Consider the following 171,914-nt stretch of genomic DNA (forward strand, 5'->3'; position numbering starts at 1 on the left):
CGGCAGGTGTGGATCGGCGGCCGCCGAGGCGGCGCCGCCCGCCTGCTGCACTGGGACGGGCAGCAATGGCTGTGGCTGGACCCGCTGCCCGTCGCGAGCGCGAACCTGTACCGGGCCGTAGTGCGTTCGCCGGGCGAGGTCTGGGTGAGCGGTGACCAGGCATCCGGCGGCGGGTGGTCAGGACTCGTGGCCCGTTGGAACGGATCGTGGACAGTCCTGCCCCCGATCGCGGGCTTGCGTCTGAGCATCAGCGATCTGCACCCGGCCGGTTCGGACGACGTCTGGGCGGTGGGTTCCGACTTCGGCATCGGCGGACCACCGGGACGCCCCGGCAGCGCCGTCCTGGCCCACTGGGACGGCACGGCCTGGACGCAGGTACAACCGGGCTTCACCGTTGGGGCGTTGACCGGAATCGCGGGCGACGCGCAGGGCCGTGCCGCATGGATATCGGGCTGGAACTACCAGGACCAGAGTCGCAGCACGTATCTGCGCCGCGATGTCGACACCTGGACTGTCGTACGGGGCCCGGCCGGCGCGGCGCCTGCGCCGTACCTCAGCGACGTGACACCTGTTCCCGGCACCGCGGGATTCTGGTCGGTGGGCATGACGGCTTCCAACCCGGCTCCTCCGACCGAGGCATACACGGAACGGCTGGAAGGCTGACGCGGCTCCTGAGGCTCCGCGTGCCGTTCCTCCGCTTGTGTGGATTCAAGTTGTTTGTCTGGTGCGGGTGTTGAGGCGCGGTTAGCGTGCTTTGACCGATGTGCATCAACGGGGGAAGGCATCACATGCGGAAAACAGGCATGCGTAAGATTCTGGCGCGGCTGGGTGTCGCGCTGCTGGCGGCGACGGGACTTGTCCTGGCAGGACCGAACGCCGCCCACGCCAGTACCGTCGTCGACATCCCGGCACCCACTCCGGGCGGCGTCTCCATGACCGCGAAGTTCTACGGGGCCGTCGTGCCGCAGCCGTACACCCCGGACCCGGACGCCGTGTACAACGAACCGAACACCTGTCAGCTGTACTTCCGGCAGTTCGACCCGACCTCCGGCTGCGGTGGCTTCAAGCTGAGGACGGTGCTGCACAACGTCCGCGAGCAGCCGGGCTATAAGGCGGGACTGTCCGGCACCGGCTACTTCGACGCGTACGCCGACACGGACCGTACCTTCGGCTGCCTGCGACCTGACGGCAGCTTCGACCACTCCACCGCCTTCGTCGTCCACGAGGATCAGCGCCGGCTGTCTCTGGTCTACGTCGAGGGCGGCGCCTACAGCCTCGTCCAGCGGCTCCGGGACTACCCCGATGCCGACTACGGGCCCAGCTGGTACGTCAACTTCACTCCCATCGTGGACGTCGACTGCCCCGCAGGCATGACCCCGACCCAGTACGGACTCAAGGTCAGCAACCTGCGGATCTCGATCGAGGACCCCGAGATCTTCGGTACGACGACGTGGTCCCATCCGGGGCCGTTCTACGCGTAGCCCGCTGAAGAACCGGTGCGTGCGGGGCCCGCCGCCGGTGACGGCACCGCCCTAGCCTGCTCCGTATGCCTGACAACACCACACAAGGGAAGCGCGACGACAGGCCCGAGGAGTCCCGGCGGGCGCGTCTGAGCCGGATTTTCGACGAGGACGCGGAGCTGTACGACCGGGCCAGGCCCGGATATCCGCCGGAGCTGTACGACGACCTCGCCGGCCTCGCGGGTGCCCGCACCGGCAGCCGCGTACTGGAGGTCGGTTGCGGGACCGGTCAGGCGACCGTGCCGCTGGCCGGGCGGGGCTGCCGGATCACGGCCGTCGAGGCGGGGCGGCGCATGGCCGCGGTCGCCCGCCGCAACCTGGCCGGGGCCGCGGCGGTGGAGGTGGTGACGGCGGACTTCGAGAGCTGGCCGCTGCCGGCGGAGCCGTTCGACGCGGTCGTCTCGGCGACGGCGTTCCACTGGATCGACCCGGCGGTGCGGATGGCCAGGGCCGCCGATGCGCTGCGTCCGGGCGGGGCACTCGCCGTGGTGCGCAGCCAGCATGTGAGGGGCGGCACCGAGGAGTTCTTCGTCGAGGTCCAGCGCTGCTACGAGCGCTTCGACCCGGACACGCCGCCGGGGCTGCGGCCGCCCGCCGCTGCCGACGTCGACGGCTCGGACCATGCTGAGGAGGTCGCCCGCAGCGGCCGGTTCGGTCCCACGGTCTTCCGCCGCTACGAGCAGGACCTCACGTACACCACGTCGGACTATCTGGCGCTGCTGCGGACCTACTCCGGCCACCGAGCTCTTCCGGAAGCCGCCAGGAACGGGCTCCTCGGGTGCATCGCGGGCCTGATCGACGGGGAGTACGGCGGCCGGGTGACCAAGCGCTGTCTCATCGAGCTGGGAGTGTCATACAGGCGGTGACGCCGGGCGTCGCATCGCGGCGCGGGCCTGCCCGCCGCGCTAAACGCAGGGAGCGCTGCCACGGGGAGTCGCCGACGGGGCAGGGCGCCGGGGACGGAACCCGGCGCCCTGTGTGAAGGTGTCCTGCTTCCGCGGGGGTCAGGCGCCGATGTCCGCTTGAGGTCCGGCGTCCTCCTTGAGCAGGGCGGGGACGTCCTTGGCGGCGTCGAGGGTGTAGTCGTAGAAGTCACCCGGGTCGAACGCGGTGCCGCCGGTCTGCTGCTTGCCCCGGCAGCCGACGAGGATGTTGCCGCGCTCGACGAGCGAGGCGTCCGGGTCCCGATAGTAGGGGTCCTTGACGTTCTCGAAGTAGCTGTTCTCGATGACGGTGTCGGACGCTCCCCGGGACCAGCTGCCGTAGCCCGCCACGTTCTGCAGGTAGTTGTTGTACATGTGGGCGTTGGCCACGTTGTCGATGCTGGGGTTGCGGGAGTTGGTGCCGCTGATCCAGTTGTGGTGGATCGTCATCTTGGCGGTGACGTTGTCGGTCCAGCCGATCCCGAAGGTCTTGTTGCCCTCGCTGAGGATGTTCCAGGACACGGTGAGGTTGGTGGTGTCCTTGCGGCTGTCGATCAGGCCGTCGTTCATCCGCTGGATCTTGTTGTGGTCGATCCAGATGTGGTTGGCGGTGTCCATCTGGATGCCGTCGTAGTCGTACGAGTCGTCGCCCGGGTCGTCGTCGGCCATCCGGGTGTCCCGGATCGTGAGGTTGCGGATGATGACGTTGCTGACTCCCGCCTTGAGGAAGAAGCCGCCGTTGACGATGTGGCCCTTGGTGCCGACTCCGACGATGGTCTTGTTCGAGGCGACGCGGAGTTCGGTACCGAACGGGGCGACCTTGATCTCCCCGGCCACCTTGATGACGTACGGCTCCGCGGCGGTGGCGTACTGCTTGAGCTGCTCGTAGGTGGTGACGGTGACCGTATCGCCCTTCGCGCCGCCCGTCGTGCCGCCGTCGGTGGACGCGAAGCCGTCGGGGGTGGCCGGCCAGGCCTGCACTGTGGCGGCGCCGGCCGGTGACGGCACCGCGTCGGTGGCGCTTCCGGGGGGAGCTGCGAGGCCCAGCAGGAGGCCGCACAGGGCGACGGGTAACACGGTCAGGAATGACCAGCGGTGCTTTGCGGCTCTCGTGGTCATGAACTTCTCCGGTGTTGTGGGGGTGTGGAGTTGACAGGCCGTCCCGGCCCGCTCTTCGAAAATTTCGCTGATCCCGCCGGTGCTTCGGCGTGCCGGGCACAGTAGAAAGGGCTTGCTATCCCGTCAAGGCTTCTCGTGCATGCTGCGTGAAGTTCGAAAAATTCGAAGCGGCGCTAAGCTCTGGTCATGGCTTCAACGGACCGGAGTGGCCCAGGCGATGGCGAGATGACCGGGCCGCTGACGGCCGCTCAGATCGCCGAGTACGCGAAAGTCTCCGTCGCGACGGTCTCCAAGGTGGTCAACGGGCGCGAGGACGTTGCCCCCGAGACCCGCGCCCTGGTCGAGGACATCATCCGCAGGTACGGGCACCGACGGCAGAAACGGGCCGCGCGCCCGGCCCCGGTGCTGGAACTGGTCTTCCGCCAGATCCGGGACTCGTACCACGTCGAGATCATCAAGGGTGTCCAGTGCGTGGCGCGTGAACATCGGCTGGCCGTGGTGCTGTCCGAGCTGCAGGGCCGCCCAACTCCCGGGCACGGCTGGGTCGAGGACGTGCTGTACCGCCGCCCGACCGGCATCATCGAGGTGTACTCCGTCCTCACCGACACGCAGAGCGGTCAACTGCGCAGCCGCGGTATCCCCTTCGTCCTCGTCGATCCCAACGGGGAACCGGCCCACGCCTCCCCGTCGGTCGGCGCGAGCAACTGGAACGGCGGGCTCTCGGCCACCCGGCACCTCCTCCAGCTCGGGCACCGGCGCATCGCCGTGATCACCGGGCCCGAACGCGCCCTCGCAAGCCGGGCCCGGGTGGACGGCTACCGGACCGCGATGGAGACCGCCGGGGTTCCCGTCGATTCCGCACTCGTCCGTGTCGGCGACTACCGGGCCGAGGAGGGGCTCAGGTGCGGACGGGAGTTGCTGCGCCTGCCCGATCCGCCGACCGCCGTCTTCACCTGCAACGACGCCCTGGCGCTCGGCGTGTACCGGGCGGCCGCCGAGGCCGGGCTGCGCATTCCGCAGGACCTGAGCATCGTCGGCTTCGACGACCTGCGTCCGGCGCAGTGGACCGTCCCGCCACTGACCACGGTCCACCAGCCGCTCACCGAGATGGCCGCCACCGCCGCCACCATGGTGGTCAAGCTGTCCCAGGGACTGCCACTGGCCCAGACCCGCGTGGAACTCGCCACCGAACTCGTCATCCGCGACAGCACCGCTCCGCCTCGTCGCGAGAGGACATCCTGACGGTCGGTCACCACTGAGGTGTACCGGTGTTCCGGTCGGTGGCCGCACCGAAAGAGCTGATTCATTCCGGAACGGCCCGGTTGCCGCGCTCGCCGGCTCCTGGTTCGATACGTTGCCCTTATGGCATGGCGTAAGAATGTCAATGCGACCCTGCGGCGGCTCACCGGCCACGAACTCCGTCGCTCACGGCCCGCACTGTCTCCGCAACCGTCCCCACAGCGACCTCCACAACCGTCGGAGCCGACTGCTTCCCCGAAACTCCCCGCCGACTACGACGACACAGCCAGGGAAGTCATTCGGGCGGTGTCCTCCTACACGATGACCTCACCGGAGCGGCTCAACGCCCTGATCCTGGCCACCCGGTACGTCAGTCGGCACAACATCGCCGGTGACATCGTCGAGTGCGGAGTGTGGCGAGGCGGCAGTATGCAGGCGGCCGCCCGCACCCTGCTCAGCCTGGACGACACCGAGCGGCACCTGTACCTCTTCGATACGTTCGAGGGGATGCCCGCGCCGACCGACAAGGACCTTCGCCGGGACGGCGAATCCGCCGCGGACCTGCTCGCCAGACAGGACAGGAGCCGCCCCATCTGGGCCGTCGCCACGTTGGAAGACGTCAAAGAGGGCTTTCAAAAGGTTCCGTACCCCGCAGACCGCGTCCATTTCGTCCCGGGGCTGGTGGAGGACACCATTCCCGCCGAGGCCCCCGAGCAGATTTCGATTCTGCGGCTGGACACCGACTGGTACGCCTCGACGCGTCACGAACTGGAACAGCTCTACCCGCGGCTGGTCAGCGGTGGCGTCCTCCTCATCGATGACTATGGCTGGTGGCAGGGGTCGAGGTCCGCGGTGGACGAATTCCTGGAGAAGACCGGCGCCCGTCTTCTCCTCCTCCGCATGGACGAAGGCCGCATCGCGGTCAAGCCGTAGAGCTCGCAGCCCGATCTTGTGATCCCTTCTTGTCGTGCATCGCGTCGACTTCGGCCGTTCAGGCGAGCTCCTCGGCGTCGGCGAGCATCCGTGCGGTGTCCGGCTCCCGGCCGGTGAACAGCCGAAAGGCGTCGGCGGCCTGGAAGACGAACATGCCGAGACCGTCGAGGACGGTGCAGCCGCGTGCGCTCGCGGTGCGCAGCAGTTCTGTTTCCAGTGGCCGGTAGACCACGTCGGCGACCCACAGGCGGGGGTGCAGCAGTTCGGCCGGAAGGGGCATTCCGGGGTGGGCGGCCATGCCGGTGGGTGTGGCGTGCAGGAGGCCGTCCGCACGGGCCAGCAGCTCGGGGAGCCGGTCGGCGGTTTCCGCCGACGCGCGCCCTTCGCCGTAGTGCCGGCGGAGCGAGGTCGCGAGACCCGCCGCGCGGTGGGCGAGCACGTCGAGGACCGCGAGGTGTCCGGCGCCACGGGCGAGTACCGCGTGGGCGACGGCCGCCCCGGCTCCTCCGGCGCCGAGCAGCACGATCCGCTCCAAGCGGGCCTCGGGCAGTGAACGGGCGAACGAGGCCGCGAACCCGGTGACGTCCGTGTTGTGGCCGGTCGCCCGCCCTTCCCCGAAGACGACGGTGTTGACCGCGCCGACCGCCTCGGCCTGCTCGGAGAGGGCATCGAGGTGCTCGATGACGAGCTGCTTGCAGGGGTGGGTGATGTTGAGGCCGGTGAAGCCCGTGTCCTGGGCGGCGTCCAACAGTTCACCGACCTTCTCGGGTGCGGTACCGAGGGTGTCGAGGTCGATCAGGCGGTAGAGGTAGCGCAGGCCGTGCCGGTCCGCCTCGCGTTCGTGGAGGGCCGGACTGAGTGACGTGCCTATTCCGGAGCCGATCAGGCCGACGAGATACGAGTCCTGGTCCATCGCCGCGCTTCCTTCCACGAGCCGCACGACCGGCACGAGCCGTTCACAGACCGAGGTAGATCTGGCGCACCCGGGTGTCACGGCTGAGCTCCTCGGAGGTTCCGGTCATCGCGACGCTGCCGTTCTCCATGACCAGACAGTGGCTGGTCGCGCCGAAGGTGAGTTTGGCGTTCTGCTCCACGAGGAGCATGCTCAGCCCTTCCTCGCGCAGCCGTGTCAGCGCGCCCAGGATCTCGCTGACGAGCTTGGGGGAGAGGCCCATCGACGGTTCGTCGAGCAGGAGGATGCGCGGGCTGGCCATCAGGGCGCGGCCGATGGAGAGCATCTGCTGCTGCCCGCCGGACAGCGCCCCGGCCAGTCGCCGGCCCATCTCGCCCAGTACCGGGAAGAGTTCGTGCACCTCCGCCAGCGTGGCCCGGGTCTCGCCGTCCCAGCGGCGGGCGTACGCGCCGAGCAGCAGGTTCTTCTCCACGGTCAGGCCGGGGAACACATGCCGGCCCTCGGGTACGTAACCGATGCCGTGCCGCACCATGTCGCGGGCCCGCACGCGGGTCAGGTCGCGCTCGCCCAGCGTGATGCGTCCGCCGCTGCGCGGGACCAGGCCCATCAGGGCCTTGAGCGTGGAGGTCTTGCCCGCGCCGTTGGCGCCGATGATGCCCACCGACGCACCGGGCTGCACGCTGAAGCTGATCGAACTGACCGCTCGGACCCCGCCGTAGTGCACGGACAGGTCGTCGACGGCGAGTGTGGCGGCGGTTTCGGTACGAGCGACACGGGGAGCGGGGAGCATCCTCACCGGGTTGCCTCCTTCGAAGCAGGTGCCTCGGCCGAAGCGGATCCCTCGCCAGCGGCAGGTGCCTCGGCCGAAGCCGCGGGGGCCTGGGGCGGCGTGGGCGGGGCCGGTTCCGGCCGCGGAACGTCGGCCATCGCGGAATCCCCGAGATACGCCTCGATCACCTCGGGAGCGGCGACCACCTCGGCAGGTGTGCCCTCCGCGATGACCCCGCCGCTGGAGAGCACCGTGACGCGCTCACACAGCGACATGACCAGGCCCATGTTGTGCTCGATGAGGACGACCGTGGTGCCGCTGTCGCGGATGGAGTGCACGATGCGGGCGAGTTGCCGCACCTCTTCGCCGTTCAGTCCGGCGGCCGGTTCGTCGAGCAGCAGCAGCCGGGGCCGGGCGGCCATGGCGCGGGCGATCTCGATGCGCCGCTGGATCCCGTACGGGAGGGAGCCGGGCGCGGCCTCGGCGAAGTCGGCGAGCCCGAAGCGCTCCAGGAGTTCCTGCGCCTGCCGGCGCAGCTGCCGCTCGCGACGTACGACACCGGGCTGCCAGATCGCGTACTGCCAGATGGTGTACGTCCGGGTGCGGTCCAGTGAGACGAGGATGTTCTCGCGGACCGTCAACTGGCCGAACAGGCGCAGGTTCTGGAAGGTGCGGGCCACGCCCAGGAGGGAGAGCGCGTACGGCCGGGCGGTGGTGGTGTCGCGACCGGCGAACGCGACCCGTCCCGACGTGGCCCGGTAGAAGCCGCTGATCACGTTGAACAGGGTGGTCTTGCCGGAGCCGTTGGGCCCGACGATCCCGCGGATCTCGCCGGGACGGACCGTGAGGGAGACCTCGTCCAGGGCGCGCAGCCCGCGGAAGTCCTTGGTGACGGACCGGATTTCAAGGAGGGGCTCGTCCGCGGAATCGGGCGTCTCGACAGGCTCGTACGGCTGGAAGGGGCGCAGCCGCGCACGGTCCGCACCCTTCCCCCGTCGCCGCCGGTTCACGAAGTCCCGTATGCGGGAGGGGATTCCGGCGAGGCCGGTCGGTGCGAAGACGACCATGAGGACGACCACCACGCCGTATCCGAGCTGTGCGTACGTGGAGAAGTCGGAGAGCCACTCGCGGATCAGGGTCAGCCCGATCGCGCCGACCACACAGCCGACGAGGGAGCGCCGGCCGCCGATGATGACCATGGCGAGCAGGATGAACATGTTGCCGATGGAGAAGGTCTCCGGGGCGACATAGCGGATGAGGCCCGCGTACAGGACCCCGGCCAAACCCCCGTACAGGCTGGCGAGCAGGAACGCGGTCATCCGCAGCAGCGGGATCTCCGCGCCCATCGCGCCCGCGGCCAGGGAGTCGTCGCGCATCGCGCGCAGCCGTCGGCCCAGGGAGGTACGGACGACGAAGAGTCCGAAGCCGAGGCCGAGTGCGCAGACCACCAACTCCAGGTAGTAGTAGAGGTATTCGCTGGACAGGTCGACGCCCGGCAGAGTGGGCAGCGGGATTCCGGAGATGCCGTCGGCGCCGCCGGTGACCGAGGCGTTGGTGATCCAGTTGATGAAGCCGAGCGCCAGGCCCAGCGTGACGATCCCCAGGTAGTGGGACTGCATGCGCAGGGCCGGTATACCGACGAACAGGCCTGTTGCCACGGTCGCGAGCAGGGCCAGGACCGCCGCCGCCCAGAACCCGTAACCGGAGTCGGTGGTCAGGATGGCGAGGGTGTACGCGCCGACGCCGAAGAACGCGACCTGGGCGAGGTTGATCTGCCCGGAGATGCCCATGGCCAGGCCCATGCCGATGGCCAACAGGGCATAGATGATCGCGATGTTGACGACATGGATGGAGTAACCGCCCAGGCCGTACGGCAGCAGCCAGGCGGCCACCGCCAGGGCACCGAGCCCGCCGATACGGAACTTCACGCGCGGCTCACCGTCCTCTCCCCGAAGACGCCCATCGGGCGGATCATGATGGCGGCGGTGAAGACCAGGAAGGTCACGAGCACCGAGTAGCCCTGGAAGTGGCCGGCCGCGTAGGAGTCGAGGACGCCGATCGCGAGCCCGCCGACGACCGCGCCGGGGATGGAGCCGAAGCCGCCGAGCATGGCGGCGGCGAAGCCCTTGATGCCGAGCGCGCCGCCGAGTGAGGCGTCGACGTACAGCATGGGTCCGACGAGACCACCGGCCAGGGCGGCGAGGCCCGCGCCGATGGAGAAGGCCAGGGCGTTGCTGCGGCCGACGTTGATGCCGACGGCGGTGGCCGCCTCGTGGTCCATGGCGACGGCCTGCATGGCCGCGCCGCGCTTGGTGCGCGCCAGGAACCAGGCGAGGCCGGTCACGGCGAGGGCCGCGACGGCCATCACCAGCAGGTCGTAGGTGCGCACACGCACCCCGAACAGGTCGAGCGGGGCCGACTGCACGGGGGAGCGGACCGCCCGTCCGGTGGTGCCCCAGATCAGGATGGCGACGGCCTGGAGGACGATGCCGAAGCCGATCGTGCCGATCAGCATCAGGTCGAAGTCCTTGTTCTCCAGCGGCCGCAGCACCCGCTCGATGACCAGGCCGATCGCGGCAGTGACCGCGATGGCCACGACCATGGCGATGGCGAAGGGCATCTTGGAGGTCAGGTAGAAGGTGGAGGCCGCGTACGCGCCGATCATGGCGATGTCGGCGTGGGCGAAGTTGACCAGGCCCATGGTGCGGTAGACCAGGGAGAACCCCATGGCGACCAGGGCGTAGACCGCTCCGAGGCTCAGGCCTCCGACGAGTGTCTGCAGCGTCTCTTGCACGTCAGTGCTCCCGTGGCCTACTGCTGCGGGACGAGTTTGCCGTCGCGGATGACGCCGATGGTGGTCTTGGTGATGCCGACCCCGGTCTCGTCGTACCGGAAGTCACCGAGCAGGCCCTGGTACCGGGTGTCGCGGATCGCGTCGGCGAGTTCCTCGCCGGTCGCGCCCTTGGTGGTCTTCAGCGCGGTCAGCAGGATGTTCGTCCCGTCGTAGGCCTTGGCCCCGTGCAGCTCCGCCTCCTTGCCGTACGCGGCCTGGTAGGCGGCGGCGAACTTCTTCGAGGCCGCGTTGACGTCGTTGCTCAGATAGGGCGAGCTGACGATGGTGCCCTCGGCCGCGGCCTTGCCGGCGGTGTCGATGAAGACGGGGGTGCCCTGCGGCGCGGCGCCCGCGAAGGGCGCGGTGATGCCCAGGTCCCGGGCCTGCTTGACGATCAGCCCGGCCTCGACCTCCTCCGAGCCGATGAAGATCACCTCGGGCTTCTGGGCCCGGATCTTTGTCAGTGCGGCGCTGAAGTCCTTCTGGTCGGTGGTGACGACCTGGTCGGTGGACGGGGTCACGCCGAGCCCCTTCACGGCCTTGAGGAAGGCGTCGTGCTCGCCCTTCCCGAAGGAGCCGTTGTTCGTGATCATGGCGATCTTCTTGAAGCCCTTGTCGTTCACCAGGTGCTGGGCGAGCGTCGAGTCGTAGGTGGTGCTGGTCGGCCCGTTGAGGAAGAGGTACGGGCTCTTCAGCGCGACCAGGCCGTCGGACTGGCCGGAGGTGATGTTCGGGATCTTCGCCTGCTGGAGCACCGGACCCATGGCGATGGTCACCGCGCTCTCCGCCGTGCCGATCATGGCGACGTACTTGTCGCTCACCAGCCTGCGGGCGATGTTGGTGCCGGTGGTCGGGTCCCCTTGGTCGTCGAAGAGCTTCAGCTGGACCTTGCGGCCGTCGATGCCGCCCTTCTTGTTCCACTCGTCGACGGCGAGCTTGGCGCCCTTGTACTCCCAGTCGCCCAGTGAACTGAGCTGCCCGCTCTGCGCGTTGACGACGGCGACCTTGATGGGCCCGGAGGACGCCTTGGCATCGGAGTCCGCGGATTCGCCGGGTGCGCTGCACGCGGTGAGGGCGGCGGCCAGCGCGGCGGCCGTGCAGAGGGCGGCGCGAGTGGTGGTGCGGGTGGTGGTTCGGGTGCTGATGTGTGGTCGTGCGGTGCTGCGGGTCATGAGGTCACCTCGTTGTGAGCGGAAGACGCAGAAGACGCAGAAGACGCGGAGTCGTGGGGCGGTCAGTCGGCGAAGGACCCGCGGTAGATGTCCTTGATGTTCCAGTGGCCCGGCGTCGGCACGGGTTCGTTGACCATCGGTACGTCGATGACGGCGGGCCTGCGTCGCACGACCGCGTCGGCCAGGGCCTTGGACAGGTCGGCGGGGGAGGCGACGGTGTACCCGTCGGCGCCGCAGGACTGCCCGAAGGCCGCGAAGTCCGGGCTGTAGGGCCGCCCTTCGGCGTCGGTGAACTCGCAGCCGTAGGACCGGCCGAACGACGAGGCCTGAAGATCGGCGATGGTGCCGTGGGCCCGGTTGTTCATGACGACGAAGATGACGGGCAGGCCCTGTTCGACGGCCATCGGTACGGCGGGCAGCTGCGCGCTCATCCCGCCGTCACCGACCAGGGCGACCACCACGCGGTCCGGCTGGGCCAGCTGCACGCCGACCGCGGCGGCCGGTCCGAAGCCCATGGTCGAGGCGCCGCCGGGGGTGATGAACCGCCCGCCTTCGGGGAGTTCGTAGCACTGGGCGACGCCGTTCTTGTTCCAGCCGACGTCCGTGACCAGCACCGCGTCGTCGGGCAGCGCCTCGCGCAGGTCGGCGAGGATGCGCTGCGGGCGCAGCGGGAAGTTGTCGCTGCGGCCGTCCTCGCGGGCGGTGTCGAATACGGCCCGGCGGGCGGTGGCGATGGTGTCGCGCAGCCCGTCCCGGGTCACCGGGTCGGGTTGAGTGGACCGTACGGCCGCACCGATGGCCGGTACCGCGTCGCCGACATCCGCGACCGCACCGATCTCCACGGGGTAGTTGCGGCCGATCTCGGCAGCGTCGATGTCGATCTGGATGAGCTTGCTGGGCGGGCTGTGCCGGTCACCGAAGGTCCAGGTGTACGCCGGATCCCACGAACTGGCGTCGGTCTCCGCGAACCGGGTCGCCAGCGCGAGGACCACATCGGCGCCCCTGGTGTACTCGTGGGTGGTCTCCAGGCCCCAGAAGCCGGGCATGCCGAGCAGCAGCGGATGACTGTCGGGGAGAACACCCTTGCCCATCAGGGAGTGGGCGAGCGGGATGTCGAGATGCTCGGCTAACGCCAACAGCGCCTGACGGGCAGCCGGTTCACGCAGGCCGCCGCCGAAGTAGATCAGCGGGCGCTCGGCACGCAGCAGCGTCTCGGCGATGCGCTCGGCGGTGGCCCGGTCGAGACCGGGGAGCGGGGCGCCGCCGGGCAGCGGGTACTGACCGGCGTACTCCTCGACCTGCCGGCTGAACAGGTCCATCGGAACGTTGACGAGCACGGCTCCCGGTCGCCCGGAGCCGGCCGTCCAGAACGCCCGCTCTGTCGTACGGGCCAGATCCTGGACGCGGTGCACGGTCCAGGCTCGCTTGGTGAACGGCCGATAGATCGCGCTCTGGTCGGCGTCCGCGTGGAGGTTGACCTCCTGGTGCGGGTGGCGGCCGGAGTAGTAGGAGGGGATGTCGCCGGAGATGACGATCAGCGGAATCGAGTCGAGGGCGGCGGTGGCCACCCCGGTGACCGCGTTCATCATGCCGGGGCCGACGTGGGTGAGCAGGACACCGGGTTTGCCGGCGGCGCGGGCGTAGCCGTCGGCGGCGTGCGCGGCGGCCTGCTCGTGGCGGGCGATCACGAACTCGATCGAGTTGGGGCCGAGCGCGTCGAGCAGGGCGATGTTGGTGTGGCCGCAGGTGCCGAAGACGTACTCGACTCCGTACGACTCCAGTTGGGCGACCAGGGCTTCGGCGGCGGTCACGGTCATGCGTCGGTCTCCCCGTCGGTGGCGGTCGTGCCGAGGGTGGTGGTGTCGCCCCAGACGGACAGGCCGCGGAGCAGGAGGGTCTTGACGACCGTGTAGTCGTCGATCATCGAACGGGGTGTCTCGCGGCCGAAGCCGGAGTCCTTGACCCCGCCGAACGGGACATGATCGAGGCGGTAGTTGGAGCTGCCGCCCGCGATCAGCGCGCCGGTCTCCAGCTCGCGCCAGGCGGTGATGACGCGGCCCATGTCCCGGGTGAAGAGCCCTGCCTGCAAGCCGTAACGGCTGGTGTTGCAGGCGTCGATGACCGCACCGAAGTCGTCGTAAGGGAGCACCGCGACCAGCGCCCCGAAGACCTCGTGGACCACGACCGAGGCGTCCGGTGCCGGGTCCGCGACGACGGTGGGGGCGGCTGTGGCGCCGTCCCGGGTGCCGCCGCGCAGCACCCGGGCGCCGGAGTCCGCGGCCTCGGCCGACCAGCGCACCACGCGTTCGGCGGCCTCATCGTCGACCATCGAGCCCACGTCGGTGGCCGGGTCGAGCGGGTCGCCGACCTTCAGGGTGTCGACGGCGGTGGTGAAGGTGTCGAGGAAGGCGGCGTAGCGGGAGCGGTGGACATAGACGCGCTGGACGGAGATGCAGCTCTGGCCGGAGTTGCTGTAACCGGTGCGGGCGCACTCCTTGGCGGCCTGCGCGATGTCGGCGTCCTCGCAGACGATCGTGGCGGCGTTGCCGCCGAGTTCGAGGACCAGGCGCTTGGCCCCGGCGGCGCCTGCCACGACCCGGCCGGTCGCCGCGCTGCCGGTGAAGCTGATGACGGCCACCTCGTCGGCCGCACACAGCAGCGCTCCCACCTCGCCGCCGCCGTGCAGCAACTGCACGGCCTGCGGGGGCATTCCGGACTCCAGGAGCAGCGCCACGATCGCGGCGGTGGCGGCCGGGGCCTGCGGCGGGGCCTTGACGAGTGTGGTGTTGCCCGCGGCGAAGGAGGCGCCGAGCTTGTGGGCGAGGAGGTTCGCGGGGGCGTTGAAGGGGGTGATGGCGAGGGCCACCCCGGCCGGTGCGCGATAGGTGAACGCGGTGTTGCCGACCCCGCGTTGCCAGCCCGCGACGGGCAGCGTCTCGCCGCCGATGTGACGTGCCTCGGACGCGCACACCGCGAAGGTGTCCGCCACCCGGTCGATCTCACCCAGGCCGTCCTTGAGCGGCTTGCCCAGCTCCAGGGCGAGCAGGCGGGCCAGCCCCTCGCGGTGCGCCGCGGCGGCGCGGGATGCTCGCTCCAGGACGTCCGCGCGCAGCGCGGGGGCAAGGCCGGCCACCGTGCGGGCCGAGGAACGGGCGTAGGCGAGGGCGCGGGCGATCTCCTCGCCGGTCGCCGTGGTCGCCCGGCTGACAACACGGCGCACATACGGGCCCGTTCGAGCCGCGGCAGGACCGTCGCCACCCCACTGGCCCGCGACGAACGGAGGCGCTTCGGCCACCGCCACATCCGCTCCGGCCTTGAGAAGGGAATCGAGCATGAGATCTCCCAGGAAACCGCTAAGTGGTACTGGTGGACTGCTCTGTGGGTCGGCGTGTAACGTACGGGCGCCAACTCGCGGTGACAAGAGGGCAGTTCGAAGAAGTTTCGGAGCGGAGGGAGAAGGCGCGTGAGCGAGACCGACCATGAGCGGGCGGCCGAGGTGACCGGGGTGCGCAGTGTGCGCAGGGCGCTGGACATCCTGGGGCTGCTGACCGAGGACCAGCCGACGATCACGCTGAGGGAGATCGTGGACTCCACCGGCCTGGCCAAGACCACCGTGGTCCGCCTGGTGCAGACCCTCGAACAGTGCGGTCTGCTCTGGGACACCTCGGCCGGCTACACCGCGGGTCCCGGGCTGTGGCGCTGGGCGCATCTGGCCCACACGAGCTGGGAACTGCCCCGCGAGATGCGCAAGTTGATGCGCGAGCTGGCCGAGGAGCAGCAGGAGACCGTCAACCTCTTCATGCTGCGCGGCCTGCACCGCGTCTGTGTGGCCCAGCAGGAGAGCCCGCAGCCGTTGCGCCATGTGGTGCGGGTCGGCGACGAGCTGCCGCTGTGGGCGGGCGCCTCGTCCAAGATCCTGCTGCGTACGGCTCCCGACAGCCTGCTGCGCCGGATCGCCGCGGGCTCCCCGCACGGCGAGGGGCATGCCAGGCAGCTGCGGGTGTGGGCGGACGTCGCGGCGGAGCAGGGATTCGCGGTCAGCCGAGGTGAGCGAGACGAGGGGCTGACGGCCGTGGCCGTACCCGTCCACGGTCGAAGCGGGGCCGTCGTCGCCTCGCTCTCGCTCAGCGGACCCAGCCACCGATTCCCGGAGTCCGTCGTCGAGCGGTTCGCCACCGCGCTCACCGAAGCCGCCCGGCAGATGTCGGAACAGGGCTTCGACCACCCGCTCAGCCCGACGAAATGATCACGGCGCAGATGTCGTGGAAGCCGCCCGAGCAACAGCAACTCAAGGAAGCACAGCAGCCACAGGAAGCGCAGGAACCGCAGAAGGAGCCGGTGCATGCCCGAACGACCGCTCTCAGGAATCCGCGTACTCGATCTCACCAATGTGCTCGCAGGCCCGTACTGCAGTTACCACCTCATGCTCCTCGGCGCCGAGGTCGTCAAGGTCGAACAGCCGGACCGGGGCGATCTCGCGCGAAGCCTCGGTCCTGATCCGGAGCTCAACCGGTCCGGCATCGGCGCTTCGTTCCTCGCCCAGAACGCGGGCAAGAAATCCCTCGTACTCGACCTCAAGGACCCCGATGACCGGGCCGACTTCGAGGAGTTGGTGGGCGGCGCGGACGTCCTCCTGGAGAACTTCCGTGCCGGGGTGCTGGCCCGGATGGGATACGGCGCCGACCGGCTGCGGACGCTCAATCCGCGGCTGGTCAGCTGCGCGATCACCGGCTTCGGGCAGTCGGGACCGATGAGCGCCGCCCCCGCCTACGACCAGATCATCCAGGGCCTGTCCGGGATGATGAGCATCACCGGCACCACCGACACCGCACCGCTCAGGGTGGGCTTCCCCGTGTGCGACTCGCTCGGCGGTCTCGGCGCGGCTCTCGCGATCAGCGCGGCCCTGCTCGGGCGGGAGAGGACCGGGCAAGGAGCCCGGCTGGACGTCTCCATGCTGGAGGTCTCCCTCTCCGCGATGGGCTGGGCCGTCTCCAACTACCTGGTCAGCGGGGTGGATCCGGAACCGATGGGCGACCAGAACGCGACCGCCGCGCCTTCGGGAACCTTCGAGACCGCCGACGGGGGACTGAACATCGCGGCCAACCGGCAGGAGCAGTTCGTCACCCTGTGCCGCCTCGCCGGGCTGCCGCACCTGGTCCACGACCCGCGGTTCGCCGAGCGCGAGGCACGCAAACTGCACCGCGCGGAGCTCAACACCGAGCTGAACGCGGCGCTGCGCCAGAAGACCGCCCTGGAGTGGGAGGCGACGCTGTCCGCGGCCGGGGTCCCGGCGGCCCGCGTCCTGACGGTCCCCGAAGCCGTGGAGCTGGAACAGCTGGCGCACCGCGGCTTCTTCACCGACCTGCCCTATCCGGACGGCTCCGGTCGCACGCTGCGAGTCAGCGGCAACGGCGTACTGGTGGACGGCGAACCCCTCGCGCCGGACTCTCCGCCACCGCTGCTCGACCAGCACGGCGAGGAGCGGGAGCGGCTGATCGCCCGCTGGCGGGCGCACCGCCGGGCCGCCGGGGCGCGGGCCTCATGACGGCCGGCCCGCAGGACGGCCTGGTCGCCCAGTGGTGGGCCACCGCCGTCAGCCGTGTCGAACCGGGCATCATCGAACTGCGCGAACACCCCGTCCAGGACCTGATCGGCCACGCGACCTTCGTCGAGACGATCTGGCTGATGCTCCGCGGCGAACTCCCCGGTCCCGAACAGGCCGGGCTCCTGGAAGCGGCCCTGGTGGCGGGCGTCGACCACGGACCGCAGGCGCCCTCGATCGCCGCCGCCCGGATGGCCGCCACCTGCGGGATCGGGCTCAACAGCGCCGTGGCCACCGGAGTGAACATGCTCGGCGACGTGCACGGCGGGGCAGGCCAGCAGTGCGTGCAGCTCCTCACCGAGATCGTCGAACGGCACGAGGAGGGCCGGGAGTTCGACCTCGCCGTGGCGGAGGTCGTCGCCGAGTGGCGGGCCCGCTCGCGCTATCTGCCCGGTTTCGGCCACCGCTTCCACCCGCGCGACCCGCGCCGGGATCCGCTGCTCGCCCTGGTGGACCGGGCCGTCGCGGACGGTCTGGTGGAGGGTGCTCACCTGCGGGCGGCCCGCGCCGTGGAGGCGTATCTGAACCGGGGGCGCGAGGGGAAGAAGCCCGTGCCCATGAACATCGACGGTGCCACCGCCGTCATCTACGCCGAACTGGGCTTCGCCGCGCCGCTGGCCCGTGGCCTCTTCGTGCTCAGCCGCAGCGTCGGCATCCTGGCCCACGCCTGGGAGGAGACCGGGCAGGGGCGCCGCAACAAGAGTCCCATGCCGCCCTCCATGGTGCCGGTCCACCTGGCGGCACCAACACCGCGTCCCTGACGCACGGTTGACGCCCGTCGCCCGAAAATCCCCTGCCGCGTGTCTTGTCACGGGCCTACGGCCGTCCCTAACGTGACCTCCCATCACGGAACCCGTTCTGTGGATTGCGCAAACCATCTAGTGGACCTTGATCGAATCGAGGGAACTGAACGATGGAAAGACGCACCTTCCTCCTGACAACCGCGGCGGCCGGCGCGGCCACCTTCCCCACTCTGGCGTCCACCGCCGAGGCAGCCCCGAACGCGGCCTCCGGCCTCGCACTCCCGGTGCCCCCGCAGTCCGCCGCACTCGGCACCGCGACCGCCGACTGGCCCAAGGTCGGCGGGAATTACGGCAACCAGAACCACTCCACCCTCCGCGACATCACCCCGCAGAACGTCAAGAGGCTCGGCGGGGCCTGGCACGTCAACCTGGAGGGCGGCTCCACCAGCGCGTACCAGCAGTGCACGATCGTCGTGCAGAACGGTGTGCTGTACGTCGAGACCACCCAGCAGAACGTCTTCGCCGTCAACGGCCGGACCGGCGAGGTGATCTGGAAGACGAACCTCGGCACCGAGACCACCAACATGCGCGGCGTCGCCGTCGCGGACGGCAAGGTCTTCACCATCTCCGGTGCCAACATCGTCTACGCCCTGGACCAGAAGACCGGAGCGATCCTCTGGCGGAAACCGCTGATCGTCGACGACAACGGCGGCGACGACGGCTGCGACAACGACAGCGGCCAGTGCGGCGGCAACAGCGGGGGACTGGCGGGCGCGGTCGTGCACTGGGACGGCCTGATCTACATCGGCACGGAAGGGTCGACCGCCGGCGCGCGCGGCCGCGGATACGCGCTCGACGCCAGGAACGGGGACGTCGTGTGGACCTTCTGGGGCCCGCCGGGACCCGGAGAGTTCGGCCACGACACCTGGGAGGGCGACTCCTGGAAGACGGGCGGCGCGGTGCCGTGGATCCACCCGGCCGTCGACCCCGAACTCGGCCTGGTCTACTGGGCGTTCGGCAACCCGTATCCCCGTACGGACGGATCCTCGCGAGGCGGCGACAACCTCTTCGCCAACTCGATCGTCGCCATCGACGCCAAGACCGGCAAGCGGCGCTGGCACTTCCAGTCCGTCCACCACGACATCTGGGACGCCGACAACGTCATGGCGCCGGTGCTCGCCGACCTGCTCGTCGACGGCAGGAGGCGCAAGGTCGTCGTCTACGGCTCGAAGACCTGCTGGTACTACATCCTCGACCGCCGCACCGGCGAGGCCGTCCACGGCATGGAGGAGCGGCCGGTCCCGCAGCACGCCCTGCAGAAGACCTCGCCCACCCAGCCCTTCCCCGGCGGCGAGCCGTTCGTGTCCCCGTACCCGGAGTACGACAAGACGACCCGGCCCGTGCCCTTCTACCCGGCCGGCGGCCTCTACACCGTCTTCTGGGACCGGGCCACCATCATCTTCCCGGGAGCGGGCGGCGGCGCCGACTGGGGCTTCCCCTCCTTCAGCCCCAAGACCGGATACGTCTACGTCGGCTACGGCCTCGTCAACTCCTCCTACTCCAACACCCGCGGCGGCCGCGTCAACACCGCCCGCCCCCTCGGCGAACTGTTCGGCGGAGGTCTGGTCGCGGTGGACCCCCGCACCAACACGGTCGCCTGGCGCAAGGAGGGGCCCTGGTCGCTGGCCCACGGCAACGGCATTCTCACTACCTCCGGCCGGCTCCTCTTCCAGGGCCGCCCGGACGGCGTCCTCGAAGCGATGGACGACACCGACGGACAGACCCTGTGGACCTGGCAGTGCGGCGCCGGAGTCAACACCATCCCCGTCTCGTACGAGATCGACGGCGAGCAGTACGTCGCCGTGCTCGCCGGAGGCAACGGGCTCCCCTTCCCCGACATCCCGCGGGGCGACCACCTCTGGGCGTTCAAGCTCGACGGCAAGGTCGAACAGGCCCCCGCACCCACACCGCCGTCCCGCCGCAACCAGATCCGCGCCGCCGCCGTCACCGGCGCCACGGCACACAACACCGTCACCCTCGGCCGCGTCTGGAACACCGGCACGAGCGCGCCCGGCGCGACCGAGAACACAGTCGCCCAGAACGCCATGGCGCCCCAGCACCTGACGGTCCCGGCCGGCACCACCGTGACCTTCACCAACCCCGCCGACAACAAGCAGGCGCACGGCGCGGTGGCCTTCTTCGACGCGGAGTTCGACACCGGGCTGCTGATGCCGGGCCAGTCGTACACGTACACCTTCGACACGACCGGCGAGTACTTCTACAACGACCCGGTCTTCCCCCAGTCCACCGGCAAGATCGTCGTCCAGTGAGAGGACCGGCCGCCATGACGTCCACAGCACGTACAGCCCGTACGGCACGTACGACGGTGTCCGTACTGGCCGCGTTCGGCGCCACGCTCCTGATCGCCCTGGCCGCCTTCTTCGGCCTCCAGCATCAGACCTCGGCGAACCCGACGCCCGCGCAAGGGGAAGGCAGACCCACCGGGGCCCAGGAGCTCGGCGACCCCGACTACGGAGTCTGCCGCGGCACCAGCGCCAGGTGCTACCACGACTGGGGCAACTTCACCCCGGCCACCGACGGCTACCGGCTGCTCCTGTACACCCGGACCGCGGGACCCCGCCACGCGAACCTCGGCCCCGCGCTCGGCGCCGGCCTCAACCCGGCGCTCGCCGACACCAACGTCGTGCAGAACGCGCTCGTCGAGATGGGCACGGAGAACGGGTTCACGGTCGACTGGACCGAAGACGTCACCCAACTCTCCACACCCTCACGGCTCTTCCGGTACAACGCGGTCGTCTTCTACTCCACCAGCCGCGACACCCTCGACGACGCCGCGCAGACCTCCCTGCGGCAGTACGTACGCGGCGGCGGAGGCTTCGTCGGCATCCACAACGCCTTCGGCACGGAGTACAACTGGCCTTGGTACGAAGGTTTGTTGGGCGGCGCGAACTTCTACGACCACGGCCCCGGCCAGCGTGGCACGGTCGTCGTCCAGGACCGTCACGACTCCTCCACCTCAGATCTCCCGGCGCGCTGGGACTTCACCGACGAGTGGTACAACCTCGTGCCGGCGCCCTCGAAGGTCCGCGTCCTGGCCTCCGTCGACGCGTCCACGCTCGCCGAGGGCGTCACGGGCAACCAAGGACACCCCGGACACGGCAGACACCACCCGGTGGCGTGGTGCCAGTACTACGACGGCGGACGCGCCTGGCTCACCACGCTCGGCCACGACGCCAGGGCCTTCTCGACCGACGGCTCATTCGCCGGGGCCGAACACTTCCAGAAGCTGATCCTCGGCGGCATCGAGTCAGCGATGGGCAGGACCCCGTTCTGCCGGTAAGGAGAGCGGGCTGCTCTCGTGGTGCTGCCTCGCCACCCGGTCGAGGTCCGGGGCGGGCCGGCCGTGCGACCGGTGACACACGCCGTACGGCATCGCGCGCGGCCCGCCGCGATCGTGCTTACACGGTGGGTCCCGCGTTCGACGAGGTCAGAACCGGTCGCAGGAGCCGACAGACCGATCGCTCACGGCGCCTTGTGGTGGCCTTGGCCTTCCGGGGTACTCGGCCAGCCGACAGCCGGATGCCGCCGCCGACGCCGTGAGGAGGGCTCCATGGGCGCGCTGGACCTGCCCGATCCCGTCATCCGCGAGGGATCCCCGCCGACCGTCGAGCCAAGGCCGCTGGCGGCGGCCCTGCGCGAGCGGGTCGACGGGGAGGTACGGTTCGACGCCGGCAGCCGGGCCGCGTACTCGACGGACGCCTCGAACTTCCGGCAGACCCCGATCGGCGTGGTCGTCCCGCGTACCCCGGAGGCGGCCGCGGAGGCGGTGGCCGTGGCCCGCGAACACGGTGCGCCGGTGCTGTCGCGGGGCGGCGGGACCAGCCTGGCCGGGCAGTGCACCAACACCGCCGTGGTGCTCGACTGGTCGAAGTACTGCGACCGCCTGGAGTCCGTGGACCCCGACGCCCGCACCTGCGTCGTCCAGCCCGGCATCGTGCTGGACGAGCTGAACGGGCAGCTCGCGCCGACCGGACTGCGCTTCGGGCCGGAGCCCGCCACCCACGCCAACTGCACCATCGGCGGCATGATCGGCAACAACTCCTGCGGCGCCACCGCACAGGCGCACGGCAAGGTCGTCGACAACATCGCCCGCCTGGAAGTGCTGCTCTACGACGGCACCCGCTTCTGGTGCGGCCGCACCAGCGACGAGGAGTACGCCGACATCGAGCGGCACGGCGATCTGCGGGCCACCGTCTACCGGCGGCTGCGCACCCTGCGCGACACCTACGCCGACGAGATCCGCCGCCGCTACCCGGACATCCCGCGCCGGGTGTCCGGCTACAACCTCGACTCGCTGCTCCCGGAGCACGGCTTCGACGTCGCGGGACTCCTGGTCGGCAGCGAGTCGACCCTTGTCACCGTCCTGCGGGCCGAACTGGAACTGGTCCCCGTGGTCAAAGAACGCACGCTGGTCGTCCTCGGGTTCCCCAGCATCGACCGGGCCGCGGACGCGGTGCCCGCGGTCCTCCCGTACGAGCCGATCGCGCTGGAGGGCGTCGACTCCAAGCTGATCTGCGACGAGCAGCTGAAACACCTCAACCCGAAGGCGATCGCCGAACTCCCCGAAGGACGCGCCTTCTTGATGGCGCAGTTCGGCGCTGACACCGTCGAGGAGGCGGACGAGCAGGCGCACCGCATGCTGGACGCACTCCACGAGTCCGAACACGACCCCGAGGTCGCCTTCATGGACGACCCGGTCCACGAGCAGGAGCTGTGGCAGGTCCGCGAAGCCGGACTCGGCGCCACCGCGCACGTCCCGCACCGGCCCGACACCTTCGAGGGCTGGGAGGACTCGGCGGTCCCACCCGACCGGCTCGGAGACTATCTACGGCAACTGCGCGGCCTGTACGAGGAGTTCGGGTACCAGAGCGACACCGGACCCAGCCTCTACGGCCACTTCGGACAGGGCTGCGTGCACACCCGAATCCCCTTCGACCTGTACTCCGCCGACGGAGTGGCCGCCTACCGGCGGTTCATGGAGCGGGCGGCCGATCTGGTCGCCGGGTTCGGCGGCTCCTTCTCCGGCGAGCACGGCGACGGGCAGAGCCGGGGCGAGCTGCTGCCGCGGATGTTCGGGGACGAGCTGGTCGAGGCGTTCGGGCGGCTCAAGGCTGTCTTCGACCCGCTCGACCGGATGAACCCCGGCAAGGTCGTGGCGCCCTACCGGCTGGACGAGCACCTGCGCCTCGGCGGCGACTGGGCGCCGTACGACCCACGCGACCTGCACTTCCGCTTTCCGGACGACGGCGGGTCGTTCGCCGAGGCCGCCAACCGGTGCGTCGGCGTGGGGAAGTGCCGGCAGCACACCAACCGGGGCGGGGCCGTGATGTGCCCCTCGTACCAGGTGACCATGGAGGAGGAACACTCCACGCGCGGGCGGGCCCGGCTGCTGTTCGAGATGCTCGACGGACACGGCGACAGCCCGATCCAGGACGGCTGGCGGTCACAGGCGGTCCGCGACGCGCTCGACCTGTGCCTGGCATGCAAGGGCTGCAAGAAGGACTGCCCGGCCGATGTGGACATGGCCACGTACAAGGCGGAGTTCCTGTCCCACCACTACGCGGGCCGGCCCTGGCGGCGGCCCCGCTCCGACCTGTCCATGGGCTGGCTTCCGGTCGTCGCGCAGGCGGTCGGCCGCACCCGGCTCGGGCCGGTCGTCAACGCCCTCACCCACACCCCGCCGCTGTCGCAGGCGGCCGTCGCGGTCGCGGGGATCGAGGACCGGGAGGTGCCGCTGTTCGCCGGGCAGACGCTGCAGCAGTGGTTCGCCGGTCATGAGCCGTACGGCGACGGGGCACGCGGGACCGTCCTGCTGTGGCCGGACACCTTCACCAACTCCTTCCACCCGCACGTCGGACAGGCGGCCGTGCGGCTCATGGAGCACGCGGGCTGGCGGGTCACCATGCCCGAAGAACCCCTGTGCTGCGGTCTGACCTGGATCTCCACCGGCCAGCTCGGCACCGCCGAACGCGTCCTCACCCGTACCGTCCGCCACCTCGCCGACCACGTCAGGGCAGGCCGCCTGGTGGTCGCCCTGGAGCCGAGCTGCACGGCCGTGTTCCGGTCGGACATGAGCGAGCTGTTCCCCGGCGACCGCGACGTGCGCCGGCTGTGCGACCAGACGGTGACACTGGCCGAACTGCTCACCGAGCACTCCCCGGGCTACGAGCCCCCGCAGGTGGCCGACCGCACGGCGACGGCGCTGGCCCAGGTGCACTGCCACCAGCACGCGGTCCTTGGCTGGGACGCCGACCGGCAACTGCTGCACCGCGCCGGGGTCGACGCCGAACAGCTGGCGTCCGGCTGCTGCGGACTGGCAGGCAACTTCGGCTTCGAGCGCGGCCACCTTGACGTCAGCAGGGCGAGCGCGGAACGCGTCCTGCTGCCACGGCTGCGTGAGGAGGCCCCGGAGACCGTGGTCCTCGCCGACGGCTTCAGCTGCCGTACCCAGATCCACGAGTTCGACAGCAGCGGCCACGAGGCCGTGCACCTGGCAGAGCTGCTGGCCACGGCCATACCCGACGCCCCGGGCAGCGCGTACGGCGTGGCCCCCGGCGCCCGCCCCGCGCCCCCGGGGCGGGCGGCCCGGGCCCTGGCCGTGACCGGTGCCGGCCTGGCAGCCGTCGGCATCGGCATCGCTGCACGATCCGCGCGGAGGATACGGCGATGAGCCGCGGTCACCGGGGGACAGCCCGGGCACCACGTACATCTTCCGCATCGGCTTCCCATCGGCAAGGAGGGCAGGGTGCCGCTCCGGTTCTTCAAGCAGACCATCTGGATTCTCGCGTCCACGAGCGACACCAACGGCGTACTCGGTGCCGTCGAAGTGGCCGGTCCCGGAGGGGCCGTGCCCCCTCTCCATGTGCATCACCGCGAGGACGAAGCGTTCTACGTCCTTGACGGGGAGTACAGCGTCTTCATCGGGGACGACGTGATCACGGCGTCTCCGGGCACCTGGGTCTGGGGACCGCGAGACGTGCCACACGGCTACCAGGTCCATTCGGCGCGCGGCCGACACCTGAGCCTCATCATGCCCGGAGGCTTCGAAGCGTTCTTCGAGGAGGCCGCGCAGATCGCGACGCCGGAGACCGATCCCCGGAACGAGATGAGCAGGATCGCGGCAGTCGCCGCCCGGTACGGCGTCGAACTCCTCGGGCCCGCTCCACCGCCGAGCTGACCGTCGACCAGGCGACTCGCAAGACCTGCCACGGTCAGCGACCGCATGTTGCCCGGGGGAGACGGTCAGCCCGCCGCGCCGTCGAGCAGCCGGCTGTAGCGCAGCCGCAGTGCCCGCTCGGTGCTGGCCGCCACGGTAACGAGCCCGACCACGGTGTTGCCCCATGCCGGTAGGCCGATCGGCGAGGTGAAGGTCCCGACGTACTGGGCGACGCCCTCCGGCGCCCGGGTGACCTGTTCGGCGAGCTGAAGGACCAGGAGAACCACGCCGATGACGAGCACGGTCGCCGAGAGAAAACCGACACAGCGGCTCAGCGCGGGATGGGATCGGTCGAGGCGCGCGCGGCGCCCTTCGGCGGAGGCGGGGTCCGGGACGAGTTGGTGCTCGGCCCCCTCGGCGGTGACGTAGTGGCAGCGCTTGAGCCCGAAGCCGCTCGTCCTTACTTCGACGGTGCCGCCCTGGACGGGGAAGACGGCGGGGACTTTGGACTCGGCGTGATGCCTGCCATCGAGGTACAGGTGGGCCTTGACGTAGCCCTCCGACTGACTCTGATGCCTGACGTCGACGGCGTAGACCGTCTGCCGCCCGTCATCGTGCATCAGCCGAAGATGGAACAGTGCACGGGTAAGCATCTGCCACCAGCGGAAACGCTTCAACGGTCGCCCGTCCCCGGGCTTGACCCGCTGTACGGCCCGACGATGCCGCCACTCCTTGAGCATGCCTTTGCTCCTGTTACTTGCTGGGTTCGGCTTACTTGCTGGGTTCCGCCGCGCAGGCGAGGTCCTGCGTCGGGCGCTGCCCGGTGGTCAGGAATTTCGTCACCGTGTCGTTCGCGCACGTGTTGGGGCCGAACGGGTAGACACCGTGCCCGCCCTGGTCGGCCGTCACCATCGTGGCCCGCTTCCCGAACGCCCGCCGCAGAGCCTGGGCACCGGCCAGCGGCGTCCCCGGGTCGCGCTCGTTCTGCGCCATGAGCACGTTCGACGGGCCCCGGTCACCGATGCGCACCGGCTTCTCCACCCGCTCGTCCGGCCAGAACGCGCACGGTCCGATCCCGGCCGAGGACCCGCCCAGCATCGGGTACTTCAGCCGGTCGACCGCGACGTTCCGCTGATACTCCCGGACCGTCCCCGGCCAGCGACCGTCACCGCATATCACGTAGAAACGGCCGGCCATGAGGTTCTCGAAGTCCGCCAACGGCGGGCTGGGCGGCACCGGCCGGTCGGTGTCGAGCGCCTGCCAGAACTCGGCCAGCACGGGCATGTTCGCATCGGCGTAGAGGCGGTCGAACGTGAGCCCGCGGAACGACGTCGCGTCGATGCCCTGGACCGGTTTCGCCTCCAACCGCTCTGCGAGATCGAAGTACTTCGCGGTCACCTGCTCGGGTGTGGTGCCCAGACCGTACTCGGGGTGCGCGGCCGCGAACGCCGCGAAATCCGGGAACCGTTCCTCCAGTCCGGGGCCGAACAACCGCATGGCCGTGACGTCGTAACCGCCGGGACCCAGGTTGCTGTCGAGCACGACCCGGTCGCTGCGCTTCGGGAACATCGTCGTGTACACCGCACCGAGGTAGGAGCCGTAGGAGCCACCGAGGTACGAGACCTTCGGCTCGCCCAGCGCCGCCCGGATCCGGTCCATGTCGCGCGCGGTGTTCGCGGTGGTGGTGTGCGGCAGCATCCACGCCGTCCGAGAGGTGGCGCACTGCTCGGCGACGGTCCGCGCGTTCCCCGCCTCCCGCGCGACATCGGCCGCGGTGCGAGCGTACGGCGGGAGGTTGCCGCGGTCCTGCTGCTCCTGCGTCAGATCGCAGGTCACCCGCGTGCTGCGGCCGACGCCGCGCGGATCGAAGCCGATCAGGTCGTAGGAGTCCAGCACCTTCTGCGGCAGCCCTGAACCGGCGAGAACAGCCGGATAGCCGAGTCCCGTGATGCCGGGGCCGCCCGGATTGGTCAGCAACACGCCGCGGCGCTGCGAGGGTTCCCTGCTCGCCAGCCGGGAGATCGCGATCTCGATCTGCCGGCCGTCCGGATCCCGGTAGTCCAGCGGGACTTCGAGCGTCGAGCACTCGAGACGGGGTAAGGCGGCCGTCTCCCGGGCGGCCTTCTCCGAGCACGGGCTCCACCGCACGGTGTCCGGCGTCGCCGCCACCGACACTCCCGGAATCGCGGTCACCGCCACCGCGGCGGCGGCGAGGGCGAGGGCGAGGGGCAGGGTTCGGTGCATCTGATGTCCTCCTGAGGGCGCACACGGGCGCGCGGAGGCGCCGGCCAGCGGGCATGAGGCGGCCCCACCGTTGGCCGTGCTTGCGGACCGGCACGTCGATGGGGGAGGGGTTGGAGACGTCGAGGGCGACCAGGCTGAGTGTGTGCCCGGCGAAGTCCAGTGTTCTTCCGGCGCCGCCGCGTCGACAGTGACACATGTCATCACTTCCCACCCGTCCGCTCGAACATGACCTACGCGACCTCATGGATGCCGTCTTGTAGGTGGCTCTCGTAGATGGCTCCCGCCGTGGCGAAGGAGGAGGATCTCGGCGGCGATGGACAACGCTGTCTCCGCCGGGTCGGCACCGCCCAGGTCGAGGCCCACGGGGGCGCTGAGCCCTGCCAGTTGGTCGTCCGCGAGCCCCGCCTCGCGCAGCGACACCTTGCGCCGCTCGACGCTGCGGCGCGAGCCCATGGCGCCGACGTATGCCAGGTTCATCCGCAACGCGGCCTTGAGCAGGGGGACTTCGAACTTCAGGTCGTGGGTCAGCGAGACGACCAGGGTGCGGGCGTTTGGGGCGACGACGCGGCGGGTTTCCGGCTGTCGCGGACTACGCTTGGGGGCATGCCCGACTCAGGTCCGCACCGGACCTCGACCTGCGCCTGGTCCGGTACTTCACGGCCGTCGCCGAGCACCGGAACTTCGGCCGCGCCGCTGCGGCCCTCCACGTCACCCAGCCCTCCCTGAGCCGCCAAGTCAGGCCGCTGGAACGGCAATTGGGCGCCACCCTCCTGGATCGCACCCCCCGAGCCACCCGGCTCACCGAGGCCGGAGAGGTCTTCCTGCCCCGCGCCAAGGCCCTGCTGCGCTCAGCAGCCCAGGCCGCGGCGTACACTCGCGCCGCCGCCGAGCCGAGCCGAACCGCATCGCCATCGGGTACACCACCGGCCTCGACGTCCCCCCCCCGGCCGTGCGCGAACTGCGCGACCAGCACCCGGACGCCGACGCCCACACCCTGCACGTGGCCTGGAACGAACCGCGCGCGGCCCTGCTCGAACACCGGGTGGACGCGGTGGTGGCCCGACTGCCGTTCCCCACCGACCAGTTGGACGTGACCGCCCTGTACGACGAGCCCCGGGTCCTGCTCGTCCCCCGCGATCACCGGCTGGCGGGCAAGGAGTCCACCACCCTCGACGACATCGCCGACGAACCCCTGCCCCGGCTTCCCGACCCGGTCTGGAACGCCTTTTGGCGCATCGACCCTCGGCCGGACGGAAACCCGGCACCCGACGGTCCCCTCGTCGAAGCCGTCGAGGACAAGTTCGAGCTCATCGCCGCCGGGCAGGCCGCGGCGATCGTCTCGTCCGGCCTGCGGGCCGACCTCATCCGCCCGGACCTCACCACCGTCCCCCTGCACGGCGTCGAGCCGAGCCACGTCGTCCTCGCCACCCACGCCGACGACCACAACCGTCTCGTGGCGGCATTCCGCGAGTCCGCCCACGCCCACCTCACCGGGCGCGGCCTGTAAGGCAATCCGCCTCCACCGATGGCGCGCTCTTGTCGTCCACCGCCACCGGATTGCCGCCGGATTAACCCTGTGCGTCACCAGCGGGCCGCGCCGAGAACGCCCGAACGTGCCTTCACGGGGACGGCTGCGGGCGTCATGGCGCTTGGGGGTCTCAGGCGTCCGGGGCTGTGCTCGCGTACTCAGGCCACCGTTCAGCGGGTGACGGCGAACATGAGCAGAACGATGAAGAGCGCCAGGACGCCGAGGGTGGCGCCGATGAGGGACGGGCCGAAGTTCGTGGCGCGGCCTCGCTCGTTGTGCCAGATGCCCAGCCCTCCGAGGAGGAGAGCGAGGAGCCCGAGGGGTGCGGCGACGAAGTCACCGATGACGGGGACGAAGGAACCCAGAAGGGCGACAATGCCCATGATGAGGGACGTGTCACCCGGGCCGTTGCGGGGCGCGGCCCCGGGGGGTCCCTCGTCTTGATCCGGCATGCCGTCCTCTCCTGCTGGAATTCCGGTAGGCCCCCGAGAGGCCATGTGCCGTACGGCTGCCGGGCGGCGGGGCGGTCCCCTTCTCCACGGCCGGGGGCGTGCTGAAGTGCTCTGGGCCGAGCGAACCCCAGTGTGCACTACACCCTTTCCTCTCCGGTATGCCCACAGCGGAGCTCAAGGCCCGGTCACTCCTGAGCGGCGTGCCCCGCGAAACCAGCAACAATGAGTACTTGATGGGCAGTTGGTGGACAGTAGTGTGATCCCTTCCGCGCCGAGTGCCATGGCACGATGCCACCGTGTTCCAGCGACATTTCGACAACCTTCGGCACCCCGTGTGCTCCGCGCACAAAGGACGGGGAGCGGTATCGCCGCTGCTGATCCACGGTTACATCGATACGGGACAAGGCAGCCCGGCCCGGCCGGCACCGACACAGTTGGGATCCCCTTGTGACCACATTCTCTTCGCGCTACGCCACACCCGATGGGGGAGCCACCGCGCCCACCCTGGCCGCACGGGACCGGAGCACGGACGCCGCGGTCCTCGCCGCGCTGCGCAGCGCGGACGCCGAACGGGCGATCGTGGTCAGGGGCGGCACGATCCTGTCCCAGGACCCCGCGGTGGGGGACTTCGCCTCCGGTGACGTGCTCATCCGCGGAGGGAAGATCGCTGAGATCGGCCCGCACCTGGCCGCCCGGGCGGATGACGCGATCGTGGTCGACGCTTCCGACGCGATCGTGATCCCGGGGTTCGTCGACGCGCATGTGCATGCGTGGGAAGGCCAGTTGCGTGCGACCGCACCGGTGCTGGACTTCCCCGAATACCTCGGGTTCACCCATTTCGGCTACGGCCCGCACTACCGGCCGCACGACAACTACGTCGGCACCCTGGCCACGGCCCTGATCGCGCTGAACGCCGGCATCACCACTTTCATCGACAACTCGCACAACTCCCGTACCCCGGACCATTCCAACGCCGCTGTGGAGGCACTGCTGGACGCAGGCATCCGTGGCGTCCACGCTTCCGGCGTTCCGATCGGTGCGGAGGTGCCGAGTTGGCCCACCGATGTCGAACGCCTGCGTGCGGAGTACTTCGCCTCCGAGGACCAGCTGGTCACGCTGCGGCTGATGGACGTCTTCCCTTCGGCGGAGGTGTGGGCGTTCGCAAAGAACCACGACCTCTGGGTCTCGCACGAGATGGGCTCGCACATCGAGAACGTCGCGGACACACTGTCCGAGCTGAGCGCCAAGGGCCTGATGACCGACAAGCACACCTACAACCATGGCTTCGACCTGCCGGACAAGGCCTGGGATCTGATCGTAGGCTCCGGCGGTACCGTCAACGTCTGCCCGCGCTCGGACGCGGCCTTCGGACTGGGCTCGGGCTTCCCGCCCATCGACAAGGTTCGCGAACTCGGCCTGCGTCCAGGCCTGAGTGGGGACAACGAGATCAGTTACGGCTTGAATCCGTTCTCGGAGATGCAGACGCTGCTCAACGGACACCGCGGGCGCACGTTCGAGCGGATCGCGGCCGGTGAGGAGGGGGTGCCCGAGCACCTCTCCCCGGCGGATGTGTTCGAGTTCGCCACCATGGGCGGCGCCGTCAACGCCGGCCTCGACGCCAGAACCGGCTCGCTGACTCCGGGCAAGGACGCCGACATCGTGCTGATCCGCACGACCGACGTCAACACCGCGCCGTTGTCCAATGCGTTGGCCACCGTCACCGCGTTCGCTCATCCGGGAAACGTCGACACCGTTTTCGTGGCCGGGCAGGTCCGCAAGTTCCGCGGCGAACTCGTCGGCCGGGATCTGGGCAGGATCCGCGGTCTGATCGAGGCGTCTCGCGACCACCTGTTCGCCGCGAGCGGTCGGCGGCCGGACGTCCTGGCTCCCCAGGGCAGCACCGTCGCCTGACGGAGCCCGCTCTCCGGATCATGCAGTTCAGCCCCGAACCGTAGGACGGCCCGCCGGACATTGGCGGGCTGTCAGAACAGGAACCACCGTGATATCCGCAGTCGTCATGCCCGAACCGGACGCGCCGCTGGAGGTGCGCACCTTCCCCCAGCCGGAACTCGAGCCCGGGGCCGTCCTGCTGCGGACCCTCGGCAGCGAAGTGTGCGGCACCGACGCGCACTTGTGGAAGGGCCAGCTCGCGGGCGTGCCGTACCCGATCATCCCGGGGCACGTCAGCGTGGGACGGATCGCCGCCCTCGGCCCCACCGCCGCGGCCGACCAGGTCGCGAAGGACGTGTCAGGGGCACCTCTCGAGGTCGGGCAGCTCGTGACCTTCCTGGACGTGTACGGGACCTGCGGGCGCTGCTGGTACTGCACTGTCGGCCACGCCACCACGCGTTGTCCGGAGCGCAAGGTGTACGGGGTGACGCTGTCGGCCGACGAAGGACTGCTGGGCGGCTGGGCCGAGTACATCCACCTCAAGCCCGGCGTCCATGTCATCTCCCTGCCCGACACGCTGGACTGGCGCGCGTTCCTCGCCGGCGGCTGCGGCATGCCGACCGCACTGCACGCGGTGACGCTCGGCGGGATCGACTTCGGCGACACGGTCGTGGTCCAGGGCTCGGGGCCCGTCGGCCTGTGTGCCGCCGTGCTCGCCCAGTTGCGCGGCGCCGGACAGGTCATCGTCGTCGGCGGTCCGGAAGTCCGGCTGGACGCGGCGACCCGGTTCGGTGCCGATGCCGTCCTCGACATCGGCACCACGACCCCCGAGGAGCGCCTGGCGGCCGTCCGGGAGGCCACCGGAGGGCGCGGGGCCGATGTCACGATCGAGGCGACCGGGGTGCCCTCGGCGGTGCCCGAGGGCATGCGGCTGACCCGGGACGCGGGGCGGTACGTGGTCGTCGGCCAGTACACCGACGCCGGTGAGGCCACCTTCAACCCGCACCTCGACCTGAACCAGAAGCACCTGGACATCCGCGGGTGCTGGGGCAGCGACGTCGGACACATGTACCGAGCGGTCCAGGTGATGGCCCGCTACGGACGGCAGTTCCCGTGGGCCGACCTCATCACCAAGGAGTACGGGCTCGACGAGGCACAGCGCGCGCTGGAGGATGTCGCCGCGCAGCGGGTGGTGAAGGCGCTGATCGTTCCCTGACACCGCGGCCGGCGTCCGCATCCGGACGCCGGCCGCGGCTCGAGGGAGCCGGTGACGCAGCGGACTCGGGGAAGCACCACCACCGCGTCCAAGGCGGCCTTGGCGACTCTCAGCCGCGGACACCCCAACCGGTGTTGTGCCGTGGCCGGTTCCCGGCACCGCCGTGAAGCACGTCATACCGCCGCGTCTTTGATCCCTTCGGTTGATCCGACATGCGCGCCGTACGCTGTTGCACCGTGCACGGTTCGGTCGGTGAGGGGCTCTGGATATGCGGGACGGCGGCTCGTTGGGTGACCTCGTGGTCGCGGCGCGGGACCGGGCCTTCGCCGGGCGGGTGGCGGAGCTGTCGCTGTTCCGGTCCTCGCTGGCGGGGGAACCCGGCGCTTCGCCCGTGCTGTTTCTGCAGGGGCCCGGCGGGATCGGGAAGTCCACGCTGCTGAGGCGTTTCGCCCGGGAGGCGCGGGAAGCGGGGCGGCTGGTGGTCGAGGTGGACGGCCGTACGGTTCCCGCGACGCCGGAGGACTTCGAGGAGGCCGCGGGCAAAGCGATCGGTGAGCCGGCGTCGGTGCTCCTGGTCGACACCTTCGAGCGCTGTCAGGGCCTGGAGCACTGGTTGTGGGAGCAGTTCCTGCCGCGGCTGCCGCTGGGCGCGGTGGTGGTGGTCGCCGGTCGCGCGGCCCCCGATCCGCGCTGGATCGCGGACCCGGGATGGGCGGACCTGATGCAGGTGGTGCCGCTGCGGAACCTGACCGAGGCCGACGTGGAGGCGTACCTGCGGGTACGTGGTGTCCCGGCCGGTGCGCACAAGGCGCTGTTGTCGTTCACCGGTGGCAATCCACTGGCGTTGTCACTGGCCGCGGCGGTCGTTGTGCAGCAGGACCCGGACGGGACATCCCGGGCGGCCGACTGGTCGCCGGGCCGGGACGTGATCGCCACGCTGCTGCCGCAGCTTGTGGGGGATCCGCCGAGCCCGGAGCACCGTACGGCGCTGGAGGTGTGTGCTCAGGCCGTTGTCACCTCCGAGGCTCTCTTGCGGGCGATGCTCGGCGATGATGCAGACGAGCTGTTCGCCTGGCTGCGGGCCCAGCCGTTCATCGAATCCACCGAGGCCGGGCTCTTTCCCCACGACGTGGTGCGCGAGGTGCTGGCCGCTGATCTGCGCTGGCGTGACCCGGAGGGATTCGCCGTTCTGCATCGGCGGATGCACCAGTATCTGTTCGGCCGGATCCGGGAGGTGTCCGCCGCACAGTCCCTTCAGGCGATGCAAGCCCTGGCATACCTGGAACGGGCTCCCGGTTCGATTACCGACACCGTCGTGTGGCATCCCGACGGCGCGGTGCGGGAAATGCCCTGTTCTCCTGCCGACGAGCGGCGGGTCGTGGAGCTGGTCCATGAGGCGGAAGGCGCCGATTCCGCTGCTATCGCCCGGTTCTGGCTGGACCGGCAACCCGAAGCGTTCACTGTCTACCGCACGACTGGGTCCGATGACATCGTTGCCTGTTCGGCCTGGCTGGAGCTCAGCGGGCCGGAGGGGGAGGACGTCGATCCGGTGGTGTCCGCCGCCTGGGCCCACGCACGCGCCGGTAACCCACTGAGTGCGGGTGAGCACATGGCCCTGGCCCGGTTCCACGTGCACCCGCAGGTGTACCAGCGGCCCTCGGCCACCCACAACCTGGTCACGTTGCGCGCGACGGCGGAGATCATCCGCGCCGACCGCCTGGCCTGGTCGTTCGTCGTGAAGCGGGACGACGGCTTCTGGAACAGCTACTTCGAGCACTCCGGCATGATGCCGACCGATGTCGTGCCCGTGGTCGGCGAGTACGGGTACCGCCTGTTCGCGCACGACTGGCGTGCCCAGTCCGCCATGGCGTGGGCGGCCGAGCACGGTCTGCGGGAAGGCGCCTCTGCCGTGCCGGCTCCGGCCGGTGTCCCGCAGGAGCGGACGGACCAAGTCGTGCTGTCCCGGCCGGAGTTCGACACCGCCGTACGGAATGCCCTGCGTGTGCTGTGGTGGCCCAAGGAACTCGCGGCCAACCCCCTCAGCCGCAGCCGCCTGGTCGCGGAGAACGGCGGGAGCTTGCACGATGTGCTGCTGCGTGCCATCGACACCCTGCCGGACGAGCGTGGCGGGGAGAAACGCCACCATGCCCTCACGGCCGCGTACAGCAAGGCCGCCCCCACCCAGGAAGCGGCGGCCAGACGCCTCGGAATGTCCTTCAGCACCTACCGCCGCCATCTGACGGCCGCCGTGCAGCGCGTCACCGACATTTTGTGGAGTCATGAACTGAGCGGAGAACCGATCCCCCTTCGCCGGGACCGATCTGCGGAACGGTAAGGCCCTGCGCGGCAAGTGCCGTCACAGTGCCCGGACTTACGCCGGGCCTGCGACCCGTATGCGGCACGGCATCACCAGGAGCGGGTGAACCTCAGCCCTTGGCGATCAGTCCGAGTACTTCCCGAGCATGGTCGATCGAGCCGTCGACCGTATCCACCTCGTACATCGAGTCGACCATGTAGTGGTCGATGCCCGTCCGCTCGTGAATCTGTTTGATGACATCGGCGACCGCCGCCGTACTGGTACCGGCGTCGATGTTCACGCGCAGAATGGTGTCGATCGCCCCCGGTTCCCGGCCTGCCTGCTCTGCGAGCCGGTCCAGCAGGGAACGCTGGGCGACCAGACCGTCGATGTCGACATAGCTGGGCACCACACACAGGGGCAGCCACCCGTCGCCGCGCCGTGCGACACGGTGCAGAGCGCGCTCGGACAGCGCACCGAGATAGAACGGCGGCCTGGGCTTGCGAGCCGGTTTGAGCGGCGAGTGGTGCAGCGGCACCGAAAGGTGGGTGCCGTCGTACTGGGCGGGATCCGTGGTCCAGATGGCTTCAAGGGCGTCGAGCAGTTCCTCCATGCGGGCACCGCGCCGGGTGAAGTCCTGGCCGGCCGCCTGGTACTCCTCGGGCGACCAGCCGATCCCGAAGCCGGGCAGCAGCCTTCCCTCACTGATCAGATCGATCGTCGTCAGCGACCGGGCGAGCTGGACGGGCGGGTAGAGCGGTGCGATGAGCACGTGGGAGCCGAGGAACACTCGCTGAGTGGCACTGGCGGCGATGCCCAGCAGCACGAACGGGTCCGCCGCAGGGTTGAGCTCCGGGGGAATGGTGGTGCCCTGCCCGCCGTACCCGACGACGGGGGCTACGGCGGCAAGGTTACGATCCGACACCCAGAGGCTGGCCGCGCCGGCTTCCTCGACTTCACCGGCGAACTTCGCCGTGTGCGCGATGCCGTATGCCTGCTTGTGGAACTGCGGAAGAGCGAAACCTATCTTCATGCCATCCTCTTCGATCTCTCGGTGGTGGATCGGCCCGGCCGTGGCCGCCGAACGATCCCTTGAAAACTGTCCGGCGGGCCGACACCTTGTGCGGCCACCATCGTGGGTACGGCCGTGTGCAAGCAACTTGAGCGAGTCACGATGCCACGGACCGTCGTACGGGGGCACAGCCGGTTCCGTTGGACATGAGGCGGTCGACGTGTCCGCGTACCTGTTTCTTGAGGTCCTCGGCGGTCAATCCCTGCCGGAGAATCAGGTGTTGCATGAGATCGGCGCGGATCGAGGCAAGCAGGACATGTGCCGTCCAGTCGGCCTCTGCGGGACCATGCAGGTGCACCAGTGATTCCCGCAGGGCCCGGTGGGCCCATGTGTAATGGTCGGCGAGAAAGGGATCGGTGCTTTGCGGGCCGATGCTCCCGCAGCCGGCGTCGAGTTCTGCGCAGAGGCCGAGGTGGTCCAGCTTGGCCTGCAGCAGGGCCAGGACGACCGCAGGCAGGCGTTCTTCCGGGGCAGCGGCCGGTCCCAGCGGCGAGGGCCCGTGCTCGACCGCCTCACGCAACGGCTGGAGCCGGTCGGCGAAGATGGCACTCATCAGACCCACGCGGTCCTTGAACCGTCTGAACACCGTGCCTTTCCCGACACCGGCGGCGGCCGCCACGTCGGCCATGGACACGCCCTCGGGTCCGGACCGGTCGAAAAGGGTATGGGCGGCGGTCAGTACTGTGTCCCGGTTGCGTCGGGCGTCCGATCTCATGACCGCCTGGGCCACGGCTGCTCCTGGGTGGTTCGGCCCTCGGCTCGGCTCGGTTCCGGCCGCTGAAGGGCGGAGGCCGCAGGGCCGCAGTGGCCCTGTCGTTGAGCAGACAGCATGTCTGTTGTCGCTGATCAACAGCCGTTCAACTACCGCTCATTTCATGCCTATCGCTGTTCATCGCTGTTGGCAGGGCAGGGCTGACAGGGCTGTGACGGTGGGCACGAATGAGCTGACATTGAGCGGGTCATGGCCTACGTGTGAGCGGTTCCACCGCGGAGGATGTGTGAAGTCCCGCGCTGCCGAGTCGGCACCGTTCGGCCCGCGCCCCCGACGCAGGCCGAGATTCGACGTCCGCACGGTCGCGGTATGTGATTCCGCGAAAACACAGAACTGGTGAATTCTCCATGGCGCACACAACCGAAACAGCCCTGGCGGCGAACGCCTTCTCGGGACGGCCTGACCACACGGCACCCGTAAATCCCCCGCCGGACCACGCGAGGTCCGCGACCGCCCTGCCGGACTACGCCCCTGTGCCGCCCGGAGCGCTGGGTCCAGCACTCAACGAGGACGGTTACTACGTCGGCCGGATCGAGCGGAACCTCTACTGGGTCACGGACTCCATCTACCAGGCGATGTTCCTGACGACTCGTGACGGTGTGGTGCTCGTCGACGCGCCGCCGACCATCGGACGGAATCTGTTCCGGGCGATCCAGGAGGTCGCCCGGGCCAACGACAAGCCGGAAACGGTCACCCACCTCATCTACTCGCATTCCCATGCGGACCACATCGGGGCGTCCGCACTCTTCGGCAAGGACGTGGTACGGATCGGGCACACGGAGACCCGCCGCATACTGCAGCGAGCGGGGGACCCGGACCGGCCCGCGCCGGAGGACACATTCGAAGACGTCTACGTCCTCAACGTGGGAGGCGAGACTCTGGAGTTGAACTACCACGGCCCCAACCACTCGCCGGACAACATCTTCGTCTACGCGCCGAAGCAGAAGACCTTGATGCTCGTCGACGTGCTCTACGCGGGCTGGGCCCCCTTCAGAAACCTCGCCATGGCGCAGGACGTTCAGGGATCGGTGAAAGCCGTGGACGTCGCCATGGGCTATCCGTGGGAAACCCTTGTCGGGGGTCACCTCGGGCGCCTGGGTGTCCGGGCCGACGGTGAGTTGCAAAAGCAGTACCTCAGCGATCTCGACGCCGGCCTGCGGGCAGCGCTGAACTCGCTTGATCCCGCTCCGTTCCTTGCGCGGTACAAGTCCTCCGGCAACGCATGGGCGATCAACAAGGCGTACCTGGACGCCCTGGCCAAGCAGGCGGCGGACCCCGTCATCGCCAAGTACCTCGACAGACTGGCCGGTGTCGACATCTACACCACGGAGAACGCCTTCTCACTGCTCGAGTCGCTACGGCTCGAGTCCAATGTACTCGGCCCCTTCGCCGTTCGAAATTAGTAATTCACCAAATCATCATCCTTGCTGTCCGGGTTCTCAGGGAGTTTCGACATGAAGATCGGTATAGGGCTGCCGAATCAGGTGCGTGAGATGCGTCCTTCCATCATCCCCGCGTGGGCTTCACAAGCCGAGACGGCAGGGTTTTCGTCGCTCGGCACTGTCGGCCGTATCTCCTACCCGGGCCTTATGGACACCGTCGCACTCGCCGCCGCGGCCGGCGCTACGAACACGATCGAGCTGATCAGTAACATCATGATCACCCCGGTGTGGCCGGCCACGCTCCTGGCGAAGGAAGTCGCCGGCATCGACGCGGTCTCCGGCCACCGTCTCACTCTCGGCATCGGCCTCGGCGGTCGTCCCGACGACTTCGTCGTCGACGGGCTGGGGCCGCGCGGCACGGGCAAACGGCTCGACCAGGACCTTGAGGTCTACCGGAGCGTCTGGCGGGGAGAGACTGTTGACGGTGCGTCGAATCCCCTGGTGCCCACCGGCACGCGCGACGTGCCTCTGATGTTCGGCGGCATGGCTCCTGCCTCGTTCGAGCGCATGGCACGTTGGGGTGCGGGGTACATCGGCCCTTCGGTTCCGGCGGAGATGGCCGCGCAGCCGTTCGACGCGGCCAGGGCCGCGTGGACGAACGCGGGCCGGGAGGGTTCGCCGCGGCTTGTGGCCATCGCGTACTGCGTGTTCGGCGACGTGGAGCGGGGACGAGCAAACGTCCTCGACTACTACAGTTCCGCCGGTGAGCAGGTCATGGGCATCATCAGCAGCGGTATCTGCGCCGGGCCCGACGCGGTGCGCTCCGCGGTGCAGGCCTACTCGGAACTCGGAGTCGACGAGCTCATCTTCAACCCGGCACTCGCCGACATCGACGAGGTGGCCCGGCTCGCCGACATCGTCCTCTGAGCTTTGTCGGCCCCTGAGCGGTGAGGCCCGCCGGGCTCGTCGGCTGTGGGGCTGTGGGGTCTTGGAGCGGGTGGGGCGGGGACCTCGATCTGGGCCCACGCATCGCATCCGCGTCGCGGCCAAGCGTCTCGCGGACCTTCGCACGCAGCCGAAGCCGGTTCGGCGAAGGCGAGGGCACCACCGTGCCTGCGGTGCGCCCGCCGTGGTGTGCACCGGCGCGGACCGGTGCAGCAGCCTCACGGGACGGTGCTGGGCGTCCAGCACCCGCCCGCCCCCGGCCAGGTCCACCACTCGGCCGACCGTGCCCGGTATCTGCACAGGTGACCACGCATGGGCAGGTCATGGGCAGAGATTGAACTTGTTCATGAGCAGGAGGCCCCGACATGATCAGCGGTGTGGTGGGTGACCGAGGCGGAGCGCCGTCTCGAAGTCAACCGGAAGAGCCGCTCGGACCGCCCGCCGGTAGTGGTGGGGTTGAGGATGCGATCGCGTTCTACGGGCAGCTCGCGGCCACCGTCCGCAGGACACGCTCCGCCGCCTGACGCCGCCCCCGCCACCGACTCCATCGTCCTCTTCGATCATTCCGTCACCGATTCAGTCAGGACCAGCCATGTCTGTCGCCGTCACGCCGTCTCCCGCCCCGCACTTCCCGGAGCCCGTCGCAATCGGCCACGCCCGTCGCCAAGTGCGCTCGCTGCTGGCGGAGTTGCGGTCGGGTGCATGGACGCCGACCGTGCTCGAGTGCCGTATTGCCGAGATCCTCACGACGAACATCGCGGCTGACGGCATGCTCTCGGCCGACCGCGTGCGCGCCGCCCTGTGGGAGGGAAGCATTGCCATGACGTACGAGAACGGTGGCTGCTTCGCCAGGGCCCTGGCGGACCTCGTGCCGGTGCTGGATCACACGGAGCCCACGTCCCTGGACGTGGTGGACACCGCGGGTGAGCTCGTCAGGGCGGTGGCCGAACAGAACTGAGAGTCGGCCACCGGAGCCGGTCCGAACCCGCAGTGCCCCGGGGATCGTTGGCACGCTTTCCGGACCACTGCGCCCTACGGCTCAGCACCCGAGGTGCCATACGGTTCTGCCTGGCCGGGACCAACGGTGCGTGCGGTCGTCGAACAGTACGGGGACGACCCCGTTCCGGGGCAGCGGTCGGCCGACCTGGCGGACCTTCCGTACCGGACGCGAGCATTGGCGCCGCTGCCCCGCCTCTGACCACTACCGCCACCAGCTCACCGCCCGATCAGGAACTTCTCCGCGGAGGAACTACACCCGTGCGTGACAAGCCGCCCATGGCCGCCATCGCCGAGATACCGGGCCCCAAAGGCATTCCCCTGCTCGGCTCGGCACTCGACCTTCAGCGCGACTCACTGGACACCTTCGTGCGTGCGCGGCGAGAGTACGGCGACGTGGTCCGTATCTCCGCAGGCCCGCCAGGACTGCGTTCGGTGATGCACTGCGTCTTCTCCGCGGCGGGCGCACAGCAGGTCCTGGCCACGCAGACGGCCAACTTCCGCAAGGACAACCGGCTTTACGAGGAGATACGGCTGTCCATCGGCAATGGCCTGCTCACCAGCCAGGACGCCGACTACCTTCGCCAACGCCGCCTCATCCAACCGCTGTTCACCAAGCGGCAGGTGGACGGCTACGCCACAGCGGTGACACTGGAGGCCGGCAGCACGGTGGAACGCTGGCGCGCCGCCCGCGACGCCGACGGGGACACGGTCGTCGACGTGATCAGGGAGATGGACCGGTTCGCACTGCGCACCGTGGCGCGCATCCTCTTCGGCGCGGACATCGAGGCGGCCGCCGACGTCGTGCACGACAACTTCCCCGTGATCAATGCGTACTTGCTCCGGCGCGGCTTCTCACCCGTCAACTCGCCGCGCTCCTGGCCCCTCCCGGCCAACCGCCGCGCCGAGGAGGCGACCCGCGCGGTATACGCGGTCTGCGACCGGATCATCGCCGCGCGCCGGGCGGCCGGAACGACGTCTGCCGCCGACGGCGACGACCTGCTCTCCCTTCTCGCCCGGGCCGGCAGCGAAGAGGACGGCAGCCTCGACGCCGCCGAACTCCGCGACCAACTCCTCGTCTTCCTGATCGCGGGTCACGAAACGACCGGGACGTCCATGACCTTCGCGCTGCACCTGCTGTCCCGGCACCCGGAGGTTCAGGCACGGGCACAGGAGGAGGTGGACCGTCTGCCGGCCGGGCATACCCCCTCGGCCGCCGACCTTGACCGACTGCCGTATCTGACGAGGGTGCTGAAGGAGGCCATGCGGCTGTACCCGGCCGCTCCGCTGATCGGCCGCCGGTCCGTCGAAGCCGCCGAGATCGGCGGGCACGTCATTCCCGCCGGAGCCGATGTCCTGGTCCCGCCATGGGTCATCCACCGCCACCCGGACCTGTGGGACGACCCGGAGCGCTTCGACCCCGACCGCTTCACCCCCGAGCGCGAGGCCGCCCGGCACCGCTACGCGTGGTTCCCCTTTGGCGGCGGCCCGCGCGCCTGCATCGGCCAGCACTTCGCGATGCTGGAGTCCGTGCTCGCTCTGGCGGTGCTGCTGCGCGCGTACGAGCTGGAGGCGGTGGACAGGGAGGTGTCCGTGGTGGCTGGGATCACGCTTCAGGCCACGGGGACGGCGCGAGTGCGGCTTCGGGCCCGCCCCCAAGCCCGTTGATACGTGACGCGCCGCCCTGAATTTGAGGGGCGCTGTCAACCTGTCGGCCGGTCGGGCTCGTTGCCGGTAGAGGGTGTGCTGGTGGGAGCCTGAGTTCCTCGACCTCACGGATGCCGAGCAGGAACGAGGCGGACAGCCGGGCGATTCCGCCACGGATCTCGCACAGGAGCGGCAGCCGCGAAGGGCCGTTGCCGAAGACACGGCGATGGTGCGCTTCCCGTGACGCGCCGAGACTGCCGCGACCCGGGTGGCGGGCCCGCTGCCCGTCGGAAAACCGGGTGCGTGCGGCTGTGACGGTCACCTACTGTGCGGGCATGCACGTGGTTTTCACAAAAGGTGCCGGTACCAGTTACGACATTGCCGTGCACCGCGAGACCGGTGCCGCGCTTGCCCCGCGCAACGGGCCCGGCGGGCATCCGTATCTTCCGCACGACCTGGTGCACTTCCTCGTCGAGGTGGAGGCGGGCATCAAGCTCGGGGTCTACGGGCGGCTGGCCGCCGGTGACAACGGCCTGTTCTGGCCCGCCGACCCCGCGGAGCGGGCCAAGGCCGCCCGGCGCCGCAAGTCGAAACCAGTGAAGTCGTCCCCGCAGGCGCAGGCCGACATGGCCAGGTCGGAGGAGCTGGCGGGCATCTCCGTACCCGTGTGGGAGGTACGGCACGGCCATGCGCGGGAGCTGCCGGCGTATGTGACGGTGGGGGAGATCCCCCCGGTGGTCGACCGGATCGTGTCCCGGTTCGACGAGTACGCCGACCGCTGGCACGCGCTGTCGGTCGGAGGCTCGCTGACCCTGACGTGGTGACGCCGGCTCAGCCCGCCTGGTCCAGACACCCCTCAATGGACGGGGGAGATCAACAGAGCAGGCCTGCCCTTCCCTGAGAACTCGTCACGAGATCGCCGCTGAAGCGGGTGCGAGGGGCAGCCGGGATCCGGCGGCTGGATCCGGCTGCCCCTCGCGGTGTTTCACCGCGCGTCAGCCGTTGGGGTTGAACGGGATGGCGGACGGCTTGGCCCGCTCCAGTTCGAGGTTGAACCGGCCGTCCTTCAGCGGGAAGTTGGCATCGCCCCAGGTGCGGTCCTGCATCCTGGTCTGGAGGTTCACGTTGTTGTTGCCCTGCGGGAAGCTGTTCCAGCTGACCAGACGCGGGAAGTCCCAGCCGCCGTCGCCCCAGGCCTCAGCGGTCTCGCCCGACTTGGCGAAGCGGAAGGTGTGGGTGAGTGCGCCGTCCTTGTGGTAGACGACCTTGAGGCGGGCGCCGTCCCTCGGGACCGAGTCGAACGTCGTGGTCGTGTAGTTGCCGTGGCCGGAGACGGACGCGTACGTGGGCAGGCTGTCGCCCTGCCGCACCCAGAGGACGGCGGCCTCCCAGTCGTGCCGGTGCGACGTGGCGGTGCAGTCCGCGCAGCTCATGTCCTTCTCGAAGTACAGGGTGTAGACGATCCCGCACCAGCCGTTGTTGCACTTCACCCGCGAGTAGGTGTTGGCGTTGCCGAGGTGGCCCGAGCGGCACTGGCCGGTGACGGGTCCGCTGTCGTCGAGGCCGCCGTTGAGGGTGCCGTTGATGTCGATGGCCGTCGCGGGGAGGCAGCCGTCGGAGTCGTAGTCGAACACCGGCTGGAAGGTCTTCTGGAACGCGGTGGTGCTCTCGGGCAGCGGAGTCAGTACGGCGGCACTGGCGCTGCCCGTGAGTCCGACGGTCAGCGCGACGGCGCTGCCCACGACGGCGGCGGCCCGGCCGAGACGGCCTGGACGGGATCTCTTGCTGCTCTTGACTGCTTGCGACATCAGCGGTTCTCCACTTGCTCTACCTCGTGGGACGCCGGTGATCCGGCTTGGCGGGAGAGAGACTTGCAGGTGGAGAGTTGATCGTCACTACTTTCACCAGGGCAATCAGTTCCGAGGGCGAGTGTTCGGCGATGCGTGCCTCCGCGGTCACCAACACCACACTTCGACTGATCAGGATTTAGAGGTCGCTTTCGTCTCTAACACCTCTATTTCTGCGAGATCTCGTGGTGCGGGGCTGCGGTGCGGGTGCTGGTGTGGTCGAGCCTCGACGGTTGGGCGGCGGCCTGTGACTCGGCCCCGCGGACCCACTCCATCCGGCCGCGATCGGCGATGTTGTGGCACCGGGAGCATTTCCGGCTGGTCGGCTCCCTCAAAGGAGTCTCCGCACGCCTGCTGCGCACGGAGTACCCCGAGTACATCCGGCGCTACCTGTGGGGCGAGCACTTCTGGTCCCCGTCCTACTTCGCCGCCTCCACCGGAGGCGCCACATCGAGATGCGGTTCCTCCCGATGACTGATGCCCACGGGATTCCTCACAAGAATGATTTGAAGGTGGGAGGAGCGGGGCCTGAGACGCCGGTGATCGTCGCAGTCGCGCGGGAGTTGTGGGTGGACGCGGACACGGCCGGTACGTGGCGGCGGCGGTTTTTCGCTGACGTGCCGGTCGACGAGCCCCGGCCGGGCCGGCTGCCACCAGCAGTAGCGATCAAGTGCACGTCGGCCGCCCGGCGTTCCTGCAGTTCCAGGGCGGCCCACTCCGCAGACCGGACCGCCGAATACCGGGCCGGGCCGGTGCCCCGTGGCCGGCCCCTTCACCGTCCGGAACCGCCCGTTGCCCCCGCGGGGAATTCCTCGATGCCGACCACCCGCAGCAGCTCCAGCCGTTCGCGGGTCTCGGCGTCCGCCGGGGTGAGAACCAGCAGTTGCTGTCTCTGGTCGGGAGTGACCAGGGTTTCGCAGTCCATCATCAGGGGGCCCACCCGCGGGTGCCGGAAGGTCTTGCGGTCGGCGCGCCGGACCGCTACCTCGTGCTCGGTCCAGAGCCGGCGGAAGTCGGCGCTCGCGGCACGCAACCGGTCGACGAGTCCGGCCACCGTGGGGTCGCCGGACCGGCGGCCGACGGCCGCGCGCAGGTCGGCCACGAGCTGACGGGCGTGGTACTCCTGCTCCTCGGGCGGGGTGACGGCGCGGGCGGCGGGATCGGTGAACCAGCGGTACACGACGTAGCGCCGGTCGCCGGAGAAGCCGGTCAGGTCGCCCGTCAGCAGGACGTGCGCCCGGTTCTGGGCGAGGACCTCGCCCAGGTCGGACAGCACCAGGGCCGGGGTGTCGCCGAGCAGGTCGAGCATGCGCATCAGGCCGGCGCGGGCCAGGCGGGCCACCCCGTCGGCGGGCGGGGGCCGGTGGCCTGCCAGGTGGAACAGGTGGTCGCGCTCGTCGTCGGAGAAACGCAACGCCCGGGCCAGCGCGCCGAGCAGCTGGGCCGAGGGCTGACTGCTGCGGCCCTGTTCGAGGCGTACGACGTAGTCCACCGACATGCCGGCGAGCATGGCCACCTCTTCCCGGCGCAGGCCGGCGGTGCGGCGGCGGGGACCGTCGGCGATGCCGACCTCGGTCGGGCGGATCGCCTCGCGGCGGCGGCGCAGGAAGTCGGCGAGCTCGTCACGTTGCATGCTCCCCATGGTCCCTCGCGGCGGCGGGCCGAGCCAGGGAGCGGCGCTCCCATGATGAACGCTCCGCTCCCGCACAACGCGGCACGAGCGCACGGTGGGTGACAGACCGACATCGAAAACGAAGGAGAACGCCATGCAGACACGAACCCTGGGCACCACCGGCCCCGCCGTTTCCGCGCTGGGCCTGGGTGCGATGGGCATGTCGGGCGCCTACGGCGCGACCGACCGCGCGGAGAGTATCGCCACCGTGCACGCCGCGCTGGCGGCCGGCGTCACGCTGATCGACACCGGCGACTTCTACGCCATGGGCCACAACGAGTTGCTGCTCGCCGAGGCGCTGCGCGGCCGGGACCGGGACAGCTACCAGTTGAGCGTCAAGTTCGGCCAACTGCGCGGACCGGGCCCCGTGTTCGGCGGGCAGGACGGTCGTCCCGAGGCGGTGAAGAACTTCCTGGCCTACTCGCTGACCCGGCTGGGTACCGACCACATCGACATCTACCGTCCCGCCCGGCTGGACCCGGCGGTGCCGATCGAGGAGACGGTGGGCGCGATCAAGGAGATGATCGACGCCGGGTACGTACGGCATATCGGCCTCTCGGAGGTCGACGCCGCGACGATCCGCCGGGCGCACGCCGTGCACCCGATCGCCGACCTGCAGATCGAGTACTCGCTGCTGTCCCGCGCGGTGGAGGCTGAGATCCTGCCCACGCTGCGCGAGCTCGGCATCGGCCTGACCGCGTACGGCGTCCTCGGGCGCGGACTCATCTCCGGGCACTGGTCCGCCGACCGCACCGCAGGACCCGGCGACAGCCGCGCCTTCAGCCCGCGGTTCTCGACCGGGAACGTGGAACACAACCTCGCCCTGGTGGAGGCGCTGCGCCGGGTCGCCGAGGCGCAGGGCTGCACCGTCGCTCAGCTGGCCTTCGCCTGGGTTGCCGCACAGGGCGAGGACATCGTGCCGCTGGTCGGCGCCCGCACCCGCGAACGGCTGGCCGAGGCGCTGCCCGCGCTGGAGCTGACCCCGACCGCGGACGACCTCGCCGAGATCGAGAAGGCGGTGCCGCCGGGCGCGGCACGCGGTGACCGATACCCGTCCGCGTTCATGGCCGGTCTCGGCGTGGGGAACTGAGTCCCGCTCTCGGGCGGCCCGCTCCGGGCCGCCCTCCAGCGGTTCTTGGCTCAGTGGCTCTCAGTAGTTCAGTTCTCAGTAGTTCTGCCACTCGTGTCGGGTGTACTCGAGTACAGCGGGATCCATCAGGGTGCTTGCCCGAACGTCCTGGCGGCGGCGGTCCACGGGGAAGACGGTGGCGGCTTCAAGGACGGTGTTGTCCAGGAAACGCAACGGCGGGGCGGCCTCGGCCAGCCGCAGCCGTGGCGGCCGGCCTCCGGCGTCGACGGTGGCCAGGACGAAACCCCAGTTGCCGAAGCTGGGGACATCCACCTGGTACTCGGTGGTGGTGTAGCCGGCCTCGCCGATCGTGGCGGCGATGGACCAGTAGGTCTTGGGGGCGAAGAACGGAGAGCCGCCCTGCACCACGACCTGGCCTCCGGGATTCAGGACCTGGCCCAGCAAGTGGTAGAACTCCACGCTGTACAGCTTGGCCAGCGCGGCGGTGTCCGGGTCCGGAAAGTCGATGACGACCGCGTCATAGCGCTGGGTGGCGTCCCGCAGCCAGTTGAAGGCGTCAGCGTTGACGACGGTGACCCGGGGGTCGCCGAGCGCGTCGTCGTTGAGTTCGAGCAAGGGGGCGAACGTACGGGCGAGTCGCGTCATCGCCGGGTCGAGATCGACCAGCGTCACCTCTTCGACGTCGTCGTAGCGCAGCACCTCCCGCAGGGCCAGCGCGTCTCCGCCACCCAGGATCAGCACGGATGAACGTTTTCCCGACAGCGCGGGGTGGACGAGCGACTCGTGGTAGCGGTACTCGTCGACGGAGGAGAACTGCAGATCGCCGTTGAGGAACAGCCGCGTGTCGGAGCTTTCGGTGAACGCGGTGGACCGGGTGATGACGATGTCCTGATATGGCGTGGTCTCGGCGTGGACGATCGGGTCGCGGTAAAGCTGCTGACGCGCGCTCACCTCGATGTCCTCGGCCAGTACGTACACCGTGCCGAGTACGGCAAGGACGGCGGCCGCTCCGGTCAGCAGCGAAATCCGTATAATGCGGCGTGTCTGGTGGCGGAAGATCCACAGGACGACGAAGACGCCGGCCACGGCGTTGACCGACCCCACCACCAGTGCGCCCTTGAGCTGGCCGAAGGTCGGCAGAAGCAGCAGCGGGAAGCAGAGGCCGCCGACCAGCGCTCCGACGTAGTCCGCGGCGAACATGTCGGCGACCGCGCTGCCCGCCTCCTGCCGCCTGATCCGCTGAAGCAGCGTCATCAGCAGCGGAATCTCCGCCCCGATGAGGAGGCCGATGGTGAAGGAGACCGTCACCATGGCGGGCATGTAGAGCCGCAGCCAGGCGAACGACACGTACAGGATGAGCGCTGACAGGCCCCCGACGAGGGCCAGCATTGCCTCGACCAGGACGAAGGCGCCGACCGCGCGCCGCTGCAGCGGCTTGGCGGCCAGAGAACCGATGCCCATGGCGAAGACCATGACGGAGATGACCACGGAGGTCTGCATCACGGAGTTGCCGATGAGGTAACTGCCCAGCGCCGTCAGCGCCAGTTCGTAGACCAGGCCGCAGGCCGCGCAGACGAACACCGCGAGCAGCAGCAGGAAACGCGCCCCCCGCGAGTAGGGCGCGGGGGGCTGTGCCGGGGCCGTGGCCGGAGTTGTGTCGTCCGTGACTGCGGTGCCCATGGCGAGGTCAGGAGACGGCGGCGCCGACCATGAAGGCCGTGCCGATATACATCGCTGCCTGGACCCAGGCGGCGGGGTGGGGGCGGTCACCGTTGTCGTCGAGCACCGCGGCACCCATGCGACCGGGGGTCAGCAGACCGACGATGCAGGAGATCAGCGTCATCACGGCGACGCCGGCGAGGCCGTACAGCAGGGTGCTGAACAGGCCGTAGCCGAGGCCTTCTTCGGATTCGCTCGACCTGATGGACTGGTCGACGACGAGGCCGATGGCGACCGTCTGGCCGGCGAGGAGTACCGCGGCGCCGCGGTTGCGTTCCGTCCACACCACGTGCACGAGCTTTCCGGGGGTGACGAGGTCGAGGGCGATGAAGCCGACCGCCATCACGACGAAGCCGGCCAGTCCGTAGAGCAGGGCGGTGCCTGCCGACTCCAAGATCTCTGCCACAGGGATGCCTTTCGAAGACTCGTCGAGGATTCGGATGGGGGAGTACTGCGGTGGGTCACTTGCCGGCGCCGGGGCCACCGCCGCGGAACGCGTCGCTGTCCGGATCCGGCCACACGGACCCGATGTGGGGCCGCCAGCGCGTGTAACCCCTGCGGTAGTCGTCGACCTCGATCCGGCTGCCACCTTGGAAGGGGGTGATGGCCACGATGTCGTCGCGGTAGCGCAGGAAGACCCTGCCGTCGTCGCTGACACGGTCCTGGGAGGACTTGTGGCCGTGGATCTCGTCCCCGACCTCGGAAGGCGTGTCGCTCCGGTCGACATAGCCCACGCCGCCTCCGCGGTACTCCTGGCGGATCCAGCTCGACGGTACTTCGTTGCCGCCGTCCGAACTCCCCGAACAGGCGGCGAGAGCAACCGCGGCAAGTGACACCACGCTGATGCGTCTAACGGTCTTCATCGGGCCTCCAGCCGGGTGCGTGTCGCCACGATCCGGCGGCTTTGCGGGTAGGTGTGCCAGGTGCGCCAGCCAAGCCACGTGCTCTGTCCCTGGACAGTCATCGCGGTCACTGCCTCGGGGGAGCCGGGGAAGACTCCGTACAGCGCCAAGGGGTGTTCGTCCGACCGGCTGCGGATACGTTCCACCTGCGCGCTGAACTCCGGTGCGGTGAAGTCCTGGACGCGGGCGCTGAAGGAGTACTGCCAGCCGTGGAATTCCCGAGCGGCGCTGTCCGGCAGGCCCCCCTCGACGCCGGGCAAGCACGCCACGGTTTCCCGGACCGGCCCCGCGAAGACCTGATGGGAGGCGCCCAGGAGCCTGAGCTGCACGTCGATCCCGCCAATGGTCAGGTCGCGTACGGCGAGTGCCTCACACGCGGGGTAGCCGAGCGTGAACGAGAGTTGGTCGGTGTCGGTGTCCCGATACGGAGTCGAAAGCGCTATGCCGTTCATCTGACGCCACCGGAACAGCTGGTCGGGGCTCCCACGACGGCAGTGGGTACGCCGCCCAGGACGGCATGCTCGAACTTCAACGATGATCCCCCGACTCCGAAACTGCGGAAAGCGTCGCTGAGTATGGCACAGGGCACATGAGTCACATCAAGGGGTACGCTGCCTGCGATTCGACGGCGTATGCGCGCGAGGTCGCCGACCTCGCCGCCGGATCTGCCTGACGAACTGGCTCGCCATCAGGGCCCGTTGGACGAGCTGCGGGTGATCTCCGTCAGGAGGCCGGCGGGACCCAAGACGGATGTCAGGCACAGACGATGGGACAGCCGCGCCGGATCGAGTGCTGGGCAGCACGCAGGAACAGCGCCACGTAGAAGGCCGTGTCCAGGTCATCGCTCCACAATCCCGGTCGAGTGGCGGCCAGTTCCGTCGCTTCTCGCTCCCTGAACCACATGGTCAGGTCGAGGTTGTCGCACGTCGCCGGAGTCTCGGCCGGCAGGTCGATGGCCGCCACCAGTTTCTCCGCGACTGCCAGCGCTCGAGGAGCGCCGGCGACCATGGTCGAATCGCTGTAGCCGGACTCGATGGGCAACAAGATCTCCCCGTCGAGAGACAGAGGCACAAGCACCGTCCAGCCGCAAAGAGTCTCCGATTCCTCTGGCGACAGGTGCGCCTGGCACAACGCGAAGAAACCGGTCATGGACGGGGTCAGCTTCTCCTCGAAAGCCTGCCCTGAACCACGTACGAAGTCCGGCTCCTCAGGTACGGCCTCATACGGCGGCAGGCCTCGCCGCCTCAACTCCGCGTTGAGCGCCGAGGCGACTTCGCCCCACCCGTTTTCCCCGTCGTCGAACCATTCCTCCGCACCGACACTGACCAGATACACGCCCATGTGCGGAACGTACCGTGCACAACTGACATCGATCACGGAGCCGGCCGGACCCGCTTGCCCAGGAGAACGCAATCCGGTGCGGTGGACCGACGGCGGTGATTCGAAGAATGCCGCCTGGGGCGGATCGAGGTAGGCGTGCAGCGGTACGCCCGGCCGGCCAGTTGCCCGGGCAGTCCGGTCGCGGTTCGCGGTTCGCCCGCATCCTCACGATCACGTCTTGGCAGACGGGCGTCGTCGCGCCGTGCGCGGCCCCGTGCCACAGCTGTTCACCACACCGCATCGAGAGCTGAGGTCAGCTGGGAGATGGCCGCCAGGTCCGGCAGGCTGCGCAAGGAAGCGACGACCAGGTTGCTTGCGAACTCTCGCTGCGCGGCGGTCACGGTCGGGTCGATGGCGCACTCGGCCTGCACGTGGATGAAGTTCAAGTCCGTCGCGAAAAGCATCGAGAACGACTGTGGCCCTTTGACGGCAGCCTGGCCTCCGGCGCTCCGGTAGGCCCGTGCCAGTCGCCGGGCGGAATCGAGGTTCATCCGGTTGCGGCCCGACCATACGTACACGGCGCGTGCCAACTCTCGTTCCGCCGAAGCGGACCCGGCGTTGTCCCAGTCGAGGAGAACCGGTCCGTCCGCGCCGACCAGCACGTTCTGGGGCTGCAGGTCGAGATGCGACGTCACCAAATCGTCGGGGCCGGCCGGGGTCACCCATTGCGCCAGCTCCGCCGCGGAAGTGGCGATGAACCGGCCCAGCGCGTCCGACCACGGAAGGCCGGCCTGCTGAACCCTCTTGTGGAGGTCTTTCCAATCGGCCTCCTGGGGGCACTGTTCGTACCAGGAATTCGGTGCCTCAGCCGCGCCTTCTCCCGCCCTGTGGAGCAGTGCCATGGCCCGGCCGAACCAGTCCAGGATGTCGGGATCGGAGGCGTCCGCCGTGGTGCCGTCGATCCAGTCGTACAGCTTGACGTAGGACCCGCCGGCAGAGGGGGCGAGTTGGGAGACGTATGCGCCGTGGCCATTGGGGATGAGCCGCGGTGATGCGATGCCCAGGTTCTCCGCGGCCTGCCGTAATGCGGCCTCCCGGCGGACCTGTTCTTCGTTGCAGCCGAAGAGGAGTTCCTTTATCGCCCACGACGAGCCGTTTCCGGACAACTTCCAGATCTGGCCCAATGCGCCACGGGTGATCGGTGCCACCGTCCACGGTCCGGAGCCGAGTGTGTACGTCTCCGCTAAGAAGTCGGCGTTGTCGTGCATGCAGGTGCCTCTCCGGATGCTGATGGCCAGCGCTGACTATAAGACAGCGCTTGCTCTCGCGATGGCGACTTGATGCCCTGGGCGTCGCCGGCGCCGGCTGCTGTCCTGGCCTTCGAAGGTGTTCAGGCCCGCCGCGCAGCCCGGGCCAACGGGCCCGCAGGCGAGCGGGGTTGGTCCGGGTGCGGTTGCCGGTTGAGGCCGGAGGTTCCGCGAGAACTTCTGCAGCCAGGGTGCGCCCGGTCCGGTCTGCCGACCGGGCGCACCCCGTCAGCGAATCATCCGGCCGGCTCCTCGGACCGAGAGGCAGGCAGGGCAATACGCCGGACAACCATCCCGGCCGCCGCAAGTCCTGCGATGGCGAGAAGGCTGGTTGTGAGGAACGGGACGGTGCCGGTCGACGCGGGGGCGAACCCGATGCCGACGTAGAGGGCGATCCCGGTGGAGCCGCCGAGCTGGTCCGCGGCTCGCTGGACACCGGATGCGATGCCGGCGTCGTTCTCAGTGGCCCCGGTCACCGCGGCGTACTGCAAGCCGACAAGCCCAAAGCCCATGCCGGCCGCGATGAGCAGCATCGCCGGAATCATCGCGGGGGCATCCGCTTCAAGGTGTGCGGCGAGGGCGAGGGCAGCCATGGCCAGTACTGTGAAGCCGATCCCGGCCAGGGCGCAGACCTGGGCGCCCCAGCGTCCGAGCAGTTGCGGAACGAAGACGGACGCCGCAACGAGGGACACGGCCAAGGGCAGCATCGCCAGGCCCGCTTCGAGAGGACCGAGCGCCAGCCGGTCCTGCAGGTAGTAGGTGAACAGCAGGAACGATGTGGACAGTGCCGCGCTCAGGAGAGCGGTCGCAAGGTTCGCCAGGACCCGTGGCCGGTTGCGGAAGAACCTGAGCGGGACGAGTGGGTTCGCCGTATGACGCTCAACCATGACGAACAGGATTCCGGCGATCACCGCACCGGACAGTATCGCCGGCGGTAGCCACGGCAGCGTGCCGTCTTCCTCCCCTGCTTCAACGACCCCGAGGGCGAACAGCAGCGGAGCCGCGGTCAGCAGCAGTGATCCGGGCAGGTCCAGCGGTGTGCGCTTGACCGGCGGATCAGCCGGGACGAGGAGGGCCACCGCGGGGAGCACGACCAGGATGAAAGGCACGGACGTGAGGAAGATCCACCGCCATCCGAACAGTTCCGTGATGACCCCGGAGAGGACGAAGCCAAGAACCAGGCCGCAGCTGGCCACCGCCGCCCATACACTCAACGCCCGTGTCCGGCGCGGCCCTTCCGGGAACATGAGGACGATCACGGCCATCGCCGTCGGCAACGCGATGGCTTCACCGGCCCCCTGCAGCAGCCTTGCCGCTACGAGAAGGGGGAAGGACGGCGCAAGCCCGGCCAGCAGCGATGCGGATCCGAAGACCGCCGTCCCGAGCAACAGGATGCGACGCCGGCCGAGCACGTCACCCAGACGGCCACCGAGCATCAGCAACCCGCCGCCGGTGATCGTATATCCGACGACCACCCAGGTCAGCTGACGACCGTCTACGCCGAAGTCGGCGCCGATGGACGGCAAGGCGACGTTGACCACGGTCACGTCGACCGCGATGAGGAACTGCAGCATGGCCATGCAGCACAGCACCAACCATGCCCGCACCGGGGACGACGAGTCCTGGCGCGAAGAGACAATGCCTGGAAACACTAGGACGCTCCGAAGCTCGGAAGAAGAATTCCGGGCAGCACAGCAGGCCGCTCCGGTCCGGTCACGAAGCGACAGAGCGTTCAGCAGATGTGAGAGGAACGCTCCGCCGCTAGCGGAGTGTCCTTGTCACAGCGGCGGCAGCAGCAGCGGCCGCGGATGAAGCTCCAGACATGAGTCCGATCCTACCGAAGCCCGGGGCACCGCACGACGGTGAACCGACTATGGCTGGACCTCGCTCGGGCCACCTCGACCAGGTGGCGCCCGCCCGGATGAGGAGGCTTGGGACGAGACCGGGCTGCTGCTCGGGAGGCGTTGATGTCAGTGCCTTGGTACACGATCAAGCTGTCAGGGTTCGTCGAGCAAGGACGGGAAGCAACGTGCCCATCAGCAGCCGGCAAGGGAACGAACACCTCTTTCTGCAGGGGCTTTACGAGGACGACTACCACCCCGACCGCGTGGTGGACCAGGGAAGGGTGATCCCGCTCCGGCTGTGCGAGCGCATCGAGGCGGACCCGCCCCCGATCTGGCCACGCTCTACGCCCTCGCACAGGCCGCCACCGAGGAATTCAGCGCCCTGGCGGCCGAGTTCGAGGCCGTCGGCAGCGAGTTCGAGAGGGTGGCCCGCGAGGAGGTGGGCGAGGAAGGCGTGCGACGGGCCGACCGTCCGGCCGCCGGTGCTTCACGGATTCCGGATTGTCTGGGGAACGGCGCGGACTCGTGCTGCGGTCCGGACTGGCGGTGTGGCTGGAGTTGGGCGACGGCAAGATGTTCGTCGTGGCTGTGAATGACGCCGGGACGGCAGCCGGACCGCTGGGCGACCTGATGGCCGGGGCGCTCGCCGGAACCGTTGAAAGGCGAGGGGCACCTCCCTCCATCCGACGAGCAAGGAGTGCCAGGCCGTGAACGTCGAAATTCCCCCGCTCCTACGTGACACCGCCGCCCGGCTCGGAGCCGGTGTCCCTTACGCACTGAAGGTCCTGGCCGGCCAGTTGGCCGACGACCCGGACATGGGCCGGCCCTCAAGTCTGCCCGGCATCCTCACCGTGACGGTCGACGGTGACCTGTTCGAGGACTGTCCTGTCCTGACCGTCGGTTACATCCGGGAGTCCGACCGTATCGAGATCCGATACGTGAATCCGGCCTTCTCCGCGAAGCCCGCCGCGGACGCCGGAGAACGGGACGAGGAGCCGGACCAGGGCCGGGACCAGGACCGACCTGCCGATCCTGCTGCCGCCGCGCTCACCGTGCGGGAGGTCGCCGATGCCTGGCGGCGTATCACCGGCTGGCTCCAGCACCAGGCCCCCGACTCCTGTGCCGCGCTCCGTCCCGGTGCCCGCCCTGCCGCCATCGCTGCCCTGGAAGAGGACCTCGGCATCCGGATACCCGTCGAACTGCACGTCCTGTGGCTGCTGACCGCGGGCGACGACGGGGGTAACGGCTGGGGGTGCCTTCCGGGGAACATGGCTCTGATGAACCTGGACGCCGTGGCCGCCCGCTATCGGCTGAAGATGGACTCCCAGGCCCGCCAGGACGCCCTCAACATCGACCGCCCCGAAGAGGAGCGGATCACCGTGTGGGAGGCAACCTGGATTCCGGTTTTTGCTCTGGGCCCGGCCGACAGCACTATGGGGCTGTACCTGGACGCCGCGACCGGCTACCTGGGCCGCTGGTCCCGCTACAACGAAGCCCCCGGCGAAGAACTCGACACCCTGGTCACCTACCTGGAAGAGGCGGCCGACATGCTCGAAAACCCGGCCCTGGCCACCCGGGACAAGCCCGGCCTGATCGGCGGGGCGCTGGTGTGGCGCAGCAGCATCGGCCCCGCACAGGAAGACCGGTGGCAGCCCCTGACCGACTGACGACGCACCGCAACGGCAGGGGTGGCGGGGCACATGGCAATGAGGTCAAGGTTGTCAGGGGCGCCGCGTCGCCGTCGGTCGAACAACTCCTACTTGGACAAAGGCATCCACAGCGCCACCCTCCGTCACCCGTGTCGCAGGGCCAGGACCTCTCACGCTGCTCAGAGAGCACGAATCCGGTCACCTGCACTCGGGTCGAGGAGGGCTCAGGCCTGTACAGCCGCGTGTTCCTCGACGGTCAGTCCCGCAGGGGCTGTTACCGACTCGACCCGGCCGTCGGAGTCGATGGTGAGGTCGAGTCGTTCTCCGGCGATGGTGAGCCCGCGGACCGCGAGTGCGCCGACGGGGAGTGGGCCTGTCGAACGGAGAAGGATGCGGCCGGCGGGTACGTCGGGCTCCAGTCCGGTCAGCGCCGTGATGAGGGCGACGGCCGAGGCCGCCGACCAGGCTTGTGGGCGGCAGGCGGCCGGGTAGGGGACAGGTGCGGGGGTGTCCGCGCGGGCGTCGCCGCCCCACAGTTCGGGCAGCCGGTAGTCGAAGGCCGGCGCCGCGGCGAGGATGCCCTCGACGAGCCGGGCGGCGGCCCGGGGGTGTCCGGTGCGGGCGAGGCCGGCGGCCGCGATGGCGGTGTCGTGCGGCCAGACGGCGCCGCAGTGGTAGCGCAGCGGGCCGAAGCCGCCGGAGAGGGACGACATCGTGCGCAGTCCGAAGGCGTCGGACATGTCGGGGGCCGCGAGCCGGGCGGCGACGGCGGCCACCTCGTCGGCGTCGAGTATGCCGGTGGCCGGCAGGTGGCCCATGTTGCTGGTGACGGCGTCGACCGGGCGGCCCGAGCCGTCGAGCGCCATGGCCGGGTACGGACCGTGCTGGTCGGAGACCCAGAAGCGGGCGCGGAAGCGGGCGGCAAGGCCGGCCGCGAAGGTCCGCCAGCGTTCACCGTCCGGCAGGGCGAACGCGTCGAGCAGCGCCGCCCCGGCGAGGGCGGCCTCGTAGGCGTAGCCCTGTACTTCGGCCAGAGCCAGCGGCGCTTCGGCGAGGCGGCCGTCGGCGAACCGGGCGGCGTCGCCGGAGTCCTTCCAGCCCTGGTTGGCCAGCCCGGTGCCGGTGTGGTCGACGTAGGAGAGGAACCCGTCTCCGGTCTTGGCGGCGTTGTCGATCCAGTCGAGCGCCGCCGTGAGCGCGGGCAGCAGCGGTTCGATGTCGGCGGCGGGCAGACCCCAGCGCCAGGCGTCGTGGAGCAGGCAGATCCACAGCGGGGTGGCATCGACCGTGCCGTAGTAGACCGGTGGCAGGCGAAGGCCCTGGCCGTCGTCGAAGAGTCCGCGCCGCACTTCGTGGAGGATCTTGCCGGGTTCTTCCTCTGCCGCCGGGTCGGTGCGGGTGCCCTGCTGGGTGGCCAGGGCGCGCAGGGTGCCCAGTGCCAGGTCGGTGCCCAGCGGCAGGAGCATCCGTGCGGCCCACAGGCTGTCCCGGCCGAAGAGCGTGAAAAACCAGGGCACCCCCGCGGCGAGGAAGGTGTCACCGGGCGACGCGGAGGTGGCCATCCGCAGCGATTCGAGATCGTCCAGGCTCTGCGCGAGGAGGGCGGGCAGCCGGCGGTCGTCGGCAGTGACATCCGGGCGCTGCCAGCTGGGCCGGGGGGCGGCGGCCGTGAGGACCGCTTCGGGTTCCGAGACCTCTACGGCCAGGTGCAGGTCGACGCTCTCGCCGGGCTCGACCGTGAGGGTCCAGGTCAGCGTGGACCGCTCCGCGTCGGGCACCGAGCCGGGGGCGCTGACGGTGACGGCGACTGTCCCGTCGCCCCAGCGCAATCCGCTTGCGCCGGACGACAGTTCGCGCGTCGGCCCGGCGGGGGAGCGAGGCGCCAGACCTGCCTTCGCGTGCTCCAGTGTCACGAGGTCTCCGGCGACTTCGACCCGGACGGCGAGACGTACTGGCGCCGTCGCGGTGGAGCGGACGGTCAGTTGTTCGGTGAGCCGGCCGGGAGTGACGGTGCGCCGTCGGTCGACCCGGACGGTCGGGTCGGGAACGGCGTCGCCGAGCGCCTGGGCCAAGCCCACGAAACGGCTGCGACCGGGCCCGTCCGTCGCGGTCATGACCGCGACGACCGGCAGCCAGCCCGCGCCGTCCCCGCCGGGTACGCCCTCGACGTCCCCGCCGACTGCCGGAGGCGCCTTCCCGGCATGCTCGCCGGACGGGGCGCGGACGGGGCGCAGCGTCACGCGCAGCAGACTCACCGCGCGCACGTCGGCGTGGAAGAGCCCGTGCACGCCGGCCCCGGGAGCGGCGGCATCGAGGTTGCCGTCCGGCCTGGACAGCACGACGGTCGGGGCGGCGAGGGTGACCGCGAGATCGTGCAGGAGCGGCTGCCGCTCAGGTGAAGTCATGAAAGCTCCGTTCGGTGCCCTGGTGTCTCGTGGGCGGTTTGTGACTGCGCCGCCTCTTGACAGTCCGAGCGGCGATCGCCACGGTAACCGATTGGAACGCTAAATTTAACGTTCAAATCCGAATGCGACGGCGATACAGTGCGACGCCGGGACGGCGATACGCTGCGACGCAGTGAACTGATGGAGGTGGCTTCGCGATGGCGCGGGCAACACTCGAAAGCGTGGCGCGGCGTGCCTCCGTGTCGGCGCAGACTGTCTCCAACGTCCTCAACGCGCCGCATCGGGTGCGCCCGGAGACCCTGGCCCGCGTGCAGGCCGCCATCGAGGAACTCAACTACCGCCCCAACCAGGCTTCCCGCACCCTGCGGACCCGGCGTTCACGTCTGATCGGCGCGCGTATAGAGCCGCCGCGCGACGGCGTCAACGGTGCCGTCCTCGCGCAGTTCCTGCAGTCGCTGACCGCCCGCACCCAGGTGGCCGGTTATCGGATCGTGGTGTTCACGGCCACCGACGACGACCACGAGTGCTCGCTGTACGAGCAGCTGCTCGACGATCACGACCTCGACGCCTTCGTGCTGCACACCACCCATGCCGGCGACCGCCGGACGGCATGGCTCGCCGAGCGCCAGGTGCCGTTCGTGACCTTCGGCCGGCCCTGGGGAGCTGAAGCCGATGCCGCCGAACGGCATGGCTGGGTCGATGTCGACGGCGCGCAAGGAACCCTTGCCGCGACCCGGCACCTCATCGAGACCGGCCACCAGCGGATCGCCTTCCTCGGCTGGCCGGAAGGTTCAGAGGTCGGCGACGACCGTCGCAGCGGCTGGGCCACCCTCCTCGCCGTGTCCGGAATCGATACCCCGGCCGGCTATGAGATGGGTGTCCCCGACGGGCTCGACACCGGTCGCAAGGCAGCTGCGGCGATGCTCGACCTGTCCACTCCGCCGACCGCGATCGTCTGCGCGAGCGATTCGCTGGCGCTCGGGGCCTGGACCGAGATCACCGCGCGTGGACTGCGCCCCGGGGCCGATGTCGCGGTGGTCGGCTTCGACGACTCCCCGACCGCGGCGGTCGTCGGCCTGAGCAGCGTGGCGCAGCCGTACGACGAGGCCGCCTCCGCCTGCCTGGGGATGCTCCAGGAACTGCTGGCGGCTCCCAAACCGTCGGCGATCCCGCCCACCCCTGTCCTGCTGCCGCCCCGGCTCGTCGTCCGGGCGAGCGGCTGAGCCGCCCCGCCCCACCCGAACGTTCCTCCACCTGTCGAGCGGCTCCGTAGGTCCGTTCGTCCCACACCCGCGCTCCCGTTCACCGCCACAGTGCGCCGACGGGATGCGGTCCCCTCTGCCACCGGCTCGTCAGGTCGGCCTGCGAAAGGAGATTTATCACGAGAAATCCGCGTACATGCTGGGCGGTTGGTGCCGTCGCGCTGCTGTCGCTGAGCCTGTAGGCCTGCGGCAGCGGGTTCGACGACTCCGGCAAGGACGACAGCCAGGAGTCGGCCGGTCCCGCCTCGATCAAGGTCCTCATCGCCTCCAGTGGCGACGCCGAGACGAACGCCGTCAAGGATGCCGCCCAGGCATGGGCGACGAAGTCCGGCAACAAGGCGACCGTCACCCAGGCCCAGGACATCACCCAGCAGCTCGGACAGGGCTTCGCCTCGAACAACCCGCCGGACGTCTTATACGTCGACGCCAAGTTCTACTGCGTTCCCAAGGACTTCTCCACACTCGGCCTGCAGATCAACACCACAGCCTGGTCGAAGGCCGGCCTTACGGACGCCGATATCCCCACCACCTGGGAGGAACTGGCGGCTGTGGCGAAGAAGCTGACCACGGGCAAGCAGGCCGGTCTCGTACTGGGTGACACGCGCGACCGGATCGGTGCCTTCATGGTCCAGGCCGGCGGATGGGTGACGAACAAGGACGCCACCAAGGTCACCGCGGACTCTCCCGAGAACCTCAAGGCTCTGAAGTACGTCCGGTCGCTGCTCGCCGACGGTTCGACCAAGTACCCCAAGCAGCTCGACTCCGGCTGGTCGGGCGAGGCCTTCGGCAAGCAGAAGGCCGCCATGACGATCGAGGGCAACTGGATCGCCGGCGCCATGAAGAACGACTACCCGGACGTCAAGTACAAGACGGTCCCGCTCCCGTCCGGCCCCGCAGGCAAGGGCACGCTCGCCTTCACCCAGTGCTGGGGCATCGCGGCCAAGAGCAAGAACAAGGCCGCGGTCATCGACTTCGTCAAGGCGATGACCGAGAAGGACGCCGAGCTGAACTTCGCCAAGACGCTCGGCGTGATGCTGTCACGGCAGTCCGCTGAGGCCGACTACGTCGCCCAGCTCCCGCAGGACAAGGCGTTCATCGACGGCGCGGCGTATGCCCAGGCCCCGGTGAACGTTCCGAAGATCGACCAGGTGCTCGTCGACTTCGACACCGCCCTTCAGGGACTGCCCAACGCCGATCCGAAGCAGATCCTCGCGCGACTTCAGAAGAACGCACAGGCGGTCGTGGGCCAGTGACCCGGACACCCCGGATCCGGTACGGACAGAACGAGAGTGAATCTGCGATGAGCGAACCGAACCCCGGGCCCGCGCAGGGCCCGGGTAGCGGCCCGGCAACGGCCCGCCCGGCAGGCACCGCCAAGGCCCACGCCCCGTCATCCGTGCCGCGCGGACGCCACAAGTATGCCGGTCCGGACGGCGCCAAGGCCGGTGGAGAAGTCCGTGGGGGAGCCGGTGGAGGCCGCCGCACGCGAGCCCCCCGCGGCGGCATCAGAGGTCGGGAAGGTCTCGCCGGCTGGCTGTTCGTCTCACCCGTTCTCGTCGTGCTCGGACTCTTCCTGGTCGTGCCGATCGTCATGGCGCTCTGGGTGAGCCTGTCCGACTGGAACGGCCAGGGCAGCCCCTTCTCGTCAGGAGTGGACTTCGTCGGCGGCCAGAACTACGAGCCGCTGCTCACCAAGCCCGGCCTGGCACAGAGCGACTTCATGATGAGCCTGCGCAACAACGGCTACTACGTGCTCTTCGTCGTCCCGCTGCAGACCGCGCTCGCGCTGGGCCTGACGCTCCTGGTCAACGGGCGACGGCTGAAGGGCAAAGGATTCTTCCGCACCGCCTACTACTTCCCGGCGGTGACGAGCTCGGTCGTCTTCCTGTTCCTCTTCTCCTCCAGCGGTGTCGTCAACTCCCTGCTGGCGAAGATCGGAGTCGACGGACCGGGCTGGTTCGCCGATCCGCGCGGCATCATCCATCTCGCCCTCGTCGCCATCGCGCTGCTCTACATCTACCCCTTCCTCATCCAGCTCGCGACGAGCTTCAAGACCGACGCCGACGCCACCAGCCACCCGCTGTCGCTGTGGCCGCAACACTTCAGAGTCGCCTCCCTCGTCTCCGGCCAGCTCGGTGACGGCAACCAGTACCCCATCAAGCTCGCGGCGGCCCTGCTCATGACCACCCCCGTAGCGCTGGTGTTCTTCGCCTTCCAGCGGCACTTCGTCCGCGGCGGCACGGCAGGCGCCACCAAGGGCTAGCGGGGGAGACCCCGGACGCCGGTCGGGCGGTTGAAGCCCGTGCCGGACCTCCCCGGCAGAAATGCCTCCCCTTCAAGGGAGTTCGCCGTGATCAATGGTCAGTGCACGACTTTGGTCGCTGTGGCGTGGACAGGACCCGTATATGCGGTACGCCCCGAGCCCAGCGACGATCGTCAGGCGTCGTATTCGTCGGGGAGGCGCAGGGCGGGACTGCCGACGTGCAGGCGGAGGGGGGCCGCTCGGCCCTTCGGCTCCTCCCACGCCTCCTGGCGGCCGAGCGCGGTGAGGTCGAGATGGGGGTAACCGTTGTGGAACTCCTCGATACCGCGGCCGAACGTGGAGTAGGTGTGGAACACCTCGTCCCCGACACGCAGGAACGCGCTGATGCCCGGCCAGTCGCCGCGCATGCTCTCCGACCACGGCATCCCGGCCGCGGCCATCTCGGCCTCGTTGCGGTGGAAGATCTGCACCGGCGCGACCCGGTCATCGACCGTCGCGTGGAAGTCGTAGTTGAAGTCGCTTCCGTACGAGGAGTACCAGGGGAAGGTCCAGCCCATCCGCTCGCGGAACGCGGCGAGCTTCTCGTGCGGCGCCCGGGTCACCGCGACCAGCGTCGTGTTGCGGACATGCAGCTGCCGTAGGTTGCCGATCTGGTCAGCCGCGGAGGAGCAACTGGAGCAGCCGGTGTCGCGCGGGTGCTCAGTGCCGTCGGCATCGATGTCGAAGGTCCACATGAAGTGGTGCATGACCAGCTGAGGCCGCCCCTCGAACAGATCGAGCAGACCCACCGTCCCGTTCGGGCCTTCGAAGGTGTACGGCTTGTCGACGCGCACCATCGGCAGCCGCCGCCGATCGGCGTTCACCCGGTCGCGCGCCCGGGTGAGCTCCTTCTCTCTGGCCAGCAGCTCCTTGCGGGCGGCGAGCCACTCCTCGCGCGACACCACCTCGGGCAGGTTCGCCATCATCGTCATCTCGATCCTCCCAGCTGTTTTCGTCTCACCATCAGCCGAAGCAGGCCATAGGTCCAGCTTGCCCCGGCTCAGCTCCTGAGGACTGCAGTACTAAGGAGTACTGGTTCTGTGCCCTGTGCGCGTATGGCACGATCCGTTGGTGTGGAGTGGGCGACTCTCGTGGGGACGGCGCTCGGGGCTGTGCTGGGGGTGGGGGCCACCTTGGCCGGCGAGCAGCTGCGCTGGCGGCGCACCACCAGGGACAACAGGCTGCAGGATCTCCGGAACCTGTATGCGGACTGCCTCGTCTCTTTTCGCAGGGCTCACGAGGACATGCGGTTGGCCGCCGATGAAGACCATGCGTGTCCGGAGGCGAGAGCGGCCAGGATTCGGCAGGTATTCCGGGAGTCGGGATGCGATGAGGCACGGGAACGGCTGATCCTCACCGCAACGGACGAGGTGGCATCGGCGATCGACACGTCGTACATCTCGCTTCGAAAGATCCGCGAGATATTTGCCGCCGGCTCCACCGTGCCGTCACCGGACTACAAAGCAGCCAGGCAAGAACACAGAGAGGCGACCGAAGCGGCCCGCGCCGTTCTCCGCCGTGACCTCAGTTCCCTGATCACCCGTCATGACGCGCATCTGCCACGGCGGCGATCAGCCGGTCGGTAAGGATGCGGTGACAGCCATGGAATGGGGTGGCATCTCCGAACCGGGCAGGGCGAAATGGGGACGTCGCCCAGCCGCTCGTCGTCCCCCGTGTGGTGGGCCCGTGCCCTGAAGGCAGCCCGGGCGCGCTCGTGGTGGAGAACGCCTGCCCGGGGCTACGGTGCAGATCCGGCGACGGTCCAGTCGTGTAGCTGACGGGCGATCCGGGCGACGCCGAGCGTTCCGGAGGCGGCGTCGCGGACGAGCGCGACGGCTGCCTTGGGCGGATAGTCGAGCCGCCGCCCGTTGAGGAACAGATACGCCTCGGTGGAGTGCCAGGCGAAGGCTTCGTTCGAGTGCTCAAGGCACGGCAGTTTCGCCAGGGTCTGCAGCAGCGCCGCCGCCTTGAGGTGCGGCGACCCGTAGATGTCGCGCTCCATCGCCCGGGCGTTGACCCGTGCGACAGCGGCGTACAGCGGTCCGAAGTCGTCGACCTGGGGATCACCGTCAAGCAGCTCGGCGGCATGCAGCAGGAACGTGACGTCGAGCGGGTGAAGCGGTTCCGGCTGGGTCACGCGGCGTGCCCTTGCTCCTGCTGCTCAAGCTCCCGCCGCGACTCCTGCTCGGCCGTCCGCTGCTCAGCGCTGGGATCCAGGCTTCCGGGTTCGGCCGCGAAAGCCGCGCCACTGCGAGCCATGGACTCCTTGAAGCCCTGCAGGAACCGCTCCTCGACGGCGATCGCGCGGGAATAGGCGGCCGAGAGGATGTACTCCTGCATGCTGACCCCCTCCTGCCTTGCGGCAGCCGCGATGGCCGCCCGCTGCTCAGGATCAGGAAAGCGCAGATTGATCGCCTTGGGTTCCATGGCCCTCATGGTACCAGCGGTACCGCCACGGAGCCCAAACTGTAGTTGCGCGAGGACTCGCACGGCCCGTGCCGTCAGGCGGGTGGCCAGCTTCGCAGGGCCATGTCGGCCACTTGCTGGAGGTTGTCGCGGGTGGCGCCGCTGGCGGCTTGGACGGCGATGCCGTTCGCTACCGCCATGAGGTAGCGGGCGAGCAGCCCGGGATCGGTGTCCGAAGGCAGGTCGCTTTCGTCGACAGCTCGCTGGAACCGGTCACGAAGGCGCAAGGTGCCCTCGTTGCGCCACGCGATGAGGGCGTCGCGGGCGTCGCGCCCAGGGGCGCCGGCGGCGAGGGAGCTTTGGACGCCGAGGCACCCGGTGGGGTGGCCGGGGCGGGTGGTGGCTCGGACGGAGCCGTTGAGGAACGCGGTGGCCACCTGTCGGGCGGTCGGCTCCCGCAGGGCCCGGTCCGCGTACGAGGCGGGGCCTTCCGTGTAGCGCTCCAGGGCCTTGCGGAACAGCTCGTCCTTGTTGCCGAAGGCTGCGTACATGCTGGTACGGGTGATGTCCATGGCGTTGGTCAGGTCGGTGAGGCTGGCGCCTTCGTAGCCCTGCTCCCAGAAGACCCGCATGGCACGTTCGAGAGCCTCGTCGGCGTCGAAGCCCCTGGGCCGGCCGATCGGCGCCTTCCGCTGGATCTCCATGCGGCCAACCATACCCCTTCTGTACTGGTCGGTGCGTAAGGTGCTACGGTCCCATTCAGTATCGATCGGTACCGAACTTTGTGGAGGTCATGGGTATGGGACAGCTGGAAGGCAAGACCGCCGTCGTCACCGGCGGCGGTACGGGGATCGGCCTGGCCGCCGCCGTTCGGCTGGCAGCCGAGGGTGCGCACGTGTTCATCACCGGCCGACGTAAGGCCGAGCTGGACGCTGCCGTGGAGACCATCGGTTCCGCGGGGGCCACCGCGGTGTCGGGTGACGTCTCGAACCTGGCCGACCTGGACCGCCTGTACGACGCGGTCCGCGCCCGGGGCCGGGGCCTGGACGTGGTCTTCGCGAACGCGGGGACCGCTTCGTTCGCGACCCTGGAGCAGACCACCGCGGAACACGTCGACCAGATCTTCGGCGTCAACGTGCGGGGCACGCTGTTCACCGTGCAAAAGGCGTTACCACTGCTCACCGACGGCGCATCAGTGATCCTGAACTCCTCGGTGCGCGCCGGTGACGGTGTCGCGGCGTTCGGCACGTATGCGGCCTCCAAGGCGGCGATCCGGTCCTTCGCCCGGACCTGGGCCAACGAGCTCAAGGGCCGGAACATCCGGGTCAACACGATCTCCCCCGGCACCATCGACACTCCTGGACTCGACGGCGTGGTCGGTACGGAGGGCGCGTCCGTCACCAAGTCACAGTTCGCCGCAGGCATCCCACTCGGCCGGATCGGGCGCCCGGAGGAGGTCGCCGCCGTCGTGGCGTTCCTCGCCTCCGGGCAGAGCAGCTACATCCTCGGAGCCAACCTGTACGTCGACGGCGGCGAGAAGCAGATCTGACCACTCATCCGGACCTGGGAGGCCGCCGGCGGGGAGCGATGGCCATCTGTCGCTCCACTCGGGCGGCCTCCTGGCGGTCCCACTCGTGCGGAGGCGTCCGATGGCTGCTGTGTACTCGTCGGTGTCAGTCGGCCATGCTGCCGGCGAACGGCATCGTCTGCCATTGGTCGACGGCCGGCTTGATGTACTCCACCAGCTCGGGCAGTTGCGGTGCGAGCGTGAGGGTGGCGATGGCCCGCAGCATCCCCACGGCGTTCACGAAGCTCATGACATCCTCGTTCAGCAGTCTCGTGCCGTGGCGCTGAGCACCTCGGTTGTAGGCGGATTCGTGGACGGGCCCGAGAGCGGCCAGGTCCCACTCGACGGGACCCAAGGTGGCCAGCTCGAAGTCGGAGTAGAGGTCCCCGTCCACACCGGAGAAGATGTTCGCGGGCGGGGAGTCGCCGTGGATGGGTTGGAGATCGATCCCCGGGAACGCCTCCTCGAACGCCGTGCGTGAGCGTACGAAAGGCTCCAGAACCTGCCACTCGCGGCGTGCGCGGTCCAGCTCGGTCGCACCGATGAGGCCGGGCAGCTTGTCGAGCAGAGCAAGACTTTCCGCGATGAACCGCGGATCGGCTGCGGACAGGAACGACAGACGGCCCGGGTATGCGCGCATCGCAGCGTGCAGCTCAGCAACGCTTTCGGAGTTCGCCACGTAGTCGGGTTCTTTGTCCCGGCCCTCCTCGACGAACTGCCAGAACGTCATCGAGAACCCGTCGCGCTGAACGGGTTCCCGTGGCACGAGAGGACTGGGAGGGATCACGGGGGTTCCCTGGTCGGCGAGCCATCGTGCCACGTCCAGTTCCGTCCGTTGGCGGCGCGCAAGGGAATCGAGGTCTGCGCGGTGCGGCAGCACGGTGGGAATCCGGGCCACGACCGGCGAGGGCGCAAGACGGACGACGACGGAGAAAACGTCATGGAGCACCGCGGCGTCAGTCACGGTGAGTCCAAGAGCACGCCCTGCTCCGACAGCTGCGTCAACTGCGGCAGTGGTGCGGTTCGCGAGGTGTTGTGGCGTCACGAAATCGGACATGGCTCAGCTGTTCCAATCGTTCCGGATGAATTTCTGACTGTTGAGCAGGTCGAGACGAGGCGCGCAGGCAGTTCATGGAGGAGCCGATCGGGCCGGAGCTGGAGTGGTGGTTCCTCTTCTGTCTCGACGGCAGCCACTCCGCGAACCCGACCCGACCCGACCCGACTCGCTTCAAGCCCGCTCGGCGTTTGCGGGTCAGCACCTGCGGCCGCCGCGCAGCTCGAGCCGTTCCCCTGGGAAGCGTTCGCGGAAGCCGCGGTCGTGCGAGACCACGACCACCGCCCCTGGGTACGCCGCGAGCGCCGCCTCCAGGTCCTCGACCAGGTCGAGCGCGACGTGGTTCGTCGGCTCGTCGAGTACGAGAAGGTCTGCCGGCCGGGTCACCAGGCGGGCGATCTGCAGCCGCCGCTGCTGCCCCGCGGACAACGCCGCGACCGGGACATGCAGGTCCTCCTGACGGAACAGACCCAGCGCCAGCAGCTGTTCGGCGTGCTCCTCCGGCAGCCCGGATCGGCCGGCAGCGAACGCGGCGAGCAGCGGGAGCCGCGTGGAGCGCGCCGGCAGCTCCTGCGCCAGGTACCCGATCAGGACAGGACGGCGTACCTCGCCCCTCTCAGGCTCCAGGTCACCCGCCAGCACGCGCAGCAGCGTCGTCTTGCCCGCGCCGTTCTCGCCCGTGACCAGCAGCCGCTGCCCGGGCGCGATCGTCAGCCGCCCGTCCAGACGCAGCCGCTCACCCACCGCCACGTCGTCGAGCTCGACGAGCGGGCCCTCGACGGGAGGCTCTCCGTCCGCCGCCGTCAGCGCCGCCGTGAACCGCAGCGGTTCGGGCGGTTCCGCCACCGGGTTGCGCCGCAGATGGGTCAGCCGCTCCCGGGCCGCCCGTACCTGCCCGCCGAGCTTCGCCTCGTGCGAGCGGCGGTGCTTGCCGAAGCCCTCCCGCGGGTCCCTGCCGGTGGTGGCCAGCCGTTTCCCGGCGGCCGCGAGCAACTCCTCGGTACGGGCCACCTCCTGGAGCCAGTCCGCGTACTCCTGCTCCGCGCGGCGCCGGGCGGCGGCCTTCGCGGCGCGGTAGCCGGCCCAGCCGTCGCCGTACCGGTGCACCGTGCGCGCATCCCGGTCGACCTCCAGGATCGTGGTGGCGATGCGCTCCAGGAAGCCGCGGTCGTGGGTGACCGCGACGACGGTGCCGCGGTGCGCGCGCAGCTGCTCCTCGAGCCAGCGTACGGCCGCCGCGTCGAGGTGGTTCGTCGGCTCGTCGAGGAGCAGCAGCTCGGGGGCAGCGGCCAGCACGCAAGCGAGCGCGAGCCGCGACTGTTCGCCGCCGGAGAGCGAGCCCAGCGCGCGGTCGCGGGTGATCCCGGCGAGCCCGAGCCCGTGCATGGCGGCATCGACGCGGGTGTCCGCCTCGTATCCGCCGCGGTCCTCGTACGCGATCAGCAGTTCGCCGTACGCGGCGAGTTCGTCCTGCGTCGCCTCGCCGAGGCGCTCCTCCGCCATCCGCAACTGGCGTTCCATGTCACGTAGTTCGGTGAGGGCGAGGTCGACGGCGTCCTGTACGGTGCAGTCCGTGTCGAGGTCGAGGGTCTGGGTGAGATGGCTGGTGCCGCCGGGGAAGCTGACGGTGATCTCCCCGGCGTCCGGCATCTCGGCCGCGGCGAGCAGCCGCAGCAGGGTGGATTTGCCGGAGCCGTTCTCGCCGATGACGGCGGCCTTCTCGCCTGGGCGGACAGTGAAGGTGACCTGGTCGAGGACGGTCCGGGTGTCGTAGGACTTGGTGACGTTCTTGACGGACAGCTGCGCCACGGCAGCGGGCATGGCGATATGGGCGCGTTCGCGCATGTGACTTTCCCTGAGGAGACGAAGTGTCTACGGGCAGCAGAAACGGCGGCATCGGCCGTGCCCGGACTCAGAGGAAGTAGAAGAAAGTCATGACCCCACTGTAGCAAGACGATGCGTATCGTCTCTACTCATGCGTCTCGCGAACTCCGTGATCCGCACCACCCACCCGAGCCCGCCGTCCCGCACGCGCGTCTCTTCCCACGATGTGGCCCGGGCGCCGACCCGCTCGGGACGCGTTGGCCGCGGCCTGAGCGACAACGACCGCTTCGGCCGGTTCCCTGAAACCGCGAGATCTCTGGTTCTGAGAGGATCCCGGCGTGTTCACCTTCGGGGTCGAAAGCTGCCGGCCTCAATGGCCTGGCTGGTCTGGGACGTTCAGGACAACGAGTGGTTCTCCGACTGCCCCGTCCTGCTCTCCTTCACCGGAGAACAGGTCGAGGTCAACCACCAAAAATTCGATGACCCTTCGATCACCTGGAACACGGTCGGCCCCCATCGGGTGGATGGAGGAGATACGCGTAAAACCCGCCACTTGGTGACCCGGCGTGATGTGCCGGTGTGCTGAGTGCGCACACGCTCCGTGATCTGGAGCCGGGTCCGCTTGCCCAGGTCCTCACTGTCTATGGTGACCGATGTCGGTCGGGCGTCTGGGCGGTTGGTGTGGCGTCGTTGGAGCGGACAGCGTATCCGCGGTTCAAGAGGCTGATAGCGCAGCGGGAGTTGGGGGAGTTCTTCACGCCGTCGGCGGAGGAAGTGGTGTGGGCGCGTGAGCGCACGCGCGATCGTCCGGGGCGGAGCGAGAAGCGCTACCGCGCCGCGGTGCGCGAGTACCTGGAGCTGAGGCACGTGCCGGGCGAGGCCAGGGCGGTCGCGGAGGCGGCGATGCGGGCGGCGGCGCTGGTGAACGCGCATGCCGCGGACCTGGTGAACGTGGCGCTGGAGGAGCTGGTCCGGCACACGGAGCGGATGGAGCTGCCCGCGTTTTCCACCCTGAGCCGGATGGCTTCCCGTATCCGCGCCGCGGTGGAAGGCGAGCAGTGTCAGGCGATCGTTGCGCGGATGAGCGACGCGGTGCGGGAGCGGGTCGCGGGCACGCTGGAGGTCGCCGAGGGCGAGCACCAGAGCATGTTCGCATGGGTCAAGCAGCCCGCCCGGCGGGCGACGTGGTCACGGTTTGGGGCCCATGCGGAACGCATGGAGAGGGTGGACGGGCTGGGGGATGCCGCGTTCTGGGTGGGGAAGATGCCGCCAGCGAAGGTGGCCGCGCTGGCGGAGCAGGCGGGCGTGCTGTCGGTGGTGAGATGAAGGACATCGCTGAGCCTCGCCGCACCGCGATGGCCGTGTGCCTGCTTGCGCGGGCCCAGGCGACGGTGCGGGACGAGACCGTGGTGATGCTCTCCAAGCGCATGTCCCGGCACCTAAAGCGAGCCCAGGAGGAGCTGCTGGAGATCGAGAAGCGGCAGAGGACAGGGGCTTCCGCGAGGTCGGCCGCGCTGTCCGTACGATCGTTCTACTCCGTTACCTGTCGGATCCTCAGCTGCGGGAGCAGATCACCAGGGCGACGAACAAGGCCGAGGCGTACAACGGGTACACGAAGTGGCTGCACTTCGGTGGGGACGGCTACCCGCGCTCCCGCGATCCCGAACTCCAGGAGAAGGCCGTCAAGTTCCTTGATCTGATGGCCAACAGCGTCTTCTCCACCACCGTCGACATGGCTGACACACTCCGCACCATGGCAGCGCGGGGCTGGGAGCTGAACTTCGACGACATCGCCGCACTCAGCCCGTACCGCAGGGACAACGTGCTCCGCTTCGGCGACTACGACACTGCGCTCCTCCACATCCCGCCGTCGCCGTACGACAGCGCGCTGAACCTGCGGGCAGACGAGGGCTGAGGTCTTGGCCTGGTAGGTCAGGGACGTTCTTGAGTTCGCTCAGGTTCGTTTCCCGAGATCCCGTCCGATCGAGTCGGTCGGACGGGATCTTCTGGTTTTCGGAGGGTCAGCTGGGGCGCCGGGTCTCAGGTGTCGTGATCTCGGGTGCGGTCCAGCTGGCCAGGACCTGCAGGGCCTGCGCGGTTTCGGAGCCCGGTTCGACGTTGTAGACGCACAGGGTTTGTTCCGCGTCGCCGGGGGCCTGGAAGGACTCGTAGGAGAAGTGCAGGTCGCCGACGAGGTGGTGGTAGTAGTGCTTGGCTCCGTGGGTGCGGCGCAGCACGCGGTGGTCGTTCCACCAGCCGGTGAACTCGGGTGACTGGAGGGTGAGTTCGCCGACGAGATCGGCGAGCTGTCGGTCGTGGGGGTAGCGGCCTGCTTCGAACCGGAGGATGGCCACCGTCTCCGCGGCGATCCGTTCCCAGTCGCGCACGCGCTCACGGGCCCGCGGGTCCAGGAGGTAGTAGCGGATCAGATTGCGGCGGGTGGCGGGCAGGGCGTCGAAGTCGGTGAGGACGACCCTGGCGAGCCGGTTGGAGGCCAGCACGTCGGTGCGGCGGCCCAGGATGAAGGCCGGGACCTGGTCGAGGGTCTCCAGCATCAGATGCAGCCCCGGCCGGACCCGCTGGGCCCTGGCCGGCGCGCGGCGTACGGTCCGGGTGCCGGACCGCAGCAGGTCGGTGAAGTGTTCGCGTTCGGTCTCGTCAAGGCGCAGCGTGCGGGCGATCGCTTCGATGACCTCGGCGGAGGGGTTGCCCGCACGCCCCTGCTCCACACGCGTGTAGTACTCCGTGCTCACGCCGGCCAGGCGGGCCACCTCGTCCCTGCGCAGACCCGGTACGCGGCGTACGCGTCCGTCGGAGGGCAGTCCGGCGTCTTCCGGGGTGATGCCCGCGCGCCGTGAACGCAGAAAGTCAGAGATTTCCTTGGTGCCATCCATGGCTCAAGTGTGACCACCTCAGCGGTGCCGTGCGGCTCCAGGGTGGTCCTGCCGGTACCCGTTTCGGCAGGGCCAGTTATGGCGTCCTGAGAGGCCGGCGCGGGTGGTGTTCTGGATGTGCGGTCAGCAGTCGCCCACCGCGATCCAACCCTCTCTTATCGCCTGGAAGGTACGCATCATGACCACGAACACCACCTCCCGCCCCCTGGCCGGTCGCGTCGCCGTCGTCACCGGCGCCTCCAGCGGCATCGGCGAGGCTTCCGCCGAGCAGCTGGCGTCCCTGGGCGCCCGCGTCGTCGTCCTGGCGCGGCGTGCCGACCGGCTGGCGGACCTGGTCTCCCGGATCGAGAAGGACGGCGGCAGCGCGGTGGCGATCGCCGCCGACGTGACCGACGCCGTCGCGGTGCAACGCGCCGCCGCCCGAGTGGAGGCAGAGTTCGGCGGTGCTGACCTGCTCCTGAACAATGCCGGAATCATGCTTCCCGCTCCGGTCGAGGAGTTGGCGACCGACCAGTGGAAGCAGCAGATCGACCTGAACATCACCGGTCTGATGAACGCGATCGGCGCCTTCACACCGCAGTTGGTCAAGGCCGCCGCCGAGCTCGGTGTGGCCGACCTGATCAACACTTCCTCGATCGCGGCGCAGAACATCTTCCCGAACTTCGCCGTCTACTCCGCCACAAAGGCGTACGTCACCCACCTCTCCCGTCACCTGCGGGCCGAGCTGGGCGCGAAGAACGTCCGCGTATCGGCGCTCGAGCCGGGCATCGTCGGCACCGAGCTGCAGAGCCACGTCACCGACCAGGGCGCCCGGGACTGGCTGGCCGGCTCCAAGGACACGATGGAGTGGCTCACGGCGCAGGACGTCGCGAAGACCGTCGGCTTCATCGCCTCGCTGCCGCCGCGGGTGAACCTCCAGCAGGTCACCATCATGCCCACCGGCCAGGCCGCCTGACCGGCGCTTCACCGGCGGGGCCCCGGACGCGGGCAACGATCACTCGGCTGACGGGCAACGATCACCAGATGGTCCGCGTCCTCGCCGGTCGACACCACTCGTGAACTGCCCCAGGTGTCCAGCCCACAGATCCGGACCGCCGTGGCTGTCGGTGTAGCCACGATGGACAAGAAGTACGAAGGCGAAGGCGAAGTGATCGGGCGCTCGACCACCTTGTTCACCTCCGCGTTCAACGAGGTCCACTGCCACGGGCACCTATCTCGCCGTGGAGTCCTTCGACGGACGCTCTCCGGCCGGGCAGGCTCCTTCAACTTCGTGCACTCCAAAACCACTTTGGGCGAGAGCCCGCAGGACGGTTCTTCGTCATCGTTCCGGGCAGCGGAACGAGCGAGCTGGCAGGTATCACAGTAATCGGCAAAACAGGCCGTTGGCTGGGCCTGCCGGACCACAGGTTCGCCGTACCTGGGCAGGGTTGAGCCCTGGCTGGCCGAGAGCCGTCCGCTGATCATCGGTGACATGCCGTCGAAAGGACAGATCTCCGTGCGCGTCCCCACAGTCTCCGCCGCCCTCACCCTCCTGCTCGTGGCCACCCCCGCCGTGGCCTCCACGCACACCGGAAATCCGGCTCCCACCCCGCCGGCCCAGGCCGCGGAACTCCGGAACGACGCCGGCATCGGCCTGCCGTCCCGGTACGTCGTCCCGGGCCGGCGGGGATACCCCGGGGGGCTGGCGTACGACCGGGCCACCGACCAGTTCTTCACCGGCAGCACGCAGGAGGGCACCCTGTACGTGGGCACGCCCGGCCGGGAGAGGATGCAGGTGTGGCTCCGGGGTGGCGTGGACGGCCGTACGACCACGTCGGGGATCGTCTCCGACGACCAGGGCAGGCTCTACGTGGGCGGAGGCCCGACCAACCGGGTGTGGATCTACGACATCCGATCCCGCCGGCTCCTGGCCACGGTCTCCGGCGTGCCCGGTGGCTTCGTCAACGACATCACCATCGCCGAGGACGGCACCGCCTACGCCACCGACTCGCTCGGTCACCTCATCTACCGGATCAGCGAGCGGGACGGGCGCTGGACCATGCACCCCTGGCTCGACCTGGAGGGCACTCCGGTGGAGCACGTCGACGGGCACAACCTCAACGGCATCATCGCGGTCGACGGCGACAACCTGATCGCCGTGCACAGCCAGTCGGGCAAGCTGTACCGATTCGACCGGACCTCCAAGGAGATCCACCAGGTGGACCTCGGCGGCGCCTTCCTGTACGGCGGCGACGGCCTCGTCCGGCATGACGGGCGGCTCTACGTGGTCCGCGGCGGGCTCTCCCCGCAGAATCCACAGCCGCAGGTCTCGGTGCTGCGGCCGGCCGAGGACTGGTCGGCGGCCGAGGTGGAGTCCGTGATCAACTCGGACTTCCTGCATCCCAGCACCGCGCGAGTGGTACGTGGCCGGCTGCTGGTGGTCAACAGCCAGTACAACACCGGGCAGACCGGTGGTCAGCCGGAGCTCCCGTTCTCGATCTCGGCCATCCCGCTCGGCTGACGCCGCCCGCCGAGGGCCGCCTGTCGGGTCGGCGGGCGGTCAGCACGGGCACGTCTGCCACCTTGCCGAAGTCCTGCACCTGGTCCTTCACCGACTTGACGTCGTCGGCGGGGGCCGGGTAATAGACGAACACCCGCTGCGTGCCGCCCGCGCCGATAGCGGTGATCGCGTTCTCCGCGAAGAAGGAGTCCCTGCTCCGCACCGGGACCGGAGGCATCAAGGCCGACGTGGACGGCACCCACCACGTCTGGTTCGACGACGAACTCGACCAGTAACGCAGCACGTCAGACGCGAAGCCATAGGCGGATCGCAACGAGGGTTACCGTGCCGTGGAAGACGTAGGCGCGCTTGTCATACCTCGTGGCCACGTCCGGGAGGTCTTGAGCGCGTTGATCGTTCGCTCGACTTCGTTTCTGCGTTTGTAGATCGTCCTGTCGAAGCCGGCGGGCCGACCGTCGCAGGTAACGGCGATTACGGCGGGATGAATACGCCTAATAGGCATGTGGGTTGGCCGGTTGGGCCGGTCGGTTGGGGCCAGAGCAAGACGTCTGGGATATACGCAGCGCCAGGAGTGCTTCGACAAGACGGACGCGGTTACCGTGCCGTGATTCGAGCCGTTCCCAGAGCCACCTCCCAATTGGCCAGAGCCTTCGAGCTCTTCACGAGAGCGAGGACTTTGGGCAGGGCTGGGGCCACGGACGGCTGATGGGGTGGTGCGCCCGAGAGCGCTTCTATTAGGTCGCCAGGGTGGTCGGGCGACCACGGCCTCCGTGGTCGCCCTGGTCGATCCGCTCACTGCAGCGGCCATCGGCGTCCCGGTCTTCGGTGAGCGGCTGAACGCGATCGCCCTCACCGGCACGGCCCTGCTGCTCTTCGCTGTGCTCTTCCTCGCAGCCCACGAGGAACTCGGATCAGCCGGGCAGTGGCGCTGGTCTTCCTCGCCTCTGCCGGCTGGTCCCTGTTCCACCTCTGCTTCCAGCAACGGGGGCGACACCTGCAGCGGCTACGCAAAGTGACCTGCTGCAGAATCCTGATCCATCTCCTCCAACCACCCATCGGGCGGTGCTGTGGCCCGACTTCGATCTGCGGTGGCGGTACGACATGCACCCCGAACTGCCCGCCTTCCAGGGCCAGGTCCTTCAGGACGTCGAGCTCCTCGAATGGACCGGCAGCGACATAGCCCAGAGAACAGTCGCTGTCAGCTTCCGCTTCCTCTGTAGCCGACTGACCATCGCCAACGCCCTCGACGAGAACGGGCTGGCCTTCGGGCCACCCGAGTCGCGCTACCGACGTCACTCACTGCGCCACAGCACACGCCCCGAAACCGGGAGGAATTGTCAAACTCTGTAGACGGCTTGCGTGGGAATCAGGATGGTGTTCGCGATGAGTGGGTTGCGCCGTAGCCGGAGAGGACTTGGATCTCCGTACGAACCGGACGAGACCCGGGGCAGTGTCAGGCCTTGGCCCGCAGGTGCTCCTGCGCCCATTCCTCGAAGCTGGTGAGTGGGATTCCGAGGGCCCTTGCGTACTGCGGGCGGCCCGGCTGGCCGGCCACATTCAGCCACTCGTGAGAGGCGGCGTACGCCGGCATTCCGGCGGCGAGGGCCTCCTCCTCGGTCATGTTCGGTGCGGAAAGCTGCGTGCCCAGTGCGCGGGAGAGGATCTCGGCGATCTCGGTCATCGACAGGTAGTCGCTCGCCAGCTCCAGCTCGACGCCGTCGAACCGCTCCGGCGCGGAGTGGGCCGCGGCGGCTGCCCTGCCGATGTCGTCCACCGCGACCAGGGACACGCGGGTCTCCGGGTTCAGGACGCTCACCAGGCCGCCCTCGATGCCACGCGGGAACAGGAACGCCATGGACGGGAGGAAATTCTCCATGAAGGTGGCCGGCTTGAGGAGTGTCCAGTGCGGGAAGCCGGCCGCGCGGAGCCGGTCCTGGATCGCGCTCTTGGCGCTCATTGTGGGTTCCATCGCAGCCCAGCGGCCTTCGGCCCAGCCGGGAGTTTCGGTGTGCCGGCCGGCGCCGGAGACGGACGTATGCACGAACTGCGGCACTCCGGCGGCCTTCGCGCCCTCGATGAGGTTGGTGCCCTGGGCCACCTCCCCTTCGAAATCGAACCCTTCCGCGGTCATGGCGGGCATCTGCACGGAGAAGACGGCGCGGACGCCGTCGGCGGCCCGGACCACGGAATCGCGGTCGTGAAGATCGCCGGTGACCAGTTCGGCGCCGAGCGCCTCGACGGCCTTGGCCCGGTCGGTGGCCCGGTCGCGCACCAGGGCCCGGACGGGTACGTCTGCCGCGCGCAGGGCACGGACAGTGGCACCGCCCTGTTTGCCGGTGGCGCCGGTGACCAGGACGGGCGCGGAGTCTGTGGACATGATGCTCCTCAGGTGCGCGGCGAATAAACGGCGGGGCCCGCCATTTCTGCTCCGGTACGATATGGCGGGGCCCGCCACTTAGCAAGCACGGAGAGGACGCCATGCCGGACCGACAGCGCGCCGACGCCCGGCGCAACTACACGAGGATCCTCGCCGTGGCAGAGGAGGAGGTCGCCGCCCAGGGCGCCGCCGCCTCCCTGGAACAGATCGCCCGCACCGCGGAGGTCGGCTCGGCGACCGTGCGCCGGCACTTCCCCACCCGCCGCGCACTGCTGGAGGCGGTCTCCCGGAAACGGATCGAGGCCCTGTGCGCCCGCGCCCACGACCTGACCGGCAAGGACGACAGCCGGGACGCGCTCCTGGAGTGGCTGGGTGACGTCGTCGCCTACTGCGTCCGCGCCCGGGGCCTGGCAGCCGCGCTGGCCTACGACGGCGCCGGGTCCGACCCGGTGCATGAGAACGCCTGCTCGGCGGCGCTGGAAGAAGCGGCAGACCCGCTGCTGCGCCGTGCCAGGCAGGACGGCGCGGTGGTGGCAGGCGTCACCGTCACAGACCTGATCACGCTGGTCGTCGGCATCGCCCTGGCCACGGAGCACTACCCCGACCCCGCCGCCCGGGCGGAGCGGCTGTTCCGGCTGGCCGTGGCGGGACTGAGCCCACAGAGCTGAACAAGACGCACGACCGGCAGAGCCGAGAACGGGCCTGCACCTTTCCTGGCGCACTCACCACTGAGCACCGTGAAGGACTACATCGACAACCAGAAGCGGCCGGCGTGACCGTCACCCCGCAGACGCAGAGAACTCCGGCACTTCGCGCCTCCGGTCCGGGCCGAGGATCGCACTCCCGACCGGCCTGAAAGCCGGGACTCCCTGCGAAGAGCAAAGATGGGTCACGAGATCGAGGACATGTGGCCGGACGGACGGCTTGTCGGCGAGATCGGACTGGCTCACGCCACCGCAGCGGAGCTCGGAGTTCCGCTCGTGCTGCTGTCCGGCGACGACACCACCTGCGTCGAGATGGCCAATTGGGACTCCTCGGTGACCACTGTCGCCGTGGAGTACACGCGCGATCTCTACCGGCTGTTCGGCGTCTGGACCCGCGTGGCGACCGCGCTCACCAACCAAGCGCCCTACTGCTGAGTCCGGCCCTCGCTTCAGTAGCGTCGAGCGCGGTTCCGGACCAGTCGGCCGGGTTTGCGGATCCGGCTACGGCCGAGCTCATTGCCAAGGTGCGGCTGGAGTACGTTTTTGAGGTCACAACTCGCCGATAAGCGCGGTCACTTGGCACGCTCACCATCACCCCTGCCTTGCTGTCGGCGTGTCAGCCTGTTGGCGTATCCGGGCGGCCTGGCCAGGCCGTGGGATGCCGTCTGTTGCTCCAGCGGTAGCGTGCCGTCCATGACGCGTACGCAACGCACCGCAGCAGCGTCGGCCCCTCAAGCGGCTGCGGACTCGGAGGCTTCTTCTGGTGGGCCTGCGCGGGTGACGGAAGGCGGTGGCGTGACATCCGTACGATCACGGGCCGGACTGGCCACGTCATGATCATGGCACCGGTTCTCGTACGGGCCGGTGTCCTGGCCTTGGTGCTCCTCCCCGGCGCCCTCGGCCTTTACCACCTGGTCGACAACGCCGCGTATGACGGCTGGCTGTACGGGAGTTGAGCCGGGACGGACGCGGGATGCCCCCGGGTGACGATTCGACAGCTTCGGCTGCTCGGCGCGGTGCGGGGCGGCAGGACCCGGGCCATGCCTGCACAGGACCGTGCCGAGAACGGACTGTCACCGGATGCGCCCGCTCTCGTACAGTCCGGGGTGCCAGCGTTCCGTTACGGCCATGCCCAGCGGTTGACCAGGAGAAGAACCATGGACCCCGAGACGAGTTCCGGCTCCCTTCCGTACGGTCCCGCAGCTGGGCGGCCGGTGCCCGAAGCCGAGCCTGAACTCGTGCAGAGCTGGCGTTCGCAGGGAGGCGAGCTGGTCGAGCTGCTGTCCGAGGTGCGCCGACGGTTCGGCGGCATCGCCGCGTTCCGGCTCGGTCCGGCCCGCACGGTTCTCGTCACCGACCCACAGGCGGTCCAGCACATACTCGCCCGGCACCCGGAGCGCTACGTCAAGCGCTCCCACCGCGCCCGTGTGCTGATAGGCGACGGCCTCCTGGCCGCCACCGGTACGGCGTGGCAGCGGCAACGCCGCGTGCTGCAGTCCCAGTTCACCGGTACCGGGATGCGCCGCTACGAACATCGGATCACCGAGGCCGCCCGGACCACCGCCGGCCGCTGGGGCGGTTACGCCCGTACCGGGCAGAGCCTTGATGTCGGGCGGGAGATGCGACGCTTCGCCCTGGACGCCATCTGGCGCTCCCTCACCGGGCACCCCCTCGATGACGGGACCGAGCGCGAACTGACCGCCGTGAACGCCGTGGCGGCCGCCCTTCCGACGCTGCCCACTGACGTCACCGACGCCCGCGACGCCGTTGCCGCCGATCTCGCCCGGATCGACGCGGTCGCCCAGCACGCCATCGAGGCCGCCCGCAGCGGGCCGGCCGGCCCCGACGGCCCGGGCCTGCTGCACGTCCTGATCGACGCCGCCACCGAGCGCCCCGAATACACCGACCGACTGATCCGCGACGAGTTGGTCACTTTGCTCGCGGCCGGACACGAGACCACCGCCACCACCCTGACCTGGCTCTACCTGCTTCTCGACCGGCACCCCGCGGCCCGCGAACAAGCTCTCGCCGCCGGCGGCGAAGGCTCAGCGCAACGCCGCCAGGCCATCCAGGCTCTGGTCCACGAGACGCTCCGGCTCTACCCGTCCGCCTGGATCCTTCCCCGCCAGGCCACTGCGGACGACATCCTGGCCGGCTACACCGTCGAGGCGGGCACCGACATCCTGATCTGCCCGTACCTCACGCACCGCGATCCCGAACTGTGGCCGGGCCCAGAGCACTTCGACCCTCAGCGCTTTCGCGCCCCGGACGGCCGGCCTGCCCACCCGGGCGCCTACTTCCCCTTCGGTATCGGTCCCCGCGCCTGCCTCGGCCTGCAATTCGCGCTCCGCGAATCCACCGTCCTGCTCGAACACCTGCTGCCGGTCCACACCCTGGCCTTCCACTCCACCCCCACGAAGGCGGTGTACGGCCTCACCGTCCGCCCCGACGGCCCCACTCCCGCAACCTTGGGACCGCCACGCACCTGAAGCGGGCGCCGGCGGCGGCTGCATCCCGACCCGATTGGGACGGTGGGCGGACGGGACCGCCGGAGGAGCAGGCCCGGCACGCATGATGCGCGCGGGCATCCTGGCTCCGGGCACCCGGATCGAGGGGGAGCACCGCGGCCACCGGCATACCGCCACCGTCGATGCCGACGGAGTGGTCACTCTGGCCGGCGGCGACCGTTTCACCAGCGTGGACGAGGCCGGAAAGATCGTGTGTGGCACGCGCCGCTGTACCGGCATGGCTTTTTGGCACCTCGTCACCGACAAACGGCCGGCGCCTGTCCCTGCGGGAGGTCCGCAACCAGGCCCAGCAGGCCGGCCACCTCACCGCTGCCCGCACCAGGTGACTGAGCATTGGGTGCTGGGAACGGTGTCACCCCGGTGGGCAGTGGGGCCAGTACGCAAGGACGGCACACCCGCAATATCCCGATCGGGTTCACCTGGAACGGCTCGGAGATCGTCATGTGCACTACGAAGAACGAGATCTTGCTCATCCACGGATCCGCCGAGCGTGGTCTCATCGAAGTCCGCCAGGAAATGTCGCGGTGGGATGCCGGGAACCCGGGCGCGGCTTAGTCCCCGCAGTGAACACTGGCACCATGGGCCGCACCGCATCAAGGAGAACATGATGGCCAAGTACCTGTTGCTCAAGCACTACCGGGGCGCCCCGGCGGCGGTCAACGACGTGCCGATGGACCAGTGGACACCGGAGGAGTTCACGGCCCATGTGCAGTACATGCAGGACTTCGCCGACCGGCTCGAGGGCACCGGCGAGTTGGTCGACCACCAGGCGCTCTCCTCGGAGGGCACGTTCGTCCGCTACGACGGCCACGGGCGGCCGCCGGTGACCGACGGCCCGTTCGCGGAGACCAAGGATCTGATCGCCGGCTGGATGGTGATCGACGTCGAGACCTACGAGCGGGCGCTCGAGCTGGCCGGGGAACTGTCCGCGGCTCCGGGGGCGGGCGGCAAGCCGATCCACGAGTGGCTCGAGGTACGCCCGTTCTACGCGGCCTCCCCGACCGTCACGGAGTGACGCATGGTCGACGAGTCCCTGCTGCGGACGCTGACCCCCACGGTGATCGGGATCCTCGGCCGTCGCGGAGCTGACTTCGCGGCGGCCGAGGATGCCGTGCAGGAAGCCCTGGTGGAGGCCGTGCGCGTGTGGCCGCAGGACCCGCCGAAGGACCCCAAGGGCTGGCTGGTCATGGTGGCTTGGCGTAAGTTCCTCGACGCCGTCCGCGCCGACACCTCCCGGCGGAACCGCGAGGAACGCGTCGAGGCCGAGCCCCTGTCCGGTCCGGGCGAGGCGGTGGACGACACGCTCCAGCTGTACTTCCTGTGCGCGCACCCGTCCCTGACGCCGGCCTCGGCGGTCGCGCTGACACTGCGTGCGGTCGGCGGGCTGAGCACGCGGCAGATCGCGCAGGCCTACCTCGTGCCGGAGGCGACGATGGCCCAGCGAATCAGCCGGGCCAAGCGGACCGTTGCGGGTGTCCGGTTCGACCAGTCCGGTGACGTCGCCACGGTGTTGCGCGTGCTCTACCTGGTCTTCAACGAGGGCTACTTCGGCGACGTCGACCTGGCCGGCGAGGCGATCCGGCTCACGCGCCAGCTGGCGGCCAGGATCCACCATGAGGAGGTCGCGGGCCTGCTCGCTCTCATGCTGCTCCACCACGCACGGCGCCCGGCACGCACCGGCCCCGACGGCAGGCTGGTGCCTCTTGCCGAACAGGACCGCAGCCGGTGGAACACCCGTCTGATCGCCGAGGGCGTCGACGTGCTCCAGGCGGCTCTCGCCCGCGACCGCCTGGGCGAGTTCCAGGCCCAGGCCGCCATCGCCGCACTGCATGCCGACGCCCGGAGGGCCGAGGAGACCGACTGGGTGCAGATCGTCGAGTGGTACGACGAACTGGTGCGCCTGACCGACAGCCCGGTGGCCCGTCTCAACCGGGCCGTCGCGGTTGGCGAGGCCGACGGTCCGCGGGCCGGCCTGGCCGCCCTGGCGGGGCTCGACCCCGCCCTGCCCCGGCACACCGCCGTCGTGGCGTACCTGCACGAGCGTGACGGTGACGCGGTCACCGCGGCACGGCTCTACGCCGAAGCCGCCCGCTCGGCGCCCAGCCTCCCCGAACGTGACCACCTCACGCGCCAGGCCGCCCGGCTCAACGCGCAGTTGCGCACTTGAGCGGCGGGCGGGAGGCATGTACCGAGCCGACGGGGGTGGTCTGCTTACCAGGCGCGGCTCAGTCACTTGTGCTTCGCGAGGCATGTGGGCCACGTCCGGGACCGAGGTCGTGTGCGACCGCGGTCACTGCAGGGCGACCAACTCGAGCGGAGTTCGGTCCGCCGCTCAGCAGCCGGGCGGGATCCGGTCCTGCGGCCCGTCAGCCACCTCGGCCGCGCCGTCGTCCAGCTGCGCCCGCTTGGCCACCGCCGGATCGGTCGAGTCCGAGACCAGCTCCGCGATGCGCAGGGTGCACTCCCACTCCGTCATCTTGCCTTTGATCACCACCAGGTATGACTCCTGGTCGGCGAAGCGGTACACGTGGCGCCGCTTCTCGATGATGTTTTTTCTCGGTACATACGTGTGGAGGGCAGCACGGAGTGCCTTCAGTGCCTGGTCCTTCGTTTCCTGCCCACGGCAGATGAACTCGGTCCTGTACTCGTCGCCGTAGTAGTACTCCGCGATCACGACCCAGTTGCCCATGCCCACTTCCCCTCGGCGCCGTTGCCAGTCAGCCACAGCTCAGCCTCCGGAGCAAGAGTGATGCAGACCGAGGGACGGCCTCTGTGCGAGAGCGGCGGATGGGACGAACGACCGACCACCGCCGCATCGGGTGGTTCCTGCCGTCAGCAGGGGACCGTGGTCCAGAATCAGGGCATGGACGTCCCGAACTGCTGGAAGCCGTTTCACCCTCCGCCCGGCCACCGAGGTGCGACGGCAGACGCCCATCTCCGGTGCCGGTGTCCTGCGACCGATGTGGGACATCGGAAACCGAACCCCGACCGGCGAACCGGTCCTCGACATCGCCCGGCTCTGGGTGGAGTTCACGCCCTTCCTGGAGCCCGGTGGGCAGGCCTCGATACGACTCGCTCCTCTTGACCCCTCACAGTGGCAGCACCTTCGGTCCGGTCAAGTGATCACCATGCACGAGGACCGGTCTGTCGCAGGCACGGCGGTTGTCCTGGAGGTTTGTCGACCTGGCTTTGCCGGTGGCGTCCGCGGGTAGCGGGAGGTTCGCCTCACGTGGTCAGTGGGCAGGAGCAGACTGATCATGTGGCCGCATCTCACAACGTCTCTCGTCACGTCCATACCGATCTCGCTTGGGTGCTGTCGATGAGGGCCCGTTGATCACCCCGTCTTCCTGAGCAGGCCCTGATTTCGGTGGCGGCAGGACGCTGGAGCGTTCGTGCGTTTCACAAGACCGGCAATTTTCCGTGGGTGGGGGAACAGGCCCGAGCCCATCAGGCCCGGAGCGGTTCAACAGAGCGAAGCCGGCCCGGACGGGCGGTGATTCCGGTGAGGATGAGGTCGATACCGGCGAGGAATTCTCCTCGGTCGTCGAGGCTGCGTAGCCATTGCGGAATCGAGGTCGGCACCCAAGTGGAGGTTGCAGTGAATAGCCCTGACATGTCGAGCGGTGCGCGTCTGACCGCCCATAGTGGCGTCTCCACATCCCTTGCCCTGTGCAGCGATCGCGCCCTGAGCGAGCTCGTGGACACGGCCGTACCGATCGGATCCGGCATCGGCGGGAAGTCGGCCCTCCTGGAGATCGACGGAACTCCGATCTTCGTGAAACGGGTGCCCCTCACCGACCTGGAGAGGCAGCCTGAGCACGTCCGGTCCACGGCGAACCTGTTCGAGCTGCCCGTCTTCTGCCAGTACGGCATCGGCACCATCGCCGGGTCGGGCTTCGGGGCCTGGAGAGAACTCGCCGTGCACACCATGACCACGAACTGGGTCCTCGCGGGGGAGTGCGAGGCCTTCCCGCTGATGTACCACTGGAGGGTGCTGCCCGACTCGACGCCCCTGCCCGAGGAGTTGGCCGACGTCGAACGGGCTGTCGCGTACTGGGGCGGCGGATCGCAGGTACGCCACCGGATCCAGGCTCGCCAGCAGGCTTCGGCGAGCGTCGCGCTGTTCCTGGAGTACATTCCGCAGAACCTGCACCAGTGGCTGGGCACTCAGCTCGAAGCAGGAGACCAGACCGCCAACCGGGCCTGCGCCATGGTGGAGAGGGAGCTGGCAGCCGGCACCTCGTTCATGAACAGCCGCGGGCTCCTGCACTTCGACGCACATTTCGAGAACATCCTGACCGACGGTCGGCGCCTCTACTTCGCGGACTACGGCCTGGCAATCTCCTCCCAGTTCGAGCTGTCGCAGGACGAGGCCGACTTCTTCGCCCGGCATCAGCCCTACGACCGCTGTTACACCGCCACGTATCTCGTGAACTGGCTGGTCACCGCCCTGTTCGGATACCAGCGGGAGGACCAGGACGGCCGCTACGAGCTGGTGCGCGCCTACGCGCAGGGCAAGCGCCCCACCGGAATCCCGGAGGAGGCCGCGGCGATTCTCGCCCGGCACGCGCCGATCGCCGCCGTGATATCGGACTTCAACCGCAAGTTCCAGCGACAGAGCAGGCAGACCCCGTACCCGCTGGAGGAGATCCGCCGGCTTGGCGGGATGCCGAGCTCGTCCATCTACTGACGGACGTCGCGGCTGTGGCACCCGGCCCGATCATGTCGCGGTGCTATTACGGTGGGGCACTCAGCTCGGGCCGAGGGTGCCGGTCACCACGTCGACGGCATGGCGGCGGTGCGCGGCGAAGAGCTGGAGGGCGGTGTCGGCATCGCGGGAGCGCAGCGCGATGACGAGCTCGCGGTGCTGACGCGGGATGCAGCCGAGATACCCCTGGGTGCTGAGGTTGATCCGGGTCAGCAGGAACAGGTGGACCTGGCACCGTATGCCCTCCCACGCATCGGCCAGTCGCTGGTGGCCGGCTGCGGCGAAGACGGTGTCGTGGAAGGCGATGTCCAGGCGGACCATCTCGTGCGCGTCCGTAACGCGGTCCATCACTTCGGCCGCCTTCGCGACGGACGCGAGGTCCTCGTCCGAGGCGCGAGCGATCACCTGCCGGACAGCAAGGTCCTCCAGGGCGCCGCGCAGGCTGTCGAGCTCGGCGACGTCCTCGGCAGACAGTGTCGTCACCGTCGTCCCGCGGTGCCAGGCGCAGTGGACCAGGCCCTCGCGCTCCAGCACACGCAGCGCTTCGCGCACCGGGCCGCGGCTGACGTCCATCACGCCGGACAGCTCCACTTCACGCAGCTGGGCGCCGGGGGCGTAGGCCCCGTTGAAGATGGCCTCCCGGATCCGGTCCGCGACCTCGTCCGCCAGGCCGCGACGGCGAGCCGGGGCGACCTTGCCCTGATCACTCATGTCTGACGTGCACCTGCTTTCTTGCACCTTCCCAGCCAACGTCCTAATGTTAACATTTCATGGTTGTCCTAATGTCAACATTAGGGCGGCTGGTTGGTGGCCCCCGCGCCCGTGTCCTCAGAAAGGCAGCGCCGTGACCGTTCTCGACTCTCCGATCCCGCGGTTCCACCTGGCCATGCCGGTCGATGACCTGGCCGCCGCGCGCCGCTTCTACGGCGACACGCTGGGCCTTGAACAGGGCCGCAGCGCGGACACCTGGGTGGACTGGAACCTGCACGGCCACCAGGTGGTCACCCACCTCGCACCGGAACGCGCTCAGCGCATACACAACCCGGTCGACGGCCACGACGTCCCGGTACCGCACTTCGGCCTGATCCTCACGATCCCCGCCTTCCAGGAACTCGCCGAGCGGCTGCGCACGGCGGGCACGGACTTCGTCATCGCGCCCTACGTCCGCTTCGAGGGACAGAAGGGCGAGCAGTGGACGATGTTCCTCCTCGACCCGGCCGGCAACGCACTGGAGTTCAAGGCGTTCGCCGACGACTCCCAGGTCTTCGCCGCCTGATCCCGGCACCCCGCCATCCTCATCCCCGCGTTCGAAGAGAGACGAGAAGACCGTGAACGTGTTCCAGATCGGCGCCGCCGGAGGCGTCGGGCGCCGGCTCGCCGAGCTGCTCACCGCCCGCGGCGACCAGGTGACCGGCATGCACCGCGACTCCGCGCAGGCCGCCACCGTCCGCGCATCGGGTGCCACCCCCGTGATCGGTGACCTGATCAACGATTCCGTGGAGGAGCTCGCGGCGAAGTTCACCGGGCACGACGCGGTCGTGTTCTCCGCCGGAGCCCACGGCACCGGCATGGACAAGACGACACTCATCGACGGCAAGGGCCTGGAGAAGGCCACCGACGCGGCCGCACACGCCGGGGTGCCGCGGTTCGTCCTCGTCTCGGTGTTCCCCGACGCACTGCGCGACGGCAAGCGCGACGAGGGCTTCGAGCACTACATCAAGGTCAAGAAGACCGCCGACGTGTACCTGGCCCGCACCGCCCTGGACTGGCTGATCGTCCGCCCCGGCACGCTCCTCGACACCCCCGGCACCGGCCGCGTAACGGCCGGTCCCGCGGTCGAGTACGGCGATGTGCACCGCGACGACGTCGCCGCCTTCATCGACGCCGCCCTCCACGAGCCGCGCCTGCGCCGCTTGATCGTCGAACTCACCTCCGGCGACACCCCCGCAGCCGACGCCGTCGCCGCCCTCGCGACAACGACCCGCTGAACCCGGCTACCCGTCTCCGGTACGCGAGGACCGCATCCTGGATGGGACCCGTCTTTCGGCGGTTGCCCTCGGTCTGGTGCGGCTGTTCGGAATCAGTGTCGGCGCCGCGGCGTGCCGCGCACTGATCGGGAGGGCTGTCTATGTGCGGTCCGGGTGTGGCGAGGTGATGTGCTCCGGGGGTGTTTCGGGTTTGGTGTGGAGGACTTCGCGGGCTTGTTCGGCGGCACGGGTGATGCTTTCACTGATGAAGTCGAGGAAACGGGCGATGTTCTCCAGGCGGGTGGCGGCGGGGGTGTGGGGGCCGAGGACGGCGATGCCTTGGCGTGCGGTTTCGACGAGTTGGTCGTTGGATCGGGCGCCCGCAATGGTCGCCTGGTAGAAGAGTTCGTCGTCGACGACATAGCGGTCGCGGCGGCGTTCGTCGCGTTCTCGGCGGACGAGGCTCTGGCTCTCCAGGAAGGCGATCGCCTTGGAGATGGACGCCGGACTGACCTGGAGGCGCTCGGCGAGTTGGGATGCGGTGAGGCTGCCCGCATCGGTGGTGAACAGGCAGGTCAGCACCCGGGCCGTCATCTTGGTCAGGCCCGAGGACATGAGGGCGGTGGTGAGCGTCTCCTCGTATTCGGCCACGGCCTCGGCGTCGCGTCCGTGCGGCTGGGGGAGTGACTCCGGGCCTCGGGGGGAGGCGGGCCTGCGTCGGTGGGTGCGGCGTTCGGTGGCGCGCTGGGCCAGGTCGGCGCGGTAGGCGGTGGGGCCGCCGTTGCGCATCACCTCGCGCGTGATCGTCGAGGTCGGACGGTCGAGGCGGCGGGCGATCTCGGCGTAGGGGAGGCTGTCGGCCAGCCCCAGCGCGATCTGCTGGCGTTCCTGCTGGGTGAGCCTGCCTCCCGGCATCGCGGTCTCCTCGGTGATCCTTCGTAGCGGTCTCTGCTCCCCCAACTGTAGCGTTCACGTTTCATTCATTGCAATGATCGGCGCAGCGGTCGTTGCGTTAGGTTGCAAACCACTATCGATAGCTACCTGCATGGATAGGAGGTTTCCGCAACGGATGTGTTGTCGACCGTTGGAATGCAACGTAGCGTTTCTGATATCAGAAACAGTGAGCCGTCAGCGGATCGCGGAGTTGCCGGGCGGGGCGACCTCCCCAAGGGGCGACTCGAAGCCGTCCGCGTGATGCAGGCTGAGGCCCCGGGGGAGAGGGGCCCGGCGCGGCGCGGAACACCTCGTGACGTTGGCGGTGAAGGCCTACGACGTGGGCAGTGGGCGACGGGGCCGTGCGGTACGTTGCGGGTCATGGACATGACGCGCCTTGATCTTGCCCGGATCCGCGAGGCCCGCCGTGATATCGACCCGATTTTTCTGGATAGTCCGCTGTACCAGTGCGACGCGTTGGGACGCGAGCTCGGCTGCACGGTGAGCGTCAAACTGGAAACGGCGAATCCGGTGCGCAGCTTCAAGGCCCGCGGCACCGAACATGTCGCCAGTCTGCTGGCCGGCCAGGGCCGCACCGCCGCGGTGTGCGCCAGTGCCGGCAACCTCGGCCAGGCACTGGCTTGGTCCGGTCGTCGCCGCGGCCTCGACGTGACGGTCGTGGCATCACGCAGGGCGCCCGCTGCCAAGCTCGACCGGATCCACACGCTGGGTGCGGAGCTGGAACTGGTCGACGGCGACTTCGAGATGGCCCGCGAACGGGCCGCGCATATCGCACAGCGGCGCGGCGTCCGGCTGGTCGAGGACAGCCTCGACATCGAGACCTGCGAGGGCGCGGCGACCATCGGCCTGGAACTGGCGAGCGTGGCGTCCTCCTTCGACGTTGTCCTGATCGCCCTGGGCGGCGGCGCGATGGCCACCGGTGTGGGATACGTGCTGAAGAGCCTTTCGCCGGACGTCGAGGTGATCTGCGTGCAGCCCCTCGGCGCACCCGCGATGACCCGCTCCTGGCACGCTCGCCGGGTCGTCACCACCGACTCGATGGACACCATCGCCGACGGCGTCGCCGGCCGGTACCCCATCCCCGCGGTCCTGGACGACCTCCTCACGGTGGCCGACGACGCCGTCCTGGTTCACGAGGCGTCCATCGTCACGGGCATGCGCATGCTCCTGGAGCGCGCGGGCCTGGTCGTCGAGCCCTCGGCGGCCCTCGGCGTCGCGGCCGTCCTGGAAGACCGTGACCGCTTCGCCGGCCGCCATGTGGCCACCATCATCTGCGGCAGCAACGTCGACCCGGACGCCTACCACCGCTGGGTCCGCACGTGACCTTTCGGGATACGTTCACGGGTCTCACCGCCTCGGGCGGTGTCACGGACCACTGCAAGCCACAAGCCCGATCGTCATTCCCTCCAGCCCCTTTCCCCGACAGGTGATCACAACTCCAGACAGGCCCTAGCACTCACAAAGCGGCGGACGGCATGATGTCCATCCGGAGCCTGAGGGGGTAAGCCATGAGATCGCGCCTGCAGTGGACCCACGGCCGCGGAGAGCGTGTCAGCGTTGAACGCAAGCAGACGTACACGGCCGAGATCTTGGTGAAATTCTTTGTCCTGGTCGGCCTGCTGTATATGCCGGTTCTCATCTTCGATTGGGGTGAGTGGATCCCCTTCGCCGGAGCCGGCGCCTACCTGCTCTGGGAACTCGGCCGTATCAACAGCGCACTCGGCGAGCTCGCCGACCTCTGGAACGAGCAGCATCAGCAACGGCAGGAGTCGGCTCGCAGCGCCTCCCTCCAGTGAAACGGTCACGGCCAGACGCAGCTCCGGCAGAGCGGGGCCGAGTTCTCGACTTGCGCGGGAGCACTGGGTGAGCGTTCTCCTACCCCTGGGGCCACCGTGGTACCGGGCGGCTCCAGCGGTAAAAACGGCGACGGCCTGGGCATGGACCAGGGATGGGACGCTTTGAGGGGCATGCTGTATTGATCACCGGGGCGGCACGCGGTATCGGCGCCGCCACTGCCCGCAGGTTCGCGATGGAGGGCGCCCGCGTCCTGGTCACCGACATCGATCCGGCCGAGGCGGAGAAGACGGCCGCCGCTATCGGGTCGGCCGAACCGTTCGTGTGTGACGTCGGCTCGCGGGAATCCGTCGAGGCTGCCGTCGCGTACGCCGTGGACGCGTTCGGCTCGCTGGACGTGCTGGTCAACAACGCCTACGCGTGCGCCCCCGATGCCCCACTCTTCGAGGAGGAGCCGGACGAGGTGTGGGCCCGTGACCTTGACATCACCCTCACCGGCGCCTTTCGCTGCTGTCGTGCCGCGCTCCCGCAGCTGGCTGCCTCGGGCCGCGGCGCCATCGTGAACGTCGGCTCCGTCAACGGCCTGATGGACTTCGGCAACCACGCCTACAGCGCCGCCAAGGCGGGGCTCGGCTCGCTCACCCGCACCCTCGCCGGGGACGCGGCCGCACGCGGGGTCCGCGTCAACCTGGTCGTCCCGGGCACCGTCCGGACCGCGGCATGGGAGGGTCGGGAAGCCGACCTGGAGCGTGTGAGCGGCCTGTACCCGCTCGGCCGCGTCGGTGAGCCGGACGACATCGCCGCTGCCATCGCCTTCCTCGCCTCGCGCGACGCGTCCTGGATCACCGGTACGACTCTGTGCGTGGACGGCGGACTGCTGGCCGTCAACACCGCGTTTCAGCACGCGGGTTGGGGCAGCTGACGCAGCGCGGTGCGGCCGCGGCACGGGGCCCGCCCCGGGGACGGCCGCAGTGCCCCCATCAAGTAGTACTCGATCGCGTGTCAGCGGCCTCAAGGGCCGGACAGGCAACTGCCCCGCGCTACCTTCGGTTGTCCTGCGAACCTGAGTATCGGCGATGACCTGTTCGGAAACGTCGTGGTCCTGCTGGTTGAGCCCACCGCGGAAGTAGTTGAAGTCGTCGTCAACGAGGCCGCTGCTCTTGGTGGTTGCTCCCGCTCGCGCCGGGTGATCCCGAACGCCGCATCCGCATCCGCATCGAAGTCGACGAAGCCCGCTTCCCGCACACGCATAGACGGTCACATGCCGCGAACTCGCCACCAATTTGATCGATTGATCGCTATGATGGGTTCATCGCGCGAAACTCGATCGTGCGAGCCGTCGTGCGGTCGCGCCCCCAGGCGGCGCGGCCGACGTGGGTGAGAGCGGTGGGGACATGCGGGAGTCGGCGGAGAAGCGGCAGAGCCGGATCGCGGAGGTTGTGCGGGGCCGGGGCATCGCGCGTATCACCGACCTTGCCGACGAACTCGGCGTCTCCGTCGTGACCGTGCGCCGGGACGTCGAGGAGATGGCCCGGCGTGGCGAGGTGCGCCGCGGGCACGGGGTGGCGCGTTCGCTGCGACCGGTGCCCGCGGAGGCCGAGACCGGGGGCGACGCCGTCGCCATGGTCGTTCCGGAGAGCAACACGTACCTCACCGAGGCCGTGCAGGGTGCGCGGGAGGCCGCGGCGAAGGCCGGTCTGCGGCTGGCGCTGCACATCGCCGCCGGTGACGCCGGGTCGGAGCGCGAAGCGGTGCGTCAGGCACTGGCCGCCGGTGCACGCGGGCTGCTGCTGTCGCCGCACTGGCGCACACGGGCGGAGGCGGAAGAGGACCACTCGTGGCTGACCGCCCTGGACGTCCCCACGGTGCTGGTGGAGCGGCGCCCCGCACGGGCCGGCGGGATCTACTCGCTGGACAGCGTGCGCTCGGACCATGCGTACGGCGTGCACCTGGCGCTCGGGCACCTGGTCGGCCTCGGACACCGGCGGATCGTGCTGGCCGCGCGTGACGACAGCCCCACCGCACGGGTCATCCGCGCGGAGTTCGCCGAGCAGACCGCCGCCCGGGGGCTCGCCGAGGGGTGCTCCACGATTCTCAGCTCGAGCACCGCGGGTCCCGACCCGCGCGTCGCCGACCCGCGGGCGGTCGACCTGGCCGAGGTGGTCGGGGAGAGCGACGCGACGGCGGTGCTGATCCACAGCGACATGGACGCGCTGATGCTGGTGCAACGGCTGCAGACAGCCGGAATCGACGTGCCGGGACGCTGTTCGGTGGTCGCGTACAACGACGTGGTCGCCGACATGGGACCGGTCCCGCTGACCGCGGTCGCCCCGCCCAAGGCGGAACTCGGCCGGACCGGGGTCGAGTTGTTGCTGCGCCGGCTCGACATGGCCCGCGGCGGGCTTCGGCCCGGTGCCACCCGCCATCTGGAACTGCTGCCGGCCCTGGTGGTGAGGGAGTCCACGGCTCCGCCGGCGGTCTGATCCCGTCCAGGGCCGCCTGACATTCAGGCGTCTATATATTTGACGTCTGTTCGTTTGACCGTTTTAGTTTCTTCTGTTCGATGTATTGACGCCTTTTTCGTCTGCCGCTCAGGATGCCCATAACCCAGCAACGATGCGGGAGGGCCCATGCCTGGTCGACGCCCAGCAGCCAGAAGCGCACGTGCGGCCGTGACAGCGCTGCTCACGATCTTCGCCATGCTGCTGGCGGCGGGCTGCTCCGGTGGCGGAAAGGGGGACGGCGCCGGAGACGGGCCGGTGCACGTCACCTTCTGGTCGGCGCTGCGCGGCAGCCAGGAGGTCGTGGACGAGTACAACCGCACCCACACCAGGATCAAGGTCGACTTCGAGCAGGTTCCCTCGGGCGATCAGGGCGGCTGGGCCAAGCTCAGCAATGCCGCGCGGGCGGGCAACGCCCCTGATGTCGCCACCATCGAGTACCCCCAGTTGCCCAGTTACGCCATCGACGGTGTGCCCCGCGACATCACCAGGTTGTTGCCCGACTCGGTGCGCCGCAAGATCCTGCCGCAGGCGCTGGACCTGACCACGTTCGAGGGGCGCACCTACGCCCTGCCGGTCGACATCGAGCCGATGGTCTTCCTCTACCGCAAGGACCTGTTCACCAAGTACGGCATCCCCGTCCCCAAGACCTGGGCGGAGTTCGAGAGTTCGGCCCGCAAGCTGAAAAAGGCCCGGCCCAGCTCCCGTATCGCCAGTCTCTTCACCACCGGCGGGACGCTCGCCATGGCCGGCCTCGCCTGGCAGGCGGGCGCGCAGTGGTACGACACCTCCGCCACGTCCTGGAACGTCTCCATGGACGACGCCCCCACCCGCAAGGTCGCCGCGTACTGGCAGCGCCTGGTGGACGACGACCTGGTGCGTGTCGAGCCCTCGTCCAGCCAGCAGTGGCGGGCGCATCTGCAGAGCGGGGAGACGGCCGGCTGGCTGGCGGGCGCCTGGGCCGCGGGCTCGATGATGGCGTCCACGCCGGGCGGCAAGGGCAATTGGGCCATCGCGCCCTCCCCGCAGTGGGACCCGAGCAAGCCGTCGCTGGGCACCCAGGGCGGCTCGACCTTCATGGTCACCAAAAACAGCGAACACCCCAAGGAAGCCCTGGACTTCATCACCTGGATGGTCACCAGCCCGGACGCGCTGCGCGCCAAGCTCTCCAGCGGTGTCAGCAGCGCGTACCCGACCGTGCCCGACCTGGTTCCGGTCGCCCGCAAGGAGATGGACACCGGCTACTACTCGGGCCAGGACATCTTCGGTCTCTTCCAGAAGCAGGCGGAGCTGATCTCCACCCGATGGAAGTGGGGGCCGCGCATGGTATCGACGATCAGCTCCGGCGACGACGGGCTCGCGCGGGCCGGCGCCGGCAGCGGCACCATCCTGGAGGCGCTCCGTGAAGCGCAGAGCAAAACCCTGCCCGACCTGAAGAGTCTCGGCCTGTCCGTTACCACCCGCTGACCGGCCGCCGCGTCACACCACCCCTTTTGAGCCGCACATCAGGTTGGATCCGAGGTGCATCCGTGAGCACAGTGATGACTTCCAGAAAACGGACGGGGAGCACACCGCCACCCGCGGACCCCGCCCGGGCCCGTAGAACCGGCCGCCGACAGCAGAGGATCGCCTACGTCACGCTCCTCGCCCCGTTCACGGCGCTGCTCGTCGCTGTGTTCCTCGTCCCCGTCGGCTACGCCGTCTACCTCAGCTTCTTCTCAGAGGACCACGACGGCCTCGGCTTCGGCGGCGGCCGCACCATCTTCACCGGACTGCGCAGTTACCTCGCCGTGCTGGAGGACCCGAGCTTCCTATCCGGCTTCGGCTCCATCGCCCTGTACTGCGTGATCTTCGTCCCGCTCGTGGCCGCCGGCGCCCTGGGCCTCGCCCTGCTGCTCGACTCCGGACTGATCCGGCTGCGGCGCACCGCGCAGATGCTGCTCTACCTGCCGCACGCCGTACCCGGCATCATCGCGGCGGTCATCTGGCTGTACCTCTACACACCAGGGCTCAGCCCGGTCATCAAACTCTTCGCCCAGGCCGACATCACCATCGACTTCCTGGGCCTGCACACCGTGCTCCCGTCGATCGTCAACATCGCCCTGTGGAGCGGCCTCGGCTACAACATGGTGATCTTCTACGCCGCACTCCAGGCGCTGCCGCGCGAGGTGCTGGAAGCGGCCCGGATCGACGGGGCGGGAGGCGTGCGCACCGCGCTCCAGGTCAAGGTCCCCATCATCCGGGGATCCGTCCTCATGGTGTGCATGTTCTCCCTCATCGGGGCGCTGCAGCTGTTCACCGAGCCCATGCTGATGAACCAGGCGACGCCGATGGTCAACTCCCGCTTCACACCGAACATGTACATCTACGACGCGGCCTTCCGCCGCAACAACTACGGACTCGCCTCCGCGGCCTCCGTCATCCTCCTCGTCGTCACCTGCGCCCTGTCGTTCGCGGTGACGCGCTGGGCCGGCCGCCGCGAACGGAGCGCGACATGACCACGACGACTCCCACGCCCCCCGCGGCCACATCCGGCCGGCCGCCGACCAAGCCGCTCGACCGCCCCTTCGGCAAGTCCGCGCTGACCAGCCGCGGCTTCGCCAACGCCGTCGTGCTGATCGCCGCCCTCTACACCATGCTGCCCGCCCTGTGGCTGCTGTTCGCGTCCACCAAGAACGCCGACGCCCTCTTCGGCAGCGACATCTTCTCCCTCGGCGACTTCTCCCTCTCCCGCAACCTCTCCGACCTCTTCGCCATGGACGGCGGCCTCTACGGCGAGTGGTACCTCAACAGCCTGCTGTACGCGGTCGTCGGCGCACTGGTCGGTTCCCTCATCAGCGTGTCCGCCGGGTACGCCTTCGACAAGTACGAGTTCCGGCACAAGGAGAAGCTGTTCGGCCTCGTCCTCACCGGCGTCATGGTCCCGCAGACCGTGCTGGCTCTCCCGCTCTACCTCGTGGCCTCCGAGATCGGCCTGGTCAACACCTTCTGGGCGGTCTTCATCCCCGTCCTGTTCAACCCCTTCGGCGTCTACCTCGCCCGTCTGCTCAGCAGCGGCTACGTACCCAACGAGGTGCTGGAGGCGTCCCGGGTGGACGGAGCGGGCGAACTGCAGACGTACGTACGCGTCAGCCTGCGCATGCTGGGCCCCGGCTTCGTCACCGTCTTCCTCTTCCAGCTCACCGCCATCTGGAACAACTTCTTCCTGCCCATGGTCATGCTCTCCGACCAGCACCTGTATCCGCTGAGCCTCGGGCTCTACACCTGGAACAGCTCCGCCACCGTCTCGCCCGAGTACTACCCGCTCGTCGTCATCGGCTCGCTGCTCGCCGTCGTCCCGCTGATCGTCGCGTTCGTCACGCTGCAGCGCTACTGGAAGTCCGGTCTGACCGCCGGAAGCGTCAAGTGATGGGCAAGGAGCGCCAGTTGACCCGTAGGAGCGTCACGTGACCCACCCCGACCACCGGCCCCGTCCACGCCCGCGCGCCGTGCTCGCCATGGCACACAGGACCGCGCGACAGGTCCTCGACACGGACGTACGGGCCCGGCTGGCCGCCCTCACCGACATCGACCCGCAGCTCGTCCTGGACGATCTCACCACCCCCGCCGCCCATCACGCCCTCGCCGACGCCGAGTTGCTCGTCACCGGCTGGGGCTGCCCGCCCATCGACGCGGCGGTACTGGACGCGGCGCCCCGGCTGCGCGCCGTTGTGCACACCGCCGGGACCGTACGCCACCACATCACCGCCGCGTGCTGGGAGCGCGGCCTGGCGGTGTCCTCCGCCGCCGCGGCCAACGCCGTGCCGGTCGCCGAGTACACCCTCGCCATGATCCTGCTCGCCAACAAACGCGTCCTCGACACCGCCCGGGTCTACCGCACCGAGCGCCGCCGCATCGACTGGAACGCACACCATCCCGACGCGGGCAACTACCGCAGAACCGTGGGCATCCTGAGCGCCTCGGTCATCGGACGCCGCGTCATCGACCTGCTCCGCCCGCACGACCTGACCGTGCTGCTCCACGACCCCTACGTCACGGACGCCGAGGCACGCGAACTCGGGGCACAGCCGGTCTCCCTTCCGGAGCTGTTCGCGGTGAGCGACACCGTCAGCGTGCACACGCCGCTGCTGCCCGAGACCCGCGGTCTGGTCAGCCGCGAGCTGCTGGCGCGGCTGCGCACGGGCGGCACGCTCATCAACACCGCGCGCGGAGCCGTCGTCGACCAGGACGCCCTCACCGACGAGGCGGTGGCCGGGCGGCTCCACGCGATCCTCGACGTCACCGAGCCGGAGGTGCTGCCCGCCGACTCGCCGCTGTGGGACTGCCCGGGCATCCTCATCACCCCGCACATCGCCGGCTCGAAGGGCGGAGAGCTGCGCCGCCTCGCCGACCTGGCGCTGGCCGAGGTCGAGTCGTACGCCCTCGGCCGCCCCTTCGCCCACCCCGTACGGCCCGAACACCTGGCCCGCCTCGCCTGACCACCGCAGTCGCCTGAAGGACACCGCCGCAACGAACTGGAGACGTGGTTCCTCCCATGACCGAAAACTCTCTGCCCACGGCCCCCGAGGAAGACCGCACCCTCAGCCCGCACACCGGCTACACCCGCGCCCACTGGGAGGCCACCGCCGACCGGCTGCTCGCCGCGGCCCTCCGCTACGCCACCCCCGGGCACGCCCTGGTCGACCTGCCCGGCCCGCCCTCGAAGTCGGGGGTGCGCTCCGACGGTCTGGAAGGGTTCGCCCGGACGTTCCTGCTCGCCGCGTTCCGCACCGCCGGAGCGTCCGGCAAGGACCCGCACGGCTTCCTGGAGCGCTACACCGCCGGCCTCGCCCGCGGTACCCGCACCCCGGGCCGCGACGACGCCGATTCCTGGCCGGAGATCGGCCACCACGGCATCCAGGGCCAGCCCATGGTGGAGTCCGCCTCCGTGGCCCTCGCTCTGCGGCTGACCGCGCCCTGGACCTGGGACACCCTCCCCGCCGCCGACCAGGACCGTGTCGAGCAGTGGCTGCGTGGCGCGCTGCGGCACACGCCCGCCCCCAACAACTGGTACCTCTTCCCGCTGACCGTGGCGGGATTCCTGGAGTCCGTCGGGCGCGGCGACGCCGAAACACGGCACGCGATCGAACGCGGGCTCGGCCTGCTGAACGGCTGGTACCAGGGCCAGGGCTGGTACTCCGACGGCGACGGCCGGTCCTTCGACCACTACAACGGCTGGGCACTCCACTTCTACCCGCTGCTGCACGCCCACCTCGCCGGAGACCAGGCGCTGCTCGACCAACTCGGCCCACGACTACGCGAGTTCCTGGACGGCTTCGCCCTCCTCTTCGACGCGAACGGCGCGCCCATCCACCACGGACGCTCCCTGACATACCGCTTCGCCGCCGTCACCGCCGTGGCCCTCGGCGCCCTCACCGGCCGGACACCACTCGCCCCCGGCGCCACGCGCCGCATCCTCAGCGGGTCGCTGCGCCACTTCCTCGACCGCGGTGCGCTGACCGCGGACGGTGTCCTGAGCCTCGGCTGGTACGGCCCGCACGAGGCGACCCTCCAGCGCTACTCCGGGCCCGGCTCCCCGTACTGGGCCTCCAAGGGTTTCCTCTCGCTGCTGATCCCGCCCGAGGACGCGGTGTGGACGGCCACCGAGGAGAACGCGCCCTCCGAGGGACGTGACCGTGTCCTCGCCCTGCCCGCACCCGGGCTGCTCATCCAGACCACGGGCGGGGACGGCCTGGCACGCCTGCACAACCACGGCAGCTACAAACTCGACTTCCGGGAGCCGGAGCGCGCCCCCGGCAACCCCCTCTACGCCCGGCTCGCGTACTCCACGCGCACCGGCCCGACCAGCGCCGCCAACACCCCCGACAACCACATCGCGCTGACGGCCCGCGGCACCCGCAGCGCCCGCGCACGCATCCACCCGCTCGCCGCCGGACCCGACTGGCTCGCCTCCTGGCACCGGCCGGTCTTCCCCGAGGCCGGGCCCGTCCTTCCCTCGGCCCGGATCGAGAGCCTGACGCTGGCCCGTGGCAGGCTCGAACTGCGCGTGCACCGTACGGTCGGCGTGCCCGTGGGGACGCCGATCCACCACAGCGGCTGGGCCGTCGCCCTCCCTCCGGGCACCGCCCCCGAGGCCGAACAGACCGTGGAAGTACGGCTCCACGGGCCGGAGACGACGAGTCAACTGCTCGGTCTGTACGGCTGGCAGACGCAGCGCACCGTGCGCGCACCGCAGGGCACGGCGTACGGACCCTGGGCCCTGCTTCCCGAACTCACCGGAACCGTAGGGGCAGACGCGTCGCAGACGGTGTTCGTCGCGCTGGCCTCCCTCACCGGGGAACCCGGCGCGGCCCCGCTCGCCGGGCAGGCCGCCGCCGAGGTGAGCGGCCTCGCCGTCACCGTCAGCTGGGCCGACGGGGCGCGTACCGTCATCGACTTCGGCGCGGACGGTACGAGTGGTACGCATGGCCCGTCGGTCACCGAGGAGCCGGCGTGAACGGCAGGACAGGCGTGACCGGGGTGACGCCGCGGCTGGGGCTGTGTTCCGTCACCCTGCGCCACCTCGACGCGGCCGGGGTCCTTGAGGCCGCGGTCGAGGCGGAGCTGGAGTGCGTGGAGTGGGGCGCCGACGTCCACGTACCGGCGGGTGACGAGGCCGCGGCCGTCCGGGTTCGTGCCGCCACCGAGGAGGCGGGGCTCGCGGTGGCGTCGTACGGCTCGTACTACCGCGCCGGGCGCACCGACCCCGCGGAGTTCGACGGAGTCCTCCGCTCGGCCGTGCTGCTCGGGGCGCCCCGTATCCGGATCTGGGCGGGGGCGACGGGGACCGACGAGACGTCCCCCGAGGAGCGGGCGGCGGTCGTCGAGGACACCCGCCGCGCGGCGACGCTCGCGGCCGACGCCGGTGTCCGGCTGGCCTACGAGTTCCACCGCAACACCCTCACCGACGGCGCCGACCGTACTCTGCGGTTGCTGGCGGAGGTGGAGCATCCCAACGTCCGTACGTACTGGCAGCCGCCGCTCGATGTTCATGACGCGGAGGCGCTCCTCGGCCTCGACACCATGATCGACCGGGTCGCCGCCGTGCACGCCTTCTCGTGGTGGCCCGGGACCACCCGGCATCCGCTCGCCGCCCGTTCCGAACTGTGGGGCGCGGTCCTCGACCACCTGCGTGCGCACGCCGAATCGTTGGACGTCCTCCTGGAGTTCGTCCCCGACAACGACGAGAAGATCCTCGCCCGCGAGGCCCGCACTCTTCGGACCCTGGCGACCCGCGTGCTGTCCGCACCCGACCGATGACGAGGTCGGGCGCACACTCGGCGAAGGCGGAGGCCCAACGCGTCTTCTGCACCTCCGCCTTGTTCAGCATTCGAAGGTGCGAGGAGTCTCGCCGCTTCTACGGCCGCTGCCCCCTGCTCCTGGTAAACGCCAGGAGCAGGGGGCAACGAGGGTGGTTCAGTCCCCGCTCGTCAGCAGGGGCGCGCTGATGAGGTCACGTCGTTGAAGCCCTGGTTCGCCAGGTCGCGGGACCGCCCGCCGGGGCCGATCGTGCGGTGGGATCCTCCGTAGTTGGCGTCGGAGAAGATGCACCAGGTTGTGTTGGTGTTGTTGTACACCGACGAAGCCGCGTCGTTGAAGCCTGCCGGGGCATTCGCCCGCCCCGTGAAGGGGACCCCGCGGCCGCTGTAGTCGGAGTGCTGCCACAGGCAGAAGCGGTTGCTGGGGCAGTCGCCGATAGCGGCCTGGGCTGTTCCGGTCATCAGTCCCGAGAAGGCGATCCCCATGGCGGCGGTCGTGGTGCCGAGGGCGGCGAGCGTCCGCCTCGTGCGGCTCTTGCGCATAGCGTTTGTGTCCTTTTCTCGATGCGGCGTATTTTCCCGTCTCAGGCAGTTTCAGGGGCCGCTGACCAGCGGTGACAGGCCATTCGTTGCTCAGGTTGTGTTCACTGAGGGCGGCTCGGTTCTCCGGGATTTTCCGTTGTACGTTTCGGGGATCACCAAGGGATGACGCCGTCGTCCTCGAAGAACGAGCCGGTCGGCCCGCCGTCGGGCAGCGTGGCGAGCCGGATCGCGGTGGCCGCGCCCTGCTCAGGAGTGCGGGGCCCTTGAAAGCCGGTGAAGTCGGTCGCGACCAGGCCCGGGCAGGCGGCGTTGATCAGGATGTTCGTGTCGGCGAACTGCCGGGCGTACTGCACGGTGACGGCGTTGAGGAACGACTTCGACGGCGCGTAGGCCGCCATGATGGGGCCGATCTCGATGTCCGGGTCGGCCTGCCGGGTCAGGGAGGCGACGGCACTGGAGACGTTGACGATGCGTGGCGACGTCGAGCGCCGCAGCAGCGGCAGCATCGCGTTGGTCACCCGGATGACACCGATGACGTTGGTCTCCACGACCGTGCGGACCACGTCGAGGTCGAGTGTGGTCGGGTCCTGCGCCCACCCGGGCCCCGTCTCTCCTGAGATGCCGGCGTTGTTCACCAGCACGTCCAGGCGCCCCGCCTGCCGTTCGACCAGTTCCGCGGCATCGGTGACGCTCTGGTCGCCGGTCACGTCCAGTGGCACCCCGAACGCGTCCACCCCGGCGGCGCGCAGCTTCTCAACGGCGGTGTCGAGCCGTGCCTCGTCGCGGGCTCCCACGCCCACGAGATACCCGAGGGCGCCAAGACCGGTTGCGATTTCGTACCCGATTCCCTTGTTCGCGCCGGTCACCAGCGCGATCTTCGTTTCGCTCATGCCGTCGATGCTCACTCGCGGACGAGCGGTGCATCCAACACCGATACGGTGCCCTGTCATACCCGGTAGGTATCACTGAACTATGCTGCGGCCGTGGACACCTTGGAGACCCGCGAGTTGAGGTACTTCATCGCCGTGGCCGAGGAACTGCACTTCGGCCGCGCCGCCGAGCGCGTCGGCATGGCCCAGCCACCGCTGTCCCGGGCGATCCAGCAGCTAGAGCGGCGCCTCGGCGTCCTACTGCTGGAACGTAACCGCCGCGGCGTCTCCCTGACCGGTGCCGGAGAGGTACTGCTGCACGAGGGCCGCGCCGCCCTCGACGCGACCGCCGCCGCCGCTCGCCGCACCCGTCGCGCCGGTGGCGCCGACAGTCCGGGCGGCTCCCGCAACCGCCTGGTGCTGGCAGTGAAGGCCGCCGCGTTCCACGAACTGCTGCAGAAGCTCCTCGACGCCTATGCGGCCGAGCCCGACGCCGCCGAGATCGAGGTGCTGCCGAGCGGCACGTGTGAGCAGGAGGCGATGCTGCGCGACGGCCGCGCCGATGTGGCGCTCATGCACGCGCCGTTCAACTCCCTCGCCGGGTTCGACAGCGAGGAACTGCTGACCGAGGGGCAGATCGCCATCCTGCCCGCCGGGCACCCCCTCGCGGCGCGCAGGACTCTGTCCCTGGCAGACGTCAGCGACATCCCCGACCTTCCACTCGCCCGCTGGGCCCGGCACGGCACGTACCCACCCGGCCCGGGCCCCGAGATCCACGACCAGACGCAGCTGGCCCAGCTGATCGCCCTCGGACGCACCGTGGCCGTCTTCCCCGACTCGGCCCGCGCCTGGCTATGGGCCGAGCACACCGCCGTCCCGCTGACCGACGCACCCCCCGTCGTCACCCACATCGCCTGGCCCGCACACAGCCGCTCCCTCGCCCTCGCCGGGCTGATCCGCACGGCCACACAGCTGTGACCCGCTCTTGGTTTTCATGACTGCGCGGGCGTGGCAGGTCACAGCCGGAGGACGATCAGGGCCGTGTCGTCGGTGTTGCCGGTAGCGGGAAGGAGGTCCGCCATCAGGGCGTCGGCCAGGGCCTCGGGGTCGGATTTCCGGTGGCCGGTGAGGGAGTCGGCGAGGCGGGCCAGACCGGCGTCGATGTCCTCGGTGCGGCGTTCGATCAGGCCGTCGGTGTACAGGACCAGGGTGGCGCCTGTGGTGAAGGGCGTGCGGGCCTGGGGCCGGGGCGTGTGTTCGGAGCGGGCGCCCAGTGGCGGGTCGGTGGCCTGGTCGAGGAAGGTCACGGTGCCGTCGGGGTGGAGCAGGACGGGCGGTGGATGGCCGGCGCAGCTGTAGGTGATCGTGTTGCTGTTCCAGTCGATGAAGGTGGTCACGACGGTGGTCGCCTCGGCGCCGTCGACGGATCGGGAGTACAGGCCGAGGGCGTCCAGCGCCTGGGCCGGGCCGTCGGCGACGCGGCAGGCCGCGCTCAGCGCGCTGCGCAGCTGTCCCATGGCACAGGCGGCTGCCAGGCCGTGGCCGACGACGTCGCCGACGGCGACCGCGAGGCGTTCGCCGGGCAGGTCGACCAGGTCGTACCAGTCGCCGCACACGTTCAGGGCGCCGACGGCGGGCCGGTAGCGCACGGCTGCCCCGTGCGACCCGGTCGGACCGGGCGGGGGGAGCATCGCCGCCTGCAGGGCCAGGGCGATCTCGCGTTCGTGGGCGTGCGCCTTGCGGAGGCGTTCGTTGACCTCCTGCAGTTCGCGGGCGCGGGTGTAGAGCTCGGCCTCCAGCACGCGGGCCCGGCTGTCGCCGCCCGGGCCGCCGCGGGCCCGGATGAGTTCGGTGACCTCCTCCACCCGGTGCACGACGAGCTCCACCTTCCCGTCAGGGCCGTGGACGGGTGCGTTGACCGGGCTCCAAAAGTGCTCCTGCCAGTGGCCGGGCCGCTGGGGGTCCTCGATGTCGTAGCGGAGCACCGCCATGGTGTCGCGCTCGCCGCCGGCCACCACCCGCAGCATCGACTCCCGGGTCTCCCGCATCCCGGCCGCGGCCGCGTCGCCCGGGTTCTCGGGGAACACGTCGAAGATGTAGCGGCCCAGCAGCTGCTCGCGGGTGCGCCCGGCCAGCCGCAGGAAGTCCTCGTTGGCGTCGGCGTACACCAGGTCAGGGGTGAGCAGGGCCACCATGCCGGGCAGGGCCCGGAAGACCGCCGCGTAGTCGATCCGCGGTTTCCTCATGTGCTGCCTGCCTCGGCGCCGAGCGTGCCTGTGTCGTTCCACGATAGGAGCGAACACGCTACACGGCCTGGGCACCGTTCTCTCCGGAACCCGGCAGCGCTCCGGCAGCACCGTCGAAGTCCTCCTCGCCGGCCGTGGCCGTCCCGCCGGTTCAGCCCCGGTGTGGTGTCAGGCGCAGGGTCAGGATCTGGAATGGCCGAAGCCGCAGGCGCAGGTCACCGGACTGGGTGACCTCGCAGCCGTCCTGGTCGGCTGTCTGCCGCTCCAGCAGGTCCGTGACGACCGCTGACTCCAGCGTGAAACCGGGGGTCAGTGACGCGCGTACCCGGCCGCCGTGCGCCTCGTAGAGACGGACGACGACATCACCCGAGCGGTCGTCGGCCAGCTTGACCGCCTCCACGACCACCGCCTCCGAGTCCACCGCGACCAACGGCGCCACCTCGGCGGAGCCCGGTACCACCCGCTCCGGCAGGTTCATCCGGTAGCCCTCGCGCACCGCGTCCGCGACCTCCGCGCCGATCACGAAGCCGTACCGCAGCCGGTGCGTGCCCTGGTCGGAGTCGGGGTCGGGGAAGCGAGGCGCGCGGACCAGCGAGAGCCGGACCGTGGTGGTCGTCCCGCCGTCGGGGCGGACGTCCCGGGTGACGTCGTGCCCGTAGGTCGAGTCGTTGACCAGCGCCGCACCCCAGCCGCGTTCGCCCACGTGCAGGAAGCGGTGCGCGCAGATCTCGAACTTCGCCGCGTCCCAGCTGGTGTTGGTGTGCGTGGGACGGTCGACGTGCCCGAACGGGATCTCGGCCGTGGAGTGTGCGGCACGCACGTCCAGCGGGAAGGCCGCCTTGAGCAGCTTCTCCTTCTCGTGCCAGTCCACGACCGTATCGATGTCCAGCCGCCGGGTCCCCTCGCGCAGCGACAGCGTCTGTGTGATCCGTGAGTCCCCGAAGGACCGCACCACCCGTACGCCCTCGTCGGTCGCGGTGACCTCGTCCGCGTCGGTGAGGTCGCGGACGGTGTTGCGGTAGAAGGCGTCGATGTCCCAGGCGTCCCACTCGTTGGGGAAGTCCTGGTGCAGCTGGAGGAGGTTGGCCGCCGCGCCGGGCGCCAGGGCCTCGCGGTCCGCGTCGCGGTCGTACGCCGAGGTGACCAGACCGCGCCCGTCGACGACCACCCGGACCAGCCCGTTGTCCAGCACGAAGCCGTCGCCCTCGGCGACCGGCGCGAGGGGCGCGGCGGACGTGCGGCGCGTGGAGCCGCCCAGCGCGGGCACGCCGGCTCGCGCGTGCGGTGCCGCGTTGAAGGCGACCTCGCCACCGCCTTCGGCCGGACCGGCCAGTGCCGCCTGCGCCCGCCCGATCAGCGTCCCCAGCTCCTCGGCCAGCTCCGCGTACGTCTCCTCCGCTTCCCGGTGCACCCACGCGATGGAGGAGCCGGGCAGGATGTCGTGGAACTGGTGCAGCAGCACCGTCTTCCACAGCCGGTCCAGCTCCTCGTACGGATAGGGGGCGCCCTCCGCGACGGCCGCCGTGGCCGCCCACAGTTCCGCCTCGCGCAGCAGGTGCTCGCTGCGCCGGTTGCCCTGCTTGCCGGCGAGCTGGCTGGTGAGCGTGCCCCGGTGGAACTCCAGGTACAGCTCGCCCGACCACACCGGGGCGTCGGGGTATTCGGCGTGCGCCTTCTCGAAGAAGTCGGCGGGCCTTTCGATCTCGATCCGCGGCGAGCCCTCCAGGTCCTTCAGTCGTGCCGCCCGCGAGAGCATCTCCCGGGTGGGACCGCCGCCCCCGTCGCCGTAGCCGAACGGGACCATGGAGCGGTTGGCGGCCCCCTTGTCCTGGAAGTTGCGGACGCTGTGGGCGAGTTCACCGCCGGACAGGTCGGCGTTGTAGGTGTCGACGGGCGGGAAGTGGCTGAAGATCCGGGTGCCGTCGATGCCCTCCCACCAGAAGGTGTGGTGCGGGAACTTGTTGGTGGTGTTCCAGGAGATCTTCTGCGTGAGGAACCAGCGCACCCCGGCCAGCTTCATCAGCTGCGGCAGCGCCGCGTTGTAGCCGAAGGTGTCGGGCAGCCACATCTCCTCGGTCTCCACGCCGAACTCGTCGAGGTAGAACCGCTTGCCGTGCACGAACTGCCGGGCCAGCGCCTCACCGCCGGTGATGTTGGTGTCGGGCTCCACCCACAGGCTCCCGGTGGGCAGGAACTGGCCGCTCTTGACCTTCTCCTGGGCCCGCGCCCACACCTCGGGGCGCTGCTCCTTCAGCCAGGCGAGCTGCTGTGCCTGGGACATCACGAACTTGAACTCCGGGTGGTCGTCCATGAGTTGCGTGACATTGGAGACCGTGCGCGCCACCTTGCGGACCGTCTCGCGCAGCGGCCACAGCCAGGCGGTGTCGATGTGGGCGTGGCCGACGGCGGAGATCCGGTGGGCGCTGGCGGTTGCCGGAGCGGTGAGGGCGGGGGCGAGCACGGCCCGTGCGGCGCTCGCGCTGCCGCCGATGTCCTGGAGGTCGATGGCGTCCAGGGAGCGGCCGATGGTCTTCAGCAACTGCCAGCGCCGGGACGACTCCAGGGGGAGTTCCCGCATGAGCTGGCCCAGCACCTCCAGGTCCTGGACGAGTTCGTAGACCTCGGTGTCGAAGACGGCCAGGTCCATCCGGCGCAGCCGGTAGCGGGGTTCGCCGGTCGGGGCGTTCTCGTCGTGCAGCCAGGAGGCGCGGGCGCCCACCGGGGTGGGCCCGAAGGACAGTTCGCCGGGGCCGGTGTGCATGACGACCGGGTTGGCGGCGGCCTCGATGTACGCGGTGAACTCCTCGCCGCCCTCGGCGTTCCGGGTGACGGGCAGCCAGGTGTTGCGCGGGTTGAGGGCCTTCACGGCGGTGCCGTCGGGCCGGTAGACCAGCCCTTCGGTGGAGAAGCCGGGCTCGGTGGTGCCGAAGCCCAGATCGAGGACGGCCTCGACGGTGAGCCCCGCCCACTCGGCGGGCACGGTCCCGCTGATCCGGAACCAGCTGGTGGACCAGGCGGGACCCCAGTGGTCGCCGACGCGGGCCGGCCGGTAGTCGGCGGCCAGGCCCTCGGCGACCGGGACCGGCTCGCCGGGGACGTTCCATATCCCGACCGTCAGCGGGACCGACCGGGCGTGCACGGCAGGCTTGACGCGCTGGTTGAGCACCCTGTCGAGCCGCTTCTCGATCACTTCGCGGTCGCTGTGCATGGCTGTCTTCTCCGTTACGGGGAGTGGGGGGCGAAGAGCCCGATCGGGGCGTCAGTCTTGGTGGCGCGGGTCTTCAAAGGCGCAGGCTGGTCAGCCCTTCACCGCGCCACCGAGTGCGAATCCGCCGCCGAGCCTGCGGGCCAGCAGCAGGTAGAGCATGACGACGGGGATGGAGTAGATGATCGAGAACGCGGAGAGCTGCCCGTACTGGGTCTGGTCGTGCGCGCTCAGGAAGTTGAAGACGCTGACCGAGGCGGGCAGCTTGGCCGGGTCGAGCAGCAGGATGAAGGGGACGAAGAAGTTCCCCCACATGCCGATGAAGGTGAAGATCGTCACCACGGTCACGCCCGGTCCCATCAGGGGGAGGATGACCCGCCACAGCACGGTCATGGTGCCGGCGCCGTCGATCCGGGCCGCCTCCTCCAGCACGATCGGTACCCCGTCCATGAAGTTCTTCATCAGCCAGATGCCGAACGGCAGCGCGGAGGCGGCCAGGAACAGGGTGGTGCCGAGCATCGAGTCGATCAGGTTGACCTGCACGAACATGCTGTAGACGGGGATCATCACGGCCGTGATGGGCAGTCCGGTGGAGAAGAGAATCGTGTAGAGGAAGGGCCGCCGCAGCCGGGAGCGGTATCGCGACAGCGGATAGGCCGCCAGGATCGAGCAGACCACGCAGATCAGCGTGCCGCCGCCGGACAGCAGCAGCCCGTTGATCATCGGCAGGTAGGTGGTGTCCCAGTTGAGCACCCGGTCGAAGTTGTCGAAGGTCGGCGTGCCGACGGACAGCTTGAAGCTGGCGTGCGAGTTGACCGAGGCGAGCAGCATCCACAGCAGGGGGACGACGTAGAGCACCGAGATCACCAGCAGGACGATGTTCACCGCGATCCTGCTCCCGGCGGCGCGGCCTTCGCGGGACCCGCTGAAGATGCCGCGCCGGGCGGGCGTCCGGCCGGTGCCCCTGCTCTTCACGGGGCTCTCCCCGGCAACGGCCGTACGGCGTACGGTCCGGTCGGCGGGGACTGCCGCGTTGGCCGGCCGGTCCGCGGAGCCGGCGGCGGTGTCGGTGGTGGCCATCAGTCCTTCTCCAGCTTCAGCATCCGGATGTACACGACGGAGAAGAGCGCGCCCACCACCAGCAGCACCAGCGCGATGGCGGTCCCGTAGCCGATCAGGCTGTTCTGGAAGGCCTGCTGGTACATGAAGATGGGCAGGGTCTGGCTCTTGTTGCCCGGTCCGCCCCGGGTCATCGCGTAGATCAGCCCGAAGACCGACAGGGTCTGGAGGGTGATCAGCATCAGGTTGGTCATGATGGAGCCGCGGATCACCGGCAGGGTCACCCGCCACAGCCGCTGCCAGGCGTTGGCGCCGTCCATCTCCGCGGCCTCCACCAGCTCCTGGGGCACGTCGTTGAGCGCGGCGGAGTAGACCATCATCGAGAACGCCGTGCCGCGCCACACGTTGGCGAGACACGTGGCCAGGATCGGCATGGTGTACAGCCAGTTCTGCTCCGGCAGGTGCAGCGCCGACAGCAGTGCGTTGAGGGAGCCCTGCTGGAAGAAGAAGGCGTACATCAGATAGCCGGCGACGATCTCCGGCAGCACCCAGGCGGCGATGACGACGGTGCTGGCCAGGGACCGCACCGGTTTGGCGGCCTTCTGGAGCAGCACGGCCAGGGCCAGCCCGAGGGTGTTCTGCCCGATGACCGCCGAGCCGACCACGAACACCAGGGTCAGGACGACCGCGTTGACGAAGTTCGGATCGTCGAAGGCGCGGGTGAAGTTGTCGAGGCCGACGAAGTCGGTCGAGGCCGCGCCGGTCAACTGCATGTTGGTGAACGCGTAGTACACGCAGTAGGCGATGGGCCCCGCCAGGAAGACGGCGAGCAGCACGGCCGAGGGCAGCAGGGGCAGGCCGCGCAGCAGCCCCCGCGTCCCGCGGTCGCGGCCGGTTCCGGTGGGGCGGCGACGCCCGCCGCGGTGCTTGCGGAGGGCGCCCGTGCCCGCTTGGGTCAGTCCACTCACTGCGAGCCCTTGACCGTGTTGTCGCCACCGACCGCGGTCTTGACATCGTTGTCGTACGTGTCTGCGGCCTTGGACACCGACGACTGGTCGGTGGTCACCGACTCCATTGCCTTCTGGATGGCGGTGGACACCTGTGTGTAGGCGGGCAGTCCGGGCCGGTAGTGGGTGTCGGCGACCAGCGAGGTCATGAACTCGTTCGTGGGAAGCGCCTTCAGGTACGTCTCGTCGGCGGCCACGTCCTTGCGTACGGCGATGGTCGCGTTCGTCGCGTTCCACTCGGCGGAGGCGGTCTTCGTCTCCAGCGACTCGATGAACTTCCATGCCAGGTCGGGGTTCTTGGCCTTCGCCGGAATCGACCAGGCCCAGCCACCGGACATGCTGACCCTGCCGGGTGCCTGGCCGTTCTGGGTGGGCATGGCGGCGGTGGCCATGGTGGACTCCCACTCGGGCCACGGCTTGCTGCCGGTGCGGATCCAGTTGTTGGGCATCCACGAGCCGTCGATGTCGATGGCGAGCTTGCCCGCGGGGATCATCTCGGTGCCCACCGTGGCGCCGATGTTCGCGCCGAGTGCCTGCTCGGGGGCGGGGCCGAGCTTCTCGTCGTAGACGGTGTGCACGAACTGGAGCGAGTCCTTGAAGCCCGCGCTGCCGACGACCCACTTCTTCTTGTCGGCGTCGTACAGCGAGTTGCCGGCCGCCGGGGTGCCGTAGAGCAGCATCTCGAAGCCCTGCATGCTGGACTGCTCGCCGCCGGCGGTGCCGGTGTAGAGGTTCATCGGGGTGACTCCGGGCAGCTCCGACTTGATCGTGCGGGCCGCCTTCAGGACGTCGTCCCACGTCTTGGGCTGCCACGGCACGGCGATCCCGGCCTTGGCGAACAGCTTTTTGTTGTACCAGATCCCACGGGTGTCGGTGTTGTCGGGAACGCCGTACGTCTTGCCGTCGCTCGCGGAGGTGACCGCGGCCTTCGAGGCGTCCGCGAACTGGCTCCAGTCCGACCACTTGGCGGTGTACTCGTCGAGCGGCTTGAGGTAGCCGCTGGCGATGTCCGAGTTGATGGTGGCGGTGTCCTCGTAGACCAGGTCGGGGGCGGTCGAGGGGGAGCGCATCATCAACTGGAGCTTGGTGTAGTAGTCGTTGGACGACGCCGTGACCGGTACCAGCTCGACCTTCGTGCCGGGGTTGGCCTTCTCGAACGCCTTGACCATCGGGGTCAGGAAGGTCTGCTGGACCTTGTTGCTGTTGTTGAGCTGCTGCTGGTAGACGACTTTGATCGTCTTGCTGGAGCTGCCCGACGACGATCCGCCGCAGGCCGTCGCCACGAGGGCGATCGCGGAGACACCGACACCGGTGACGAGAAATCTGTTGCGCACAGTGATCCTCCGTGGAGAAACCCGATCCGGACGCGTGAGGGGCACAGAGATGACCAATGTGGACATTCTTTCCCAACCGGGCTCTTTTGCCTCGGCTCGCCGGAGTTCAGATAAATCCATTGGATGGATTAAGTCAACGCTTCGGCCATGTAAACTTCCGCCACGATCAAGGGGGTTTCATGGAGGAGGCGGTATGCGGTGAGCGTGATGCCTTACGGGCGGGAGCACGCGGTGAAGACGTCATGAACCGGCGCTCCGCCCAGGGCCGGCCCCAGGGCGGCACCAACCTCCCGCGCGTGGGCGACTACAACCAGGCCGTCGTCCTCGACGCGATCCGCACCCGGGGACCGGTGAGCCGCGTCGAGCTCGCCCCGCTGACCGGGCTCACCAACCAGACCGTCTCCAACGTGGTCCGCCGCCTCCTCGACGCCGGACTCGTCACCGAGACCGGCCACGCCCCCTCCAGCGGCGGCAAACGACGTACGCTCCTGTCGCCGCGCGCGGACGGGGCGTACGCCATCGGCATCCACCTGGACCCCGACAGCGCCATGATCGTCGTGGTGGACCTGATCGGCACCGTCCAGGCCAGCCGCACCGTGCGGCTCGCCGACCCCGGGGACCCGGCCGCCGTCGTCGAGCAGACCGTCCGTGCCGCACGCCGCCTCACCGTGCGCGCGGAGATCGATCCGGCCCGGCTCCTGGGCACCGGCATCGCCGCCCCCGGCCCCATCGACGGCCGCACCGGCGAGGTGCTCTCGCCGCCCAACCTGCCCGACTGGGGCGACGTACCGCTGCGCGCGATGTACGAGACCGCCACGGGCATGCCCGTCGCCCTCGACAACGACGCCACGGCCGCCGCGATAGGGGAGCGCTGGATCGGCGGCAAGGCGCGGGCCGGCAGCTTCCTCTTCCTCTACATGGGCACCGGCATCGGCGCGGGGATCGTACTCAACAACACGGTCCTGCACGGCGATTCCGGCAACGCCGGGGAGTTCGCGCACATGGCCGTCGAACCCGGCGACCGGGTCTGCCCCTGCGGGAGTCACAGCTGTCTCGGCCCGTACGTCCATCCGAGCGCCATCATCGACGACCTGCTCCAGCAGTACGGGCCGGCCGCCGCGGCCCTCGGTATCACCGGAGTCGCCGACGACCTGCACACCGACTGGAAGCTCCTGCGCCGCGCGGTCCGCGGCCGGTCCCCCGACCCGTCCGCGCTCGACGTCGTCCGCACCGCCGCCCGCCGTCTGGGCCAGGCCGCCCGAGGCGCGGTGAGCATGCTCGACGTCCCCCTCGTCGTCCTCGGCGGCGAGGCCCTGCACGGCATCGAACACGCCCTGCGCGAGGAGATCGACCTGGCCGTCAACAGCGTCACGATCGGGCGAGGGCCGCGTGGGGTCGCCGTCGAGTCCAGCGTCATCGGTGACACGGTGGGTGCGGTGGGCGCCGCGTCGCTGGTCCTGCACGGGAACTACGCGCCGGGGTGGGGCATGCTCACCGACTGATCCCGGTACCGGGTGGGTGTCCGCGACCGCTCGGATCCGCCCCTGCCGTCTGGTCGCCGTCCGACCGGCGTTGGCGAAAGTCGCGGGGAGCGGCCAGAGGTCCGGCGACCACACCGACGACCACCTCGGTCGTGTTTATGTACGAGTTGGACATAGAACCCCCGCCCGGGGCTCCCGCCGACGGCCGTTCGGCGGCGGGAGTCCCGGGCTCAGGTGGTGGGAATCGTGCAGTGCTCGGCAGCGGTCGGTGTCACTTGCCGAGGACGGAGCCGTTGGCGCGGAAGTGATCGCAGCCCCCACAGCGGAATCGGATCGGGCAGCGCCGGCCGCCGGCCGCGACGTTCGAGGGCTCCGAGCAGACGCCGTAGGGGGCACTGACCTCACCGATTGCTCTGCGGACGTGCTCGGAGTCCAGCATGGCCGGTCTTCCTCGGCCCGGCGCGAGCTGCTCGTGCGTAGGAGTCCTGATGCGGACGTCGGATGGCTTGCGTCAGTTGGCTTCCCCCAGGTAGCTCAGGCCTTGGCGGAAGTCATCGAGGGCGGGCCCGAACTCGCCGGCGGCGGTGTGGAACGTCGATCGGTCTATCAGGATCTTGGCCAGTGTCGGGGCCCCGTCTGCCGGGTGGTGCTGGGTCAGCCGACGCGCCAGACCCACCCCGTCATCGAACAGGGGGCGCACTCGCTCGGCGAACAGATGGGTGCGGTGCTCCCAGTAGACGGCGGAGCGGACGGTGAGGACCCGGTGCAGCCGGACCAGTTCGGCCAGGTGCTGGTCCGGATCCTCGGTGGCTCGCGGAGCAAGGGTGTCGACCTCCTCGCGCAGAGCGATACGGCTGTCGAAGTAGTGCCGCTTGGCATCGGGGGACCACCGCATGACCGTCGTCCCCGAAGGCGGACGTGGTCCACCGGACGTCGGCTGCTCGCTGTCGGCATCGGAGAAGGAAAGCAGCACCGCCCAATAGGACGCCTGATAGCCACTCCAGGACGTGCGCTCACCGGTGGCGGCCAACTCCGTCAACACGGCGAGTGCCTCTTGGCGTGCGGCGGCCGCCTGCTCGCCTCGGCCGCAGGTGTCGAGCATCTGTGCGTACCCGATCAACGAGTAGAGATGGCAGGCCATCGACCCGCGGTCGTTCGTGGCCTCGACCGCTTCCATGCTGACGAGCGTCTCGAACGCGACGAGTGCTTCACCGGACCGGCCGGCGTCATGGAGAGCGGCGATCCACTCCAGGTGTGACCAGGCGAGCGACCCCTCGCCGAGCCCGTTGGGCCGGATCGCCGCGATCCGTTCGGTCAGGGCATCGGCAGCCTCGGCATAGCGGCCTTCCTCGGAGAGACCGGCAGCCCAGATACTCAGCCCCTTGACTGCGGGGTCTCCGGACAGTTCGGCCTGCGCACGGCCGATGGCGAGCATCTCGGCGCGCATGGCGAGCCCTTCGGCGCGCCGACCCAAGGTGTACAGCTCTCTCTGGCAGCTGTCGAGTGCGTCGTACAGAACATCCGCACGGGCAGGTTCGGCCGGATCGATGGCCCGCGCCGCGGCCACCGCCTCCTCGCACAGCGCGAGACAGGCGGGATGCCATGTGCCGGTGCTGGTGTCGTAGCTCAGGCGTTGCAGGGCTTCGACCAGGCGGGGCAGATAGGCGGCGGGGCTGACCTGGGCGAGCACCCGGTAGGCGTCGACTTCCTCACGTGGAGTGCGGCGTCCCGACGCCAGGAGTATGTTCCGTGCCCGCAAGATGTCGTCCTGATCGACTTTCCCCGAGTGATTCATAGCGGAGATTCTGGGTGTCTCGGCGAGGGCCGAACAAGCCTGGCGGCCTGTGCCGTTCGTCCTACGCAAACACCCTCTGACCTGTCATGATGGGTGTGTCATCACTTCTCCGGGGTTATCGGTGAGTCCGGCTGCCGGAAGCTGCGCAATGGCTCGGTCCGGCGGGGCAGGTGCCGTGCGCCGCCGGCGGGGCGATCTGCGCGGTCAGGCGCCGGTCAGCGTTGCCGATACGTCGTCCGTCTCCCTGAGGGAGGCCGACAGGGCGCGGGCCTCGTGTTCGGTCATCCGGGGGGTGTCGTACGGCACGGCGTTGACCCAACGCTGAGTCAGCCGGGCGATCCGCTCGCCGTACCGCTCCGCGGTGATCAGGTCGCCGCGTGATCCGGCGTCCTCCGGCCCCAGGTCGGCGTGGCTCTGGCTCATCAGACCCAGCCACGAGCCCAGCCGGTTCACATCGTCGCGGGAGCCACCGCTCCAGTTGTTGCCCGGCATGTCGCCCACGCCGATCCACTGCATGCCCATCTGCGCGCCGAAGACCGCCAGTTGCTCCAGTACCGTCAGCTTGTCGCCGCTCTGCGAGGCGGACATGGTGAACGCTCCGGCCAGCTTGTCCTTCCACGCCTGTGTGGTGAACGGCGTGAACGCCGCCTCCATGAACGCCTTGAACACCGCCGACACACTGCCCATCAGCGTCGGACTGCCGAAGACGATCGCGTCAGAGCGCTCGAGCAGCGCCAGGACTTCGGCATCGTGCCAACGGCCCGCGATGACGTCCTCGGGCCGTATCTCGACGAGATGCACCCGGGCGCCCGGCACCAGGCGTGCCCCGTTGGCGAGGTGCTCGGCCAGGACCCGGGTGTGCCCGTGCACCGAGTGGTAGACCACCGTCACTGTGGCCATCGGTGCATCGTGCTCACGGGCAACGTCGTTGGCTGTCATGTGTCTTCGCTACTTCCGGTCGTGGAGAAATCCCTGCTTGCCCACCCATCACAGCCTGCGTACGGCACGGCATCAACGCCGAACTTCGGCACCCAGCGATCGGTCACGCCGATCAATCGCGTTAGCCTGGTCCCGTGGACAGGATGGAACTGGAAGCATTTGTCGCGGTCGCCGAAGAACTCCACTTCGGCCGCGCCGCCGCGCGCCTGCACCGGGGCCAACCCACCGTCAGCGACGCCGTCAGGCGCCTTGAGAGCACTTTGGGCGGGCGGCTGTTCCACCGCACCAGCCGCCGGGTGTCCCTGACCGATCTCGGCGAAGCGCTGCTGCCCGACGCCCACGCGACCCTGGCCCAGCTGCGCCGCTTCAAGCAGCGCGGACGCTCCCTGGCCGCCGGCGACCGGACCGGCACCACCCTCGTCGTCGCCCACGCCGAATACACCGGCCACCAACGGCTGTTGCGCTGCCTGCCGCAACTGCGGCGTCGTTTCCCCGACGTGACGATCGTGCCGGAGGCCATGCCGACCACGGCCCAGCTCACCGCCCTGCGGGCTCAGGCGATCGGCCTGGGCATCGGCTGGGCGACCGGCGACCTCGCCGGAGTGACCGCGAGGGTGCTGTCCACCGAGAGGTTCATGGCTCTCGTACCCGCGGCCCACCCCCTCGCCGGGCACGCCGAGTTGAGTGCGTCCGAGCTGTCCACCACCGGCCTGCTCACCTGGCCCCACCAGATCAACAGCGGCCTCTGCGACCGGCTCCTGTCCGCCTTCCACATCGGCGGAGCCGACCTGCGCATCATCAGAACCGCCGACAGCGTGCACGCCATCGCCGCGCATGTCGCCGCGGGAACGGGCATCGGCATCACCGTCGAATCCGCACTCGACCACCAGCCATCCGGCCTGCGCATCATCCCCCTCACCGGCCCCTCGACCACCGCCGACCAGGTCATCCTCACCCCCGCCGAGCCGTCGGACAGTGCCACCGCACTGCGCGACCTGCTGCTGCACGCCTCGGCAGAGCCGCCCTCCACCGACCACTGAGCGGATTGCATCGCGAAGTGGCGAAGTGGCTCAGCGATGGGTGAGTTCCGCCGCGTAGGCGGCTGATGACGTAGACAGGTAGTTCCGAGGCGATCTCGATCAGTTGCGGCCTCCGGTGTTGTCACGCCTCATCGACATTTCCGACCCGAGTGATCGCTACATGCTGGGCACTCGCCGCGCAAAACCCATCAAAGGGCACCTGCGCCGAGCCGTCGACCATGTCATCCTACCTATCTCTCCAACTACCCTCTCTGTCCGCCCCGTTGACAGCGAAGCGAGTCCCCTTAATCATCAGACATCCGATGAATTGGAGCCGCTCATGGGTACGTATCCGAGACGTCAGGTCCTGGGCGCCGCGGCCGGAGTCGCCGCCACGGCAGCCCTTCCCCTCACCTCAGCGACCGCCGCACACGCCGCCGAACCCCTTGCCGAGCACGCCGGGCCGTGGGCTCCCGTCCCCGACCCGGTCCCTGTCCCGCTCGACACCCTCTACGACAACGACGGCATCGACACCGCCTCCGCACGGGGCGGCGACTTCGACGGCTCGGGCTACACGTTCCCGGGGGAGGAACTTCCGACGGGCCGTGTCGAAGTAGACGGCGTGCCCTTCGACTTCCCGGCCTCGGCCGATGGCGCGAAGAACAACGTCGTCGCACTCGGCCAGCGCGCCGAACTGCCCAAGGGCCGCTACCTCTCGGCCGTCTTCCTCACCGCGGGCAGCTACGGCAACGCCTCCGGCACGGTTACGGTCCACTACACGGACGGTTCGACCACGACCGCCACCCTCGGCGGGGCCGACTGGTACTCCGCGGGCGGATCTCTGTCGGTGCCGTACCGCTACGGACCGGACGGCACCAGGGACGAACACCGTGTGGGGATCGGCACGTCCGAGCTGTGGCTCGACCCGCAGCGCGACGCCGTGGCGATCACGCTCCCGGTGACCAACCCGGCGGAGGCGAACAAGGCGTCGCTCCACGTGTTCGCGCTGTCCCTGCAACCTGCCGCTCAGGGGCGCGCGTTGGCTCTGCGCGGGGCCCGGTCCACCAACTCGCTCCTGGAGTCGTCCGGCGCCCAGAGCATCGAAGCCACCGTCGTCAACGCGGGGACGGTCGCCGTACTGGCCGCGGACGACGTGTCGGTACGCGTCGAGGTTCCGGGAGCCCGCACCGTCGAGGCCGCTCGCGTCCGCCGTCTGGACCCCGGCGAGCAGGCCCGCGTCCGCGTGGGCATCCGCAACCGGGCCGGCACCGCCCCCGGCACGACCCGGGACGGCTCGGTGACCGTCACCGGACGCGGATCCCAAGCCGCCGCGCAGAAAGGCCGGTTGACCCTCGGAGTCGCCGACTACCAGCCCACCGCGGCTTCTCTCGCCGGCCACCAGGCGCCGTACTGGTTCCAGGGAGCCAAGTTCGGCATCTTCATCCACTGGGGCGTCTACTCGGTGCCGGCCTGGTCGCCGGTCGGCAAGCAGTACGCCGAGTGGTACTGGAACCACATGCAGGACCCCGCGAACGCCGTCCACGGGTACCACCGCGAGAAGTACGGCGAGAACTTCGCCTACGACGACTTCATCCCGATGTTCACGGCGGAGAAGTTCGATCCGCGCGCCTGGGTCGAACTGTTCCGGGACGCGGGCGCGGAGTACCACGTGCTGACCTCGAAGCACCACGAAGGCTTCGCCCTGTGGGACACGAAGGTCTCCGACCGCAACTCCGTGAAGATGGGCCCGAAACGGGACCTCGTCAAGGAACTCTTCGACGCGTCCCGCCGCTACACACCCGAACTCCACCGCGGGCTCTACTTCTCCATGCCCGAGTGGTTCAACCCGGACAATCCCTGGATGGGCCATGCCCCGCGCAATCCGTACACCCAGGCGCCGGAGCCGTACACGGGCTACACCTCGGGCAAGGACTTCGTGAAGGACTACCAGGCCCCGCAGATGCTGGAGCTGATCCAGGGCTACGACCCGGAGCTCATCTGGTGTGACATCGGCGGCGCCAACGACAGCCTGAACGTCCTCGCCGACTACTTCAACCACGCCAAGAACCGCGCCCGGCCCATCGAGGTCACCGTCAACGACCGTGCGGGCATCGCCTTCCACGACTTCACCACGCCCGAGTACACGACATACGACAACACGGTCGTCGCCAAGTGGGAGTCCAGCCGCGGCCTGGACCCCTTCAGCTACGGCTACAACCAGGCGACACCGGACGACGCCTACATGTCGACCGAACAGGTGGTGCACAGTCTCGTCGACATCGTCTCCAAGAACGGCAACTTCCTCCTCGACATCGGCCCGCGTGCCGATGGCACCATCCCCGAGATCATGCAGACCCGGCTGCGCGAGACAGGCCGCTGGCTGCGCACCAACGGAGAGGCGATCCACGACACCACGTACTGGTCGCGGATGGCCGAACTGGGCGAGGACCTGCGGTTCACCATCCGCCCGGACGAGGCCTTCTACATCCACTCCCTGGCCAAGCCGGGCGCCAAACTCACCGTCGAAGCACCCATCCCGATCCGCAGCGGCGACAAGGTGACGATGCTGGGCCACGGCCGGCCCCTGACCTGGACCCTCAGCAACGGGGCGCTGGTGATCGACGTCCCCGAAGCCGCACGCAAGGCGGGGCGGCATGCGTGGGTCTTCAAAGTGCACTGGCGTGCCTGAGACCCGACGGACACCCTGAGCACGACCGGTGGTCGCGACGGCATGACGCCGCTCGCGACACCGGTTCCTCAACTTCCTCAACGGATGCTGATGCGGTACGTCATCGGGGCACGCCCCGTGATCAGGACACGCACGGTGTCGGCCCCGCGGGACTCATCGGCCCCTGCGGGACTCACCGGAGTGCGCGAGGCGTGTCGTGCTCGGTGCCCCGGGCGGAGGCGAAGCCGAGACGGCGTGGCTGGAACCTCCGCCCACCACGGATTCCCGGACCACCGCACATCCGACGACTGGAGACGGGACTTGAGACGCAGACATCTGTCCGTACTGGCCGCCGTGACCGTGCTACTGACCTCCCCGGCGCAGGGGCAGGAGCAGGAGGCGCAGTCCGGCCACACCTACCATGTCGCCCTCCAGGGCAGCGACCGCGCACGCGGCACGCAGGCGAGTCCTCTGCGCACCATCGGAGCCTGCCTCGAACGCGTCCGCCCCGGCGACACCTGCCTGGTCCACCGCGGCACCTACCGCGAACAGCTGACCCCTCCCTCCGGCACCAAGGGCGCCCCGATCACGATCGCCGCGTACGGCGACGGCCCGGTGACCGTCGACGGGACCGAGAGGGTGACCGGCTGGAAGGACGCGGGCGGCGGACTGGTCGCCGCCGACACCGATCTGCCGCCCGACCCCGACTTCAACGCGGTGTTCCTGGACAACGCCCGTGCGGCGGAAGGCCGGTGGCCAGACTCCGGTGCCGATCCGCTGAACATCACCTGGGCCGAGGCCGACAGCACCTCCACCGATCAGCGCATCGACGACACCGACCTGCCCGATGCCGACTGGAGCGGCGCCACCGTGCACCTGTGGGCGGGCTCCAACCCCTGGGCCCAGCAGACCGGCACGGTCACGACCGCCTCGCCGGGCGAACTCGACTTCAAGGGCGGCAACTACCGCTGCCCGCCGCTGTGCATGGGCAACCAGAACTACCGCAACTACTACCTCGTCGGATCGAAGGCCGCGCTCGACCAGCCGGGGGAGTGGTACTACGACAAGACCGCGCACCGGCTGTACATGGTTCCCCCGAAGGGCGGCATCGCCGGCCACACGGTGACCGCCAAGCACCGGCTGTGGGGCGTCGACCTGGGCGACAGCTCGTACGTCACCGTGCGCGGCCTGAACCTGTGGGGAACCTCCCTGCGAACGGGCCAGTCCAGTAAGGGAGTTGTGGTCGACCGACTACGGGCCACCTACATCTCCGAGTTCTCCACCCTGCCGATGCCGTCGGACAGCGAGCTCGCGATCGAGCCGTTCGAGGGTCACATCGTCGCCTCCCGCATCCTCGACTCCGGTGTGCAGCTTCTCGGCACCGGCAACACCCTCGAAAACAGCGAGATCGCGCAGTCGGCCGGCAACGGTGTCCTGGTCCGGGGCATCGGCAACACCGTCACCAACAACTACATCCACGACGTCGGCTGGATGGGCAGTTACACCCCCGGCATCGAGATCAACGGCAACGGCCACACGGTCACCCACAACACGGTCCGGCGCACCGGACGGGCGGCCATCGACACCGCCTGGCAGCTCAACGGCACCGAGTTCCACGACAACCGCATCGCCTACAACGACATCTCCGAGGCGATGCGCACCTCCCGCGACGGCTCACCCTTCTACGTCTGCTGCAGCCTGAACGGCTCCGGCACCTCCATCGACCACAACACCGCGCACGACGCCGACGGGCAGAACGGCTACTACGTCGACAACTACTCCGGTCACTTCCGGCTGCACCACAACGTCGCCTGGAACACCGGAAGCCGGGGCGTCTACTTCAACGGACACACCGGCCCCAGCATCGCCAACGAGGACCACAACTCCAGTTACGGAGTGGGCATCGACGTCGTCTCGGTCGCCATCGGCGGCGCGACGGACGCGTCCGGCTCCTACCTCAGCAACATCATCGGACCCAGGCTGGTCACCGCGACACCGGTCGGGAACCCGCTGCCGATCGTCCGCTCCAACCTGATCAGCGAGAAACCCGGCTACACGGACGCCGTCAACGGCGAGCTGTGGCTGACGCCCGGATCACCCGCCATCGACGCGGGCGAGGTGGTCGACGGCATCACCACCGACGTCCGGGGCACGGCTCCGGACCAGGGCGCCTACGAGCACGGCGCACCCATCTGGTCGGCCGGCTGCGATCTTCCCGGCTGCCGGCAGCGGGTGCGGCACGGCGACTGGACCGCCACCGCGAGCGACGGCACGAACGCCTCCGCGACCGTCGACGGCGACATCAACACCCGCTGGACGGGCGCCGCCCCGCAGGCCGCCGGCCAGTCCCTGACCGTCGACCTCGGCGAGAGCAAGACCTTCGATCGGCTCTCCCTGGACGCCGGCCGCGACACCCGGAGCCAGCCGTACGGCTTCACGGTCTCCGTCAGCCGCGACGGCACGCAGTGGAGCGAACCGCTCGCCCGGGTCTCCGGCCGCTCCTACACCCAGGACGCGGTGTTCCCCCGGCAGACGACCGCCCGCCATGTGCGGATCACGCTCACCGAGAGCGGGCCCACGCCCTGGGCGGTCAACGACATCCGCCTGTACGGCGACGGGCCCGACGCCGCCTCGACGCTCCAGGCCGAAAAGGCCACGGCCGTGCGAGGCGTGGAACGCGGCACGGCGGCCACCGGAGTCCTCGACTCCGGCGACTGGGTGGCCTTCCGCAAGGCGAACATCCGCGGAAAGAACCTCACCGTACGCCTCGACCCCACCTGTGCACGGGGCTGCTCGCTCCAACTGCGCCTGGACGCACCCGACGGCCCGGTGGCCGCGGTGATGCCCGTCGCGGGCACAGGGGAATGGCAGGAAAAGTCCATGACCCTCAAGCACGAGATCAACGCCACGCGTGACCTCTACCTCGTGGCGAAGGGCACGGGCGAAGTCGCCGCCCTCGACTGGCTGACGATCCGGCCCTGACACACGACGACCGGTGCCGGGCGGCGGGGCGCGACACCCCGCCGCCCGGCACCGCCCCGGACCGGTCCGGGGGACATCCCAGAGTGCGGACCCGGTGTTGACACGTACGGGACCGCTCGGTCAAGATCCGGAACCATGCAGCACCGCAGTGGCCTGAGGGTCACCCTTGTGGAGCGCCGCCACGTCGACCTGGTCCGTGTCGCGAGCGCGATCTGTCGCTGCGCAGCCTGAGCCTCTTCACCCTCACCGTTCTTCCTCTTTCTTCCGTGGGTACGTGACGCGTCGGTGCGCCGTGCCCCGCTCAGGAGCGCACCCATGTCCCCGTCGTTCTCGTCCCACTCGAAGCTGTCCCGGCGCGCCTTCGGAGGCGCTGTCGGCGCCGGTGCCGCGGCGGCCGCCGTCGGGCTTCCGGCCGGCGCAGCGGGCGCCGCCGAGCCGCACCGGTCCACGTACGAGCGGCCGTTCAGCGCGGTCCCGCACCGGAGGGCCAAGCGGCCCAACATCCTCTTCATCCTCGGGGACGACCTCGGCTGGGCCGATCTCTCCTCGTACGGCGCCCCGCACATCAAGACCCCCCATCTGGACCGGCTGGCCCGCCAGGGCGTGCGGTTCACCGATGCCTACGCCGGATCCGCGACCTGCTCGCCCACCCGCTTCAGCCTCTACACGGGGCGCTTTCCCGGCCGGACGAAGGGCGGGCTCGCCGAGCCGATCGCCGACACCTCCGTCGGACTCGACCCGACGCACCCCACGCTCGCCTCGCTGCTGCGCGACGCCGGCTACGCGACCGCACTGATCGGCAAGTGGCACTGCGGCTACCTGCCGGACTACTCGCCCACCAGATCCGGCTGGGACGAGTTCTTCGGGAACTTCGGCGGCGCCCTGGAGTACTACTCGAAACTGGGATCCGACGGGAAGTACGACCTCTACCAGGGGCAGGCACGGGAAGGCGACGCCGAATACAAGGATCTGCGGTACTACACGCGGATCCTGACCGAGCGCGCCGACGAGTACATCCAGCGCGATCACGGCGACAGGCCGTGGCTGCTCAACCTCAACTTCACCACCCCGCACTGGCCGTGGATCGCGGACGGCGACGAGGAGGAGAGCGCCGAGATCGTACGCAGGATCAAGGCCGGGCAGCGCGCCGCGCTGTGGCATCAGGACGGCGGATCCGTGGCCAAGTACACGCAGATGGTGCAGGACCTGGACCGGTCGATCGGTGAGGTGCTCCTCGCGCTGAAGCGGTCGGGCCAGGAGCGGGACACCCTCGTGTTCTTCGCCTCCGACAACGGCGGTGAACGCTTCTCCTACAACTGGCCCCTGTCGGGCAACAAGGCATCCCTGCAGGAAGGCGGCATCCGCGTGCCGACCATCGTGCGGTGGCCGGCCCGGCTCGACGGCGGGCAGGTCAGCCACGAGCCCGTCTTCACTCCGGACTGGACGGCGACCCTTCTGGAGATCGGGGGCGCCCGCCCCGACCCCGCGTACCCGCTGGACGGCACCAGCTTGGCCGGCTACCTCCTGAAGGGCGAGGCGCTCGCGGAACGGGACCTGTTCTGGCGGGTGCGGGGAGAGCGCGCGCTGCGCCGCGGCGAGTGGAAGTACTACCAGGGCAAGGACGGCGTCGACCAGCTCGTCAACCTGGCACAGGACCAGCGGGAGCAGGCCGACCGGGCGCCGGACGAGCCGCGGCTGCTCGCCGAGCTGAAGGCCGCCTGGGAGAAGACCAACGAGCAGCTACTGCCGTACCCCGCCGCGTAGCCGAGCCTGCCCGAAGGGCGCGTCGGGGAGGGCCGCCACCCTTCTTGGCGATCTGGATCGCGGCGCTCTGTCCGATGCCGGAGCCGGCGCCTGTGACGATGGCGACCTTCAAGGTGTTCCTCCTGGGGGCAGCCGTGGGTGTGCCTGTGTGAGTCAGTGGGTGGGTAGGCACTGCTGTGCGGCGGAGTCCGGGCGCAGGACTCGGGTGAGCCAGTCGGCGCGGGTGCGGCGGGCCGTGGCCGAGATGTGCGCCTGTGGATACAGCGCGTCGAATCCGTGGAAGCCGCCTGCCCAGACGTGGAGTTCGGCCTGGCCGCCTGCCGCCCAGATACGGGTGGCGTACTCGGCGTTCTCGTCGCGGAAGACCTCGGCCGAGCCGGTGTCGACGTAGGTGGTCGGCAGGCCCGAGAGGTCGTCGGCCAGCGCGGGTGAGACGTATGCGGATACCTCGTCGTCGGTGAGGTCACCCAGGACACAGCGCCATCCGAACTCGTTCATCTCGCGGGTCCAGACGCCGGGCCCGTCGGAGTACTGGCGGCTGGATGTGCTGGTGTTGCGGTGGTCGAGCATGGGGCAGATCAGCATCTGCGCGGCAATCGCCGGGGTGCCGAGGTCGCGGGCCAGCAGGGTGACGCCGGCGGCGAGGCCGGCGCCCGCGCTGGCGCCCGCGACGACGATCCGGGCGGGATCGATGCCCAGTTCGACGGCGTGCTCGACGACCCAGAGCAGTCCCCGGTAGCAGTCGTTGACCAGAGCGGCGCCGGTGGCCTCCGGTGCGAGCCGGTAGTCCACGGAGACCACGACCGCGCCGAACGCGTCGAGCCACTCCAGCGGGATGTCGATCTGCGAGAAGCGGTCGCCCATGACCATCCCGCCGCCGTGCATCCAGTAGACGCAGGGCGCGGCGGTGGTGCGTTCGGTGTGCGCGGGGCTGAAAACCGACACAGGGATCGGGGTGCCGTCCTCGGCGGGCACGGTGACCTCGCGCCGATCGACGTGCCGGTGGGCGAGGAGGGGCTCGACGGGCGTCGACGGGAGCCGGCGCAGTTGCGCGAGGACTTCCGGGTCGAGCCGGGACATGAGGGGCATGTCGGCCAGCAGCTGGCGCAGTTGGGGGTCCAGGCCGGGTCGTGCCATGGTCATGGTCGCTGCCTTTCGTGGGGGTGGAGCGGGTGGTGTGAGGGGTGCCGGGCGTGAGGCGATCGGCGGGTCAGAAGGCGGCCTTGCCGCGGACCGGCACGTAGTCGGTGTACTCGGACTCCTTGGCCAGCAGCCCGTCGATCTGCGCCACGATGGCCTGGGCGGCCTCGCCGGCGAAGATCCTGTGGTGGTCCTCCTCGCTGGTCCAGCCCTCGGTGACGTGGACGACGTCGGGGTCGGACGCGGAACGGGAGACGAGGTAGACGACGCAGTGTTCGCCGGCGCCGGGGCTGCCCTCGTCGAGGCCGGTCAGTAGCAGGTCGACCAGCCGGTCGCCCATTCCGGGCCTGGCGGTCAGGGTGGCGTTGAAGCCGTACTCGGCAATCATGGAGGCCTTCTTCCGCGTTGATGGAGTGAGGTGATTCCATTGAACTGCGTTGACCTGCGGAAATGTTAGAACGATGCTCGCTGCCGCTTGCACAATCCTCGCGACTGCGGGAGCACGGGCATCGAAGGGTGCTGCAATGGACGCATGTACCTCGAAGAACTGCGCACGCTGCTGGCCCGGCATGCCCGCCCCGACTGGACCACGGCCCTCGACGGCGTCCTGATCTCGAAGGTCGACCGGTCGGATCCGCCGGCGCCCTCCATGTCCGGGGCGGTGCTCGCGGTCATCGCCCAGGGCGCCAAACGCCTCGCGCTGGGCGAGAGGGTCTACGAGTACGGCGCCGGGCAGTACCTGGTGGCGTCCGTCGACCTGCCCGTCACCGGGCAGTTCACCCAGGCCGACCCCGAGCAGCCGGCGCTGGGCTTCGGCCTCACGCTGGAACCGCCCGCCGTCGCCGAATTGTTGCTGCAGGCCGGGCCCGGAGACACTCCCCGCATCGGTGGAGGCGCGCCGTCGGGGATCGCCGTGAGCGACGCACCGGCCGCACTGCTCGACGCGGTGGTGCGGCTGCTGCGCCTGCTCGACGAATCCCGCGACCGGGCCGTACTGGCCCCGCTGGTCAAACGCGAGATCCTGTGGCGCGTGATCACCGGCGAGCAGGGGGCGACGGTTCGCCAGCTCGGCCTCGCCGACAGCGGCCTCAGCCATATCTCCCGGGCCGTGCGGTGGATCCGCGAACACTACGCCGAGCCCTTCCGGGTCGAGGATGTGGCACGCCTGTCCGGCATGAGCGTGTCCGCCTTCTACCGCAACTTCCAGGCAGTGACCGCGATGAGCCCCATCCAGTTCCAGAAGCAGATCCGGCTGCAGGAGGCCCGACTGCTGCTCGCCACCCACCCGGGCGACGTCACCGGGGTCGGCCACCGCGTCGGCTATGACAATGCGTCACAGTTCAGCCGGGAGTACCGCCGCCAGTTCGGTGCACCGCCCAGCCAGGACGCCGCCCGTCTGCGGCACGGCGTGCGGACCCCCGCGGGCGTCCTTCCCTGAGCCGCCGACCGGCAAGCGGTGCGCTGAGAAGGCCCACCGATGAGAGGACCCGTCCCTCGTGGTCATCGACACGCAGTCAGTGCACGCGGTCGCGGGTGTCCCGCAGACCACGACCGGCCTGGACGCGAACAAAAGGACTCCGGGCCCGCAAGCGGGGGACTGGCCGTCGACATGCTGCGCCTGATCATCGGCGTCGTCGTGCCGGCTGCCTCGGCCCACGACAACGCCGCCGGCCGGGCCCCGCCGATCACGGCAAGGGCTTCGTTCCGCAACCGAAGAGATGGGTGGTGGAGCAGGTCAACGGCACGTTGATGTTGCACCGGCGTCTGGCCCACGAGCACGACCACCGGCCCGACAATGCCGCCTTGCCCGTCTGCTGGGCGTCCACCGCGAACATGGCCCGCCGCCTCACGACGCCTGCACCAGCTTGGCGCGATGACTTCGTGGCGGCGCGTGAACGTCATCGAACTCCTGGCAGATCTCCAGGCCCGGCAGGCCGAGGCCGCCACCCGGGCCGGCGAACCGCGCGACCAGATCGAGCACCTGAACGCCGGCCTGTCCGAGACCGATGCGCGTCTGGCGGAACTCGTCACGCCCCGCAAGGTCATCGCGAAACTCGCCCCGATCGGGACCGAACCCGAACCGCCTGAGTTGACCACCGCCTACCAGGTCATCGTGAACGCCTTCAACACCCACCCCGATCAGGCGTTCCGGGTCTGTGATCTACGCGAACTCCTCGGCATGCGCACCGACGCCCCGGCCGTGAACGTCACCCGCAGCCGCCTTGGACGCCCCATCCGGCAAGGCTTCCTCACTCACCCCGGACGCGGTCTCTACCGGAAACGGACTTAACGTCGCACTTCGCGGGCTGGACTCGGCACAGCCGACGGCCGCCACTCTCGCCTGATCAACCCGAACACCCACGAGTCGGATACCTCGCCGTTCACCACGCAGTCTTCCCGCAACGTCCCTTCACGCGCGAATCCGATCTTCTCCAGAACCCGGGCAGATGCCACGTTGCGCGTATCGGTCTCGGCCTGAACCCGATTGAGGTCCAGTGTGTCGAATGCCCACTGCAGCACGGCGTGCGCGGCCTCCGTCGCATAGCCGTGGCCCCACATCGCATCGTCGAGGACATAGCCCAACGACGCGCTGCGGTAGTCCGGGTTCCATCCGGTCAGACCGCACCAGCCGACGAAGGCCCCATCAGAAGCACGGTCGATGGCCACCCGCGCCCCGGTGCCTTCGTCCGCCATCGTCCGGCACATCGCGATGAAGCGCTCGGCGCGGGCCCGTTCGGTCCACGGCGGGGAGTCCCAGTAGCGCATCACGTAGGTGTTGCTGTGCAGCGCGAAGAGGGGGTCCGCGTCGGCGTCGGTGAAGGCGCGCAGTCGCAGGCGAGCGGTGTGCAGCGTAGGGGTGGCCAAGGTCATGCGCACCATCTTGTGTCCCCACGGGGCGGGCGGAACACCGAATATCCGGTCCTGGTCCGGCCCTCACGACCAAGGCGCCGCCTACCAGACGGACTTGACGACCTCTCAGGTCTCCACGAGCCACGCGGAGATCGTTCCACGACCTTGATCAACATTTTGAGCATGTCCTAATGCCGGACGCGGACGACGAGTTTGCCGGTGGCGCGGTCGTGCTCCATGTCGTCGTGGGCCTGCGGCACTTGCTCCAGGCCGTCGTAGACGCGGTCCACGGGGAAGGCCAGCCGGCCGGCCGCGACGGCGTCGAGGATCTCCTGGAGGGCTTCCCTGGGCAGGTCGGCGGCGTCGCCGAAGTAGCCGGACAGGCGGACGCCCTTCGGCAGGTACTCGTTCGGGGAGAAGTCCCGCACCGTCCACTGGTTGGAGAGGCTGCCACCGAAGCAGACCGTTCCGTGCACGCGCACCGCGCGCAAGGTGTCGGGCAGGGTCGGCGTGCCGACGAGATCGAGGGCGGCGTCGACGCCGTCCGGGTACAGCTCGCGCACGGCGGGCGCGAGCTCGCCGGTGTCGAGCAGAGGGTGGTCGACACCGTGCTCCTTCAGCAGCGGGATGCGGTCGGCCCGCCGGGTGGTGGACAGCACCGTGGCGCCACGCCAGGTGGCCAGCGCGGCGGCTGCCAGGCCCACCGAGGAGGTGCCGCCACGGATCAGTACGGACTGACCGTGCTTCAGGTCCAGGCCGATGGTGAGCGAGCCGTAAGCGGTCTGCACCATCTCCGGCAGGGCGCCCAGCACATCCCACGGCAGGTCGGTGTCGACGGGGATGACCTGGGACAGCGGCACCGACGTGTACTCGGCGTAGCCGCCGTCGAAGGTGCGCCCCATGTCCCCCATCATCGCGACGACCTTCTGACCGGGAGCCAGCCCGCTGCCGACCGGGGCCGCGTCGACGGTGCCGGCGGCCTCGATACCCGGCACCCGGGGAAAACTGACGCCCACGCTCACACCGAGCCGAAGCTTCAGCTCCGAGCGGTTGAGGCCGAACGCCTCGACGCGGATGCGTACCCAGCCGTCCCTCTCGGGCGGGAGCGGGAGCGTGGTCAGCCGCAGGTTGTCCACGGGGCCGGGGGCGGAGAGCCGGACGGCGCGCATAGTGGTCGGCGAGGACGTCATGGCCTGCCTTCTTCCCGGGGGAGGAGAGTCGGTCAGCGGTGGTCAACATGCAGCCGCTGCGGCTGCATTCCCGACTCGCCCCGGTTTTCCGTCTGTTGAGATTCACCACCGACCAAGTCCTTGCCGGCCGTCCCTACTCCTCGCGCCGCATCCGCGCCTATCTGCGACGCCGGGCCGGACCCCGTAAACCATGCCGGAAAGGCACGACCAGGCCGGGCACCGGCTGCACCGCGGTTCCACCGGCGGACGCCCACCGGACCCCGCCCACCGGACCCGGCGTTTGTCGGCTTCGGTGGCGTACCGCAGCAGGCGACTGCTCTCAGGATGACTCTCCGTAGCGGGTGGCGATCGCGGCGGCGCGGTTGCGCAGGGAGGTGCGCAGCCACTGCGGGGCCAGGGCTTCCGCGTTCGTGGCGAGCTGCCACAGTGCCCATTCGGCATGTCTCGGATCTTGGAAGGTCACCTCCAGCCGCAGCAGGCCGTCAGCGTCGGTTTCCTCGGCGAGGACGGCCAGCGCGGTGCCCACCAGGTCCTCGCGCCGTGCCGGGTTCACCCGTACCAGCACGGTGACTTGGTCACCGCCGGTCCGAAACCGTGTGCTGCGTTCCTGCCAGGCCCGGTCCAGATCGACCTGGTCCGGTCGCTGTGCCGGTTCGGCCAGTTCCTCGGCGGCCAGGATGCGGGACAGCCGGTAGGTGCGGTCCGCGCCGGACCGCGTGGCCAGCAGGTAGCCCTGGTGGCGCACGGTGACCAGGCCGATCGGGTCCACCGTGCGCCACTTCGGGGTCCGGTCCACCGCCGCGTAGTGGATGCGCAGCTTGTGTCCGGAGAACACCGCGCGCCGGACCTCGGCCACGACGGTGTCGGGCACCTCCTCGGCAACCGGCCGACGCGCGAGGAGGTCGGTCTGCGGGTCGATGAGCAGTCGCTGAGCCGCGCCGGCCGCGGTGGCCCGATAGCTTTCGGGCAGCGCGTCGACCACCTTGCGCATAGCCGAGGCGAGTGCCGCCCCGAGTCCGAATACCTGCGCGCCGCGCCGCGATCCGGCGACCAGCAGGGCGAGTGCCTCGTCGTGGTTCAGTCCGGTGAGCTCGGTCTGGAAACCGGGCAGCAACGCGAAACCGCCGTGCCGACCGCGTTCGGCGTAGACCGGGACGCCGGCTGCGGACAGCGCCTCGATGTCGCGCAGCACGGTGCGGGTGGACACCTCCAGCTCGCGGGCCAGCGCGGTCGCGGACAGCCGACCGTGCTGCCGCAGCAGCAGTACCAGCGATACCAACCGGTCGGCGCGCATACGAAAACTCTACCGGTATACGTGACATGGGATGTCGTGTATTGGTTGGGAGGCTTACCGGCGTGACAAAGCCCCATCGCATACGAGAGGTGAGCTACATGGCACACGCCATTGTCAATCCGGACGGTTTGCACGACCCGGTCCCGTTCGGCTACAGCCACACCGCCATCGTCCCCGCAGGTACGGAACTGGTGATTGTCGCGGGCCAGTACGGATCGGGCCCGGACGGGGCGGTTGTCTCGACCGACTTCGCCGAGCAGGTGAAGCAGACCTTCCACAACATCGGCGTCGCTCTTGCCGCCCATGGGCTCGACCTCAGCCACGTCGTCCAGCTCAGGACGTATGTGGTGAACCATGACGTCAGCAAGCTTGGGCCGATCGCCGGGGCCGTGCAGGAGGGCTGGGGCACGAGACCGCCCACGCAAACCCTCATCGGTGTCGCGAGCCTGGCTGCGCCTGACGTGCTGTTCGAGGTCGAGGCCGTCGCCGCCCGCCCCTGACTCACCGCCTCCCGCGTCCGGGCAACATGTCGCTCAGGCAAGGGCCGTCTCGTAGGCGAGCGCACGCGGCTCGCCTACGGGGCGTCGAGGAGGCGTGCGTGACCTTCGGCCGGGCAGCGGACCACAGGGAAGGCGTCGCCTCCACCCGTATCCGCAAGGCCGTGCGGAACATGCGCCGCGGCCTCAGCCTCCACCAGGCCCGCGGCCCTCGGCCTGCGCTGCGCCGCCGAGTTCGTTGATCGCGCCACCGGCTTCCGTACCCGTGCCTGACCGGGCGTCGGCTCCGCCACGTCGTCCGCCGCGTCCCCAACCTCGCGGGGCAATCCACCTGGAGCCCGAACGGGCCCGCGTCGCCCGGCGTGCGGGTGCCCGGCATCGCGGCGCCGCCCTTGACGGCCCGGGGGACTTCGCGCCGTGCTGCTTGGCGCATGCGGCGATGGCGCGTTGGCCGGGGGCGCGCGATCCTGGGCTATCGACGGCGGCAGCTACGACAGTTGCGAGGGCGGGCGTTGAGACGGCGGGCCGCACCGGACACACAAGGGGGAGCCATTTCATGTCGCGCGCGAAGAGTGACCAGCCTGCTGCGGGTCGGCGGTGGCTGCCCGCGACCCGGCGCGGGCGCCTGACCGTCCTTGCTGTCGCGGTGGCGGCCGTGGCAGGAGGAACTTTCGCCGGCGTCGCCACGGCCAACGGCGGCCACGAGGGGCCGTCGGCAGTCGCGGCCAACATGTCAGAGGCCTTCCCGACGTTGACCGCGTCCGACTGGGTCACCCACGGCGACCACGCCGTCGTGATCGAGATGGTGCCCGGCAGCGAACGCAGGGGTGCCGTGCCGGAGGACGAGAAGGACAACGGCGAAGGGCACATCCCGCGCACCGCGACGCTGAAGGTCGATCAGGTGCTGTGGTCCAAGCCCGGTGCCGAGGCCGCGCCGGAGACCTACCCGGCCGAGCTGTTGGGCTGGTGGTGGGAGGGCAGCGGTGAGCGGGAGTTCGCCTGGCAGGGCGAGCCCCGCTACGAGGAGGGCCACAAGTACATCGCCTTGCTGGTGAAGGGCGATGACGGCAAGTGGGGCACCACCATGCACGCGATGCCCTACGACGACGGGACGGTCGGCACCGGCGAGAGCGCCGGGCGAACTGGCACCGGCGAGAGTGCCGGCGCACTTGCGGGCCTGGAGAAGGAAGCCCACGGCAAGAACGCGACCGCGGTAAGGCAGCTCCTGGACACGGCCTTGCCGACGAAGTAGCCGCACACGGCTGATATCGGCCCTGCGACGGGAACACCGCGCCACCCACCGCAGGGCCGCCGCGGCTGCCGCCTCCCGGACCGGACTTCGTGGCGGTGCCGCCCGACGGCAGTCTGTGGCTGCTCGACGTCCGCCCAGGGAATCTGATCAAGGAACCGGACGCGCAGAAGTTCGTTGGCACCCTGCTGCCGCGTGGCCTGACGGCGGGGCCGGGGGAGTGATCCGGCGGGTGTGTTCGGGACGCGCAGAACGGCCGGAACACGGTCAACTGGCCCTGCGGAGCGGGATACTGGTGCTTCTCACGACGTGGCGACCAGGGGAGCGGATCGGTGAACTCTGCCGGAGAGACGGGCCGTTGGGGCGTGGGCGGCGACCGGGGCGGACGGCATGCGGTCGTCGTGGGCGGGAGCCTCGCGGGGCTGCTCGCGGCACACGTCCTCGCCGGGCATGCCGACCGGGTGACCGTCGTCGAACGCGACCGGTTTCCGGACGGCCTGAAGCCGCGGCCAGGGGTACCGCAGGGCCGGCATCCACATGTCCTGCTGGAGGGCGGGCAGATGGCCCTGGAGTCGCTGCTGCCGGGCCTCCCGGCGGAGCTGCGGGCGGCGGGGGCGCCGCGGGTGGGCATGCCGTCGGACCTGGTGCTGTGGCAGTCCGGGCGCTGGTTGCGGCGGCTGCCCGCGACGACGCACATCTACACCGGTTCCCGGGCGCAGCTCGAGGAGTTGGTGCGGCGGTGGGTTCTGGCCAACCCGGTGATCAGCGTGGTGGAGGGGTCTGATGCCGTCGGGCTCCTCGGTGACGCCTCGCGCGTACGGGGAGTGCTGTTGCGGGACCGCTCCGGCGACGCCCGCGAGGAGCAGCGGGCCCTTGAGGCCGACCTGGTCGTCGACGCCTCCGGCAGCGGCACGAAGGCCCCGCAGTGGCTGACGGCGATCGGGGCCGAGGCCGCGCACGAGGAGACCATCGACACCGGACTCGCGTACGCCTCGCGCGTCTACCGCGGCAGGCGCGGTGTCCTCGACGGCGACACCGTCGGCTACTTCGTCTACCCCGGCCCCGCCCAGGTCCACGGCGGCGGTGCGCTGCCGCTGGAGGACGGCACCCATCTGGTCATCGTGTCGGGGCTGCGCGGCGACGAACCGCCCACGGACGACGACGAGTTCGTCACGTACACCAAGAGGCTGCCGCATCCGCTCCTGCACCGGTGGCTGGACGAGGCGGAACCGCTCACGCCGGCGTTCGGCTACCGGCGGACCGCGAATGTCCGACGCCGCTACGATCTGCCCGGCCGCCGCCCGGCCGGATTCCTCGCCACCGGCGACGCCGTGTGCACCTTCAACCCGATCTACGGGCAGGGCATGGCCGTCGCCGCGATGAGCGCGGTCGCCCTGCGCGACGCACTGGCCGATCCGCGCCGGACCCCCACGACGCGGCACGTGCAGCGGGCACTCCTCGCGGCGTCCCGGCAGGCGTGGGACATCTCCGCCGGAGCGGACCGCAAGATGCCGGGCGCGGTCGGCAACGCGGTCGCCGTCGGGCCCGCGGACAGCGTCGCCGACTGGTATCTGCGGCGCGTGCAGGAGCGCTATGGCGGCGACGCCGTCGTGGGGCGCGCCTTCCGCTCGGTGCTGACCCTCTCCGCGCCTGTCACCGCTCTGTTCGCCCCGCCCGTGGCCCGGGCCGTCCTCTTCCGCCCGCCCGCGCCGACGCCCACCGAGCCGCCGGCGACACCGGAGGAACCGGGGGCCTGAGCGGGGCCGGCAGCCGACGGCGTCTTTCGGCCTGTCTTGGAACGATCTCCCACCAGGCGGCTGACAGAGCGCGGCCATCTCAGCCCATGCCACTGACATTACGGTCGGTGAGCCCTCCGCGGAAAGCGGACCAGAGCCCGTTGAGACGTACGCAGCCGACCGGCTGCCAGGGGCTCGTCACCCATGGAAGGCGATGGCGGCAAAGTAGACACGAGTACCAGTAAGTAAACTGAATCCAATTCAAATCGTGAAGCGGTCGCAGTGTGTCGATGCGGTGACCATTTCGCGCGGCGCCTCGGTGTCATGAAGAAGGAAGGCCTGGTTACAGGGCCCGCCTCTTGCCGTGTCTGTCCTGTGCGTACGGCCTCCGTCCCGTCTTTCCGTGTCCGCCCCCCGGGAAAACTCCTGCATCAAGGCTAGCTGTACTGAGTTCAGTTCTGTACCGTCCCGAGCGGTGGCAGGGTACGGGACCGTGCCGCGGGAAGGAGAGTCGGAGCATGAGCGCCATTCAGCGTTCCGCCACATCAGGGGCGGACTCAGGGACCGAGTCAGCGGCCTACGATCCGCGTACGGTGCGCCGCGCGATGCTCGCCGGCAGCCTCGGCACCCTGATCGAGTACTACGACTTCAGCGTCTACGGCTATCTCGCCGTAGTGATCGCTCCGCAGTTCTTCCCGAGTGACGATCCGGCGGCCTCGCTCCTGGCGGCGCTCGCGGTGTTCGCCACCGGCCTTGTGGTGCGGCCGGTCGGCGGTGTGTTCTTCGGGTGGATCGGCGACCGATGGGGCCGGCGCAAGGCGCTGGTCTCCTCGGTGCTGTGCATGGGAGTGGCCAGCAGCATCACGGGCCTGCTGCCGACCTACAGCCAGATCGGCGTGGCCGCCGCCGTGCTGCTCCTCCTCGCCCGGCTGGTGCAGGGCATATCCACGGGCGGCGAGTCGGTCGGCGCCTACACCTACATCTACGAGTCCGCGCCGCCTCAGCGGCGGGCCTTCCTCGGTGCCGTCACGCCCATCGGGTCCAACCTCGGGTTCATGTTCGCGGCCGCCACGGCCGGGGTGATCTCCGCGCTCGCCACCAAGGACCAGATGGCCGACTGGGGCTGGCGGCTGCCCTTCCTGATGGCCGTGCCGCTCACCCTGTTCTGCCTGTGGGCCCGGCTGCGGATCGAGGACACGCCGGAGTTCGAGGAGGCCGCACAGCGCGCCGACATCCCCACGGCTCCGATCCGGGAGGTCCTGGCCACCCACCGCGCGGCGCTGCTGCAGTCCATCGGTCTGTCCATGGCGCAGGGCGGCGCCGTCTTCCTCGGTCTGACGTACATCGGCATCCATCTGACCAACGACCTGGGGTACGACTCCACGCAGGTGCTCTGGCTGAGCGCGGGCGTCGTGCTCGTCACCGTGCTGCTCATGGTGCCGGCCGGCCGGCTCGCCGGCCGGTTCGGCTCCCGGCGCATCCTGCTGTCCGGGTTGCTGGGATTCCTGGTGACCGCCTACCCTGCGATGCTGCTCATGGGCCGGGACAGCCTGGCTCTGGCCGGCCTGGCCTACCTGCTCTTCATGCTGAGCAGCGCGTTCGTGCAGGTTCCGGCGGCCAGTCTGTGGCCGCATCTGTTCGAACGCCGGGTCCGCTACACCGGCATGGCCATCGGGTACAACATCGGCACCGTCCTCGCGGGCGGTACGGCTCCGTACATCGCGACCTTCCTGGTCCAGCGGACCGGGAACCAGATCTCCCCGGCGTTCTTCGTCATGGTGGTCTGCGTGATCGGGATCGGTGCCCTGCTCACCGTCCGCAAGGACGTGTAGGGGGCGCCGGCCTGGTTCCAGTGGTTCAGCGGGCGGTCCAGCCTCCGTCGACGTAGAGCTCCGAGCCGGTCATGAAGCCCGCGTCGTCCGAGGCGAGGAACGCCACGGCGCCCGCCACCTCCTCGGTCCTGCCCAGCCGGCCGAGTGGGGTGCCCTCGATCATCGCGGTGAGCCGTGGGGTGCCCCGCCACAGCTCCCGTGACAGGGGCGTCTCGATGAAGCCGGGATGCAGCGAGTTGACCCGTACACCGCGCGCGCCCCAGTGCAGCGCCGCGTTCTTGGTCATCAGCCGTACCGCGCCCTTGGCCGCGTGGTACGAGAACTGGGCGCCGAAGCCGCCGACGGTACCGAAGATCGAGGCGATGTTGACGACGGAGCCGCCGCCGGACCGCTCGATGGCCGCGCCGCCGTGCTTCATGCCGAGCCACACGCCCGTCTGCGTCACCCCGATCACCTGGTCCCAGGTCTCCCGGGTCTCGGTCTCCACCGTGCCCATCGCGGCGATGCCCGCGTTGTTGACCAGGACCGACAGACTTCCCAGCCGGTCGCTCACATGGGCGACGACCGCCTCCCAGGCCGTCTCGTCGGTGACGTCCAGGCGCAGTCCCACTGCACCGCCCGGCAGCTCCGCGGCGAGCTTCTCGCACCGGTCCGCGTCGAGATCGGTGACCACGACGGTCGCACCCTCGGCCGCCAGCCGTCGCACGATCGCCTCGCCGATGCCTCCGGTGGCACCGGTCACCAGCGCCACCTTCTCCGAGAGTCGGTCTTTGCTCACCACTCCACCACTGTTCAACACATCCCTTTTCTCAGGTGCGCGGCACATCGATCGACAGACCGGAGCGCAGCAGCGCGGGCACCGCCGAACCGACCCGGTCGAAGCCCGGGCCGACGGTGCGTCCGGCGAGATGGCGGGCGTGGATGCCCTCCGCGATGACCGCCAGCTTGAAGTACCCGAGGGCCTGGTGGAACGGCAGCGCGGAGACATCGCGGCCGGACCGCGCCGCGTACCGTTCCGCCAGCTCGGGTGCGGAGAGGAAGCCCGGGTTGGCCGTCGGGACGTGCTCCCCGCCGAGGACCGGCTCGCACACCGGGTCCCAGTAGACGAGGAGCAGGCCGAGGTCGGCGAGCGGATCGCCCAGCGCGGCCATCTCCCAGTCGACGATCGCCGCGATCCGCCCCGGGTCGCCGGCGGTCAGGATGACGTTGTCCAGCCGGTAGTCCCCGTGCAGGATCGCCGAGGCCGACCCGTCGTCCCGCGCGGGCGGCAGTCCCCGTTCCAACTTCCTGTGCAGCGCGTCCAGTTCGGGCAGTTCGCGGGTGGTGACCCGGTCCCACTGGCCGCGCCACCGCCGCACCTGGCGCTCCACGTATCCGGCCGGGCGCCCGAATCCGCCCAGCCCGACCTCGTCCGGATCGAGCGCGTGCAGCGCGGCGAGCTGGTCGACCAGCGCCTCGGAGCACCGCCTGGCGTCCTCGGCGGACAGCCCGGCCGCCTGTTCGCCGTCCCGCAGCACGTCACCGTCGACGAAGGACACGACGGTGAACGGCGTGCCGATCACCGACTCGTCGGTGCAGGAGAGCACGGTCCGCGGCACCGGGACATCGGTGGCGGTGAGCGCGGCCATGACGCGGTACTCGCGGTCCATGTCGTGCGCGGTCGGGGTGAGCGTGCCCAGCGGTGGCCTGCGCAGCACCCAGCGGTGCGGGCCGTCGGTCACGAGGTACGTGAGATTGGACCGCCCGCCGAGCAGCGGGCGGATGTCCAAGGGGCCGGTGCACTGCGGGACTTCGCGCCGGAAGAAGCGCTGCAGCGCGGGCAGGTCGACCCCGGCCACGGTTGAGCCGCCGGCGGCCGTCACCGCACACCCCCTCGCTCCCGTGCGGCCCGGACCGCGCGTTTGGCGATGGCCCACCGGTGGGTCTCCGACGGTCCGTCATAGATGCGGAAGGGCCGGACTTCGCGGTAGAGGGCGGCCAGCGGCGTGTCCTCGGAGATGCCGAGCGCCCCGCAGACCTGGACCGCGCGGTCCACGACCCGGTTCACGGCCTCGGACACGAAGGTCTTCGCGATGGAGGTGTGCTGCGCGCCGGTTCGGCCCTGGTCGAGCTCCCAGCAGGCACGCCAGAGCACCGCCCGGCTCGTCTCGATGTCGATCTCCGAGTCGGCCAACTGCTGCTGCACCATGCCGAGTTCGGCCAACGGCCCGCCGAAGGCCGTACGCGCGGCGGCCCGGTCCAGGGCGATGTCCTGCGCCCGGCGGGCCACCCCGAGCCACCGCATGCAGTGGGTCAGCCGGGCGGGTCCGAGACGCACCTGTGCGTACTCGAATCCCTTGTCGGCCTCGCCGAGCACCGCGTCGTCGGTCACCTCGCAGTCGTCGAAGGCGAGTTCGCTGTGACCGGCGAACAGGCCCCGGTCCAGGGTGCCGATGTTCCTGACCACCTTCATGCCCGGGTTGTCGGCGCCGACCAGGAACATCGTCGCCCCGCCCGGATCACCGGGCTCCCCGCTGGTGCGCGCCATGCAGATGGCGAACGCCGCCCCGTCCGCTCCGCTGATGAACCACTTGCGGCCGTTGATCCGCCAGCCGCCGGGGACCCGGACCGCCGTCGTGGCGAGCGCCCGCGGGTCGGAGCCGGCGCCGGGGGAGGGCTCGGTCATCGCGAAGCACGACCGCGTCCCACCGGCCGCCAGGGGAGCGAGGAAGCGGGTCTTCTGCTCTTCGGTGGCGACCGCTTCGAGCAGATGCATGTTGCCCTCGTCGGGCGCCGCGCAGTTCAGGGCCAGCGGGCCCAGCAGCGAATATCCCGCCGCCTCGAAGACGACCGCCTGACCGCGCAGATCCAGACCGAGCCCTCCCCACCGCTGCGGGACATGGGGAGCGAACACCCCCGCCCCGCGGGCCGCCGCCTGCAGCTCGCGCCTCAGCGACTCAGGGCCGGCGTGCACGTCCCCGTAGCAGTCCTCCTCCGCGGGCAGCACGGTCGCCCGGACGAAGTCGGCGGTCCGCCGCGCGATGTCGGCGACCTCCCGGTCGATGCCGAACTCGATGGCCATACGGTCCCTCTCGATCCTGTACTGGGTGGTGTACGAGGTCACTCCCTGACCCCGCGCCAGGCCAGCGCGCCGCCGTCGATGACGTACGACGTGCCGGTGATGAACGCCGCGTCGTCGGAGGCCAGGAAGCAGGCGAGCTTCGCCACCTCCTCCGGCCGTCCGAGTCGCCGCACGAGCTGCGGAGCGGTCAACTCCCGCTCCATGGCTTCGCGGTCGTCGGCCGCCTCGAAGAAGTCCCGCGCCAGGGGCGTCTCGATGACGCCGGGGCAGAAGCAGTTGCAGCGCACCGGCGCCAGGTCGACGGCGGTGACCTTGGTGAGGTGGATGACGCCCGCTTTGGTGGTGCCGTAGACGGGGGCCAGGGGGAAACCGGTGAGCCCGGACACCGAGGCCGTGTTGACGATCGAGGGGCCGCGGGTGGAACGCCGCAGGTGTGGCGCGGCGAACTTCGTCGCGAGCCAGACGGCCTTGAGGTTGACCTCGTAGACCGCGTCCCAGACCTCTTCGGGCAGCGCGTCGACCGCGCGGTCCGCCGGCCGGTCCACCAGCGAGGATTCGACCACCCCGGCGTTGTTGACGAGGACGTCGAGCCCGCGGAACCGTTCCGCCGCGCGGGCCACCATCGCCTCGATGTGGTCGCGGTCGCGCAGATCGCAGACGATCGCCTCCGCCTCGGCCCCGGCGGCGCGTACGAGGTCGGCCGTCCCGGCCGCGGTCGCCTCGTTCCGGTCGGCGACCGCGACCGCCGCCGCGCCCCGGCGCGCCATCTCCACGGCGATCGCCTGTCCGATGCCCTGGCCGGCGCCGGTCACGAGGACCGTCTTGCCGTCGAGCGAGCCCATGCCCATGTCCCCGCCCCCGCTCACAGCTTCTCGAAGATGTCGGAGCCCGCGACGGACATGGCGACGAAGACGCCCGCGGAGGTCACCAGCGTCATGACGAGCGCGATGGCCGCGACCAGCGGATAGGAGCCGTTGGACCAGTAGTCGAACAGGATGGTCCCCATGACCTGCGTCGTGGGTGCTCGTACCAGCAGCGAGGCGGTGAACTCATGGGTGAGCAGCACGAACATCAGTGCTGCGGCGCCCGCGAGCGTGGGGCGCAGCAGCGGCAGCACGATCTCGGTGTTGGTCCGCAGCGCGCCCGCCCCGCTGGTCCGCGACGCCTCCTGGTACGTGTCGCCGAGTGCCACCATTCCGGACAGCTGCATCCGGGTGGCGAAGGGCAGCATCAGTGTCACGTAGACGAGGACGATCACCGTGCGGGTGCCGTACAGGATGAACGGCTCGCGGCTGTACGTCAGCAGGAAGCCGGCGCCGAAGACCACCGCGGGGATTCCGAGGGGCATCGCGACGACGAAGTCGACCGTGGCCCGGATGATGCGGAACCGGCGCGCCTTGAGCAGCAGCGAGGCGGCGATGAACCCGAGCGGCAGCGCGATGGCGACGGAGATGACCGAGGTGGTGAGGCTGTTGAGGATCGCGTCGGTGATCCCGGACTCCTGGAAGACCTGCCGGAAGTTGTCGAGCGTGAACCCGCTCGGCTCGATCCGTCCACTCCAGAAGGCGGATAGCGACACCACCGTGAGGGCGCCCAGCGGCAGTGCGAGCGCCACCAGGCCGTAGAGGACGATGCCGGTGACCGCTACCCACGACGGTCGCCCGCCGGACCGGAACGCCTTGCCGCCGTGGGTGACGAAGCGGCTGTGGTCGCCGAGGATCACCTTCTGGAAGAGGACGACGGCGATACCGAAGAGCAGCAGCGGCGAGCCGATCGCGGCGGCCTTCCCGTAGTCGACCGGGCTCTGCGACACGGCGACGTACATGTCGGTGGTGAGTACGTTGACACCGTTGTTCCTGCCGAGCAGCAGCGGTCCCGTGAACTGGCCGAGTCCGAGGAGCAGGGCCACGAAACCCCCGTACACCAGGACCGGTCGCAGGAGCGGCAGCGTCACCCGGAAGAACACCCCGGCCGGCGACGATCCGCTGACCTGCGCCGCCTCGATCAGCTCCGAGTTGATGTTGCCGAAGCCGGCGCTGACGAACAGGTAGACGAAGGCGGTCAGGCCGAAGCCGGTGATGAGCACGATCCACGGCAGCGTGTAGATGTCGACGGGGCCCTCGTCGAGATGGTTCCACCACGGCAGGTTGCGCAGCGCCGCGTTGAGGTAGCCGGGGCGGGGCGAGAACAGGAACGCCCAGCCGGTCACCGCCGCCACGGCCGGGACCACGATGGGCAGGACGGGCAGGATGCGCAGCAGCCGCAGGCGGGGTGGCAGACGGGTCGCCGCCCAGGCCAGGAACGTGCCGAGGACGAGCGCGATGACCAGCGAACCCAGCGCCATCCCGGCCGTCGTGCGCAGCGTCTCGGCCATGTCCGGGCTGTCGAAGGCGGCACTGTAGCCACGGGCGTCGTCCTCGAAGGCCAGCCGTTGCAGGCCCACCAGGGGAGCGATCACCAGGTAGCCGATGGCGGCCAGGAACGCGAGCGCGCCGAGCCGCGGCAGGTGGCGCCGCGCACGGTTCAGCGCCGTCGGGCCCGGCGGGGCCGCGGGCGGCGGTGTCGTCGTGGGCGTGGGGGAGGGAGCGGGTACGGTGGGTGCGGCCACGACGTCACGCCCCCACTGCCGCGGCGGGGGTGTGGGCGGCTGTCCGTACCCCGTCGGCGTCGAAGTAGATGGCCGTGTCCTTGGCGAACCACGCGGTCACCCGCTGCCCGCGCGCCAGGCCCCGGGCCCATGGCTTGCCGTTCAGCGGCGCCCGCGCGTGCAGGCGGCTGCCCGCGATCGACACGACCACGTCCATGTGACGCCCGCCGAACTGGGCGTCGACGACCTCCGCCGGGAGGCCGACCCCGTGGGCGGGCGGCTTCTCCTCGGCCGGACAGAGCTGGAGGTCGTCGGGGCGCAGCCGGGCGGCGACCTCGCCGAGCGAGCGGGGTACGGGGAGTTCGTCGGCCACCGTCGGGCTTGCCGCGCCCAGTTGACCTGTCGCCCCCGCCGTGCCCGACGGGTCGTCGGCGTCCGCTTGGCCGGCGAGGACCCATCCCTCGCCCTGACGCCGGAGCGGGAGCCGGTTCGACATGCCGATGAAGCCGGCGACGTACTCCGTGGCCGGTTCCTCGAAGACCCGCTCCGGTGTGTCGAGTTGCTCGATCCGCCCCGCCTTCATGATCGCCAGGCGGTCGCCGAGTGCCAGCGCCTCGCTCTGGTCGTGGGTGACGAAGACGGCGGTGAAGCCCAGTCGTGCGTGCAGTTCGTGCAGTTGGGCGCGTACCTGGTCGCGCAGCCGGGCGTCGAGGTTGCTCAGCGGCTCGTCGAAGAGGACCAGGTCGGGCTGGGCGGCCAAGCCGCGGGCCAGGGCGACCCGCTGCTGCTGGCCGCCGCTGAGCTGCGCCGGATAGCGGTCGAGCAGGGCCGAGCATTCGACCAGCTCGGCCGCCTCCTCGATCCGCCCGCGCGCCTGTTCGCGGGGCACCCGTCGGGTTCTCAGGGGATATCCGATGTTGCGGCGCACCGTCATATGCGGCCACAGCGCGTAGGACTGGAACACCATCCCGATCCGGCGCTTGTTCGGGGGGAGGTTGACCTTCCCCCGAATGTCCAGCACCGTCTGGTCGCTCAGCGAGATGCGCCCCACATCGGGCGTCTCCAGACCGGCCAGACAGCGCAGAGTCGTGGTTTTCCCGCAGCCGCTCGGACCGAGCAGGACGATGAACTCGCCCCGCTCGATCTCCAGCGACAAGTCGTCCACCGCGACAGCCGGCGGCTTGCCGGCGAACCTTTTCGTCAGACCCTCGATGCGCACGTGGGACACGGGGGACTCCTCACATCCAAAGATCAGGTGAGTGGGCACCCGTAGGCGCGAGTGCCCACACTGCTGTGCATCGGTCCTGGCTGATGCGGTCCACCACCCCTACTGGAACAGGGACTTCCACTTCTTCTGGTACGCGGCCACGGCGTCCGGCGTGAGCTTCGCCGGGTCCTGCACCCGTACCTTGTCGTTGGTGATCACTGTGCCGGGGACCTTGGGCAGCACCGACCCGGCCGACGGTGTGATCAGCTCCTGCCCCTCGGCGGTCACCATGAAGTTGGCGAACAGCTGGCCGGCGTTGGGGTGCGGGCCGCTCTTGAGCACCATGCCGTAGTACCGGGCGCCCCAGGCGCCGTCCGGCGGCATGCGGTAGTCGACCGGCGCGCCCTTCTTCTTCGCGGGCTCGAGCGCGATCGGCGCGATGAAGCTGCCGGCGGCGATCTCGCCGGACTGCAGCGCCTCGCCCATCGGCAGGGAGCTGGGGTAGATGCGCGGCTTCTGGGCGGCCAGCTTCTTCACGAAGTCGGCGCCGTACGTCTCCTCCAGCCACAGGTAGAAGTCGACGAGCGAGGGCGCCGTCGGCTCGACGACACCGATCTTGCCGCCGGCGAGTGACGGGTCGAGCAGGTCCGGGTAGTCGGTCAGCCCCTTGGGCTGGAGCTTGGTGTTCCAGCCGAACGTGAGTACCGCGGAGTTGGTCTCGAAGTAGTTGCCCTTGTGGACGTACTGCTTGGTGTCGTAGGTGCCATTGCCGGTCAGTTCGGGACCGGTCGGCGCCAGGAACCGCCCGGCCTCGGCCTGCGGCTTCACCCAGGACAGGCTCGCGCTGACATACGTGTCGGCGATGCCCTTGCCGGTGTTGAACTCCGTCTCGACCTTCACGCCGAGGTCGCCGTCGACGCCCCGGACGGTCTTGACGTCGATCCCCGGGTACTTGGCCTCGAAGGCCTTGGCGAGGTTGTTGAGGGCGGTCAGATCCTGGGCCGAGTAGACCGTGATCTGTCCTTCCTTCTTCGCTGCGGCGACCAGTTCGTCCAGGCCCGCCGACGCGGGCACGACTTTGGTCTCGGCGTTGTCGCCGCCGCACGCGGTGAGCAGCAGTGAGGTGATCGATAGCAGGATGAGCAAAGCCCCGCGCCGTCGCGGATCTGATCTCATTCTCGGCTCCCTTACGTGAAACCGGCTCCCGGGCCGAACCGGCGCACAACCGAGTGACTTCGCGCTGGACGGTGGCCGGATGGCCAAGATTTCGTGGAAGTTACCAAACTGAACTCGGTTAGGCAATAGAATGCGCAGCCGCGTGACCGAAGGATTGATGGGGCGATGCGGGGGTGGCCGCCCTCGGTCCGACCTGCTCCGTGTGCGGGGCGAAGTGCGACCGCTGTGGCCTCATGGAGGCCTTTCGGCATCGGCCGCACCGGCACTGGGTGGATGCCGGTGGAGGTCGCGTCGGGTGTGGAGTACATGCGATCCTGGCCGCTCGGCCAGGACGCCCGGGACGCTCTCGGGGCATGAGCTGGACTTATTTCAGTTCAGTATCCGGCTCGAAGGGGGATGCCGGACCGCCTCAGCCGACGGCGTTCTCACCATGCGCGACGCCGTCGATCCGCACAAGCGTCTTACCTGTGTTGTCGCCCCGCAGTAATCCCGCCAGCGCCGACGGCGCCTGCGGCAGCCCGTCGACGACCGTCTCGTGGCAGTGGAGGCGGCCTTCGCGGATCCATGCGCCCGCTTGCCGTGTCATCTCGGGCAGCAGGTCGGTGTGGCCGCTCGCGCGAAAGCCCCGGATCGTCAGCCCCTTCGTCACCGCCAGCATGAGGTTCCCGGGGCCGTGTGGCGGCTCCTGGGCCGCATACTCCGAGATCATGCCGCAGATGGCGACGCGGCCCGAGCTCCGCAGCGCCCCGAGAGCGGCCTCGAGATGGTCGCCGCCGACGTTGTCGAAGTACACGTCTATGCCGTCGGGGGCCGCCTTGCGCAGGAGGTCGGGGAGAGCGCCGCGCCTGTAGTTGAACGCGGCGTCCAGGCCGAGCTCCTCCAGGAGGTAGCGCACCTTCTCGTCGGAACCAGCGCTGCCGACGACGCGGTGCCCGCGGATCTTCGCCATCTGTGCGGCGAGGCTGCCGACCGCGCCGGCCGCGGCGGAGACCCAGACGACGTCACCGTCGCGCAGGCCGCCGGCATGGAAGAGCCCGGCGTAGGCGGTGAGTCCATTGGCGCCGAGCGCACCGAGGTACACCTGTGGAGGTGCGACGCGTACGTCGAGCTTCGTGAGCGTGCCGACCCCGCCGAGCGCTTGCTTCTCCGCCTCGACGACCGCGTAGTCGCGCCAGCCGGAGGCGTGCCACACCGTGTCGCCGGGGGCGAACCCGTCGGCGCGGGACGCGATGACCTGCCCGACGGTCATGACCCCGTCCATCGGCGCTTCGAGGCGGAAGGCGGGGAAGTATCCCGGTGGCGCCGTCTCCCTGAGCCGCAGCCGGAGAGCGGCGTCGACAGAGGTCCACGTGTTCCGGACCAGCACCTCGCCCGGCCGCGGTTGCCGCACCTCGACCTCGACGATGCGAAAGTCCGACGCCCGGACCTCGCCGCGTGGGTACGCGACCGGCCAGACCTCACGACCGATCGCCGACGCGCCTTCAAGAGGCGCGTGAGCCGACCCGGCCCGGTGCTCATCTGCTCCATGAACTGAACTTGTGTCACCGTACATTCGCTCGTCCACCTTGTACGTCGGCGCCCGGTGGGCAGGACTTCGCCGAGCGGTGAGGCGTCGGCCACTGAGTGATAACTGAGGTTGGTTCACGGGGGCGGGCTGAGTCGGAGACTCGCGAGGCGCGGCGACTCGTGCGGCCCGACGTCACCGGCGATCTCGACGACCACGACGGACAACCCGTCGCGTAGGGCTCTCTCGCGCGCGGTCAGCCCGGCCATTCCCGCGCCGACGGCGAGCAGGTCGACCGTCCGGTGGTCCGACATGCGCACTCAACCCCTTTCGTGACGTGTGGTGCGTGGTCAGCCGGGGACGAGCACAGCCCGCCCTCGCATCAGGCCCCGGCGAAGCCGGTCGATCGCCTCCGGTGCGGCGGACAGCGGGAACTGCTCCGTCTCCACGTGGATCGCCCCCGAGCGGGCCAGTGCGACGACCTCGACGAGTTCGGGGCGACTTCCCCAGAAGGGCAGCGAGAGCCTGAAGCCCGGCGGGAGGACGCCCGGTTTGGAGACCGTCAGCCGGCCGCCTCCGCTGCCGACGACGGCGAGTTCGCCACCCGGGCGCAGAATGCCGGTCGCGAGTTCCAGCGTCTCGGTGGTGCCGACGAAGTCGAGCACGGCGTCCGCGCCCGCGCCACCACTCCGCTTCCGCAGGACGCCCGCGGTGTCAGCGCCCATCAGGCTGCCGAAGTCCGCGCCGGAGCGGTCCGCGAGAGCCAGCGCCTCCTCCCGGACGTCGACCGCCAGTACGCGGCTCGGGGTGGTCGCCCGGAGGATCTGCACGGCCAGGTGACCGAGCCCGCCGACACCGATGACGGCGGTGGTGGTGCCCTCCCCGAGCGCGTGCCGGAGACCGGCCAGGGCGTGATAGGACGTGAGGCCCGCGTCGGAGAGGGGAGCCGCCTGATCCGCCGGCAAGTCGCCGATCGGCACCAGATGGCGGGCGGACGGGACGAGTACGTACGCGGCCATTCCGCCGTCCCGGCCCAGTCCCGCGCCGTGCCAGGCGAGAGAGGAGCGCCGGTCGCAGTAGTTGTCCCGGCCCGCGGCGCAACGGTCGCAGGCGCCGCAGCCCCACGGTCCGTACAGCACCACGCGGTCACCGACCGCCACCCCGTCGGCGTCGGCGTCGGCGTCGGGCCCCAGGGCCGCGATCCGCCCGGCGACCTCGTGGCCGAGGGTGAACGGCAGCCGGTAGGGGAGTGCTCCCGGAGCCGCGTCGATGACGTGCAGATCGGAGTGGCACAGCCCGGTGGCCTCGACGCGCACCAGCACCTCGGCGCCCTGCGGATCGGGCCGCTCGACCTCGGTCTGTGTCGGGGGCTCGCCCCACGCCGTCAGCCGCAGTGCCCTCATCTTCACCGTCCCAGGTCTTGTCAGCGGCACGCCCGGCCGTCACGGTAACAGAGGTGAAGTCAGTTCAATAGGACGAGGAGCAGTGGAGGAGGCATCGACTTGATGCACGGAGACGTCGGGGCGGACAGGTTCGCGGACAAGGTCGTGATGGTGACGGGTGCCGGCTCCGGCATGGGTGCGGCGGTCGCCCGGCAGCTGGCCACGGAAGGGGCGCGGGCCGTCGTCCTCGCCGACGTGAACGCCGAAGGCGCCGCGGCCGTCGCCAAGGAACTGCCCGCCGCCGAGGCGGTCGCACTCGACGTGGCGGACGCGGCGGGCGTCGACGCCGCCGTCCAGGACGTGCTGCGCCGGCACGGACGGCTCGACGTCGTGGTGCACGCGGCCGGGGTCGACGACCCCGGGGCCAAGCAGCGCATCGCGGACGCGCTGGTCGAGGGGCGGCCGGTCGAGGTGACCGACTCCCTCGACGACGCCTCCTGGCGGCGCGTCATGGCGGTGAACCTGGACGGTACGTTCCATGTGCTGCGCGCCGCGGTGCGGGTTATGCGGCCTTTCGGTGCCGGGGCGATCGTGGTGATCGGCTCGTCGTCGGCCTTCGACACCCCCGTCGGCTACCCCCACTACGCCGCCTCCAAGGCGGGTGTGCACGCGCTGAGCCAAGCCGTGGCCAAGGAGGTCGTCGCGGCCGGGATCCGCGTGAACGTGGTGGCTCCAGGGCCGACGGAGACGGGGATGGCGGCGCGCACGCCCGAGGCGCTGCGCGCCGGTTTCGCCGACCCGCGGGTGCGCCCGTACGCGACGGCCGAGGAGATCGCCGACATCGCGCTCTTCCTCGCGAGCGATGCCGCGGCGAACCTGGTGGGCGCGGTGCTGCTCGCCAACGGCGGCCGGTTCACCGCCTGAGCAAATCAATAGGTGCACGGGTCTTGCCCGGCCGGAGTGCTGTGCTTACGGTCAATGAATTGAGTTCAGTTCTTACGCGTTGATGCGTCAGTGGCAATGGCACGATGGAGACCTCATGCACCGTCGTCACCCCGAGATCGACCCCCAGTCGCTGTCCGAAACCGACGAGCAGCGGCAACTGCGGGCGGTCCTGCGGGACTTCTACACCGAGACAAGTGGTCCCGAGGACGTCCGCAAGCACCTGGCCACCCCGCGCGGATACGACGAACCGCTCTGGACGCGGCTCGCGGGAGAGATCGGGGTGCACGGACTGGCCGTGCCCGAGGAGTACGGCGGGTCGGGCTTCACGTTCGCCGAGCTGGCCGTGGCCCTGGAGGAATCAGGGCGCGCCCTGTACTGCGCGCCGCTGCTGCCCACGGTGGCCCTCGCCGCTCACGCCCTGCTGTACAGCGGCGACCGCACGGCATGCGAGCGCTACCTGTCGCGGATCGCCGACGGCACGCTCACCGCGACCGTGGCCGGGTTCGGCACCGCTGAACCCGGCGGGCCCGACGAGCCCGAGGTCACCGCCGAGCAGGGCGGCGCGGGCTGGGTGCTGCGCGGCCGGGCGGACTTCGTGCTCGACGGGGCCGGCGCGGACCTGATCCTCGTACGGGCCCAGACCCCCGCCGGTGCCCGGCTGTTCGCCTGTGAACCCACCTCGGACACCTGTCGGCGGACTCCGCGCCGCGTCCTGGACGAGACGCGGCGCCAAGCGCTGGTGGAGTTCCAGGGGGCCCCGGCCACCACCGTGGGCACGGCGGAGGGCGCCGAGGACACCGTTTCGGCGACCCTCGACATCGGGCGGACCGCGCTGGCGGCCGAGCAGGTCGGCGGCAGCGGGCACGCGCTGGACGCCACGGTCGAGTTCGCCGCACAGCGCCACCAGTTCGGGCGCCCCATCGGTTCCTTCCAGGCGGTCAAGCACCGGCTGGCGGATGTGCTGGTCGCGCTGGAGGCGGCCCGCTCGGCGTCGGCGTACGCCACTGCCTGCGCCGCCCTCGCCCCGCCGCAGCTGCCGGTGGCCGCCTGCGCCGCCGCCGTCGTCTGCTCCGAGACCTTCCGCCTGGCGACCGCCGAATACGTCCAACTGCACGGCGGCATCGGCTTCACCTGGGAGCACCCGGCCCATCTGTACGTGCGCCGCGCACGCAGCGGCGAGGTGCTGTTCGGCACCGCGGACGGGCACCGGGCCCGACTCGCCGATCTCATCGGTCTCGCCGCCCGCGCCGCTGCCTGACCGGGCCGACCTGACCGGATCAACCTGACCGGGCCAAGAGGACAGCGAGACAGCGAGGAGAGCCGTATGACATCGACGCCGCGCACCCCACCCCTCTCCCTCGCTGCACCGTTCGCACTCGGCGGACTCACCCTCCGCAACCGCCTCGTCGCCACCGCCCACGCCACCGCCGCCGTCACCGAAGGTGCCCCCACCGAGGCCGACGCGGCCTACTGGCGGCGGCTGGCCCGGGGCGGCGTCGGCATGGTGATCACCGGAGGCACCGTGGTGGCCCCCGAGTCGACGTTGCCGCTGCGCTATCTGACCGAGGCGTGGCGCCCCGAGACCAAGGACGCCGTACGCCGCCGCGCCGAGGCCATCACCGACGAGGGCGCGGTGGCCGTCGCGCAGCTCGTCCATCTCGGCCGGGAGACCCTGGGCGCCGGCACGTACTACGCACCGGTCTCCGCCGCGGCCGTCCGGTCGCCCCGCGAGGCGACCGCGCCCCGTCCGCTGAGCGCCGAAGAAGTACGAGGTGTCGTCGACGCGTTCCGCATCTCCGCGGAGATCAGCGTGCAGGCCGGTTTCCATGGCGTCGAACTGCACGCCGGACACGGTTATCTGCTTTCCCAGTTCCTCTCCCGGGCCAACAACACCCGCGACGACGAGTACGGCGACCGCATCGCCCTGACCGCCCAGGTGATCGACGCCATCCGCACCGAGATCGGTGAACTCCCCATCGGCGTACGGGTGTCGGTGGAGCCCGGCGAGGACTCCGGTCTGGGCCTGGACGATCTCACCGAGCTGCTGCCGCGGCTGTGCGCCGCCGCGCCCTTCGCGTACGTCAACGTCACCACCGGCGTCCGCAACACCTACGTCCCCGGCATGGCCACCACGCGCCCGCCACTGCTGGAGTCCGTGGCCCGGCTCCGCTCGGCCGTCGCCCTGCCGCTCCTGGTAGGCCAGGGCTTCCGGTCGGTGGCGGACATCGAGCGGGCGCTGGACTCGGGGGCCGACCTGGTCGGGATGGCCCGGCCGTTCATGGCCGACCCCGACTTCGCCCGCAAGGTGATCGCGGGCGACGAGCGGTCCGTACGCCCCTGTACGAGCTGCAACGAGGGTTGCCGGACCTTCGAGCCCACCGGGTCCTGCTCGGTGAACCCCGAGCTGGGTCCGCCGGGAGCCGCCGGCCGACCCGCCGTCCCGCTGCTGCTCACCCGGCCGGGCGGCCGCAACGGTCCCGTCGCCGGTGGCCCGGTCGCCGTCCTGGGAGCGGGCCCCGCCGGTATGGAGTGCGCGACGGAGCTGGCCCGCTCCGGCGTCGACGTCACCGTCTTCGACACGGCCCGGCAGGCCGGCGGTCAGGCACACCTCGCCTCCCTCGCCCCGCACCGCCCCGGTTGGCAGAAGTTCGTCGACTACCAGCGCGAGCAGCTCGCCGACTTCGGCGTGCGGGTGCTGCTGGGTACCTCGCCGGACCCGGACGACCTGGCGGCGTACGCCCGGATCGTGCTCGCCACCGGCGCCGAGGAGGAGCCCGTCCGCGTGCCCGGCGAGCTGCCGACCCTCACCAGTACGGATTTCCTGCGCCGGTACGCGGACGTCGTACCGGCCGCGCCCCGCATCGCCGTCCTGGACGACGGTTTCGGCTGGTGGCAGGGCATCAGCGCCGCCGAGAGCGCGCTGGCGGGCGGCGCTCGGGAGGTCACCGTCATCACCCCCGGAACCGGCTTCGCCACCGGCCTGTCGCCGGAGAACCGCACCCAGCTGATGAACCGGCTCACCGGTGCATCCCTGCGCGTCGTCGCGATGAGCACCGTGACCTCGACGACCACCGACGGTGTGTGCCTACGCCACGCTCTGGACGGCCACGAGACGCATCTCGCCGCCGACGTCCTGGTCATCGTCGGCGAACGGCACCCGCGCCGCCCCGACTTCGCCCCGGCCGACCACCAGAGCGTCCGCGCAGTCGGCGACTGCGTCGTGCCGCGCCGCATCGCGCACGCCGTCGCGGAGGGGCGTGCGGCGGCCGAGGCTCTGGCGGCACGGGCCGCCAGGCCGCTGTGACGGTCCGTGCGGGGGCGGCGATCTGTCTGTGGGCCGGCCCGCGACGCCCCTGCCCCGGCCCGCGACACCCCTGACCCGGCCCGCGAGCACACCTTTCCTCCGAAGTGTTTCCGCGTTACCGCAGAGAGGCATTCACCGCATGGCACACGACTACGACCGCATCCTCATCGGAGGCCGGCTCACCGCCCCCTCCACCGACCGTGTCGCGCAGGTCGTCTCACCCAGCACCGAGGAGGTCATCGGCCACGTCCCCCTGGCGTCCACCGCGGACATCGACGCCGCCGTGGCCGCGGCCCGGCAGGCCTTCGACGCCGGCCCCTGGCCGAGGTGGAGCGTGCAACAGCGCGCCGCGGCCCTGCGCGACCTCGCCGACCGCCTCGACACACGCGCGGCCGACCTGGCCGCGCTGGCCATGGCCGAGACCGGCTGCCCGCGCGGCTTCGCCGAGGGCTACTTCGCCGTCGCGCCCTCCAACTACTTCCGTTTCTACGCCGCATTGGCCGAGGGATTCGTCTTCGAGGAGGAGCGGGTCAACGGACCGGTCCGCACCCTGATCGTCCGTGAACCCGTCGGCGTCGTCGTGGCCATCCCCGCCTGGAACGGCCCGCTGCCGCTGACCACCCAGAAGATCGCCGCCGCGCTCATGGCCGGCTGCCCGGTCATCGTCAAGGTGCCGGTCCAGGACCCGCTCGCCTGCCATGTGTTCGCCGAGGTCGTCGCCGAATCGGCCGTTCCCGAGGGCGTCATCAGCCTGTTCGCCGCCGATGCCGCGGAGAGCGAGTACGTGGTCTCCCACCCGGGCGTGGACAAGGTCAGCTTCACGGGAAGCACCGCCGTCGGTGCCCGGATCGCCGAGGCCTGCGGCCGCGACATCCGTCGAGTGACTTTGGAACTGGGCGGGAAATCGGCCGCGATCGTGCTGGAGGACGCCGACATCGACGCCGTGGTCCCAGCACTCGTGGGCTGCGGTGCCGCCTTCATGCAGGGCGAGATCTGCACCGCCCAGACCCGCATCCTGCTGCCGCGTTCGCGCTACGCCGAGTTCACCGAGGCCCTGGCCCGGCACATGAGCGCCCTGCCCATCGGCGACCCGGCCGACCCCGCGACCGTGATCGGACCGCTGATCACCGAGGCGCACCGGGCGCGCGTCGAGGAGTACATCGCCCTCGGCAGGAAGGAAGGCGCCACCGTCGCCTGCGGGGGTGGCCGCCCGGCGGATCCGAGCACCGGCTGGTACCTCGAACCCACCCTCTTCACCGACGTCACCAACGACATGCGGATCGCGCAGGAGGAGATCTTCGGCCCGGTCGTCGTCGCCATCCCGCACGACGGTCCCGACCACGCCGTCGAACTCGCCAACGACTCGCCGTACGGGCTCTCCGGAACCGTCTGGACCCAGGACGAGGAAGCCGCCCTCCGGATCGCCCGCCGCGTGCGCACCGGAACCTTCAGCATCAACGCCTACACGCTCGACATCAACGCGCCCTTCGGCGGCAGCAAGAAGTCCGGTATCGGCCGCGAGAACGGCCCCGAGGGCCTCGACGACTTCCTCGAAGCCAAGTCGATCGCCTTGTCGGGCGCGCCGCTGGGCTGAGGAACGGCTTCAACTCGAAGCAGAGCGTCGTCCTGGAGCAGAGCTTCGTCCTGAAGAAGAGCTTCATCTCAACGAAGAGAAGAAGAGAGGTAACCATGGCACGTCGCATAGTGGTCTGCGGTGGAGGTTCCGCCGGTGGTGTCCTGGCCGCCCGGCTCAGCGAGGACCCCGCGAACACCGTCACGCTGGTAGAGGCCGGTCCCGACTACCGCACCCCGGAGGAGACCGCCGCCGAGGTGCTGGACGCGGACCAGTTCGGGTTCACCACCCATGACTGGGGCTACGAGTCGGACGACCACGTCGCCGATGCCGACAGCATCCCGATGTTCGGGATCGTCGAGCAGGGCATCCTGCCCGTCCTGCGCGGCAAGGTCATCGGCGGCTCCTCGTCCGTCAACGGCGCCAACGCCCTGCGGCCCACGCCCGACGACTTCGCCCGCTGGAACGGGCTGGGCAACGACCGCTGGTCCTGGGACCAGGTCCTGCCGTATCTGAGGAAGCTCGAGGACGACCCGATCGGCGGGGAACTGCACGGCACCGGAGGCCCCGTACACATCGAGCGCTTCACCGAGGGCAACGGCCTGCGCCCGGTCATGTCCGCGTTCCTGGAGGCCTGCGCGCAGGCCGGCCATCCCGTCCACCAGGACATGAACGGGGCCCGCCGGGATGGCGCGGGCCCGGTCCCCTTCAACCGCAAGGACGGCATCCGGCAGAGCTCGGCCATCGCCTACCTCGGCCCGGCCCGCCACCGCGAGAACCTGACCGTCCTGGGCGAACGGACCGTGGACCGCGTGGAGTTCACCGCCGACGGCACGGCCCGGGCGGTGCTCCTCACCGACGGCACCGTGCTCGAAGCCGACCTGGTCGTCCTGTCCGCCGGGGCCATCGGCAGCCCGGCGATCCTGATGCGCTCGGGCATCGGCCCGCGCCGGATTCTCGACGAGCTGTCCGTCCCCGTGACGCGGCACCTCGAAGGCGTCGGCAGGAACCTCCGCGACCACCCCATGGTCTACCTCACCTACGCCATGGACGAGGAGGCGGTCGGGGAGGAACTCCTGCCGCCGCTGCAGACCGCCCTGGCGTTCTCCTCGGCGGGCGCGGGCAGCCAGGGCGAAGTCGACCTGCACGCGCTGCCGTTCACCATGGAGCCAGGGGTGATGCTGGTGCCCCTCGCCGTGGTGCGCCCGTACTCGCTGGGCAGGGTGGAGATCACCTCACGCGCCCCCGAAGCCGCCCCGAGCATCCGGCTGGGCCTGTTCGACCACCCCGACGACCTGCGCCGCATGGTGGCCGGCATCCGTCAGATCCGGGAGATCATGGGCTCGGGCCCACTGGAGAAGTACGTACGTGCCGAGACGTGGCCCGGCCCCGACGCCACCACGGACGCGGACCTCACGCGGGCCGTCCTCCAGGGCAAGAACACCTACTGCCACGCGGTGGGCACCTGCGCGATGGGCGGGGAGGGCACCCCGGCCGCGGTGGTCGACCAGAACGGCAAGGTGCACGGGGTCGAGGCGTTGTACGTCGTCGACGCCTCCACCATGCCGGACATCCCCGCCGTGCCGACCAACACCACGGTCATGATGATGGCCGAGCGCTGGGCGGACGAACTGAGCGGCGAGAACTGAAGCAGATTCGGTTTGATCTCGCCATACTCGGTTGTTCGGCGAGCCGACCTGGCCAGATGAGGTCGATGTCGCACTTGAACCTGGATCGATCAAGGGGTTGACAGCGTGCTCCCGGCGCCCCAAACTCGTAGTGAATTCAGTTCAGTTTGGAAGGGTGAGGGCATGGCAGTGGAAGACGAAATCCAGTTCGAGCGCGACGGCAACGTCGCCCGTGTGTGGCTCAACCGCCCGTGGAAGAAGAACTGCGTCACCGTGCCGATCCTGGACCGGCTCGACGAGATCATCACCGAGGTCGACGAGGACCCCGAGCTGCGGGTCCTGGTGGTCCGCGGTCGCGGCGGCACCTTCTGCTCGGGCTTCGACCTCGACAGCCTGAAGGCGGAGTACGTCGGCAAGTCGAACGCGATCGACGTCGCGGTGAAGTCCGCGAAGGTGTGCGACCGCCTCTACTCGATGAAGACCCCGTCGGTCGCGGTCCTGGAGGGCTACGTCACCGCCGGCGGCTTCGAGATCATGATCTCCTGTGATTTCGCCGTCTCCGCGGACGACGCCAAGATCGGCGACTTCCACATCCGCCGCGCCCTGTTCGGCGGGGCCGGACCCATCTACCGGGTGCCGCGCATGATCGGCATCCGCAAGACCAAGGAGCTGATGCTCACCGGCAAGCTCCTCTCCGGCATCGAGGCCGTCGACTTCGGACTGATCAACAAATCCGCCCCGGCCGACAAGCTGGACGAGACGGTCGACGCCTTCATCGCGGACCTCGTCGACAAGAGCCCCTTCATGATGTGGCTGACGAAGATGACGATCGACCGCAGCCTGGACGCCGACATCCAGTCGCTGATGGTGATGGAGCACCTCGCCGTGGGCGTGGCCCTCAACTCCGAGGACGCGAACGAAGGCGTGTCGGCGTTCCTGGAGAAGCGCGAACCCAAGTGGACGGGGCGCTGATCCGGATGGCCACGGATCCGCGGAGTCCGACCGTCGCCGTCGGGCTCCAGGGCTCACGCTGCTCCGGCTGCGCGGTGGCGGTCTACCCCGCGGACGAGGCGTGCCCACGCTGCGGAGGACCGGCCGAGCCGGCGGTTCTCCGGGGCGCCGGCACGCTGTGGACCTGGACCGTGCAGCGCTACGCCCCGAAGTCGCCGCCCTACCAGGCCCCGCCGGGCGGCTTCGAACCGTTCGCACTCGGCTATGTCGAGCTGGCGGACGGCATGCGGGTGGCCGCCGTACTCGACGTCGACGACCTCGACGACATCCGTATCGGCATGCCCCTCACCGTGGCCGCGGGCCACGGTGTCCCGCGGGCCAGGCCCACGACACCCGGCGAGGAGGGCTCATGAGCACCGACGTCCTGATCCGCGGAGCGGGGCGCACCCCGTTCGGCCGGTCGGAAGCGAGCGGCCGTCAGCTGGCCGTCCAAGCGGTGAACGCCGCGCTGGCGGACGCCGGGATCGAGTGGTCGCGGGTGCGGGCCGCGTTCGGCGGCAGCGACAGCGCCGGTCTCGCCGACACCCTGGTTTCCCAACTCGGCCTGACCGGCCTCCCGTTCGTCAACGTCAAGAACGGCTGCGCCACCGGCGGCAGTACGCTGGTCTCCGCCGTGAACGCGATCCGCTCCGGCATGGCGGACGTCGTCCTCGCCGTCGGCTTCGACAAGCACCCGCGCGGTGCCTTCGACCCGCGGCCCGAGGACTGGGGGCTGGGGGAGGAGTACGGCAGCGACGGGCTGATGGTGACCACCCAGTTCTTCGGCATGAAGATCCAGCGCTATATGCACGACCACGGCATCACGCCGCGAACCCTCGCCCTGGTCGCCGAGAAGGCGTACCGCAACGGTGGTCTGACCCCCGAGGCATGGCGCCGCAAGCCCGTGTCCGCCGAGGAGATCCTCGACTCCGGCATGGTCAGCGACCCGCTGACCCGCTACATGTTCTGCTCCCCGGGAGCGGGCGCGGCCGCGCTGGTGCTCTGCTCGCCCGAGGCCGCACGCGGCCTGGACACCCCGGACGGCCCGCAGGTCACCCTGCGCTCGGCGGCCGTACGCACCCGGCGCTTCGGCTCGTTCGAGGTGTTCAGCCCCTGGATCCCCGGGGGCCCGCTCACCAGCGTCAGCCGTGACGCCTCGGCCGCCGCCTTCGAGGAGGCGGGGATCGCTCCGGGCGACGTCGACGTCTGCCAGCTGCAGGACACCGAGAGCGGCGCCGAGGTCATGCACATGTCCGAGTGCGGGTTCTGCGAGGACGGCGAGCAGGAGCGGCTGGTCGCCTCCGGCGCCACCGAGATCGGCGGCACCCTGCCGGTCAACACCGACGGCGGCTGCATCGCCAACGGCGAACCCATCGGCGCCTCCGGGCTCCGCCAGGTCTACGAGATCGTCCAGCAACTGCGCGGACGGGCCGGCGAACGCCAGGTGCCCGGCGACCCCAGGGTCGGCTTCACCCATGTGTACGGCGCCCCCGGCGTGAGCGCCTGCACGGTGCTGGCCCGCTGAAAGTCCCGTGAACGTCCCGCCGGTCGGAGGTGGAAGAAGTGATGAGCGGTACCCCGGATCCCAGCACTGTCCCGGATCCCTGCACCGTCCCGGAACCCAAGGAGTTCCGCACCCAGGCCCGGCAGTGGCTCGCCACGGTCGCCGGACGCCGCGCCGCCGGCGGGGAGTGGGGCAGCGGCTCCGACTCGGTCGCCGTGTTCGAGAACTGGACCGAGGACCAGGAGCGCGAGCACACCGCCCGCATCCAGGAGTGGGAGCGCACCCGCTACGACCAGGGGTGGGGCGCGCTCAACTGGCAGGAGGTGTACGGAGGTCGGGGCCTGCCCGCGTACTACGAGCAGCTCTACCGCGCCGAAGAGGCGGCCTTCGACGTACCCCATCGCACCGAGGTCTTCCCGGTGACGCAGCAGCTCGTCGCCCCCGCGATCGGCATCTGGGGCACTGAGGAGCAGAAAGAGCGCTGGCTGCGGCCCATGCTGCGCACCGACGAACTGGCCTGCCAGCTGTTCTCGGAGACCGAGGCAGGATCCGACCTCGCCGCGGTGCGCACCAGGGCGGTGCGTGACGGCGAGCACTGGGTGCTGACCGGGCACAAGGTGTGGACCTCCGGGGCCCGCGTGGCGACCTGGGGTGTCGCGGTGTGCCGTACCGATCCGGACGTACGCAAGCACGCCGGCATCACCGTCTTCCTGGTGCGCATGGACGCGCCGGGCGTGACCGTACGGCCCATCCAGCAGATGACCGGCGGCACCAGCTTCAACGAGGTCTACCTCGACGGCGTGGTGGTGCCCGACACCGACCGGCTCGGGCCGGTCGGCGAGGGCTGGCGGGTCACGCTCAGTGTGCTGGCCGCCGAACGGCTCGACTCCGGCAACCTCGGCCTGGACAACGCCGACCGGGCCCTCGAACTCGCCGGGAACCTGCCCCGTCCGCTCACCGGCGGCGAACAGCAGCGTGCCGCCGACCTCCACATCCGCACCCTCGTCCAACGGCTCATGGGGCTACGGGTGACCGCTGCCCTCGTCGCCGGACGCGAACCCGGCGCGGAGGCCTCGGTCGGCAAGCTCTACGCCACCGAGACCATGCGGCGCACCAGCGATCTGGTCTCCGAACTGCTGGGCCCGCGCCTCGTCGCGGACACCGGGGAGTGGGGCACCTACGCCTGGACGGAGCACCTGCTCGGCGCCCCCGGCTACAGCATCGCGGGCGGCACCGACGAGATCCAGCACAACATCCTCGCCGAACGCGTGCTCGGCCTGCCGAAGGAGCCCGTCCGATGAGCACGGCCACGCAGGTCCCGGAGCTGGCCGGCCGGGTGCGTGATCAGCTCGCCCGCCGCCATCCGGGCGCCGCGATCGGAGAGTTGGCGGTACTGCCGGGCGGCCACTCGGGGCTGACGTACTCCGTCACCGCGGGGGACGCGAGGTACGTCATCAAAGCGGTGCCCCCGGGGCAGCGGCCCGTCGGACGCAACGACGTGCTGCGCCAGGCGCGGGTGCTGGGCGCGCTGGCCGGGTCCGCGGTGCCGGTGCCGGGCGTCGCCGCCGTCGACGAGACACAACCGGCGTGGTTCGCCATGGAGTTCGCGACCGGGGAGGCCGTCGAGCCGGTGCTCGACGAGCCGGAGGTGCCCGCCGCCACGGCCCGCGCCCGGATGCTGGAGATCGCCGCCGTACTGCGGCGACTGCACGCCACCGACACCGGTACGCCCGGGCTGGATCCGCCCGAACCGCTCGACGCGGCAGGGGAGTTGGAGCGGTGGAGCCGCACCCTGCATGCCGTGCCGCCGGAACTTCGGCCGGGCGGCGAGGAGTTGCTGGACCGCCTCGCCGCCGATGTGCCCGGCGGCCTTCCACCGGTGCTGCTGCACGGGGATTTCCGGCTCGGCAACGTGCTGTGCGTCGGCGAGCGCGCGGTGGCCGTCGTCGACTGGGAGATCTGGAGCGTCGGCGACCCGCGCATCGACCTCGGCTGGTTCCTGCTCTTCGCCGACCACCGCAACTTCCCCCAGCTGGGCCGTGCCGTGCCTGGCCTGCCCAGCGAGGCCGAACTGCTGGACGCCTACTGTGACGGCCTGCCCGCGCTGCCCGCGATGGACTGGTTCCGGGCGCTCGGCCGCATGAAGATGGCCGCGATCATGGGCCACAACCTGCGCCGGCACCGCGAGGGCAAGCACCACGACCCGGACCAGGAACGACTGCCGCCGACCATCGCCGCGATGATCCGCACGGCACGCGACATCCTCGGCTGATCCGGGCCGACCACACGAACCCCGGGCACCCCGACGCCCCGGCACCCCCCGCCCCCGGACAGGAGCAATCGTGGATTTCGGATTCTCGCCACGGGCGAGTGAACTCCAGGACCGCATGCGGTCGTTCATGGACCAGCACGTCTTTCCAGCGGAAGCGGTCTACGACCGGCAGCTCGCCGAGGCGGACGATCCGCACGCGCTGCCGCCCGTGATGACCGAGCTGAAGGAGAAGGCGCGCGCCGAGGGGCTGTGGAACCTCTTCATGGCGCACGGCGACTGGGGCGCGGGGCTCACCAACCTCGAGTACGCACCCCTCATGGAACTGGCGGGCCGCTCCATCATCGGGCCCGAGGTGTTCAACTGCTCGGCGCCCGACACCGGCAACATGGAACTCCTCGCGCTGTACGGCACGCCCGAGCAGCAGGAGCGCTGGCTGCGGCCCCTGCTGGACGCGGAGATCCGCTCCTGCTTCGCCATGACCGAGCCCGAGGTCGCCAGCTCCGACGCGCGCAACATCCGTACCCTCATCACCCGCGACGGCGACAACTACGTCGTCAACGGCCGCAAGTGGTACACCTCCGGGATCCTCGACCCCGACTGCAAGCTGATCATCCTGATGGGCAAGACCGATCCGGACGCGCCCACCTACCGGCAGCAGAGCATGCTGCTCATCCCCCGGGACACCCCCGGCGTCACGGTCCTGCGCGACCTGCCGATGTTCGGCTACACCGACCGGCTCGGACACGGTGACGTGCTCTTCGAGGACGTCCGCGTGCCGGTGGAGAACATCCTCAGGGGCGAGGGGGAGGGCTTCGCGCTGGCCCAGGGGCGGCTCGGTCCGGGGCGGATGCACTACGCGATGCGGGCCGTGGGCTTCGCCGAGCGCGCCCTGCAGCTGATGTGCGAGCGCGTCACCGACCGCATCGCCTTCGGCGGACCGCTCGCCGACCAGGGCGTGGTGCGCGAGTGGATCGCCCGCAGCCGCATCGAGATCGAGCAGCTGCGCCTCCTCGTCCTCAAGTCCGCCTGGCTGATGGACACCGTCGGCAACGCCGCCGCCCGCATGGAGGTCGCCGCGATCAAGGTCGCGGCGCTGGAGGTCGCCCACAAGGTGGTCGACCGCGCGGTGCAGGCGCACGGCGCGGCGGGCGTCAGCGACGACACCGTACTGGCCCGGCTGTACGCCATCACACGGGCGCTGCGCATCGCCGACGGCCCCGACGAAGTACATCTGCGGACGGTGGCCCGGCAGGAACTCGCCAAGTACCGGAAGACCGACACGAAGGCAGGGGCGGCGTGAGTGCCAACACTCTCGACGGCCGGGTCGCCGTCATCACCGGCGGATCCCGCGGCATCGGGCTCGGCATCGCCACCGCCTACCGGGCGGCCGGCGCGCATGTGGTGATCGCGGCCCGCAAGGCGGCCGGACTCGCCGAGGCGCGCGAGGAGTTGCTGCGCGTCAAGGGCGACGGCGACATCCACACGGTGGTGGCCAACGCCGGCGAACCCGAGCAGGCCGAGGCCTGCGTCGACGAGACCATGGCCCGCTTCGGCCGGGTCGACATCCTCGTCAACAACGCGGCGACCAACCCGTACCACGGCGATCTCCTCGACCTGGACCTGCCGCGGGCGGAGAAGACCGTCCGCGTCAACCAGTACGGAATGATCGCCTGGACCCGGTACGCCTGGCGGGCCTGGATGGCCGAGCACGGGGGAGCGGTGGTCAACATCGCCTCCGTCGGCGGGCTGATCGTCGACCCGCACATCGGCTATTACAACGCCACCAAGGCCGCCATGCTGCACATGACCCGGCAGCTCGCCTACGAACTCGGGCCCCGGGCACGAGTGAACGCCATCGCGCCCGGTCTGATCAAGACCGAACTGGCCCGGGCGGTATGGGAGGTGCGCGAGCCGATCCTCACCGCCAAGCTGCCGCTGCGGCGCCTCGGCACGGTGGAGGACGTGGCGAACGCGGCGCTGTTCCTGGCCTCCGACGCCTCCTCCTGGATGACCGGCCAGACCCTGGTGCTCGACGGCGGAGCGACCGCCCTGCCGATCGGGGTGGACGAGTGAACGCGCCGCGCCCCGCAGCCGAGCTGTTCTCGCTCCAGGGCAGGACGGCGATCGTCACCGGCGCCTCCGCCGGGCTCGGCGCACGCTTCGCCGCCGTCCTCGCACAGGCCGGCGCCACCGTGTTCGCCGCCGCGCGCCGTATCGACCGGCTGAAGGAACTGGCCGACTCCCACCCCCGTATCCACCCCGTGGCCTGCGACGTCGCCATCGCCGCCGACCGTACGCGGCTGGCCGAGGCCGCGCTGACCGCCACCGGCCGCATCGACATCCTGGTCAACAACGCGGCCGGCTCCGGCGAGACACGCGCCGAGGACGAGTCGCCGGATGCCTTCGCCGAGGTCCTCGACGTGAACCTCACCGCCCCTTTCCACCTGGCCCGCCTCGCCGCCGAGGCACCCGGTGACACGGGCGGCAGGAGCATCGTCAACGTCTCCTCCATCCTCGGCCTGGTGACCGCGGCCCCGCTCGGCGGTGCGAGCTACTCGGCGTCCAAGGCCGGACTGATCGGCCTGACCCGGGAGTTGGCCGGGCAGTGGGGCGGCAGCGGCATCCGCGTCAACGCGCTCGCCCCGGGCTGGTTCCGCACCGAGATGACCGCGGACCTCTTCGGTGACGAGCGCTCCAGCCGCTGGGTCGAGCGCAACACCCTGCTGGGGCGCGGTGGCGACGGCCACGAACTCGACGGCGCCCTGCTGTTCCTCGCCTCGGACGCCTCCTCGTACTGCACCGGACAGGTGCTGACCGTCGACGGCGGATGGACCGCGCGATGAGCGTCGGCACGGAGATCCACGACGGCGGTCTGGCCCATGTCACGTTGCGCCGGGGCGAGGCGGGCAACGCCATCGACCTGGACCTGGCGCGCGGACTGCTGGACGCGGCACGCGCCTGCGAGCGTGCGGCCGTACGGGCCGTGCTGCTCACCGGCGAGGGGAAGTCCTTCTGCGTCGGCGGCGACCTCAGGGAGTTCTCCCGGCTCTCCGGCGAGGCACTGGAGAAGCACCTGACCGCGGTGACCGACGCGCTGCACGACGCGCTGCGTACGTTCGCCGCGATCGACGCGCCCATGGTGGCCGCCGTCCAGGGCGCGGTCGCCGGCGCGGGCATCGGCCTGGCCGCGGCCGCCGATGTGACCCTCGCCGCCGACAACGCCTCGTTCACCGCCGCGTACACCGGCATCGGCTACTCACCGGACGCCGGAGTCAGCTGGTTCCTGCCCCGTCTCGTCGGACCCAAGCGGGCCCTGGACCTGCTGCTGACCAACCGCCGCGTACCGGCGGCGGAAGCCGAGACGATCGGGCTGGTGAGCCGGGTCGTGGCCGCCGACCGACTGGCCGCCGAGGCGGCCCGCACGGCCGAGGCCCTGCGGGCCGGTCCCACCGCCGCCTTCGGGGTCACCCGCCGGCTCGTCGCCGCCGGACCGACCGCGGACCTCGGCCCGCACCTGGACCGCGAGGCCCGCGCACTCGCCGCCGCGGCCGCCTCCGACGAGGGCCGCGAGGGCGTCGCCGCCTTCCTGGGCAAGCGGGCGCCCGACTTCACGCGCGTCCCACCCAGGCCCTGATCCCGATCCCGTACCCCACCATGGAGCCCACCGTGCCCACACCGCCCAGCAGGTCCGAAGCATTCATCGTCGGAGCCGTCCGCACCCCCGTCGGCCGCCGCAAGGGCACGCTCAGCGGCGTGCACCCCGCCGACCTCGGCGCCCATGTGCTGCGCGCGCTGCTGGAGCGCACCGGGGCCGACCCGGGCGCGGTCGACGACGTGTACTTCGGGTGCGTCAGCCAACTCGGCGCACAGACCGGGAACATCGCCCGCACCGCCTGGCTGTCGGCGGGGCTGCCGCAGCACGTCCCCGGCACCACCATCGACCGCCAGTGCGGTTCCTCCCAGCAGGCCGTGCACTTCGCCGCGCAGGCGGTCGGTTCCGGCGCCGCCGACCTGGTGGTCGCCGGTGGGGTGGAGGTGATGAGCCTGGTGCCCATCGCCAGCCCGATGTACGTCGGCGAACAGGCCGGCATGGGCAGCCCGTTCGCGGGGGACGGCTGGCGCGAGCACTTCGGGGACCAGGAGGTCTCGCAGTTCCGCGGGGCCGAGCTGATCGCCGAGAAGTGGGGCGTCTCCCGTACCGACATGGAACGGTTCGCGCTCACCAGCCACCAGCGGGCCCTCGCCGCCCAGGTCGACGGCGCCTTCGACGACGAGATCACCCCGGCCTTCGGGCTCACGGCCGACGAGGGCCCGCGTGCCGACACCACCCTCGAGAAGATGGCCGGGCTGAAGACCCTCACCGAGGACGGCCGGCTGACCGCCGCCGTCGCCAGCCAGATCTCCGACGGCGCCGCCGCCCTGCTGATCGCCTCCGCGGAGGCGGTACGCCGCCACGGTCTGACCCCGCTGGCCCGCGTGCACACCATGGCCGTGGTCGGCTCCGACCCGATCCAGATGCTGACCGGTCCGATCCCCGCCACCGAGAAGGTGCTGAAGAAGGCCGGGCTGTCGATCGGCGAGATCGACCTGGTCGAGATCAACGAGGCCTTCGCCTCCGTCGTCCTGGCCTGGCAGAAGGAGATCGGCGCCGCCCCGGAGCGGGTCAACGCCTTCGGCGGCGCCATCGCGCTCGGGCATCCGCTCGGCGCCACCGGCGCCCGGCTGATGACCACGCTCGTCCACCAACTGGGCAGGACCGGCGGGCGTTATGGTCTGCAGACGATGTGCGAGGGCGGCGGTATGGCCAACGCGACCGTGCTCGAGCGCCTGTGAGTGCCCGTGAGCGATTCTGACCGGAAGTCGATTGGCAACTGAGTTCAGCTTGGTACTACTCTCGGGTACGGAAAAGGTGGGCGGCAGCCAGGAGACGGGTCAGGCATGGCGACAAAGATCGTTGAACCGGAAGCGGGGCCGAGGTCCAAGCGCGCCGCCATTCTGGCGGCCGCCGTCGACTGCTTCGGCGAGACGGGCTTCGAGGCCACCAAGTGGTCGACCGTGGCGGAGCGGGTCGGTATCGGGCAGACCGCGCTGTACCACTACTTCGAGTCAAAGACCCACTGCCTGCTCACCATCATGCGGCTGGAGCTCCAGCGCTCCCACGACAAGTTCACGGAGGCGACCGCGGACGTCGCGGACCCGGTGGAGGCGCTCCGGGCGGCCGTTCGCGCGGCGTACGACGTCTCCGACCAAGAGGTCCTGCAGATGCGCATCCTGCAGAACCACATGGACCTCCTCTCCGGCCCGCGCAAGTCCAAGCGGGAGGAGGCCGAGCGTGTCGCGGCCCGCCAGCTGGTCCAGCTCGTCGAGCGGGACTGGACGAACCTGCTGGTCCGGGGCATGTCCCAGGGCGCGTTCCCGCTTCGCGACGCGCAGTTGCTGGGCGGGAGCGTGCTCGGCCTGATCGTCAGCGTCTGGCGGTGGTACCGGCCGTCGGGGCCCACGCCGCTGTCGGAGGTCAGCGAGCTGATCGAGGGCGCCTGCGTGCGGATGGTCGCCACGTGACGCTCTGAGCGGTTCCTGAGCGGTCGGTCCCTGCCGGTCCCCGCTTCCGCTTTCGCTCGCCGCCCCCTGGAGGTCATCCTTCAGGGGGCTTTGACGTCACTATTGCCAGGCTTGTTTCCGCGGGATTACCATCCAAACTGAATTGAACTTGACTCAGGTTGATCTGCCGCCAACCGAAAGGGCTCCCCATGGCGTTGCGCGCGTACATGGCCAGCATGGACAGTCGGCATCCGGAGCGGACGCTGGACCTGCTCGAACCCGACTTCTCCTTCCTCATCGCCCTGCCCGGCAAGGAGGTCACCGGCAAGTCCAAGGAGGACTTCGCCGCGTACATCGCGGGCCGCAATCCCGTGGACCGGTCGCACGAGATCCTGCGCTACAGCCGGGACGGGGAGCTCGAGACCGTCTACGGAGTGGTGACGGAGGGCGGGCGGTACTCCGGTTCCTTCCTCTCGGCGGCGGTCGTGTCGCCCGGCGGACTCCTGGCGCGCTACCAGTCCTTCTTCACCACCTCGTTCGAGCTGGTCGACTGGTCCGCGCAGGACGGGAGCCGGACATGACGGACACCTCGACCGGGGCCCCCTTCCTCACGGCATGGTTCGAGATCCTCGACAGCGACGAGCCGTCCCGGATCCTCGACCTGATCAGCGACGACTTCTCGCTGTCCATCCTGTTCTCCACCGGCGGCGGCAACGCCACCGACTTCGCCGGCGACCGCGCCGCCCTCGTCGGCTACCTCGAACAGCGTGAGAGGGGCACCCGCACCCATCACCGGCTGTCGGCGACCACGCTCGGCCAGGACGAGCTCTTCCTGGGGGAAGTACGACGCGCGGGGGTCCCCGAGGCGAGCTTCGTGGCCGCCGGGCGGGTGAACGGCGAGGGCCGGCTGCAGCGCCTGCTCATCGGGCGCTCGTCCGAGATCCGCTTCGACTGATCGCGCACCTTCACCCCACCGCTAGGGAGGAACCTCATGTACAACCTCGTCCTGCTGGCAGCCCGGCCTCCGGAGTGGACGCACGAGCAGTTCATCGAGTGGTGGCGCGGCGACCATGCGGAGCTGACCTACCGACTGCCCGGACTGCGGGCCTGGCGGCACACCGATATCGACGCCGCTCTGGAGCCGCGCTCCGAAGGCTGGGACGGGCTCTCCGTGCTCGGCTTCGACTCCCCTGAGGACCTGAGGAAGGCCCTCGCGAGCCCCGAGTGGGCCGAGGCCGTCGCGCAGGTCGGAGACATGAAGGGCCGCCGCATCGCGGTCATGGGGCACGAGGCGGAGATGTTCGCCGCCTGAGGCCGCTCCTGCCGGACGATCCAGGCCCACCGGCACAGCACGTACCCCAGCGTTCAGTAGACGCCAGTTCGGCACAGCGCAGCGAGGGACAAGATGCGACAGGTAGTGCGGGAGTTCCAACAGCAGGCGGACGAGGCCGACTTCGTCGCGGTCATCGACGATGCGGGCAGCCATACGGCGCGGCAACTGCTCGACGAGGCCGCGCGGCTGGCCGGAGCGCTGTCCACCGGAGGGGCCGACGGAGCGGGCGGCACCGTCATGGTCCAGGCCGACAACTCATGGCGTACGGTCGCCGCCACCCTCGCCGTGGGCATGAGCGGCCGGGACGGGGGTGTGATCGCGGTGGTCAACCGGCACACCACACACGCCGAGTTCACCGCGGCCTGGGAGGACATCCGCCCGGACGCCGTGGTCGCCGAGCCCTCCGCGATGGACGAATGGACGGTGGGCGAACGGCTGCCGGGCCCGCCGCAGAAGGCCCTCGACGGCTGGATGTGCCGGTCCGCGCCCCACGCACGAGACGTGTCGCGCTGGTCGGGCGGGTCCCTGATCGGTCTCACCTCCGGGTCGACCGGGCGGCCCAAAGGCGTCGTACAGTCCGAGGCGGCCCTGCGCTACGCCGCCACGAGCACCGTCACCGTCAACGGCCTGGCGCCCGGCGACGCCGTCGCCGCCATCGTGCCGCTGTCGTCGACGGCGGCGTACTGCTTCGGTGTCTACCTCTCCCTCATGCTGCGCGGGCCGCTCGTCATGACGGGGAAGTGGGACAGGGCCGTCGCACTGCGGCGGATGGCCGACGCCGACGTCCGCTGGACCATGTGCGTACCGACCATGGCGCTGCAGATGGGCGCCGAGGCGGCCGGCTCCGGCATCCTGCACGGCGTCCGGTCGATCACCGTCGGCGGCGGGCCCATGGACCGCGGCGCACTGGCCAGGGCGGAGCACTCCCTGGGCACGAAGATCCTCCGCGTCTTCGGCATGTCCGAGTGCCTCGGCCACACCTCGCCGAGCCCCGACGACCCCGAGGAGATCCGGCTCGGCACAGACGGCCGCCCCTTCCCGGGTACGGACTTACGTGCGCTCACCCCCGACGGGCAGGCGGCCGGACCGGGCGTGACCGGCCGGGCACAGGTGCGCGGCCCGTCCCTCTTCCTCGGCTACGCCCGCGACGGCGAGGTCGAACCGCCGGCGCTGACGGAGGACGGCTACCTGCCCACCGGCGACCTGCTGATGACCCACGAGGACGGCACCATCAGCATCATGGGCCGCGAGAAGGACATCATCATCCGCGGCGGACGCAACATCGACATCACCGAGATAGAGCGCGCGGTCGCCAGGTACCCGCGGGTGGCCAGGGCCTGTGTCACGGCGGTTCCCGACGACGTCCTCGGCGAACGCGTGGCGCTGCTCGTCGTCACCGAGGACGACGGTGGCATCGACCTGGCCGAGGTGACCGGACACCTGGAGAGCGTCGGCCTGTCCAAGACCAAATGGCCCGAATTCGTGTACGGCATCAAGGAACTGCCCCAGACCAAGGTCGGCAAGCTCGACCGGAGCGGGGCCCGGGACCTGGCCGTCACGCTGTCCGCCGGTACGCCTGACGACGAGGCATGACGACGCGCACATGCGCGAAACCGTGCCGTCGCGCGTGCCAACCGGCATGATCCCGCGGCGGTACACCACCAAGGAGGATCATGACAACGCGGTTCGACCAGGGCCCGTGGGCCGCAGCCGGAGTGCAGACCGTGCAGCCCGGGGTGCACCGCGTTCCGCTGCCCCTTCCCAACGACGGCCTGCACGCCGTCAACGTCTACCTTCTGGAGGACCTCGCCGGCGACGGTGGCATCGTCATGATCGACGGCGGCTGGGCGATCCCCGAGGCGCGCAAGGCGCTCGAGGAGGCCCTGGCCGCCATCGACCGCGACCTCGGCGACATCAGCCACATCCTGGTCACCCACATCCACCGCGACCACTACACGAACGCGGTGGAACTGCGCCGGCTGCTGGGCTCGCGTGTCTACCTCGGCGCAGGGGAACGCCCAGGTCTTGAGATGCTCGACCGACTGCGCAGCGACGAACCCGCGAGCTCCCTGGAGACCCTGCGCAGGGCGGGCGCCGGCGAACTGGCCGACCGTATCCGGGCGTTGGACCACGGCGGATTCGATCCGAGCGTGTGGGAAGCCCCTGACCGCTGGCTGGCCGCCGAGACCCTCGACTTCGGCGACCGCGAGCTGCGCGTCGTACCGACTCCGGGACACACCAAGGGACATGTGGTCTTCCTGGACGAGCAGCGGGGACTGCTGTTCTCCGGAGACCACGTCCTGCCGCACATCACCCCGTCCATCGGTTTCGAACTGGCCGAGCCGGGCGGGCGTCCGCTCGCCGACTACCTGGACTCGCTGCGGCTGATGAACCGTTACGCGGACGCCCGCCTGCTGCCCGCGCACGGACCGGTCTCCGACAGTGCGCACACCCGGGTCGCCGAACTGCTCGCCCACCACGACGACCGGCTGGCCAAAAGCCTCACGGCGCTGGGCGAGGACACACTCGACGCCCACGCGGTGGCACGCAAGCTCGGATGGACGCGCCGGGCGGTGCCGTTCAGCGAGCTGAACGCCTTCAACCAGATGCTCGCGATCAACGAGACGGCGGCCCACCTGGATGTCCTCGTCCTCCGGGGGAGGGCGACTGTGACATCCGTCGGCGACGTGAACCAGTACACGCGCGTGCGGTGACGTCGTCGGCGCGGTGACATCACCGGCCGCCGCGCCGCCCACGCCACCCGGGACACCGCTCGTGCGGCCACAGCGATGGCGAACCCCTTGCCGTCTGCGCCGCGCTGATGAACCCCTTGCGGCTGTCGATCCGCCGGCCGCCCACGGTCCTCGTCACCGTGGTGGCGAGCGCAGGAGGGCCCCAGTGCGCGGTGCCTTCCGAATTCATCCCGACTGACCCGACTGAGTCGGAATACGACCAGGCACCTGATGGTGCGCAAGTATCGTTGCTGGGAGCGGCGCGCCGAGGCTCAGTAGAACCTCTCGCTGCCTGTCTCGGATCAGGCGCGTCCTGAAGTCTCCCACGTCGCCCCGGGCGCCGCGAGCCGCTCGGTGCCGGGCGTGCGCCGGCCGCCCGCCCTCTCCCCGCTATCCCTGCTCGAACTCCCGCGACGAGGCCACCTCGGGCTGCCTCCGGGCGGCGTGAGCGGTTCTCGGCCGACTTCGGACGCGAAGTCGCACGGAAGACCAGCAGCCTCCCGGGCACGGTCGCACCCGGAACGGGGGTGCTGGGCGGCTCATGTCAGGCGGCTGCCCAGGCGATCACCCCAGCACACGCCCCGTGGTGTGCCTTTGCCGCCGCAGCCTCTGTGTCGACCCTTCGGAGTCCTCCGGCGGCACTTTTGTGCACCTGAACCTGCAAGGACAGCCACCGGACTCGGCAGCCACGGACAGCACGGCGACGCATCCGCACACCCGCTCGACGAGGCCGGCAACTCGGGGAAAATGCGCACGCCTGCCCGATGGGGGGTCGCCTAGGGTATCGAGCATGACGTTGCAACTTGTTCAGGTGAACTTCAAGGCCCGGGACGACTCGGCGCTCGGCCAGTTCTGGGCAGAGGTGCTCGGCTGGGGTGTTTCCAGCGAAGGGCCCGGTGTCACCAACCTGGAACCCGTGGGCTTCGACTGGCCGGACCCGTCCGCCGTCTGCATCGATCTCGTCCGCGTCCCGGACCCGGAGACGGTGAAGTACCGCGTGCACATCGAGCTCGCCACCACCTCCGCCGTCCATCAGGCGCAGTTGGTCGCACGTCTGAAGGACCTCGGGGCGACGCCCACCGATGTGGGCCAAGGCGATGTGCCGTGGACGGTGATGGCCGACCCGGAAGGCAACGTGTTCAGCGTCCTGGAGCCCCGGGAGCTCTACCGGGACACCGGGCCGATAGCCGCCGTGGTCGTCGACTGCGCCGACCCACGGTCCATGGTCCGGTTCTGGGGCGAGGCGATCGACTGGACCGTCCACGAGCTGACCGACGACCGCGCCTTGCTGCGCTCCGCCAAGGGCGTCGGGCCGTACCTGGAGTTCCGCCGCACGCCCGACGACAAGGTCGTATGGAACCGCGTCCATCTCGACGTGATGTCCGACCCCGTCGGGGATCAGGCGAGGGAGGTCGCCCGGCTCGAAGGCCTCGGCGCGATACGGGCCGACGTGAGTCAGGGTGATGTCTCCTGGGTCGTCCTGGCCGACCCGGAGGGCAACGAGTTCTGCGTCCTCGGCCGGGGCTGACGCGAAACTCCGGCCCCTCCCGCGTGCCGGTGCGGCAGCGCGCGGCGCGGGACCCCTCTCTCCCCGGCCGCCAGCTGATGACAACCGGGCGTCTCTGATCAACGGTGGACCTGCTGATCAAGGGGGAGACGCCAAGCACGCGAGACGATCGGCACGAGTCCGTGGTCGGGCCGGCGGTGGTGCGATGCGTCGGCTGCGTCGGACGAGCAGCTCGTTCCGATGCTGGTTGACCGGGCCCGGAATGAGGAGCTGCAACTGGCCGGCGAGGGTGGGTTGTTGCAGATGCCGACCAAGCGGGTGCCGGATGGATTCGGCCTGGTAGGCGAGATCACCGACCATGTCGGCTACGAGAAGAACCCTCAGTCTGCCGTCGTGCGGATGCCACAGCGGGAAAGGACGGCCCTGCGGTCGTTACGGAGGAAGGGCGCATTTCTTGGCATTGGCGCGGGGCGGTGTGTATGGGGTGGTTGCACCTTCCGTAGCGGCATGTGGTCCGGTGGACTTACGTCCCGATGCCTTGAGGAAAGGTCCCTGCTCATGCATTCGTCTTTCATGCCACCCCGCCAGGTCAAGATCGGTGACGCGGCGGCCTTCGCCGGCACCACGCCGCGGGCGATTCGCCATTACCACGAGATCGGGCTGCTCCCCGAGCCTGAGCGGGGCGGCGATGACCGCCGCCGCTACGGGTACGAGGACATGATCCGCCTGCTGTGGATTCGCAAGATGGCCGATGCCGGGATCGCCCTGGACGACATCCGTGACGCCTTTACCACCGGCACGGCTTCCGCCGGTGCGGACAGCGGAGACGGTATCGCGGGCATCCTGGAGCGGTTGGAGGAAACCCTCGCCGAGCAGGAGGCGGAATTGCGGCGGCAGCGGACCGCTGTGCAGCGGATGCGCACCGAAGGCAGCCGGATGGGCCTGCTCTCCGACTTCGTCACCGACCGTCTCAAGAGCCTGCCCGAGGGCTCCCTGCGTCAGGCGGACCTGGACACTCTGCTGGTCACTGAGCGGATCTTCGGCCCGCTCGGCGCGGCCGTCCAGGCCACCCGCTTCGTCGTCCTGGCCACGCATCCCACTCTGCGGGAGGATTCCGACCGCATCGATGACGCCGAGGAGGCACTCGATGACAGTGTCGCCGTCGATGATCCACGGGTGACTCAGGTGGCCGTCGAGCGGCACACCTTCGAAAGCGCCCTGCAGGCCGTCATCGAGGAGTCCGGCCTGGATAAGGACGACGATGCCCTCTTCGACGCCTGGGACACTTTGCACCCTGCCACCGCCGATGACGGCGAGGGCGAGGCCGACCTCGGCTCTGGCAGGCGGGAGGCTGACTCCATGAGCGTGTTCGAAGCCATCGGCAAGATGCCCTACGACTTCTCCCCAGCCCGCCTGCGCTGTATGGAACTGGCCGTAGAACTCTCCGCCCAAGACTCACCCGCCACCTAGAACACGGACTGACCGGGGTGGGCGACATGGTCCGACTCCTGGGCCGAGTTCGTACCCTTCCCCTCCTTCGACGTCGAGATCCGCAAGATCACCTGTTAAATCGACACGCCTCGGCCAGGGCATCCGCACGGAACTTCCCGGCACCGGTGGTCACTTCGGCCGAGCAGGCGCGTAGCCGGTGGTCCTCGTCGACGAGGTAGACCGCGACTTGCGCGTTCTCGACGGTACGTGAGCACGGTGTTGGATTCCGCATGGCCAAGCGGCGTTGGAGGGGTGTGGCCGAAGGGCTGCGCGCTTCTAGACCGAAGTTGTGCGCTCCCGGACGAAAGACGGATGCCCGACCCCCGCGGGTCTCTCTAGTGTCGACCGGACCGATGACGACGGACCGCTGAACCACCACGCAGAGGATTTTCATGGCCGCACTGCCCGCTCCTGCCACATGGCCGCGGTTTCGGCACCGCTGGGTGGCCGTGGCCCACCTGCTGGTGTTGTCCCCGATCAGCGCGGAGTACCTTGCCGCCGACGACCTGGGTGGGGGTGACGGTGAACGTCGTCGCCAGGGTCGTACCCGGCTGGCTGCTGCTGCGTCGCTCGCGCTGCGCGATCCTGCTGTGGAGCGCGGTCTTCGGGGGGACCCAGGCCGGCTTGTTCGATCAGAGCTTGTTCGAACAATGAGGTCGACGCCGATGACCCCGGCTGGACGACCCGGATGTGACCGCGTACTTGACCTCCATCGACGTCACCGAGCGGTTCGGCCAGGAAGGACAGTGCGGCGCGGACGACGAGGGTACTGCCCACGGCGGCCAGTATGTGCCGGTGACCCCAGCTCTGCTCTTCGTCTCATGGCCGCCCACCATCTGCGTCGACAGGAGCCGAGCGCATGCTGACCGTCCGCGGTATCTCCTACCTGGTCGGCGAGGCAAGCGCCGATGACGTGCGGCGAGACCTGGAGGTCATCGCCCGGGATCTGCACTGCACCACGGTGATGCTCATCGGGGACGGCAAGCGGTTGATCGATGCCGCCCGCACCGCCCTCCAGACCGGTCTCGGCGTCTACATCCGGCCCAACGTTCCCGAACTGCCTCAGCCGAAGCTGCTGGAGCATCTGGACACCGTCGCCGAGGCGGCCGAAGAACTTCGCCGGGAACACCCCGACCGAGTGACGCTCCTGGTCGGCAGCGAGTTCTCCCACACCGTGCCCGGCATCGTCCCCGGACCTCGTTCGTTCCTGCGCTTGAAGCTCATCGTGCGCTTCCACCGCGTGCTGCGTCGCAGGATCGACCGGCGGCTCCACCGGCTGCTCACCACCGCCGTGACCACCGCGCGGCGCCGCTTCGGCGGACCGGTCACCTACTCCGCGGCCGGGTGGGAACACGTCGACTGGTCGCTGTTCGACCTGGTCGGCGCCAGCCTCTACCGCTCCGGCCGCAACCACCCCACCTACACGGAGCGCTTGCGCGGCCTGGTTCGCGATCACGACAAGCCCGTCGTCATCACAGAGTTCGGGTGCGGTGCCTTCACCGGAGCCGACCAGCGGGGAGCCGGTTCCTTCTGGATCGTCAACTGGTTCGCCGTACCCCCGCACATCCGCGGCGACCATCCCCGCGACGAGGCCGTCCAGGCCCGCTACCTCGGTGAACTCATCGACCAGTACAACACGGAGGGCGTGCACGGCTGCTTCGTATTCACCTTCGCCATGCCCGACTTCCCGCATCACGACGATCCTCGCCTCGACCTCGACAAGGCCGGCTTCGGCGTCGTGGCGGTGACCGGCGACGGTGAGTGCAGGCCCAAGGAGGCGTTCCACGAGGTCGCGCGGCGCTACGGCGACATTGTCGTGGAGGAATGACCGAGTGGGATGAGCGGCCAGGCATCCAACACGAACCCCGAATGAGCCACGCAACCACCGCACCTCGATCCAGCGACGCGGATCCAAGACCAATCGCGCAGGGCGTCTGGAGCAACAGCGTTGCTACGTCTCATCGACATTTTCGGGCTCGCGCAAAGGATCGTTTGTGAAACCGCTGTGAGTTGCGGCTCCGACCCTTGTTCGTAAGCCGTCTAGGGGGGCTGTCCCGTAGAGCTCGTAACACGATCGTGTGGTCTCGAAGGGAAAGCACGGATGCTCACTGCCCGGGGTCGGACCAAGTCGCCGCAAGTGCTCGCAGATCTGGAAAGCGGGGACCGGAGACTGTCTCCTCGGTGGGTTCACCGTTGAGCCAGCACACTTGCTCGGGGGCGCCGTCGCCGGTATCGAACAGGCAGCACACCCCACCGCTGTCGGCGGTGAGGTCGGTGAACACCTTCCTGACGTTGGCCGAGCGCGCGAACAAGCGGCTCATCCCCGACGTCGCTGCCCAGCACTGCACCGACGCGTAGCCAGGGTGCAGGAGGGACTCGAACCGGATCGTGACGTAGATGTACCCGATCTGGATGCGCCCGTCCGGCTCGGGGCCAGGTCCGCCCGTCTGCGCATACTCGTGCAGTGCATCATCGACGTCGATCATGAGGGACGTGTCGAGTTCGAGCGCGCCGCTCGTGGAGCAATCGACCGGATCGCTCTTGAAGTCGGACGTGAACGGGAGGACGAGCCGGTCACCGCCGGGCAGGGTGATCTCGAGCGGCGGCACGGCACGGGCCGGTGGCGCCAGCTCCGCCAGATTGGCCAATACCCTGGCGACATTCCGAGGCCGCAGATAGATGTCGTAGCCGTACATCAGCCCCACGCTTCCCCCTGTCTCAGATCGAACCGCACCCTCTCACGCCCTGGCCCTTGAGCGCTTGTCGGTTTAGAACTCGCACCACGTTCACGAGTGGTTCCTCTTCAGGCGCCGCCAGCAGATCAGGCTGCAGGCCAACGAGAGGAAGGCGTTGTGGAGTTCGAGGCGTCGTTCCCATCGCACGGCGAGGCGTTTGACCTGGTGGAGCAGGGCGAAGGTCTGCTCGACGACATAGCGGAGCTTGCCCAGTCCCTGGATGTTCGGCGCACCCTTGCGGGAGATCACCGGCACGATCCGGCGTGGGCGTAGTTCACGACGGACGGGGCGGGAGTCGTACGCCTTGTCGCTCAGCAGGGCGTCGGGGTGTCGGCGGGGTTGGCCCGGGCGTCCGACGACGGGCGGAATGCCGTCGACAAGGGCGAGGGTCTGGGTGATGTCATTGACGTTCGCCGCGGTGGTGAGCACCTTGAGCGGGGTACCGTTCCCGTCGCAGATCAGGTGGTGCTTGCTGCCCGTCTTGCGCCGGTCGACTGGCGACGGGCCGGTCGCGGGTCCCCCCTTTTGGCACGAACGTGGGAACCATCCACGCACGCGCGGGACCAGTCGAGCTCGCCGGCCGCGTTCAGTTTCGCGAGCAGGATGCGGTGCAACTGGTCGAAGACCCCTGTCTGCTGCCAACGATCCAGACGCCGCCAGCAGGTCTGTCCGGAGCCGAACCCCCGCTCAAGGGGCAAGAGTTGCCAGGCGATGTCTTGGTGCAGGACGTACAGGATGCCTTGCAGGCGCAACCGGTCCGGCACCGGTTTCGGCCCCGGCGACCGCTCGGGCCAGGGCGGCAGCAACGGTTGTCGGGTAGGCCCCGCCCCTCTCAGGGCGAGGCCCCCCTCAGAACCGTGCGTGCGCCTCACAACGCACACGGCTCAAGCAGCCCCCTTGGACCG

Annotated in this window: 152 protein-coding genes and 11 pseudogenes; 99 read left to right on the forward strand and 64 right to left on the reverse strand. The window is 69.8% G+C overall.

Annotated features, from left to right (window positions below; genetic code table 11):
- The 3 genes and pseudogenes from AB0I18_RS05990 to AB0I18_RS06000 form a co-directional block, all read left to right on the forward strand.
- Positions 1–663 (forward strand): annotated as a pseudogene (locus AB0I18_RS05990) (hypothetical protein); the annotation flags it as partial.
- Between the two features lie 140 nt (positions 664–803).
- Entirely contained in the window at positions 804–1,481 is a 678-nt protein-coding gene (locus AB0I18_RS05995) for a hypothetical protein (protein ID WP_363104151.1), read from the forward strand.
- Positions 1,482–1,546: 65 nt separating this feature from the next.
- A complete protein-coding gene (locus AB0I18_RS06000) occupies positions 1,547–2,386 on the forward strand; it encodes a class I SAM-dependent methyltransferase (protein WP_363104152.1) in 840 nt (279 codons plus the stop codon).
- Between the two features lie 138 nt (positions 2,387–2,524).
- Here AB0I18_RS06000 and AB0I18_RS06005 read toward each other — a convergent pair whose 3' ends face one another.
- Positions 2,525–3,562 carry a right-handed parallel beta-helix repeat-containing protein gene (locus tag AB0I18_RS06005; protein WP_363104153.1) on the reverse strand — a complete coding sequence of 346 codons (1,038 nt, stop codon included), beginning with the start codon at positions 3,560–3,562 and terminating at the stop codon, positions 2,525–2,527.
- Positions 3,563–3,748: 186 nt separating this feature from the next.
- Here AB0I18_RS06005 and AB0I18_RS06010 point away from each other — a divergent pair, with 186 nt between their 5' ends.
- Both AB0I18_RS06010 and AB0I18_RS06015 read left to right on the forward strand, forming a co-directional pair.
- On the forward strand, positions 3,749–4,804 hold the full coding sequence (locus tag AB0I18_RS06010; RefSeq protein ID WP_363104154.1) for a LacI family DNA-binding transcriptional regulator: 1,056 nt from the start codon (positions 3,749–3,751) through the stop codon (positions 4,802–4,804).
- A gap of 120 nt (positions 4,805–4,924) precedes the next feature.
- Entirely contained in the window at positions 4,925–5,734 is an 810-nt protein-coding gene (locus tag AB0I18_RS06015) for a TylF/MycF/NovP-related O-methyltransferase (RefSeq protein WP_363104155.1), read from the forward strand.
- Positions 5,735–5,792: 58 nt separating this feature from the next.
- Here the strand turns inward: AB0I18_RS06015 and AB0I18_RS06020 are convergent, their stop codons facing one another.
- The 7 genes from AB0I18_RS06020 to AB0I18_RS06050 all read right to left on the reverse strand — a co-directional run bounded on the left by AB0I18_RS06020 (position 5,793) and on the right by AB0I18_RS06050 (position 14,755).
- Positions 5,793–6,647: a shikimate dehydrogenase gene (locus AB0I18_RS06020; protein WP_363104156.1), complete on the reverse strand. Its 855-nt coding sequence runs from the start codon at positions 6,645–6,647 to the stop codon at positions 5,793–5,795.
- Between the two features lie 43 nt (positions 6,648–6,690).
- Complete coding sequence (locus AB0I18_RS06025) at positions 6,691–7,437, reverse strand: ABC transporter ATP-binding protein (RefSeq protein ID WP_363104289.1); 747 nt, start codon at positions 7,435–7,437, stop codon at positions 6,691–6,693.
- 2 nt (positions 7,438–7,439) lie between these two features.
- Complete coding sequence (locus tag AB0I18_RS06030) at positions 7,440–9,344, reverse strand: branched-chain amino acid ABC transporter ATP-binding protein/permease (RefSeq protein ID WP_363104157.1); 1,905 nt, start codon at positions 9,342–9,344, stop codon at positions 7,440–7,442.
- The gene (locus AB0I18_RS06035) at positions 9,341–10,210 is read right to left on the reverse strand and encodes a branched-chain amino acid ABC transporter permease (protein ID WP_363104158.1); all 870 of its coding nucleotides are present in this window, start codon (positions 10,208–10,210) and stop codon (positions 9,341–9,343) included. The genes AB0I18_RS06030 and AB0I18_RS06035 overlap by 4 nt, the downstream gene beginning before the upstream one ends.
- Positions 10,211–10,227: 17 nt before the next feature.
- Positions 10,228–11,421, reverse strand: coding sequence for an ABC transporter substrate-binding protein (locus AB0I18_RS06040; protein ID WP_363104159.1), 1,194 nt, complete (start codon positions 11,419–11,421; stop codon positions 10,228–10,230).
- 62 nt (positions 11,422–11,483) lie between these two features.
- Positions 11,484–13,238, reverse strand: coding sequence for a thiamine pyrophosphate-binding protein (locus tag AB0I18_RS06045; RefSeq protein ID WP_363104160.1), 1,755 nt, complete (start codon positions 13,236–13,238; stop codon positions 11,484–11,486).
- Positions 13,235–14,755 (reverse strand): aldehyde dehydrogenase family protein, encoded by a 1,521-nt coding sequence (locus AB0I18_RS06050; protein ID WP_363104161.1) that lies wholly within the window; start codon positions 14,753–14,755, stop codon positions 13,235–13,237. Before AB0I18_RS06050 ends, AB0I18_RS06045 begins: the two co-directional genes overlap by 4 nt.
- Positions 14,756–14,884: 129 nt before the next feature.
- Between AB0I18_RS06050 and AB0I18_RS06055 the strand changes: the two genes are divergently transcribed.
- From AB0I18_RS06055 to AB0I18_RS06085, 7 genes are all read left to right on the forward strand, one after another.
- On the forward strand, positions 14,885–15,667 hold the full coding sequence (locus AB0I18_RS06055; protein ID WP_363104162.1) for an IclR family transcriptional regulator: 783 nt from the start codon (positions 14,885–14,887) through the stop codon (positions 15,665–15,667).
- Between the two features lie 96 nt (positions 15,668–15,763).
- Positions 15,764–16,966, forward strand: coding sequence for a CoA transferase (locus AB0I18_RS06060; RefSeq protein ID WP_363104163.1), 1,203 nt, complete (start codon positions 15,764–15,766; stop codon positions 16,964–16,966).
- Positions 16,963–17,784 carry a citryl-CoA lyase gene (locus AB0I18_RS06065; protein WP_363104164.1) on the forward strand — a complete coding sequence of 274 codons (822 nt, stop codon included), beginning with the start codon at positions 16,963–16,965 and terminating at the stop codon, positions 17,782–17,784. Before AB0I18_RS06060 ends, AB0I18_RS06065 begins: the two co-directional genes overlap by 4 nt.
- A 152-nt stretch (positions 17,785–17,936) precedes the next feature.
- Positions 17,937–20,096: a PQQ-binding-like beta-propeller repeat protein gene (locus AB0I18_RS06070; protein ID WP_363104165.1), complete on the forward strand. Its 2,160-nt coding sequence runs from the start codon at positions 17,937–17,939 to the stop codon at positions 20,094–20,096.
- A gap of 14 nt (positions 20,097–20,110) precedes the next feature.
- Positions 20,111–21,127, forward strand: coding sequence for a ThuA domain-containing protein (locus AB0I18_RS06075; RefSeq protein WP_363104166.1), 1,017 nt, complete (start codon positions 20,111–20,113; stop codon positions 21,125–21,127).
- A 270-nt stretch (positions 21,128–21,397) separates the two neighbouring features.
- On the forward strand, positions 21,398–24,517 hold the full coding sequence (locus AB0I18_RS06080; RefSeq protein WP_363104167.1) for an FAD-binding and (Fe-S)-binding domain-containing protein: 3,120 nt from the start codon (positions 21,398–21,400) through the stop codon (positions 24,515–24,517).
- 75 nt (positions 24,518–24,592) lie between these two features.
- Positions 24,593–25,024, forward strand: coding sequence for a cupin domain-containing protein (locus AB0I18_RS06085; RefSeq protein ID WP_363104168.1), 432 nt, complete (start codon positions 24,593–24,595; stop codon positions 25,022–25,024).
- Positions 25,025–25,089: 65 nt separating this feature from the next.
- On the opposite strand, the gene AB0I18_RS06090 is transcribed toward AB0I18_RS06085, so the two are convergent.
- The 3 genes and pseudogenes from AB0I18_RS06090 to AB0I18_RS06100 form a co-directional block, all read right to left on the reverse strand.
- Positions 25,090–25,743, reverse strand: a complete 654-nt coding sequence (locus tag AB0I18_RS06090; protein ID WP_363104169.1) for a hypothetical protein — start codon at positions 25,741–25,743, stop codon at positions 25,090–25,092.
- 31 nt (positions 25,744–25,774) lie between these two features.
- A complete protein-coding gene (locus AB0I18_RS06095) occupies positions 25,775–27,247 on the reverse strand; it encodes an alpha/beta hydrolase (RefSeq protein ID WP_363104170.1) in 1,473 nt (490 codons plus the stop codon).
- A 240-nt stretch (positions 27,248–27,487) separates the two neighbouring features.
- A pseudogene (locus AB0I18_RS06100) lies at positions 27,488–27,805 on the reverse strand (XdhC family protein); the annotation flags it as partial.
- Between the two features lie 77 nt (positions 27,806–27,882).
- Here AB0I18_RS06100 and AB0I18_RS06105 point away from each other — a divergent pair.
- Positions 27,883–28,754 (forward strand): annotated as a pseudogene (locus AB0I18_RS06105) (LysR substrate-binding domain-containing protein).
- 191 nt (positions 28,755–28,945) lie between these two features.
- On the opposite strand, the gene AB0I18_RS06110 reads toward AB0I18_RS06105, so the two are convergent.
- Entirely contained in the window at positions 28,946–29,227 is a 282-nt protein-coding gene (locus AB0I18_RS06110; protein WP_363104171.1) for a hypothetical protein, read from the reverse strand.
- 447 nt (positions 29,228–29,674) lie between these two features.
- Between AB0I18_RS06110 and AB0I18_RS06115 the strand changes: the two genes are divergently transcribed.
- The 3 genes from AB0I18_RS06115 to AB0I18_RS06125 all read left to right on the forward strand — a co-directional run bounded on the left by AB0I18_RS06115 (position 29,675) and on the right by AB0I18_RS06125 (position 34,668).
- Positions 29,675–31,138, forward strand: coding sequence for an amidohydrolase family protein (locus tag AB0I18_RS06115; RefSeq protein ID WP_363104172.1), 1,464 nt, complete (start codon positions 29,675–29,677; stop codon positions 31,136–31,138).
- 88 nt (positions 31,139–31,226) lie between these two features.
- Entirely contained in the window at positions 31,227–32,333 is a 1,107-nt protein-coding gene (locus AB0I18_RS06120) for a zinc-binding dehydrogenase (RefSeq protein ID WP_363104173.1), read from the forward strand.
- A gap of 268 nt (positions 32,334–32,601) precedes the next feature.
- Positions 32,602–34,668 carry an ATP-binding protein gene (locus tag AB0I18_RS06125; protein WP_363104174.1) on the forward strand — a complete coding sequence of 689 codons (2,067 nt, stop codon included), beginning with the start codon at positions 32,602–32,604 and terminating at the stop codon, positions 34,666–34,668.
- Positions 34,669–34,759: 91 nt separating this feature from the next.
- Here AB0I18_RS06125 and AB0I18_RS06130 read toward each other — a convergent pair whose 3' ends face one another.
- Both AB0I18_RS06130 and AB0I18_RS06135 read right to left on the reverse strand, forming a co-directional pair.
- Positions 34,760–35,662, reverse strand: coding sequence for a TIGR03619 family F420-dependent LLM class oxidoreductase (locus tag AB0I18_RS06130; RefSeq protein ID WP_363104175.1), 903 nt, complete (start codon positions 35,660–35,662; stop codon positions 34,760–34,762).
- A 136-nt stretch (positions 35,663–35,798) separates the two neighbouring features.
- Complete coding sequence (locus AB0I18_RS06135) at positions 35,799–36,416, reverse strand: TetR/AcrR family transcriptional regulator (protein ID WP_363104290.1); 618 nt, start codon at positions 36,414–36,416, stop codon at positions 35,799–35,801.
- Positions 36,417–36,820: 404 nt separating this feature from the next.
- On the opposite strand from AB0I18_RS06135, the gene AB0I18_RS06140 reads away from it, so the two are divergent.
- From AB0I18_RS06140 to AB0I18_RS06160, 5 genes are all read left to right on the forward strand, one after another.
- On the forward strand, positions 36,821–37,876 hold the full coding sequence (locus AB0I18_RS06140) for an MBL fold metallo-hydrolase (protein ID WP_363104176.1): 1,056 nt from the start codon (positions 36,821–36,823) through the stop codon (positions 37,874–37,876).
- Between the two features lie 51 nt (positions 37,877–37,927).
- Entirely contained in the window at positions 37,928–38,782 is an 855-nt protein-coding gene (locus tag AB0I18_RS06145; RefSeq protein WP_363104177.1) for an LLM class flavin-dependent oxidoreductase, read from the forward strand.
- Positions 38,783–39,392: 610 nt separating this feature from the next.
- Positions 39,393–39,758 (forward strand): hypothetical protein, encoded by a 366-nt coding sequence (locus tag AB0I18_RS06150; protein ID WP_363104178.1) that lies wholly within the window; start codon positions 39,393–39,395, stop codon positions 39,756–39,758.
- 317 nt (positions 39,759–40,075) lie between these two features.
- Positions 40,076–41,464, forward strand: a complete 1,389-nt coding sequence (locus tag AB0I18_RS06155) for a cytochrome P450 (protein ID WP_363104291.1) — start codon at positions 40,076–40,078, stop codon at positions 41,462–41,464.
- Between the two features lie 314 nt (positions 41,465–41,778).
- On the forward strand, positions 41,779–42,267 hold the full coding sequence (locus AB0I18_RS06160; RefSeq protein ID WP_363104179.1) for a hypothetical protein: 489 nt from the start codon (positions 41,779–41,781) through the stop codon (positions 42,265–42,267).
- A 171-nt stretch (positions 42,268–42,438) separates the two neighbouring features.
- Here the strand turns inward: AB0I18_RS06160 and AB0I18_RS06165 are convergent, their stop codons facing one another.
- Positions 42,439–43,251 (reverse strand): NPP1 family protein, encoded by an 813-nt coding sequence (locus tag AB0I18_RS06165; protein WP_363104180.1) that lies wholly within the window; start codon positions 43,249–43,251, stop codon positions 42,439–42,441.
- A 357-nt stretch (positions 43,252–43,608) separates the two neighbouring features.
- Between AB0I18_RS06165 and AB0I18_RS06170 the strand changes: the two are divergent.
- A pseudogene (locus tag AB0I18_RS06170) lies at positions 43,609–43,764 on the forward strand (transposase); the annotation flags it as partial.
- A gap of 298 nt (positions 43,765–44,062) precedes the next feature.
- On the opposite strand, the gene AB0I18_RS06175 reads toward AB0I18_RS06170, so the two are convergent.
- A complete protein-coding gene (locus tag AB0I18_RS06175; RefSeq protein ID WP_363104181.1) occupies positions 44,063–44,923 on the reverse strand; it encodes a helix-turn-helix transcriptional regulator in 861 nt (286 codons plus the stop codon).
- Between the two features lie 133 nt (positions 44,924–45,056).
- Between AB0I18_RS06175 and AB0I18_RS06180 the strand changes: the two genes are divergently transcribed.
- A complete protein-coding gene (locus AB0I18_RS06180; protein ID WP_363104182.1) occupies positions 45,057–46,052 on the forward strand; it encodes an aldo/keto reductase in 996 nt (331 codons plus the stop codon).
- 75 nt (positions 46,053–46,127) lie between these two features.
- On the opposite strand, the gene AB0I18_RS06185 is transcribed toward AB0I18_RS06180, so the two are convergent.
- From AB0I18_RS06185 to AB0I18_RS06215, 7 genes are all read right to left on the reverse strand, one after another.
- Positions 46,128–47,732, reverse strand: coding sequence for a polyamine aminopropyltransferase (locus AB0I18_RS06185; protein ID WP_363104183.1), 1,605 nt, complete (start codon positions 47,730–47,732; stop codon positions 46,128–46,130).
- Between the two features lie 7 nt (positions 47,733–47,739).
- Positions 47,740–48,177 carry a DUF350 domain-containing protein gene (locus AB0I18_RS06190; RefSeq protein ID WP_363104184.1) on the reverse strand — a complete coding sequence of 146 codons (438 nt, stop codon included), beginning with the start codon at positions 48,175–48,177 and terminating at the stop codon, positions 47,740–47,742.
- Positions 48,178–48,232: 55 nt separating this feature from the next.
- On the reverse strand, positions 48,233–48,634 hold the full coding sequence (locus AB0I18_RS06195) for a DUF4247 domain-containing protein (protein WP_363104185.1): 402 nt from the start codon (positions 48,632–48,634) through the stop codon (positions 48,233–48,235).
- Complete coding sequence (locus tag AB0I18_RS06200) at positions 48,631–49,125, reverse strand: DUF2617 family protein (protein WP_363104186.1); 495 nt, start codon at positions 49,123–49,125, stop codon at positions 48,631–48,633. Before AB0I18_RS06200 ends, AB0I18_RS06195 begins: the two co-directional genes overlap by 4 nt.
- 301 nt (positions 49,126–49,426) lie before the next feature.
- Positions 49,427–50,014: a hypothetical protein gene (locus AB0I18_RS06205; protein WP_363104187.1), complete on the reverse strand. Its 588-nt coding sequence runs from the start codon at positions 50,012–50,014 to the stop codon at positions 49,427–49,429.
- Positions 50,015–50,280: 266 nt separating this feature from the next.
- Complete coding sequence (locus tag AB0I18_RS06210) at positions 50,281–51,261, reverse strand: aminoglycoside phosphotransferase family protein (protein ID WP_363104188.1); 981 nt, start codon at positions 51,259–51,261, stop codon at positions 50,281–50,283.
- 275 nt (positions 51,262–51,536) lie between these two features.
- A complete protein-coding gene (locus AB0I18_RS06215) occupies positions 51,537–52,880 on the reverse strand; it encodes an MFS transporter (RefSeq protein ID WP_363104189.1) in 1,344 nt (447 codons plus the stop codon).
- A 449-nt stretch (positions 52,881–53,329) separates the two neighbouring features.
- Here AB0I18_RS06215 and AB0I18_RS06220 point away from each other — a divergent pair.
- Positions 53,330–53,595, forward strand: a pseudogene (locus AB0I18_RS06220) (DUF5713 family protein); the annotation flags it as partial.
- Positions 53,596–53,851: 256 nt separating this feature from the next.
- Positions 53,852–54,811 carry a hypothetical protein gene (locus tag AB0I18_RS06225; protein WP_363104190.1) on the forward strand — a complete coding sequence of 320 codons (960 nt, stop codon included), beginning with the start codon at positions 53,852–53,854 and terminating at the stop codon, positions 54,809–54,811.
- Positions 54,812–55,017: 206 nt separating this feature from the next.
- Here AB0I18_RS06225 and AB0I18_RS06230 read toward each other — a convergent pair whose 3' ends face one another.
- Positions 55,018–57,198 (reverse strand): glycogen debranching N-terminal domain-containing protein, encoded by a 2,181-nt coding sequence (locus tag AB0I18_RS06230; protein WP_363104191.1) that lies wholly within the window; start codon positions 57,196–57,198, stop codon positions 55,018–55,020.
- Positions 57,199–57,395: 197 nt separating this feature from the next.
- Here AB0I18_RS06230 and AB0I18_RS06235 point away from each other — a divergent pair, with 197 nt between their 5' ends.
- Positions 57,396–58,421: a substrate-binding domain-containing protein gene (locus tag AB0I18_RS06235; protein ID WP_363104192.1), complete on the forward strand. Its 1,026-nt coding sequence runs from the start codon at positions 57,396–57,398 to the stop codon at positions 58,419–58,421.
- 79 nt (positions 58,422–58,500) lie between these two features.
- Here AB0I18_RS06235 and AB0I18_RS06240 read toward each other — a convergent pair whose 3' ends face one another.
- The gene (locus AB0I18_RS06240; RefSeq protein ID WP_363104193.1) at positions 58,501–58,809 is read right to left on the reverse strand and encodes a hypothetical protein; all 309 of its coding nucleotides are present in this window, start codon (positions 58,807–58,809) and stop codon (positions 58,501–58,503) included.
- 13 nt (positions 58,810–58,822) lie between these two features.
- On the opposite strand from AB0I18_RS06240, the gene AB0I18_RS06245 reads away from it, so the two are divergent.
- Both AB0I18_RS06245 and AB0I18_RS06250 read left to right on the forward strand, forming a co-directional pair.
- Positions 58,823–59,713, forward strand: coding sequence for an extracellular solute-binding protein (locus AB0I18_RS06245; protein WP_363104292.1), 891 nt, complete (start codon positions 58,823–58,825; stop codon positions 59,711–59,713).
- Between the two features lie 47 nt (positions 59,714–59,760).
- Positions 59,761–60,723: a hypothetical protein gene (locus AB0I18_RS06250; protein WP_363104194.1), complete on the forward strand. Its 963-nt coding sequence runs from the start codon at positions 59,761–59,763 to the stop codon at positions 60,721–60,723.
- Positions 60,724–60,896: 173 nt separating this feature from the next.
- On the opposite strand, the gene AB0I18_RS06255 is transcribed toward AB0I18_RS06250, so the two are convergent.
- Positions 60,897–61,694 (reverse strand): DUF899 domain-containing protein, encoded by a 798-nt coding sequence (locus tag AB0I18_RS06255; RefSeq protein WP_363104195.1) that lies wholly within the window; start codon positions 61,692–61,694, stop codon positions 60,897–60,899.
- A gap of 201 nt (positions 61,695–61,895) precedes the next feature.
- On the opposite strand from AB0I18_RS06255, the gene AB0I18_RS06260 reads away from it, so the two are divergent.
- Entirely contained in the window at positions 61,896–62,348 is a 453-nt protein-coding gene (locus AB0I18_RS06260; RefSeq protein WP_363104196.1) for a hypothetical protein, read from the forward strand.
- 152 nt (positions 62,349–62,500) lie between these two features.
- Here the strand turns inward: AB0I18_RS06260 and AB0I18_RS06265 are convergent, their stop codons facing one another.
- The 3 genes from AB0I18_RS06265 to AB0I18_RS06275 all read right to left on the reverse strand — a co-directional run bounded on the left by AB0I18_RS06265 (position 62,501) and on the right by AB0I18_RS06275 (position 63,872).
- Positions 62,501–62,899: a fic family toxin-antitoxin system, toxin component gene (locus tag AB0I18_RS06265; protein ID WP_363104197.1), complete on the reverse strand. Its 399-nt coding sequence runs from the start codon at positions 62,897–62,899 to the stop codon at positions 62,501–62,503.
- Positions 62,896–63,189, reverse strand: coding sequence for a DUF1778 domain-containing protein (locus AB0I18_RS06270; RefSeq protein WP_363104198.1), 294 nt, complete (start codon positions 63,187–63,189; stop codon positions 62,896–62,898). Before AB0I18_RS06270 ends, AB0I18_RS06265 begins: the two co-directional genes overlap by 4 nt.
- Positions 63,190–63,263: 74 nt before the next feature.
- Positions 63,264–63,872, reverse strand: coding sequence for a TetR/AcrR family transcriptional regulator (locus tag AB0I18_RS06275; protein WP_363104199.1), 609 nt, complete (start codon positions 63,870–63,872; stop codon positions 63,264–63,266).
- Positions 63,873–63,967: 95 nt separating this feature from the next.
- Here AB0I18_RS06275 and AB0I18_RS06280 point away from each other — a divergent pair, with 95 nt between their 5' ends.
- Complete coding sequence (locus AB0I18_RS06280; protein WP_363104200.1) at positions 63,968–64,717, forward strand: SDR family oxidoreductase; 750 nt, start codon at positions 63,968–63,970, stop codon at positions 64,715–64,717.
- 124 nt (positions 64,718–64,841) lie between these two features.
- Here AB0I18_RS06280 and AB0I18_RS06285 read toward each other — a convergent pair whose 3' ends face one another.
- The gene (locus AB0I18_RS06285) at positions 64,842–65,792 is read right to left on the reverse strand and encodes a phosphotransferase (protein ID WP_363104201.1); all 951 of its coding nucleotides are present in this window, start codon (positions 65,790–65,792) and stop codon (positions 64,842–64,844) included.
- Positions 65,793–65,987: 195 nt separating this feature from the next.
- Positions 65,988–67,634: a ribosomal protection-like ABC-F family protein gene (abc-f, locus tag AB0I18_RS06290; protein WP_363104202.1), complete on the reverse strand. Its 1,647-nt coding sequence runs from the start codon at positions 67,632–67,634 to the stop codon at positions 65,988–65,990.
- 130 nt (positions 67,635–67,764) lie between these two features.
- On the opposite strand from abc-f, the gene AB0I18_RS06295 reads away from it, so the two are divergent.
- The 3 genes and pseudogenes from AB0I18_RS06295 to AB0I18_RS06305 all read left to right on the forward strand — a co-directional run bounded on the left by AB0I18_RS06295 (position 67,765) and on the right by AB0I18_RS06305 (position 69,528).
- Positions 67,765–68,199: a hypothetical protein gene (locus tag AB0I18_RS06295; protein ID WP_363104203.1), complete on the forward strand. Its 435-nt coding sequence runs from the start codon at positions 67,765–67,767 to the stop codon at positions 68,197–68,199.
- Positions 68,200–68,390: 191 nt separating this feature from the next.
- Positions 68,391–68,639: pseudogene (locus AB0I18_RS06300) on the forward strand (DUF4158 domain-containing protein); the annotation flags it as partial.
- Positions 68,640–68,976: 337 nt separating this feature from the next.
- Entirely contained in the window at positions 68,977–69,528 is a 552-nt protein-coding gene (locus AB0I18_RS06305; RefSeq protein ID WP_363104204.1) for a Tn3 family transposase, read from the forward strand.
- A gap of 106 nt (positions 69,529–69,634) precedes the next feature.
- Here AB0I18_RS06305 and AB0I18_RS06310 read toward each other — a convergent pair whose 3' ends face one another.
- On the reverse strand, positions 69,635–70,507 hold the full coding sequence (locus tag AB0I18_RS06310; protein ID WP_363104205.1) for a helix-turn-helix transcriptional regulator: 873 nt from the start codon (positions 70,505–70,507) through the stop codon (positions 69,635–69,637).
- Positions 70,508–70,685: 178 nt separating this feature from the next.
- Between AB0I18_RS06310 and AB0I18_RS06315 the strand changes: the two genes are divergently transcribed.
- From AB0I18_RS06315 to AB0I18_RS06330, 4 genes are all read left to right on the forward strand, one after another.
- Positions 70,686–71,462, forward strand: coding sequence for an SDR family oxidoreductase (locus tag AB0I18_RS06315; RefSeq protein WP_363104206.1), 777 nt, complete (start codon positions 70,686–70,688; stop codon positions 71,460–71,462).
- A gap of 162 nt (positions 71,463–71,624) precedes the next feature.
- A complete protein-coding gene (locus tag AB0I18_RS06320; protein ID WP_363104207.1) occupies positions 71,625–71,873 on the forward strand; it encodes a hypothetical protein in 249 nt (82 codons plus the stop codon).
- Positions 71,874–72,002: 129 nt separating this feature from the next.
- Positions 72,003–73,007, forward strand: a complete 1,005-nt coding sequence (locus tag AB0I18_RS06325) for a hypothetical protein (protein WP_363104208.1) — start codon at positions 72,003–72,005, stop codon at positions 73,005–73,007.
- Positions 73,008–73,147: 140 nt separating this feature from the next.
- Complete coding sequence (locus tag AB0I18_RS06330) at positions 73,148–73,282, forward strand: hypothetical protein (RefSeq protein ID WP_363104209.1); 135 nt, start codon at positions 73,148–73,150, stop codon at positions 73,280–73,282.
- A 9-nt stretch (positions 73,283–73,291) separates the two neighbouring features.
- Here the strand turns inward: AB0I18_RS06330 and AB0I18_RS06335 are convergent.
- A pseudogene (locus tag AB0I18_RS06335) lies at positions 73,292–73,461 on the reverse strand (transposase); the annotation flags it as partial.
- 316 nt (positions 73,462–73,777) lie between these two features.
- Between AB0I18_RS06335 and AB0I18_RS06340 the strand changes: the two are divergent.
- Positions 73,778–74,023, forward strand: a complete 246-nt coding sequence (locus AB0I18_RS06340) for a hypothetical protein (RefSeq protein ID WP_363104210.1) — start codon at positions 73,778–73,780, stop codon at positions 74,021–74,023.
- Between the two features lie 437 nt (positions 74,024–74,460).
- Here the strand turns inward: AB0I18_RS06340 and AB0I18_RS06345 are convergent, their stop codons facing one another.
- Positions 74,461–75,384, reverse strand: coding sequence for an NmrA family NAD(P)-binding protein (locus tag AB0I18_RS06345; protein WP_363104211.1), 924 nt, complete (start codon positions 75,382–75,384; stop codon positions 74,461–74,463).
- A gap of 101 nt (positions 75,385–75,485) precedes the next feature.
- Here AB0I18_RS06345 and AB0I18_RS06350 point away from each other — a divergent pair, with 101 nt between their 5' ends.
- From AB0I18_RS06350 to AB0I18_RS06375, 6 genes and pseudogenes are all read left to right on the forward strand, one after another.
- Positions 75,486–76,052, forward strand: a complete 567-nt coding sequence (locus tag AB0I18_RS06350) for a helix-turn-helix domain-containing protein (protein WP_363104212.1) — start codon at positions 75,486–75,488, stop codon at positions 76,050–76,052.
- Between the two features lie 216 nt (positions 76,053–76,268).
- A complete protein-coding gene (locus tag AB0I18_RS06355; RefSeq protein WP_363104213.1) occupies positions 76,269–76,523 on the forward strand; it encodes a M55 family metallopeptidase in 255 nt (84 codons plus the stop codon).
- Positions 76,524–76,846: 323 nt separating this feature from the next.
- Positions 76,847–77,044 (forward strand): annotated as a pseudogene (locus AB0I18_RS06360) (DUF6336 family protein); the annotation flags it as partial.
- A gap of 201 nt (positions 77,045–77,245) precedes the next feature.
- Complete coding sequence (locus AB0I18_RS06365) at positions 77,246–78,577, forward strand: cytochrome P450 (protein ID WP_363104214.1); 1,332 nt, start codon at positions 77,246–77,248, stop codon at positions 78,575–78,577.
- A gap of 646 nt (positions 78,578–79,223) precedes the next feature.
- The gene (locus tag AB0I18_RS06370; protein ID WP_363104293.1) at positions 79,224–79,631 is read left to right on the forward strand and encodes a YciI family protein; all 408 of its coding nucleotides are present in this window, start codon (positions 79,224–79,226) and stop codon (positions 79,629–79,631) included.
- A 3-nt stretch (positions 79,632–79,634) separates the two neighbouring features.
- A complete protein-coding gene (locus AB0I18_RS06375) occupies positions 79,635–80,783 on the forward strand; it encodes a sigma-70 family RNA polymerase sigma factor (RefSeq protein ID WP_363104215.1) in 1,149 nt (382 codons plus the stop codon).
- A 165-nt stretch (positions 80,784–80,948) separates the two neighbouring features.
- Here the strand turns inward: AB0I18_RS06375 and AB0I18_RS06380 are convergent, their stop codons facing one another.
- Complete coding sequence (locus AB0I18_RS06380) at positions 80,949–81,305, reverse strand: hypothetical protein (RefSeq protein WP_363104216.1); 357 nt, start codon at positions 81,303–81,305, stop codon at positions 80,949–80,951.
- Positions 81,306–81,510: 205 nt separating this feature from the next.
- Here AB0I18_RS06380 and AB0I18_RS06385 point away from each other — a divergent pair.
- Positions 81,511–81,828, forward strand: a pseudogene (locus AB0I18_RS06385) (hypothetical protein); the annotation flags it as partial.
- Positions 81,829–82,229: 401 nt separating this feature from the next.
- Complete coding sequence (locus tag AB0I18_RS06390; protein WP_363104294.1) at positions 82,230–83,306, forward strand: protein kinase family protein; 1,077 nt, start codon at positions 82,230–82,232, stop codon at positions 83,304–83,306.
- A gap of 60 nt (positions 83,307–83,366) precedes the next feature.
- Here the strand turns inward: AB0I18_RS06390 and AB0I18_RS06395 are convergent, their stop codons facing one another.
- Complete coding sequence (locus AB0I18_RS06395; protein WP_363104217.1) at positions 83,367–84,035, reverse strand: GntR family transcriptional regulator; 669 nt, start codon at positions 84,033–84,035, stop codon at positions 83,367–83,369.
- Positions 84,036–84,168: 133 nt separating this feature from the next.
- Here AB0I18_RS06395 and AB0I18_RS06400 point away from each other — a divergent pair, with 133 nt between their 5' ends.
- Together AB0I18_RS06400 and AB0I18_RS06405 are read left to right on the forward strand one after the other, a co-directional pair.
- Complete coding sequence (locus tag AB0I18_RS06400; protein ID WP_363104218.1) at positions 84,169–84,600, forward strand: VOC family protein; 432 nt, start codon at positions 84,169–84,171, stop codon at positions 84,598–84,600.
- 52 nt (positions 84,601–84,652) lie between these two features.
- On the forward strand, positions 84,653–85,312 hold the full coding sequence (locus AB0I18_RS06405) for an SDR family oxidoreductase (protein WP_363104219.1): 660 nt from the start codon (positions 84,653–84,655) through the stop codon (positions 85,310–85,312).
- A gap of 138 nt (positions 85,313–85,450) precedes the next feature.
- On the opposite strand, the gene AB0I18_RS06410 is transcribed toward AB0I18_RS06405, so the two are convergent.
- A complete protein-coding gene (locus AB0I18_RS06410; RefSeq protein WP_363104220.1) occupies positions 85,451–86,206 on the reverse strand; it encodes a helix-turn-helix domain-containing protein in 756 nt (251 codons plus the stop codon).
- A gap of 399 nt (positions 86,207–86,605) precedes the next feature.
- Here AB0I18_RS06410 and AB0I18_RS06415 point away from each other — a divergent pair, with 399 nt between their 5' ends.
- The 10 genes from AB0I18_RS06415 to AB0I18_RS06460 all read left to right on the forward strand — a co-directional run bounded on the left by AB0I18_RS06415 (position 86,606) and on the right by AB0I18_RS06460 (position 97,839).
- Positions 86,606–87,568 (forward strand): pyridoxal-phosphate dependent enzyme, encoded by a 963-nt coding sequence (locus tag AB0I18_RS06415; protein ID WP_363104221.1) that lies wholly within the window; start codon positions 86,606–86,608, stop codon positions 87,566–87,568.
- A gap of 185 nt (positions 87,569–87,753) precedes the next feature.
- The gene (locus tag AB0I18_RS06420; RefSeq protein WP_363104222.1) at positions 87,754–88,041 is read left to right on the forward strand and encodes a hypothetical protein; all 288 of its coding nucleotides are present in this window, start codon (positions 87,754–87,756) and stop codon (positions 88,039–88,041) included.
- A 152-nt stretch (positions 88,042–88,193) separates the two neighbouring features.
- Positions 88,194–88,961, forward strand: coding sequence for an SDR family NAD(P)-dependent oxidoreductase (locus AB0I18_RS06425; RefSeq protein WP_363104223.1), 768 nt, complete (start codon positions 88,194–88,196; stop codon positions 88,959–88,961).
- Positions 88,962–89,433: 472 nt separating this feature from the next.
- A complete protein-coding gene (locus AB0I18_RS06430) occupies positions 89,434–90,522 on the forward strand; it encodes a LacI family DNA-binding transcriptional regulator (protein WP_363104224.1) in 1,089 nt (362 codons plus the stop codon).
- A gap of 189 nt (positions 90,523–90,711) precedes the next feature.
- Positions 90,712–92,007 (forward strand): sugar ABC transporter substrate-binding protein, encoded by a 1,296-nt coding sequence (locus AB0I18_RS06435; protein ID WP_363104225.1) that lies wholly within the window; start codon positions 90,712–90,714, stop codon positions 92,005–92,007.
- A 74-nt stretch (positions 92,008–92,081) separates the two neighbouring features.
- Complete coding sequence (locus AB0I18_RS06440; RefSeq protein ID WP_363104295.1) at positions 92,082–93,038, forward strand: sugar ABC transporter permease; 957 nt, start codon at positions 92,082–92,084, stop codon at positions 93,036–93,038.
- A complete protein-coding gene (locus AB0I18_RS06445; protein ID WP_363104226.1) occupies positions 93,035–93,949 on the forward strand; it encodes a carbohydrate ABC transporter permease in 915 nt (304 codons plus the stop codon). The genes AB0I18_RS06440 and AB0I18_RS06445 overlap by 4 nt, the downstream gene beginning before the upstream one ends.
- A gap of 88 nt (positions 93,950–94,037) precedes the next feature.
- Complete coding sequence (locus tag AB0I18_RS06450; protein WP_363104296.1) at positions 94,038–95,018, forward strand: hydroxyacid dehydrogenase; 981 nt, start codon at positions 94,038–94,040, stop codon at positions 95,016–95,018.
- Positions 95,019–95,074: 56 nt separating this feature from the next.
- The gene (locus AB0I18_RS06455) at positions 95,075–97,036 is read left to right on the forward strand and encodes a DUF2264 domain-containing protein (RefSeq protein ID WP_363104227.1); all 1,962 of its coding nucleotides are present in this window, start codon (positions 95,075–95,077) and stop codon (positions 97,034–97,036) included.
- On the forward strand, positions 97,033–97,839 hold the full coding sequence (locus AB0I18_RS06460) for a TIM barrel protein (protein WP_363104229.1): 807 nt from the start codon (positions 97,033–97,035) through the stop codon (positions 97,837–97,839). The genes AB0I18_RS06455 and AB0I18_RS06460 overlap by 4 nt, the downstream gene beginning before the upstream one ends.
- A gap of 170 nt (positions 97,840–98,009) precedes the next feature.
- Here the strand turns inward: AB0I18_RS06460 and AB0I18_RS06465 are convergent, their stop codons facing one another.
- Both AB0I18_RS06465 and AB0I18_RS06470 read right to left on the reverse strand, forming a co-directional pair.
- Positions 98,010–98,381 carry a peptidase inhibitor family I36 protein gene (locus AB0I18_RS06465; RefSeq protein ID WP_363104230.1) on the reverse strand — a complete coding sequence of 124 codons (372 nt, stop codon included), beginning with the start codon at positions 98,379–98,381 and terminating at the stop codon, positions 98,010–98,012.
- Positions 98,382–98,533: 152 nt separating this feature from the next.
- Complete coding sequence (locus tag AB0I18_RS06470; protein WP_363104231.1) at positions 98,534–99,271, reverse strand: SDR family oxidoreductase; 738 nt, start codon at positions 99,269–99,271, stop codon at positions 98,534–98,536.
- Positions 99,272–99,364: 93 nt separating this feature from the next.
- Here AB0I18_RS06470 and AB0I18_RS06475 point away from each other — a divergent pair, with 93 nt between their 5' ends.
- Positions 99,365–100,228, forward strand: a complete 864-nt coding sequence (locus tag AB0I18_RS06475; RefSeq protein WP_363104232.1) for a LysR family transcriptional regulator — start codon at positions 99,365–99,367, stop codon at positions 100,226–100,228.
- 38 nt (positions 100,229–100,266) lie between these two features.
- Here the strand turns inward: AB0I18_RS06475 and AB0I18_RS06480 are convergent, their stop codons facing one another.
- The 5 genes from AB0I18_RS06480 to AB0I18_RS06500 form a co-directional block, all read right to left on the reverse strand.
- Entirely contained in the window at positions 100,267–101,496 is a 1,230-nt protein-coding gene (locus AB0I18_RS06480; RefSeq protein ID WP_363104233.1) for a SpoIIE family protein phosphatase, read from the reverse strand.
- Between the two features lie 151 nt (positions 101,497–101,647).
- Positions 101,648–104,704, reverse strand: coding sequence for a glycoside hydrolase family 38 C-terminal domain-containing protein (locus AB0I18_RS06485; protein ID WP_363104234.1), 3,057 nt, complete (start codon positions 104,702–104,704; stop codon positions 101,648–101,650).
- Between the two features lie 90 nt (positions 104,705–104,794).
- Positions 104,795–105,781, reverse strand: coding sequence for a carbohydrate ABC transporter permease (locus AB0I18_RS06490; RefSeq protein ID WP_363104235.1), 987 nt, complete (start codon positions 105,779–105,781; stop codon positions 104,795–104,797).
- Positions 105,781–106,629 (reverse strand): sugar ABC transporter permease, encoded by an 849-nt coding sequence (locus tag AB0I18_RS06495; protein WP_363104297.1) that lies wholly within the window; start codon positions 106,627–106,629, stop codon positions 105,781–105,783. Before AB0I18_RS06495 ends, AB0I18_RS06490 begins: the two co-directional genes overlap by 1 nt.
- A gap of 95 nt (positions 106,630–106,724) precedes the next feature.
- Complete coding sequence (locus tag AB0I18_RS06500; RefSeq protein WP_363104236.1) at positions 106,725–108,101, reverse strand: extracellular solute-binding protein; 1,377 nt, start codon at positions 108,099–108,101, stop codon at positions 106,725–106,727.
- Between the two features lie 242 nt (positions 108,102–108,343).
- On the opposite strand from AB0I18_RS06500, the gene AB0I18_RS06505 reads away from it, so the two are divergent.
- Positions 108,344–109,603: an ROK family transcriptional regulator gene (locus AB0I18_RS06505; protein WP_363104237.1), complete on the forward strand. Its 1,260-nt coding sequence runs from the start codon at positions 108,344–108,346 to the stop codon at positions 109,601–109,603.
- Between the two features lie 250 nt (positions 109,604–109,853).
- Here the strand turns inward: AB0I18_RS06505 and AB0I18_RS06510 are convergent, their stop codons facing one another.
- The 3 genes from AB0I18_RS06510 to AB0I18_RS06520 form a co-directional block, all read right to left on the reverse strand.
- Positions 109,854–110,021: a hypothetical protein gene (locus AB0I18_RS06510; protein ID WP_363104238.1), complete on the reverse strand. Its 168-nt coding sequence runs from the start codon at positions 110,019–110,021 to the stop codon at positions 109,854–109,856.
- A 72-nt stretch (positions 110,022–110,093) separates the two neighbouring features.
- Complete coding sequence (locus AB0I18_RS06515; protein ID WP_363104239.1) at positions 110,094–111,377, reverse strand: hypothetical protein; 1,284 nt, start codon at positions 111,375–111,377, stop codon at positions 110,094–110,096.
- 204 nt (positions 111,378–111,581) lie between these two features.
- Complete coding sequence (locus AB0I18_RS06520; protein WP_363104240.1) at positions 111,582–112,277, reverse strand: flavodoxin family protein; 696 nt, start codon at positions 112,275–112,277, stop codon at positions 111,582–111,584.
- A 182-nt stretch (positions 112,278–112,459) separates the two neighbouring features.
- Here AB0I18_RS06520 and AB0I18_RS06525 point away from each other — a divergent pair, with 182 nt between their 5' ends.
- From AB0I18_RS06525 to AB0I18_RS06545, 5 genes are all read left to right on the forward strand, one after another.
- Complete coding sequence (locus tag AB0I18_RS06525; RefSeq protein ID WP_363104298.1) at positions 112,460–113,356, forward strand: LysR family transcriptional regulator; 897 nt, start codon at positions 112,460–112,462, stop codon at positions 113,354–113,356.
- Between the two features lie 319 nt (positions 113,357–113,675).
- Entirely contained in the window at positions 113,676–116,024 is a 2,349-nt protein-coding gene (locus AB0I18_RS06530; protein WP_363104241.1) for an alpha-L-fucosidase, read from the forward strand.
- Positions 116,025–116,324: 300 nt separating this feature from the next.
- Positions 116,325–118,985, forward strand: coding sequence for a discoidin domain-containing protein (locus tag AB0I18_RS06535; RefSeq protein ID WP_363104242.1), 2,661 nt, complete (start codon positions 116,325–116,327; stop codon positions 118,983–118,985).
- A 135-nt stretch (positions 118,986–119,120) separates the two neighbouring features.
- Positions 119,121–119,216 (forward strand): putative leader peptide, encoded by a 96-nt coding sequence (locus tag AB0I18_RS06540; RefSeq protein WP_363104243.1) that lies wholly within the window; start codon positions 119,121–119,123, stop codon positions 119,214–119,216.
- 84 nt (positions 119,217–119,300) lie between these two features.
- Complete coding sequence (locus AB0I18_RS06545; protein ID WP_363104244.1) at positions 119,301–120,749, forward strand: sulfatase-like hydrolase/transferase; 1,449 nt, start codon at positions 119,301–119,303, stop codon at positions 120,747–120,749.
- Between the two features lie 153 nt (positions 120,750–120,902).
- On the opposite strand, the gene AB0I18_RS06550 is transcribed toward AB0I18_RS06545, so the two are convergent.
- A complete protein-coding gene (locus AB0I18_RS06550) occupies positions 120,903–121,892 on the reverse strand; it encodes an alpha/beta hydrolase (RefSeq protein ID WP_363104245.1) in 990 nt (329 codons plus the stop codon).
- A 67-nt stretch (positions 121,893–121,959) separates the two neighbouring features.
- On the reverse strand, positions 121,960–122,277 hold the full coding sequence (locus AB0I18_RS06555; RefSeq protein ID WP_363104246.1) for an antibiotic biosynthesis monooxygenase: 318 nt from the start codon (positions 122,275–122,277) through the stop codon (positions 121,960–121,962).
- Between the two features lie 144 nt (positions 122,278–122,421).
- On the opposite strand from AB0I18_RS06555, the gene AB0I18_RS06560 reads away from it, so the two are divergent.
- From AB0I18_RS06560 to AB0I18_RS06570, 3 genes and pseudogenes are all read left to right on the forward strand, one after another.
- Positions 122,422–123,327: an AraC family transcriptional regulator gene (locus AB0I18_RS06560; protein WP_363104247.1), complete on the forward strand. Its 906-nt coding sequence runs from the start codon at positions 122,422–122,424 to the stop codon at positions 123,325–123,327.
- A gap of 25 nt (positions 123,328–123,352) precedes the next feature.
- Positions 123,353–123,767, forward strand: a pseudogene (locus tag AB0I18_RS06565) (IS5/IS1182 family transposase); the annotation flags it as partial.
- A complete protein-coding gene (locus AB0I18_RS06570) occupies positions 123,763–124,179 on the forward strand; it encodes a hypothetical protein (protein WP_363104248.1) in 417 nt (138 codons plus the stop codon). The pseudogene AB0I18_RS06565 and the gene AB0I18_RS06570, both read left to right, overlap by 5 nt.
- On the opposite strand, the gene AB0I18_RS06575 is transcribed toward AB0I18_RS06570, so the two are convergent.
- Entirely contained in the window at positions 124,176–124,760 is a 585-nt protein-coding gene (locus AB0I18_RS06575) for a GNAT family protein (RefSeq protein ID WP_363104249.1), read from the reverse strand. The genes AB0I18_RS06570 and AB0I18_RS06575 overlap by 4 nt on opposite strands.
- A gap of 167 nt (positions 124,761–124,927) precedes the next feature.
- A complete protein-coding gene (locus tag AB0I18_RS06580) occupies positions 124,928–125,929 on the reverse strand; it encodes a zinc-binding dehydrogenase (protein ID WP_363104250.1) in 1,002 nt (333 codons plus the stop codon).
- A gap of 110 nt (positions 125,930–126,039) precedes the next feature.
- On the opposite strand from AB0I18_RS06580, the pseudogene AB0I18_RS06585 reads away from it, so the two are divergent.
- Positions 126,040–126,185, forward strand: a pseudogene (locus AB0I18_RS06585) (IS5/IS1182 family transposase); the annotation flags it as partial.
- 63 nt (positions 126,186–126,248) lie between these two features.
- On the opposite strand, the gene AB0I18_RS06590 reads toward AB0I18_RS06585, so the two are convergent.
- Complete coding sequence (locus AB0I18_RS06590; RefSeq protein WP_363104251.1) at positions 126,249–127,223, reverse strand: WYL domain-containing protein; 975 nt, start codon at positions 127,221–127,223, stop codon at positions 126,249–126,251.
- 98 nt (positions 127,224–127,321) lie between these two features.
- Here AB0I18_RS06590 and AB0I18_RS06595 point away from each other — a divergent pair, with 98 nt between their 5' ends.
- From AB0I18_RS06595 to AB0I18_RS06615, 5 genes are all read left to right on the forward strand, one after another.
- On the forward strand, positions 127,322–127,723 hold the full coding sequence (locus tag AB0I18_RS06595) for a RidA family protein (protein ID WP_363104252.1): 402 nt from the start codon (positions 127,322–127,324) through the stop codon (positions 127,721–127,723).
- Positions 127,724–128,276: 553 nt separating this feature from the next.
- On the forward strand, positions 128,277–128,972 hold the full coding sequence (locus tag AB0I18_RS06600; protein WP_363104253.1) for a hypothetical protein: 696 nt from the start codon (positions 128,277–128,279) through the stop codon (positions 128,970–128,972).
- 89 nt (positions 128,973–129,061) lie between these two features.
- Positions 129,062–129,193: a hypothetical protein gene (locus AB0I18_RS06605; protein ID WP_363104254.1), complete on the forward strand. Its 132-nt coding sequence runs from the start codon at positions 129,062–129,064 to the stop codon at positions 129,191–129,193.
- A 177-nt stretch (positions 129,194–129,370) separates the two neighbouring features.
- Positions 129,371–130,726 carry an FAD-dependent monooxygenase gene (locus AB0I18_RS06610; RefSeq protein ID WP_363104299.1) on the forward strand — a complete coding sequence of 452 codons (1,356 nt, stop codon included), beginning with the start codon at positions 129,371–129,373 and terminating at the stop codon, positions 130,724–130,726.
- Between the two features lie 497 nt (positions 130,727–131,223).
- Positions 131,224–132,537, forward strand: coding sequence for an MFS transporter (locus AB0I18_RS06615; RefSeq protein ID WP_363104255.1), 1,314 nt, complete (start codon positions 131,224–131,226; stop codon positions 132,535–132,537).
- A 25-nt stretch (positions 132,538–132,562) separates the two neighbouring features.
- On the opposite strand, the gene AB0I18_RS06620 is transcribed toward AB0I18_RS06615, so the two are convergent.
- From AB0I18_RS06620 to AB0I18_RS06665, 10 genes are all read right to left on the reverse strand, one after another.
- Positions 132,563–133,315 carry a glucose 1-dehydrogenase gene (locus AB0I18_RS06620; protein ID WP_363104256.1) on the reverse strand — a complete coding sequence of 251 codons (753 nt, stop codon included), beginning with the start codon at positions 133,313–133,315 and terminating at the stop codon, positions 132,563–132,565.
- A gap of 31 nt (positions 133,316–133,346) precedes the next feature.
- Entirely contained in the window at positions 133,347–134,399 is a 1,053-nt protein-coding gene (locus AB0I18_RS06625; RefSeq protein WP_363104257.1) for a phosphotransferase family protein, read from the reverse strand.
- On the reverse strand, positions 134,396–135,598 hold the full coding sequence (locus AB0I18_RS06630) for an acyl-CoA dehydrogenase family protein (protein ID WP_363104300.1): 1,203 nt from the start codon (positions 135,596–135,598) through the stop codon (positions 134,396–134,398). The genes AB0I18_RS06625 and AB0I18_RS06630 overlap by 4 nt, the downstream gene beginning before the upstream one ends.
- Before the next feature lie 38 nt (positions 135,599–135,636).
- Positions 135,637–136,440 (reverse strand): SDR family NAD(P)-dependent oxidoreductase, encoded by an 804-nt coding sequence (locus tag AB0I18_RS06635; RefSeq protein ID WP_363104258.1) that lies wholly within the window; start codon positions 136,438–136,440, stop codon positions 135,637–135,639.
- Between the two features lie 20 nt (positions 136,441–136,460).
- Complete coding sequence (locus AB0I18_RS06640) at positions 136,461–138,206, reverse strand: iron ABC transporter permease (protein ID WP_363104259.1); 1,746 nt, start codon at positions 138,204–138,206, stop codon at positions 136,461–136,463.
- Between the two features lie 4 nt (positions 138,207–138,210).
- Positions 138,211–139,413 (reverse strand): ABC transporter ATP-binding protein, encoded by a 1,203-nt coding sequence (locus AB0I18_RS06645; protein WP_363104260.1) that lies wholly within the window; start codon positions 139,411–139,413, stop codon positions 138,211–138,213.
- Positions 139,414–139,512: 99 nt separating this feature from the next.
- The gene (locus AB0I18_RS06650) at positions 139,513–140,568 is read right to left on the reverse strand and encodes an extracellular solute-binding protein (protein ID WP_363104261.1); all 1,056 of its coding nucleotides are present in this window, start codon (positions 140,566–140,568) and stop codon (positions 139,513–139,515) included.
- 409 nt (positions 140,569–140,977) lie between these two features.
- The gene (locus AB0I18_RS06655; RefSeq protein ID WP_363104262.1) at positions 140,978–142,120 is read right to left on the reverse strand and encodes an NADP-dependent oxidoreductase; all 1,143 of its coding nucleotides are present in this window, start codon (positions 142,118–142,120) and stop codon (positions 140,978–140,980) included.
- 89 nt (positions 142,121–142,209) lie between these two features.
- Positions 142,210–142,386: an NAD(P)-binding protein gene (locus tag AB0I18_RS06660; RefSeq protein ID WP_363104263.1), complete on the reverse strand. Its 177-nt coding sequence runs from the start codon at positions 142,384–142,386 to the stop codon at positions 142,210–142,212.
- Positions 142,387–142,422: 36 nt separating this feature from the next.
- The gene (locus AB0I18_RS06665) at positions 142,423–143,475 is read right to left on the reverse strand and encodes an NAD(P)-dependent alcohol dehydrogenase (RefSeq protein WP_363104264.1); all 1,053 of its coding nucleotides are present in this window, start codon (positions 143,473–143,475) and stop codon (positions 142,423–142,425) included.
- A gap of 102 nt (positions 143,476–143,577) precedes the next feature.
- Here AB0I18_RS06665 and AB0I18_RS06670 point away from each other — a divergent pair, with 102 nt between their 5' ends.
- From AB0I18_RS06670 to AB0I18_RS06790, 25 genes are all read left to right on the forward strand, one after another.
- Positions 143,578–144,378, forward strand: coding sequence for an SDR family NAD(P)-dependent oxidoreductase (locus tag AB0I18_RS06670; protein ID WP_363104265.1), 801 nt, complete (start codon positions 143,578–143,580; stop codon positions 144,376–144,378).
- Between the two features lie 115 nt (positions 144,379–144,493).
- Complete coding sequence (locus tag AB0I18_RS06675) at positions 144,494–145,657, forward strand: acyl-CoA dehydrogenase family protein (protein WP_363104266.1); 1,164 nt, start codon at positions 144,494–144,496, stop codon at positions 145,655–145,657.
- Positions 145,658–145,723: 66 nt separating this feature from the next.
- Positions 145,724–147,703: an FAD-dependent oxidoreductase gene (locus AB0I18_RS06680; protein ID WP_363104267.1), complete on the forward strand. Its 1,980-nt coding sequence runs from the start codon at positions 145,724–145,726 to the stop codon at positions 147,701–147,703.
- A 139-nt stretch (positions 147,704–147,842) separates the two neighbouring features.
- Positions 147,843–149,297, forward strand: a complete 1,455-nt coding sequence (locus AB0I18_RS06685) for an aldehyde dehydrogenase (RefSeq protein WP_363104268.1) — start codon at positions 147,843–147,845, stop codon at positions 149,295–149,297.
- Between the two features lie 95 nt (positions 149,298–149,392).
- A complete protein-coding gene (locus AB0I18_RS06690; RefSeq protein ID WP_363104269.1) occupies positions 149,393–150,925 on the forward strand; it encodes a GMC family oxidoreductase N-terminal domain-containing protein in 1,533 nt (510 codons plus the stop codon).
- A 162-nt stretch (positions 150,926–151,087) separates the two neighbouring features.
- Positions 151,088–151,876: an enoyl-CoA hydratase/isomerase family protein gene (locus AB0I18_RS06695; protein WP_363104270.1), complete on the forward strand. Its 789-nt coding sequence runs from the start codon at positions 151,088–151,090 to the stop codon at positions 151,874–151,876.
- Positions 151,877–151,881: 5 nt separating this feature from the next.
- Positions 151,882–152,268, forward strand: a complete 387-nt coding sequence (locus AB0I18_RS06700) for an OB-fold domain-containing protein (protein WP_363104301.1) — start codon at positions 151,882–151,884, stop codon at positions 152,266–152,268.
- Positions 152,265–153,419, forward strand: coding sequence for a thiolase family protein (locus tag AB0I18_RS06705; protein WP_363104271.1), 1,155 nt, complete (start codon positions 152,265–152,267; stop codon positions 153,417–153,419). Before AB0I18_RS06700 ends, AB0I18_RS06705 begins: the two co-directional genes overlap by 4 nt.
- A 41-nt stretch (positions 153,420–153,460) precedes the next feature.
- Positions 153,461–154,699, forward strand: a complete 1,239-nt coding sequence (locus AB0I18_RS06710; RefSeq protein ID WP_363104272.1) for an acyl-CoA dehydrogenase family protein — start codon at positions 153,461–153,463, stop codon at positions 154,697–154,699.
- Complete coding sequence (locus AB0I18_RS06715; RefSeq protein WP_363104273.1) at positions 154,696–155,670, forward strand: phosphotransferase family protein; 975 nt, start codon at positions 154,696–154,698, stop codon at positions 155,668–155,670. Before AB0I18_RS06710 ends, AB0I18_RS06715 begins: the two co-directional genes overlap by 4 nt.
- 70 nt (positions 155,671–155,740) lie before the next feature.
- Positions 155,741–156,970, forward strand: a complete 1,230-nt coding sequence (locus tag AB0I18_RS06720; protein WP_363104274.1) for an acyl-CoA dehydrogenase family protein — start codon at positions 155,741–155,743, stop codon at positions 156,968–156,970.
- Complete coding sequence (locus tag AB0I18_RS06725) at positions 156,967–157,743, forward strand: SDR family oxidoreductase (protein ID WP_363104275.1); 777 nt, start codon at positions 156,967–156,969, stop codon at positions 157,741–157,743. Before AB0I18_RS06720 ends, AB0I18_RS06725 begins: the two co-directional genes overlap by 4 nt.
- Entirely contained in the window at positions 157,740–158,513 is a 774-nt protein-coding gene (locus tag AB0I18_RS06730; RefSeq protein ID WP_363104276.1) for an SDR family oxidoreductase, read from the forward strand. The genes AB0I18_RS06725 and AB0I18_RS06730 overlap by 4 nt, the downstream gene beginning before the upstream one ends.
- Positions 158,510–159,304 carry an enoyl-CoA hydratase-related protein gene (locus AB0I18_RS06735; protein WP_363104277.1) on the forward strand — a complete coding sequence of 265 codons (795 nt, stop codon included), beginning with the start codon at positions 158,510–158,512 and terminating at the stop codon, positions 159,302–159,304. The genes AB0I18_RS06730 and AB0I18_RS06735 overlap by 4 nt, the downstream gene beginning before the upstream one ends.
- A gap of 32 nt (positions 159,305–159,336) precedes the next feature.
- Complete coding sequence (locus AB0I18_RS06740) at positions 159,337–160,503, forward strand: acetyl-CoA C-acetyltransferase (RefSeq protein WP_363104278.1); 1,167 nt, start codon at positions 159,337–159,339, stop codon at positions 160,501–160,503.
- Between the two features lie 105 nt (positions 160,504–160,608).
- Complete coding sequence (locus AB0I18_RS06745) at positions 160,609–161,232, forward strand: TetR/AcrR family transcriptional regulator (protein WP_363104279.1); 624 nt, start codon at positions 160,609–160,611, stop codon at positions 161,230–161,232.
- Positions 161,233–161,420: 188 nt separating this feature from the next.
- Complete coding sequence (locus AB0I18_RS06750; RefSeq protein ID WP_363104280.1) at positions 161,421–161,792, forward strand: nuclear transport factor 2 family protein; 372 nt, start codon at positions 161,421–161,423, stop codon at positions 161,790–161,792.
- The gene (locus AB0I18_RS06755) at positions 161,789–162,166 is read left to right on the forward strand and encodes a hypothetical protein (protein WP_363104281.1); all 378 of its coding nucleotides are present in this window, start codon (positions 161,789–161,791) and stop codon (positions 162,164–162,166) included. Before AB0I18_RS06750 ends, AB0I18_RS06755 begins: the two co-directional genes overlap by 4 nt.
- Before the next feature lie 36 nt (positions 162,167–162,202).
- Entirely contained in the window at positions 162,203–162,523 is a 321-nt protein-coding gene (locus AB0I18_RS06760; protein ID WP_363104282.1) for an EthD family reductase, read from the forward strand.
- Between the two features lie 93 nt (positions 162,524–162,616).
- The gene (locus tag AB0I18_RS06765; protein ID WP_363104283.1) at positions 162,617–164,137 is read left to right on the forward strand and encodes a class I adenylate-forming enzyme family protein; all 1,521 of its coding nucleotides are present in this window, start codon (positions 162,617–162,619) and stop codon (positions 164,135–164,137) included.
- Positions 164,138–164,217: 80 nt separating this feature from the next.
- The gene (locus tag AB0I18_RS06770) at positions 164,218–165,258 is read left to right on the forward strand and encodes an MBL fold metallo-hydrolase (protein WP_363104284.1); all 1,041 of its coding nucleotides are present in this window, start codon (positions 164,218–164,220) and stop codon (positions 165,256–165,258) included.
- 808 nt (positions 165,259–166,066) lie between these two features.
- Positions 166,067–166,804, forward strand: a complete 738-nt coding sequence (locus AB0I18_RS06775; protein WP_363104285.1) for a VOC family protein — start codon at positions 166,067–166,069, stop codon at positions 166,802–166,804.
- Positions 166,805–167,341: 537 nt separating this feature from the next.
- Positions 167,342–168,253 (forward strand): MerR family transcriptional regulator, encoded by a 912-nt coding sequence (locus AB0I18_RS06780; RefSeq protein ID WP_363104302.1) that lies wholly within the window; start codon positions 167,342–167,344, stop codon positions 168,251–168,253.
- A 543-nt stretch (positions 168,254–168,796) separates the two neighbouring features.
- Positions 168,797–168,928 carry a hypothetical protein gene (locus AB0I18_RS06785; protein WP_363104286.1) on the forward strand — a complete coding sequence of 44 codons (132 nt, stop codon included), beginning with the start codon at positions 168,797–168,799 and terminating at the stop codon, positions 168,926–168,928.
- Positions 168,929–169,133: 205 nt separating this feature from the next.
- Positions 169,134–170,102 carry a hypothetical protein gene (locus AB0I18_RS06790; RefSeq protein ID WP_363104287.1) on the forward strand — a complete coding sequence of 323 codons (969 nt, stop codon included), beginning with the start codon at positions 169,134–169,136 and terminating at the stop codon, positions 170,100–170,102.
- Between the two features lie 277 nt (positions 170,103–170,379).
- On the opposite strand, the gene AB0I18_RS06795 is transcribed toward AB0I18_RS06790, so the two are convergent.
- Both AB0I18_RS06795 and AB0I18_RS06800 read right to left on the reverse strand, forming a co-directional pair.
- Positions 170,380–170,970 carry a hypothetical protein gene (locus tag AB0I18_RS06795; protein ID WP_363104288.1) on the reverse strand — a complete coding sequence of 197 codons (591 nt, stop codon included), beginning with the start codon at positions 170,968–170,970 and terminating at the stop codon, positions 170,380–170,382.
- 90 nt (positions 170,971–171,060) lie between these two features.
- A protein-coding gene (locus AB0I18_RS06800) for an IS5 family transposase (RefSeq protein WP_363104303.1) occupies positions 171,061–171,845 on the reverse strand; the annotation gives its coding sequence in 2 pieces (ribosomal slippage) (positions 171,061–171,536 and positions 171,536–171,845; 786 coding nt in all).
- Between the last annotated feature and the right edge of the window lie 69 nt (positions 171,846–171,914).

The sequence above is a fragment of the Streptomyces sp. NPDC050704 genome, assembly GCF_040654355.1.
Lineage (GTDB): Bacteria > Actinomycetota > Actinomycetes > Streptomycetales > Streptomycetaceae > Streptomyces.

Excerpts from the sequence above, each read along its gene's own strand:
- AB0I18_RS06775 (WP_363104285.1), top strand. The coding sequence starts at position 166,067 with ATGACGTTGCAACTTGTTCAGGTGAACTTCAAGGCCCGGGACGACTCG.
- AB0I18_RS06685 (WP_363104268.1), top strand. The coding sequence starts at position 147,843 with ATGGCACACGACTACGACCGCATCCTCATCGGAGGCCGGCTCACCGCC.
- AB0I18_RS06070 (WP_363104165.1), top strand. The coding sequence starts at position 17,937 with ATGGAAAGACGCACCTTCCTCCTGACAACCGCGGCGGCCGGCGCGGCC.
- AB0I18_RS06750 (WP_363104280.1), top strand. The coding sequence starts at position 161,421 with ATGGCGTTGCGCGCGTACATGGCCAGCATGGACAGTCGGCATCCGGAG.
- AB0I18_RS06215 (WP_363104189.1), bottom strand. The coding sequence starts at position 52,880 with ATGGCCATGCTGCAGTTCCTCATCGCGGTCGACGTGACCGTGGTCAAC.
- AB0I18_RS06315 (WP_363104206.1), top strand. The coding sequence starts at position 70,686 with ATGACCACGAACACCACCTCCCGCCCCCTGGCCGGTCGCGTCGCCGTC.
- AB0I18_RS06010 (WP_363104154.1), top strand. The coding sequence starts at position 3,749 with ATGGCTTCAACGGACCGGAGTGGCCCAGGCGATGGCGAGATGACCGGG.
- AB0I18_RS06345 (WP_363104211.1), bottom strand. The coding sequence starts at position 75,384 with ATGTCCACAGACTCCGCGCCCGTCCTGGTCACCGGCGCCACCGGCAAA.
- AB0I18_RS06575 (WP_363104249.1), bottom strand. The coding sequence starts at position 124,760 with ATGACCTTGGCCACCCCTACGCTGCACACCGCTCGCCTGCGACTGCGC.
- AB0I18_RS06380 (WP_363104216.1), bottom strand. The coding sequence starts at position 81,305 with ATGGGCAACTGGGTCGTGATCGCGGAGTACTACTACGGCGACGAGTAC.
- AB0I18_RS06275 (WP_363104199.1), bottom strand. The coding sequence starts at position 63,872 with ATGGAGATCCAGCGGAAGGCGCCGATCGGCCGGCCCAGGGGCTTCGAC.
- AB0I18_RS06470 (WP_363104231.1), bottom strand. The coding sequence starts at position 99,271 with ATGAGCGAAACGAAGATCGCGCTGGTGACCGGCGCGAACAAGGGAATC.
- AB0I18_RS06195 (WP_363104185.1), bottom strand. The coding sequence starts at position 48,634 with ATGAAGACCGTTAGACGCATCAGCGTGGTGTCACTTGCCGCGGTTGCT.
- AB0I18_RS06020 (WP_363104156.1), bottom strand. The coding sequence starts at position 6,647 with ATGGACCAGGACTCGTATCTCGTCGGCCTGATCGGCTCCGGAATAGGC.
- AB0I18_RS06205 (WP_363104187.1), bottom strand. The coding sequence starts at position 50,014 with ATGGGCGTGTATCTGGTCAGTGTCGGTGCGGAGGAATGGTTCGACGAC.
- AB0I18_RS06490 (WP_363104235.1), bottom strand. The coding sequence starts at position 105,781 with ATGGCCACCACCGACACCGCCGCCGGCTCCGCGGACCGGCCGGCCAAC.
- AB0I18_RS06015 (WP_363104155.1), top strand. The coding sequence starts at position 4,925 with ATGGCATGGCGTAAGAATGTCAATGCGACCCTGCGGCGGCTCACCGGC.
- AB0I18_RS06660 (WP_363104263.1), bottom strand. The coding sequence starts at position 142,386 with ATGTCGGACCACCGGACGGTCGACCTGCTCGCCGTCGGCGCGGGAATG.
- AB0I18_RS06145 (WP_363104177.1), top strand. The coding sequence starts at position 37,928 with ATGAAGATCGGTATAGGGCTGCCGAATCAGGTGCGTGAGATGCGTCCT.
- AB0I18_RS06680 (WP_363104267.1), top strand. The coding sequence starts at position 145,724 with ATGACATCGACGCCGCGCACCCCACCCCTCTCCCTCGCTGCACCGTTC.
- AB0I18_RS06165 (WP_363104180.1), bottom strand. The coding sequence starts at position 43,251 with ATGTCGCAAGCAGTCAAGAGCAGCAAGAGATCCCGTCCAGGCCGTCTC.
- AB0I18_RS06790 (WP_363104287.1), top strand. The coding sequence starts at position 169,134 with ATGCTGACCGTCCGCGGTATCTCCTACCTGGTCGGCGAGGCAAGCGCC.
- AB0I18_RS06355 (WP_363104213.1), top strand. The coding sequence starts at position 76,269 with ATGGGTCACGAGATCGAGGACATGTGGCCGGACGGACGGCTTGTCGGC.
- AB0I18_RS06095 (WP_363104170.1), bottom strand. The coding sequence starts at position 27,247 with ATGCACCGAACCCTGCCCCTCGCCCTCGCCCTCGCCGCCGCCGCGGTG.
- AB0I18_RS06150 (WP_363104178.1), top strand. The coding sequence starts at position 39,393 with ATGTCTGTCGCCGTCACGCCGTCTCCCGCCCCGCACTTCCCGGAGCCC.
- AB0I18_RS06560 (WP_363104247.1), top strand. The coding sequence starts at position 122,422 with ATGTACCTCGAAGAACTGCGCACGCTGCTGGCCCGGCATGCCCGCCCC.
- AB0I18_RS06485 (WP_363104234.1), bottom strand. The coding sequence starts at position 104,704 with ATGCACAGCGACCGCGAAGTGATCGAGAAGCGGCTCGACAGGGTGCTC.
- AB0I18_RS06430 (WP_363104224.1), top strand. The coding sequence starts at position 89,434 with ATGCGGGAGTCGGCGGAGAAGCGGCAGAGCCGGATCGCGGAGGTTGTG.
- AB0I18_RS06135 (WP_363104290.1), bottom strand. The coding sequence starts at position 36,416 with ATGAGATCGGACGCCCGACGCAACCGGGACACAGTACTGACCGCCGCC.
- AB0I18_RS06140 (WP_363104176.1), top strand. The coding sequence starts at position 36,821 with ATGGCGCACACAACCGAAACAGCCCTGGCGGCGAACGCCTTCTCGGGA.
- AB0I18_RS06285 (WP_363104201.1), bottom strand. The coding sequence starts at position 65,792 with ATGTCCGATTTCGTGACGCCACAACACCTCGCGAACCGCACCACTGCC.
- AB0I18_RS06210 (WP_363104188.1), bottom strand. The coding sequence starts at position 51,261 with ATGCACGACAACGCCGACTTCTTAGCGGAGACGTACACACTCGGCTCC.
- AB0I18_RS06395 (WP_363104217.1), bottom strand. The coding sequence starts at position 84,035 with ATGAGTGATCAGGGCAAGGTCGCCCCGGCTCGCCGTCGCGGCCTGGCG.
- AB0I18_RS06130 (WP_363104175.1), bottom strand. The coding sequence starts at position 35,662 with ATGAAGATAGGTTTCGCTCTTCCGCAGTTCCACAAGCAGGCATACGGC.
- AB0I18_RS06695 (WP_363104270.1), top strand. The coding sequence starts at position 151,088 with ATGGCAGTGGAAGACGAAATCCAGTTCGAGCGCGACGGCAACGTCGCC.
- AB0I18_RS06230 (WP_363104191.1), bottom strand. The coding sequence starts at position 57,198 with ATGACTTCACCTGAGCGGCAGCCGCTCCTGCACGATCTCGCGGTCACC.
- AB0I18_RS06650 (WP_363104261.1), bottom strand. The coding sequence starts at position 140,568 with ATGAGATCAGATCCGCGACGGCGCGGGGCTTTGCTCATCCTGCTATCG.
- AB0I18_RS06780 (WP_363104302.1), top strand. The coding sequence starts at position 167,342 with ATGCATTCGTCTTTCATGCCACCCCGCCAGGTCAAGATCGGTGACGCG.
- AB0I18_RS06600 (WP_363104253.1), top strand. The coding sequence starts at position 128,277 with ATGTCGCGCGCGAAGAGTGACCAGCCTGCTGCGGGTCGGCGGTGGCTG.
- AB0I18_RS06440 (WP_363104295.1), top strand. The coding sequence starts at position 92,082 with ATGACTTCCAGAAAACGGACGGGGAGCACACCGCCACCCGCGGACCCC.
- AB0I18_RS06520 (WP_363104240.1), bottom strand. The coding sequence starts at position 112,277 with ATGGCCACAGTGACGGTGGTCTACCACTCGGTGCACGGGCACACCCGG.
- AB0I18_RS06045 (WP_363104160.1), bottom strand. The coding sequence starts at position 13,238 with ATGACCGTGACCGCCGCCGAAGCCCTGGTCGCCCAACTGGAGTCGTAC.
- AB0I18_RS06510 (WP_363104238.1), bottom strand. The coding sequence starts at position 110,021 with ATGCTGGACTCCGAGCACGTCCGCAGAGCAATCGGTGAGGTCAGTGCC.
- AB0I18_RS06590 (WP_363104251.1), bottom strand. The coding sequence starts at position 127,223 with ATGCGCGCCGACCGGTTGGTATCGCTGGTACTGCTGCTGCGGCAGCAC.
- AB0I18_RS06410 (WP_363104220.1), bottom strand. The coding sequence starts at position 86,206 with ATGCCGGGAGGCAGGCTCACCCAGCAGGAACGCCAGCAGATCGCGCTG.
- AB0I18_RS06540 (WP_363104243.1), top strand. The coding sequence starts at position 119,121 with ATGCAGCACCGCAGTGGCCTGAGGGTCACCCTTGTGGAGCGCCGCCAC.
- AB0I18_RS06280 (WP_363104200.1), top strand. The coding sequence starts at position 63,968 with ATGGGACAGCTGGAAGGCAAGACCGCCGTCGTCACCGGCGGCGGTACG.
- AB0I18_RS06425 (WP_363104223.1), top strand. The coding sequence starts at position 88,194 with ATGGGACGCTTTGAGGGGCATGCTGTATTGATCACCGGGGCGGCACGC.
- AB0I18_RS06375 (WP_363104215.1), top strand. The coding sequence starts at position 79,635 with ATGGTCGACGAGTCCCTGCTGCGGACGCTGACCCCCACGGTGATCGGG.
- AB0I18_RS06235 (WP_363104192.1), top strand. The coding sequence starts at position 57,396 with ATGGCGCGGGCAACACTCGAAAGCGTGGCGCGGCGTGCCTCCGTGTCG.
- AB0I18_RS06420 (WP_363104222.1), top strand. The coding sequence starts at position 87,754 with ATGAGATCGCGCCTGCAGTGGACCCACGGCCGCGGAGAGCGTGTCAGC.
- AB0I18_RS06480 (WP_363104233.1), bottom strand. The coding sequence starts at position 101,496 with ATGAGGAAACCGCGGATCGACTACGCGGCGGTCTTCCGGGCCCTGCCC.
- AB0I18_RS06370 (WP_363104293.1), top strand. The coding sequence starts at position 79,224 with ATGGCCAAGTACCTGTTGCTCAAGCACTACCGGGGCGCCCCGGCGGCG.
- AB0I18_RS06595 (WP_363104252.1), top strand. The coding sequence starts at position 127,322 with ATGGCACACGCCATTGTCAATCCGGACGGTTTGCACGACCCGGTCCCG.
- AB0I18_RS06270 (WP_363104198.1), bottom strand. The coding sequence starts at position 63,189 with ATGGAACCCAAGGCGATCAATCTGCGCTTTCCTGATCCTGAGCAGCGG.
- AB0I18_RS06635 (WP_363104258.1), bottom strand. The coding sequence starts at position 136,440 with ATGGGCTCGCTCGACGGCAAGACGGTCCTCGTGACCGGCGCCGGCCAG.
- AB0I18_RS06465 (WP_363104230.1), bottom strand. The coding sequence starts at position 98,381 with ATGCGCAAGAGCCGCACGAGGCGGACGCTCGCCGCCCTCGGCACCACG.
- AB0I18_RS06505 (WP_363104237.1), top strand. The coding sequence starts at position 108,344 with ATGAACCGGCGCTCCGCCCAGGGCCGGCCCCAGGGCGGCACCAACCTC.
- AB0I18_RS06125 (WP_363104174.1), top strand. The coding sequence starts at position 32,602 with ATGCGGGACGGCGGCTCGTTGGGTGACCTCGTGGTCGCGGCGCGGGAC.
- AB0I18_RS06350 (WP_363104212.1), top strand. The coding sequence starts at position 75,486 with ATGCCGGACCGACAGCGCGCCGACGCCCGGCGCAACTACACGAGGATC.
- AB0I18_RS06295 (WP_363104203.1), top strand. The coding sequence starts at position 67,765 with ATGCGTCTCGCGAACTCCGTGATCCGCACCACCCACCCGAGCCCGCCG.
- AB0I18_RS06455 (WP_363104227.1), top strand. The coding sequence starts at position 95,075 with ATGACCGAAAACTCTCTGCCCACGGCCCCCGAGGAAGACCGCACCCTC.
- AB0I18_RS06090 (WP_363104169.1), bottom strand. The coding sequence starts at position 25,743 with ATGCTCAAGGAGTGGCGGCATCGTCGGGCCGTACAGCGGGTCAAGCCC.
- AB0I18_RS06040 (WP_363104159.1), bottom strand. The coding sequence starts at position 11,421 with ATGACCCGCAGCACCGCACGACCACACATCAGCACCCGAACCACCACC.
- AB0I18_RS06580 (WP_363104250.1), bottom strand. The coding sequence starts at position 125,929 with ATGACGTCCTCGCCGACCACTATGCGCGCCGTCCGGCTCTCCGCCCCC.
- AB0I18_RS06530 (WP_363104241.1), top strand. The coding sequence starts at position 113,676 with ATGGGTACGTATCCGAGACGTCAGGTCCTGGGCGCCGCGGCCGGAGTC.
- AB0I18_RS06050 (WP_363104161.1), bottom strand. The coding sequence starts at position 14,755 with ATGCTCGATTCCCTTCTCAAGGCCGGAGCGGATGTGGCGGTGGCCGAA.
- AB0I18_RS06000 (WP_363104152.1), top strand. The coding sequence starts at position 1,547 with ATGCCTGACAACACCACACAAGGGAAGCGCGACGACAGGCCCGAGGAG.
- AB0I18_RS06615 (WP_363104255.1), top strand. The coding sequence starts at position 131,224 with ATGAGCGCCATTCAGCGTTCCGCCACATCAGGGGCGGACTCAGGGACC.
- AB0I18_RS06450 (WP_363104296.1), top strand. The coding sequence starts at position 94,038 with ATGGCACACAGGACCGCGCGACAGGTCCTCGACACGGACGTACGGGCC.
- AB0I18_RS06060 (WP_363104163.1), top strand. The coding sequence starts at position 15,764 with ATGCCCGAACGACCGCTCTCAGGAATCCGCGTACTCGATCTCACCAAT.
- AB0I18_RS06550 (WP_363104245.1), bottom strand. The coding sequence starts at position 121,892 with ATGACCATGGCACGACCCGGCCTGGACCCCCAACTGCGCCAGCTGCTG.
- AB0I18_RS06320 (WP_363104207.1), top strand. The coding sequence starts at position 71,625 with ATGGACAAGAAGTACGAAGGCGAAGGCGAAGTGATCGGGCGCTCGACC.
- AB0I18_RS06675 (WP_363104266.1), top strand. The coding sequence starts at position 144,494 with ATGCACCGTCGTCACCCCGAGATCGACCCCCAGTCGCTGTCCGAAACC.
- AB0I18_RS05995 (WP_363104151.1), top strand. The coding sequence starts at position 804 with ATGCGTAAGATTCTGGCGCGGCTGGGTGTCGCGCTGCTGGCGGCGACG.
- AB0I18_RS06250 (WP_363104194.1), top strand. The coding sequence starts at position 59,761 with ATGAGCGAACCGAACCCCGGGCCCGCGCAGGGCCCGGGTAGCGGCCCG.
- AB0I18_RS06770 (WP_363104284.1), top strand. The coding sequence starts at position 164,218 with ATGACAACGCGGTTCGACCAGGGCCCGTGGGCCGCAGCCGGAGTGCAG.
- AB0I18_RS06715 (WP_363104273.1), top strand. The coding sequence starts at position 154,696 with ATGAGCACGGCCACGCAGGTCCCGGAGCTGGCCGGCCGGGTGCGTGAT.
- AB0I18_RS06700 (WP_363104301.1), top strand. The coding sequence starts at position 151,882 with ATGGCCACGGATCCGCGGAGTCCGACCGTCGCCGTCGGGCTCCAGGGC.
- AB0I18_RS06555 (WP_363104246.1), bottom strand. The coding sequence starts at position 122,277 with ATGATTGCCGAGTACGGCTTCAACGCCACCCTGACCGCCAGGCCCGGA.
- AB0I18_RS06710 (WP_363104272.1), top strand. The coding sequence starts at position 153,461 with ATGAGCGGTACCCCGGATCCCAGCACTGTCCCGGATCCCTGCACCGTC.
- AB0I18_RS06745 (WP_363104279.1), top strand. The coding sequence starts at position 160,609 with ATGGCGACAAAGATCGTTGAACCGGAAGCGGGGCCGAGGTCCAAGCGC.
- AB0I18_RS06155 (WP_363104291.1), top strand. The coding sequence starts at position 40,076 with ATGGCCGCCATCGCCGAGATACCGGGCCCCAAAGGCATTCCCCTGCTC.
- AB0I18_RS06065 (WP_363104164.1), top strand. The coding sequence starts at position 16,963 with ATGACGGCCGGCCCGCAGGACGGCCTGGTCGCCCAGTGGTGGGCCACC.
- AB0I18_RS06525 (WP_363104298.1), top strand. The coding sequence starts at position 112,460 with ATGGAACTGGAAGCATTTGTCGCGGTCGCCGAAGAACTCCACTTCGGC.
- AB0I18_RS06415 (WP_363104221.1), top strand. The coding sequence starts at position 86,606 with ATGGACATGACGCGCCTTGATCTTGCCCGGATCCGCGAGGCCCGCCGT.
- AB0I18_RS06795 (WP_363104288.1), bottom strand. The coding sequence starts at position 170,970 with ATGTACGGCTACGACATCTATCTGCGGCCTCGGAATGTCGCCAGGGTA.
- AB0I18_RS06445 (WP_363104226.1), top strand. The coding sequence starts at position 93,035 with ATGACCACGACGACTCCCACGCCCCCCGCGGCCACATCCGGCCGGCCG.
- AB0I18_RS06690 (WP_363104269.1), top strand. The coding sequence starts at position 149,393 with ATGGCACGTCGCATAGTGGTCTGCGGTGGAGGTTCCGCCGGTGGTGTC.
- AB0I18_RS06180 (WP_363104182.1), top strand. The coding sequence starts at position 45,057 with ATGCAGACACGAACCCTGGGCACCACCGGCCCCGCCGTTTCCGCGCTG.
- AB0I18_RS06670 (WP_363104265.1), top strand. The coding sequence starts at position 143,578 with ATGCACGGAGACGTCGGGGCGGACAGGTTCGCGGACAAGGTCGTGATG.
- AB0I18_RS06255 (WP_363104195.1), bottom strand. The coding sequence starts at position 61,694 with ATGACGATGATGGCGAACCTGCCCGAGGTGGTGTCGCGCGAGGAGTGG.
- AB0I18_RS06655 (WP_363104262.1), bottom strand. The coding sequence starts at position 142,120 with ATGTACGGTGACACAAGTTCAGTTCATGGAGCAGATGAGCACCGGGCC.
- AB0I18_RS06080 (WP_363104167.1), top strand. The coding sequence starts at position 21,398 with ATGGGCGCGCTGGACCTGCCCGATCCCGTCATCCGCGAGGGATCCCCG.
- AB0I18_RS06110 (WP_363104171.1), bottom strand. The coding sequence starts at position 29,227 with ATGCCGGATCAAGACGAGGGACCCCCCGGGGCCGCGCCCCGCAACGGC.
- AB0I18_RS06160 (WP_363104179.1), top strand. The coding sequence starts at position 41,779 with ATGCACGTGGTTTTCACAAAAGGTGCCGGTACCAGTTACGACATTGCC.
- AB0I18_RS06390 (WP_363104294.1), top strand. The coding sequence starts at position 82,230 with ATGTCGAGCGGTGCGCGTCTGACCGCCCATAGTGGCGTCTCCACATCC.
- AB0I18_RS06545 (WP_363104244.1), top strand. The coding sequence starts at position 119,301 with ATGTCCCCGTCGTTCTCGTCCCACTCGAAGCTGTCCCGGCGCGCCTTC.
- AB0I18_RS06760 (WP_363104282.1), top strand. The coding sequence starts at position 162,203 with ATGTACAACCTCGTCCTGCTGGCAGCCCGGCCTCCGGAGTGGACGCAC.
- AB0I18_RS06765 (WP_363104283.1), top strand. The coding sequence starts at position 162,617 with ATGCGACAGGTAGTGCGGGAGTTCCAACAGCAGGCGGACGAGGCCGAC.
- abc-f (WP_363104202.1), bottom strand. The coding sequence starts at position 67,634 with ATGCGCGAACGCGCCCATATCGCCATGCCCGCTGCCGTGGCGCAGCTG.
- AB0I18_RS06310 (WP_363104205.1), bottom strand. The coding sequence starts at position 70,507 with ATGGATGGCACCAAGGAAATCTCTGACTTTCTGCGTTCACGGCGCGCG.
- AB0I18_RS06515 (WP_363104239.1), bottom strand. The coding sequence starts at position 111,377 with ATGAATCACTCGGGGAAAGTCGATCAGGACGACATCTTGCGGGCACGG.
- AB0I18_RS06025 (WP_363104289.1), bottom strand. The coding sequence starts at position 7,437 with ATGCTCCCCGCTCCCCGTGTCGCTCGTACCGAAACCGCCGCCACACTC.
- AB0I18_RS06200 (WP_363104186.1), bottom strand. The coding sequence starts at position 49,125 with ATGAACGGCATAGCGCTTTCGACTCCGTATCGGGACACCGACACCGAC.
- AB0I18_RS06075 (WP_363104166.1), top strand. The coding sequence starts at position 20,111 with ATGACGTCCACAGCACGTACAGCCCGTACGGCACGTACGACGGTGTCC.
- AB0I18_RS06005 (WP_363104153.1), bottom strand. The coding sequence starts at position 3,562 with ATGACCACGAGAGCCGCAAAGCACCGCTGGTCATTCCTGACCGTGTTA.
- AB0I18_RS06755 (WP_363104281.1), top strand. The coding sequence starts at position 161,789 with ATGACGGACACCTCGACCGGGGCCCCCTTCCTCACGGCATGGTTCGAG.
- AB0I18_RS06705 (WP_363104271.1), top strand. The coding sequence starts at position 152,265 with ATGAGCACCGACGTCCTGATCCGCGGAGCGGGGCGCACCCCGTTCGGC.
- AB0I18_RS06665 (WP_363104264.1), bottom strand. The coding sequence starts at position 143,475 with ATGAGGGCACTGCGGCTGACGGCGTGGGGCGAGCCCCCGACACAGACC.
- AB0I18_RS06630 (WP_363104300.1), bottom strand. The coding sequence starts at position 135,598 with ATGGCCATCGAGTTCGGCATCGACCGGGAGGTCGCCGACATCGCGCGG.
- AB0I18_RS06365 (WP_363104214.1), top strand. The coding sequence starts at position 77,246 with ATGGACCCCGAGACGAGTTCCGGCTCCCTTCCGTACGGTCCCGCAGCT.
- AB0I18_RS06175 (WP_363104181.1), bottom strand. The coding sequence starts at position 44,923 with ATGCAACGTGACGAGCTCGCCGACTTCCTGCGCCGCCGCCGCGAGGCG.
- AB0I18_RS06735 (WP_363104277.1), top strand. The coding sequence starts at position 158,510 with ATGAGCGTCGGCACGGAGATCCACGACGGCGGTCTGGCCCATGTCACG.
- AB0I18_RS06185 (WP_363104183.1), bottom strand. The coding sequence starts at position 47,732 with ATGGGCACCGCAGTCACGGACGACACAACTCCGGCCACGGCCCCGGCA.
- AB0I18_RS06570 (WP_363104248.1), top strand. The coding sequence starts at position 123,763 with ATGACTTCGTGGCGGCGCGTGAACGTCATCGAACTCCTGGCAGATCTC.